The sequence below is a fragment of the Pseudobacillus badius genome (assembly GCF_002189605.1).
Taxonomy (GTDB): Bacteria; Bacillota; Bacilli; order Bacillales; family Domibacillaceae; genus Pseudobacillus; species Pseudobacillus badius.
In genome coordinates, this window is sequence record NZ_MWMM01000006.1 from 1 (window position 1) to 178,080 (window position 178,080).

The window sequence follows — 178,080 nt, forward strand, 5'->3', positions numbered from 1 at the left end:
CGGAAGCAAGCTTCCGTCAAGTCCGCTCGACTTGCATGTATTAGGCACGCCGCCAGCGTTCGTCCTGAGCCAGGATCAAACTCTCCAAAAAGATGTTTGACTTGCTCATGTTTTAAAAATAAGAATTAACTTACTGGCATGTTTTTGTTCAGTTTTCAATGTTCAATTTGTGCGTCGCGATCAAGCGACTTTTATAATATATCACCTTTATTTCTATTGGTCAACACATTTAAGGATTTTTTTATAAATTATTTAGTATATGCTATTCCAGCAATAAAGATTCATAAAAAACAGGCACCTGAACACGCAGCACATATTGTAAGCGGTTCTGAAAAATTAGCCGTCATCCTTCAGAGCCGCTATGAAAGGGTCAAAGAATGGATTCGATGTAAAGATCCCTTCTCTTTTCAAGATCCACAATCGTTTCATCCTTCTGCAGCTGCAAGAGCGGTCTGGTCGGATGCTGCTGTTTAACAAACAGAATCGTCGCCTTCTGCCCGTCTGATAACTGAACAACCGTCCCAGAAGGAAGTTTGGTGAATACGTTCGTTAATGCTTTAACAGCTTCTAAATCAAACTGCCCGAAAAAATCCTGCCTGAACATTTCGAGCACCTTAAATAAGAGGTGTCTTCTTCTGTATGGACGATCCGTCGTCATGGCATGAAAAGCATCGGCTAATGCAACAATCCGGGAAATTAGCAGGAGCTGGTCTGCTTTGACACCCTTGGCATATCCTGAACCATCAAGCCTTTCATGGTGTTGGAATATGGCTAATTTTGTCTCCGGCTTTAAAAGATTTATATCCTTTACCATCTTATAGCTGAAGAAAGGGTGGTTATTGACTTCTTTTCTTTCTGCAGATGTGAGGGAGCTTTCTTTTAATAAAATGCGCGGGTTCACTCTCGCCATGCCGCAATCCGCCAATACACCTGAGAGAGCTGATTGAACGACCGTTCCCTTCTCGCAATTTAATTGCATAGCAATCATGCCGCTTATTAAACCGGTGGCAATGGAATGATGAGAAATATAGTCGCTCGGATCTGAATAGTTAGATATTTCCAAAAATACTTCCGGCTGGCCTATTGCCTGGTCAAGCAGCGGGACAATCATTTCACGAACTTTAACAATATCTATGCTGCCCCCGGCCTGCCATTTTTGAAACTCTTTCTTATGGTTTTCCACGCTTTGCAGGTACTGCTGAAAAAAGTCTGCAGGCTCACTTGAAGACACAACTGCCTGCTTCACTGGTTTTTCCTTCAATTCTTTGTCCTTTGGCTTCTTTTCCGCCGAAACTCCTCCGGCCACCTCTACTCCGCCGACTAAAAAAGCTTTAAGCATGTGAATATGCAAGCTGGTTAACTCTGTGTCCTTGGCCATAAGGGGCATCTGTGTTTTTCCAAACACATCTTCAAGCAGTATGTCCCCCTCTTTCAAATCCTCTATCTGTACATACATCCTTCTTTTCCCCCAGGTTTTTTTACTTACATTCTAGCAAATAATGGGTGGATTAGAAATAAGAAAAAGCCGACTTTGTCGGCTTTTTCTGTTTTATTCGTGGGCTTCTATAACTTCTTCCTCAGAAGCGGAATCATCTAACTCTTCTTCCTCTTCTTTTGCGATCTTCGTTACAGTAGCCACCGTTTCTTCATCATGGAGACGGATTAATTTAACTCCTTGCGTATTTCTGCCGGTGATAGAGATGTCATTTACATCCATTCTAATAAGAACGCCGCCAACAGTAATCAGCATAAGATCCTCTTCCCCGCTCACTGTTTTAATAGCGACAAGCGGACCGTTTTTGCTTGTTATATTGCACGTTTTCAATCCTTTTCCGCCTCTTGTCTGAATGCGGTAATCTTGTTCAGGCGTACGTTTACCATAGCCGTTTTCGGTTACGATCAGCACGTAATCATTTTCATGAAGCAGCTCCATGCCGACAACACAGTCACCAGGAGACAACCGGATGCCTTTGACACCAGTCGATACCCGTCCCATCTGCCGGACATTTCCCTCTTCAAAACGGATCATCATGCCATCGCGTGTTCCAATGACGATATGCTTGTGCCCGTCAGTCAGCCGTACAGAGATTAATTCATCATCCTCTTTTAAATTAAGAGCACGCAACCCGTTTGTCCGGATATTAGCAAAGTCCTTCAGCTGTGTACGTTTGACAATTCCCGATTTTGTCGCAAAGAACAAGAAAGCATCCGCATCAAATTGCTCGACACGAATCATGGCATTAACCCATTCGCCTTTTTCCACTTCTAATAAGTTGATTAACGGGATGCCTTTGGCCGTCCGGCTGAATTCAGGGATTTGATAGCCTTTCAGACGATATACCTTCCCTTTATTCGTGAAAAAGAGAATCGTATCATGGGTAGATGTTGTCAGCAAATGCTCAACGAAGTCATCTTCGTTTGTCCCCATGCCTTGCACACCGCGTCCTCCCCGTTTTTGACTACGGTAAGTGGAGGCAGGCAAGCGCTTCACATAACCATTATGTGTTAACGTCAGAACGATTTGCTCGCGAGGAATCAAATCTTCATCCATGATATCTTCCACGCCGGCATCCATAATTTCCGTACGGCGGGCATCATTGAATTTCTCTTTGATTTCCAGCAGCTCTTCACGAATAATTTCGAGGATTTTTTCATCATCAGCCAAAATAGCTTTTAGTTCAGCAATGAGTTGAACTAAATTTTGATACTCATCCTCGATTTTTTCTCGCTCCAAACCGGTCAGGCGCTGCAGGCGCATATCAAGGATAGCTTGTGCTTGCTTCTCTGATAAGGAAAATTGCTCCATGAGCCCTTGTTTCGCAATTTCTGTTGTTTGGGAGCTGCGAATTAAGCTGATAATCTCATCAATGTGATCAAGCGCAATTCTTAACCCTTCTAAAATATGCGCTCTCGCCTGTGCCTTTCTCAATTCAAATTCTGTCCGGCGGCGAATAATCACCCGCTGATGCTCTAAATAGTAATGAAGACATTCTTTAATGCTTAACACCCGCGGCTGGCCGTCTACAAGCGCCAGTAAATTAATTCCGAAGCTTGTTTGCATCGCCGTATGCTTGTACAAATTGTTCAGAAGCACGCTTGCATTGGCATCACGGCGGATTTCCATAACGATCCGCATTCCGTTGCGGTCTGATTCATCCCGCAAATCAGTGATGCCGTCAATGCGTTTGTCACGTACCAGCTCTGCAATTTTTTCAATGAGGCGCGCTTTATTTACCTGGTAGGGCAATTCATTCACGATAATGGTTTCTTTGCCGTTTGCGCGTTGTTCGATATCCACTTTCGCTCGGATGGTTAAAGAGCCTTTCCCGGTTTCATAGGCGCGGCGAATCCCGCTTCTTCCCATGATCATGCCGCCGGTCGGAAAATCAGGACCTGGAATATACTCCATGATTTCAAGTATGGACATTTCCTCATTTTTGCTGAAGGCAATCAATCCATCAATCACTTCGCCAAGCTGGTGAGGAGGGATATTGGTCGCCATGCCGACCGCAATGCCTGACGTCCCGTTTACAAGCAAGTTAGGGAAACGGGACGGAAGCACCGCCGGCTCTCTTTCTGAACCATCATAGTTATCCTTGTAATCAATCGTATCTTTCGTAATATCACGCAACAGTTCCATGGATATTTTGGACATGCGCGCTTCTGTATAACGCATAGCCGCAGCCGCATCCCCGTCGATTGAACCGAAGTTTCCATGGCCGTCTACAAGCATATAACGGTAATTGAAATCCTGCGCCATCCGCACCATCGTTTCATAGACAGCTGAATCACCGTGCGGGTGATATTTACCAATGACTTCACCGACGATACGGGCAGATTTTTTATAAGCTTTATCAGAAGTCATGCCTAAGTCATTCATCGCGTAAAGAATCCGGCGGTGAACTGGCTTTAAGCCATCTCTGACGTCCGGGAGCGCACGGGCAACGATTACGCTCATTGCATAATCCAGAAACGATGAGCGCATTTCCTGGCTAATGTTAATTTCTGTTACTCTTGATTGAGGCGTTTCAGCCATGTAAAAGAACCTCCTTTAACGAACTTTTGGATGTATGAACGTGAAGAACAGAAATATGGACGGTTGCAGAAAAAGACAGACAGGATAGACAAAGATCTATCCTGCTCGTTCCTTTTGCAAACCGCTCGTGTTCAACTTATATATCTAAGTTTTTAACATAAAGGGCATTTTCTTCAATGAATTGCCGGCGCGGTTCTACGCGGTCGCCCATTAATATTTCAAACGTTTCATCTGCTTCAATCGCATCTTCTAGGCTGACCTGGAGCAGCGTTCTCGTATCCGGGTTCATTGTTGTATCCCACAGCTGCTCTGCATTCATCTCTCCAAGACCTTTATAGCGCTGCAAGCCCGGCTTTGAGTTTTCAGGAAGGGTTGCAAGCACTTCATCCAGCTGACGATCATTGTACACGTACTCAACCCGTTTTCCATGCGTCACTTTATAAAGCGGCGGCTGAGCGATATACACATATCCTGCTTCAATCAGCTGGCGCATATAGCGGAAGAGGAATGTAAGCAGCAAGGTCCGGATATGTGCTCCGTCTACATCGGCATCAGTCATGATGACAAGCTTATGATAACGGGCTTTCGAAATATCAAACTCATCGCCAATCCCTGTGCCAAGGGCGGTAATGATCATGCGAATCTCGTTGTTTGACAAGATTTTATCCAGACGGGCTTTTTCCACGTTAATAATTTTTCCGCGAAGCGGGAGAATCGCTTGGAAGTGGCGGTCGCGTCCTTGCTTGGCTGATCCGCCGGCTGAATCTCCCTCCACCACATACAACTCACTGATTTCCGGGTCACGGGATGAACAATCGGCCAGCTTTCCTGGAAGGCTAGATACTTCCAAGGCGCTCTTTCTGCGTGTCAATTCCCGTGCTTTCTTTGCTGCCATCCGGGCGCGGGCCGCCATCAAGCCTTTTTCAACGATCTTGCGGGCAACCGCCGGATTTTCCAGCAAAAAGGTTTCAAAATGAGAAGAGAAAACGGCATCTGTTACAGTACGGGCTTCAGAGTTTCCAAGCTTTGTCTTCGTCTGGCCTTCAAACTGGGGATCAGGGTGCTTGATTGAAATAATGGCTGTTAGCCCTTCACGCACATCTTCACCCGATAAATTCGTCTCTGCTTCTTTTACTAAACCGTTTTTGCGTGCATAATCGTTAATCACGCGCGTTAAGGCTGTTTTAAATCCGGATTCATGGGTTCCGCCTTCATACGTATTGATGTTATTGGCAAAAGAATACACATTGCTGGCAAATCCTTCATTGTACTGCAACGCGATTTCGGCAGCGATGCCGTCCTTTGTGCCTTCTACATAGATCGGTTCGCTGTGAACCACTTCTTTTGTCCGGTTTAAATGCTCAACGTAAGACTTGATGCCGCCCTCGTAATAGTATTCATTTGTCTTTCCTTCTTCCCGGCGGTCTTCAATAATAATTCGAATGCCGCGGTTGAGGAAGGCAAGCTCACGCAAGCGGTTCGCCAGCGTATCATATTCATAGACAGTCGTTTCTGTAAAAATCTCCGCATCCGGTTTAAAGTGGATAGTCGTGCCTGTATAGTCTGTATCGCCGACCACTTTCAGTTCTTCCTGCGGCACCCCGCGTTTGTAAGACTGATAATAAATCTGGTTGTCACGATGAACGAACACTTCAAGCTTTTCTGACAGCGCATTGACAACGGAGGCTCCTACGCCGTGAAGGCCGCCTGACACTTTATAGCCGCCTCCCCCGAATTTTCCCCCTGCATGAAGAACGGTCAAGATGACTTCCACCGCCGGCCGGCCTGTTTGCTCCTGAATGCCGACTGGAATTCCGCGGCCGTTATCTTTCACGGTAATGCTGTTGTCTTCCTCAATGATTACGCGGATTTTATCGCAGTATCCTGCCAGTGCTTCGTCAATGCTATTATCAACAATTTCCCAGACGAGATGGTGAAGACCTTTTCCACTCGTTGAACCAATATACATTCCCGGCCGCTTACGAACGGCTTCCAGTCCCTCCAGCACTTGGATCTGATTCTCATCATAAGAAGGCTGGTTCGCTGTATTAGGTTGTTCCATAGTCAAATCCGTTCACCTGCTCTTTCTTTGAAAAGCCGGCTGATATGCTGTTACCGCCAGACTTTTGAAAATAATTTTCATATATTCGTTTTTCCATGTATAAGATAAAGAGAATAAAGGCTTGTTTCCCGGTTATAATAACAGTCAAGCTTTGTCTATTTCATTTGCGAGATCGTTCCGCTTTCCACTTTGAACGTAGAAGCTTCCTTCAGCGTTTGATGGTTAATTCCTTCTATGCTCGTCGTCGTGACAAATGTTTGTACCCTTCCCTGTATCGTATTTAACAAATGGGATTGGCGATAATCATCCAGTTCCGACAACACATCATCAAGCAAAAGAATCGGATATTCCTTGATTTCGGAATGAATCAATTCGATTTCCGCCAGCTTGACAGATAAAGCGGTTGTCCGCTGCTGGCCTTGAGAGCCGAATGTTTGTACATTTTTTCCATTGACTTGAAAGATGAGATCATCACGGTGCGGGCCGAACAAAGTGACACCCCGCTCAATTTCTTTTCTTTGCTGGGTGTGAAACTTCTCTTCAAACATATGAATCATTTTAGACGGATCGTCTTCCTCTGATACATTAATAGACGGGTCATATAAAATGTTTAATGTTTCGCCTCCACGCGAAATGCCTGAATGGATTGCCTGGGCCCAGTTCTGCAGCAGCTGGATAAAATCAAATCTTTTTCTGACAATCTTTACAGCCAGCTGAATGAGCTGATCTGTAAAAACATCCAGCATCGTGACATCACTCACTTTTTTGCTTTGCAGCTGCTTTAAATAGCGGTTGCGCTGCTGCAGCACTTTATAATACTGGCTGATGTCATGAAGATAAACAGGAGAGACTTGGCCAATCTCCATATCGATGAACCGCCTTCTTACCTGCGGGTTGCCCTTTACAAGGTGAAGATCCTCAGGGGCAAACATCACAACATTCATATTCCCGATATATTGGCTTAAACGCTGCTGCTCCAAGTGATTGCATTTTGCTTTCTTGCCCTTCTTCGAAATGATTAATTCCATTGGGACGGAGCCTTGAGCTTTTTGGACTCTTCCTTTTATTTTAGCATACTCCGTTTCCCAGCGAATCAAATCTTTATCGTTGGAGGTTCGGTGAGACTTTGCCATAGCCAGCACAAAGATTGATTCAATGACATTTGTTTTCCCCTGAGCATTTTCCCCAAGGAACACATTCACCTTGTTTTCCAATTCAATATTTAACGAGGCATAATTCCGGTAATTTTCCAAAGACAATTCGGTTATGTGCATATACAAAACATCCTTTTGTGTTATAAACCAACAATTTCAAAACTGCCAGTCCCTGGAATCTCCACCCGGTCACCTGCACGCAGTTTCCTTCCTCTCCGCTGGTCAAGTTCTCCATTGACATACACTTCATGCTCACTCAGGAACCATTTGGCCATTCCTCCTGTTTGGATGATATCAGCAAGCTTTAAAAATTGGCCTAAAGGAATATATTCCGTTTCAATCGTTACTTTTTTCTCCATTTATCTTCACTGCTTTCGAATGAATTCTCTAATACTTTATTTTACTAAATTTTTAACTTTAACACAAAGAAGAAACAAGAGAAAGAAGGCTGCCCATTTCATGAAACAGCCTTTTCCTTCTCAGTTTTCCATATTATTCACTTTATGCAGGCAATTAATACGTTCTCACCGGCAAAATAAGCTGCAAAATCGAATCATCATTTTCAGGGCGAATAACGAACGGACGCATCGCTCCAGTAAATTGAATATTAATTTCTGTTCCTTCGAGCACCTTTAGAGCATCCATCATATATTTAGCACTAAAAGAGATTTTGATTTCTTCCCCTTCAATTTCACGGCTTCGCACTTGTTCCGTAACTTTTCCAATTTCCGGAGAATTAGAAGAAATCTCGATGAGGTTCTCGTCAATCATTGACAGCTTCACGACGTTGTTGCGTCCTTCTCTTGCCAGCAAGGAAGCCCTGTCGATCGCTTGTAAAAACTCTTTCGTGTTAAGCTCCAATTTTGTTTTGCTATCTGTAGGAATCAAGCGGCTCGTATCCGGATAATTTCCTTCTAGCAAACGGGAGTAAAAGAGCAAATGTTTAGCCCGGAACAGCACTTGATTGTCTGTAATGACAATTTCGACCGGTTCCTGCGAATCATCCAGAATTTTGCTGAGCTCATTTAAACTCTTGCCTGGAATGACCACATTGTATTCAGCATTGAAGTCCGTTTCTACTGCCGCTTTTCTCCAGGCAAGACGGTGGCTGTCCGTTGCAATGCAAACGAGCTGGCCCTCTTCTATCTTCCAGTTGACACCTGTCAAGATCGGTCGTGTTTCTGAGGCGGACACTGCAAATACCGTCTGTCTGATTAAAGCTTTTAACAAATCTGTCGGCAGCTTAAAGACTTCCCCTTCTTCAATTTGAGGAAGATGAGGATATTCATCCGGGTCCAGCCCGTTCAAGCTGAATTCTGCCTGGCCGGAGCGAATCACTGTTTGGAAAGAAGAGATCACTTCGATTTCAGCTTTTTCAGAAGGCAATTTCTTCACAATTTCGTTGAAAAAGCGGGCATTAAGTACAATCGAGCCTGTTTGTTGAATGTCGACGAGCACCTTGCCTTCTTCTTCTTGCGGAATAAACGATTCAATGGAAATATCAGAATCGCTTCCTGTCAGTTTAATTCCTTCTTCTGTAGCATCAATCTTAATCCCAGTTAGAATAGGGATCGTTGTTCTGGAGCTGATGGCTTTTAATACGTCTTGCACACTTTGAGCAAAGCGGTCCTTTTGAATTGAAAACTTCATTTTCTTCCCCTTCCATTATTCAAGAATAATTTTTATAGCTGCTGCATATAATAATAATTTTATATTTAAAAAAATAGTAGTAATAGTAATAGGGCTTGTGAATATGTGGATAACCCGAAAAACAAAAGTAAGAACAGTCTATCCACATGTGGACAGACTGTTTGTAACCTATGAAAAGTTATGCACACTATTAAGAATGTAAAATGCTTTGTATTTCTTTTACTTTTGATTGCAGCTGATTATCCGTATCCAGCAGCTTTGAAATTTTTTCATGCGCGTGGATCACGGTCGTGTGGTCCCTTCCGCCAAATTCCTCTCCGATTTTCGGAAGCGAAAAGTCAGTCAGCTCGCGCGATAAATACATGGCGATTTGCCTTGGGAAAGCGATGGATTTTGTTCGTTTTTTCGCTTTAAAATCCTCCAGCTTAACGTTGTATTGTTCACCGACAACCCGTTGGATGTCCTGAATAGTAATGACCTTCGGCTTCGAGCTTGGAATAATGTCCTTCAGCGCCTCCGCTGCCAGATCCGCATTAATATCTTTATTGATCAGCGAAGAATACGCGACGACTCGAATCAAGGCGCCTTCTAGTTCCCGAATATTCGTATCGATTTGATTCGCAATGTAGAGCATGACCTCATTAGGAATATCGAGGTTGTCGGCCTTTGCTTTTTTGCGCAAAATAGCGATTCTTGTTTCTAAATCCGGCGGCGTGATATCCGTGATCAGTCCCCATTCAAAACGGGAACGCAGACGGTCCTCCAGCGTTGGAATTTCCTTTGGAGGACGGTCGCTGGAAATAATAATTTGCTTGCTTTCTTCATGAAGCGTGTTGAATGTGTGGAAAAATTCTTCCTGAGTCGATTCTTTTCCCGCCAGAAATTGAATATCATCTATTAGCAGGATGTCGACGTTGCGGTAGCGGTTCCGAAATTCGACTGCTTTGTTATCCCTGATCGAGTTAATAAACTCATTAGTGAATTTTTCCGACGATAAATAAACAACTTTGGCATTTGGGTTATGCTCAAGTACATAATGGCCAATCGCATGCATTAAGTGGGTTTTGCCCAGCCCCACTCCCCCATAGATAAAGAGCGGGTTATAGGCCTTTGCCGGCGCTTCCGCAACGGCTAGCGAAGCGGCGTGGGCAAAACGGTTGCCGGAGCCGATAACGAACGTGTCGAATGTGTACTTCGGATTCAGCATGCTTTGCGGAAAATCGTGCATTTCCTCTTTTTTCTTTGGTTTGTTAGGCATCGGCATGTCATATTCTTGGGACGCTTGATTTTCGGGAATAATAAATTTAACCGACAATTGTTCGCCGGTAATTTCGCCGAGCACTCCCGAAATCAGCTGGGAATAGTGTCCTTCAAGCCAGTCTCTTGCAAAGTCGTTTGGAGCGGCAATCGTAATAGAATCGCCGTGCAGCGAATGCGCTTTTGTAGACTTCAGCCATGTATCAAAACTGGGCTTGCTGATTTTTTTCTCTATGTTTTCCAGCGCTTTGTTCCAGAGATCATCGATATTTTCCATAAGGCCCCCTCCTCCTAAAGATTTCTTTGTTATATAACAGTGGTTTGTTCGGATTTATATTTATGCAATTGTTTGAGTGCGGTTAAATAATGTAAAATAAAAGAAAAATAGTTTTTCGACATCATTAACAACTTGTGGACATTTTTATACAAAGTGGTTGAATAACTTATCAACACTTTATTCACACTTGTGGATAAGTTGAGTGCTGGAAATACTTATTCAGAGTGAAAACAAAGTAATGATAGCAGAAAAAGTGCTTTCATGCAATGCTCTATAAAATTTATCCACAACACTGACATCCTGTGCAGAAAAACTTTTCCACAGGGGGCGTATTTGTGTAAAAGTTGTCAGTAACCACTGTGAATAAGAAAAGAAGCTGTCGAAATTTATCCACAGGCATTTGAGAGGAATGGGGAAGAAAGGCGGATAAGCTCATTCTTTCTCGAGATCCCTGTACATAGGGAAGAAAATTGGAGAAAATGCATGAAACAGCATCTGTCTTCCAGGCGAAGATGGATTTTTTTGCTTTTTGTTTAGGTATTGACAGGAAAAGAGATCATCTTTATAATCAAAAAGACTGTCTTTAACGTTAAATTTTCCATTCCTCAGGGAGGTGTTTAATAATGAAAAGAACTTATCAACCAAATAAGCGTAAAAGAAGCAAAGTTCATGGGTTCCGTAGCCGTATGAGCTCTAAAAACGGACGTCGCGTGCTAGCTCGCCGTCGTGCTAAAGGAAGAAAAGTATTATCTGCATAAACCACTGAAAAATCTCAGTGGTCTTTTTTTTAGATAGGCGATGCTGAAGTGCCGCTTTGATTGCAGGCTCATTTGAATGAAACGAACAGAAAACGAAGCGCTAAATGAATGCTCCTGGTCTTTTCTTTTCGTTTCATTCACTTTTGGCGTTTGCTGAAAGCGTGCGCAAAAGCTATTTGCTGCACGAATGGGTCATACAGAAGGAAAATCAGCGTCATTGTTGCAAAGCCCTTCAAAACTGGCGAAGAAAAGGTGATTGACTAATGAGAAAAACATTCCGCATAAAAAAAGACAGTGAGTTCCAATCCGTTTTCAAAAGCGGAAAGTCTTTTGCCAATCGTCAATTCGTGGTGTATATGTATCAAAATGAATTAAATGTCCCTTTTCGGATCGGGTTGTCTGTCAGCAAAAAGATTGGCAATGCGGTTACACGCAACCGGATTAAGCGTCATGTCCGGCAAAGCTTTACAGAGTTAAAAGAGGATATTGTGCCAGGCCATGATTTTATTGTGATTGCCCGCAAGCCGGCAGCGGATATGAACGGCAGTGAAATAAAGAAAAGCCTCATTCACGTGCTGAAGCGGGCAAGAGCATTCAACAAAAGAATATCCAGACAAGATTAGAACACATATTAAAGAAGCTTCTTTGCATAAGCCGATCAAACAATGAAAGATGCATGATTGATCAATAGAGCTTTGGAAAAGAGCCGCCGCAAAGGATTGACAGGGGGGAATAAGAGTTTGAATAGGAAGATGATCACTCTCATCCTTTTAGCAGTGACTACGATGCTGCTTGCCGGCTGTACAGAGGTCAATCAAGAGATTACGCCGGAAAGTAAAGGATTTTGGAATGAATTTGTCGTATATCCGCTTTCAGTGGTGATCATGAAGACAGCCGAGGCAGTAGGCAGTTACGGCTGGGCGATTATAATTGTTACTATCATCATTCGGCTGATTATTCTGCCGTTAATGATCAAACAAACGAAAAACACGAAAGCAATGCAGCTTGTACAGCCGGAAATGCAAAAGATTAAGGAAAAGTACAAGTCAAAAGATGCGGTGACACAGCAAAAAATGCAGCAGGAAACAATGGCGCTTCTTCAGAAGCATGGGGTCAACCCGCTCGCGGGCTGTTTTCCGCTGATTGTGCAAATGCCGATCATTTTTGGGTTTTATCAAGCGATTATGCGAACAGAAGCGATCAAACAAGATACATTCTTATGGTTTGATCTCGGTTCGCCGGACCCGTTCTTCATTCTTCCGCTAGTAGCGGGAGTAACTACTTTTGTCCAGCAGAAAATCATGATGGCTGGAGCGATGAGCCAAAACCCGCAAATGGCGATGATGCTTTGGCTCATGCCGATTATGATTATCGTCTTTGCCGTAAACTTGCCGGCTGCTTTATCTTTATATTGGGTAGTAGGGAATGTTTTCATGATCGTGCAAACGTTGATCATTAACCGTCCAGAGACGGGCAAGACCACTTCAGTTAATGACTAGGAGGGGCATGGATGAAAGAGGTTACAGTTGTCGGCCAAACTGTTGAAGAAGCTCTTCAATCCGCTTTAAAGCAGCTTCAGGCAACAGAAGAACAAGTAGAAATTGACATTTTGGATGAAGGAAAAAAAGGAATTCTCGGTCTGTTCGGCCGGCGTCCGGCTTCGCTGAAAGTCCGGATGAAGGCAGATCCGATCAGAGAGGCAAAATCCTATATTTTGTCTATTGCCGCCCATTTAGGTGTACATCCGGATATCCAGGTGAAAAGGCAAGGAAAGAAAGTCTTCTTTTCGCTTTCCGGCGAAAAAATTGCCTTGTTAATTGGCAAAAGAGGACAAACATTAAACGCTTTGCAGCAGCTCACCCAGCTTGTCATTAACCGCCATTCAAACGATTTCATTCAGTTTCAACTAGATGCCGGAGATTATCGCAAAAAAAGAGAAGAAACTCTGACTGCTTTAGCAAAGCGGATGGCTGAAAAAGTGGAAACAGCAGGAAAAACGATCCGTTTGGAGCCTTTGCCTGCTGCGGAAAGAAAGATCATCCACGCTGCCTTGGCTGGAAATCGCCGCATTGATACATTTTCAGAAGGCACAGAACCGAAACGCTATGTAGTCATCGCTCCTAAAAGCAAATAAAGGCCTTCCCGGAACATTCTTTTCTTTTACTAGAAAAAGAAGAACCGGGAAGCCTTTTTTATTGCCGCGGCTAATGATCAGACTGTGGATAAGCTTTTGCTTTAGTCAGTCGAGCTAAGGATGGGTCTTTTTAGGGGCAAAAAAGTGTGATTTTCTTTTTAATATAACGTTTAAATAAATTAGTTTATTACTTTATTTCCCAAAAAATGAACGGGTGAAGTTATTGTTATCCACACGTGAATAAGTTAAAATAGATAAGGTTAAAAAGAAGGCTGTGGACAATCCAGCCTTCTTTTTAAATCATCTTGTTTATGTTACCCTAATGGTTTGAGAACGAAGGCGATTCTTTTTTTATAGATATCATTTTACAGAGAAGGAAGAGGTGAGAATGATGGACCTCGATACAATTGCAGCGATCTCCACCCCAATGGGGGAAGGAGCCATTGCGATCGTGCGCTTGAGCGGTGAAGAAGCGGTTACGATTGCGGATCGTGTGTTTCAAAGCCCATCGAAAAAGTCATTAATGGAAGCGGCGAGCCATACGATTCATTACGGTCATTTGGTTGATCCTAAAACGGGACAAGTAGTGGAAGAAGTAATGCTTTCACTGATGAAGGGGCCGAAAACCTTTACTCGGGAAGATGTAGTGGAGATTAACTGCCACGGCGGTCTAGTTTCCGTTAATCGTGTATTGCAGCTCGTGCTGAACGAGGGAGCCCGGCTTGCTGAGCCTGGCGAATTTACGAAACGGGCTTTTTTAAACGGCCGAATTGATTTGTCGCAAGCAGAGGCTGTGATGGATTTGATCCGGGCAAAAACAGACAAGGCGATGAATGTCGCGCTCAATCAAATGGAGGGCCGGCTCTCGCGGCTGATCCGCAAGCTGCGCCAGGAGATTCTTGAAACACTTGCCCATATAGAAGTAAATATTGACTATCCTGAATATGACGATGTCGAGGAAATGACCCATCGCGTGCTGTTAGAGAAAGCAGCCGTGGTCCGAAAAGAAATTGACAAGCTGCTGCAAACATCCCAGCAGGGCAAAATTTTGCGTGAAGGCTTATCGACAGTAATTATCGGGCGCCCGAATGTCGGCAAATCCTCTTTGCTCAATGCCCTTGTACAGGAAAACAAAGCAATCGTCACAGATATTCCAGGCACGACGCGTGATGTCATTGAAGAGTATGTGAACGTGCGGGGCGTGCCGCTCCGTCTTGTTGACACGGCCGGAATCCGCGAAACCGAGGATATCGTTGAACGCATTGGCGTAGAGCGGTCCCGCCAAGTGTTAAAAGAAGCTGATTTGATCTTGCTCGTATTAAATTATTCGGATGAATTAACAAGCGAGGATGAAAAGCTATTCGAAGCAACCGCAGGCATGGATGTGATCGTAATTGTTAATAAAACAGACTTGCCGCCAAAAATTAATATGGAGCGGGTGAAAGAGCTGGCAGAAGGAAAGCAGCTGATAACGACTTCTTTGCTCCAGGAAAAAGGCATTGATGAGCTGGAGGAAGCGATCGCTTCTTTATTTTTCTCAGGGTCGATCGAGGCGGGAGACATGACCTATGTTTCTAATTCACGCCATATTGCTCTGCTGCACCAGGCGCTGGCAGCCATTACGGATGCGATTGAAAATACGCAGTCAGGCACGCCGATTGATATCGTTCAAATTGATTTAACAAGGACATGGGAGCTATTGGGCGAGATTATTGGAGAAAGCGTCCATGATAGCTTAATTGATCAGTTATTCTCACAATTTTGTCTTGGAAAATAATCAAATAAGGAGGAGCAAACATGCTACAATATGAAGCTGGCCAATACGATGTAGTCGTTGTAGGTGCCGGACATGCTGGTGTGGAAGCGGGGCTGGCATCTGCCCGGGCAGGTGCAAAAACGCTTATGATTACCATTAATCTTGATATGATCGCTTACATGCCGTGCAATCCGTCTATTGGCGGCCCGGCTAAAGGAATTGTTGTCCGGGAAATCGATGCGCTTGGCGGTGAAATCGGCAAGAATATCGATAAAACCCATATTCAAATGCGCATGCTGAATACAGGAAAAGGCCCAGCTGTTCGCGCATTGAGAGCGCAAGCAGATAAAGTGCTCTATCAGCAGGAAATGAAGAAAACGATCGAAAATCAAGAAAACCTCACGCTGATTCAAGGAATGGTTGAAGATTTGATCGTTGAAGACGGTGAATGCCGCGGCGTTGTTACGCAAACAGGAGCGGTATATCGTGCGCAAGCTGTGATTATTACAACAGGAACGTTCTTGCGCGGAGAAATTATTATCGGCGATTTAAAGTATTCCAGCGGGCCCAATAATCAGCAGCCATCTATCCGCTTATCTGAAAGCCTGGAGAAGCTTGGATTCGATCTTGTCCGCTTTAAAACAGGGACGCCGCCGCGCGTGAACAGCCGGACGATTGATTACAGCAAAACAGAGATTCAGCCCGGCGACGAAGAGCCGCGTGCTTTCAGCTATGAAACAACAAAGTTTATTACGGATCAGCTTCCTTGCTGGTTAACTTATACGAACGAAGAAACCCACAGCATCATCAATGATAACTTGCACCGCTCTCCGATGTTTTCAGGAGTGATTAAGGGCAAAGGCCCTCGCTATTGTCCGTCTATTGAAGATAAGATCGTCCGCTTTAATGATAAGCCGCGCCATCAAATCTTCTTGGAGCCGGAGGGCCGCAATACCGAAGAAGTATACGTGCAGGGCTTGTCTTCAAGCTTGCCGGAAGACGTTCAGTATCGAATGCTCCGCACGATTCCGGGATTGGAAAAAGCTCAATTAATGCGTGCTGGTTACGCCATTGAATATGATGCCATTGTGCCGACACAGCTCTGGCCGACATTAGAAACGAAAAAAGTGAAAAACTTGTATACAGCGGGCCAAATTAATGGTACATCTGGATATGAGGAAGCTGCTGCCCAGGGAATGATGGCGGGAATTAATGCCGCTTGCCGCGTTCTTGACAAGGATGAAGTGATTTTAAGCCGTTCTGACGCGTATATTGGTGTGCTGATTGACGACCTGGTGACAAAAGGAACGAGCGAGCCATACCGCCTGCTCACTTCACGTGCAGAATACCGGCTGCTTCTGCGTCATGATAATGCGGACCTGCGTTTGACGGAAATCGGTTACCGAATCGGCTTGATTTCAGAAGAACGGTACCAGCGTTTTCTGGAGAAGAAAGCGGCTATTTCCGGGGAAATTGAGCGTTTGCAATCCATTATTATTAAACCAAATGAAGAAACGCAGGCACTCATCCGTGAAGCCGGCGGCAGCGAGTTAAAAGATGGCATTCGAGCAACGGATCTTTTAAGACGCCCGGAAATGAACTACGGACATTTGAAGCAGCTTGTGCCAGCTCCTGAAGCATTGGATGCGGAAGTAGAGGAGCAAGTGGAAATTCAAATTAAATACGAAGGATATATTGAAAAATCTCTTCAACAAGTGGAGAAGCTAAAGAAAATGGAAAATAAAAAGATACCGGAGAACATTGATTACGATGCAATCAATGGCCTTGCAACAGAAGCGCGTCATCATTTGAAAGAAGTAAGGCCGCTTTCTATCGCTCAAGCTTCCCGGATTTCAGGGGTAAACCCGGCCGACATTTCCATTTTGCTTGTTTACATCGAGCAAGGGCGCATTGCCCGCACGGCTAATTGAGTCTAGTTGAAGGGACGGTTGACAAGTGAATAAAGAACAATTTCAGCAGCAGCTGGCAGAAAAGGGGCTGCATCTTTCCCCTGAACAGCTTGAGCAATTTAACCGGTATTACCAATTGCTCGTCGAATGGAATGAAAAAATGAATTTAACAGCGATTACTGATGAAGAGGAAGTGTATTTAAAGCACTTCTACGATTCGCTGTCTGCAGCCTTTTACTTTGATTTTTCCGGCAGCCCGGCCATTTGCGATGTAGGGGCGGGAGCCGGATTTCCAAGCATTCCGCTAAAGATTGCTTTTCCGGACATTCAAGTCACGATCGTAGATTCACTGAACAAACGAATTACCTTTTTAAACCATTTGGCGAATGAGCTGCAATTGAGTAATGTCCATTTCTTCCATGACCGGGCAGAAACCTTTGGGAAATTGCCTGAGCATCGGGAGCAATATGATGTGGTAATGGCGCGTGCCGTTGCCCGCATGTCTGTGTTAAGCGAGCTGTGCCTGCCGCTTGTGAAAGTGGGCGGAGCCTTTTTGGCTATGAAGGCAGCAAGCGCGCAAGATGAATTGCAAAGCAGCCATAAAGCACTCAAGGTACTTGGCGGCCGTTTGCGGGAGGATCATTCGTTTTTGCTTCCAATGGAGGAGAGCGAGCGGACGATTATGGTGATTGATAAGATACAAGCTACACCGAAAAAGTATCCTAGAAAGCCCGGAACGCCGAATAAGTCGCCGATTGAGTAAAGATATCCACATGTGGATATCTTTACTTTTTTAAGATTAAGCAAAAAAGCGGCTCCTCGAAGAAGGAACCAGACTGTTAAAGAGAGAATAGGTATTAAAGGGAGTCCGTTAAAGGTGGTGTAGGGATCATGAAGCGTCGTTTCTCTCGTTTTTTTAACATGGGGGAAAAAACAGCAGAAGAACAGCCCAGAGAAATTGCGTTAGTAGAAGAATCAGCAGCGGAGAGAGAGGCAGTTAAACAAATCCCGGTGTCCTTAATTATGCCAAACCGCTTTCAGCCGAGAACCGTTTTTGATGATGCAAAAATAGAAGAATTGGCTAGAACTATTCATATCCACGGCATTATTCAGCCGATCGTTGTCCGGGAAACGGAGGACGGGAAATATGAGCTGATTGCCGGGGAGCGGCGCTGGCGGGCAGTGCAAACATTGAATTGGGAAACTGTCCCGGCGATTATTAATAATTTAAATGATACCGAGACTGCGTCGGTTGCGTTAATAGAAAACCTGCAAAGGGAAGAGCTGTCACCGATTGAAGAAGCGATTGCATACGGCAAGCTGCTTGAGCTGCACGGATTGACCCAGGAAGCGCTGGCTCAGCGTCTCGGAAAGGGCCAGTCGACTGTGGCCAATAAGCTGCGGCTGCTAAAGCTCCCGGCAGAGGTTCAGGAAGCGCTGGCACAAAAGCAGATTACCGAGCGGCATGCACGGGCGCTCATTCCGTTAAAAAATCCGGAAAAGCAAGTGCAGGTGATGAATGAAATTATTGAAAAGCAGTTCAACGTCAAACAAACAGAGGACCGGGTCGTTCAGCTGCTTGATACGCCGCAGCAGAAGCCGAAGTCCCGCCGCAAAGCTTTCAGCAAGGATGTCAGGATAGCTGTGAATACTATTCGTCAATCTCTGTCCATGGTGAGCGACAGCGGAATTGATTTGAAATCGCAGGAAGAAGAGTTTGACGATTTTTACCAGATTACAATTAAAATACCAAAAAAGAAATAAAGTGAGAAACCAGCCGGCGGTTTCTCGCTTTTTTGTTACATATTCGCAGATCTTCTCTATATCAGCACGAAATTTGGAGAAGGATTCTTAAAAAGTATTTTAAACCGCAGTGATAATTGCGGAGCTATTTTTGTTAAAATAGAAATACAGTAAATTATTAGGATAGAAGAAAGCAGGTGGGCCGGATGGGAAAAGTCATTGCGATAGCTAACCAAAAGGGAGGCGTAGGAAAAACAACTACGTCCGTTAATCTCGGAGCTTGTTTAGCTTCTTTAGATAAAAAAGTATTGTTGATCGACATTGATCCGCAAGGAAATGCAACGAGCGGAACAGGAATTCAAAAAGGTGACGTGGATCAATGCATGTATGATGTGTTAGTGGATGATATCGAGATCATCGATATTATTAAGCCGGCGGCGGTAGACAATTTGTTTGTGGCCCCGGCAACCATTTCTCTCGCAGGCGCGGATATTGAGCTTGTGCCGACTATCTCCAGGGAATTGCGGCTGAAACGGGCGCTGGAAAGAGTGCGCGACGATTTTGATTATATGTTAATCGATTGCCCGCCTTCCCTCGGATTGTTAACGGTCAATGCTCTGACAGCGGCCGATTCTGTGATCATCCCCGTTCAATGCGAGTATTACGCATTGGAAGGACTAAGCCAGCTGCTTAATACCGTTCGCCTTGTTCAAAAGCATTTAAATACGGAGCTGGCGATTGAAGGCGTTTTGCTGACTATGCTCGATGCCCGCACTAATTTGGGCTTGCAAGTGATTGAAGAAGTCAAAAAGTACTTTCAAGATAAGGTCTATCGAACAATCATCCCGAGAAACATCCGCTTGAGTGAAGCACCCAGCCACGGAAAACCAGTGATTTTATATGATCCCCGTTCAAAAGGAGCGGAAATGTATTTGGATTTTGCGAAGGAGGTGGCAGCGAATGGCTAAAGGATTAGGAAGAGGAATCAATGCCATTTTTAAAGATCTGGAAATAGAAAATGAAGAAACTGTCAGAGAGATCGAGCTGAAGGAGCTGCGGCCCAACCCTTACCAGCCGCGCAAAATTTTCAGCGAGGAAGCGATTGGAGAATTAACAGAGTCTATTAAGGAACATGGAATCCTCCAGCCGATTATTGCCCGCAAAAGCATTAAAGGATACGAGATTGTGGTCGGCGAAAGGCGCTACCGTGCCGCTAAAGCCGCCAAGCTTGAAAAGGTTCCTGTCGTTGTCCGCAAACTGTCTGATGAACAAATGATGGAAATGGCGCTGCTGGAAAATCTTCAGCGCGAGGATTTAACGGCTCTGGAGGAAGCAGCAGCCTATCAAACACTGATTGATAAGCTAAATCTTACCCAGGAAGAGCTGGCGGTAAAGATGGGGAAAAGCCGCTCGCATATAGCCAATCATTTGCGCTTGCTTTCTTTGCCGAATGAAATTCAGGAAATGATTACCGACGGAAGATTGACGATGGGTCACGGACGGGCGCTTCTCGGCTTAAAGAAAAAAGAAACAATGATCGGAACGGCTGAGAAAACAGTGTCAGAAGGTTTAAACGTCAGACAGCTGGAGAAATGGATTCAGAAGCTGAACGAGAATGTTTCACGTGAAACACCGGCGGCCAAAGAAACAAAGGATGTATTCATTAAAGAGCGGGAGGACGCTCTGAGAGAACAATTTGGAACATCTGTTCACATTAAACAGTCAAAAGACAAGAAAAAGGGAAAAATTGAAATTGAGTTTTTATCGGTCGAGGACTTAAACAGAATACTTGATTTATTGAACAAGAATTAATCAGGGAGCTGTCGGTTACCGATAGCTCCCTTTGCTATTCGTGGGGAAAGGAAATTGAAAAAATGCAAAGGGGAAAAAGGAAATGGTGCTATACGGCTCAATTATAAACGGCCTGACAATCATCTTTGGAGCGCTTCTCGGCAAGTGGTTAAATAGAATCCCAGAGGGAATAAAAGGAACAGTCATGCAGGCAATCGGGCTGGCAGTGGTGGTGCTTGGGCTGCAAATGGGCTTAAAGAGTGCTGATTTTTTAACAGTAATTATTAGTCTGGTTATTGGAGCAGCGCTTGGAGAGCTGTTAATGCTGGATGAACGGCTAAATCAAGTAGGCTTATGGCTTGAGAGGAAGATTGGCAAAGAAACGGACGAAACGAGCATTTCACAAGGCTTCGTCACAGCTACCTTAATTTTTGTCATTGGAGCAATGGGCATTATTGGAGCGCTTGACAGCGGCATTCGCGGAAACCATGAAGTCCTTTTGACAAAGGCAATTATTGATGGTGTGACCGCTTTAATTCTAACAACCACCCTAGGGATTGGTGTCATGTTTTCCGCTGTTCCAGTGATTCTGTATGAGGGGATCATTGCTTTATTTGCTACTCAAATCGACCGCTTCGTTCCGAAAGAATGGATGGATGCCTTCATTGTGGAAATGACAGCTGCCGGCGGCATTATGATTTTGGCGATTGGGTTAAACTTACTGGGCTTGACGAAAATACGCGTAGCAAATTTACTGCCAAGCCTTGTATGTGTCGGAGTGATCATTACGATTCAATATCTTTTTTGAATAATTGCTTGGCATACATAGCTGCTTGGCGTTTTAGATCTTGATCGGATTGGGACAGGCTTTGCTGCAAAAGGGCAGAAGCAGAATAGCGAATGGAGGCTTTGGCAATTCCATCGGCTATTACCCGGGCCATGCTCATTACAAGGTGAAGCCGCGTATTTTGCAGTACAAAAAACTCCATAAATCCGCTTACATTAACGATGCCGGTAATGTGTGCTTCACCAACGGCTGGCAGCTGTTTATTCACGCCGGCTCCCGGCTTTACAGGGCCTTTTCCGATTTGAATGTGCCCGACGCTTTTTAATCTGCCAAGGCATGCATCCGCGCCGACAATAAAAGGATGCTCGTGCTCTTTTTCGATCAGCGCCAGCTTTTCCGTTAAATTGACGGCATGAACGGGATTTTCAAGGGTGCCATACATATGAAAAGCAGTTACTTTCTTTTCCTCGAGCAGCGTGCCGACAAGCGGACCAAGAGAGTCTCCTGTAGAGCGGTCTGTGCCGATAAAGGCAAAGACCACCGGACAGCTTCCCGGAGGCGGCAGCAGCGTAAGCAAGTGATCAGCAAATACGGAAGCGGCCTGCTGCTCTTCATAATGAACACTATATGAATCAGGCTTGCGGTCAAACAAATGTTTAAGATTCATAAGTTACCTCCTGCTGGATAATAGTAAAAGTATACGGATTTTCGAGCGATTCTATACATGCTGTCCGGGAAAAAGAAAAACTTTCTCTTTGTGTGTCTAGCTACAAATTCTTTATCATTCTTGCTAAAATGAAAGTTGCCCTTCAAGCAAAGACCAAGGAGGAGGAATTTCATGTCTGCATTTCAGCGTATGCTTGATCAGGTTTGGGATACAGTGTTAGATGAAAAAACATGGATTGCGATCGGGAAAGGGTCATTCAAAATCATAATGACGCTGATTTTGGCGGCGATTCTCGTAAAAGTGGCTAAAGCCGCGATTCGCAACTTTTTTCATTTGCGTTCGAAAGCGCCTTTAAGATATTCAGAGCGGCGGGAGACGACACTATTAAAGCTGCTGGAAAATGTAGTTTCCTATGTTGTCTATTTCGTTGCATTGCTTAATATACTGTCTATTTTAACGTTTAATGTAAAAGGGCTCATTGCTGGAGCCGGAGTGTTGGGGCTTGCCGTTGGTTTTGGCGCCCAGAACCTTGTGCGTGATGTGATCAGCGGCTTTTTCATTATTTTTGAAGATCAATTTTCAGTCGGCGACTTTGTCCGTATTGGCAATTTCGAAGGAACAGTCGAAGAAATCGGCTTAAGGACGACAAAAATTAAACAGTGGACAGGAGAATTGCATATTTTGCCGAATGGTTCCATTAGTGAAGTAACCAACTTCTCTATTCACAACAGCATGGCAGTGGTGGATGTCAGCATTGCTTATGAAGAGAACATTGAAGAGGCTGAAAAAGCAATTGAGGAACTGTTAGCGACATTGCAGGATAAATATGAAGAAATCGTAGCGCCGCCGACCTTGCTCGGTGTGCAAAACTTAGCAGCTTCAGATGTCATTTTAAGGATTGCGGCTGAAACCACACCGATGAACCATTGGTACATCGCGCGGATGATCCGCAAAGAGGTAAAAATGTGCCTCGATGAAAATGGAATTGAAATACCATTCCCGCGCCTCGTCATGTATTCCCGTACAGAACAGGAAGAGGCAGTGGCGCATAAAAAGCATCAGCAAAGCAGGGGGTAAACAATGGAGAAAACTTTTGAATTAAATGATGTCGTTGAAATGAAAAAGCCCCATCCATGCGGCACAAATCGCTGGAAAGTGATCAGGCTGGGCATGGATATTCGCATTAAATGCGAGGGCTGCGGACATAGCGTCATCTTGCCGAGAAGAGAATTTGCCAAAAAAATGAAGAGGGTCATACAGCCAATAGAAAACAGCAGCGAATCCTAACGCTGCTGTTTTCTATTGGCAAGCAGAACCGCGGCTGCCTTTGGCGACAAGTAAACGTTCCTTAAAAACATTGCAGCGTAAAAGCAACCTGGTCAAACTGTTTATTGGCTAATTGTTTCCTTTCCATACAAAAATACAGGATCCCGGAGTCTCCCCACATAACTCCTAAATCTTCTTCATCCGAGTCAATTTGGAGCAGCAATACAGGCTCGCCCTCTTTGTCATAGAGATCCTCGAAGACATTGTTTTGGATATTCAAGGGTTCCCCCAGCATGTAATGAGCCGGCTGAATATGCCCTTCTTCATCTTCAGGCTGCATGAGATCCTGCCTGAAGCTCCAAAAGCGTTCCTCCTCTTCCTCTCCCGCGAAAGACAGGTTATCCGGGTGTTCGGAAATAGTCAATAAGCTGTTAAAAGACACTTTGCATGCGTCTAAAGGGAAATAATCTTCAGTGGTTTCAGGGTACGCCCTTCTTTTCAATTGACTGATTTCCCCATCGTAATAGAGAATCTTAAAGCCGCCTTCTTCTTCTTCAAAGCCCCAAGGCTGTTCATATACGTCATAAAACAAATACAAAATCCCATTTTCAGGAAGTAACTGATCCTTGTCATAAGGTTTGGCTTCTTTCAGGTTAAACTGTCCGAGAAACGATAAATGTCCGTTTTCATATCGGGGAAATTCCATGCTATCCGGCATATCCGGCAGCCCGCCGAGCTTGGAAGACCCAACAGGGATGTCTTCTTCGTCCATTTTAACTTTTTCCATCCCGATGGAATGTTTGAGAGCGGATAGAATAGCTGGTTTTTTATGATATAATTCGTGCTTGTGGAGCAAATGATCAAGGTTTGTCATCTTTTTCCTCCTCGTGATTAGTTGTGAATAGTATAACAAAAGGAAATCGGTCCCGATGAATAAAAATGGGCGGCGGGCAGCAATTGCCTTTTTTCTTGACTAAATTTATAATTGTGGAAGGTTTAGAGCGAAAATAATAGAAGAGCTGATAATAGAGGAGTGACCGAAATGGCTTTAACAGCTGGAATTGTTGGTTTGCCGAATGTGGGGAAATCAACGTTATTTAATGCAATTACAAAAGCAGGCGCGGAGTCTGCCAATTACCCTTTCTGTACCATTGACCCGAATGTCGGCATCGTAGAAGTGCCGGATGCGCGTTTGAATAAATTAACTGAAATGGTAGAGCCGAAGAAAACCGTTCCGACTGCTTTCGAATTTACAGATATCGCAGGCATCGTGAAAGGAGCGAGCAAAGGAGAAGGACTTGGCAATAAGTTCCTTGCTCATATCCGGGAAGTGGACGCTATTTGCCAGGTTGTCCGCTGCTTTGCCGATGATAATATTACACATGTGTCAGGAAAAGTAGATCCGATTGACGATATTGAAGTAATTAACCTGGAGTTAATTCTAGCCGATTTGGAAACAGTAGATAAACGCCTCGTGCGCGTAGCTAAATTAGCAAAGCAAAAAGATAAAGAAGCAGTGATGGAGAATGATGTTTTAGTAAAATTAAAAGAAGCGCTTGAAGCGAACAAGCCGGCTCGCACGGTAGAGCTTTCCGAAGAGCAAGGGCGCATCGCCAAGCAGCTGCACTTGCTGACATCTAAGCCAATGCTTTATGTAGCAAACGTGGGCGAAGAGGACATTGTCGATCCATCCGAAAATGAATATGTGCAAAGAGTCCGTGATTTCGCCGCGCAGGATAACGCGGAAGTAATCGTTGTTTGCGCCAAGATTGAAGAGGAGATTGCCGAGCTTGATGACGAGGAGAAAGCAATGTTTCTGCAGGAGCTTGGCATCGAGGAGTCCGGTCTGGACCAATTGATCCGGGCGGCTTATTCCTTGCTTGGACTGGCTACTTACTTTACAGCGGGTGTTCAAGAAGTGCGCGCTTGGACTTTCCGTAAAGGCATGAAAGCTCCGCAATGTGCGGGCGTCATCCACTCCGACTTTGAACGCGGGTTTATCCGCGCCGAAACAGTGTCCTATGAAGACCTTGTGGCAGCCGGATCAATGGGTGCTGCCAAAGAGGCTGGCAAAGTCCGCCTTGAAGGCAAAGAGTATATCATGCAAGATGGGGACGTTGTTCACTTTAGATTTAATGTATAATGGATAAAAGAGCAGCCGCTTTTTCTCCGCCCGGAGAAAAGACGGCTGCTTTTTCGATTCCTGGGATGGGCTGTTCTGCTGATTTTATTGCATTAGGAAGAAAATCGTGATATAATTCTATCTTGTGAGTAATGAAACAGTTACTCCTTGCTCTTTTCAAAGAAAAAGAGCCGTATAGACCATGAGGAGGTGAAAGAAAGATGAAAAAGTACGAATTCATGTACATTATCCGCCCAAACGTTGATGAGGATGCGAAAAAAGCGGTTGTTGAGCGCTTTGACGGAATTTTAACTTCTAACGGTGCGGAAATCATCGATTCTAAAGAGTGGGGTAAACGTCGTTTAGCATATGAAATCAACGATTTTCGTGAAGGTTTCTACCAACTAGTACACGCTAACGCCGATGCTGCAGCGGTTCAAGAATTTGACCGTCTAGCAAAAATCAGCGACGACATCATCCGCCACATCGTAGTTCGTGAAGATGATAAATAAATCGTTTAAATAAATAATCTTTCAGAATGCTTTCAATGGAACATTTTGAATGAAAAGGGGGTTGATTCTGATGATGAACCGAGTCGTTTTAGTAGGCCGTTTAACTAAAGATCCGGATCTTCGGTACACGCCGAACGGAGTGGCTGTTTCTACTTTCACTCTTGCTGTGAACCGTACGTTCACAAACCAGCAAGGAGAACGGGAAACGGACTTCATTAATTGCGTAGTTTGGCGCCGGGCAGCAGAAAACGTGGCGAATTTCCTGAAAAAAGGAAGCTTAGCTGGCGTAGATGGCCGTATTCAAACGCGTAATTATGAAGGACAAGACGGAAAGCGTGTATACGTAACCGAGGTCTTAGCTGAAAGCGTACAGTTTTTAGAGCCGCGCAGTGCAGCTGCAGCTGCAGGTGAGCGCAGCCCTGAAAACAATTCGTACGGCGGCGGACAAAGAAACCAAGACTTTCCGTTTGGACAGCAGAATCAACGCAATAATAACAACAATAACAACAATAACCAGTCAGGTTATACAAGAATGGATGAAGACCCATTTGCAAATGACGGTCAGCCGATCGATATTTCAGATGATGACTTGCCATTCTAATCATTAACAGAGGAGGGGAATCGACATGGCAGGACGCAGAGGCGGACGTAAACGCCGGAAAGTATGTTATTTCACAGCTAACGGCATTACGCATATCGACTACAAAGATGTAGAACTTTTGAAAAAGTTTATCTCTGAGCGCGGAAAAATCCTTCCACGCCGCGTAACTGGAACAAGCGCTAAATACCAACGCCGTTTAACTATTGCAATTAAACGTGCGCGTCAAGTAGCTCTTCTTCCATTCGTAGCTGGAGAGTAAGCAAGAAAAACCCGTCTGAATCGACGGGTTTTTTTTATGGAAAAAATTTGTTTGGGGTGATAGATATTTTAAAGAATCATCCGATAAAAGAAGAGAAAGGCTTGAGCTTTACATAGGCATATACATATGCCTTTACTCTTAATTTTATACAGGATGGTGACAACATTGCGATCAATCAAAGCCAAGCTAATGATCCCTCTTGTTGTGCTGCTTGCTTTATCATTTGCTTTCATTATTATTTTCATCGGTTATCAAATCGAAAAGCAGACAGAACAGGAAGTCATTGGACAGACGAAAGGAATCGTACAGCAAATGAACGATTCCGCTTTCTTATTTTTGGATCAGCACAAGAAAAGCATGGAGCTAACTAGTGAAAACCCGGCTCTTGCGCAATATGCGGCAAAGATTGCGGGCGGCAACAGAGATGAAGCTAGCCAAAAAGCGGTTAAAAGCTTATTCGAGCGCTATTCGCACTCGTATGGGGATGTGCTGAATATTTTCTTCGCTACGCCAAAAGGAACGATGGATATTTATCCTTCTAAATTGCCGGCTGATTATGACCCGCGCAAGAGAGACTGGTTTAAGCTGGCAGTGGAGGCAAAAGGAGAGGCTGTCTGGAGCGAGCCATATGTAGATATGGGTACCGGAGAGTATGTAGTAACCGTGTCTAAAGCATTAATGATCAATAATCAGCCCGCCGGTGTCATCGGGGCGGATGTGAGTTTATCAGTGATCACAAACCAAATGAATAATATGCATATCGGCTATGACGGCCAGCCTATGATCATCTCCAAGCAGGGGGTGGGCATTGTGCATCCGACTGGCCAAGGGAAAGACTTGACGAAATATGACTATATTCAATCCGTTTTAGACAGCAGTCAAGAGAATGGCACGGTCAATTTTAAGGAAGATCAGAAAGAACGTCTTCTCGTCTATGATACGGTAGAAGCGGTTGACTGGAAGATCGGAGCAGCTTACAATCGCGACTCTCTTTTAGGCTTATCGAAGTCGATCGGCACGTACCTGGCCGTCACCGGAATTGTCTTGCTGCTCGTCATGATCGGAGCAGTGCTTTATATATTGAATCAAGTCATCAAGCCTATTCATGCTTTGGGAGGATCAGCTAAAAAGGTGGCAAAAGGCGATTTAAGCGTACAGGTGCCTGTTACTTCGAGGGATGAAGTTGGTGAGCTGGCGAAAACATTTAATGAGATGGTGGCCAGCATGAGAGAGATTATTTCGGTTGTGAACCACTCGGCTGAGAATGTAACAGAAGCAGCAGAAAATTTAAGTGCGGTTTCGGAGGAGACGAATGCATCAAGCGAGCAGATCGCAGCAGCGATTAGCGAGATTGCTAAAGGAGCATCCAAAGCGTCCGAGGAATCCAGTGAAGCAACAGAGCGTTCGCATCATCTTGGCGACCAAATTAATCAAATCGCTGATCAGGCAGAAGCAATGAGAGAAGCAGCCAGCCAGACGGAAGCGGTCCAGAAATCGGGGCTGGAACAAGTTCAAATGCTCGGGGCTTCCAACAGCGAAACGAAAGTCTATATCGATCAGATGGAAGAAGTGATCCATGCTTTGGAAACGAAGATTAAGTCCATTGAACTGATCATGCAGACTATTACGGATATTTCCTCCCAGACGAACCTGCTTGCTTTGAATGCTTCTATTGAAGCAGCCCGGGCAGGAGAGCATGGAAAAGGTTTTGCTGTTGTTGCGGAAGAAGTTCGGAAGCTTGCTGAACAGTCTTCACGGGCGACCGATCAAGTAAAAGCAACCATCAGTGATATTCAGCAAGGGTCTGGGCAGGCCGTCGAGCAAATGGCAAAAACCCGGACAAACTTTGATCATCAAACAGCAGCAGTAGAAGCAACCGAAACGATCTTTGCCGAGTTGTCTTCGCTTGTAGAGAAGATGGAGTCCTCCGTCGCAGCTATTAATCAAGAAATTATGAAAGCAGCTGGTGAGAAAAATGAAGTGCTGCAAGTCATGGAAGAAATCGCTGCTTCCTCGCAGCAGTCAGCTGCCGCAAGTGAGGAAATCAGCGCTTCAGCTGATGAACAGATGCGAGCCATCCAATCGGTAGCCATCTCATCTGAACGGTTAATGGAATTGAGCATCGAATTGAAAAGTGCAGTGAATCGTTTTAAGCTGCACGGATAAAACCGCCTTTGAAGGAGCCTGTTGATTTCTATTCCAGGCGCTTCACTTTCCGCAGGGCAGTCGGGGAGCTTCCTGCCGCGAAAGCGCGGGGTCTCACCTGTCCCGCTGATCCCGCAGGCGTCTTCACGCCTTTCGTTCTAATCAGCAGGGCAGAAAAGTTAGGACAGACGCGCAATCGTTTGAAGGAAAATGAATGAACAGCCCCAATGATCAGGCTGCTGAATGAAAAATCAGCAGCCTTTTTTCTTGTTCATGTAAATGGAGCCTATGGATTTCCATTCCAGCCTGCTTCGCTTTCCGCAGTTCCAGCTTGTTAACCGCCTTCCTCTCCAAGCAAAATAAAAAAGACGGCGGCTCGACTAAATGTCCATCTGGTGGAAACATCCAGTTTGTTTTAGAAAAAGGATATATATAGGAATTTGTACTCATTGCCTTTAGAAAAGCCAGAAATCATTCGACGGATGTAAGCGGAAAAATCCGAACAGTTGAATGAATGACCAAAGCAGGATAAAATAATAAGGATGTTAATCATTTGTAACGCGGGAAACTGATGTAGTGTCAGGTAATAGATATAAATTAATGAGGTGTTTGAGTGGACAATAACAAGCTGATGACTGAAGGAGTAAAAATGGGCGTTCTTTTTGTCGTGCTATTTGCACTGTCGCTGTATATTCCGGCGCTGGGAACAATAGCCAGCCTTTTTTTACTTCTTCCTTTCTTAGTGTACAGCGCTAAGTATTCTGTGCGGGCAGCAACCGGTTTTGGGGCTATCTGTTTATTGGTTTCTTTGCTTCTCGGCGGCGTAACGGCAGTCCCGTTTGCCTTGCTCTTTATCTTGCCGGGAACCGTGATGGGCATGATGGTGCAGAAAAACAGGGACAAATTTTCGATATTTATGGCAGGAAGTTTACTTTTTTTGCTGAATATAGTTGTGTTGTACGCCATGGTCATGGGTATGCCGGGCGATCAGGCAGTGAACATAAGCGAGTCGTTCAGACAATCTTATGAGGAGTCTGCCAAGATGATGGAGAGTCTGGGCACCCCTTTGCCGGAGGAAGCGGTTGAGCAGGCGCAGGAAGTGTTTGATTACCTCCTTGCTCTAATGCCAGCTTTGCTCGTGCTTTTTTCTATGGGCTCTATGCTGGTCATGATGGCGATTAGCTTTCCAATTGCCAAGAAATTGGGTGTAGACGTGCCCAAGTTTAAACCGTTCAGGGAATGGCAAGTCCCGAAAAGTATTCTGTGGTACTATATTATTTTGTTGCTGGCCAGCTTGATTGCGCTGCCGGAAAAGGGAACGATGTGGTACTTTTCCTACATAAACATTATGTTCATGCTGCAATTTTGCTTGCTGATCCAAGGATTGTCGTTTCTTTACTTTACAGCTCATTTAAAAAAATGGCCGCAGATCATTCCAATCTTGATAACCGTTTTTTCAATTCTTATCCTCCCTCTCCTTTATATTGTGAGATTATTAGGTATAATTGACTTAGGATTCGACTTGCGGCAACGCCTTCAACGGAAAATATAATTTGTTTAGGCTACTCTTATTTCTAGGAGCTGAAATGATGCTTTCTTACTATAGCAGGCGGAAAATACAATTTCCGTTATACGGATTATTCATAGTTTTTATTGTCGTTTTTGCCGTTCTTGCTGCTTTTAATTGGCCGGTAGCACTCATAGGTTTTCTCATAAGCGGGGGGTTGTTTTTTCTGCTAATTCGAGCGGAGAACAGCATTCACAGAGAGGTGGAGCGCTATGTGACCACTCTTTCTTACCGGTTAAAGCGCGTAGGAGAAGAGGCGCTTATGGAGATGCCGATTGGAATCCTCCTGTACAATGACGATTACTACATAGAATGGGCGAATACCTTTTTATCTTCTTATTTCAAAGAAGAAATGCTAGTAGGCAAGTCACTGCATGAACTGGCTGATTCCCTTATCACGATTATTAAAAACGAAAAAGGTGATGTCATTGAACTGCACGATCGCAAGTTTGATGTCATTATCAAGCCGGAGGAAAAGCTGCTTTATCTGTTTGATGTAACCGAACAGGAAGAAACAGCAAGAAGGTTTTTAGAGGAACAAACCGTTTTGTCTATCATTTATTTGGACAACTACGACGATTTGACACAAGGCATGGACGACCAGACGAAAAGCAGCTTAAATAGCATGGTGACCTCTATCTTAAATGACTGGGCGTTGGAACACGGCATTTTCTTGAAGAGAATTTCTTCAGAGCGCTTCTTTGCTGTGCTCAATGAAAAGATATTGCGAAAGCTTGAGGAAACCAAGTTTTCAATCCTGGATGAAGTAAGGGAACGCACAGCTAAGCAGGCCGCTTCGCTTACTTTGAGCATCGGGGTCGGGCATGGCGAACTGTCGCTTCCTGAATTGGGCACGCTTGCCCAGTCCAGCTTAGATCTCGCCCTCGGACGAGGCGGAGATCAGGCCGCCTTAAAACAGCTGAACGGAAAAGTAAAGTTTTATGGCGGAAAAACGAACCCGATGGAGAAAAGAACACGTGTCAGAGCCCGGGTGATATCACATGCTCTTCGTGAGCTTGTGATGGAAAGCGACAAAGTCATTGTCATGGGGCATAAATACCCTGACATGGATGCGCTCGGCGCTTCCATGGGGATTCGCCGCGTAGCGGAAATGAATGACCGGGAAGGCTATATCGTCCTTGATTTTTCAGAGATGGACACGGCTGTTAAACGCCTGATGGCGGAGACCAAAAAGAATCCGGATCTTTATTCGCGGATTATCGCACCGGAGGAAGCAATCGATCTTGCTACGGAAGAGACGCTTCTCGTCGTAGTGGACACGCATAAACCATCCTTGGTCATTGATGAGAGGCTGCTCCACAAGGTGGACAAAGTAGTAGTGATTGACCACCATCGCCGCGGAGAAGAGTTTGTGAAAAATCCGCTGCTCGTTTACATGGAGCCGTATGCTTCTTCTACTGCAGAGCTCATTACGGAACTGCTGGAGTATCAGCCGAAAGTGAGCAAGCTGTCCATGCTGGAAGCCACCGCTCTGCTTGCCGGTATTATCGTTGATACAAAAAGTTTCTCGCTCCGCACCGGATCAAGAACATTTGATGCTGCGTCTTATTTGCGCGCCCGCGGGGCCGATACAGTCCTTGTCCAGAAATTTTTAAAGGAAGACATTGATACGTATATTCAGCGTTCACAGCTGATTCAAACAGTCTATTTCTTTAAAGAAGGGATTGCCATTGCCAAGGGCGACCCGAATGAAGTATATGACTCTGTTTTAATTGCGCAGGCAGCAGATACGCTGCTGGCGATGGACGGCGTCCAGGCTTCATTCGTTATTGCAAAGAGAGAGACGGATACAGTCGGCATCAGTGCCCGTTCACTCGGGGAAGTGAACGTTCAGATCATTATGGAACAACTACAGGGCGGCGGCCATTTATCAAATGCGGCCACTCAGCTAAAAGATGTAACAGTGACAGAGGCAGAAGTCATGCTTCTGGAAGTGATTAATGAATTATATGAAGGAGGCAGCGAAGAATGAAAGTAATCTTCTTACAGGATGTAAAGGGAAAAGGGAAAAAAGGTGAAGTGAAGAACGTGGCAGATGGATATGCCAATAACTTTTTAATTAAAAACGGCTTAGCTGTAGAAGCAACAGCAGGAAACAAGAAAGCGCTGGACGCCCAAAAGAAAAAAGAAGCGGAGCTGGCACAGCAAGAACTGGAAGAAGCGAAAAAGCTTAAAGAGGTCATGGAAACCTTAACAGTAGAGATCAAAGCAAAATCTGGTGAGGGCGGACGATTATTCGGTTCCGTGACAACAAAGCAAATTGCGGAAGAACTGAAGAAAACACATACGATCAAAATTGATAAGCGCAAAATGGACCTGCCAGACGGCATTCGTGCACTCGGCTACACAAACGTGCCAGTGAAAATTCATAATGAAGTATCTGCCATATTAAAAGTTCATGTTGTAGAAGAAAAATAAGTCGTTTCATGCTAAAATAATAAGGTTGAAAACATGTGATCGGATCTTTCTGGTCACTTTTTTTTGCTAAGCTATGTTCACCCAAGGTTCCTTTCATCCGTTTTGCGGGTTCGATAGAAAAAGTAAGTGAAAGGAGAAGGGGTGCCTGACAAAGCTTTTTGATAAACAGACAGTTAGCGAAGAAAGAAACAACGCTTCCTGCAAGGAGGTTGAGATAATGAGTGATTTGTTGACTGACCGGATCCCGCCGCAGAGCATTGAAGCGGAACAAGCGGTATTGGGCGCTATTTTTCTGGAGCCTGCTGCTTTAACAGTTGCTTCAGAAATTTTAATTCCGGAAGATTACTACCGGACTGCACACCAAAAGATTTACCATACGATGCTGAAGCTGAATGATCAAGGCAAAGCAGTCGACGTCGTGACTGTAACGGAAGAGCTTGCGGCCTCTAAAGATTTGGAGGATGTGGGCGGCGTCATCTATTTAACTGAATTGGCTGAGTCCGTTCCGACAGCAGCCAACATTGAATATTATGCCCGCATTGTTGAGGAAAAGTCGCTTTTGCGCCGGCTGATTCGTACGGCAACAACAATTGCTCAGGAAGGCTACAATCGTGAGGATGAAGTAGACGCTTTATTGAATGAAGCCGAAAAAAGCATCATGGAAGTAGCCCAGCGAAAAAACACAAGCGCTTTTCATAATATAAAAGACGTACTTGTGCGCACATATGACAATATTGAAATGCTCCATAACCGGAAGGGAGATGTCACGGGGATTCCTACCGGGTTTGCAGAGCTCGATCGAATGACGGCCGGTTTCCAGCGCAATGACCTGATTATTGTGGCGGCCCGTCCTTCTGTCGGTAAAACGGCATTTGCCTTGAACATTGCTCAAAACGTGGCTACAAAGACGGATGAGAATGTGGCAATCTTTAGTCTGGAGATGGGGGCAGAGCAGCTGGTTATGCGGATGCTTTGCGCGGAAGGCAACATTAATGCCCAGAACTTGCGGACCGGCTCTCTAACGGACGAAGATTGGCGCAAGCTGACCATGGCAATGGGCAGCTTGTCGAATTCAGGCATTTTCATTGATGACACACCAGGCGTGCGCATTGGGGACATCCGTTCAAAATGCCGCCGCTTAAAGCAGGAGCACGGACTGGGAATGATTTTGATCGATTATTTGCAGCTGATCCAAGGAAGCGGCCGTTCCGGCGAAAACCGCCAACAGGAAGTGTCAGAGATTTCCCGTTCCTTGAAAGCTCTTGCCCGTGAACTGGAAGTGCCGGTCATTGCCCTTTCCCAGCTTTCCCGCGGAGTGGAGCAGCGTCAAGATAAGCGGCCGATGATGTCTGATATCCGTGAATCAGGGTCTATCGAGCAGGATGCCGATATCGTTGCTTTCTTATACCGGGATGATTATTATGATAAAGAATCGGAAAACAAAAATATCATTGAAATCATTATAGCGAAGCAGCGGAACGGCCCGGTCGGCACAGTCCAGCTCGCCTTTGTCAAAGAATATAATAAGTTCGTCAACCTTGAGCGTCGATTCGATGAAACGGGCTGAGGAGAAAGAACTGGCAGCTCAGCTGTCAGTTCTTTTTTATTTTTACGAACAAATTCATTTTTCGTACATCAAAATGTTCGTGTTCTGTAATTGACTTCTATCGTTTTAACCTGTTAAAATAAGCAGGTAAAAAATAAACCAATTAATGGACCCTGCGGAGGTGCTTATTATGTCGTCAGTAGTTGTTGTTGGAACACAGTGGGGCGATGAAGGAAAAGGAAAGATCACTGATTTCCTTTCAGAAAATGCAGAGGTAGTAGCCCGCTACCAAGGTGGTAACAATGCGGGACATACAATTAAGTTTAACAACGTAACGTACAAGCTTCATTTAATTCCGTCTGGTATTTTTTATAGCGATAAAATCTGTGTGATCGGCAACGGCATGGTCGTTGATCCGAAGGCGCTGATCCAAGAATTAAAATATTTGCATGAGCATAATGTATCAACAGACAACTTGCGCATCAGCAATCGCGCTCATGTCATTCTTCCGTATCATTTGAAAATTGATGAGGTGGAAGAAGAACGCAAAGGCGCCAATAAGATTGGCACAACGAAGAAAGGGATCGGACCTGCTTACATGGACAAAGCAGCCCGCATCGGTATCCGTATGGCGGATCTTTTGGACCGCAAAGCGTTTGAAGAAAAGCTGACGCGGAATCTGGAAGAGAAAAACCGTCTGCTTGAGCGTTTCTATGAAACAGAAGGCTTTAAAATTGAAGATATTTTAGATGAATATTATGAATACGGACAACAGATCAAGCATTATGTCTGTGATACGTCCGTTGTCTTAAATGATGCTCTTGATGAAGGACGCCGTGTCTTGTTTGAAGGCGCCCAGGGAGTGATGCTGGATATTGACCAAGGTACATATCCATTTGTTACTTCTTCTAACCCGGTTGCCGGCGGTGTAACGATCGGATCAGGCGTAGGACCAACAAAGATTAATCATGTGGTCGGTGTCTCCAAAGCGTATACAACGCGTGTGGGTGACGGGCCGTTCCCAACGGAGCTGACGAATGAAATCGGTGACCAAATCCGTGAAGTAGGACGTGAATACGGCACAACAACTGGCCGTCCGCGCCGTGTAGGGTGGTTTGACAGCGTCGTTGTCCGCCATGCCCGCCGTGTAAGTGGATTGACTGACTTGTCACTTAACTCCATTGATGTTTTAACTGGCATTGAAACGTTAAAAATCTGTACAGCTTACCGCTATAAAGGTGAAATTATCGAAGAGTTTCCAGCTAACTTGAATATTTTGGCGGAATGCGAGCCGGTATATGAGGAGCTTCCTGGCTGGACAGAAGACATTACTGGCTGCAAAACATTGAGTGAGCTGCCTGAAAACGCTCGCCATTATTTAGAGCGCGTTTCTCAGCTGACAGGCATTCCATTGTCTATTTTCTCAGTGGGTCCTGACCGCAGCCAAACGAATGTTGTCCGCAGCGTCTGGGCACAAAGATAATTATATAAAAGTTCCCAGCCGGCTTTCTTCGTAGGAAAGACCGGTTGAGACCATCCATCGATAGGGCTGACCCAAAAGATCATGAAACATGACTTTTGGGTCAGCCTCTTTTTCTTCTGAGAAACAGGCGGATTTCCGTTCCGGTGCACAAGTGCCTTGCAGCTTAGAAGCATTCCTTTTTTTTGAAAAAATATGGATAGAGGCGCAAAAAGAGAAGCTGACGCAGGCTGAATGGTTCAGTGAAGCTCCAGTTAACGGCATTTTCCGCTTATTGCAGCTTTTTTCGACAATTTTTTTCAAAAACCTGTTGTCAGCTATTTAACTATGTGATAATATTAACAACGTTGTTAAGAACAAGCATTGTTACGAGCCATTAGCTCAGTTGGTAGAGCATCTGACTTTTAATCAGAGGGTCGAAGGTTCGAGTCCTTCATGGCTCACCATTTTTACTGATAATGGCCCCTTGGTCAAGCGGTTAAGACACCGCCCTTTCACGGCGGTAACACGGGTTCGAATCCCGTAGGGGTCATTGTACGGTCCGGTAGTTCAGTTGGTTAGAATGCCTGCCTGTCACGCAGGAGGTCGCGGGTTCGAGTCCCGTCCGGACCGCCATTTTAATAACCGTTTAATTTAATGAATCCTATTTTCCCAGATGACGGCCATAACTTCCTGAATCTACTTCGATGTTGGCCGCATCATTTTTTATTACAGCTTATTCGACAAAGTTCGAACCCGGCTGTGTAGAATAGGGAAATACGGCTCAGTAGCTCAGTCGGTAGAGCAATGGACTGAAAATCCATGTGTCGGCGGTTCGATTCCGTCCTGAGCCATCAAAGAAGCATTGCGACGATGATAACTCTCGCGGTGCTTTTTTTATTAGCTCTGTGACAAAGTCTGCTTGGTTTTGATAGACCCTGCTGCAGGTGAACGCTTTTCGCAGGGGGCCGCCTTTCAGTTTTTTGTATCGGCGATGAAGAAATCAATGGGAAATAACAGCAGATCATTTTATTGGAGGGAAAAGCTTCTAGTTTCCTGAAAATGATGAAAACCAGTGCTTTTCATGATAAAGTTAGTGGGGAGCTATTTTAAATATCGCAGGAAATCGGGTCGTTTGTCTTCGCAACGGCCTGTTTGCAGTAGGAACTGCCATTTTCTGCTTCAAAAGATAGAATGAACAGTTTTCTTACAGAAATATGATAAAATAATAGAATCATCTTTTCTTAAATCGAGTGCTTTTAGACTGAAGAAATGAGGAGAAGAACATGCAAAAGAAAATATTAGTTGTAGATGATGAGAGGCCGATTGCCGATATTCTGCAGTTTAATTTAAAAAAAGAAGGATACGATGTCCACTGTGCTTACGACGGTGATCAAGCGGTGGAAATGGTCGAGGAATTGCAGCCGGATTTAATCCTGCTTGATATTATGCTTCCAGGACGCGACGGCATGGAAGTGTGCCGGGAAGTGAGAAAAAAACATGAAATGCCGATTGTTATGCTGACGGCAAAAGACTCGGAAATTGATAAGGTGCTTGGACTTGAGCTGGGCGCGGATGATTATGTAACGAAGCCATTCAGCACACGCGAATTAATTGCCCGCGTAAAAGCGAATTTGCGCCGCCATCAGGCCGCTCCTCCGCAATCTGATGAAGAAGAGGAAACAAATGAGATTTCAGTAGGAACATTAACCATCCATCCGGATGCTTACGTTGTCTCTAAACGCGGCGAAACCATCGAGCTGACGCATCGTGAATTTGAGTTGCTCCATTATTTGGCGAAGCATATCGGACAAGTGATGACGCGGGAGCACTTGCTGCAGACGGTTTGGGGCTACGATTATTACGGCGATGTCCGTACAGTCGATGTCACTGTCCGCCGTCTTCGCGAAAAAATTGAAGACAACCCAAGCCACCCTTCATGGATCGTGACGAGACGAGGGGTCGGCTATTACTTGCGCAACCCTGAACAGGAGTAACCTACATGAAAAGAGTGGGCTTTTTTCGATCAATACAACTGAAGTTTGTATTGATTTACGTATTGCTTATTTTATTTGCCATGCAAATTATTGGCGTCTATTTCGTAAGAGAGCTAGAGGAACAGCTCCTGACCAATTTTAAAAATTCCCTGCAAGAACGCGTGAACTTGCTGGAATATAATTTGCGGGAGGAAATGCTGAAAGATCGGACGGAAGAAACACCGACCCTGGAACAGGACATCCGGAGAATACTGGAGGACTTTGCCGGACCGGACGTTGCAGAAGTTCGGGTCATTGACCACCGCAGCCGCATTATTGGCACCTCTGACTCGAACAGGCAAGGAATTATCGGACAGAGAATTACTGACATTGGCGTCAAGCGAACGCTGTCTCTCGGTGCCGAAGAAGACAAAATGTATGTAGACCAGCAGTCGAATAAGCGCATTTGGGTCTATACATCACCGATTATTTCCAACCGTGAAGTGATTGGCGCTGTCTATTTAATCGGCAAAGTTGAGACAGTCTTTAACCAAATGGAAGAAATTAATGCCATTCTTTTCTCGGCCACGGCTCTTGCTTTAGGATTAACCGCCATATTAGGGGTTTTGCTGGCACGGACGATTACCCGCCCGATCACTGACATGCGGCGTCAAGCTGTTGCGCTCGGAAAAGGAAACTTCTCCCGCAAAGTAAAAGTGTACGGACAGGATGAGATCGGCGAGCTGGCCATCACCTTCAATAATTTGACAAAGCGGCTGCAGGAAGCTCAGGCAACCACGGAAGGCGAAAGAAGAAAGCTGTCTTCTGTCCTTTCTTATATGACAGATGGGGTCATTGCCACCGACCGAAAAGGAAGGGTTATTCTTATTAATGAGCCGGCAGCAAAGCTGTTGAGCGTTTCACGTGAAACGGTCATCTCGCAGCCGATCACTCATTTACTCGGTCTTGAAAAGGACTACACATTTGATGACCTTTTGAATGAACAAGATTCGGTCATTTTAGATTACAGCAACGATGACGAGCCGTATATTTTGCGCGCTAACTTTTCTGTCATTCAAAAGGATACCGGCTTCGTGAACGGCTTAATTACGGTTCTTCACGATATAACGGAGCAGGAAAAAATCGAGATGGACCGCCGTGAGTTCGTTGCCAATGTGTCTCATGAATTAAGAACGCCGTTAACCACGATGAGAAGCTATTTAGAAGCATTAGCTGACGGAGCTTGGCAGGATGCCGACATTGCTCCGCATTTTCTTGACGTAACCCAGACTGAAACAGAACGGATGATTCGGCTCGTTAATGATTTGCTGCAATTGTCCAAATTCGATAGCCGCGACTATCAATTAACGAAAAAAGACGTGGACTTTACGGAATTCTTCAACCGCATCATTGACCGGTTTGAAATGACAAAGTCCCAGGACGTTACCTTTAAGCGCAAGCTGCCTCGCTACCCAATCTATGTAGTCATCGACACTGATAAGCTGACACAGGTGCTGGATAATATCATTTCGAATGCATTGAAATATTCTCCGGAAGGCGGACAGATCACCTTCAGTGTCGAGGAAAAAAGCGATAAAATTGAAGTCAGTGTCCGTGACCAGGGAATGGGGATTCCGCAGAAAAACCTTGAACGGATTTTCGAACGTTTTTACCGCGTAGATCGGGCACGCTCCCGCAAAATGGGCGGCACTGGTCTTGGCTTGGCGATTGCGAAAGAAATCATTACTGCCCATGAAGGCCACATTTGGGCAACGAGTGTTGAAGGCAAGGGAACAACAATTTTCTTTACCCTTCCGTATGAATTGTCTCAAGAGGATGATTGGTCATGAACTATGAAAAAATGAAATCGGTCGGTTTAGCGGTGCTCGTGGCAATTAGCATTATTCTTACCTTAAGCATCTGGAACTACCAGCCAAATTATGAAGCGATCAAAAAGGATAACATTCATGAAGTATCTTCTATTAGTGAGACAAAAGAGGCTTCACACTTGGTCAAGCCGTCTAAGGTGCTGTTTCATAAGGAAAATGAGAATTACGGCTCCACGAGAGATTTGGAAACAGATGAAATCATGAAAGAAATACAAACGTGGACATTTACCAATACGGTCAATGTATCCACCAGGTTCACGACAGCCAAAGGGCTTGATGAATTGCTTCATGGCCACAACCGTTTGGAGCTTGTCTTTCCTGCGTTCGTTCCATTTTATACAATGAACACGATCACAACGTTTGAAGATGATTCTGTGCCGAATGCTGTGTTTGACCGCATGGTGATTACAGATGTAGATACAAAGGAAAAGCGGATGACCGTCTATTTTGTTTCAACGAAAGAGCGGCTCGTCTTTAAGAGTGTGGCTGTCTCCCCAAATCTTTCATCATTTAAAAAGCAATTCATTAAAGAAGCTGAAAAGTGGGAGCCATATGCCCTTTATTCTATTGGCCGCAATAAAAAGCTGTTTCTTCCGGAGAAGCAGCCGGTCTTGTCCAGCTACAAATATTTGCCGGACGAAATTGATATTAAAGACTTTAGAGACTTGTTGTTCAGCGATCCGAGTCTCGTCAAAAAAGGCTTAAAAACAAATGGAGAAGAATACACAGACGGCTCCACATTAATGAAGGTAGATTACAAAACAAGAATGATTTCTTATGTGAATCCGGCAAAGGAATCAGAGATTGATAATCCGGGAAGCCTGCACGACTTATTAGACAAAAGCATCAAGTTTATTAATGAGCATAGCGGCTGGACGGATCAATACCGGCTATTTGAGGCAAGTCCGGGATCTTCCAAAGTGAGCTACCGCTTGTTTAAAAATGGATTGCCAGTGTTTAACGACCAGAGAACACCGGAAGATCATAGCACAGCGAGCGATTCCAGCATGGCAGAGATTGTTCAAATATGGGGACAGGACAAGGTATATAAATATTCCCGTCCATATTTCACGCTGGATATTTCCCTGCCGTCGGAGGAAGAGGAAGTGACGCTGCCGGACAGCGCGTCTGTATTGAAGCAGGTGAAAAAGCTGGATAACTTTGATCCCGAGCAGCTGGAGGACATAGTAGTAGGCTATGAGCTGCTTCCGGACCCGCAGTCGTCCAAGGTGCTTGTATTGGAGCCTGCTTGGTTCTATAAGTACGGAGGAAGCTGGCAGCACCTCTCATTTACTGAGAAGACAGGAGGAAGTGTCCATGGATTGGAGTAAAACAAAGACGATTTTCATTACTGTTTTCCTCATTTTGGACATCTTTCTTCTGGCCGTATTTCTTAACAAGCAAAGCGCCAGCCAGTTTGAGTTTATTAAAGAAGCCTCTATTGAAGATAAATTAAAGTCCTATAATATCGAATACGATAAACTGCCTGAGGACGTAAGCGAAGAAACGATCATTACAGCAAAATCGAAGAAGTTTACGAAAAAAGACATCGGGATGCTGATTAATCAAAATGTGAAGCTGCTGGATGACCAGACGTCCTTAAAAAGCCAGCTGCAAAAGCCGGTAAAGCTTGGGGAAAAGAAGCTGGACGAGCTGAAAGCCTTTGTCCAGGCCAATGTTTTATACGGAGACCAGTATCAGTACTGGGGGCTGAATGAAGCAAAGGATAAGGCTATCTTCTACCAGCATTACGATGATAAAAAACTATTCGAAAACACGAACGGCAAGCTGGAAGTCGAATTCAACAGCAATGGAGAAATTACGGCCTATAATCAGAAGATGCTTGAAAAACTGGAGGAAAACAGCCAGGAAGAAAGCATTATATCAGCTCACCAAGCCATCCAGACGCTCTATAAAAACGGCTTAATCAAGCCTAACAGCAAAATTTCCGATGTGGAACTTGGCTACTACACGTTTGTGCGCTTGACGGAGCTGCAAGTTTTGTCGCCTACCTGGTACTTCAAAATTAAGCATGGCGACAAAACGGAAAAGATGTATGTAAATGCGTTTGACGGGTCCATTTACAAAAATGAGAAAAACAGCTGATCATAGATGGAGTGAAAAGACATGACTTTGCGTTTTAGTGTTCTGGCAAGCGGCAGTACAGGAAACGCCTTTTACGTGGAAACGCAAGATCAGGCGTTTTTAGTGGATGCCGGGTTAAGCGGCAAGCAAATGGAAGCATTATTTGCAGAGATTGACCGTGAGATTAAAAACTTAACAGGCATTCTCGTGACCCATGAACACAGCGATCATATTAAAGGGCTCGGCGTTCTTGCCAGAAAATATAAGCTGCCGATTTATGCGAATGAAAAGACTTGGCAAGCAATGGACAAGCTGACGGGCAACATCGATGTAGAGCAGAAATTTACATTTGATATGGAAACGGTGCAAAGCTTCGGGAACTTGGATATTGAATCATTTGGCGTCTCTCATGATGCGGCCGAGCCGATGTTTTACGTCTTTCATCATGAAGGCAAAAAGCTGGCGTTAATTACGGACACCGGCTACGTCAGCGACCGGATGAAAGGGATAATAAAGGATGCAGATGCTTACGTGTTTGAAAGCAATCACGATGTGCAAATGCTGCGCGTCGGCCGCTATCCGTGGAACATAAAGCGCCGGATCTTAGGCGACTTCGGCCACGTTTCCAATGAAGATGCCGCTCTTGCGATGAGCGACGTGATCGGCGATCGCACAAAGCGCATTTATTTAGCGCATTTAAGCCAGGACAATAACATGAAAGATTTGGCCAAAATGAGCGTAACCCAAACGCTCGAAATGAAGGATATGCCGGTCGGCGAGCAGTTTGAGCTGCTGCATACCGATCCCAAGGTGCCGACGATTTTAACGGAGCTGTGATTGTGCCATCCGAACCGCCTGAGGCTTCTCAGGCGGTTTTTTCTGCAGCTGAAGACAGGCCTATTGCATTTTTGTTGAATTTTTCGACGGGAGCGTTATAATTTTTGCTACAAGGGGAAAATACTTGAGAGTATGTATTGGAAAGGGTGAGGGTGTTTGGGCTATTATGACGATGACAAAGCTGAAGGCAGAAATCAACGCGGTCCCCGCAAAAGCGGTTACTTCTTGGCCAGTCTGGCAGGATTGGTCATTGGAGCGTTGATTGTCGTATTAGCTTTGCCTAAGCTTGCCGATTATAACTTATTGCCAAACATGCAAGACAATGAAAATGTGCAAATTGAACCAGCTAAGGAACAGAAGAAAGGCCAAAATGTTTCATTGAATGTGACAACGGATGTAACGAAAGCCGTGGATAAGGCGCAGGATGCCGTTGTCGGAATTACTAATATTCAGTCCGGCAACTTCTGGGAAGGAGAGTCCTCCCAGCCGGCTGGCACAGGTTCTGGTGTTATTTATAAAAAAACAGGCGATAAAGCGTATGTGGTGACGAATAACCACGTCGTTGAAGGCGCACAGCAGCTGGAAGTGACGTTGTCAGACGGCACAAAGGTCCCTGCCAAGCTTCGCGGAACAGATATTTGGAGCGACTTAGCCGTCGTTGAAATGGACGGCACAAAGGTGAAAAAAGTAGCCGAATTTGGCGATTCCGATGCTTTGAAAATCGGGGAGCCGGTATTGGCAATCGGAAATCCGCTGGGCTTGGAATTTTCCGGTTCAGTGACCCAGGGAGTGATCTCCGGCCTTGAGCGGGCCATACCGGTTGATGTCAATGGCGACAACGTTGTAGATTGGCAGGCGGAGGTTTTGCAGACAGATGCCGCCATTAACCCCGGCAACAGCGGCGGAGCCCTTGTGAACATCGCCGGACAAGTGATCGGCATCAACTCTATGAAAATTGCGGAGCAGTCTGTCGAAGGAATTGGCTTATCCATTCCGATTAATTTTGCCAAGCCGATTATCGACAGCTTAGAAACGAAAGGCAAAATGGTGCGTCCGGCAATGGGTGTCACGCTGAGAAATGTGAACGAAATCCCATCCTACCACCAGCAAGAAACGCTGAAGCTTCCGAAAAACGTCACAGATGGCGCCATGGTGGAGCAAGTGTATCCGAATACACCGGCTTCAAAAGCAGGATTACAGGAATTTGACGTAATCGTGCAGCTGGATAACCAGAAGGTGCACGATATTTTAGAGCTGCGCAAGTATATGTATACGAAAAAACAAGTCGGCGACAAAATGGAAGTTCATTTTTACCGGAATGGAAAATTGAAAAAAGAAACAATGACGCTGACTTCTGAAGGCACCATGTAAAAAAAGACGCAGAAAAGCTGCCTGCTTTTCTGCGCTTTTTCATGATAAAATGGACAAGCAAAGGAGCGGATAACATGATCTATTGCTGCCAAGAACACACAGAGCTCGCACTCGATGTAATGGTGGATGAATACGAAAAAGCACCGACCATTGAGAAGCTGAAAGGCGAAACACGCCCGTGTGAATATTGTCAAAATGAAGCAGAATATGTAGTGGCAAACTAATATTCTCCCTACAAAATGTGGATAGTTATTGTGAGTATGTGCATAACTTTTCGGAAAAATAGAAAAATAACCTGTGGATAAGTAAAAAAGAGCGACTTATACACAAGTCTGCTCTTTTTTATCGTTATTTTGGACCCAGAGAATTCGATGGATTCTGCTATAAATCGTCAGAGCTGGAAGAAAGGAATAGCTGACTGATTTTTCAGACGAAATGAAAAGGAAATATTCACTTTTGTGGATATGTGGATAATTTTGTGGACAACCTGTTTGTAAAGTGAGGAAATGCTGTGAATATTACGATCGTAACGGTTGGAAAGCTAAAGGAGAAGTATTTGAAGCAAGGAATTGCCGAATACGCCAAACGCCTTTCCGCCTATGCCAAAATAGAAATCATTGAGGTCGCCGACGAAAAAGCACCCGAAGTACTAAGTATAACAGAAATGGAGCAGGTAAAACAAAAAGAAAGTGAGCGCATCCTGGCCAAAATCAGCCCGGACACCCACGTCATTGCCCTGGCCATTGAAGGGAAAATGAAAACATCCGAGGAACTCGCCAAAACCCTCGACCAGCTTGCCACCTACGGCAAAAGCAAAATCGCCTTTATCATCGGCGGCTCCCTCGGCCTCCACAAGGACGTCATGGACCGCGCCAACGACACCCTCTCCTTCTCGAAAATGACCTTCCCCCATCAGCTGATGAGACTCATCCTGGTGGAACAGATCTACCGCAGCTTTCGGATTAACCGGGGGGAACCGTATCATAAGTAAGCACAGAGATAGTATAGACACTTACTGATATGTAGGTGTCTTTTTTATGATTAGGGTTGGATTCAATTTAAATGTCGTTTTAAGTTTATAAGTCATTGAAATAAGTTAAGTGCTACAATAATTGTAAATAGAAGATTTAATATATAAACATTTCAGCATTTATTCGCGTTATCTAACTCTTGTTACAACAGCTAGATTTATTTGGGGGATATTATGATAAGTATAGTTAATATGAAATACGATAACATGATGAGAATGACAAAACATCTTGATGAAAAAAAGTACTACTCAGATGAGTCAGAGGGTCTTATTTTTCAATTTTCTTCACTAAATTTTATTGAGCCAGCGGGAGCAATTATACTGCTTTCTACAATTGATAGATTAAGAGAAGATTCTGTGCCATATGAATTGGAAGCAATAGAAAATATTAATAGGGATGCTATCTCTTATGGAGAAACGATGGGGATTTTTCAAAAGTTAGGACTCTCAGATGCACGTTCTTATAGTCAAGGAACTAATTACATTGCACCAACAAAAGTAGTTTTAGCTGAACTATTCGATACACTTCATGACCAAGGCAAAACAATTGAAACCTACTATGATGAGGTTGCAAGCAAAATTGTTAGGAAGATACTGGGGGACCTCGGAACAGATAGTGATGAAAATGTTAAGGACTTGTTTGAATTCGTTGTTAGAGAAATGATTAGAAATATCTTTGACCATTCACAAACAACGCATTTTTATTATGGTTCTCAATTATACCCAACTACTAGTAGTGTAGAAGTAGTGATTGCTGATTTTGGTCTTGGATTAATAAAAACTATCCCGTTTGATATCGAGGAGACTTGGTTTAGTCAGCCAACTGATGAAGATGCTATTAGAAAAGCCATGATACCTGGACTTTCTGCGTTATCAAATCATGCCTATGCCCCAGAAGATTATAAAAACTCAGGATATGGATTGGCACTTGTAAGAAGAATTGTTGAAAGAACTAATGGTTACTTTAGTATCGCTTCAGGAAAGAAAAGCATAACTTATAGTCTTTCTGAAGAAATTGTTGAAGATTGTGATATTAAAGGGACATTGATTAGAATGAGAATTAACTTAGATAGATTAAATACGATTGATTTTGACGCGATATTAGAAGATGCTAAGAAAGAGGCTTCTAGTCAAGGATATAGCAGCTCACCTTCATCAGCCTCACAAAAGTTAAAAAGTCAAAGGATATAAAACCATATGATTGATATACTTTCTAGCCGTGAAATTGCGAGCGCAATCTGGTTCATTGTCATTCTTATTTTTATTTTCTTAAATCCTACTATAAGAACATCAGTTTTTAAAGTAATACAAGCTGCAACTGCTAAGCAAATAGTCATTCCATTTGTTATTATAATTATTTATTCAATGATTTTGGTAATATTAGCTTCAAAATGCTCATTTTGGGAATGGAAGTATTTAAAGGATATTGTATTCTGGGTAACAGTTACTGGCGTACCAGTTTGCTTTGGCGCAATTACAAACAATAATAGCTATGATTTTTTAAGTATACTAAAGAACAATTTAAAATTTATTGTCATTGTTGAGTTTTTATTAAGCTCTTTTACTTTTAACATTTTCGTTGAATTGTTACTTTTACCGTTCCTAACACTTTTATTTTTGTTACTTGCCGTTGCAGATACAAAAGAAGAGTACATCAAGGTAAAAGAACTATTATCATTCATCTTGTCATTTGTAGGTTTCACATTCCTAGGGTTAACAATTAAAATAGCAATTACTAATTATACTACTCTTAATAGTTTTGATTTGCTAATTACATTTTTCATCCCTATAGTATTATCGGTGCTTTTTATTCCAATTTCTTACATATATGCTGTTTTGTCGAAATACCAGGAGCTATTTATAATGATGAGTTTTAAGGAACCAGAAGACAAGAGGATAAGAAGAATGCATAGATGGGAAATAATGAAAGTATGTAAGTTATCATATAAAAGAGTGACATACTTTAGAGAGGCATGCTTGAAAGAAATGTATGTGAATATGAGCCAAGAAGAGTTCTGCAAGATTATAGAGAAGTTTAAGCAAGCACGTTTTAATGGATAAAAAGCATTGATGAGACTTTTAGAAACCTCATTTAGATGCGTTGCGGTGAACCGTATCATAAGTAAATGAGGTTTTTCTAGCATAATAAAAGCCAGTCGATGTTTGATGAAACATCGACTGGCTTTTATTGCGTATGCCGTTGAAGTCATTGGTGTATCCGATGAGTAGGCGTACACAGACGGATTTGGGGTTCATCCATTCATCGTCTGATCCGGCGTTTAGAGACAGTCAAACCCAACAGATTTATGTTTTGAGTGCCATCTTTTCTGTCTGTTTCATAAGGCGAGTTATTCGCAGGGTTTTGCTAAACTAAGCGTTTGCCTGCCGCCGAATAATTCAACAGACCTCGGTTATTATAATACTTGATGTGACTGAATAATATTCTTAAGGATAACGGAGGGAATAAATATGGTAAAAGACTCAAATGCGCACAAAGAAAAAAGAAATGATACGGATAAGCAGCCAAATGAACAAAGAAAAAAGAAAGGGAGATCCAATGCCCGCGGAGGAAGAAATTAAGCCATTCTGTTCAAGCTGAGTGCCTGTCACCAATCGTATATTACTTGTCATGAAAACAACTGCCCTTTTTCCAGCTGGAGCGATGGGCAGTTGTTTTTCCTGTTTAAAGCTCACACAACGTATATTCAGGTTGGATTGTTTACGTTCCAAGGAAACGGCTGAGGCAGCTGTATTTGGAGGAATTCTAGATAGATGAGATTATTTTATTACAAAAGGTGTTAAAGTTTATGCACGAAAAAATTTTTATAAATTCTTCTTTGGAAAATTTTTAAAAAAAGCTTAAGATAAGACGTAGCAAGGTGAACCGCACCACGAGTAAGAACAGTAAGTAAGGATTAATTCACCGGCCAATCTGTACATAGAACATCCTTTTGCATGGGCAAAAGGATGTTTGTTCATCAGCTTAGTTTTATTTGCGTAACAAGGAGGCAGGAAAATGAAGGAAATCATTCAAAGCAAATTATCAGAAATAGAAGAGACCTATGAGGTTAAGATTTTATATGCGGTGGAATCCGGAAGCAGGGCGTGGGGATTTCCTTCGAAGGACAGTGATTTTGATGTCCGGTTTATTTATATTCATCGGCCGGAATGGTATCTGGCTATTGACCCGCAGGGAACGGGGGCCAAAAGAGATGTAATAGAAGAGCCGATTAGTGATTTGTTGGATATCAGCGGTTGGGAAATAACGAAGGCGCTGCGCCTGTTCAGAAAGAATAATCCGTCTCTTTTGGAATGGCTGAGAAGCGATATTATCTACTGTCAAAAAGGCTCATTGGTGGATCAGATGAGGTCTTTGGAATCGGAGGTTTTTTATCCGCATTCTCTGTTTTACCATTATTTGAATATGGCAAAAACTAATGATCGCGGGTATCTTAAGGGGCCGGAGGTAAGAGTGAAGAAATATTTTTATGTCCTGCGTCCTATACTGGCTTGCAAGTGGATGGAGAACTATCACACAGCACCTCCCATCTGCTTTCATGAGTTAATGGCGGCTCTTGTGCCAGAAGGTGAATTAAAAAGCAAGATTGACTATCTTTTGCATTTAAAGTCGCTGGGTGAGGAGTCAGATAGTCAGCCTCGCATTCAAGTAATCAATGATTTTGTTGAACATGAAATAAAGCACCTTGAAGAGTATATAAAAACATTGACTGTGGGAACGAAGGATCCGACGGCCAAATTGAATGATTTGTTTAGAAGCGTTTTAGCGGAAGTTTGGCAATGATCCTCCTCATAGCGGAGAATAGAGCGACTTTGATGCGGTTGAACCCTTTATGACGGCGCATGCCAAGCCTCACTTTAACGACCTGGATGGCAATAGTTGAGAATGTATGTGTAGGCGGGAAAATCCGCCAAGCACTACCGGACACATATATATAAGCGAATGGGAGAAACTCCACCCATAGTGCCTGATAAAAAAATTCATAAGGCTACCGACGCTGCAAAAGGAGCGGTCCAATATTGATTATTGGGCCGCTCCTTTTTGTTTCAGCTGGGCAAAATGTGCGAATAACTACAGACACATAAGTTTTAAGGTTTATGTAAGGTTCCATTTAAAATGGTGTAAGGTTGGCTCTCTATAATGATGTTTGTGGGAACGAAAAACGCGAGAAGCAAACATTCAGGCAGCCTGTGGAAGCGGCTGCCGGCAAGGAGAGAGTGAGATGAAAACAATCTTACAAGCGAAGAATATCCAAAAGCAATTTGGAACGAAAGAACATGTATATACAGCGCTTCAAGATATTAATTTAGATATTTATGAGGGAGAGTTTGTCGGAGTGATGGGTCCTTCGGGAGCGGGGAAATCGACGCTCCTGAATATCTTTTCAACAATAGATTTGCCGACATCGGGCGAAGTGATCATTGCAGGTGAAAATATCGTTCACATGAATGAGGAAAAGCTATCGGATTTTCGCCGCCATCAGCTAGGGTTTATTTTCCAGGATTATAACTTGCTCGATACACTGACGGTTAAGGAAAATATTTTGCTGCCGTTGGCTTTGTCGAAAGTGTCCGCTGCTGAAATAGAGAAGCGTGTCAACGACATTGCAGATGTCTTTGGGATTCGCGAAATCCTTGATAAGTATCCTTATCAAATTTCCGGAGGGCAGAAGCAGCGGACGGCAGCTTCCCGGGCCATTATCGCCAACCCGAGTTTGATTTTGGCGGACGAGCCGACAGGGGCTCTTGACTCTAAATCAGCTGCTAATTTGCTGGAAAGCTTAAGCGCTTTAAACGAGACCAATCAGTCAACGATTATGATGGTCACTCATGATGCCTATGCCGCCAGCTTTTGCAAGCGTGTCATTTTTATTAAAGATGGCCGGCTTTTTATGGAAATCCATAAGGAGCAGCAGTCACGCAAACAATTTTTTCAGCAAGTGTTAGAGGTTCTCGCTTCTCTTGGAGGTGGGCATAGTGACGTTATTTAGCCTTGCAAGAAAAAATATGAAGCAAAACTTTAAAAACTACTTTTTATATTTTGCTTCTATGATCTTTAGTATCGTCATTTATTTCACATTTGTTTCCTTAAAATATGATCAAACCATTCAAGAACGCGCCGAGTCTTCCGCGAAAATCAGTTCGGCCTTCAGCGGAGCCGCCTTCATATTAATTATTTTTGTGGCGGTCTTTATCTGGTATTCGAACTCCTTTTTCACAAGGAAGCGAAAAAAAGAGGTGGGTCTGTATTCTTTGCTTGGCGTACGCAAAAAGCAGATTGGCCGTCTGTTGTTCTACGAAAATCTCATTATGGGCTTATTCGCGCTTCTCGTCGGGATTGGCACTGGGGCTATCACGGCCAAGTTTTTTGTCGCGCTCTTGATGAAGGTAATGGGATACGAGGCATTGGCCGGCTTTTCCCTTTCACCTGCCGCCGTTATCAATACGCTGATCGTGTTTTTCATTATTATTTTGATGACTTCTTTTCAAGGCTACCGTTTGATTTACCGTTTTCAGCTTATTGAACTGTTTCAGGCGGATCAAGAAGGTGAACGGCAGCCGAAAGCATCCCTTCTTCTCGCTTTGTTGTCGGTGGTATTAATCGGTACGGGCTACTGGGTGGCCTTGCAGAATATGTTCACCTCCAACGTGTGGAAAAACCTTGGAATAATGATGACGCCCATGGTCATTTTGGCGACTGTCATTGCAGGCACATACTTTTTGTTTAGCACATTCACCGTCTATGCGTTAAAGACACTGGGAAACAACAAAAAGCGTGATTGGAAAGGAATGAATATAGTTGGCAGGTCCCAGCTCCTTTACCGGATTAAAGGGAATGCCCGCACGCTCACAATTATTGCTGTGTTAAGTGCTACTACATTGACCGCGGTGTGCACGGCCTACAGTTTTTATTACAGCAACCGGGAGACTGTCCAATCGATCGACCCGAACAGCATGATGTTTATTCGGTTAGAGGATGAGACCGCTCAAAAAGTGAATGCAACCATTGCGGCAAATAAAGACCATCAAGTGCTGCATCACCAAACAGTGGCTGCGCTGCAGCTAGATGCCAATACAGAAAAATTGAATGACAGGTTTTCGGCAACCGAAAGAACCTACAGTGTCATCAATAATCAGGCATTTAACCAGCTGGCCCAACAGCAGGGGCGCAATGACTCGTTCAGCCTGCATGGGCATGAGGCGGTTATCTTAGACGCCGGCTACATGGAACAGTTTTCACCAAAATATATTCATCAGTCAGTTGATTTAAAGGTTAACGGGCGGGAGGAAACCGTTACCTTTAAGGATTTCAAGACCTATAACGTGCTAAATATCGAGACAGCCGGTACAGTCGTCGTTGTCAGTGACGGGCTCTTTTCAAAGCTGGCAGCGGAAGTGCGGCCTGTGAGCATGGAATTATATAGGATCAGCAAGCAGGAGAAGGCGAAGCAGCTGACGGAGGATGTGGAGGTTTTGCTGACGGAGGAAGCTTTATTCTCCAGCTATTACACTGATTTTTCCAGCGTAATGGAATCAACAGGATTAATGATCTTTATGGCTGGATTTCTCGGACTGGTGTTCCTTGCTGCAACCGGAAGCATTATTTATTTTAAGCAAGTGACCGAGGCTACAGCAGATAAAGAGCGCTATCACATCTTATACAAAATCGGCGTGAGCAAAAGGGAAATCAAAAAAACAATCGCTAAGCAAACAGCTTTTGTTTTTGCTCTTCCGCTCTTCATCGGCATCATCCATTGCGGCGTAGCCTTGACCGCATTGTCAAACCTATTGCAGACAAACTTGGTCATGCCGGTTGTGATTTGTGTGAGCAGCTACACAGCTATTTATTTGCTCTACTATATTTTTACTGTTCGGTCCTACTATAAGATTGTGACAAACACCAAATAAAAAAAGGGGAGAATTCTTATGAAAAAAATCATCTTATCTTTCATTATATTAGCTGGCTTCCTCATTGGCGGCGTAGTATTTCTGCAAACTGTCAATATCAATCGCTTAGGCGCAGATAACTATTTCACGCAAATTAAAGGAGAAGGCAAAAAACTTGAAGAGAAAGCAGACACTGGCGAGAAATTCGTGAGGTATGAATATGAGCTTCCGGCTTTTGATAAAAACGGAAAAGAAAAAACAGTGACCTTTACTTCACAAAAGCAGCTTCGTGAACAAGCGTATTTAAAACTGTACGTGAAAGGCAGCAAAGGGGTCACCTCTTATGAAGAGGTAAAGAAAGAAGAGATGCCCGAAAAAGCTAAGGAAAAGTTAGGATAATTAGTTTATGATAATACAGAGAAGAATCCTTATAGACAGGATTCTTTTTTGTCTTTCAGTTCACTCATGATAAAGGAGCTTATCCATGTCGATAACTAATAAAAAAATTTTAATTATAGACGATGAGAAAGATATTCTGGCCTTGCTGAAAACGGTATTAACAAAAGAGGGTATGGAGCATATTTACACGGCTTCTACTGCCGGGGACGGATTCAAGCAGTTTGTCAAAACGCAGCCTGATATTGTCCTGCTTGATATTATGCTTCCTGACGGAGAGGGCTATGATGTGTGCAAACAAATAAGGGCTCTTTCGAATGTGCCCATCTTGTTTTTATCTGCCAAAGCAGAGGAAATCGACAAGATCTTAGGCTTTGCCATTGGCGGCGATGACTATATAACCAAGCCGTTTAGCCCGAAGGAAGTAGCTTACCGGGTCAAAGCCCAATTGCGAAGAGCAGACTTTTCGCTGCCAAATGAGCCAGCTTCAATTGTTGTCCAGGTCGGGCCTTTTGAGTTCAATGAGCAAACGATGGAATTCAAAAAAAACGGCCGGCCGATTGACCTGAAGCCGAAAGAGCTGGGCTTGATGACGCATTTCCTTAAGAATCCCAACCAAATTATCAGCAAGGAAAGCCTTTGCGACAAGGTATGGGGCGAGGAATTTATCGGCTTTGACAATACGGTCATGGTGCATATCCGCCGACTTCGGGAGAAGATCGAGGAGCAGCCGTCAAATCCGGAATACTTGCTGACGGTCAAAGGCCTAGGCTACAAGCTGGCTGTTAAGGATCGGTAGAGCATGAAGTGGAGATTAACAGGAAGATACCTCGTCTCAGTTGTGCTCGTTGTGATTCTAGTCATTCTCTTTAATATGCTTTTGCTTCTCGTTTTTTACTCATTCCAAGCGTCACAGAACGGAGCCAGCCTGTCTGAATCCGATCGTTCTTTAGATCGCTTTACAAGGGGATTTACCTCTGAATTAATTGCGGATAATGGGCAAATCAAGGTAACGGAAAAAGGAAGGAAGCTCTTGGAAGAGAAGAAGGCGTGGGTCCAGGTGCTGGATGAAACCGGAAAGGAAGTATATGCCTACCGGGCGCCTGAAGGAGTAAAGAAGAAATATACCCCCATGGAGGTCGTGAATATGTACAAATACAAGGAAGTAGATGTATATTCAACGATTTTCATCAGTGAGAAAAGGATCGGCGAAGTAAAGTACAGCTATTTTCTCGGATTTTCCAATGATTATTTACAAAGATTCATCTTTACTTTTGATGTCCGCGATATGTGGGAGCGGTTTAAGTCAGGCAGCAGCTTGTTGTTGCTTGTTGATGGCTTGATTGCTTTATTAATTGGTTATGTTTTCAGCAGGAAACTCACACTGCCGCTCAATCAATTAATTGATGGCATCAAGAGGCTGGCTAATAAAGATTACACGCTTCATTATCAGCCGAAAGGGATTTACAAAGATGTTTTCTTTAATGTCAATCATTTGTCTCATCAACTGCAAACCATAGAGAATGAAAGAAAAAAATTAGATAAGATGAGGGAAGAATGGATCGGCAACATCTCACATGATATTAAAACGCCGCTTGCCTCCATCCAAGGCTTTGCTGAAATGATGAAGGACCCCGATTACAGTTTTACACTGGAGGAAATGAGGGAATACGCTGGCATTATAGAGAAAAAATCGTTATATATGAAAGACGTCATAGAAGATTTAAATTTATCAACAAGGCTCAGAAGTACAAACGTCCTTTTAAATAGAAAAAAGGTAAATATCGTGGCGCTCGCAAGAAAGATCATCATTGATCTGTTAAATGATACAAAGTATGCCCATAGAAACATTGATTTTCAATGCGATGAAGAGGTGATCTATTTGGAGATCGATGAAATCTTGATCCGCAGAGCCATGACTAATCTGCTCTATAATGCAATGGTTCATAATGAGGAGGATGTAAAGATTGCCGTTTCTATTGAACGGAAAGAGCATACGCATATTCGGATTAAAGATTACGGCAAGGGGATCAAGGAAGAAGAGCTGGCAGTCATTTTTGACCGCTACTATCGGGGAACCAATACGGGAGAATCTCATAAAGGCTCCGGTTTAGGAATGGCGATTGCCAACGATATTATCCGCGCGCATGGCGGTGAAATCCGTATAAGCAGTGTTATTGACAGGGGGACAACCATCGAAATCCAGCTATAGACATGTACGATGATGCTGTCCAGTAAGTCTCTCGAATGAACACAGGCGGAGAAAAAGGCTGGATGCTTCGCGGTTGAGTGGAATCAAGCCAGCGGCTCCTGCAGCAGTGAGGAGAGCGCCTGCCTTCATTCGGATTAGCTTTTTTTTGCAAAGAAAAGGGGACCGGCCAAAAAGTGATGATTCCTGACTTTTTGGGACAGTCCCTCTTTTTCTGCGTGAACATCAAGCGAAGAAGCCGCTTAAAGCTCGTTGTACTCTTTTTTAAATTCTTTTGTGCTCCGAACGGTGTCAATCGGACGGACCAGCTGTTCAATTTGCGCGCGCTTTGGCTCTAAAAATGGCGGAAGCGATAATTTCTCCCCGAGAGTTTCATAAGGCTCGTCGCCCATAAACCCCGGTCCATCTGTCGCGAACTCAAACAAAATGTGCGGAGCAACCCTCACGTATAAGGAACCAAAAAAGAAGCGGTCAATGAATCCGGATGTCGGCAGGCTAAATCCTTGGATATGCTCATCCCATTTCTCTAGTTCAGCGCGGTCATCCACGCGGAAGGCGGCATGGTGAACGGTGCCGAAGCCTTGTTGCGCCTGTGGCAGAACCGTATTGTGCTCGACAATAACTTGAGCGCCATTTCCGCCTTCGCCCACCTCGAATAAATGGAAGTCGCCTTCTTGGGCGATTTCTTTAAAGAATAGGACTCTTTCTAACATTTCTTTAAAATAATCATAGTTGGAGATGCGGACAAATACCGGTCCTAAGCCGGTAATGGCATATTCCAAAGGGATCGGCCCTTTTTGCCACGGCACACCGGCGGCGACCCCCTCATCTTTTTCATCAGAAATTAACTGGTAGGCCTGATCATCAAAATCAACAAAGGACAGCGTTTTTTTGCCAAATTGCTCTTGAATGCCTGTATGCTTGACTGCTAGACGGTCAAAGCGTTTGACCCAATACTCTAAAGCTTCGTCACTTGGCACGCGAAAAGACGTTTTGGCAATCTCATTTGTTCCATGACGCCCTTTTGGAATGCCGGGGAAGTCAAAGAAGGTCATATCTGTTCCCGGATTCCCCTTATCGTCGGCGAAGAATAAGTGATAGGTTTGGATATCATCTTGGTTGACGGTTTTTTTGACTAGCCGCATGCCTAATGTGCAGGTGAAAAATTCATAATTTTTTTCCGCGCTGCTAGTAATGGCTGTCACATGGTGAACGCCTTTAAATTGCATGGTTGGTTTCCTCCTCTAAGTGTTTTTTTAAGCAAGCAGCATCCAATTGACGGCTGCTACGACTAGGCCAAGCACAAGCAAAACGAGCGGCAAGGCCATGTTCTTAACTGGATCCTTCATTTTTAGATGGGTAAAGACCGCACCTGTCATGGTGGCTGCGATCATTAGGCCGCCTGCTATTGCGAGAGACGGCAGCCAAATACCGGCTATGAGAACGACAGCAGATAGTATTTCGAACAATCCGGTAAATATCCGGAAATGATCACTGTATCCGAAGTATTCAAACCCTTTCTTCATGGCTTCTGATGTGAATTTTTGATAACCGAACAGAAGAAAACCTATTCCCAGAACGACTTGCAAAACAATGGATAGAACGGTCATTATGATTGCACTCCTTTATATTGATGGGATTAATTCATAATTCTCTAATTCGAGATAAATGGCCAGAAAAGGCTGCTCTGCTTGATGAAAGGATGGAACAGCCGTCTCTTTTCAAATTCTCTACCATCAGTTTAATACTCAACTGAATAAAATGCAACCTTTTTATTTCGAATTCGAGATATTTATTTATTAAGGTGAAATTTACGGGGCAGAGAGGGTTTTAAGGGCGTCATCTGTCCCGGGAAAGGGTATAATTGATTGGAAGAAGCAGACATTAAGCAAGAAGTGAAAGCAATAGGATGGTTTAATGAAACGGAATAGAAAGGAGAAGCCATGACAAAAGGGAAAGAAACCGGATGGAATTTAGATAACAGCTATGCCCGCCTGCCGAAAGAATTTTTTTCAAAGGCTGAACCGGCTCCTGTTTCCTCACCGGAGCTTGTTATGTTCAATGACCAGCTGGCAGCGGATTTAGGGTTGGAGATACAGGAGCTGCGCAGCAAAGAAGGGGCAGCCGTATTTGCCGGAAACTGCATCCCTGACGGCGCTTCGCCTCTTGCCCAGGCCTATGCGGGGCATCAGTTCGGACATTTTACAATGTTGGGAGACGGCCGGGCTGTGCTGTTGGGCGAACAAATCACTCCTGCGGGAAGCCGGATGGATATTCAGCTGAAAGGGGCAGGCCGAACGCCTTATTCCCGCGGGGGAGATGGCCGGGCGGCACTTGGACCGATGCTTCGCGAATACATTATTAGCGAGGCGATGCATGGACTGCGCATTCCTACTACACGCAGCCTGGCGGTAGTAACAACCGGCGAGCCGGTCATTCGCGAAACAGAATTGCCGGGCGCTATTTTAACGCGCGTGGCAGCCAGTCATCTGCGCGTCGGCACTTTTCAATACGCCGCCACCTGGGGCACGGCGGAGCATCTGAAGCTGCTTGCTGATTATGCCCGGAAGCGTCACTTTCCGGACATACAAGCAGATGGAGGGGAGCATTTGGCTCTCCTTCAAGAGGTGATCAAGCGCCAAGCTGCGCTTATTGCCAAATGGCAGCTGGTGGGCTTTATCCATGGGGTGATGAACACCGACAACATGACGATTAGCGGAGAAACGATTGATTACGGACCTTGTGCTTTTATGGATGCGTATGATCCGGCTACAGTGTTCAGTTCTATCGATGTGCAAGGACGCTATGCTTATGGAAACCAGCCGTATATTGGCGGATGGAATTTAGCGCGGCTTGCTGAGGCGCTGTTGCCGCTGCTGCATGAGGAAGAGGAGCAGGCTATTGAACTGGCCCAAAACGAGCTTTCCCGCTTTGCCGAGTTATATCACGCCCACTGGCTTGCGGGGATGAGAGCAAAATTGGGAATGTTCCATGAAGAATCCGAGGATGAATCCCTTGTGAAGGACTTGCTGGACATGATGCAAGCGCATCAAGCGGATTATACCAATACATTTCGGGCATTAACGCTCGGCGCGCTTGACGAGATGGCGCTGTTTCAATCTCCAGCGTTTGCTGAATGGCAAAAGCGCTGGCAGGCAAGACGTGATAGACAGCCTGAATCAAAGGCGGATTCGAATGAGCTGATGCGAAACAGCAACCCGGCTATTATTCCGCGGAATCATCAGGTGGAAGCCGCCCTGGCAGCGGCCGAGCAAGGAGATAACAGTGTAATGAAAAAGCTGTTAGAGGCGCTTGCGGATCCTTATGCGTATGCCCCGATGCAAGAGGCATACGCGGCGCCGCCAGCTCCGTCTGGCCGTCCATACCGGACATTTTGCGGCACCTGATACAGAGGGCTGTGTGATCAGTCTCTAAACATAAAAACAGGCGGATGTTTCCCGCCGGAATGGAAATCAGCCTGTTTTTAAGAAAAGAAAAGGGCCTGTCCCCAAAAATCATTTTTCATGAACTTTTGGGGCAGGCCCTTTCCCATTTCTTTAAAGGAAAAAGTCGCTACAGGGAATTTCATCCATATTCTACTCGCTTCAGATCAGCTTTTCCCCTCATTCAATACAGCCTCTCTATTTTCACAGTTAGCGGCAATTTTCTTGATTCCCTGTATCAAATTTAAGGCAATCTATGTACAATAAGAGATAATACTACTAGAAATCAGGTAAAAATTAACGATTTAGCCTTTGGCTGTGCTAAGAAGTTTATTTTAATTTCTCTATGATTGGAGACCGAGCGAATGGTAAGAGAACAAACAAGATACTCTCGGCTGGCGCAAATTACAGAGATTATCAAAAAAAAATCAGAATTACGTACCATGCTCCAGCATGTCGTACGGGCGATATCAGAGGAGATTGTTCAGTGCAACGCCGTCGGCATCTTCTTGCCTCAAGAAGATGGAACATTCAAGGGCTTTGCCGGGAAACCGGATTTGATTAACGGGGTTTCCATCGACACGCAGGTGATTGATCCAGCAAAAGATTTGCTGGCCAAAGAAGTCATTGAAATGAAACAAACCATTTATATTGCGGACACTTCAAAGGATCACCGGCCGGATCGGCAGCCGGTAGATGCTTTCAAAGTCAGGTCTTTATTAGCTTTGCCGATTTCCTTTGAGGATGAGCTGTTCGGCCTTGTATTTTTATTCGATTACGACCGGCCGATGAAGCTGAAGGAGTCCGATATTCGACGCGTAGAAGCTTATGTGAATATGGCAGCCATTGCTATCCAGAATGCCAACCATTTATTGCAGAAGGATCATTTGATCGTTGAAAAGCAGCTGCTGCTCGATATTACGAGTGAGCTTTCGAGGTGTTCCTCTGTGCAAGAAAGCCTTGATAAGTGCTTTTTCTATCTAGGGCGAGTGTTGCGAAGCGATAATATAGCCGTTTACCTGCTTGATCCATGCGATAAGCAGAAAATCAGGTCGACGGTACTGAGCAAAGACAGCGATGAGACTAGAACGGGATGGGGCACTACTCATGAGAAGATTCAAGCAGACCCTCCATATCAAGCAATTATAGAAAAAGTCATTCAAACCAAAACCATTACCTTCATCCCTGATGTTCAAGCAGATAGAGCGATAAGCCACTATGTTGACCATTTTAATATTAAAAATTTGTTCATTATTCCATTTGTCTCCATGGGAGAAGTGCTGGGGGTCATTGCAGTAGTGAATGCTAAAAAAAATGAGCTTCATGACTGTACTTCCCAAGTTCAGCTGGCACAATCCATCGTTGACGCTACGGCTCCGGCCTTTTCAAATCTGCAATATACCGATCAGCTGGAAAGCCTTGTGGAAGAGCGCACAAAGGAACTGGCTGCCGTTAATGAAAAAGTCACAAGCATTATCGAAGGCATTAAAGACGGTTTTTTTGCTTTAGACGAAAACTTCGTATTTACTTACGTGAATAAGCATCAATTTTTGCCAAAAAATAAAACAGTAAATGATGTATTAGGCAAGAATATCTGGGCTGTATATCCAGAAAGCATTGGCACGATTATGTACAAAGAACTTCATCGGGTGCTGGAAGAGGGGCTATCGGTGCAGTTTGAAATGCATTCCGTGTACGAAGATCAATGGCATGAGATCGTCGCTTACCCGTGTGACGGCGGTGTTTGCTGCCTATTTAAAAATATAACAGAGAAAAAGAAATACGAGCAGGAAATCAAGCGGCTATCCAGCCTTGATTTAATCGGGCAAATGGCTGCCGGGATCAGCCATGAAATCAGAAATCCGATGACAACGGTGCGCGGCTTTTTACAGCTGCTGCAAAAAGAGTCCAGATTCGAGGACTACCATCATTACTTTAAATTAATGATCGAAGAGCTTGATCGGGCCAATTCGATCATTACAGAATTTCTTTCAATGGGAAATACAAGAACATCTGACCTGGAACTGCTGGACTTGAACGCCATTATTCATGGCATCACGCCTTTAATCAAAATTGATGCCTTCAGCCAAAATAAAATCGTTGAAGTGGACACGGCAGATATTCCGAAGCTGTTTTTAAACCGCAATGAGATCCGCCAGCTGCTAATTAATTTATACCGCAATGGTTTAGAGGCGATGAATGAGGGACAGGTCCTTACGATTCGAACGTACAAAGAAGGCGATGATTGTGTCGTTATGACTGTCCAGGACGAAGGAAAAGGCATTCAGCCAGAAATATTGGAAAAGCTCGGCACCCCATTCTTCACAACGAAAGACAATGGAACCGGTCTGGGATTAGGCGTGTGTTATGCAATTGCTGCCCGCCATCATGCAAAGATTGACATTCAGACAAGCTCAAAAGGCACTACCTTTTTTATTAAATTTCATTTAAAGCCGCAATAAAAGAGATGCATGCAGCAGGCATCTCTTTATTTTTTGCTCTTTTATTATTTGATATTGCTGTCTTCATCGTTCATGAAAAAGCGCGCAAGGCGGCGACTCCTACGGAAAGCATCTATTGATGGAAAAACTACCCTCATTCTTTGGCACAGCCTATTTTTGGGGGATCAGCGGCCGGTTCTGTAAATATAACGGCAGGTCTGGGCTGTTTCCCCGGATAATTTCCTCGGCAATAATTTTCGCCAGCACCTGGCTGTACACTGTGCCGTTGTCGCCAAAAGCAAATAAGAAATAGCAATGAGGGTAATCATCATAAATGCCGATAATCGGGAGCCCGTCCACGGTGCCGCCATAAAAGGCGGCTACATAATAATCGGGTTCTGTTTCAATATCAGGAAACATGTTTGTGAATTCCTTAAGGAGCTGGTCCTTTTTATGGATCAGCTTGCTGTCCCTGTCTTCGGGATAAGCTGTGTTTTCATCCAGGCCGCCGACAATGATTCGGTTGTCGGCCGTTGTGCGCATAAACAAATAGGGCCTGGCCGTTTCCCAAATGAGTGTCCGATTATACCACGAGGAAAGGTCCTCTACCGGTTTAGTCGTCACTGTATAAGTACTGACGAAGGAAGCTTTTTTCTCTTTTTTGATCTCCATTCCTTCATAGCCTGCCGCAAAAATAACATGGCGCGCCTGAATGGAATGGCCTGTTTTCGTTGAAATAATTACTTGGTCTCTTTGCTGGTCGTAATGATGCCCGTTCATTTCTGTCTTCTCGTAAATACGGACACCCTTCTTGGCGGCGTCATCCAATAAAGAGTGAGTAAATTTAAAAGGATTGAGCTCGCCATCGTTGTAAGAATAGATGGCTGCTTCTCTGCTGAAGGGATAGTTTGATTCTATGTCCCTTTGAGACAAAAAATCCAGATCACAGCCATGCTGCTTCAGAAAATCATATTCTGCTTTTAAAGAGGCAATATCCTCCTGGCAGCTTGCGAAATAAAGAGTATCTCTGCGGCGGAATTCATAATCAATGTCCGTTGCTTGTGCTGCCTTCTCCAGTTCATTGATTGCCTCTTTCAAGAGCATTAAATGTCTTGCGATATATTCCTCGCCAAAGGTATGAATCAGGCTCGTAAACATTTTTTCGCCGGAGTACTGAATAAGCGCTGTATTCGTGCTGGTGCTTCCGCTGCCGATTTGCCCTTTTTCGATCACCGCTACGCGCAAGGAAGCACGGGAGAGGTAATACGCACATTGGGCTGCAGAGCTTCCGCCGCCAATAATTAAGACATCGCAGACTAGATCTTCGGTCAATGCCGGATAGGACGGAGCATCGGGAAAGGTTGTCGGCCAGTAATAGGTTCCAGATTGTAGATTCATTTGCTTCCTCCTGATTTTAAAAGGTCATACTATTACTATCTCCAAGCGGCTTTTGCCCATGCAGCCAGTTTGAATAGCCGGCCGGGAGGAAGGATCAGCACCATACGATGATCTTGTAAGGGGCAGTCTGGGCAGGAATGCTTTTTGTAGCCGGTCCGTAAATCACAATTAAATTCCGGTTGGCGGGACTTTTGGAAAACGCCTGCCCATTAGTTAAGAGAACCTTGGTGTTGGCAGCCGGATTCAGTTTTAATAAACCGTCGCTGCTCGTTAATTGCCGGTTAAAGTAGTCTACTTTTACATTTCGGTACGGATTGTCTTTAACCACGATGAGGGCCCGGTATTGCGGCGGATAAATAAGCGGGACGGGAGCGTTCTGATCATAGTAGCCGGTGATCTGATCGCCTGGAGAAACCATGTCTTGGTCGACAAAATAAGTAGCAGGCGCTACGACAAAGTGGACGGTTTCCCCGCGCTCATTTTGGACAGAAAGCAGCTGGTAGCAGCCGTCGCTTGCCCCGTTTTGTCCTGTCGCAAAGTCGCTGATCGCGGTGACCGTGCCATGGAAAGAAGCGAAAATGACCATGTTCAAACCTCCTCTATTTTTTAGCAGCCAGTTAAAAGATAGTGTATGCCAGCAGGCGGAGAGCGGTGAAGCTCCTTTCCCGGCCTACATAAAAAGCGATGCCTGCTGTGCGGGAATCGCTGCAGCTCTTTTCATGTTGCTTGCAGCTGGCAGCGGTTGATTTCCAGTTGACCTTTCCCGGCACTAAAAATACGCTGAAGCATGAGTGCAGAGCAGGCTGCTGTTCTCTCTAAGTTCTTGGAATAAACATCAAAAAAGGGATGCGGAATCAGTCATTCCGCATCCCTTTTGCCGGCAAGCTGAGGGCATTTATTTATTTTGTGTAGTTATCGAAATAGCCCTGGATAAAGATGATTGGCGTTCCTTTATCTCCGCTTCCAGAAGTTAAATCAGATAAAGAACCGATAAGATCAGTCAGTCTTCTAGGCGTTGTGCCTTGTGCTTCCATTGATCCAACAAGATCGGCTTCCTTCTTGTCAATGAACGCTGAAATGGCTTGTTTCAGCTCGTCGCCGCTTAAATGGGCAAAGTTATTGTCGGCCAAGTATTTCAGCTTGACTTCATTAGGCGTGCCTTCAAGGCCGGATGTGTAAGCCGGGGATACGACTGGATCTGCAAGCTCCCAAATTTTACCCACTGGATCTTTGAAGGCTCCATCTCCGTAAATCATAACCTCTACGTTTTTGCCTGTTTTTTCTTTCAGCAAGTGCTGAATGCGGTCAACGATCGGCTGGCAATTATGCGGGAAAAGCTTCACGCTGTCTTCGGTTGCTTTATTGGATCCTAATAAACCATAAGCTTCGTTATAACCGCTGCCGTCAATTGATGCCGATAAGATGTTATCCAGGCTGTAAACCTTTTCGGCGCCGTGCGCAGTCAAAATTCTTTTTGTTCTAACTCTCGTATGTATATCGCAAGTTAAAACATTCTTTGTATAGTCTAAAATCGTTTTCGCGTTATTTGAGAAAATGACTTCGCATTCAACGCCGTATTCTTCAATCAACGATTTATAGTAATCGATATAATCAACGCCTGTAAATGTATGCTTGTTGTAGCCAAAATGGTCACGGAATTGCTGTTCTGTCAGCACATCTGTCCAAGGATTGACGCCTTTTTCGTCAAGGTGGTCGATATCCACTAAGTGGTTGCCGACCTCATCCGATGGATAGCTCAGCATTAACACGATTTTTTTCGCGCCTTTAGCAATGCCGCGCAGGCAAATAGCGAAGCGGTTTCGGCTAAGGATTGGGAAGATGACACCGATCGTATCCTCTCCGAATTTAGCCTGTACATCTTTTGCGATATGGTCAATTGTCGCATAATTTCCTTGGGCACGAGCTACGATTGACTCTGTAACCGTTACAATATCTTTATCATTAATTGTAAAGCCTTCCACCTCTGCGGCTTTCAGCACGCTGTCTACAACGATTTCTTCAATATTGTCCCCTTGATTAATGATAGGGGCGCGCAGGCCTCTAACAACCGTTCCAACTACTCTTTCCAATATAATCGCTCCTTATGGCTAATGAAGTGAATGTAAACTAGATCTACTTGTACTATACATGGGCTTAATGTTATAAGTAAAGTTAATATGTCTAATAGTCTATATAAGGAGCAGTTATATGATTAGCAAGCTGGATTTATACAAGGTGTTTTGCATCGTCGCAGAAAGCGGAAGTTTTTCAAAAGCAGCCAAAGCCCTCTATATGACGCAGCCGGCCGTCAGCCAGGCGATGATGCAATTGGAAAGGGAATTGGATACACGGCTGTTTAACCGGACACCTAAGGGGGTCTCGTTAACGAATGAAGGAAAGCTTTTGTTTGAATATGTCCATTCAGCGATTCATTTAATTGATGTCGGAGAAGAAAAGATCCTGGAATTCAAGAATTTGACGATCGGCGAACTGAAAATTGGTGTAGGCGATACGATCTCCCGCTATTTCTTGCTTCCGTATTTAGAAGCTTTTCATAACCGGTATCCGAATATTAAATTTAAAATCGTCAATGGCACCACCTCAGAGCTTTGTTCCATTTTAAAATCAGGAGAAGTGGACATTGCGATTTGTAATTTTCCCATTGATGATCCGGTGTTTGAAAAGCTGCCGTGCCTGGATGTTCAGGACATTTTTGTTTGCGGAGAAAAATATAAGCACACATTGCCGCAGCCATTAGCCTTCCAGCAGTTAGCGAAGCTGCCCTTGATTTTCCTGGAGCCGAGATCCAACTCCAGAAAATATGTAGAGGATTTCATCTTATCCAAGGGCTTGAAAATCTCACCCGAATTTGAATTGGGCTCGCATGATTTATTGCTCGAATTTGCCAGAATTAATTTAGGAATAGCCTGTGTGACGAAGGAATTTTCACTTGACTATTTAAATAAAGGAGCTGTGCATGAAATTCAATTGCTGGAGGAGATACCGAAGAGAAGCATCGGTATCTGCTTTTTGAAAAGCGTGCCCTTATCTACTGCTGCGACGAAATTTGTGGAGACGATTCAGCTTCGGGATCAGGGGATTGGAAGATAGGAACATTCGGCAGGAGGCGCCTCCTGCCGAATGTTCGATCTGCCGTTTCAGCGGTTGCTTGGGAAATCAAAATTCACTTGATCATGTTGAATGTCGTTTTCCGGCCATCTTTCTGAAATGGTTTTTGATTTTGTGAAGAAGCGGGCAGTATCCGGTCCAAACATATGGCTTTCGCCAAACTTGGAACGCTTCCAGCCGCCGAAGTTATGATACCCTACCGGGATCGGAATTGGCACATTGATGCCGACCATGCCCACTTCAATTTGCTCGGCGAATGTCCGGCCTGCATAGCCATTGTTCGTAAAGATGGTGACGCCATTGCCGTATTCGTGGTTGTTAATCAATTCGATCGCCTCGTCTAGGCTGTTTACGCGAACGACGATCCGCGCCGGACCAAACACCTCCTCGCGGTAAATTTGCATGTCAGGAGTGACATGGTCCAGCAGGGTAGCCCCGAGATAGAAGCCTTGGGAATGCGGAACCTCGGGATGGCGTCCATCCACGCATAGCTCGGCGCCTTCTTGCAGGCTTTGCTCAATATACTTGATAACCGTTTCTTTTGACTCCTGTGAAATCAAAGCCCCAAAGTCGGCATCCGTATCATTGTAAGCGCCGACCTTCAAGTCTTGTACGCGTCGTTTTAACTTAGCAACGAACGCTTCCGCTGTTTTTTCTCCGACAGGCACTGCTGCGGAAATGGCCATACAGCGCTGGGATGCTGCGCCATAGGCTGCTCCGAGGAAGGAATTCACCGCATGATCTAAATTCGCATCCGGCATGATGATCATATGGTTTTTTCCGCCGCCAAAGGCAGCGACTCTCTTATGATTGCGGCAGCCTTCCTCATAAATATACTGGGCAATCCGGGTAGAGCCGACAAATGAAACCGCTGGAACATCCGGGTGCTTGAGCAAAGCATCGACAGCTTCCTTGTCACCGTTCACGACGTTCCATACACCGTCCGGCAATCCAGCCTCTTTCCACAGCTTCGAGAAAAACAAAGCGGAGTTCGGCACTTTCTCTGACGGCTTTAAAATGACGGCATTTCCGCAGGCGACCGCCATCGTTGCCATAGCGACAGGAACCATAAACGGAAAGTTGAAAGGAGAAATGGCTGTTACTACACCAAGCGGCTGCTTAATGGAATAAGCATTAATTTCGCCGCCGACATTGACAGAATACTCTCCCTTGAGCAGATGAGGAGCATTTATCGCTAAATCAACTGATTCTAGTCCTCTGCTAATCTCCCCCTTGGCATCCGAAATGGTTTTGCCGCTTTCGAGTCCGATTAACTGGGCAAGCTCCTCCGTTTTCTCGACGAGCAGGCTTCTAAAGCGGTGAATGATCTCCACCCGTTGAGCGACAGGCGTTTTCTTCCAGCCGGCAAAAGCATTTTTAGCTATTGCTACCGTTTCATTGACTTCCTCCGCTGAAGCATACGGGCATAGAACCATGACTTCCCCTGTGGACGGCTTAAATACTTTTCCGAAGCGGCCGCTCGTTCCCGGCTTCATCTCCCCGCCTATAAAATGAGTGATTGTTTGTACGCCAACTAATTTTTCCATCTGTCTATTTCGCCACCTTATATATTATTTTTTGTGAGAAAACGCTCATTCACTAGTCTATACAGGCAGCTGCCTGTAAATGATAAGAATTGCTGATTGCAAGAAAGCTAGTTATAAAGGGTGATAGCTGCCGCTGACTGCATCAACGATCAATTGCTGCTGTCCGTGTGCAGCCCGCCTGTACTGCGCCAGCCAAAACGGCCGGTAAAATAAGGAGCTGTCCGCTAAGTGAAGACGGGGAACCGTAAGGAATTTTGTTTTTTGCGAAAGTGTATGAATGATAAAGTTCTCTGCCAGCCTTTTTGCCTCATCCTTTGCTACGGCAACAGGAAGCATCCCGCTCTCCTTCGCCGGAGAAGGGGAAAATTCAGGCTGAACATCGGCCAATGCGCCCTGTTCGCTCAGCGCATCAATTGTGCACGCCACTTTTCCGTTCAGCTTAAGCAGGCTTTTAGCGCGAAGGGTATATTCGAAAAAGTAATAGGGATAAAGAATCATTTGGCTAATTTGCACCTTGGCGCGGCGGTCATATTGCTGCAGCCCCCTAAGTACTTCTTCTTCAGCCAATACAGGTTTTTGAGCCAATATGGACGTCATGAGCAGCTCTCCTTAATAGTTCTCCGCTTCCTTCGCCAGAAACTTAGATATATTTTTGGCTTCCGGCGCTAAATGGCGGGCAATATTTTGGTCAAATTCCTTTGAAAAAAATCGCTTATTTTTCGATTGTTCAAAAATATCCTGTATCCGCTGGGAAGGTTTGCTCCCAAATTGGCTGCCGATGACCATGCCCAGCAAGGAAACCGCCAGGCCCGCCAAAAAGGGGTGGACGGCTGTAGCCGCCTCTAAATTCAGCGAAGTCCAGGCAATGTTTGTGGCAGCGCCGCCGACCATGGCACATAAACAACCGATATAGTTGGCTTTCTTCGAGTAAACAGAAGCCACATAAGGAACGAGGAAGCTGTTGCCGAGTGTGCCGAAAGCAAACACAGCCAATCCAAAGATAGAAGGAGGTTCGTAGATGGCAACGATGATGCCGACAATTCCGCCTCCTAGAATACAAAGTCTGGAGACAAGGATGGTCGTTTGTTGAGCTGCGTTTTGATTGATAAATCGCTGATAGACATCACGGGACAGAATGGTTCCCGCTTGCATCAGCAGTGAATCAGCAGTGGACATCACCGCCGACATGACTGCCGATAAGAGAAGGGCAGCAAATAAACCAGGGAAGAGCGTGTAGGCTAATTGTGTAATCGCCATTTCCGGATCTTTTATGTCCGGAAGAAGAATGATACTGATCAGTCCGAGAATATACGGAATAAAAATAAAGAACTGGTTCCAGATCGCGCTGATCAGGATAGCTCCTTTAACCGTTTTTGTGCTTTTCATGGACATGTGCCGTACCACAACGTGAGGAAGTCCCATGTAGCCGATAGAGAAGATCAGAATGGCGCCTAACACAACGCCCCATTGGCCGTAAAAGGCTAAATCTTTCCCCCAGATGCTTAAGTAGGTTGGATCCATTTTTTCAAGAGCGCCATTAAGGCCTGTTAATCCGCCAACATGGAAGTAAGCCAGAAATCCGATTCCCGCCACTCCGAGAACCATAATGACTCCTTGGACAAAAGAGGTGTAGGCAACGGCTAAGTAACCGCCGGCTACTGTGTAGATGATAATGACGCTGATGCCGATAATTAATGACCATTCATATGTAAATCCGGTCAAGGCCGCCATTGCTTTTCCGGCTGCAATAAATTGGGCGCAAACATAGGCGAAGAGGAAGACGATGGAGATCAATGCGCCAATGACGCGGACGCTGGCACTTTCAAACCGCTTTTCCAGAAATTCAATAGGTGAAAGCGCTCCCAATAATTCGGACATTCGGCGCATCCGCTTTCCTAAAACGGATAAATTGATAATAGAGCCGCCTGCATCTCCGATTGCATACCAGACAGCATACCAGCCATACTGAAAAGCCAGCGCCGGGGCGCCCATAAACATATAGCCGCTCATAGCGGTCGTTTGCATAGTCATGGCAGTAACCGCCGGACCAAGCGAGCGGCCTCCGAGTAAATACTGCTCTGAGGATTGGGACGACCGGCGGGAGAACCAAAGCCCAATCCCTAACAGAGTGAGTATATAGACGACGAAAATAATCCCATCCATGCTCAACATGTATCCCTCCTAACTATGATTTTCATTTTCCTCTGCTTCATCTTCCCTTTTCAGCTTAAAGTACAGAATGACTCCTAGACCTAGCCAAATAAAAGGCCAGGGGACAAGCCACCAAAAGGTTTCTGCAGGCAAGTTGAACACGTCATCACCTCCTAACCGCTGACAAATGGTTATGTAGACTATATAACCGATTGTCCAGATGAACAATAGACAAAATGTTATTAAAAATCAGACTATTTCATACAGTTTGTTAGATGGCGCGGGATGGGGCTAGAATACAGGGAAGAGGCTGAAGCTGCGCTTTCCTTCTTTCCCGCCTGTCTTAGAAAAAGAAAGGGGACGGTCCCAACGGTCATTTCTCATGACCTTTTGGGCCGCCCCTTTGTTCGTTATCACTGCTTTGGCTTGTAATTTAAATCCTTAAAGAGCTGATCACGTTCTTTTGCCGATAAATCCCGCCACTGGCCAAGAGGAAGATTTCCTAAATGGACATTCATAATGCGGATGCGCTGAAGCCTGCTGATCTTATAACCGAGGGCCGCACACATGCGGCGAATTTGCCGGTTCAAGCCTTGTTTTAAGATAATATGAAATTCATATTTTGAGGTTTGGATCACTTCGCAAGGAAGCGTTTTTGTTCCCAGGATTTCTACGCCGCTCGCCATTTTTTTCAAGAACTCAGGAGTAATCGGCTTATCGACAGACACGATATACTCTTTTTCGTGGTTGTTTTCCGCCCGCAAAATTTCGTTTACAATGTCGCCGTCATTGGTGAGCAGGATCAGCCCGTCTGAGTCTTTATCCAGCCGGCCAATATGAAAAATTCTTAACGGATGGTTCACAAAGTCGACAATGTTGCCTTCGACATGTTTTTCGGTTGTGCTGGTGATGCCGACTGGTTTGTTTAAGGCGATATAGACGTGATTGTTCTCTCTATGTACAAGCTCTCCATCCACCCGTACCTGATCTCCCGGTTCTACCTGGCTCCCCATTTCTGCTAATTTGCCGTTAATTGTGACGCGCCCTTCGGCAACTAATTTATCTGCTCCCCTTCTGGATGTTTTGCCCGATTCGCTAATAAATTTATTGATACGCATGTTGATCACAGCCTTAAGTAAGAATTGTATGTCTAAGAATAACTTAATCTTCCGGTTATTTTCAAGAGCGGCGCTCCTTTTCCTCGGAGCAAATGCCTCTTTTCCGTTTTTCCGGAATTTTGATTCGTAAGTGTTTCCGGAAAAAAGGAACTTTCCGTCTTTTCGGAAAGCAGAGGCTGGCGGTAAATAAGCATCGGTCAGGCAGCAAGCCATTTTGGAAGGTTTGCTGATTGGTATGGTATTTGCATTATCATAAGGAGACGAAGGAGCAGGGGTCCTAAAATAAATGAGAAAAAAACAGGATAATCGTAAAAAAGGGGGCCGGAAAAAGCTTGTGCCTATTGTGCTGCTGATCCAGTAACAGAAGGATAAGAATCATTTCAAAGCGGCTGTTTGTAAGCGCTTACTAAAACATCGAATACAGGGGGGATCTAGATGGATTTATTTGTTATTTTATTGTCGCTTGGCCTTCTCATCTTTTTTGCTTATCGCGGATATTCAGTTATCTTATTGGCGCCCATCTGTGCGCTGCTTGCTGTTTTGCTCGTTGCCCCGCTCCATGTTCTGCCTTTTTTCTCAGGAGTGTTCATGGAAAAAATGGTTGGATTTATTAAATCGTATTTCGCGGTTTTTCTATTGGGAGCGATCTTCGGAAAAGTTGTAGAAATGTCTGGGATCGCCGAGTCTATCGCCAAGACGATCGTCCGCTTGATCGGCGCCAAACGGGCGATGCTGGCCATTGTTTTGCTCGGGGCGATCTTAACGTATAGCGGCGTCAGTTTATTCGTGGCAGTGTTTGCTATTTATCCATTTGCCGCACAAATATTCAGGCAAGCGAACATTCCGAAACGCCTGATTCCGGGTACGATTGCTCTTGGGGCATTTACCTTCACCATGGATGCTCTGCCGGGAACGCCTCAAATTCAAAATGTCATTCCTATTTCCTTTTTTAAAACCGACATTTACGCGGCTCCGACACTTGGCATAATTGGCGGAGTGCTTGTCCTGGCCGCCGGACTGTTCTATTTGGAGTCAAGAAGAAAGAAAGCCGAAAAAGCAGGTGAAGGCTACTGCGGATTTGCGGATGAACATGCGGCTGCAGCAGAAGGCGCGAAAGCCGAAGAGGAGACTGCTTTTCGCCCTGACTTAACGTCACAGCAATCCGTTGCCCGGCAGATCCTGGCCTTTGTTCCGCTGCTGCTTGTCGGTGTAACAAACAAACTGTTTATCACCTATATTCCAAAATGGTATCCGGACGGCTTCGACTTTTCCGCCATCGGCTTGAAGGATTATTCCGTTGATGTAGCAGCCGCTGCTCCGGTCTGGGCGATTATAATGGCTCTGCTTGTGGGTATAGTTACAGCAATCGCCTATGATTGGAAGCGGGTGACACAAGGCTTCAAAGAAGGGGTAAATTCAGCTATTGGCGGGTCCTTGCTGGCAACAATGAACACCGGGGCCGAATACGGATTTGGCGGAATTATTGCCGCTCTTCCGGGATTCGCAACCATCAGCGATGGGATTTCACAAACCTTCACCAACCCGCTCGTGAATGGGGCTGTGACGACAACTACACTCGCCGGGATGACAGGGTCTGCTTCCGGCGGCATGGGGATTGCTTTGGGAGCTATGGCAGATACCTACAATCAAGCGATTGCCGCAGCTAACATTCCGCCGGAAGTGATGCACCGCGTCGTAGCGATGGCCTCTGGCGGCATGGATACACTTCCTCACAACGGAGCCGTTATCACACTGCTTGCCGTTACCGGACTAACCCATAAGCAGTCATACAAGGATATCTTTGCTGTCACCATTATTAAAACACTGGCGGTTTTCGTCGTCATCGCTCTTTATACGTTCTTCGGCATTGTTTAATGAAAGAGTTTGAATACGCAAGGAGGCAAAAAATCATGAACCAAACATTATCAGGGAAAACAGCCTTTATTACAGGATCAGCCAGCGGAATCGGATTGGAAGTTGCCAAGACGTTTGCGCAAGAAGGAGCCAACGTCGTCATTTCCGATTTGAACGCTGAAAAAAGCGGGCAGGCCGCCTCAGAATTAAAGGATCAGGGATGGAAAGCAATGGCTGCTCCATGCGATGTGACCGATGAGGAAGCTTACAAGCACAGCCTGCAATCCGCACAGGAGGCATTTGGGCGCGTTGATATTTTAATTAATAACGCGGGTCTTCAGCATGTTGCTCCGATTGAAGACTTTCCGACAGAGACCTTCGAGCGGCTGGTCAAGGTCATGTTGACGGCCCCGTTTATCGGAATCAAGCATGTCTTTCCGCTGATGAAAAAGCAAGGCTTCGGCCGCATTATTAATATGGCTTCAATTAATGGGGTGATCGGCTTTGCCGGCAAAGCAGCTTATAACAGTGCGAAGCACGGGGTGATCGGCTTAACAAAGGTAGCCGCCTTAGAAGGAGCCCAGCACGGCATTACGGTAAATGCTTTATGCCCCGGCTACGTGGATACCCCGCTTGTCAGGGGGCAGCTGGGAGACCTGGCGAAAACCCGAAACGTCAGCCTGAATGAAGCCATTGAGGAGGTTCTCCTGCCGCTCGTTCCGCAAAAACGGCTTTTGACCGTGGGGGAGATTGCCGATTATGCTGTTTTTTTGGCCAGCGATAAAGCAAGGGGAGTGACCGGGCAAGCCGTGATACTGGATGGAGGCTATACCGCCCAATAAAAAACGAAAAAGGATTCCTGCTCGATGGATGAGAGCGGGGATCTTTTTTTTCGTTAAGGTCTTTATTGAACAAGGAAATTTATGGGTAATGATTTGTTATAATAAGCAAATGAATGCAAAAGAGGGGGACGGCAAGATGAAGCGGATATTTGAAAGAATACCGGCAAGCTGGTATGAGCAAATGATCAATCTATTAGCTGAAAGAGTCGTTGTTGTCGACCGCCATGGAGTTATTTTGTACATTAATGAACCATATTGTGAGTTTATCGGCACAACGGTGGAGGAAGCAGCGGGCCGGCCAGTGCAGGAGGTCATTGAGAATTCGCGCATGCATATTGTTGCCCAAACGGGAGAAACCGAGCTGGCTGCCCTGCAGTCTATTAACGGCAGCGAGATGATTGCCAATCGGTTTCCGCTATTTGAAGATGGAGAAATTGTCGGGGCCGTCGGCAGCGTGATGTTCCGGAATCCTGAAGAATGGCAAATGTACAAAACGAAAATACAAGGGCTGGTTGAAGAGCTGAGCTATTACCAAGCGAAAGCGCAAAAGGACTTGCAAAGCAAATACAGCTTTAACGATTTAATTGGCGATAGTTCGGCCTTTCTTGCTGCCAAAACGCTTGCTGAAAGAATTTCAGGAAGCAATTCTTCTGTTTTGCTGATAGGCGAGTCCGGCACGGGCAAGGAGTTGTTCGCCCATGCTATCCATCACCGCAGCACGAGAGCATCCAGCCCCTTTGTCGCTATTAATTGCTCCGCGATTCCGGAGCATCTCCTTGAGTCCGAGCTGTTTGGCTACGAGGACGGGGCTTTTACGGGAGCAAAAAAAGGCGGCAAGCGCGGGCAATTTGAGCTGGCTCACAAAGGCACGCTGTTTTTGGACGAAATCGGCGACATGCCGCTTTCGATGCAAAGCAAATTGTTAAGGGTCCTGCAGGAAAAAGAAATTTGCCGGGTAGGCGGCCAAAAGTCGATTCCTATCGATGTGCGGATTGTTGCAGCTACCCATCGGGATATTGAAAAAATGGTGGCAGAGGGACAATTTCGTCAAGACCTGTACTATCGCTTAAATGTGATTAAAATCGACATTCCGCCGTTAAGAGAGCGGAAAAAGGATATCCCGGCGATTGCGCAATATTTGCTGAAACAGCTTGAGCCAAGGTTTTACCGGCATAGTCTGGAATTATCTCCAGAAGTGATGGAAAGGCTAACTGGCCATTCCTGGCCGGGAAATATCCGTGAGCTGGAGAATGTATTAGAGCGCTCCATCAATGTATTGGATGGCAAGGTCATTCAATTGTGCCATCTCCCCTTATATTTGCGCGATCAAGAAGCTGGAGGCAGCAACGGAGACGAAAGAAAGGGGGATAGCAGCCCCTGCTCTGAGCAGGCGGCTCCCTTGTCCATTCTGCCGCTCAAAGAAGAGATGGCTGCTATGGAGAAACAGGCGATTCAACGGGCCTTAGCCGCCGCGCAGGGCAATAAATTAAAGGCAGCTGAGCTGTTGCAAATCAGTAAAACAAGCCTGTATGATAAATGCAAACTATACGGTCTTCACTCGTAAGCAGCGATCCACAGAGAAAATCAATATTGCTTGGACTGGTCTTTGCCTGGAAAGAAGGCCCGCTCCATCTTTTCGATGGCCGCCAGAAATCTTTTCACAGCATTAAGATGAGGGGCTGTCAAATAAACCATGGATGCTGTAAACATGCCGATGATTGCTCCGATCAGAACGTCTGCCGGATAGTGCACCCCAACCCAAATGCGCGAGAAGCCGACAAGGAACGCCAGCAACATCCAAAAAATTCCCCAGCGCCTATGAAACAAGAAAAACGTCATGCAAAAAGAAAAGAACAAAATCGTATGGTCACTTGGAAAGGAATTATCCACTGCATGGTGGATGAGCTTGTTAACATCGGGCAGTTCCGCAAAAGGCTGGTGATTGGAATGGAGCTTTCCGGCTACCTTTCCAATGAATTCCGCCGCTGCAAAAGCCATAAATCCGCAAAGGATCATCATGCGATGGGTGCGGTTCCTAGTGAACCAAAACAAGAGGATGCCAAGAGCCAGCGCGATAACCATATACTCAGCAATGAATGCCATAGCTGGATTAAGCTGTGTAAACTGCTTGCCTAAATCGTTAATTGACCGAAACAGGTTTATATTCATTTCAAATAAATTCATGGAAAGGCTTCTCCTTTTTCCTTAGGCGATCCTGGCATGGTCTGTCAGCATCGCCTGTATTTAAAGAGAAGTATAGGCTATTTAAAAAGAGGAAAAAATTTGATTAGCTTTCATTTCTCTTACATTTTTGTAAGGCTCATCAGCAAATGAAGCTGCCCGAGGAAATTGCCCCGGGCAGCTTTTTCTCTTTGCTATATGCCTCTCCTGTCTAAGCAACGCTATTCCAGTCGGAAATATCATCTTCAAGCGGCAAATTGTTTGCCCGTGCCTTTTTAGCAGCGTGGAAGAAGAGGGCAAGGAGTATCACTGTGCCGATCGTGCTGCCAATCCAGGAGGCCGTCATGGACAAGCCGAACCCGATCGGTGCATTCAAGATGTAGGCGAGCACCATGACAAGCATGAAGGTTCCCGGTATGAGCGACACCCAGTAATTTTTGCGGGCAATGTACAAATACATAGCCCCGACAAATAAGGCGATGACCGCTGTTGACTGGTTGGCCCAGCTGAAATATCTCCACAGGATATTAAAATCAATTTGCGTCAGCAAGACGGACAGCACAAACAGCGGCAAAGCAATCCACAAGCGGCTAGAGAATTTCTTTTGAGAAATAGTCAGATACTCCGCAATAATCATGCGGGCGCTTCGGAAAGCGGTATCTCCAGAAGTGATCGGCAAAACAACGACTCCGAGCACGGCCAGCGTTCCGCCGATCGCGCCAAGCATCGATGCAGAGACTTCGCTGACCACCGCTCCTGGCCCGCCTGCCGCAAGCACTTCATTCAATCCGCCATAGCCGTTGAACAAGCTCATAGCTGCCGCCGCCCAAATCATAGCGATAATGCCCTCTGCGATCATCATGCCGTAAAAAATCTTCCGGCTTTGCTGTTCATTTTGCGTGGTCCGTGAAATCATCGGTGTTTGCGTAGCATGAAATCCGGAAAGCGCCCCGCAAGTTATGGTAAAAAATAATAAAGGAAATACAGGGGCATGATCCGGATGAAAGTTCCTTAAGGAAAGCTCTGGAATCGGAGCGCCTGTCACGACTAAGCCAATCCCCACTCCGATCGCGCTGATGATTAACAGGGCGCCGAAATAAGGATACAGCCGGCCGATAATTTTATCCACTGGCAGCAGAGTCGCTAAAATATAATAAGCAAAGATAGCTGCAATGATGAGACTTAACGCGACCTTGCCATTCATTAATGCGTGCAGCAGGCTCGCTGGTGTAGATACAAACACGGTTCCGACTAATAAAAGAAGCAGGATAGCAAAAGCATTGACTACATGTTTCATGACCTTGCCAAGAAATTTGCTTGCCAGTTCAGGCAGATGGGCTCCGCGGTTGCGAATGGAAATCATGCCCGTTAAATAATCATGGACGGCCCCGGCGAAAATACAGCCAACCACAATCCAAATAAATGCGACGGGACCGTAGAGCGCCCCCATAATCGGCCCGAAGATTGGGCCTGTGCCCGCGATATTTAACAGCTGGATCAAGGAATTTTTGGACGTGCTCATCGGCACATAATCCACTCCGTCGTTATTTACGTAGGCCGGTGTCGCCCGTTCAGCTTTCACCCCGAAAATAGTTTCGATCAACTTGCCGTATGTGAAGTAACCTAGAATTAAAAGGGCAATTCCTGCTAGAAAGGTATACATGCTTCTCCCCCTTATTCATGAATATGAATGCGCTTACAAATGTAATTATAGTAAATATATGGAGAGGAAAGAGAGGATTGAGAGTAAAAAATGTAAAATCCTTCTTTTTAACTAGTAATTTCTATTTTTTCAGAATATGAATCACCGCTGCCTATAATTCCTCCTATTGTATGAAAAAATCTAAAGGATGAACCCTTTCTTGTTTTTGTGTATAGTAGACTTAGATTCTTTCGTAACAGAAATACCCATATACTTCTAAAAAATAGCAAAAGAGGTTACTGGAATGACGACTATTTTTACACGCAACAATGTGACAGTGACGGGCAGTGGAGAAAAGACCATTCTATTCGCCCATGGATTCGGGTGTGATCAAAATATGTGGCGGTTTGTCGCTCCCCCGTTTGAAAAGGACTATAAAGTGGTGTTATTTGACTATGTTGGTTCGGGCAACTCAGATAGAGCAGCTTACAATGAGGAGAGATATGGAACGATCCAAGGCTATGTGAAAGATTTGCTCGAAGTGTTGGACGCACTGCAAATAAAGCAAGCAATATTTGTTGGCCACTCTGTCAGTGCCATGATTGGCATGCTCGCATCTATCCAAAGACCGGATTGCTTTGAATGCTTAATCATGGTTGGGCCGTCCCCGCGCTATTTAAATGATGGGCCGGAATATTTTGGCGGGTTTGAACGGGAGGATGTCGAGGAATTGCTCGGTATGATGGAAATGAACTTTGTTGGATGGGCCAGCTATCTAGCCCCTCTGGCTATGCATAATGCTGATCGTCCTGCATTGACGGAAGAATTGAAGACGAGTTTTTGTTCAGCGGACCCGGCCATGGCCCGAAAGTTTGCAGAAGTGACCTTTTTTTCTGATCATCGCGAAGATTTGCCTAAGGCACAAACGCCTTCACTGATTTTGCAATGTTCAGAAGACAGCATCGTCCCTCTGGAAGTTGGCCAGTATTTGCATCGGCACCTTAAAAACAGCACATTTCGTTTAATGGAAGCAAAAGGGCATTATCCGCATTTGAGCCATCCGCAGGAGACCGCAACTCTGATTAAAGACTATCTTTCACAGCTTCAAGAGAAGTTGGTTCAGTGAAGGGAGGCCTGCCAATGGATGAGCGGCTAAATCATGCCCCATGCGGCTATGTCTCCATTACGAACCGCGGCATCATTACGGCTGTCAACGAAACATTTCTGAACATGTTTGGCTATGACCGCAAGGATGTACTGGATCATCATATTGAATCAATGATGTCTATGGCGAACAAGTTTCTTTTTCACACCTACTTTTATCCATTTATTCAATTGTACGGATATGTGAATGAAATGTATTTAACATTAAAGTCCAAGCAAGGCGATAGCATCCCTGTCCTTGTAAATGGCCGGAGCCGCAGAGGTGATGAAGAGGAAATCATAGATTGTGTATTCGTCCAGATGAGCAAAAGAATTGACTATGAAAAAGAGATTCGCAACGCCAAAGCAACAATCGAAGAAGCCTACCGGCTGAAGGATGAGGCGCTTGGCAGGCTGGAAGTCTTGCACCGTGACATTGAATTGAAACAAACCGAACTGATCAGATTAAATGCCGAGTTAGAAAAGTTAGCAGTAACAGATGCATTAACCGGATTGAAAAACCGGCGCTACTTTATTGAGAAGCTTGATGCCTACATGGAGCGTTTCGCCGCTTCTCACATGCTTTTTTCTGTTTTAATCCTTGATGTCGATCACTTTAAAAACATAAATGACACCCAGGGTCATCTTGTTGGAGACCAGGTTTTGCGGAAGCTTGCGCAAATAATGGAAGCGAGCCTGGAGGAGCCTGCCCTTGCCGCCCGCTACGGCGGAGAGGAATTCATTGTTCTTTTGCCGGGGATGGATGCCTGCCAATCGAAGCAGGCAGCGGAAGACTTGCGGACGGCGATCGAACAGGACTCATGGGGTGAGTGTGCGGTTACAGTAAGCATTGGGGCAGCGACTGTTACTTCCGAGGATACAAACATTTCAATTTTGGCAAGAGCGGACCAAGCCTTGTATCAATCTAAAAACAACGGCCGAAATTGTGTGACCCATGCAGCAGACGGACTGCATCATAAATGAAGGAATAAAGCTGCTGTGCTGTTTGCAAAGCAGCTTTATTTTTCATAACAAATGCGCCGGCATTTCATCTTTAGATGCATGATCAATCAGCGCTTGGACATTTTTTATTCGCGCTGCGGCAAACAGATTGAAAAAACAGGGACGCAATGAGCTGAAAATTAAAGTAAATAGGATAAAAGAAAGGTTGCAAAGAGCGGTTCGAAAAGTCTAACATTTTAAGTAACAAGGCCAATGATCAGTGGAGAAATATCTAGTTGATCCATTGAAGGATAGGGCATTTAAAAATAGGAAAAAAGAGGAGAAGATCTTTACTTGGGATATTATGATGAATTTTTCAGCAAGCTTAGACGTATGGGACTATATTAGTCTGTAATTGCCATTTTATTCGATCACTAAGCCAAGCAATGGGGGACACTAAATGACGAAAGAGCAAACAAGATATTCTCGACTCGCCAATATTACAAAGTTAATAAACTCAAAGTTAGATTTAAGGGAGGTGTTAGATCAAGTAACGATCGCCATTTCCGAAGAAATTGTCCAGTGTGACTCCGTCGGAATCTATTTGCCGCAAAAAGATGGAACGTTTAGAGGCTATGTGGGGAAGCCGGATTTTATTAACGGCATGACCCTTGATATGCATGTGGTTGATACTGAAATAGATTTGTTGGCCAAAGAAGTTATCGAAACACGCAAGACGATTTATATACCAGATACATCACAAGACGGCCGTCCGGACGCGAGAGCGGTCAACGGATTTAAAATACAATCATTGCTTGCTCTTCCGATCTCCTATGAAGATGAGTTGTTCGGGCTTGTCTTTTTGTTCGACTACGGCACCCCAATGAATTTAACCGAAACAGAGATTCAAACCGTTGAAGCTTATGTTAATATGGCTGCTGTTGCGATCCGCAATACAGTTAATTTGACCCGCAAAGAAAATCTCATCGCTGAAAAACAACTGCTGCTGGACGTGACACGCGAACTGTCGATGTGCTCCACCATGCAGGAGGGAATAGATAAATGTTTGTTTTACGTCGGCAAGGTATTAGACAACTATAACGTCGGCGTCCATTTGCTTGATCCTTTAGCCGGAAGAAACATCAGGCCGACACGGCTGAGCAAGGACAGTGACTGGACGGAAGAAGACTGGATGCAGACTCATAGCCGAATGACGATTGATGAGACGAACGACGTAGTAATTCGGGAGGTGATAGCAACCAAAAAAGCGCTGCTTATTCCTAACGTATTTGCTGATGACAGGCCGAATCATGCTGTTTGCCGGAACTTTGGCATCAATGGGCTTTTCATTCTGCCATTGATCTCCATGGGAAAAGTATTAGGCGTGATAGCTGTTGCCAACTTTGAGGAGAAAGATATGATTTACTCCGAAGCGGACAGGCAGCTGGCTCAATCGGTGGTAGATGCCACCGCCTCGACACTGGCTAATTTGTTGTATATGGAAAAACAAGAGGTTATCATCGAAGAACGAACGTCGGAAATCAGAATCAAAAATAAAGAGCTTGAAAGAGTCATCACAGAATTGCGGCAGCTGAGCCGCGAGAAGGAACTGATTTTGAATTCAGCCGGTGAGGGCATCTTCGGTTTGGATCTTGAGGGCAAGGTGACCTTTTGCAATCCGGCTGCCGAGTCGATGCTCGGCTATGAGAAGGGCGAGCTGATCGGAAAGCCTGAAGAGGTTATTTTCAGCAGGGACGAGCCGGAAAAGGCGGAAACAGATAGCGCGCTGCACTATTCTGAAGCAGATCAAAAGTTTGTTCGCAAAGACGGCTCCAGCTTTCCTGTTGAATATGTCATTTCTACTATGTCAGAAGGGAAGGAAGTCATCGGGGAGGTCGTGACATTTAAAGATATTACCCAAAGAAAGCAAATGGAACAGGAAATTGAGTACCTGGCTTTTTTTGATAATGTCACAAACCTGCCTAACCGTGTCCTGTTGAATAACCGGTTAAATTACGAATTATCTTATGCGCAAGTAAATAAAGAGCGGCTCGCTGTCTTATATTTGGATTTAGACCGTTTTAAGATGATTAATGACAGTCTTGGGCATAGCTATGGCGATTTATTGCTTCGGGATGTGGCTAAGCGGCTGAGCGACAGCATTCCAAAGGAGGCGGTCGTATCGCGGCAGGGCGGCGATGAATTTACCATTATTTTGCCGGGCATTCAAAGCAATCAGGATGTGCTCAAGGTGGTAGAGCAGGTCATTTCCTTTTTCGACAAACCTTTTTATTTAAAAGGGAATGAAGTCTATATTAAGACAAGCATCGGCATCAGCCTGTTTCCGGAGCATGGCGATACAGCGGAAATGTTAATTAAAAATGCAGATGCCGCGATGTATAAATCGAAAGAAATATCAGGGAATAGCTTTCACTTTTTCCGGAGCGGAATGGATAACCGAACGCTGGAAAGCATTAAGTTTGAAAATGCGCTATATAAGGCTCTAGACCGCGACGAGCTAATTATCTACTATCAGCCTCAAATAGACAGCAGAACGGGCGATATAATCGGGGTGGAAGCGCTGCTGAGATGGAATCATCCGACAGAAGGCTTCATCTCGCCGGCTGACTTCATACCGATTGCGGAAGAAACCGGCTTGATTGTGCCGATCGGGGAATGGGTTTTAAGAAATGCCTGCAAACAAGTAAAAGCCTGGCATGATTGCGGTTACCCGCTCATCAGCGTATCAGTTAATCTATCGGTCCGGCAGTTTGAAGAGAATAATTTATTCCAAGTGATCAGAAACATTTTAGAAGAAACGGGGCTTGAGCCTCAGTTTTTACACCTGGAACTGACAGAAAACCAAATTATTAAAAATACAGAGGCTACCTTAAAAACAATGGAGCTGCTAAAGAAATCAGGAATCAATATCGCCATTGATGATTTTGGGACAGGCTACTCCTCTTTAGGCTACTTAAAGGATCTGCCGATTAGCACTTTAAAGATTGATAAATCATTTGTCGAAGATGTGATGACCGATAAAGATAACGCGGCCATTACCAATACGATTATTGCTTTGGCACAGAATTTACATTTGAATGTGATCGCGGAGGGCGTGGAAACAAAAGAGCAGGCTGATTTTCTCTCTTCGCGAAATTGCTACTTGATGCAAGGGTACTTTTTCAGCCGTCCATTGAAGGCTGAAGATGTCGTTCGACAGTATTTTTATTCGGAGAACTAATTCTAAACGAATGGGGGAAGATGTGATGAAAGCTGTTCACACAGTATTACAGTATCTAAGAGGTATTGGAATTAAGCATGTATTTGGTATTCCGGCGGGCTCGGTGAATGCATTTTTTGATGAGCTTTATGATATGCCTGATATTACCCCGGTCATTGCTAAGCATGAAGGGGCGGCAGCTTATATGGCAGCTTCTTACGCTAAGTATTCCAAACAGCTGAGCGTATGCATCGGCTGCAGCGGACCGGGGGCCACGAATCTTGTTACTGGTGCCGCCAATGCTATGCGCGAGCATTTGCCGGTGCTTTTCTTAACTGGTGCTGTTCCTGTAAATACAGTTGGCCTCAATGCTTCCCAAGAATTAAATGCAGAGCCGATTTTCCGGCCGGTTACTAAGTACAGCATCACCGTAACCGATGCTAAGGACTTGCTGGCTGAAGTCGTAAAAGCGACAGAAATTGCTGTATCAGGGGTTCCGGGACCTGTTCATATTGCGATGCCAATTGATGTGCAGCAGGGGGTGGTAGAGAATGCAGACATTCCTTCCCTGCCTGCAAGAACACCCATGATCCCTGATAATCAGTTAATCAAAACCACAGCAAAAGAAATCGCGGCAAGAGAAAGCGGCTATATCTTTGCCGGACAAGGGGCGAGAGATTCTATCGAGTTAGTTACTGAACTGGCAGAGCTATTGGATTGGCCAATCGTTGTGACACCTCAAGCGAAAGGGCTGATCCCGGATAATCATCCTTTGCTTGCCGGTGTGTTTGGGTTTGCCGGCCATGAATCGGCCTCCGCTTTAATGAATGACGGGGAAGGGGAAACCTTGTTGATTGTCGGCTCAAGCCTGGGGGAGACCGCTACAAATAATTATAACGAAAACCTGACGAAGAATCGTTTTACCGTGCAAATGGACTTTGATAAGTCGGTGTTCCACCGGAAATATCCTATCGATCTTCCTGTGTTGGGCGATATTCACGTAAGCTTATCCGCCTTAATACAAGAATTGAAAGAGCTCGGGCTGTCCAAAAAGGAAAATCGCCCAATTGAAAAAAGCAGCGAGTTGCCGCACACAGAAGAGTACAATACCAAAAATGTGCTATCGGCGCTGCAGCATTATTTGCCGTTGACAACGAGATACACGGTGGATATTGGTGAATTTATGTCTTATGTGATTCATCACATGAATGTGTTCGACTCTCATACGTATGACATCAATGTTCACTTTGGGGCAATGGGCAGCGGCATTGGATCAGCTATCGGTTCGAAGCTGGCAGAGCCGGAACGTCCGGTCGTATGCATTACCGGCGATGGCTGCTTTTTCATGCACGGGATGGAAATTTTAACAGCCAAAGAGCACCGTCTGCCTATTCTATTTGTTGTCATGAATAATGCGCGTCTAGGAATGGTTTACCATGGCCATACGCTGCAGTATCATCGTTCCCATTCAGCGTTTGAGCAGCAGCCGGTCAATATTGCGGCTCTGGCGGACGCTATGAATATCCCAAGCTTCCGAATTGAGCGCATGGAAGATGTAAATCAAGAGGCGATCGAGCGCTTAATTGACCTGGATGGTCCCGCTCTTTTGGAAGTTTCTTTAGTCGATAATAATATTCCGCCAATGGGAGATCGAGTGAAATTTCTCTCATCTTTTTCAAAATAAGTTCGTTTAAGCTGTTTGCGGCCCAATTAAAAAAGGTTTCCTTTGTTCCCGCACAAGGACGGACAAAGGAAACCTTCTTAAATGAGGTGGCTTTCACAAATGGGACAGCCGCTGTTGAATCACTTCACCAATGGCTCGCATTGTCTGGCCCTTAAAGCTGTCAGAAACCGCTTGGCCATCTGGATTGGAGAAATAATAGCTTCCTGTTTGTTCATCGCAGCAGAACCCGAGGCGCGATAATGAACGCTGTAATTCAACCGGCAGTGCATGAAGGCCGGTTTGTTTGATAAAGTATTCGGTCGGAGAAACTCTCACATCGGCATCCTTGTTTGCTGTATCGACAACAAATAAATCTGTATCGTGCTGAATGATCCACTGTCCTTTGGAATACAAAGAGATTCTTGCTTTTTCTAAGGCTGAAATAGCGGTTAGGTTCACGCCAAACAAGTGGTTAATCATCGTGCGTGCATCATCACCTGTTCGCACAGGTCCGCAGTCAGCAAGGTATGAATGGATGGCTGTTCTAGACGGAGACATAGCAGAGTTTGCGGTAATTTGCAGGTGTTTTTGTGCTTGCGGCAAGACAGGCGCAGCCTCCAAGTCGATGCCGAAGCTTTTTTCGACTGCTTGGCAAATCTCCGCGGCGCCGGGCGGTGAACGAAATGAGCAAAGATAACTGTCCATCCTCTCAGCTTTTGTCATCGTATTGAGTTGGCTATCTAGATCCATATCAGCAACAGATCCTTTCAGCTTTTTTCGTAACGCTTCTTTCATTTTTTCCTTTATTTCGGATGAAAGATCAACCGAATGGACTCCTGGCATAGAAAACTCCTATTAAAAATCAACAATTAATTACAATTATATCACAACTATTCGAAAAAATGGTAAATAATAATCACAACGAACGACCTGATTCGGCAAATTGTCTTAAATCTGTGAAAAAACAGACGTTCGTAGGGTTTTGCTTTGTCATTCCTTTGCATACATGGTAAGATTCCTTAACGATAGAAAGGGCAAAGTTCCAGCGGCAAAGGAGTCTATGACTAATAAATACAGACCATATTGTGCTAAATTAGAATACATAATAACCGATGAGAACAAATAGGCTTTGTTAAGCGGCGTTCCAGAGTTTATTCGCTCCGGTGCCGTCAAAAGAGCAGTTTTTAAAGCAATCTATTATTTATCATCATAAGGAGGGAGAGCACATTCATTATGAAATCTATTACGGTTGAAGATATTGTCCGCAGGTTCTCATTAGAAGTACTGGCGGGAGAGGATCAATTGCAGCAGAGGATTGAGAAATCGCAGACGCAGCGTCCAGGCTTAGAGTTCATCGATTATTTCGATTTTTTCCCAAGCGGACATGTTCAAGTGCTCGGCAACAATGAAATTAATTACTTACATAGATTAAGCGATAGTGAAAGCAAGCTGCGAATCGGCAATATCGTGAAATATCATCCGCCGTGTATTATTGTTACAGCCCATGAAGAAGAACTGATGTACTTGCCCCAATACTGCACAGAGGAAAAGATCCCTTTGCTTCGCACCCATGAGTCGACTTATGAGTTCGTCGGCAAGCTTGACGCCTATTTAACAAAAACGCTGGCACAGGAAATTGCAGTGCATGGTGTGTGCGTAAACGTCTCGGGGATTGGCATTTTGCTGCGCGGAAAATCGGGCGTAGGAAAAAGCGAGACAGCACACACGCTCATTGGCCGGGGGCATCGTCTCGTCGCTGATGATATCGTTGTGCTTAAAAAGCTGAGCCCGCAGACCTTGCTTGGCACGCATAATGAAAAAAACAAAGAATTTCTTGCTCTGCGCAGCGTGGGGCTGCTGAATGTTGTACGGCTATATGGAAGAAAAGCGTTTCAAGAGGAAACGCGAATTGCGCTCGATATTGAGCTCACGAAGTGGCAAAATAACTCATTGAATAATGAGCTGGAGGTTGAGACCAAGTTTACAGACTACATGGGTGTTCGCGTGCCCCATATTCAAATTCAGCTCCAGCCGGGCCGTGACGTAGCAGGCTTAATCGAAGCGGCAGCCAACAATTGGTATCTTCAGCAGCAAGGCTACAGCGCGGCTGAGGAGTTTATGAAACGGATTGAATCGGAATTTGCTGATTCCGGCCAAAAGCAATAAAAGCTGAATGTTTACAAGGTCCAATCAAAGACAGATGCGTCCTTTCATGGGTACGTCCTGTCTTTTTTCTTCACTAAGCCGCTTTCTGCAGGCTTCATCTAAATATGTTGCTGATGGGGGACGAGAAAATGGGACGAAAAACAAGCTTTTTTACGGGGTTTCCAGGGTTTATTGCTTCAAAAATAATTGAAAGGCTGATGGTTGAGGAGCCGGGGATGCAATTTATCCTCCTTGTTCAGGCCAGCCAGTTAGAGAAGGCCGAACATCAAATCCAAGCTCTCTGCCAAAAACTCTTTCAGCCGCCGGACCGCTTCACGCTGATTGCCGGAGACATTACTATGCCGAATTTAGGGATGGAGGAAGGTCTTCTTTCCAGATTAAGAACGGACATTACCCATGTGTTTCATCTTGCTGCGATTTACGACTTAGCGGTTCCGCGGGAGGCGGCTTATCGTGTCAACGTAGAGGGAACAAGAAATGTGAATGACTGGTGCTTGCAATTAGAGCACATTGAAAGGTATATATACTTTAGCACGGCCTATGTATCTGGCAAAAGAACGGGAAGAATATTCGAAAGTGAACTGTCATGCGGACAGGCTTTTAAAAACTTTTATGAATCGACGAAGTACGAGGCAGAAGCACTTGTTCAAGCGGTTCGCAGCCGGCTGCCGGTCACGATTATCCGGCCGGCCATCGTGATGGGCGATTCAAAGACAGGAGAGACAGACAAGTTTGACGGTCCGTATTTCATCATGAGATTCCTTGATAAGTTTGCCCGGCTGCCTATTCCTTACTTGGGTAAAGGAGAGGGTCCTTTTAATTTAGTTCCGGTCGACTATATTGTTGAGGCTGCTTGTTTTTTGGCGATGGACCCAATCGGAGAAAACAAAGTGTATCATTTAACGGACCCTGAGCCTTATCAAGCAAAGGAAGTCTACCGGCTGATTTGTGAGGCATTGACCGGCAAAGCGCCCCGGTATACGGTTTCGCCGTCTGCAGTTGCTTCTTTGCTTGCTGTTCCTGCTTTTCGCCGCTGGGTGATGGTAGAGAAAGAAACGATCAATTATTTTTTATTGGAGACGGAATATGACTGTTCCCAGACCTTGAAGGATTTGCAGGGAACAGGGATCACTTGTCCGGATTTCGCTGATTATATTTCAATGGCTGTCCGGTTTTACAAAGAGCATCGGCAAGATCATAATAAAACGATACAGATCCACTGAGGAGGAAAAGAGATGACATGGACAGTCAGAAGTCCGGCAACGAAAGAGGTTATCGGAACCCTGGAAGAAACCAATGGGGAACAAATCCATGAGATGTATGCAAGCGCTGCACAAGCATTTGCAAGCTGGTCGGGGCTGCCGATTTCTGAAAGAATTCGGTTTCTAAGAAAGGTAAGGCTTCAGATTATTGAGGAACTTGATCAAATTGTGAAGGTCATCAGTGATTCAACTGGAAAAGTATCAGTTGAGGCTTTGACAACAGAGGTCATGACAGTGGTGGATTCCATTTCCCACATTGAAAAAAGAGCGGCTGCCGCGTTGAAAACAAAAAGAGTGAAAACGCCGCTCACGTTCATTGGCAAGCGTTCTTATATCGAATATAAGCCAAGGGGGACGGTGCTCGTTATTTCCCCATGGAATTTCCCGTTTCAGCTTTCCATGATTCCAATCGTGGAGGCGCTGGCCGCTGGAAATGCCGTGATTTTAAAGCCGTCAGAGGTGACGCCGCTAGTCGGGCGATTGATTGAAAAGCTGTTCACACAAGCGGGCTTTCCTGCTGGCCTTTTGCAGGTCGCCCATGGCGGCAAGGAATTAGGAGCCGCCCTGGTGAAGGGAAAGCCGGACTTTATTCACTTTACCGGTTCCGTGCGGACTGGGAAAATCATTCAAACAGAGGCGGCTAAACAACTGATCCCGACGCTGCTGGAACTGGGCGGCAAGGACCCGATGATTGTTTGCGCGGACGCCAACCTGGAACGGGCAGTTCAAGGGGCCTTATGGGGCGGCTTCACGAATAGCGGCCAAGTATGCATGTCTGTTGAACGGGTGTACGTGGATCAGTCGGTTTATCAGGAATTTGTTGATCGCTTGGTGGAAGCGGCGCAGCATTTAAGGCAGGGAACAGCTGCTGATAGTGATATCGGCTCGATGACCTTTCCGCAGCAAACAGCCATTATTAAAGAACACGTCACAGAGGCGCTCGACAAAGGGGCAACATTGCTTGCCGGCGATCATCCCGACAAGTGGGAAGAGGATCAGATGTTTATCAAGCCGATGATCCTGACAAATGTGAATCACGGCATGGCGGTTATGCAGGAGGAAACATTTGGCCCGGTTTTGCCGATTATGGCTTTTGAGACGGAGGAGGAAGCAGTCGCTTTAGCGAATGATACCCGCTTTGGCTTAAATGCCAGCGTTTGGACGGCGGATCTTGAACGCGGCAAGCAAATAGTCTCCCGGCTCATAACAGGCAACGCCGTCATTAATGATGTGATCATTACGGTAGCTAACCCCTATCTTCCATATGGAGGAGCCAAGGAGGGCGGAATCGGCGCTTATCATGGAGACGTCGGCATGCAGGGCTTTTGTGTCCAAACAGCCGTGATGGTTGATAAGGGGCGCAGGAAGAAAGAAGTGAACTGGTTCCCCTATGAAGGAAAATATGAGTTGTTTGTACGCTTAATCCGCAGTTTTTGGGGGGAAAACAGAAACTGGCGCGGCTTTCTGGCGGCATACCGGCAACTGTTGAAGAAGGAACCGAGAAAATAGCGGACTGTGGATATAATAAGGGGCAAATGAATGGAAAGGAGAATGAATAGGTATGACTGAACAATCGAAACTGGCAACTTTTGCAGGAGGCTGTTTTTGGTGCATGGTAGCTCCGTTTGATGAACAGCCGGGAATTAAAGAGGTGGTCTCCGGATATACCGGCGGCCATACGGAAAATCCGACATATGAAGAGGTCTGCTCAGATCAGACCGGACATTATGAAGCGGTACAAATTACTTTCGATCCGGCGGTTTTTCCTTATGAAAAATTGCTGCAGCTCTTTTGGCAGCAAATCGACCCCACAGATGCCGGCGGGCAGTTTAATGACCGGGGGCTGTCTTACAGAACGGCGATCTTTTATCATGATGAAGAACAAAAAGCGATGGCGGAAGCCTCAAAAGCGAAATTGGCGGCAAGCGGGCGCTTTTCCAAGCCGATCGTTACAGAAATTCTTCCTGCCGGCCCGTTTTACAGGGCGGAGGAGCGGCACCAGCATTACTATAAAAAGAACTCCTTCCACTATAATCTTTACAAAGAAGGGTCGGGACGGGCTACATTTATTCGCGATCATTGGAAGAACCAGAAAACCGATGAGCAGCTGCGAAAGGAATTAACGCCTCTTCAATATGAAGTGACAAGAAACAATGCGACAGAGCCGCCTTTTCAAAATGAGTACTGGAACCATATGGATGAGGGGATTTACGTTGATATTATTTCAGGAGAGCCGCTGTTCAGCTCGACCGATAAATATGATGCCGGCTGTGGCTGGCCAAGCTTTACAAAGCCGCTGCGCCGTATGGAATTAGCGGAAAAGCTTGACACCTCTCACGGCATGCGCCGAATAGAAGTGCGAGCCAAAACCTCCGACTCTCATTTAGGGCATGTATTTGATGACGGTCCCGGCCCTGATCATGCCCGTTATTGCATCAATTCGGCCGCTCTCCGCTTCGTGCCCAAAAGTAAGCTGGAAGAGGAAGGATACGGGGAATTTAAACACTTGTTTGAATAAGGGGAATAGCAATGAATGAAAAAGAATACGACCGTCTGCTTAAGATTGAAACAGGCGGCACGTGGGAATGGCTGTATCAGTCGCTTCATTATAACCGCTATGAAGCGACTCCTTATGACGCGATCGACCATTTATTTGAGGAGTACGAGCTGAAAAGAACCGATGGAGTAGTTGATTTTGGCTGTGGAAAAGGGCGGCTCGTATTTTATATCCATCACCGTTTTCACGCGCGTGCAACAGGTATCGAAATTAATGGACAGCTGTATCAGGAGGCGCTTGAAAACCAAGCCCGCTATTCAAAAAAGAAAAAGCGGGCGGACAATGCCGTCCGTTTTGAATGCTGTCCGGCAGAAGAATATGACATCGAAAAAGAAGAGAACAAATTTTACTTTTTTAACCCTTTTTCGGTGCAGATTTTCATGAAAGTTGTGCATCATATTTTGCGCTCGGTGGAAGAGCATCGGCGCCCGGTTGATCTTATTTTGTACTATCCAACCGCTGAGTATATTCAGTTTCTGGATATGTACACTCCTTTTCAGCTGTTAAAGGAAGTGAAAATCCCGGAATTGTACGAGAAAAATGAAAACGAACGCTTCCTGATTTTCCGTTACGAAGGATAGCCGCTTCTTCAGCATCCAGAATAGAAAGAGATTGACAAGAGATAATATTTAAATTATTCTGAATGATATAGCGGATGACGATTGTGGGAGAGTGCGCGCCGTGCGCCACCGAAGGAGCAAGTTCCAAAAAACACCCTTGGAATTAATCTCTCAGGTAGAAGAACCACAATAGGACGCAACTCTGGAGAGCGCGTGTTCGCACGCCACCAAAGGGGAAGGCTCTATCGGGGGATGGGGTTAAACTCTCAGGTAAAAGGACAGAGAAGGGATCATACCCTTTTCTGTCCTTTTTTGCGTGCAGAAAAGGAAGTGAGGGGAGGCTGCCGGAGAGAAGATGGCACCAAAGGAGCAGCATGCAACGATTAAGCTGACGGAATCGGCTAAGAACGAACTGAACATCCGACTGCGGGCAGAACAGCATTTTCCTAGAATTGACGCGGAGATTACAGGAGGATGCGGACTGTCTGTAAAGTTTATGCTGGCATTTGATGAACCGCGCCGGAATGACAAGGTGGTGGATTGCGGAGGAATTCCCATTCGCATCGACCGTTTTACGGCACGTTATTTAAGGGAAGAAGTACAGGTCAATTATACGGCGGAAAGCGGTTTTTATGTGGCAGAGCGCTTTACTTCAAGCGGATGTGCCGCAGAGTGAACGCTTAACGCCTAGGGATGGAGGAAGAACGGTGCATAAAAAGGGGAATATCAACTATTTTAAATTGCTAGTGATTTGTCCAGAAAAGCCGGGCATTATTTCAGCAGTATCCAATGTGCTGCTGGAGCATCAGGCTAATATTGTTCAATTTGATCAGCATACGACGAACCCGAAAGACGGCATTTTTTTCATGAGAATTGAATTTGACATGGAAGAGGGCGATGCGGCGCTTGAGCGGCTGGAACAAGGGCTGCAGCAATTATCGCAAACTTACCCGATGGAATGGCAGCTGAAAAATAAAGCGAAAGCGAAGCGGATGGCGATTTTTGTCTCTAAAGCAGATCATTGTTTAATGGAGCTGATTTGGCGCTGGAAGTCAAAGGAGCTTCCAGTAGAAATTTCAATGGTGATCAGCAACCATCCAGACTTGAAGGATATCGTGGAAAGCTACGGCATTCCTTACTGCCACATCCCTCTGTCCCATGAAACGAAAGAGGAAGCTGAACATAAAGCGATGGAGCTGCTGGAAGGAAAAGTGGACTTTATCGTTCTTGCGCGATATATGCAAATCCTGTCTCCCGGTTTTATCGCCAAGTATCCAAATCAAATTATTAACATTCATCACTCTTTCCTGCCGGCATTCGTAGGGGCCAATCCGTATGTCCGGGCGTTTAACCGCGGGGTCAAGCTGATCGGGGCAACGGCTCATTATGTCACAAATGAGCTGGATGAAGGCCCGATTATTGAACAGGATATTTTGCGGGTTAACCACCGCTATACCGCGGAAGATTTAAAAATCGCCGGCCGCCACGTGGAAAGAAGCGTGCTTGCCGAAGCGGTCTCCTGGCATGTAGAGGATAAAATTATTGTACACGGCAATAAAACGATTGTATTTACTTGAGCCTGATGGTAGGCAATCAACTCTTGCTTGATGGCACGTGCATGTTATTGGCCGCCTTGTGTATCGGACTTTTTCTATGGAATAAACAGCAAGAGAAGCCCGGGCTTTTGCAGATTGCTTTGCTTCTTTATGCGTTGGCGGTCTTAGTTGCTTCGCTGTTCAATCAATGGCAGCCGGAAACCATTTTTCGCTGAAAAGGAGCCGGGCTAAAGGGTCATGAAAATGGCCTCTTGCCCAGCTCCTTTTTTCTAGTGCGCCAATTACCGGCTTTTCTGCCGCAAATACCGTTTATCATGCATAAACAGGCTCCAAAAATAAATGAACCCGGGAAAGAGAATCGCGAAGCCGACAATATAAGTAGCGAATACTGCCATGAAGGAGTTAGGGTCTGTAAAGCTGGACTGGATCGTTATATTAGGATACACAATATACGGCAAATGTGCTTTTCCGTATACATAGCTCGCAATGAAATATTGAACCGTGACAGCTATCACTGCAATTCTCGGCATGCCTTGTATGTTTTTATCGGCATATGAAGGAAGAAATAAGGCGAGCCCGCCGATTAAGAAAAAGCCGAGGGAAGCGAGCAGAAGCGGGAGATCTTCCATCATTCGCTTATATAGCCAAGGCGTCTCCGTTTTTAACGTGAGCATAATCACAAAGGCCATTAGTACAGAAAGAGGCCCTAAGATTTTTCCATCCCGCAAATAAACTTTATAGGCTTCCATTTCGCGGGAGGTTTTCGAATAATCGGCTAACAGCAAGGAAGACAAAAACAAGGTGCTGCTAATGGCAAAGCCGATAAAGGCGTATTCGCTTGGACTGGTAAACAGCTTTTGCAGGCTGAGAACGGGATGTCCGCCTCTGTAGTCGATAAACGCCCCATGAGAAATTGGCAGAACACTGATTAACAGGCCGGGTATTAAGATGCCGGTAATGCCCGAAACGTAGGTGAGCGGTTTTTTATATTCCGTGGCAATGTTCGAGAAAACTAAAAAGGCACTTCTAATAGCCAGCAGCAGCAATATAAGGCTTCCAGGGATGAGCAAAATGGTACCGAGCGTGTACGCTGCTTTCGGAAATAAACTATACACCGCAACCACTAAGGCAACAATAAACGTATTGGTCACTTCCCATGTAGGAGACAAATACCGGTTGGCAATATTGGTTGCTTTCGTTTTTTCCCTGTTCAGATAAATCATCGACCAGAAGCCTGCGCCGAAATCCATCGTCGCCATGATGGAGTAAATAAATACGAATCCCCATAATATCGTAATGGCGATTAATTCATTGGTCATCTGCCTCGCCTCCTATCGAATTAAGTAAAATTGTTAAGCTCTGCTTTCGGCTTTTTGAAGGTCGTCCAGCTCTGTATGCTTTCGGAAGAAATACAGCAGCACAACCACTACCGTGATGCTCAAAAGAACATAGACACTAAAGAACGCGAGAAAGAGGACGCCGAGGTTCGTCGCAGATGTGACGGAATCAGCGGTGGCCAGCACGCGGTAAATCACCCATGGCTGCCTTCCCGAGCAGGCGAATATCCAGCCGCACTCAATCGCAATAACAGCGAGCGGCCCGGATAAGACGAATACCCATAGAAACCAGCGGGGGAATTGGTCCTTTTTCAAGAGTTTTTTCCAAATGATGCCGAGCAGAGCAATGAGGATGAGCAGCGAGCCGATCCCGACCATCGCGTTAAAGAGGGTATGAATAAATAAGGGCGGCCACAGTTCTTCAGGAAAGTCATTTAACCCGACAACAACCGTATCGAAGCTGTTGCCTGCCAAAAAGCTTAGGACCCAGGGAATTTCAATTGCGCCTTTAACAGACTGTGTTTCCCGGTCCGTGATGCCTCCGATGGCCAAGGGAGCATGCGACTGCGTTTCAAACAATCCTTCAGCCGCAGCCAATTTTTCCGGCTGGTATTCATGCAAATATTGAGCGGATTCATGCCCGTTAACAGCTGTTAATAACGAGAAAATTCCTCCTAACACGAGACTCGCCACTAAAGCCTTTTGATGAAAAAGATAGACTCGGGAACCATGCTTGTTTTTCATCATTTTAAAGGCCGCTACAGAAGCAACGACGAAAGCACCGACTACATAGGCCGACAAGGCGACATGCCCGGCCGTCACAAAAAAGCTTGGATTGAAAAAAGCCTCCCATGGATTAATGTCGAAGAATTTTCCGTTTTCATATCGGAATCCTGCCGGCGTTCCTTGAAAAGCGTGCACATTTGTAATTAAGACAGCAGAGGCTAAGGCCCCTAAGGCTACTAGCGTTAAACTGATAATCCGCATCCACGGAGCGATCCGTTCAGCTGCGTAGACATAGATCGACATAAATAGCGCTTCAATAAAGAAAGCGTAAATTTCAATTTGAAATGGCAGCGGCATGACCCGGCCAATGGTCTCCATGAACCCCGGCCAGAGCAAGGATAGCTGGACCCCGGCAATCGTGCCGGATGGAATGCCGACTCCCAGCAGAACAGCAAATGTTTTGGTCCAGCGCTTCGCCATTACTGCATAATCTGTATCTTTTGTTTTTTGATATAGCAACTCCGCTGTCAAAATCATTAAAGGCAGTCCGACGCCAATCGTCGCAAAAATAATATGAAAGGCCATCGTCATTCCGAACAAGGAGCGTGCAATCAATAAATTATCCATCATTTCTTCCGTCCTTTCTGTCTGTCTCCTATCATTTCCAACAAAAAGCAAGAATATGTAAGATACTTCATCTCCTTGTCTGGAAATGCTAAAGAAGCCTGGCCGTTCTGCTAGCTTGCTGTTTGCTAAAGTGAAATTATTTTAACTATAAATATTTAAGTGTTAAAATAGTGGAGATGGGAGAAATGAACGATACAAAGCAGCCTCAGCAGCAGGCATATAATAAAGGAGTGACAGAAATGAAACGGGTAGAAGGAAAAGTGGCTCTTGTAACAGGAGGAGCTTCAGGTATTGGGTTATCAGCAGCTACATTAATGGCTAAGGAAGGAGCCAAGGTGGTCATCGCTGACTTTAATGTAGAAGGAGCCAAAGAAGCAGCAGAGAACATCAAGAAACAAGGCGGAGAAGCCGCTGCTGTTTTTCTGGATGCAGGAAATGAAGATTCCATTAAAGCAGCGGTTGATTTTACAGTTGAGAACTATGGAACGATTACTGTTCTCTTTAACAACGTGGGCTTAACTAACCTGCAAAAAGATCTGGATGTTGTCAATATCGATCTGGAAGAATGGGATCGCCTAATGAATGTCAACACAAAAAGCGTTCTATTGGGAAGCAGATTTGCCATTCCTCATATGATTAAAGCAGGGGGAGGGTCCATCATCAATACAGCCTCGATGGCCGCCTTCGCCGGTGACTCGCTTCGTTCGGCGTATGGTGCGTCCAAGGCGGCGGTAGTGAACCTCACAAGATATATTGCTGCTCAGTATGGAAAAGAAAATATTCGCTGCAACGCTGTGGCGCCGGGATTGATTTTAACCCCTGCAGCGAAGCAAAACATGCCGGAAGCCGTACTCGATATCTTTTCTAAATTTAATGCGCTGCCTTATCACGGCGAGGCGGATGATATCGGATACACGGTGTTGTTCCTTGCTTCAGATGAGTCCAAGTTCATTACCGGACAAACGATCCAGGTAGAAGGCGGACATTATATGGGCAACCCGAGCATCGCTGATTTCAATGAGTTTATGGAGCAATCCCGCTCGAAATGATCAGCTGCTGATTTGAAAAACAAAAGGGGTTTGGAATGAAAATCAGCTGTTCCAGCCAAGCGTCTGAAAAGCCCATCGCCTGTGCGATGGGCTTTTCACTATTTCTTCAATAGCAAATATATAAAATAGGGAGCGCCGATTAAAGCGACGATAATGCCGGCTGGAATACCATCCGGATCAGCCAGATTGCGTCCGATCGTGTCGGCAAGCAGCAGCAGCCAGCCGCCGGTAAGAACAGCCACAGGAATCAACAGCTGGTGTCTGGGACCGACCAAGGCTTTGGCCATATGGGGGGCCATTAACCCGATAAAGGAAACCCCGCCTGTGACTGAAACCGCTGAAGCGGCTAAGGCAACCGCTGTTACAAGCAGCGTCAAGCGCTCTTTTTCGATCGCTACGCCTACGCCGATGGCTGTCGGTTCATTTAAGCCAAGAAGATTTAACCGATTCGCTTTATACAAGGAGAAAGGAATCAGCAGGGCCAGCCACGGAAGGAGCGCCCAAACAAAAGGCCAGTCAGTTCCCCAAATATTTCCGGCCAGCCATTTGGCGATAAAGTCCACCTTGGAACGTTCAGCAGATGAGATCAAGATCACCATCAGGCCGGAGAGAGCCATAGAAAAGCCGACTCCGACAAGCACCATCCTGACCGGCTGCAGGCCGGTCGTTTTGTTATAGGCACAAACGTATAGGAGACCGGCTGTTAATAAAGCGCCGGCAAAAGCCATGAGCGGCAGCGCGTAAACAAAGGAATCCGCTTTGGCCGGGAAGAACAAGAAGAAAAGCGCGATGGCGACACCGGCGCCAGAGTTAATCCCAATAATCCCGGGATCAGCTAAATCGTTGCGTGTGATTCCTTGCAAAATAACCCCGGATAATGCCAGTGCCATCCCGGCCAGCAAGGTAAGGACCATTCGCGGCAAACGAATGGAAAATAAAATAAATTCTTCTTTAAATGTCCCTTGTCCAAGAAGGGTGGGAATGATCCTGTCATAAGGCAGCGACACATATCCCATTCTTATGCCGATGATGGCTGTAGCGAGAATCAGCGCACACAGCATACATAAAATGATTCGCTGTTTTTTGATCACTGCAGGTTGAATCATGAGAACATGCGGCCTCCTTTTCGGACAATGAACAGAAAGAACGGCAGCCCCATCATCGCTACAATGGCCGCCACCGGTGTTTCATAGGGAGAGCTGATCGTCCGTCCAAGCGTATCAGCAATGAGCATCAGCGAAGCGCCGGCCACAATGGACATCGGAATGATGAAGCGATAATCTGTTCCGACAACCGCTCTTACCATATGAGGCACCATTAACCCGATAAAGGCCATATTTCCGACAAGAGCCACAGCTGCGCCGGCCAGCAGAACGATGACTGAGAAGAGAATCATTTTTATAAGGTTGGTTTTTTGGCCTAGTCCGGTGGCTACTTCCTCGCTTAAGCTTAAAATGGTCAGCTGTCTGGACAGCAGAAGAGACATGAAAAGACCGATTAAAATAAACGGGATAATAATTTCTAGCTGCTTCCAGGATGTCCCGATCAAGCCTCCCGATGTCCACATAGATACGTCTTTTGAAATTTTGAAATAAAGGCCGATGCCTTCAGCTACAGCATATAAAAAGGCTGAGACAGCTGCGCCTGCCAGTACAATTCGGAGGGGAGAGAATCCTCCTTTTTTCAGCATGCCAATGCCAAATACCATGCCGGCCGCGGCCGCAGCCCCGATCAAGCAAGCCACCATGAGATAGAAATAATTGGCTGAAGGGAAAAAAGCAATGGTGACAGCAAGGGCGGCATTTGCCCCGGCAGTCAGCCCGAACAGTCCGGGATCGGCCAGCGGATTTCTTGTCATGCCTTGCATGATAGCGCCTGAAACAGCTAAGGCAGCTCCAACGAATACCGCAGCCACTTCGCGCGGCAGCCGGATTTCGCGAATAAGAGATATATTTTTGCCATTGGCATCAGAAGCGATTGCCAGCCACACATCTTTGAAGGTTGTATCTGCCGCTCCAAGCATGAGAGCAGCAACAAACGACAGGACGAACACAAAAATCCCGGCTGTCAATGGATAGATAAATAAAGTAAAGCGTTGATTTTCTTTTTTCATTCATCTCTCATCTTTTCTTTTATGAAATAGGGTCGATTTTTTTGCTTGCCGCAGCCAGGAATAAAGAGGAGACGTTCCCATTTTCCTTATTGCTTGCCAAGAAAGTGTTGAACAAAGTAGTCGAGCTGAAATTCTAACGTAATAGGGTCATTGAAATAGAATTCTTTGGCGTTCACTTCAAATAAACGGTTGTTTTTGACGGCCGGTATGTTTTTATATGTGTCTGTTTCTTGGAAGGAATGATCAGTATCTGAATTTTTGCTGAGAACTACATAATCTCCGGAAAACTCAGGAAGAACCTCTAAAGACAAAGCATAATATCCATCCTTCAAGGCCATTTTTTTCACTTTTTCCGGCATTTTCAGCTTCATTTCCTGATAGAGAATTTCCGTTCCTCGTCCCCAGTTATCACCAAATACATAGAGCTGCTTGTCAAAGTTTTCAATAACGGAAATGGTTGTATCCTCGCCGATTTTGGCTTTAATGTCTTTTCCGGCTGAATGGGCCCGTTTTTTAAAGTCATCCACCCAGGCTTGCGCTTCCTTTTCTTTGTTAAGAAGCTTGCCGATTTCAATATGCTGCGTTAAGTAATCTGCTTTTCCGTATGTGTATGTAACGGTAGGAGCGATTTCTTTTAACTTATCAATATTTTTGGTCGTCGATAGGCCAATAATTAAATCGGGATTAAGCTCGATAATTTTTTCCAGATTTTCGTCTGACACTTCTTCTGCATTTTTTAGTTGCTTCGCGAAACGCGGGTTCATTTTAGACCATGAATCTACTCCAACGAGATTTACATCCAAAGCCATTACGTTTCCTGCAAATGATTGAAGAACAACCACGCGTTTCGGATCGGCAGGTACTTTGACCGGTCCCGTTTCAGCTTCATAAGTGATCATTTTCGGCTTGCTTTCTTTGGAGGCTGCTTTCTTCTTATCAGATTCTCCGCCGCTGCATGCACTCAGAACGAGCACGATCAGCAGCAAGCATGAAATAATTATTTTTTTCATTTTTCCTTTTCTCCTTTGATTAAGTGATAAGTTAGGCACATTGGTTTGTTTGTTCGGGGGTCCCGCCCGATTTCGGCGTCAATATGAAATACCTGCTTCAGCACCTCATGTTTCATGACGTCCTCGCCGCTTCCGGATTTAACGATTTTCCCGTCCTTTAGGGCAACAATATAATCAGCAAACCGGGCCGCTTGATTTAAATCATGAAGCACCATCACAATAGTGCGTTCCTGTTCACGATTCAGTTTTTGTAAAAGCTCCAGCACCTCCAGCTGATGGGCCATGTCTAAATAGGTTGTCGGCTCATCCAGAAAAATAATGTCTGTCTCTTGGGCAAGAGCCATGGCAATCCAGACGCGCTGGCGCTGCCCCCCGGACAGCGCATCTACAGGAAGAAATTTAAAGTCCTGCGTGCCAGTCGCGGCAAGCGCCCAGTCAATGACTTGATCATCTTTTTCTGTTAAGCGTCCAAAGCCTTTTTGATAAGGGAAGCGCCCGTAAGACACTAATTCGCCGACGGTAAGGCCGCTTGCACTTTCTGGTGTTTGAGGGAGAATCGCCATTTTTCTGGCAAGAGCTTTTGTATTTTCTTTTGCAATATTTTCTCCATCCAAAAGGACTGTCCCGGATTGATGGGGGATCAGGCGGGTAATGGCCTTTAGCAAAGTAGACTTTCCGCAGCCATTTGAACCGATAATGGCCGTGATTTTTTTGTCAGGGATTTCCATGCTTAGTTCTTTAACAATTAACCGCTCGCTATAGCCCACATTTAAGCCATCTGTGCAGAGACGAATCATAGCCTCACTTCCTCCGTAATAAATGATAATGATTATCAGTTTCATTCATCTACATACTATAATTCGCTTATATCCTGTTGTCAATGGGTATTTTTATTGCCTGGGCAATGGAAAAAGAGTATATTAATTGATAATGATAATCAATTACATTTGATGATTGAGGAGGCGAGTGAATATGGAACAACCAGAATTGTTTGATGTCACCATTATAGGAGGAGGGCCAGCGGGTCTTTATTCAGCGTTTTACAGCGGATTGAGAGAAATGAAAACAAAGCTGATCGAATACCAGCCGCGATTAGGAGGAAAGCTGCATGTGTATCCGGAAAAAATGATTTGGGATGTTGGGGGCCAGCCGCCGATTCCGGGAGCTCAATTAATCGAGCAGCTGGTGGCACAGGGGCTGACGTTTCATCCTGAAGTGGTGCTAAATGAGAAAGTAGAGTTTATTACCAAGAATGAGGAGGGCGTGTTTATCCTGCATGCGGCTTCGGGACGGAAACACTTTTCTAAAACCGTTATTGCTGCCGTCGGAGGCGGAATTTTAAAGCCGCAAAAGCTGGAAATTGAGGGAGCAGAGAAGTTTGAAGTGTCGAATTTGCATTATACCGTTAAATCTTTAAAGCGCTTCAAGGATAAAACAGTTGTTATTTCGGGCGGCGGAAACTCAGCGATAGATTGGGCCAACGAGTTAGAGCCCATTGCCAAAACCGTTTATTTAACTTATAGAAAAGGAGAATTAAACGGCCATGAAGCACAAGTTACGCAATTGATGAACAGCTCAGCTATCTGTCTGTTCCATACGTCTATTACGCGGCTTATCGCCTGCAAAAACCATGAAGCGATCGAACGGGTGGAGCTGACTAATCATCGGACAGGTGAGACTGCATACCTGCCAATCGATGAGGTAATCGTTAATCATGGCTATGAACGGGATAAACAATTATTTGAGAATAGTGACTTGGACATTGAAAGAGTAGATGAATATTTTATTGCCGGAAATGCCTCCAGCGAATCATCGGTAGAGGGCTTTTACGCCGCCGGAGATATTCTCAAGCACGACGGCAAGCTGCATTTGATCGCAGGCGCTTTTCAAGACGCAGCCAATGCGGTCAATCAAGCTAAGCAATTGATTCAGCCCGGGGCATCTCAAACCGGCATGGTCTCGTCCCATAATGAGATCTTTAAGACGCGCAACAGAGAACTGGTGAAACAGATGATGAAATAGAAGAGGAACGCTCTTTTCTAAGAGGGTCCCTCTTTACAAAAGGATCGGCAGGACAGACAAAATCCAAGGGACCGTAAAAAGGGTGATCAGGGCGGCCAAGATCATCGATAAGCTGGAAATGGTCCCTGTTACGGAGCTGAACTCAAACGCCTTTGATGTGCCGGCCCCGTGTGCGCCCGTGCCAAGCAGCACTCCCCGGGCAATGTCATTGTCGATCCGCAGCAGCTGAATGATGATCGGGCCGATAATAGATCCGAGCAGCCCGGTCATAATGACAAATACAGCTGTAATGGCGGGAATGCCGCCAATGGTCTCAGATACGCCCATAGCGATCGGCGTAGTGACAGAGCGCGGGATGAGGCTTTCCACAATTTGTGTATTTAAGTGCAGCATTTTAGCAATCGCTATCGATGATAGAATCGCGGCAATAGAGCCGGAAAATACGCTGATAAAAATTTCAGCTGCATGTTTTTTTAATATATTGAAATACTTATAAAGAGGAACAGCAAAAGCGATGGTCGCCGGTTCAAGCATCCGGCTGAGCCATTGTGCGCCTGCATCGTACGATTCATAAGAAATGCCGGTCAATAGCAAGCAGCCGACAACGAGCACAGGAACCGTAAGCAGGGGAGACAAATAGACTTTTGGCTTGTGCTTGTAACACCATTTGGCTCCCCAATATAAACTTATAGTGAAAACGAGACTGAAGAGAGCGGTCATGATGATGGCCTTTGCCCCTTTCTTTCGGCGATTTTTTTGGCCGTCATCCCCGTGCAGGCCATAACTACGGCTGTGCTGAGAATAATGACTACCGTGATATAGATCCCGTCATCTATGAGCATTTCTTTATATTTTATAATTCCTACAGCGGATGGAATAAAAAATAATAATAATTCTGCCAGCAGCCAGTTGGCCCCCAGCTCAATCCACTCAAGCCGGATCACCTTCGTTTGCAACAGGATAAAAAGAATAAACATCCCTAAGATGCTTCCCGGAACTTTTAAATGAAGGACGTTAACTAGCTGTCTCATGCTGAGAGAAAAGGCGCATAAGAGCATGACTTGCACGGTGCTTCCAAGGAAAATCCTCATGTCATTTCCTCCTTTCAAAGAAAAGTGTACTTCATCTTCTTCTATAGGTAAAATGCATATATAGAATAAATAGTATTCCTTTTATCTATCATTAAAAAGGAGAATGAGCATGGATATCCGGCATTTACACTATTTTTTGCAGGTGGCTCATCATAAAAGCTTTACGAGAGCAGCCCAGTCTTTGTACATTACACAGCCGACCATCAGCAAAATGATTAAGAGCATTGAAGAGGAATTGGGAGTGGTGCTGTTTAACCGCTCAGGCAAACAAGTGGAATTAACCGATGCCGGGCAGGTGATCTTTGCCCAGGCCCAGGATATTGTTCACTCTTTTCAGCATTTGTCGGTAGAGCTGGATGATTTAATTCATCTGAAAAAAGGCCGTATTACCATTGGATTGCCGCCAATGATCGGATCAAGTTTTTTTCCGAGGGTGTTAGGGAAATTTCGTGAACAATATCCGGACATCGTTATTCAGCTTGTAGAAGACGGAGCGAAGAAAGTAGAAGAGCATGTGGAGAAAGGCCTGCTTGATATTGGAGTCGTTCTGTCACCTGCCAATGAAGCGCTGTTTCATTCTTTTTCACTTGTTGAGGAAAAACTTATGCTGCTCGTCCATCCTTCTCACCGGCTGGCAGAACAAGAAAAAGTGAAGTTATCCGAGCTGCATCAGGAGCTTTTCGTGTTTTTCCGCAAAGACTTTGCGCTTCATGACCGGGTGATTGCTGAGTGTGTAAGGGCGGGATTTCAGCCGCAGGTAGTCTATGAAAGTTCGCAATGGGACTTTATTAGTGAAATGGTAGCGGCTAATCTCGGAATTGCGCTTCTTCCGGAGCCGATTTGCCGGGAGCTTGATAGAAACCGCATCCGAGTGCTGCCGCTTGTTGATCCTGTGATTCCCTGGCACTTAGTGATGATTTGGCGGAAAGATCGTTATCTCTCATTTGCCGCGCGCGAATGGCTGCGGTTTACCCAGGATTTGTTTGGATAAGAAAGGTTTTAGATAACGCGCCTTCATTCTCCGCAGAGGGAAGGCGCGTTAGGCAGCAAATGGATTTAATGCTCTTCCAGGTTATTTAAGGAAACCGTCTGCTCGTGTTCCGGTTCGTCTAAACGATAGATTCTGGCGGTTTCATTTTCTTCATCCACATGCTGGATATAAATTGGCATTCCCTGATACGTCACATGCTTCATCATCGGTGAATCAGCAATTTCTTTGGCACGCTGTTTGTTCATGTATAAGCCTCCTTATCCATTGATTTCCCTTCTAATATGGGCATTGAACGGCTCATCTATTCTCTGTTTCAATCAGCTGCATGGTAAAATAAACGGGTGGCAAAACGGAAAATGGCCTGGTGATAGACAAGATAAATGTTTACATAGCAGGATCTGTTCCTATTGAGGGCCGATCCTTGCAAGAATTAAATAGAAGAAGGAGTTCACATGAGAGAATTTATTGTCATAGGTGCAGGAATTTTAGGAGCATCCGCTGCTTATCATTTAGCGAAAGCAGGAGCGGAAGTGACGGTGATTGATCGAGAGGACAAAGGGCAGGCAACAGATGCGGCGGCAGGCATTATTTGTCCGTGGCTGTCCCAGCGGCGGAACAAGGCTTGGTATGCCCTTGTCAAAGGAGGAGCCGCCTATTATCCATCATTGATCAGGCAGCTGGAGGAAGAGGGAGAAACGGAAACCGGCTATGAGCAAGTAGGCGCGGTCAGCCTGCATACGGATGCCGGCAAGCTGGAGAAAATGAAAGAACGGGCATTGAAGAGGAGGGAGCATGCGCCCGAAATAGGCGACATTCGCCTTTTGGCTTCTTCGGAAACATCTGAGCAGTTTCCGCCTCTATCGGAAGAATTCGCTGCTGTTCATGTCAGCGGAGCAGCAAGGGTTAATGGCCGAGAGTTAAGAAATGCGCTTCTTCAGGCCGCCAAAAAGCATGGCGCTGTTCATCTGCGCGGTTCTGCCGAGCTAGAACATGCTGGGCGAAAAGTGACTGGCGCACGTGTGAACGGTCAGAGCTATGCCGCTAATCGCGTGATAGTGGCCGCAGGAGCCTGGGCAGATGAACTGCTGGCACCGCTTGGGCTGAATTTTCAGCTTACCTCGCAAAAGGCCCAAATCGTTCATCTGCAGCTTGAAGACACAGACACTGCCGGCTGGCCGGTCGTGATGCCGCCTAATGATCAATACATTTTGGCGTTTGATCACGGCCGTATTGTGATTGGCGCGACCCATGAGGAGCATGAAGGATTTGATCGGCGTGTGACGGCTGGCGGCTTGCACGAGGTTTTTGATAAAGCGCTGGCTGTCGCTCCCGGCTTGGCAGATGGCACATTTGTGGAGGCGCGTGTTGGATTTCGGCCGTTCACGCCGGGGTTTCTGCCCGTTATCGGAGAGGTGCCGGGGGCGGAAAATCTTTTGCTTGCCAACGGTCTTGGCGCTTCCGGTTTAACAGCTGGCCCTTTCCTCGGAGCCCAGCTTGCTAAACTGGCACTCGGTAAAACGGTTGACATCGATCTTCAGTTATACGATGTAGCGGGCGCCATCGATGCTTAAAATCTTCTTTTTTTAAACTTCGCTCATCCTGGGTATAACATCAATAACCAAGCAGCCAGGGGAGGAAGCGCGATGAAATGGAGAGGAAGAAGAGAAAGCGCCAATGTCGAGGATCGCAGAGGGAGAGGAGGAGGAACGCTGATCGGGGGAGGCATCGGCGGCCTGATTCTGATCCTCGTTTTCGCTTTTCTCGGCGGTGATCCGGCCGATTTGATGAACGGTCTGCAAACAACGGATGATGCCAATACCGGCACATATGAAGAAACCGAGAAGGAGAAAGAGCTTTCGCAGTTCGTATCCGTTGTACTTGCGGATACAGAGGATGTATGGTCAGAGATTTTCAGGCAGCAGGGCTTAGTTTATAAAGAGCCGACACTTGTGCTTTATACGAATAGCGTGCAGTCCGCTTGCGGCACATCCAGTGCGTCAGTGGGGCCGTTTTATTGTCCAGGTGACCAGAAGCTGTATATTGATTTAAGCTTTTATGATGAGCTGCAGCAAAGGTTTCATGCACCCGGCGACTTTGCTATGGCCTATGTGATTGCCCATGAAGTGGGACATCATGTCCAAACCCTTTTAGGAACGAGCGACAAAATTATGCCTCTGCGCCAGCAGCTTAGCGAGGAGGAATTTAACAAATATCTTGTGCGCTTTGAACTGCAGGCGGATTACTTGGCCGGCGTGTGGGCCCGCCATGCTGAAGGGATGGGGGTCTTAGAGGAAGGGGACTTGGACGAAGCGTTAAATGCAGCCAGCGCGGTTGGTGACGACACCCTTCAAAAGCAGGCGAGAGGCTATGTTGTGCCTGAAAGCTTTACGCATGGAACATCTGAACAAAGAAAGCGCTGGTTTAATAAAGGCTTTCAATCCGGCAGCTTAACGGGCGGGGATACCTTTAATGCCCGTGATTTATAAAAAATTTCTTGACGAGCGGCCGCCGGCGATTTCCGCAGGATCTGTCAGAGAGCTATCTTGAAAAAAATGGAGAAAGACCCCGCTCTTCGTTGTTTCAAAGAGGCTTTAATTGATGTATAATATAATCTGCAAATGATTCAGCAACGTACAAGATTCGTTATATAAAAGCATCAGCAGTTCCTTACAGTCAGTTTGAAAAAGTGTTGAAAAGCCAGTCTGTTTTGCATTCATCATTTGATTCAGATTCAAAGTGGAAAGAGAGTGTTTACGATGGGACGTAAATGGAACAATATTAAAGAGAAAAAAGCGGCAAAAGATGCCAACACAAGCCGCATATATGCGAAATTCGGACGCGAAATCTATGTGGCGGCGAGACAGGGTGAACCGGATCCGGAATCCAATCAAGCGTTAAAATTCGTGCTTGAGCGCGCTAAGACCTACAATGTGCCGAAGCATATTATCGACCGTGCGATTGAAAAAGCAAAAGGCGGATCAGATGAAACGTATGATGAGCTTCGTTATGAAGGGTTTGGCCCGAACGGCTCGATGGTGATCGTCGATGCCTTGACGAATAACGTCAACCGCACAGCATCAGAAGTGCGGGCTGCTTTCGGCAAGAACGGCGGCAACATGGGAGTGAGCGGGTCAGTGGCTTATATGTTCGATGCTACTGCCGTCATTGGAATCGAAGGCAAAACAGCTGATGAAGTGCTGGAAATTTTGATGGAAGCGGATGTTGATGCAAGAGATATCATTGAAGAAGACGAAGCCGTTATTGTTTATGCCGAACCGGACCAATTCCATGTGGTGCAGGAAGCATTAAAAGGCGCCGGCATTACGGAATTTACCGTCGCTGAACTGACCATGCTTGCGCAAAATGAAGTGACCCTTCCGGAAGAGGCACAGGCTCAGTTTGAAAAGATGATTGATGCACTCGAAGATCTGGAAGACGTTCAGCAGGTATACCATAACGTAGATTTAGGTGAATAAGAAAACAGGCCTTCGCCCGAAGCGAAGGCCTGTTTTTTTTAATGATTTGTAAGGAGTGTTTAAAAAATTGTAAAGAGTCTCCGTTTTATCTGTATTGAATTTTAAAAATAGTTAGAATATCATATATACTTATTATCATTTTCACCAAGCTGCTTGTCCCGCTCTTTTACGTGAGCGATACAGACAGGAGATCATTATTGATATTATTTCAAAATAATTTACTAGGAGGTTTTGCATGGCAAAGACGAAAAAGGATTTTACAGGATTTGTGAAGGTTATTCCGAAGGTTCTGCAAACGGTATTAAATATTTCTCTTGTTTTTCTGGCTATTATCTTAGTTTTTTTGCTGATTAAGGAATTAGTTGTGTTCAGCCAAATTTTAATTGAAAGAGGCACAAATGATTACAAGCTGTTCCTGGCTAATATTCTCATCTTTTTCCTCTATTTCGAGTTTATTACGATGATCGTCAAGTATTTTAAAGAGGACTATCATTTCCCGCTGAGATACTTTCTGTATATTGGCATTACGGCGATGATTCGGCTGATTATTGTTGACCATGACCATCCTATTAACACACTCATCTACTCTCTCGTTGTGTTAATTTTAATTATCGGTTATTTCATTATGAATTTAACTCCGCATGACAGGCCAGAGGTTAAGTGGTTTTTTCAAAAGAACCATTCAGATAAGGATTGATTTGGACGGTGTGCACGCACCGTCCTATTTACTTATTTTTGAAACATAAAAAATGACCTGGAAATTGGTATGTTATAATAAGCCCTTACTATATTTAACTTTGTAATTGGCAGGGATATGTATGTTTTCACAGTCGTTTTTACAATTAAATACGATTTTTATTAGTATCTTGATTGAAGCAATTCCGTTCGTGCTCATTGGGGTTTTCATTGCGGGCTTTATCCAGATGTTTATTACCGAGGAAATGCTGGCGAAGGTGATACCGAAAAACCGATATTTAGCTGTTTTGTCAGCTGCGTTCATTGGCGCTTTGTTTCCGGCCTGTGAATGCGGCATCGTGCCGATCGTCCGCAGACTGATTCTTAAGGGAGTTCCTTTACACGCCGGGATAGCATTTATGTTAACGGGACCCGTGATTAATCCGGTTGTTTTGTTCTCAACCTATCTTGCATTTGGCAGCCAATGGGACATGCCTTTCTACCGCAGCGGCTTATCATTCATTGTGGCGGTTCTTGTAGGCCTGATTATTTCAAGGCAATTTAAGGGAAATCAGCTGATCGCTAAAGGAGCGGTGCATAATCATTGCGATGCTTCCGGAAAACAGACGTTTATGAAGAAGTTTGCGGGAATGCTGCGCCATGCAGCAGATGAATTCTTCTCGGTTGGCAAGTATCTAATTATCGGGGCCTTTGTTGCCGCCGCTATGCAAACGTATGTAAAAACGTCCACGCTGCTGGAAATTGGGCAAACAGAAGCGGCTTCTCATCTTGTCATGATGGGCTTAGCCTTTGTTTTATCTCTTTGTTCAGAGGCGGATGCCTTTATCGCTTCCTCCTTCAGAAGTACTTTCTCTACGGGCTCCTTAGTCGCTTTTCTCGTTTTCGGCCCGATGGTTGATATTAAAAATGTATTGATGATGCTTGATGCGTTTAAAAAACGTTTTATTTTGTATTTAGTCGCCTATATTGCCATTTTTGTATTCATCGGTTCATTGTTGATTTAAAGGGGGGACAGAATGTTTCGCATCTATATTTTGCTGCTGTTTACTTATTTCTTTTTCCACCTTCATGCTTCCGGCAACATTGCTAAATATATCAATATGAAGTATGCCTATTTGTCTTACAGTGCTATTTTTATTTTTGCGCTTTTGACGATTGTTCAAGTATATGACTACTTCAAAGGGGGCGGGGAAGCGGCCGGCGAGCTGTGCTGCGATCACGATCACAGTGACGAAAAGGACAAGCCTTTTTATCAGCGGTGGTTCTTTTACGGCGTCTTTGCTTTTCCCCTAGCCGCTGGCTTATTTTTTCCGATTGCTACGCTCGATTCCACTATCGTCAAATCAAAAGGGTTTTCATTTAAGCCGATTGAACAGATTGAAGCGGCTGATCATTATGCCCAAACTCAATATTTAAAGCCCGATACAAGTGTGTATTATGGCAAAGAAGGCTATGATGAGTTGATGGAAAAAGAGCTGTCGAAGTATATCTCTAAAGAGCATATTGCGTTACGTGACGATCAGTTTTTAAAGGGAATGGAAACCATTTATCACTTTCCGGGAGATTTTCTCGGAAAGGTGATTGAGTTTGACGGTTTTGCCTTCCGCGGGGAAAGCCCTGATCAGCGTCAGCTGTTTGTACTCCGGTTTGGTGTCATCCATTGCGTGGCGGATTCAGGGGCTTTCGGGATGCTGGCCGAATTTCCGGAAGAAACGAAGCTGCAGGATGATGACTGGATTCATGTGAAGGGCACATTGTCATCAATGTATTACCAGCCGTTTAAAGCGACCATTCCTGTGCTGCGCGTGAAAGAATGGCATGCGATCGACAAGCCGAAGGAGCCTTACGTTTATAGAGGATATTAACATGCTGAAGGGTGCCTGCTTTTATGTTAGATTAGAAGCATAACACGCGGAAAGGGTGATTGGCATGGGACGGTGTAACATTGATCATTCTCAGGAAGAGGTCATTCACAAGCTGGAAAGCCAAAGAGAGTTTCTCCCGCCTTCTTTATATGAAGACCTTCATGTATTTTTGCAAAGCCGGCACGCACAGCACACGTTAAATGAACTGTTTCATTTATTTAAAAAATACGATCTTGCTTCCCGGGAGGAGCAGGAAGACCGGAATGAAAGGCTGAGACGGTTTGTCCGTTGATGGGAAAATACATAGCAGCCTGAAGCATTGCCGCTTCAGGCTGTTTTTTTATTCCATCAGGCCGGCGACGATTTCATAAGAGCGCAGCCGATCTTCATGGCAGAAAATCTGTGAATTTACAATGATTTCATTTGCTTTGGTCTCGGCCAAGAAGCGTTCCAGCTTTTGTTTCACCGTATCGGGGGTGCCGATAATGGTAGCGCGGGAATCGAGTGTTTGTTCAATCGCAGCCTGCTCAAAGGGGCTCCATACTTGATCAATGTCATCGATCGGCGGCTTCAGCTGTGTCGGTTCTCCTCTTCTTAAGCTTAAAAACTGCTGCTGTTGAGAGGTAGCAAGCCAGCGGGCTCTTTCTTCTGTATCAGCGGCGATAATATTGACACCAACCATGGCATACGGTTCTTCCAGCACATTGGAAGGTGTAAAGTGACCGCGGTAAATGTTTAACGCAGGCAGTGTGTAGTCTGCTGCAAAATGGCTGGCAAAAGCGAACGGCAAGCCTTTCTCAGCAGCAAGGCGGGCACTGAAATCACTAGAGCCGAGAAGCCAGATCGGAATGTTTAAGCCCTCGCCGGGAAAAGCGCGCACGCGAGCGGATGGATTGGCATCAAAATAGGCTTGAAGCTCGTCCAGCTGCAGGTGGAAATCTTCAACGCGGCTGTGAAGGGTGCGGCGCAGAGCAAAGGCTGTAGCCTGGTCACTTCCGGGCGCCCGTCCAATGCCGAGATCAATCCGCCCGGGGTATAACGATTCAAGTGTTCCAAATTGCTCGGCAATGACAAGTGCTGCATGATTAGGCAGCATAATGCCTCCGGAACCTACACGAATATGCTCGGTTGCTCCAGCGATGTGGCCAATCATAACAGATGTTGCTGAACTGGCAATGCCCGGCATATTGTGGTGTTCCGCCAGCCAATAGCGTGAGAAGCCCCACTTTTCTGCATGCTGAGCGAGATCGGTGCTATGTTTAAACGACTGGGCTGCAGTGCTCCCCTCTAAAATGGGGGCCAGATCGAGAACGGATAAAGGAATGCCTTGGAAATGCTTCGGTTGTGGTGCAGTCATGTTTTCTCCTCCTTACAAGCTCTGTGCAATAAGCAATGATACAGCGTTTGCGGCTGATCTTCCAATGAATTGCCTGCAAGATATCACAAAAAAACTGATTGAACGCCTTATTAAGCAGGCGCTAAATCAGTTTTGAAGCGGGCGCTAGGAGCCGGTTAATCCCTGACCATTTTCAGCTTGTCAATTTGCGCTAAATTAGCAATGCCGCACAGGGAAAGAGAAATTTCTATTTCGCGGGCAAAATTCTCAATGACTTGTTCGACGCCTTGCTGACCGTGGGAAGCTAGCCCGTAGAGGAAGGGGCGGCCGATTAACACGGCATCTGCGCCTAAGGCCAGCGCCTTCACAGCGTCAATGCCGCGCCGGATGCCGCTGTCGAATAAAACGGGCACCTTCTTTTGGACAGCTTCAGAAACGGCAGGAAGCGCATCAATCGCAGCGATGACTCCGTCAAGCTGCCGGCCGCCATGGTTAGAAACGATTAAGCCGTCGACACCATGCTCTACTGCCAGGCGCGCATCTTCAGGATGCAAGATTCCTTTTAATAAAATTGGCAGGCGAGTTCTTTCTTTCAGTTTAGCAATGTGTTTCCAATGAAGAGATAAAGTTTGCATGTTTTCAAGAATAGCGGCAACAACGGATGTCTCATCATGCCTGTCCAAGGCTTTCATGAACGCCGGATCACTTTCATAATTGGCCTTTCCAAAGCCTTGTGACAGCGGGGAAAATTGGCTGCGGATATCCGTTTCCCGAAAGCCGGTTCTTACGGTATCCACGGTGAGGACGATCGCTTCATAGCCCGCTTTTTCTGCTCGTTCGGCCATACTGAAGGAAACTTCTTCGTTATTGGACCAGTAAAGCTGGAACCATTTAGAACCAGATGGAGCGGCAGCTGCTACTTCTTCGATGGAATGGCTGGCCACTGTGCTTAATACGAAAGGAACGTGACAAGCAGCCGCTGCTTTAGCAGAGGCAAGCTCTCCTTCAGGATGGGCAAGGATCTGCATGCCAATAGGGGCCAGCAAAAAAGGCCGTTTGTATGTATGGCCAAATAGAGTGACGCTTAAATCAGCATGAGACACATCGCTCAGCATCCTTGGGACGATGGCCCATTTCCCAAATGCTTCTTCGTTTCTTCTGGCTGTTTCCTCTCGGCCCGCACCTGAGCTTGCATAACCGTAGCCTCCTGCCTGCATAAGGCTGGCCGCTTTTTTCTCCCATTCCTCAAAAGAAAGCGGAAAATCTGTTTCCTTGCTGCTTGTTTCAGCTGCTACCAGCTGCTCTTGTCTGCTCATCTTCTATAACCCTCTTTCTCCGCAATTTTGAATTTTCTATCTTTTTATTGTAAAGTTTCTTTTTTTACTTGTATATAGCTTTTGCTGTAAATGAAAAAGCCGGCAGCCGCCGGCCTTCAGTTTGTCGACAAAAGGTGTTCGGAATGGAAATCAACAGCCTCCATCCGCAAGCAAAGTAAAAAAGACTGCGGACAAACTTCCATTTTCATTTATTTAATTTCTTGCGTTCCTCTGGTGTGAACACGCGCGACCGTGTGAAGAAGCGTTTGCCTTCGGGACCTTCGAGAGAGAACATGCCGCCGCGTCCATTAACAACGTCAATAATCAGCTGTGTATGCTTCCAATATTCGTATTGCGCTTCATTGATATAAAAAGGGGCATCGCCGATTTCGCCAAGCAGCACGTCGCTGTCACCCGTTAAGAACTCGCCTTGCGGGTAGCACATAGGGGAGCTTCCATCGCAACAGCCGCCTGATTGATGAAACATAAGAGAGCCGTGTTTTTCTTTTAGCTGGTTCATTAAGGCAAGAGCAGCGGGAGTTGCTGTTACGCGCTCGACCATTTCAATGCGCTCCTTTCTCATTAGCGTAAGTCTTATTGCCGGTGCGCTTTAAAAAAATCCAAGCGCCTCCTCGCTGTCGCTCACAAGCAGGTTTTTTGTTTGCTGGCAGTGAGACAGCATCATCACGTGATTTTCACGCCCGATGCCGGCCATTTCATAGCCGCCGAAAGCGGCATGCGCTGGGTATTGATGATAACAGTTTGTCCATGCGCGCCGCTGTCTGCTCAGCCGGCCTCAGCCCGGCAGAGCAAGGACGGTCCGTTCATTGTTTCTTAAAAATTACGTTCGACCCTTCCAGACCGAAATTCGCATAAATCCTCATGACTCTTTTTTTAGAAGGAAATAAATCAGAATTTTTTGAAATGTGTCCTGCGATTCTATCATCTCTATTTAATAGTTGAAAGTCAAATCATATCCTTATAGGCTCTTCGGTTGCTGCTGATTAAGCTCTTTATCATAGAGATTATTTAAAAGTCATTTCTTTTTTAAAATAATTATAATTTAGTATTGATTTTTCATTGATAGATGTTATCATTAAGTTACCAACTAAAACAAGACGAGGTGACGTTTATATGAATAATCGATTAACAACAAGCTGGGGAGCCCCCGTAGGCGATAATCAAAATTCACAAACAGCTGGACAGCGCGGTCCTACATTAATTCAAGATGTTCACTTGCTGGAGAAGCTGGCGCATTTTAACAGGGAGCGGGTGCCAGAGCGGGTTGTTCATGCAAAAGGGGCAGGCGCCCACGGTTATTTTGAAGTCACAAACAGCGAGATCGCTAAGTATACGAAAGCAAGCTTTTTATCTGAAGCCGGGAAGCGCACACCCTTATTCGTTCGATTCTCAACTGTAGCGGGTGAATTGGGTTCTGCCGATACGGTTCGTGATCCGCGCGGATTTGCGGTGAAGTTTTATACAGATGAGGGCAACTATGATTTGGTCGGAAATAATACACCTGTTTTTTTCATTCGCGATGCGATTAAATTTCCGGATTTTATCCATACGCAAAAGCGTGATCCGCAAACACATTTGAAAAATCCGACAGCTGTGTGGGATTTCTGGTCTTTATCCCCGGAGTCGCTCCATCAAGTGACCATCCTGATGTCTGACCGCGGCATTCCGGCAACCTTCCGCCATATGCACGGGTTCGGAAGCCATACGTTTAAGTGGGTGAATGACCAAGGAGAAGCGGTTTGGGTCAAATATCATTTTAAAACAGACCAAGGCATTAAAAATCTTGATGTGGAACTGGCTGCCAAACTAGCAGGAGAAAATCCTGATTATCATACGGAAGATTTATTTCATGCGATTGAAGCAGGGGACTATCCTGCCTGGACACTTTATGTGCAAATCATGCCGGCTGCAGACGCGGACACATATAAATGGGATCCGTTTGATGTAACAAAGGTATGGTCACAAAAGGATTATCCGCTTATTGAGGTTGGAAAAATGGTGCTGAACCGCAATCCGGAAAATTATTTCGCAGAAGTGGAGCAGGCAACCTTTTCTCCGGGCACATTCGTCCCTGGAATTGAGGCCTCACCTGATAAGATGCTTCAGGGCCGTCTATTTGCTTATGCGGATGCCCACCGTTATCGTGTAGGCGTCAATCATAACGCTCTGCCGATTAACGCGCCGAAATGTCCTGTTCACAATTATCAGCGTGACGGCCAAATGCGGTTTGACGGCAACGGCGGCAAGTCGGTCTATTATGAGCCAAATAGCTTTGGCGGTCCGAAAGAGGTGCCGGAAGCCAACGTGACTCCATTGGCGATAACAGGACAGGCAGGCACACACACTTACAGCCAGGACGATCATTATACACAGGCGGGCGATTTATACCGTTTAATGAGTGAAGAAGAAAGAACCCGTCTCGTAGCAAATATTGTCGGTGCAATGAAGCCGGTGCAAAGTGAAGAAATTAAGCTTCGCCAAATCAGCCATTTTTACAAAGCCGATCCGGAATACGGCACGCGTGTAGCAAAAGGGCTTGGTCTTGCCGTACCCCAGGAAGCATAAAAAGAGAGAGGTGAAAGAGATGAAGAAGCAGCTTAATCCCAATGTTGCTATTGAAAAGGTGAACGATCATTTTTGCGTGATTAGAGAAGACAAAGCCAGCCAAAAAAATGTTGAATTATGTTTTTATTCCTTAGCGGATGCATTGTCATACGCCTCTGAGCGCAACTACGGTTAAAAGGAATGTCTGCTTTAAAGCCTGCGGAGAGACTTAATCTCTCCGCAGGCTTTTTTTATATGAAACTGCACCCGTTACTTTCATTTGTGAAAGGAGATGTTTCATAAATGAAAGATTTTAGGCAGCGATTTGGTGCCGATAAAGAAAAATCGCTTGAAATAGAATGAAGTAGTTGAAAAATTCTTTAAATTTAAAAGATGGTATGAAAGTTGCATTTATTCATATGCATGAAAGAGCAAAGAATTCAGTGAGTGAGGTGAAGGGGATGACCCGTTATGAATATGGCGGCGACGAGTTTATTTTTGTTGAATTATCTGAATCTATGAGTCTGGAAGTTAACTTTCAGGCTATGGCCATTACAAAGCAGCTTAGAGAAGAAAGGCTGCCTGGAATATTGGATATTTGTCCTTCAAATGCTTCCTATATGGTCCGCTTTCAACCGGAAGAAATCCATCCTGACAAGTTAATTTCAAAATTGAAAGAATTGGAGCAATCTGTGTCCGTCGATGACTTCGATATTTCTTCAAGAATTGTCGATGTGCCGATTTTATTCGATGACCCATGGACAAATGAAGCATTGATGCGCTTTAGAGACCGGCATCAGGACCCGTCTTCTACTGATTTAGAATATGCTGCCCGGGTGAATGGCTTTGATTCAAAAGAAGAATTGATTCAAGCGATCACAGATTATCCATATCTCGTATCGATGATTGGATTTGTTCCGGGGCTGCCTTGGTGTTACCAAATGGTGCCGCGCGAGCAGCAGATTGAGGTGCCGAAATATGTCCGTCCGCGTACGTATACGCCTGAAAGAGCATTCGGGTTTGGCGGGGCCTTTGCGGTGATTTATCCGGTGCAGGGGGCGGGGGGATATCAGTTATTTGGTGTGGCAGCCGCTCCCATTTACCAAAAGGAGCAGCGCTTATATGACTTTAAAGAGTCTATGACTTTCCCAAGGCAAGGCGATATTTTCAGATACCGCAGCATTACGATGGAGGAATTTCAAGCGATCGAAAAGCAAGTAGAAGATGGAACTTTCCGCTATTTAACAAGGGAAATCACATTTAAGCCTCGGCAAGTGCTGGAAAACCCGAAAGCATTTTCAGATGAGGTTCTGGGGGGATTGTACGCATGATTAAAGTGATTCAGCCCGGTTTGCAAACCACTGTACAAGATGATGGAAGAATCGGTTATTACGAGGTTGGCATGCCGCCATCCGGCGCCATGGATAAATATTCATTTACCGCGGCCAATGTACTCGTAGGCAACGAGGAGAATGCCGCAGCACTCGAAATTACTTATATGGGTCCTGTGCTGGAGTTTCAGCAGGATGCCGTGATTGCGTTGACGGGCGGCGAGATACCGCCGAAAGTCAATGGAGAGCCTGTACCTATGTGGGAAACGCTGGCCGTCCAGGCTGGCGACCAGCTGTCTTTTGATTTTGTTAAGCAAGGAGCCCGCGTGTATTTGGCGGTAGCAGGCGGGATTGATGTTCCGCTGATCATGGGCTCCCGCTCCACGTATACGCTATGCGGCATTGGAGGTTTGGAAGGGCGTCCGCTTCAAGCCGGCGATGAATTAAAAATCGGATCGGATGTCAAGCAGCGGGTAAAAATCGGCACGCGGATCCAGGAAGACCTGATTCCAGTTTTTTCGAAATCGAATGAGATCCGGGTAGTTGTCGGCTTATGCAGCTACCGGCTGACCGAGGAAAGCAAGGAGCGGTTTTTTTCGCTTGATTGGACAGTGACCGCAGAAGCCAACCGTGTCGGCTATCGTTTTAAAGGCGAACGCTTAAGTTTTGTAGAACGCGAGCAGCCGTTTGGGGCGGGAAGCAACCCTTCCAATGTGGTGGATCTTGGTTATCCGATCGGCTCGATCCAGGTGCCTGACGGCGTAGAGCCCATTGCTTTGCTGAATGATGCTGTAACCGGCGGCGGCTATGCGACAATCTGCACCATTATCAGTGCCGATTTGAATAAAATGGCTCAAGTGAAAACAAATGAGAAAGTCCGCTTCGTTGCTGTCGATATTGAAGCTGCTTTACAGGCCCGAAAAGAATATGCAAACAAATTAGCGCAAATCAAACAGCAATTACAGCTGCTATAGGAGGAATGATCATGTCAGATCAGAAAAATAAAGTGCTTTCACCAATTCCAGGAGTCTTCTACCGCAAACCGGCTCCTGATAAGGAAGTATTCGTTCACGAAGGAGCTGCCGTTAAGGCCGGTGATGTCATTGGCCTGGTAGAGGTGATGAAAAACTTTTATGAGATTAAAGCAGAAAGCGATGGGGTGCTTGAAAGCTTTCTCGTGAACGAAGAAGATATTTTAGATGCAGGGCAAGAGATTGCTGTTATTTCAGCACAATAAAAGAAGCCGAATTTTGTAGCGGAGGAGACCTATGTCATATTTCAACAAAGTATTAATTGCCAATAGAGGCGAAATTGCCAGAAGAATTATTCGGACATGCCGGCGGCTCGGCATTGAAACAGTTGCCGTATACTCTGAAGCTGATGCTCAGGCGCCATTCGTCAGCGAAGCATCAGAAGCGGTTTGTGTCGGTCCGGCCCAAGCAAAAAAGAGCTACTTGGATATTGAAAAGATAATCCAGGCTGCCAAGCAGACGAAGGCCGATGCGATTCATCCAGGCTATGGCTTCCTGTCGGAAAATCCGCAGTTTGCCAAGCGCTGCGAGGCGGAAAATATCGTATTTATCGGCCCTTCAGCGGATGTAATGAGGATTATGGGATCAAAGCTTGAAGCAAGAGGTCATATGCAGAGAGCGGGTGTGCCGGTTGTCCCTGGTTCGGATGGACAAATTCATTCGGTTGAGGAGGCTGCAGCTGTTGCCAATCAATTAGGGTATCCGCTGATGCTGAAGGCGAGCGCAGGCGGAGGCGGCATCGGCATGCAGCTTGTGCAGAACCAGGAGGAGCTTGAAAAAGCCTTCCACTCAACCATACAAAAAGCCGAATCATTTTTTAACGATGGTGCTGTTTTTCTGGAAAAGTGGATTTCTGACCCGCGGCATATTGAGGTGCAAATAGCAGCAGACGATTTCGAGAATGTTGTTCATTTATATGAGAGGGAATGCTCTGTCCAGCGGCGCAATCAAAAGGTAGTTGAAGAAAGCCCTTCCCCGTTTCTGGATGAATCGCTCAGAGAGCAGCTGCTGAAAACGGCTATCCAAGGTGCCAAAGAGATTGGCTATACAAACGTTGGCACAATGGAATTTATTTTCGATAACGATAAAAACTTCTATTTCTTAGAGATGAATACACGGCTGCAGGTAGAGCATCCGGTCACGGAAGAAATTACGGGAATTGATTTAGTAGAGTGGCAGCTAAGAATAGCCGCCGGACAGCAGCTTCCTCTGGGGCAGGAGCAAATCAGCCGGGCGGGACACGCCATTGAATGCCGGCTCTATGCGGAGGACCCGAAGACCTTCTTTCCCTCTCCAGGAACCATTGAACAGTTGAAGCTTCCGGAAGAAGAAGTGCGCTTGGACTTTAGTGTGGCAGAGGGCAGTGTGGTTTCCCCTTTTTATGACCCAATGATCGGCAAAGTGATTGTTCACGGAGCGAGCCGCGTTCAAGCGATTGAAAAGATGAAGCAAGCGCTGGCCGGAATGGAAGTCCATGGCTTACAAACAAACCTTGCCCTGCTTGTTTCCATTATGGAAAATAAACAATTTGAAGAGGGAGATTACACAACACAATTTTTAGAGAAAACAGAAATTTTGTCTTAGGAGGTGAACCGAATGTATAAAGTAGATTTGAACTGCGACATGGGAGAAAGCTTTGGGCTTTACGAGCTGGGAAATGATGAAGACATGATGCAATATATTACTTCAGCCAACATTGCTTGCGGCTTTCACGGCGGTGATCCTCATGTGATGCGAAGGACAATAGAGCTTGCCAAAAACTACAATGTCGGCATTGGAGCCCACCCGGCTTTCCCGGATCTGTTGGGGTTTGGCCGCCGGTACATGACTTGTACGCCAGCTGAGGTGAAAGATTATGTGACATACCAGCTGGGAGCCTTGCGGGAATTTTGCCGGGCGGCTGATGTGAAGATTCAGCACTGCAAGCCCCATGGCGCCCTTTTTATGAAGGCAATGGAGGACAAACAGCTTGCCCGCTCCATTCTTGAAGCAGTGCATGAAGCAGACAAGGACATGATTATTTTTGCCCTTAATCAGTCGGAGGTTTATGAAGAAGCGGTCAAAATGGGAGTTCCGGTCGCCAAAGAAGCTTATTCGGATCGTGAGCATACGGAAAGCGGCTCGATTGTCCTTACTAGAAGGGGTTCGGAAATTGCTGATTATGAGGCTATGGCCAATCGTGTAGTCCGCATGGTAAAAGAAGGACGGGTGGTTACACACGACGGCAAAGATGTTTCCATTCAAGCCGAAACGATCTGTATCCATGGAGATACACCGGGAGCGCCGCAGCTGGCTAAAGCGATTGTTGCTGCTTTAAAAGCCGGCGGCGTGGAAATTGTCCCAGTTAAAAATATCGTTTTCTGAAACTGAAAATTCAAAAAATAGGAGGACGCGCTGTTGAATATTGAATACTCTTATTCTTTTAAAGGTGTTTCAAGGGAACTGCTTTGGAAAACGCTTCAGAATAAGGAGGTGTTGCAGCGGGCGCTGCCAGGGTGCCAATCATTTGAAGAGGCAGGGGAGAACGTATTTAATGCTGAGCTGGGCCTGAATATCGGTCCGATTAAAGGAAGGTTTACAGGTGTTGTCCGCCAAGTGGATATGCAGGAGCCAGAGGCTTACCGCCTGCTTCTTGAAGGAAAGGGCAAGCCGGGTGAAATTGATGCTGATGCGAAAATGAGCTTGGAGGAATCAGACGAGGGAACACTGCTCACTTGCCGCGCAGAGGTAAAGGTAACAGGTATTCTCGCTTCCATGGGACAGCGCGTGATGGGCGGAGTGGCGAAAGTAATATTGGGACAGTTTTTTAAAGATATCCAAAAGGAGACGAAGGAAATAGCCAAGCTTTAAACTTGAAATGATTCAGGGGGTGCGCAAATGGCAATTGAGAATCGGAAAGTAACGGTAACTGTTAACGGGCAGGAACGAAGCGCGGAGGTAGAGCCGCGCAAGTTGCTTGTTCATTATCTTCGTGATGATCTAGGGCTGACGGGAACTCATATCGGCTGTGATACGAGCCAGTGCGGGGCTTGTACGATTATGGTTAATGGCGCTGCGGTGAAATCGTGCACCATGCTCGCTGTACAAGCCGATGAATCAGAGCTGATAACAGTTGAAGGGCTGGGAACGATTGATCACCTGCATCCGATGCAGCAAAGCTTTTGGGAAGAACACGGGCTGCAGTGCGGTTATTGCACGCCTGGTGTCATGATGGCCATGATCGGACTTCTCCAAGAAAATCCAAATCCGAGTGAGGAAGAAATCCGTGAAGGAATGGAAGGCGTTATTTGCCGGTGCACCGGCTATCAATTTATTGTAAGTGCCGTTCAAAAAGCAGCGAAGATCATGGCAGAAGCAGCAGCGAAGGACGGGGAAGCAGTGGCTGCCAGTCAATTAGTAGGGGAGGGGACTCATCGTGGCTAATGTTGTTGGCACTCCTTTAAAGCGAAAAGAAGATCCGCGCTTGTTAACAGGAAATGGCCGCTTTTCCGATGATATTCAATTGCCAGGCATGCTGCATGCCGCTATTTTGCGAAGTTCGCACGCGCACGCCCGCATTAAAAAAATAAATGCAGAGGCGGCACTGAAATCGCCGCAGGTAGTCGCCGTGTATACCGGAAAAGATCTTGAAGGAAAAATAGGTCCTATCCCTTCTTCATGGCTTGTGCCTGATTGTAATTTAAAGGAAGCCCCGCAGTATCCGCTCGCAATTGACCGTGTGCGCTACGTGGGAGATGGGGTGGCGCTAGTCATTGCTGAAGACCGGTATGCTGTTCGCGATGCGTTGGATCTTATTGATGTTGAATATGAAGTGCTGCCGGCTGCGGTCCGTCAGAAAGAAGCGATGCAAGAAGGAGCGCCGCTTGTCCATGATGATATTGAACATAATATTGCACTCCACTGGAAGGCCGGAGAAATAGCAGACGAAGTGCTTGAAAGCGCGGAAGTAGTTGTGCGGGAAAGCTTTTACGTCCAGCGCGTATTCCCAAGTCCGATCGAGACGCGTGCAGCGATAGGGGAATATAATCCGGGGAGCGGTGAATTAACTTTATGGTGTACATCCCAAAACCCTCACATTCATCGGATGGTTTTATCAGGGGTGCTCGGAATCTCCGAGGCTAAGCTTCGCGTCATCGCACCGGATATGGGCGGCGGATTCGGCGGGAAAATCGGCGTTTACCCGGATGAAGCATTGATTGGCTATGCTGCCCGCGATTTAGGAAGGCCGGTGAAATGGATTGAGCAGCGCAGCGAACATTTTACTGCTTCCAACGCAGGCCGGGATGAAGTAATTGATGTGGAGCTGTATGGACAGCGTGACGGCACATTGACAGCTATCCGCGTGAAGAATACAGCAAACCTGGGCGCTTATTTGTCAACGATGGGTCCTGGAGTGGCAACCATTGACTTCGGCCTAATGATTACAGGAGCCTATGACATTCCCCACGCTTCCTGTGAAACGTTCGGTGTGTATACAAATACCACCCCGACAGATGCCTACCGGGGAGCAGGAAAGCCGGAAGCGACGTATCAAATTGAGCGGATCATTGATTTATATGCCCGAGAAATCGGCATGGACCCGGTGGAGCTGCGCAGGAAAAACTTTGCCCCTAAAGAAGCGTTTCCTTATACGAATGCTCAAGGGCTCATTTACGATAGCGGCGACTATGAAAAGCCCCTCCAAAAAGCGCTTGAAATCGTGAATTACGAGCAGCTGCGCCAGGAACAGGAGGAAATGCGCCAGCAAGGAAAGCTGATCGGTGTTGGTATTTCCACATATGTGGAGCTATGCGGATTCGGCCCTTCTAAAGTGGCGGGAGCTATCGGGTTCCAAGGCGGTGTCTGGGAAAATTCGACGGTGCGCGTCCATCCGTCAGGGAAAGTAACGGTGTATTCGGGAACCTCCCCGCATGGTCAAGGGCATGCGACGACATTTGGCCAAATTGTGGCGGACAAGCTGGGAATACCAATGGATGATATTGAATTAGTGTTTAGTGACACGAGAGCGATTTCCATGAGCTGGGGCACGTACGGTTCCCGTTCAACGCCTGTCGGCGGCGCAGCAGTAGCGATAGCGGCTGATCGCGTAGTGGAAAAAGCTAAGAAAATTGCGGCTCACGAATTAGAAGCAGCAGCAGAAGACATTATTTTTGAAAGCGGTGTCTTTCAGGTGAAAGGTGTGCCGGGGCAGCAGCGCACATTCCAAGAGATAGCGAAAGCAGCCAATATGGCTTGGAACTTGCCGGAAGGAATGGAGCCCTCTCTTGAAGCCCAATCGTTCTTCGATCCGGAAAACTTTGTGTATCCGTTTGGCACCCATATCGTGGTTGTAGAGGTGGATAAGGAGACCGGTGAAATTCAGATGAAGCGTTATGTTTGCGTGGATGATGTCGGACGTGTGATCAATCCGCTGACGGCAGAAGGGCAAGTTCATGGCGGCATTGCCCAAGGAGTGGGCCAGGCTCTTTGGGAGGGAGCGGTTTACAGCAGCGAAGGCCAGCTCTTATCCGGTACACTGATGGACTATACCTTGCCTAAAGCTCGCTTTTTTCCGCCTATTGAATCGTCATTTACAGAAACGCCGTCTCCAGTGAATCCGCTTGGTGCCAAGGGAGTAGGGGAAACTGGAACAACCGCTTCCATTCCGGCTGTCATGAACGCAGTCATGGATGCCCTGAAGCCGTATGGAGTGAAAGACATTGACATGCCGCTGACTCCTGAAAAAGTATGGCGGGTCATTCAAGAAGGGGAGGGGAATTGATTGATACCTGTTAAATTTGATTATGTTCATGCTGCAACAGTCGACCAGGCTATTAAGCTAATGCAAGACAGCGACGGAACGGGCAAGGTAATTGCCGGCGGACATAGCCTGCTGCCGCTTATGAAGTTCAGGCTGACGGAGCCGGATGTTTTAATTGATATTAGCCGGATCGATCAATTGAAGGAAGTAAAAGTAGAAGGGGAGCGGCTTATTGTAGGAGCTTTAGTAACCCACCATGACGCCTCCAAGCATCCGCTTATTCAAGCACATGTTCCGCTTCTTGCTGATACAGCCAGTCAGATTGGCGATTTGCAAATCCGTAACCGCGGAACCATAGGCGGTAATCTCGCTCATGCCGATCCGGCTGCTGATTTGCCAGCTGCTGCTTTCGCGCTGGAGGCCGAAATTATGATTCAGGGGGAAGACGGCGAAGAAAGAATGAGCGTGGACAGCTTTATTATCGGGCCGTTAATTACCATGCTTCCTGAAAATAGTCTTGTGACGGGCGTTTCATTCTCTATTCCTCCGTCCCATGCAAAATCTGTGTATCTGAAATATTTTCACCCGGCCTCCGGCTATCCGGTAGTAGGAGTAGCGGCGGTGGCAGGAACAGATAAGGCAGGAGCGATTGATTATATTAAAGTAGCTCTTACCGGTGTCGGAGATGTAGCCTTTCGAGCGGCGTCTGTGGAACAGACCTTATTGGGGCAAAAGCCATCAGAAAAGATGATCCGGGAGGCAGCTAGGCTTGCTGCTGAAGAAGGTGAAATGGGCAGTGACTTATTTGCCTCCGCAGAGTATCGGGAAAACTTGTGCAAGGTATATACGGAGCGGGCACTGCGCTCCATCCTTTTATAATTAGGATCAATAAAAAAAGAGGGGACCGGTTCTTCCATGGACAGGCCCCTGTATTTTCTTTTTTTCTGATGAACAGGGGGGATTAGCATCCGTACTAGCAGGCAATCGATCGAAGAGACTTTTCTTGAAAACGGCTATGTGACTGACCAGCCGGCAGCCGCGGCCTTGCATTTGGTTCAGGCATTGCGAAAGCCTTTGCTGATCGAAGGGCCGGCGGGAGTTGGGAAAACAGAAATGGCCAAGGTGCTGGCTCAATCCTTGAATACCCGGCTGATCCGTCTGCAATGTTATGAAGGCTTGGATGTTGCCAGCGCCCTGTATGAATGGAATTATGCAAAGCAAATGCTCCACATTCGCCTGATGGAGAAGGAAGGAGCCGAACTTGCTGAAAAGGAAGCAGCCATTTTCAGTGAGTCCTTCTTGCTGGCCCGTCCCTTGCTCCAGGCACTGACAGAAGAAGCGCAGCCCCCGGTTTTATTGATAGATGAAGTGGACCGGGCGGATGAAGAATTTGAAGCTTTTCTCTTAGAGCTGCTGGCGGAATTTCAAATGACCATTCCAGAGCTAGGCACTATCCGGGCTAAGCATCGCCCGTATGTTATTTTAACGTCTAACCGTACACGGGAGCTGAGTGATGCCTTAAGAAGAAGGTGCTTATATCAATGGATTGACTATCCGGATTTTCAAAAAGAAGCGGCTATCCTTCAAGCCAGGCTGCCGTCCATTAACGAACTGCTTGCTGATCAAATAGCCGGCATGATGAAGGAACTCCGGCGCATGCCTTTGCATAAAGCGCCGGGAGTAGCTGAAAGTATTGACTGGGCGGAGGCGCTCCTGCTGCTTCATTACAATGAATTAAGCAAAGAAGCAGTTCAAGAGACGCTTGGCTGTTTCATTAAGGACCGGGAAGACTGGAAAGCCGTCAATGAGGCGATAGAAAGCGGCATTCTTATACAATTGTAGCCGGGAAGCTGTTCAACGAAGAGGCAGGTGTTTGAGATGGATCATATTTCTGGACGCGTATCCGCTTTTTGCCGTTACTTGCGGTCACAAGGCTTTGTCATCGGATTAAAAGAAATAGAGGACAGCCTGCGGGCATTAAGTTTCGTTGATATAAGCAAGCGTGAGCAATTTCAGCTGGCGTTGAAGCTAGTCCTTTGTTCGAGCAAGGAAGAACAGGTTTTGTTTGATGAAGCGTTTCAATTATTTTTTGTGAAAACAGACAAAAGCCAACCCTCTGTTCCTTTGCTAGCTTCAGAAAAGCCGGAAGGTGGCGGAGCAAGAGGAACAGCAACGGAAAAAAGTGCGGAAGGAGCTGCCCAAACAGGCTGCGGGAACGAAGGGATGAACGGATCTGAGGAGGCCGACTCTGTAAGCAGACAGGGGGAGGCAGAACAGAAGGCAGCGGATGGAGAGAGGGAGACGGCATTTAATTGGCTCTCTTCAAGAACAGCCAGCCAACGTTCCGGGGAGCGGCACGTATACATTTCACCAAGTGGGCTTTCAAAGATGGAAAAGGCGGCGAGAAAGCTCGTGAGGCAGGTGCAGTTAAAGCAGGCAAGGCGCTTGGCAGCAGGGAAAAAAGGCCGGCAGCTGGACGGCCGCCGAACATGGCGGAATAGCTTGCAAACGGGCGGTTTTCCCATCAAGCCTGTCTGGAAAGGACGCAGCAAAACAAATGCCCGATTTGTTTTGCTATGTGATGGCAGCCGCTCTATGTCATCCTATGCCGATCAATTTTTGCAGTTTGCGTATGCACTGACCGCATGTACCCGTCATGTGGAGGTGTTTCTTTTTTCGACAAAGCTGAAGAGAGTTACCCCGCAACTGAAAAGCGGCAAACGCGAACAGCTGCCAGTGCTGACCGTATTTGAAAATGAGTGGGGCGGGGGAACGCGCATCGGTGAATCGCTATTTTCATTTATTCAGCAATATAGTGCTCGTATGCTGCGGAAAGAAACCGTTGTTTTCATTGTAAGCGATGGACTGGATACAGGGGATATAGCCTGTTTGCCGCGGGCGATGAAAGAGATTAAGCAAAGAACTTCAGCTGTAGTCTGGCTGAATCCGCTGCTGAAGATCAACGGATATCAACCTGAAGCAAGGGGAATGAAAGCTGCGCTTCCGTATATTGATATATTTTCAGAAGCTCAAAGTCCCGAAGAGTTTGAGAGATTAGCTAGAATGATGACGATCCGGAGGTGAAAGCAATGTCAGAAGATCTGTTAGTAATAGAAGCCATTCAGGAAGCCCGGGAAGCTGGACGAAAAGCGGCGCTTGCTACCGTTGTCCGTGTGTATGGATCTGCTTATCGGCGGGAAGGAGCAAAGATGCTCGTGGATGAACAGGAAAACATTACAGGGATGATTTCAGGAGGCTGCTTAGAAGCGGATGTTGCCGAAGTGGCCAAGCAAGTCATCGAGTCTGGTGTTCCAGCATTAAAAACATATGCCATGGATGAAGACGTTGTTTGGGGATTGGGGCTCGGCTGTCCGGGCACAGTAGAAATTTACATTGAGCCGGTTCCGGATCATCAGCCGGCAAACAAGAAAGCGGGGAATGAAGATGCCTCAGCCACTTGCTTTTGATGCTTGGCTTGATTGTATTCAGGAAAAGCGGGAAGGAGTACTGGCGACAGTTTTGCAAACGGGAGAAGCCGGGCCGCCGGGCCGTTTATTTATCCCGAAAGAGGGGCAGGCTGTGGGAACACTTGGTGATTCGGCATTGGATGCTCAAGCTCTTCTTGCGGCCGCAAATAAGTTAAATGAGCCAAATCCCAAGCCGCAGACGAAGGGGCTGCACAATGCCGAGAAAAAGGAAGTATCCGTATTTATGGATGTGTATATTCCGCCGCTGACATTGCTGATCTTCGGTGCCGGACATGATGCTATTCCTGTTGCTAAGTACGGAGTTTCATTGGGCTTTCACACAGTTGTTGTAGATCAGCGCCCGTTTTATAATAGTGAAGAGCGGTTTCCCGGTGCGACAAGGGTCATTGCTGAAACGGCAAAGTTTGCTGAACGGCTTTTCATTGACAGTCGAACGTATATCATCGTGATGAACCATCACCTCGAGAAAGATCAGGAAACACTCAAATTCGTCCTGCCCTCCCAAGCCCCGTACATAGGCGTGCTTGGTCCGCGTTCCCGCCGCATGCGAATGCTTGAAGCGTTGGAAAAGGAAGGAGTTCGATTTGAGAATAGCCAGCTTGAACGGATGTACAGCCCTGTTGGCCTTGACATTGGCGCCAGTGGAGCCGAAGAAATTGCCATTAGTGTTTTAGGAGAAATTATTGCTGTTAAAAATGGACATACAGGCGGATTCTTGCACAATTCCATGCACATCCACCAGCTGGCCCAATCATAATTTATTCTTTCGGAAGAGGCGGAGAACTATGACTGAAAAGGTGTGCGCAATCATTCTGGCAGCCGGGCTGTCATCAAGGATGGGCCAAACAAAACAGCTTTTGCCGATAGGGGAACGTTGCATGCTGGCACATGTTATTGATCGGGTGCTGGAAGAGAGGTTTACTAAAGTGATCGCTGTTATCGGCCATGAGGCAGCTGCTATCCAAGAGCAGATCCATGTGGTAGACAACCGGTTTCAATGGGTGATTCATCCAGACTATCGCCTGGGCCAGAGCTCGTCGCTCGCAGCCGGGATTCAGCAGCTTTCACCGGCAGATTCCAATGTAATGATCTTTCTTGGAGATCTTCCGTTCATCTCAAAACAAACCATTCAGGCCATTTATGAAAGCGGCAGCAGAATGGTTCATGAGCAGCTTGAGCCTTTTATGATTCGGCCGTTATACAAGGATATTCCCGGACATCCGGTATTTTTAGGAAGAATAGAGGAGAGTCTGTTTGCCGGGATGCATGGCGATCAAGGAGCCCGTTCTATTTTTAAGCGCCTGGCCGTTAAGAAGTGTTTGGCCGTGAAAGATGAGGGAGTGGCCGTCGATATTGATACTCCGCAAGATTATAAAGAAGCAAACAAGCAAATAATTAAACTGAATATTTCAAATAAATAATATATTATAATGGGTGAAACCGTGCTTTTGGTAGGGACAGGAGGGGTACCTTGATTATTTGGAAAGATATTCTCAAACCGATTGATGTAATGGTCGACACGGAAAGCACAGTAGAAGCTGTTATTCAGCTGCTTACAGCAAGAAAAGCAGACGCCGCTTTCGTAGAGCGGGAGGGGACCATTATCGGTTACTGTACGATGCAGCATATAATGGAACAGCTTGCGCAATCAGAAGGGCTGCACGAACCAATTTCCTACAAGGATGATATTTTGCGGGTGCCCCAGCTTTCCGCTGTTGAATTCTCCCACAATATTTCCATGATTATAGGCGAAAATTTAGATAGAGAAGTGATTGGCTACATTACTGTCAAGGAAGCCAAAAGTAAAATCAATGAACTCAAACTGACGCATTTGAACCAGCTGCTTCATGGCTCCGGAGTGGGCATCGTTCGAACCAATATCCATTATGAAATCGAGTTTATCAATGAAACAGCGGAAAACATCTTAGGCATACCCAGCTCCTTTTTGCTTTTCCGCAATTACAAAGCGCTATTAACGGTTGATAAAGACCTTGAACGGGTGATGAAGGGAGAAACGCTTGTCAGTTTGAACAGCTCCATTAATTTTAAGCAAATGAGCGGAAATTTTTACCCGCTGCGAATCAACGGAAAAATCACTGGCCTTGTACACATGTTTTTTTTGCGCGAAGTGTTTGAAGAGGCTGTCCAAGAACTTGATTTTGTCCGCAATTTATACTCCGATCTTCAGGCGGTTTACGCCTCTTCACAAGAGCAAATCCTCGTTATTGATGAAAATGGAAAAATCATTCGGGTGGCTGGCCTCTTTTTGAGCAATTTTTGGAAAGTGGATAAGCCGGAAAAAATTATCGGCAAATATATCAGTGAATTTACAGAAAAGAACAGATTTCAGCCGGATGTATTTAACCTCTGCATCAAGCAAAAGAAAAAGGTGACGGCACTTCAGGAAGCGACCGGCGGCAGACGAGTATGGTCTGTGGCTACCCCTGTTTATCATGAGGGGAAGCTTGAAAAAGTAGTCATTTTATCAAGAGACATTTCACATAACCGTGAGGAGCGCGCTCTTTCTAAGAGCGCTGAAGCTGCCGATATAACGGATAAGCTTGCCTCCATTCATATTAGAGGGAAGAAGCTCGTATACCGGTCGCAAAAAATAGAAAATTTGCTGGCTGAACTGCGGCGGGTGGCGCAGTTAAACTCTACCGTTTTGCTGGAAGGCGAATCGGGAGTCGGCAAGGAAATATTTGCCCATAAGATCCATTCGGAGAGTGCTAGAAAAGAACAAGCGTTTATCCGGGTAAACTGCGGAGCGATCCCGGAACAATTAATTGAAAGCGAATTGTTTGGATACGAAAAGGGAGCGTTCACCGGAGCTGACAGAAATGGAAAAGCAGGCCTGTTTGAAATTGCCCACAACGGCACGCTCTTTCTCGATGAAATCGGTGAACTTCCTCTCACCATGCAGGTAAAGCTGCTGAGAGTGCTGCAGGAAAGAGAGATCACAAGGGTCGGCGGCACCCGTACGGTAGCCGTAGACGTCCGGGTGATTACAGCGACAAACAAGAATTTGCAGCAAATGGTTGAAGAAGGCGATTTTAGAGAAGATCTGTATTACCGGTTAAACGTCATTCCTTTTGAAATTCCGCCGCTCAGGGAAAGAAAAGAAGATATTTTTCCGCTGGCCATCTTCTTTCTAGAGCAGTTTAAGCAAATGTATGAAATCAAGAAAAGCTTCACTCCTGAAGCGATTGAAGTGTTAGAAACATACGATTGGCCGGGGAACGTGCGAGAACTCCAAAATATTATTGAAAGATTAATCGTCTTGAGTGAAGAGGAATGGATTCATCGGGAAAATGTCATTAAATCCCTTTACGGAGACAGGCAGAAAAGAGAAAAGCCGCCATTTGTGTTTGACATCATGCCGCTGAAAGAAGCGGTGGAGCAGCTGGAAAATCAATTGATTATTCGCGGCATGCAGAAGTATGGAACAGCTGCTAAATTATCGGAAGTGCTGGGGGTGAGCCCGGCAACGATAAGCAGACGGATGAAAAAGCTGAAAGAATAAAGAGGTGGAGCCGATTGTTTAACCTGCCTGAAACAAATTTTCATTTTTGTGGCGATGAATATATTTATGCAGAAATTTCCCGGGACATGAGAGCGGAAAGCAACTTTAAAGCTCTGGCTGTGACAGAAGAATTAAGGAGAAGAAATATCCCTGGAATTATCGATATTGTTTCCTCGAATGCTTCCTATTTAGTCCGTTATAATCCCGACGTTATCTCTGCCAGAGATCTCGTTGATTATCTAAAAGAAATTGATTTTACGAAAAGTGATCCGGCGGCGCTTGGCTTATCGGTGCGGCTGGTGGAAATCCCGATTTGGTATGATGACCCGATTACAAGAGAGTATTCCCGGCGTTTCAGCAGCCGCCATCAGGAACCGAAGCTTTCCAATTTTGATTATGTGATGAAGTTAAACGGCTTTACTGATAAAGAAGCTTTCATTGACAGGCACTCAAGCGCTCCTTACTTAATTACGATGGTCGGCTTCTTGCCGGGAACGGCCTGGCACTTTCCGTTAGGGGTCAAGCCTGATGAGATTATCCAGGCGCCCAAATACAAGAGTCCGCGGCCGGATACGCCCGAAAGAAGCGTAGCGATCGGCGGGGCTTTCAACGTCATTTATCCCGTAAAAGGAACCGGCAGTTATCAGTTAATTGGCATGTCCGCTGTGCCGGTCGTTGATTTGTCAAACCAGCTCATTGATTTGAAGGAGACTTCTTTCCTGGCGCGCCCGGGAGACATCTGGAAATACAGGCCGGTCAATGAATCAGAATATACGTCTATTGAAGAAGAAGTGCAGAGCGGCCGGTACCGGTACAAAATGAAAGAAATTGATCTTTCGCCAATGGAATATATGGCAAAGGGAAAAGAGTATATGCATGAATTAATGGGGGATTTTTAAATGATTAAAATAAAAAGCCCGGGTTTATGGACAACCGTACAAGATATGGGGCGGGTAGGCAAGTATCATCTGGGTGTTCCCCCTTCAGGAGCGGCTGATAAATATTCATTTATCATTGGAAACCTTCTTGTCGGCAATCCGGCTGAATTTGCGGCCTTGGAAATGACGCTGGTCGGCGGGGAGATGGAATTTGGGAAAAATACAATTATTGCTTTAACAGGCGCCCCGATGAAAGCCTATTTAAATCATCAGCTTATTCCATTTTGGGAAACCATCCAAGTGAAGGAGGGGGATACTCTGACGGTTAAAGAATGCCTGAAAGGAGTAAAAAGCTATCTCTGTGTGTCGGGAGGCATTCAAGTAGACGAAGTGTTTGGCAGCAAGTCTACCTATGAAACGAGCAAGATTGGCGGGTTTCAAGGGAGAAAGCTGGCAGCCGGCGATGAATTGGCAATCAATGAACCGTTGCCGGGAGCACTCAAGCAGGCGGGGAAATCTGTCCCTCTCGAATTCACCCCATCATTTAGTTCTTTCCAAGAGCTGAGAATGACGCTCGGACTATCCGGTTATTTGCTAAGTGACAACGGGTTAAAGGAGTTCTTAAACTCTGAATGGAAAATGTCCCCCGAATCGAACAGGGTCGCCTACCGCTATACTGGGGCGAAAGTGTCCTTAACCCAGCAAAGCCCTCCATTTGGTGCCGGCCACAGCTTTTCCAATGTGGTGGATTTTGCCTATCCAATCGGCTCTATCATGTTCCCGAACGAAGAAGAGCTGATCGTGCTGCATAACGACACGGCAACTGGCGGAGGATTTGTCACTGTCGGCACCGTAATCAGTCAGGATTTGGATCTCATCGCTCAATCCAGGCCGCATTCACACTGCCGCTTTATCGCCGTTACTATTGATCAGGCCGTAGAAGCGCGCAGGGAACGCCGGGAAAAGATCAGTAAAATCGAAGCGATGATGAAAAGGTAGCGACCTGTCTGTAAAAGGACGAATGGGAAAGAGGCAAATACGCCGCTCTTTATTAATAAAACAAAACGCCTGTCTCCAGTGGGGGGCGGGTTTTCTTTGTGAAAAAAAGCGGGGTTGTTTAATACAGATTTCCTTAGGGTATAGCGAAAACGAGATCACCCTGGCAGCTGGGCGGATACATAAAACAAACGAAAGAATGTTCACTGTATGAAGGATCGCCTTGGGTTTTTGCAAAAAGATCAGGAGGGATAAGCGATGAAGAAAGAGGATCATTCAAACAATGCAAAGGATGAACAGCTTGAACAGTTTCGCGTAGATCATAAAGGAAAGAAGATGACGACCAATCAAGGACTGCGTGTATCGGATGATGAGCATTCTTTGAAGGCTGGCAGCCGCGGGCCGACGTTAATGGAGGATTTTCAGTTTCGGGAGAAGATGACGCATTTTGATCATGAGCGCATTCCGGAAAGAATTGTTCATGCCCGCGGCTTTGGGGCGCATGGTTATTTTCAGGTATATGAGCCGATGGCAGAGTATACGAAGGCGAAATTTTTGCAGGACCCTTCGGTTAAAACCCCTGTGTTTGTCCGGTTTTCTACAGTGGCGGGATCGCGCGGTTCGGCTGATTCTGTCCGCGATGTCAGAGGGTTTGCCACCAAATTTTATACTGAGGAAGGCAACTATGATCTCGTTGGCAACAACATACCGGTCTTCTTCATTCAAGATGCGATTAAATTTCCAGACCTGGTGCATTCCTTCAAACCGGAGCCGCACAATGAAATCCCGCAGGCTTCCACCGCTCACGACACCTTTTGGGACTTCGTTGCCAACAATACAGAATCTGCTCATATGGTGATGTGGGCGATGTCTGACCGGGCGATTCCGCGAAGCTACCGCATGATGGAAGGCTTCGGTGTGCATACGTTCCGTTTCGTCAATGAGCAGGGGAAGGCCCGTTTTGTGAAGTTTCATTGGAAACCGGTGCTTGGCGTACATTCTTTTGTCTGGGATGAAGCGCAAAAACTGGCTGGCCGCGATCCTGATTTTCATCGCCGCGATTTATGGGAAGCGATCGAAATGGGAGATTATCCGGAGTTTGAGCTGGGTGTGCAAATGATCGAGGAAGAAGATGAACATACATTTGATTTTGATATTTTAGACCCGACGAAGCTGTGGCCGGAAGAGACAGTACCGGTTAAAAAGATTGGCAAAATGACATTAAACCGCAACCAGGATAATGTGTTTGCTGAAACCGAGCAGGCCGCCTTTCACCCGGGCCATGTAGTGCCCGGAATTGACTTTTCCAATGATCCGCTTCTGCAAGGACGATTATTCTCTTATACAGACACTCAGCTGATCCGCCTAGGAGGACCAAACTTCCATCAAATCCCGATTAACCGTCCTGTTGCCCCTGTGCATAATAACCAGCGTGATGGCTATCATCAAATGGCTATTGATAAAGGGCAGGTCAGCTATCATAAGAACTCCTTGCAGCAGAATGATCCGCATCCTGCCGCTGAAGCAGAAGGCGGATATGTTCATTATCAAGAAAAGGTAGAGGGTAGGAAAGTTCGCCAGCGCAGTGACAGCTTTAACGATCATTATTCACAGGCTCAGCTGTTCTGGAACAGCATGACGGACGTGGAGAAGCAGCATATCATTGAAGCTTTTCATTTCGAGGTAGGCAAAGTGAAGAGTAAAGATGTGAGACAGCAAGTTGTCGATGTTTTTGCTAATGTGGACGAGGAACTGGCTGCAGCCATTGCCGCAGGCGTCGGAGTAAAGTCGCCGTCAGGAGTCTCCGCGTCAAAGGCAGGGCTCGCTTCCCCGGCGTTGAGCCAAGAACAAAATAAGAAAAAGAGCGCAGCTACCCGCAAAGTGGCGATCCTTTTGGCAGAGGGGTACGAGGCTTTAACGGTCACTCCGATGCTAGAGGCCTTGGAAAAAGCCGGCGCTCATCCGGAAATAGTCAGCAGCCATGTCGGTGCTGTCAAGAGCGCAGACGGGCAAGAAGCAGAAGCAGTACACTCCTTCCTGACAAGTGACCCGGTCATATTTGACGCGGTATACGTAGCAGGCGGCAAGGAGAGTGTGGCCCAGCTGAAAGCCGGCCAAAAAGCGGCGGAATTTATTAAGGACGCCTTTAAGCATTTTAAAACCATCGGCGCCGCAACAGAAGGTGCTGAGGTTCTTGCGGAAGCCGGCATCCCGGCCGGTACAGAGCCAGGTGTTACTGTTGCCCGCCAGCTGGAAGACGTGCAGGCATCCAGTGAATCATTTATTAGCGCATTGGCTGAGCATCGGCACTGGTCTCGGCAAGTGTAAAAAGAAATCAAATAAGAGACTGTCTCATCAGCCTCTAAAATAAAAACAGGCGGAGACACATAAACCATTTGTCTCCGCCTGTTTTTTAAGAAGAACAAGAGGCCAGCTCAAACGGCCCCCTGATATCAGTTTCCGAAGACTCCGAGGACGTGAATTACGCTTTTTCCTCAAATAGCTTGGCGATCTCGACAATCACCTGGACGGCTTTTTCCATATTATCAACAGATACATATTCAAAGCGGCCATGGAAATTCTCCCCGCCTGTAAAAATATTCGGTGTCGGCAGGCCCATATAGGAAAGCTGCGATCCGTCCGTCCCGCCGCGAATCGGTTCAACGATCGGCGTGATGCCTAAGCTTGACATCGCTTCATGAGCAATGTCAACCACTTCCCGGACAGGTTCAATTTTTTCTTTCATGTTGTAATATTGATCGTTCAGCTCAAGGGAGACTCGCTCCGCTCCATATTTCTCTTGCAAGTTTTTGACGGCTTGCGTGAAAAATTCTTTGCGTTCCTGAAATTTCTCTTTGTCGTGGTCGCGGATGATGTAATGCATTTCTGTTTTTTCTACGTCTCCCTCAATGGAAAGGAGGTGGTAGAAGCCCTCATATCCTTCTGTATACTCCGGAGCTTCATCGGCAGGGAGCTGATGCTGGAACTCCATCGCAATTTTCGCAGAATGGATCATCTTTCCCTTTGCCGACCCAGGGTGTACGTTTTTTCCGCGAATAGTGAGTTGTGCGCCTGCTGCGTTAAAGCTTTCATACTGCAGTTCGCCGAGCGGCCCTCCGTCCACTGTATAAGCAAACTTAGCGTTAAAAGCGGCAACGTCAAATTTGTGCGGCCCTTTGCCGATTTCTTCATCGGGCGTAAAAGCGACGCGGATTTTTCCATGCTTGATTTCAGGATGCCGCAGGAGATAGTGCATGGCAGTCATAATTTCCGCGACGCCTGCTTTATTGTCTGCACCGAGCAGCGTGGTGCCGTCTGTGGTGATTAACGTGTGGTTCTTATATTGAGCAAGCTCAGGAAAGTCGTTTGGCGATAAAACAACGGATAGCGCTTCATTGAGAACAATATCGGAGCCGTCGTAATTTTCAATAATTTGCGGCTGGACATTCTTTCCGGTGAAGTCGGTGGCCGTATCAACATGGGCCAAAAAGCCAATAACTGGCACATCCTTTGTCGTATTTGCAGGCAGGGTTGCCATTAAATAGCCATTTTCGTCCAACTGAATGTCCTGCATGCCGATTGCCTTCAGCTCTTCCTCCAGCATGTGCAGCAGCGTCCACTGTCCCGGAGTTGAAGGGGTTGTTTCGCTGCTTTCGTCTGACTGTGTATCAACCTTGACATAAGAGGTAAACCTGTCAATGATTTCTTTTTTCATTCAAACACAGCTCCTTTTTGTTATGTATGTAGTTGATTGTAACATAAGCATCAGTAAGAATTAGCCAAAAAAGTTCACAGCCGCATGAATTCTGTATGCGAACAGGATTACAGGGCAGAAACGGCGAAGAGAAGACTAGTATGAGAGAGGGCAGTTGTCCATATAGATAAGATAAGTGCCGCCGCTTGACAGGAAGGAATGGTCTGGAACAACAGGCACGTTAATAAGATGGCTGCCGCTGCTGGGAAAGGGGTTATGAAATGGACGAGAAGCTGCTATCATTAGCGTTTTCAGTAGAAGCCAATAAGGGAGTGTATGCCCTGCTTTTAGGGTCCGGCATTTCCTACGCGGCCGGCATACCGACCGGCCGCGGCATTTTGCGGGAGCTCTGCCGGCGGATTATGTATATTAATGGAGCAGATGAGAGCGATCCGGTCGCCTGGTATGAGAAGCGGTATGGAAAAGCCCCGCTTTATAACCAAGTGATTGAACTGCTGGCAAAAACATCTTCCGAGCGCAATGGATTGCTGAAAGAGTTTTTTGAGCCGACGCTGGAGGAGCTCGAACAAAAGCAGAAGGTGCCGACAGATGCTCATTATGCAATTGCCAAGCTGGTTCAGCGCGGTTATCTTAAAGTGATCGTGACGACAAATTTTGACCGCCTTCTTGAGCATGCTCTTGATGAGCATAATATACAATATCAGACGCTTTACCATGATACCGATATTGAAGGGATGAAGCCGCTCGCTCATGCAGAGTGTACGGTGCTGAAAGTAAATGGGGATTATCGCGATACCCGCTTTAAGAATGTCACAGATGAGCTGGATAACTATACAGTTCCGCTCGCCCAGCTGTTGCGGCGGGTATTTGATGAATACGGCATTATCGTATCCGGCTGGTCGGCAGAGTGGGACACGGCGCTCCGTGAGCTGATCAGATCGGTGAAAGGCCGCCGCTATTCATGGTATTGGCACGCTTTTTCGGAAAAACTCACCCCGCATGCGGATGAGCTCATTAGCTTTCGCGATGCCAGCAAGATTGTTGATCCGAAAGGGGCCGATCACTTTTTCACCGAGCTGTATGAAAATGTCACTCATATCGCGGCCATAAAAAAGATAAGCCCGGAAAACATTCAAGTGAAAACAAAGCGGGTAAAGCGCTATATACAAGACAGGCGGGAAATTGAGTTAAGGGAGATGCTGACAGAACAGACGAGAAAGGTGTCCGCTTTTTTGTTTGGACAACACTATACGGCAGAAGAGGCATCTGCTGAAGAGCTGTCTGTCCGTGTCCAAATGATCGCAGAAAAAACAAAAACGCTTGCTATGTTCGCGGCGATTGTCGCTTATTATGCAAGAACACCCGATCAGATAGAACTGTTAATCCAGACAGCCGAACGCCTTACCGGGTCGCGGCATCATCACGGGGACCCATTTTTGTTAGCTACACAGGAGATTCCTCTCCAAGCTGTTTTTTACAGCATCGGCATCAGCGCCGTGATGAAAAAGAATTATCAATTGCTGAACAAGCTGTTTACATTGCCTAAGGTGCAAGACCCTCACCGCCACCATCTTTCTTTTCTGGCCAGCACTTCCATGCTGAGCGACTTGGAGGGGTTGTTCAGGAAAATGGCAGGCGGAAAAGCAGGCTTAACGCCGGCGTCCACACTGTTTACTTATCCGTATTTACAGCACTTGTTCATTGAAGCCAGGCTGGCGTTTGATGAACAAGAGTTCGAGCAGCACTTTGACCAGTTTGAGCTGCTGCGTGCCGTTAAATGCCGCTATGAAGAAGAGACCGGGAGCGTTGCCGGACAATTCGGCTGCAAAGCAAACAACGAGTATTTGATCCGTTTTTTGAACGAAGGGGCAGAAACCGAAGACTGGCCGGTTCTGGCTATTTGTGACGGACGTCGTGAGAAATTTCTTGAGGGGCTCAGGAAGTTAGCGGCAGACCTGAATAAAAAAGACGGATTCAGCGGCAAAGAGCTTCTTAACGCCTCTAAAAAATTCCGCCGGTAGGAACCTGGAGATCAGGTTCTTTTTTTTCAAGACTTTAGATCGGCAAATAAAAGTCTATGATTCTGGCGTTCATTGACCGCACATGTTTTGCCATATAAAGAAAAGATGATCTGGCTGCCGCTGGCACTCGTTTCAAACGCAGCACGATATAAGCGATTAAAACGTTTCGTCGCTAATTTTTGTTATTTGGTCTTCCCAGTCGCGCATGATTTTCAGTCCGTCCTCATTGGCGAGGGTTAATTGTCCTTGTTTTTCAACAATGTCGGAGGTTTCATCATCGTAAATTTTCAGCTTCATCGTGTAGTTGTAACGAACTGTTCCATCTTCGTTTTCTGCTTCCTTTTTAAGCTTTACACTTTGCAATTTAATGCTTCTGTTCATCTTCTTGGCCATATCGGGAGTAAGGCTGAATGTGCGGTTCGCCAGTTGTCTTTCAAACTCTTCCTTTGAAAGGTAACGCTTCACCTTCTCCCCTATTTCTTCTCCGGTCGGGATGTTAGCAGGGTCCTCTACAGTATATTGCTCCGCTTTGTACTCCTTTACAAACCTGGCAGCCTCGCCTTCTGACACCGCATTCTTGCCGCAAGCGGCGGTGCCGATCAGCACACAAACGACTACTAAGCATCCAAGTATCTTCTTCACCGTGCTTTCTCTCCTTTCTTCTACGACTAGACTTACGGAGACGGTGAACGAAAAGTTTCAATTATCTTACAATTAATCTCCGGAAAGGAATTCAGTTCAGAAAAATAAGACCCGCCTATTAAATTTTCAGAAAAAATCATGCATAATAAAAATGATCGAAAATTGAAAAAGGGGCTGACTTTGTGAAACATATTTATACCGGCAAGACGAAAGATGTATACGAGCGGGAAGATGGCAATTATTTGTTGAAATTTAAGGATGATGTCACCGGTGAAAACGGTGTATTCGATCCGGGAGCGAATACAGTTGGCTTGACGATGGAAGGTGCCGGCAGGGCTGGTCTTCGCTTAACCAAGCATTTTTTTGAGATTTTAAAAGAAAAAGAGATTCCTACCCACTATATTGACGCGGATATCGAGGCAGCGACAATGACCGTTCAGCCGGCTGCTGTTTTCGGCAAAGGGCTTGAGGTGATTTGCCGCTACCGGGCAGTGGGAAGCTTCCTGCGCCGCTACGGCCTGTATGCGCAAGAAGGCCAGCCGCTTGATGCGTTTGTGGAAGTGACCTTGAAGGACGACGAGCGCCAAGATCCGCCTATTTCTGAAGACGCGCTCGCCATGCTTGATATCCTTTCCCACGAAGAATATAAAGAGTTGAAAGGACTAACTAGAAAGATTGCCAATACGGTAAAGGACGAGCTTGCCAAGAAGGACATTGATTTATATGATATCAAGTTCGAATTCGGCCGCGGCAAAGACGGACAAATTTTGTTGATTGACGAAATTTCAGGCGGCAATATGCGCGCATATAAACAAGGTGAATACATAGAACCGCTTCAGCTGGAGAAAATCATGCTGGAAATGTAAGCATCCGTTGACCCTAAAGCCTGCAGCACCGGTTTTGGGGTTGTTTTTTATGTAGGATCTTTTGAGTGAACGAGGAAGAAATCAATAGGAATAATCACAGAGCCTTTATTTTGATAAAGCCTCGTTTTCAACCCGCTATTCTTAATAAATTCAGCTTGTGAAATTGAGTGAAAATTAGCGAAATTGCTTATCTTTTGTAGTATGATAGTAGGTGTAGTAAAATGGAAAAAGAAAGCCATTTAGGCAGGAGTACAGGTCTCTTGCTAACTTTGAAGGAGTGATTCATTTGGCTATTGTCCTCCAGAAAGGACAGAGAATTGATTTAACAAAAGGCAACCCGGGACTTGAGAAAATTATGGTCGGCCTTGGCTGGGACCCGATTCAGAAGAAATCTGGCGGTCTGCTTGGCATGTTCGGCGGGGGCGGCAGCTCAAACTTTGATATTGATGCTTCAGTGATTATGCTTCAAGATGACAAGTTTGTCAGCAATGAACAGTTGATTTATTTCGGCAACCTGAAAAGCAGCTGCGGCAGCATTGTACATACAGGAGATAACTTGACAGGAGAAGGAGAAGGGGATGACGAGCAGATTCTTATCGATTTGAAGCGTGTGCCTTCTCATGTGACCAAGCTTGTTTTTGTGGTGAATATTTACGACTGTGTTTCGCGCAAGCAGGACTTTGGCATGGTGGAAAACGCTTTTATCCGTGTAGTCAATTCGGCAAATGGAGAAGAGCTGCTTAAATTCAACTTATCTGAAGACTATTCTGGTTCTACAAGTTTGACAGTAGCAGAGATTTATCGTCACGGCTCTGATTGGAAGTTTGCTGCGGTTGGAACCGGCACACGCGATACCGGGCTTCGTGAAATGGTTCGTCGCTATACTTAACTAAAAAATTAGGAAAGAGGGAGTTCATATGGCAATTTCATTAAGCAAAGGGCAAAAAGTAGACTTAACAAAAGGCAACCCCGGATTAAAACACATTACTGTTGGTCTTGGCTGGGATACGAATAAGTATGACGGCGGCCATTCATTTGACCTGGATTCTTCCGTGTTTCTTTTAACTGGCGCCGGCAAATGTGAAAGTGAGAAGGATTTCATTTTCTATAACAACTTGGAGGGCGGAAATGGTTCTGTTGTTCACTCAGGCGATAACTTAACGGGTGAAGGAGACGGCGATGATGAGCAGGTAAAAATTATGCTTGCTGACGTGCCTGCTGCCATCGAAAAAATCGCCTTCACGATCACGATTCATGACGCAGAGACGCGCAACCAAAACTTTGGGCAAGTGTCTAACAGCTATGTGCGCATTGTGAATGCAGACAACAATGAAGAGTTGATCCGTTATGACCTTGGCGAGGACTTCTCTATTGAAACAGCCATCGTTGTCGGAGAGCTTTACAGACATAACGGCGAATGGAAATTTAATGCGATCGGCAGCGGTTATCAAGGCGGGCTGGCATCACTCGTGAAAGACTACGGACTGCAAGTGTAAGAACGGCTTAGCCGTGCACATTGGAAAAGCTTTCGCTTTATCATTGAGTAAGGAGGAGTTTGACAATGGGGATTACATTATCTAAAGGCCAAAAGATTGATTTAACAAAAACCAATCCCGGTCTTGTCAAAGCAGTTATTGGTCTTGGCTGGGATACGAATAAATATTCCGGAGGCCGGGAGTTTGACCTGGATGCATCCGCTTTTCTTGTCGATTCAGGCAATCGCTGCCAAAACGATCACGACTTTATTTTCTATAACAATTTGCAGCATCCAAGCGGTGCGGTTGTTCATACAGGGGATAATCGGACGGGTGAAGGGGAAGGCGATGATGAACAATTAATCGTGGATTTCTCCAAAATTCCGGCCTATGTGGACCGAATCGGCATTACCGTAACGATTCACGAGGCGGATTTGCGCAACCAGAATTTCGGACAAGTATCCAATGCGTTCGTTCGTCTCGCGGATGAGGCAACCGGGCAGGAACTGCTCCGCTTTGATTTAGGAGAAGATTTTTCGATTGAAACAGCCGTGGTTTTTTGTGAATTGTATAAGCACGGAGGCGATTGGAAGTTCAGCGCCGTCGGCAGCGGCTTCTCTGGCGGGTTGGCAGCGCTTTGCCGCAACTACGGGTTAGAAGTTTAATTTTTTAAAGCCAATAAAGGGCAGAAAAGCCTTTTATTGGTTTTTTTCAACAGGAGGAACGAATGGATATTATTCATGGTATTTTTAATACGTATGCTGCCTTCTTTGATTGGCACATGTGGGCAGAAGTGCTAACCGATCCAGTCAGCTGGGGGTTAATCGGCACACTTGTCATTCTTGAAGGCTTGCTTTCGGCTGATAATGCGCTTGTGCTCGCTGTTATGGTTAAGCATCTTCCGCCCAAACAGCGGAAAAAAGCTTTATTTTACGGCTTAATTGGAGCTTATGCTTTCCGGTTTATTGCCATCGGGGTCGGCGTTTTTCTGATTAAATTATGGTGGGTCAAGCTTTTGGGTGCCGCGTATCTCGCCTGGCTGTCAATTAAGTACTTTATCGATAAATCCAAAGGAGAAGACGGTGAGGATGAAGCAGAAAGCGGTTTAAAAACAGAAGGATTTTTGATTCGCCTATTCGGCACCTTTTGGGGCACGGTCGTGGCTGTTGAAATTATGGATATCGCTTTCTCGGTCGATAGTGTCCTTGCGGCATTTGGTGTCAGTGAAGAAATTTGGGTGCTCTTGCTGGGCGGCATGCTCGGGGTCCTCATGATGCGGGGAGTGGCTGGTGTATTCCTGAAGCTGATCGAAAAAATTCCGGAGCTGGAAACAACCGCTTATATTTTAATTGCTTTGATCGCGTTGAAAATGGCTGCAAGTGTCGCGCATTACGAAGTGTCTCATTATGCGTTCTTCATTGTGCTAGTCATTACATTCCTGGCTACGTTTGTCGTTCACCGCATAAACCAGCGCAAGATGACTGAGCAGGAAGCAGCGGCGGGCAAGAAAGAGGAATAAAGGGCTTGCTCCCTGTTTCCAGATAAAGAGTAATGCAGAAATAGACGTTATCTATATTTTTTAAAGAAGGAGTCTCCCTCCTTCTTTATTTATAAGAAGGTGTAAAAGCTTGAGATACTTTAATCATTTGCCGGAACTGCACTTGGAAGGATTTTTCTATAAAAAGCCAATGGCCGTTAATAAATATACCGACAGGACCAAGCTTGCCTATAGTCTTGGCCCGCTATTATACATGCCGGCAACGAGAAGGGACATCGCCCAGCTGATCATGTCCAACAAATACCGGGAGCTTACGGCCCTTGCTATCTGTTTGGAAGATGCGGTGGGGGATCTTGAGGTCGCGCAAGCCGAGGAGTCATTAATTTCTCAGATGGCGACCATTGAGGAGGCGGCGGCAGAAGGCCGGCTCACGGATGAAACCGCTCCTTTGATTTTTATCCGCGTCAGAAGCCCGCGTCAGATGCGCGAGCTATCTTACCGTTTAGGCTCTTTTTTAGAGCAGGTAACCGGTTTTGTATTTCCTAAGTTCTCCTCGAAAACTGGTGAAAGCTTTCTTGCTGAACTGGAGCAGATCAATAGGCAATCAGGTACTGTTCTTTATGGGATGCCGATATTGGAATCGCCTGAAGTGCTGCATAAAGAACGCCGGCTAGACGAACTGCTGCGCATCAAGGAAATCGTTGGCCGGTATGAGAAGCTTATCCTTAACATTCGCATCGGCGCCACTGATTTGTGCGGGCTGTATGGCTTGCGAAGAAGCAGTCAAATGACTGTATATGATATTGCGGTGGTGAGCGAGCTGATTACCGATATCGTGAATTTGTTTAGCAGGGAGCCCGGCGGCTATGTTGTATCAGGACCGGTATGGGAATACTTTTCCAACAGTCAGCGGATTTTGAAGCCGCAGCTGCGCCAGACGCCTTTTGAAAAGCAATTCGGCTCAGAGGGATTGCGTTTAAGAAAAGAGCTCATCAGTAAAAACTTCGACGGTTTAATTCAAGAAACACTGCTTGACCAAGCGAATGGATTAGTTGGAAAGACGATTATTCATCCTTCTCATCTGCTTCCGGTGCAAGCTATGCACGTCGTTTCCAAAGAGGAATATGTAGATGCTTTAAGCATTGTTCAGCAGGCGAATGGCCGCAAGGGTGTGTTTAAAAGCGAATTTCAAAACAAAATGAATGAAATTAAGCCCCATTTAAAATGGGCGGAAAAAATACTAATGAAATCAGACATTTACGGGGTGTTCCATGAAAACAGCACATTCATCGACTTACTATCCGAACCGGTATACACATAATATCGGCAGATCTTTAAAGGTAGACGTGCAAATAGACGAAAATCCATATAACCTTCCGGCAAAAGCATTATATGAAATGGCTGCACGGATTAACAAGAAGCGGTCTTTTCTGTTCGTCAGCAAGGTGCTGGGCAAGCATATCCCGCTTCACCCTTCTATTCCTTCTATTGCTTCGGCCTTGCTTGCTTCACTTTATTATGAGAGGGAAACCGGCGATCAGCTGCCTGGCAAAGAGCAGCTTATTGAAGCATTAAACGGCGGTTCAGCCGAGCAGCTGGAAGCAGCTTACTCCCTCGCAACAAATATGACGTATTCTCCAGAAAAGCCTCTGCTATTTATCGGCTTTGCGGAAACAGCAACCGCACTTGGTCATGGAGTGTTTGACTGTTTCAGCCAATCAACTTATATCCATTCCACACGGGAGATGCTTCTCGATAAAGAAGTCACCCTTTATTTTGAGGAAGAACATTCGCATGCGACCGATCAGCGCTGCTACGCACCCGAAGAGAGCCTAGATAATGACAGGCCGATTTGTCTTGTAGATGATGAAATCACAACCGGAAAGACGGCCTTGAATATCATTGCTTCCATCCAAAGGAAATATCCGCGGAAACAGTATGTTGTGCTTTCCTTGTTAGATTGGCGCACAAAACAAGATCGGCAGAGAGTGAAGGAATTTGAGCGGGAATGGGGCATTGAGATTCACACGCATTCGCTGCTGTCAGGGTCCATCCAGGTCCATGGAGCGCCCGCTATGGAAGAAGGACGGGTCAGCGACAAGCCCCCCGCAGATAAAGAGCCGGAGTACAGCCGGATCAGCCTTCGTTCGATCAGCCCTCCTGTTCCGTCTATTGCTTATTCATCTATTGATTCATTAGGCGCAACAAACGAGGCTCCTTATTTGGCGATAACGGGACGCTTTGGCCTTTCCTCAGAAAACAAAGGCGCCATCGAGGACTATTGCCGTAAAATCGGAGAGCATTTGCTGATGAAAAGGCAAGGCAAGCGGACACTTTGCCTCGGCACGGGAGAATTTATGTATATCCCGATGAAAGCGGCTGCTCATATGGGGGAAGGCGTTTGGTATCATTCAACGACCAGAAGCCCGATTTTTCCTCTCAATGAAGACGGATATCCGGTAAGAAGCCGTCTGGCCTTTGAAAGTCCGGATGATCCGGCGATTATGAACTATGCCTATAATGTGATCGATTGCGCCTATGACGAAGTGTTTATTTTCTTCGAGCGGTCGGTGGACGAGAAGAGGCTTTCTGCTCTTTTGCGTGAGTTTCGCAGCTTGCCGCACATTCATATTGTTGATTTTAATTGAAAGGAGCACTCAGATGAAAAAGAATGAGAGACAAACCGTGCTGGGCAGCTATTCCTTGGAGGATGTGATATTTCTTCTGAAAGATTTGTCTGCCGCTGACCTTGAGAAAAGCACTGCGGAGCGAGAGCGGGCCATTCAGCAAGGTATACATTATTCAGAAATGCTCCCGGTAGAGTATCAGCCGACAAGAGAATATTTGCAGCTGTTTGACGAATCGCTTGATACATACAAACAAAAGGTAGCGATTGCGGCAGGAGCAGTGTCCGAGTTAGTCATGGAGGAAAAAGGACGGGACATCGTATTCGTCTCTCTCGCTCGGGCGGGAACGCCAATTGGCATTTTAATGAAACGGTACGCCGAAAAAGTTCATGGCTGGACAATTCCCCATTACAGCGTATCGATCATCCGGGGACGGGGAATCGATGAAAATGCGCTGTTGTATATATTGGATCAGCACCCCGGTAAACGGCTGGTCTTCATCGATGGCTGGACAGGGAAGGGGGCCATTTCCAAGGAGTTGGCGCGTTCTGTTCGTCTGTTTGAAGAGCGGCACGGCAGGGTGCTGGACGATGAACTGGCCGTACTGGCTGATCCCGGGCATTGCTCTTCCTTGTTCGGTACAAGAGAAGACTTTCTTATTCCGAGCGCCTGTCTGAATTCTACCGTTTCCGGACTTGTGAGCCGGACAGTTTTAAATGATAATTGGATTAAAGAGAGCGACTTTCATGGAGCAAAGGTATACAAGGAATTAGCGGAACAAGATGTGTCCAATCATTACATTGATGTGATTACAGCTGAATTTGAGGCCGCTTTGCCGTTCATACAACAAGCGAAAGCAGAGCTGCAGCAAATGGACCGGACGCCGACATGGAAAGGGCTTCAGTCGATCGAAACGATTCAGCGGGAATTTGGCATTCAAGATACGAACCTCATTAAGCCGGGTGCAGGAGAGACGACAAGGGTGCTTCTTCGCCGTATTCCTTGGAAAATTCTTGTGAAGGATAAGAGCGACTCTCGTTTAAAGCATATTTTCCAGCTGGCAAAAGAGAGGAATGTTCCAGTGGAGGAATATAAGAATATGTCTTATACATGCTGCGGGCTGATTAAGCCAATGGAGACAGACCAATGATTTTTGCGAGTGATTTAGACCGCACGCTAATCTATTCCAGCAAGTTTTTAGAGGGAGCGGAGCCGGATAGGCCGATCCGCAATGTCGAAATATATCAAGGCAAAGAAATTTCCTTCATGACCGAAAAGGCGATCCGTCTTCTGAAGGAATTGTCACAGCAAATGATGTTTGTTCCGGTTACTACCCGGACAGTCGAGCAGTACAGGCGCGTCTCGCTTTTTCAGACAGAAATCTGTCCCAAGTATGCGATTACTTGCAACGGCGGCGTGATTCTCGAAAACGGGCAAATAGACCGCCATTGGCAAGAGTATGTGCAAACAAAAATTAATCAAAGCAAGACGTCTTTGGAAGAAGTGAAAACGAGAGTGATAGAAACGGCAGATGCGGTGTGGCTGGAATCCATTCGGACAGTAGATCCTTTTTTCATCTATTTAATTATTAAGCCGGAGCTCGCTCCGGCCGAGGTGCTGAATGGGTACGCAAGATGGGCTGCAGGGCAAGGCTGGGAGTTTTCCCATCAGGGCAGGAAAGTTTATTTTATTCCGAGCTTTATAAACAAATGGGACGCTGTGCAATACATTGCCGAGAAAGAGGGAAAGAAGCCCGTTTTGACAGCGGGGGATTCTTATTTAGATGTCTGTTTAATTGAAAAATCAGGCTGCGGCTTGATTCCGCGCCATGGGGAAGCGGCAGCGGACTATGGCCATTTGGGGCTAACTGAAACCTCAGGTATCGCAGCAGCCGAAGAAATAGTGGAAGCCGCCCTATTGAAAAAACTTGAAGCCGCTCTTTAAGTTTAGTTGCAACTGACCGCATTCCTTCATTTTGTTCGCTGAAAGGAGGGGTACAAGTGAAAAGAAAACCGATTTTTATGCAAGTGGACTATACGAATTGGATGGAGGAACTAGCCAAGCCGATTACTAGCAGGCCGCAGTATCATCAAGAAGAAAGTGAAGTGCAGTACAGCCGGATAGCCGCTCGGGTGCTAGGAGCAGGCTTTGACGAGACCGAGTATTTGCTGGCGCTTTATTCGTTAAGCGAGCAGCCTCATGTGTGCCTTTTATCTGAAACATTGGACAAGACGATGCCTAATGACCGGTTTCAATCTATTCAACGAATTCATCATATTATTCAAGAGGAGCCTCAGCTCTCTATCAACCGGTTTGTCGCGTTCCTCGAAGGGGCTGAATTGCTGCCGAAGTACAAGGAAGATCCTGACTTTAACCGGCTAGTCCGCTCCGCTCTTATCGAGGTTTTTGCGCTTTTCCAGGCTAACCACGGCGGAGCGCTCGGCCATCCGGAGTTCAGGCGGGTATTTCTCGACATGATCAAGTGGATTTGGAATCATTTAGATCCATGGGTCAAGGAAATCCCGCTTGCCCAGGACGTGCCGCATATCGTCTGGTATGGGGATATGAGCAAAAGCCAAGCTTATTTTCTATACTACTTAATTCTTTTAGGAATGGACGTTGTGATCCTGCATCCCGAGGGAAAAGATGACTTTAAAGAAATCGATCCGAAAAACGAGTGGACGGTACAGGCCGCGTATCCATCTACGATGAAGCTGCAGCCTTTTCCTACGGAAGAGCCAAAGCGGCAAGGAACGGTGGCTTACCGGGCCTCAAAAGAAATTGAGCATGTGCTGAATCATGAAGGCTCCGCTTTTTATAAGCCGTGGCAGTTTCGCAATCATCTCCCGGTTTCCGTCATACTGAAAACGACGTACGATGAAGTGTTTTTGCTGGCAAAAGAAAAAGCGTTTATTCGGCCAGGCTTTGCTGTTGAAGGGGAAGAGGTGAAAGTGCCGAACCTGTTTGCCAAAATTTCAGGTGTATCTAAAAACCGCAAAGATTATTGGGAGAAGATGCACAAGCTGACGAGTGGCCCGAATGCAGTGACAATTACCAGTTTTCCATATCGGAAGGAAAGCAAGGCGAACAACCAATTTCACTATCGGCACGCGCTGGGGAAAGATGGGCAGCTTGATCCTTCAAAAATGCTTGAAAGCAACTGGTGGCAATATGGCCAGCTGCATGATGGCCTGCAGCTGGGAATAGCAGCCGCCATTTCCCGGATGTGCGCTGATCCAAAAATAAAGCCGCTTTCAGGAGAATCTGAGGAAGATGTGCGCCTTTACTTATTCACCCAGACGATCACGATGCCGGAGGAGATATTGAATGTGCTGCAAACCTTCGACTATTCCCAGGATGTGCCGAAAATCATCTTATACAATAACGAAAAGAATGGGGATTTATCACGGGCGGATGCTGCCTTCCTGTTATTGCTCAGTGAATTTGGCTTAGATATTATTTTATATAACCCGCCCGGTCACAATGATCTGGAACGATTTATTGATAAACAGTACTTTGACCACCATTTGCTTGAAGATATGGTGTTTGATTTGCCATTTGACAGCGGCAAAAAAGACTTTTCCATCTTGAGCCGGATTTTTAAACAAATTTTTTAAGGAAAGGGATGACTGTCATGCAGGAAACCGCAAAAAATGAACTGGAAGTGCTAGCAGAAAACGGGAATAAAGCCGAAGAGATGCGTTTGCAGCTTCGGAATGAACCGGAAGTGCAAAACCTTGTCCGATCGATTGATACAAGGAATCAAACAGAACTGCTTGAATTTGGCAAAGAGCCGGCCGAACAGATTTCCGCCTTCTCCGACCGGATTTTAGCTTCTATGCGATCCTCGAGTGTTACGGATTCCGGGGCGCTTCTAAAGCAGCTCGGCAAAACAATGGACAAGTTTGATAAAAATGATTTTGAGGAGCCAAAAGGGCTGTTAGGCAAGCTGTTCAACCGCGGCGAAAAAATGATTGAAAAAATCTTTGGCAAGTACCAAACACTCGGCAAGGAAATTGAAAAGATTCATATTGAAATCTCTAAGTATAAAGATGAAATGATCCGGTCTACGAATAACATGGATCAAATGTATGAACAAAATTACCAATACTATATGGCGCTCGAAAAGTATGTGGTTGCCGGCCAAATGAAGGCAGAAGAGCTGAAGCAAAAGGCGCCGGAGCTTGAACAGCGGGCAGCCAGCGGCGATCAGCTTGCGCAAATGGAGCTCAGCACGCTCAATAACGCGATTCAAGCTCTTGAAGAGCGGGTGTATGATTTAGACATGGCCAGAATGGTGGCCCTGCAGACAGCACCGCAAATTCGCCTGCTGCAGCGCGGAAACACGAAGCTGATTGGAAAAATCAATTCCGCCTTCATCACGACTATCCCTATTTTCAAAAACGGCATTATCCAGGCGGTAGCGGCCAAACGCCAGAAGCTGGTTGCTGATTCAATGAGTGAACTGGATAGACGAACAAATGAAATGCTGCTGCGCAATTCGCAAAACATTGCTAATCAAAGCGCGGAAATTGCCCGCCTTGCCGGCGGCCCGAGCATCAAAATTGAAACGATCGAGGAAAGCTGGAATACAATTGTCAAAGGGCTTGATGAAACTATGGCAATTGAGGAGGAAAATAAACGCGCCCGGGAAGATGGAATGAAACGGATTGCCCAGCTTCAGGAGAGCATGAAAAACTACGGGAAATAGGCAAGAACGGCAAAGGATGAACTTAAGAAAAAAAGCGGGCTCCAAGAGTGCATACTCTTGGAGCCCGCTTTTTTCGGCGGCCGCCTCCATGGAAAAGAATGATGGACGGTATTTAAGAAGAAGTGCCGGGCTCAATATGAACAATCGCATAGTGAACATTGTATTTTTTAAATAAGATGTCCTCGATCTGCTCAGTAATCAGGTGGCTGTCAATTACATTCAGCCGCGGATCGACTGTAATTGTTACATCAACGAGTGTCGAGTTGCCATGCAGGCGGGCTTTCACACTCGGCACTTGCTGGACTCCGGGAACGATCGAGACCGTTTCCCTTATTTCTTGAACAAGCTCCTCGTCAAACCCATCCGTTAACGCATGTGTGGCCTGCTTAAAAATCTCCCATGCCGTTTTCATAATTAACAGCCCAACGATAAATGCCGTCAAAGTGTCCAGCCAATCCAGGCCAAACTGTGTTCCGATAATCCCGATAAACGCTCCGATACTGACAAGGGCGTCTGAGCGATTGTCTTGGGCAGCTGCCATAATCGATTGGCTCTTAATTTTTTCCCCTAAGCGCAGGTTATAGCGATAGACCGCATACATGACGCCGGCACTGAAAACAGCGGTCCAGGCTGTCAGCATGTCCGGTGTCGCTTTCTCTTCTATAAAGAACGACCGTCCCGCCTCAAGAAGAACTTGGACGCCGACACTCATCATAATAAAAGCGGCAATTAAAGAGGCAATCGTCTCTGCGCGAAAGTGCCCGTAATGATGGTCTTTGTCGGGCGGCTTGCGTGCAATTTTCAGTCCGATTAAGATGGCGATGGAAGCGATGACGTCTGTGGAGTTATTTAGTCCATCTGCTTGCAAAGCTTTGGAATGGCCGGCATATCCAACGCCCAGCTTGAGGATGGTAAGAAAAATATAGGCTCCGATGCTTAGCCAAGCACCTTTCTCACCTTGTTTTAAGTTATTGTAGTTATGATCCATTTTCAGGCCTCCGAAAACTTGCTGTGTCTCTTTATTAAGCATAACAGGCGGGATTTGAGTGGGTCTAGAGCAAGAGGATTGCAGCGGGTGAACTTTCCTGCGCCTATTTAATAGTATTGAAAGCAGTGAAAAAGAGAGAAAATGGCTATATTTTTAAATTGAAGCGGGTGATAAAGTATGATACACTTTGTGTAAACGGTTACACATAGAGAGGGTAAGACGATGGTTACAATAAGGGATGTGGCCGCGGAGGCCGGCGTTTCGGTTGCAACGGTGTCCCGCGTATTAAATAACAAGGGTTATGTGCATGAGGATACATTGAGAAAGGTGCAGCAAGCGATAGAAAAATTAAATTACAGCCCGAACGAGGTCGCAAGATCACTTTTTAAAAGACAGTCAAAGCTGGTCGGGCTGCTGCTTCCGGATATTACGAACCCGTTTTTTCCGGAGCTGGCAAGAGGAGTAGAAGACGAGCTGCAAAAACAAGGCTTTCGGCTTTTGTTTGGCAATAGCGACGAAAATCCTGAAAAGGAACAAGCTTATATTGAAACCTTTTTACAGAATCAGGTAGTCGGCATTATTTCAGCTACCCAGACATCCGGCATGTTCAATCAGGAGCAGCCAGCTGTGCCGACGGTTTTTCTTGACCGGACACATGAAGGGCGTTACACCGTATACGCCGATGGCAGGGAGGGCGGCAAAATAGCTGCCCGCGAGCTGGTGCGCCGCGGAAGCCGCAATATTACCGTGTTGAAGGGGCCGGGGCACATCTCGCCTGTGCAGGACCGCTTTCTCGGTGCAGTGGAGGTGCTTGCCGCCTCCAGCGTCGATTTCCAGGTGATCCAAATGGCTTCCTTAACGTATGAGGAGGCAGAGGAGCGGGCAAAAGAGCTTTTTCGCCAGTATCCTGCGACGGACGGCATTTTGGCAAGCAATGACATGACAGCGGCAGCTGTGCTGCATGAAGCTTTGCGGATCGGCAAAGCGATCCCGGAAGAGGTGCAGATCATCGGCTTTGACGACATCCCAATGAGCCGGCTGCTTTTTCCCTCGCTATCGACGATCAAGCAGCCGGTATATGAAATGGGAAAGCAGGCGGCCCAGCTTTTGCTGAAGCTAATAAAAAAAGAAGAAGTTGCCGAGCAGGTTATTCAGCTGCCGGTGTCCTTTGTGGAAAGAAATACAACAAGGAAGGTGAAGGCGGATGGTTAAAATAGCAGTTATTGGCAGTTCATCGATGGATTTAGTCGTTACATCGGCAAAGCGGCCGGAAGCAGGGGAAACGGTACTTGGAGATTCATTCAAGACCGTTCCCGGCGGCAAAGGAGCCAATCAGGCGGTAGCCGCTGCCCGGTTAGGGGCGGAGGTATACATGATTGGCTGTGTCGGCGGCGATCATTACGGACAATCCATTATCGATAATTTTCAGGCGAATGGGGTTCGCACGGACTATGTGGAACCGGTTACCGAAATGGAAAGCGGGACGGCGCACATTATTTTAGCTGAAGGCGATAACAGCATCGTGGTAGTGAAAGGAGCGAATGATGCGGTTACGCCTGCTTATGTAGAGAAGGCGAAGCCTGTCATTGCCCAAGCGGATATGGTCTTAATCCAGCAGGAAATTCCGGAAGAAACGGTCGAGTACACAGCCGGCCTCTGCTATGAGCTTGGAGTGCCGCTGCTGCTGAATCCGGCACCGGCTCGTCCAATTAGCGCGAACATTGTTGAAAAAGCAGCCTATATAACGCCTAATGAGCATGAAGCCGCTTTGCTGTTCACCGGCATGAGCCAGGGGGAAGCGTTAAAGGAATATCCTGAGAAGCTATTTATTACAGAAGGAAAACGGGGCGTTCGCTACTCCGATGGAGAAAACGAAGTGCTTATTCCCGCTTATCCAGTTGCCGCTGTTGATACGACGGGAGCTGGAGATACGTTTAATGCGGCGCTTGCCGTTGCTTTGGCAGAGGGAAAAACGGTTGAGGACAGCCTGCGTTTTGCGAACCGTGCCGCTTCCCTGTCAGTGATGAAGTTTGGCGCGCAAGGCGGCATGCCGTTAAGAAAAGAAGTGGAGGATGCATTGAAATGAAGAAGCACGGCATCTTAAATAGCCATATCGCCAAGGTGCTGGCGGATCTTGGCCACACAGATTTCATTGTAATAGCTGATGCCGGGCTGCCCATTCCGGATCATGTGCCAAAGATTGATCTGGCATTAACGGTCGGCGTGCCAGGCTTCAAAGAAACATTGGCCGCTGTGGCGGATGATCTGGTGATTGAGAAAGTAACGGCAGCCCAGGAAGTACAGACGCAGAATGAACCGATATTTGATTATATGGAGGCCATGTTTTCCGATACGCAAATAGAATGGGTGACGCACGAAGCATTCAAAACATTAACAAAGCAAGCAAAAGCCGTCATTCGCACCGGAGAAGCTTCTCCATATGCGAACTGCATTTTGCACGCCGGCGTATTCTTCTAGAAAGAGGTGAATGACATGCAAATTGAAATGACGAACATTCACAAGAAATTTGGAACGAACCAGGTGTTGACGGGAGTGGACTTTGAACTGCTGCCCGGAGAAGTTCATGCACTCATGGGAGAGAATGGGGCAGGCAAGTCCACTTTGATGAATATACTGACGGGTCTGCATACACAGGATGAAGGCACAGTTACAATCAATGGCCAAAAGCGGTCCTTTGCCAATCCGAAAGAAGCGGAAGAAGGCGGCATCGCTTTTATTCACCAAGAGCTGAATATTTGGCCGGCCATGACAGTGCTGGAAAACCTTTTTATTGGCCGCGAACGGAGAAATACGCTTGGCTTGCTAAGAACGAAAGAAATGAAAGGGCTGGCACGGGAGCAGTTTAAGAAGCTGGATGTGGCTATTCCGCTTGAGAAAGAAGCAGGTCTTTGCTCAGTCGGCCAGCAGCAAATGATCGAGATCGCCAAGGCGCTGATGACAAATGCCGAGGTTATTATCATGGATGAACCGACCGCTGCTTTAACGGAGAGAGAAATTTCCAAGTTATTCGACGTCATTCGCTCGCTAAGCAAGCAAGGCGTGTCTATCGTTTATATCTCCCACCGCATGGAAGAGATTTTTACAATTTGTGACCGCATTACAGTTATGCGCGACGGTAAAACCGTTGATACGAAGAAAATTAAAGAAACGAACTTCAATGAAGTCGTTAAAAAAATGGTTGGCCGCGAGCTGGAGGACCGCTTCCCATCAAGAAAGCCATCTCCGGGGGAAACTGTGCTCGAAGTCAAGGGCTTTACGAAAAAGGGAGTCTTCGAGGATGTAAACTTCTCAGTAAAAGCAGGCGAAATCGTTGGTATCTCCGGTTTAATGGGAGCCGGACGAACAGAAGTGATGAGAGCCATTTTCGGATTGGATCGGATCGACAGCGGTGAGCTCTATCTAAATGGACAAAAAACAACGGTTCATTCACCGAGTGACGCAGTCGGCAAAGGGATCGGCTTTATTACTGAGGATCGGAAGGAGGAAGGCCTGATTCTTGATTTCTCAATCCGAGAGAACATTGCTTTGCCAAGTGTGAAAAGCTTTGCTCCGAAAGGAATGATCGACCAGAAGAATGAGCGGGAATTCGTCGAGCTGCTGATTAAACGGCTAACGATTAAAACCGAGTCAGCGGAAACAAGCGCGAAAAACTTGTCAGGCGGGAACCAGCAAAAGGTCGTGCTCGCTAAATGGATCGGCATCGGGCCGAAAGTGCTGATTTTGGATGAGCCGACAAGAGGTGTCGATGTCGGCGCCAAGCGTGAAATTTATACGCTGATGAATGAGCTGACCGACCGCGGAGTTGCCATCATTATGGTATCTTCCGAGCTGCCGGAAATATTGGGCATGAGCGACCGCATTCTCGTTTTTCACGAAGGAACAATCAGCGGAGAGTTAACGAAAGAAGAAGCGACGCAGGAAAGAATTATGACGTTCGCTGCAGGAGGGCAGTAAAATGAACAAGACGGGAGTAAAATCATTCAACGATGTGACTCAAAAGCTTGGGCCTTTGCTTGGATTAGTCATATTAATTTTAATTGTCTCTATTTTAAACCCAAGCTTTTTAGCTCCTTTAAATATTTTGAACTTGCTGCGGCAAGTGGCGATTAATGCACTGATTGCCTATGGGATGACGTTTGTTATTTTAACGGGCGGCATTGACTTGTCGGTCGGCTCCATTTTGGCGCTGTCGAGTGCTTTGATGGCCGGGATGATCGTTTCAGGGATAGATCCGATGCTGGCTATTTTAATTGGCTGCTTGCTGGGGGCGATCATGGGAGCGATCAACGGTTTATTAATTACAAAAGGGAAAATGGCGCCATTTATTGCCACGTTGGCAACGATGACCGTGTATCGCGGCTTAACGCTCGTCTATACAGATGGAAACCCGATTACCGGTCTTGGGGACAGTTATTTGTTTCAGCTGTTCGGCCGCGGCTATTTTCTTGGCATTCCTGTGCCGGCTGTGACGATGATGCTTGCTTTTATTGTCTTATGGATAATTTTGCATAAAACACCGTTTGGCCGCCAAACGTATGCCATTGGCGGCAATGAAAAAGCCGCGTGGATTTCGGGCATTAAAGTTTCCAGAGTGAAGGTCATGATTTACTCATTGGCCGGTCTGCTCGCTGCTCTAGCTGGAGCCATCCTGACATCACGGCTTAATTCTGCACAGCCGACAGCGGGGACTTCCTATGAGCTCGATGCTATTGCGGCTGTTGTCCTTGGGGGAACAAGCTTGTCAGGCGGCCGCGGGCTCATCATTGGCACACTCATTGGCGCGTTGATTATTGGCACACTGAACAACGGTCTGAACCTGCTCGGTGTCTCTTCCTTCTTCCAAATGGTTGTTAAAGGAATTGTTATCGTGATCGCTGTATTAATTGACCGTAAAAAGGCAGCCTAGGAGGGGATTGGCTTGAAAAAATTATCGATAATCCTATTGTCATTGGCGCTGTTCATGCTTGGCGGCTGTTCACTGGAACCGCCGCAATGGGCTAAACCGGCAAAAAAGGACAAGCTGGAGGATATAAAAATTGGTTTATCCGTCTCTACATTGAATAATCCATTCTTTGTTTCCTTAAAAGACGGGGTTGTGAAAGAAGCGAAAAAGAACCAGATGGAAACAATCGTTGTAGATGCACAAAACGATTCGGCGAAGCAAATTAATGATGTCGAGGATTTAATTCAGCAAGGAGTCGATGTGCTGCTCATTAATCCGACTGACTCATCAGCTATTTCAACAGCCGTCCAATCGGCTAATGCGATCGGCATCCCCGTCATTACATTGGACCGCTCGGCTGAAAAGGGAGACGTAGTGACACTCGTTGCTTCAGATAACGTGAAGGGCGGCCAAATGGCCGGCGACTTTATCGTTGAGAAGCTCGGAGAAGGAGCGAAGGTGGCGGAGCTGGAAGGCGTGCCAGGAGCCTCTGCGACACGTGAGCGCGGCAAAGGCTTTCATTTGACAGCTGATAAAAAGCTGGAAGTGGTTGCAAAGCAATCGGCCGACTTCGACCGGACAAAAGGATTGAACGTGATGGAGAACATTTTGCAAGGCCATCCCGATATTCAAGCGGTCTTTGCCCATAATGATGAAATGGCGCTCGGAGCCATTGAAGCGATCGCAAGCTCCGGCAAAGAGATTCTCGTCATCGGCTTTGATGGCAACGATGATGCTATTAAGTCCGTGAAAGCCGGTCAGATGGCAGCAACTGTTGCCCAGCAGCCGGAGCTTATTGGCCAGCTCGCCGTTCAGGCAGCCGCCGATACCATGAAAGGCAAGAAAGTGGAGAAAGCTATTCCAGCGCCGTTAAAGCTGGTAACGGAGTAAGGGCAAACCGGCAGAGATTCTCTGCCGGTTTTTTCATGTCAGATGTTCACGTAAAGCTTCAACGGCCGCGTGTTCCTCTTCTTTTTTTATATAAATATCATATTGGGTAGTATCGTTAAAGCCTCTGCCGCCAAAGTGAACCGGAATTTTTGTCTTGTATAAAATCCCCTTGTTTTTCAATTTTCCGATGATCGCATAATAGCTCTCCTGTCCGTGTACCGTCCGCAGCAGCTTCCATTTCCGCTGATGCATCCATGAAAATAAGGTTCCTATCATACATGCAAATAGTAAAAGAATAAGAGCGACACTCAATTTTAGCCCTCCTTGTTTGCTCCATATTGACCTTCCTTTATCAGTCTATTCCGTAAGTGCAAATGTTAAAGCATGTATATCAGATAGCTGCGCCACGCAAACACCCCCCTACTTGCCTGACAGCAAATGGTGAAGCAGTCTTTCCTTATCCTCAAAAAATTGTTTCATAATTTTATAATGGCCGGTTTCTTCCAGCGACCTCTCACGCAAGCCTTCTTCAGTCAGCTCCCATATGGCAGCATCCGGGTAGGCCATTAAGAGCGGCGAATGAGTAGCGATAATAAATTGAGAGTTCTCCGCTAGTAAATCGTGCATTCTTGAGAGAATGGAAAGCTGCCTTAAAGGGGAAAGAGCAGCCTCGGGCTCATCGAGAATATAAAGACCGTTTCCTCTAAAGCGATGATTGAAGGCAGCGAAAAACGATTCGCCGTGTGATTGCTCATGCAAGGGCTTTCCGCCGAAGCCATCAATAATGCGGGGTCCCATGCCAGGCTCTTTATCCAGCTCTTCAATGTTTGTTGCTACGTTGTAAAAGGTTTCCGCTCTTAGAAAGAAACCGTCCTTAGGCCTTCTCGTTCCCTTAATAAGCTTTATATAATGTTCAAGTTCAGAATGAGACTGATAAGTAGAAAAGTTAAAATGAAATGTACCCCCTTCTGGATTGAAGCCGGCAGCAAGGGCGATGGCTTCCAGCAAAGTAGACTTGCCCATTCCGTTTTCGCCGATAATGTAAGTAATCTTCGGATGAAGGTCAATGGCTTCTGCCCAGATGAACGGAAAGTGAAACGGGTACGTATCGAAGGAGGGAATAGCTTCTTTCTTAAATCTCACTTGTTTAATGAAGGGGCTGCTGTCATGATTGGTCATTGGTTTCCTCCGCTATCCTGGTTTTTAACCAGTTTAACAAAAATTCATGACACGGATTGATTGAGCTGATAATAAAATACATCAGGCAGCTGCGAAGTGAGTGAATAGAAATTTGGAATTGACAACAAAAGTTTGCCTCAGGCAAAATGAGGCTATATAATAAACGTATTTTCATCATAGTAATTAAACATCATGACTTGTCGGAAAGGAAGATTCGTATGTTAATGGACTCGTTTGCAACTTTAAATCCGGCTGTCCAAGCGTTGATTGGCGGTTTGATGACGTGGGGATTGACTGCGTTAGGCGCATCTATTGTTTTTTTCTTTCGCCAGATCAATCAGAACGTCATGAACACGATGCTGGGCTTTGCGGCTGGTGTAATGATTGCTGCATCCTTTTGGTCTCTCTTGGCGCCTTCCATAGAATTTAGTGAACAAAACGGCCAGGTTCCATGGCTGCCGCCTGCGATCGGCTTTTTGCTTGGCGGTCTTTTTATCCGGCTGCTTGATTTCGTTGTTCCCCATCTTGATTCTGGAGTAGCTGAAAATGAGGCGGAAGGACCGAAAACCGGTCTGTCAAAGACTACTCTGCTCTTCCTTGCCATTACGCTTCATAATATTCCGGAAGGCCTTGCGATTGGTGTAGCTTTTGGGGCGGCGGCGATTGGTCTTGGCGATGCTTCGCTAGTCGGGGCTCTGGGGCTTGCCATTGGAATTGGCATCCAAAATATGCCGGAAGGAGCCGCTCTTTCCGTGCCTCTAAGAGGGGAAGGCATGTCCCGGCTGCGGGCATTTAATTATGGCCAGCTGTCCGCCATTGTCGAGCCGGTCGCTGCTGTTATCGGAGCAGCTGCCGTGCTGGCTGTTCAGCCGGTGATGCCTTATGCCCTCGCCTTCGCAGCTGGTGCGATGATCTTTGTTGTGGTTGAGCAGCTGATTCCGCAATCCCAGTCTGCCGGCAGCAAGGATTCAGCCACCCTTGGCCTGATGGCAGGTTTTACGGTCATGATGATTTTAGATGTGGCTCTCGGTTAATCTACTTCCCCCGCACCTTGATTGAACGTGTGGGGGTGGACAGTTAAATCACAATTTCGGCGGATTCCCGCTTTTTGTCGGCAAGTTTTACATACAGTGCGTGTACAGGAGGCTCTTCAGAGGTCTGGACATCAATCATAAATTGACGGGGATCAAGCCGGCAGTGATGGCTTTTCGCCCATTGCTTGATTTTATTGACAGACTGCCAAATGGTTTGGGCATGTCCGCGGTGCTCCATATAAATGTACTGCTGCGGGGGGATAGAGAGGCTGATCATACCCGATGGAACAATATCGGCGCTGTTGACTTCTATGGCAATACAGTGCGTGATCAGGCAGCCATGCTTCTGCAGGCAAATTTCCATGACCTCGCCGTCTATTTGATTGGGGATCTCATTGGCAAACTGTCTGAATTGCTTCCGCAAATGTGCTTTCTCAGCTGCCAAATTTGTTTCCTGGCAGGTTTTTTGCAAGCCAATTACTTTAATTTCTCCAATGTCTACAATTTTGGGGATCATTCGGACACCTCCGCTTAAAATAATTGCTTGTTTTTCTATTTTACAATAAAACGAAGCTGGATAGGCAAGAATAGAAAGAAAATTGAAAAAATAGAATGTGTAAAAAGAAGCCGGCGCTGATCCCGGCTTCTTTTTAGCGGCAGAGCCTGTCCATGAAAAGCAGGGAGGCTTGCTCGTTTATTCTTTATGGGAGGGCTCGTTGATTTTCACGAGCTGTTTGCCGACGTTTTCACCTGTAAATAAATCAAAGAAGGCTTGCAGAATGTTTTCAAAACCTTCCGTGATCGTTTCTTCATAAGTCAGCTTTCCTTCTTGCAGCCATTTCGACAAGTGCTGAAAGCCCTCTGGATAGCGTTCCCGGTAATCGCCAACCGTGAATCCTTTGATTAATGCGCTTGATTTAATTAAATATTGCTGGATGCGGGGGCCTTGGTCGTTTTTCTTATTGTAGGAAGAAATGGCGCCGCATTGGACGATCCGTGCAAATTTGTTGAGCAGGGGATAAATAGCGTCTGAAATCTCCCCGCCTACATTATCGAAATAAACATCTACACCGTCCGGGCACGCCTCCGCCAGCGCCGTGCTGACGTCTTCTGTCCGGTAGTTAATCACGGCATCTGCTCCAAGCTGCTGCAGCAGCTGGACCTTTTCATCGGAACCGGCAATGCCTACGACTCTGGCGCCGACAATCGTTGCAAGTTGAACCACTGTAGAGCCGACAGCCCCGGCTGCTCCAGAAACGACGACTGTTTCGCCTTCCTGCGGCTGCCCAATGTCCATTAGACCGAAGTAAGCGGTCAGTCCGGTCATGCCAAGAACATGCAGGGAAGTGGTGATCGGACCGAGAGCTGGATCTATTTTTCTTACCGAGCCGGCGTTGACAGACGTGTATTCTCTCCATGGAAGAGAGCCGGTGACGATGTCTCCTTCTTGGAAGCCGTCTGCCTGCGATTGGATGACCTCCGCTATGGCGCCGCCTTCAATCGGCTCATTCAGCTGGAAGGGTTCGATATAAGACTTGCCCTCGTTCATTCGTCCGCGCATATAGGGATCTACCGATACATAGAGGAGACGGGTGAGTACCTCTCCCTCTGATAATTCGGGGATTGCCGTTTCCTTGATGGAAAAGTGTTCATTTGCCGGTGCGCCATCAGGCCGTTTCACTAAAAGAATTTCGCGATTTTTCATTCATTCATGTCTCCTTTTTTGTTTTTCCTTATCCTACCCGTTTGCCGCCAAAGCAAACTTTTTCCGAAGGGGCAAACGCCAAGAAAGAAACGCTAGTCATTTAAGTATTAGGTTTTTTTCATCTAGGAGCGGTTATTTTTTATGTATAATGGAAAGTGAAAATTCCCAATGAATGGATGTCTTTTAGCGGCATAAATTGTATTCAAGGGAGTGCTTTTCTTTGGAAAAAAAGGAGGTGCCGATGATGTCATTGGCATATTTTAATGGAAATATTATCGGAATCGACGACCCTGTTATTCCGATTGATGAACGGGGTCACCAGTTTGGTGATGGAGTGTATGAGGTGATTCGTTTCTATCAAGGGAAGCCCTTCATGTTGAAGGAGCACCTTGATCGCCTATTTATGAGTGCAAAAGCGATTAAACTGGAGATTGGCAAAGAGCAGGAGGAACTGGAGGCGCTGATGCTTGAACTGGCAGGGAAAAGCGGGTTGGCAGACGCGGACCTTTATGTGCAGATTACGAGAGGCGCTGCGCCTAGAAACCATTTATTCCCTAAGTGCCCGGCTTCCCTTTCCATAACCGTGAAACCGGCTCGTGAACTGTCCCATCAGGTGCGCAGTGAAGGAGTTCAAATTGTGCTGCTTCCGGACGAGCGCTGGCAAAATTGTTATATTAAATCCTTAAATTTATTGCCAAACGTCCTGGCGAAGCAGGAAGCTTTTGAACAAGGCTGCTTTGAGTCCGTACTTGTGCGGGATGGAATGATTACGGAAGGATCAAGCACGAATGTATTTATTGTTAAAGAAGGCAAAGTGCAAACAAGACCGTTATCCAGGTATATTTTGGCCGGGATCACCCGCTTAGCTGTCAAGGAAATCACTGGAGAGCAGGGGATTCCTTTCATAGAACGGGCTTTCAGACCAGAAGAGCTCCTTGAAGCCGATGAAGTGTTTCTGACAAGCACGACATCAGAGATCCTTGCTGTTACAGCTGCTGAGGGCCGCAAGATTGGAGACGGGCAGCCGGGACCTGTGACCAGACGTCTGTATGAATGCTTCCAGCAAAAAATAAAAGCGATGTAACACAAAACCAGCTTTCCCGGTCTCTTTATGAGGCAGGGAAAGCCGGCTTCTTTATTAAGACAGGCGATGAAAGCCTTCTTCGTCTAAGTATTGAATTGCTTCTCCATAGGAGTTAAAAGTACCGTCTAAATTTAATCCGGCATACACATTCCACATATCTTCCTCTTCAACAAGCAGGAGTGTCTGATTGTCTCTGTTGATCCAAGTTTCTTCGTAAGCTTCTCCAGCAATGGCCTCTTCTTCGATCGTTTTGGGAGAAAGCGATTGAATGGATTCATCAATGATTCGGCGCAGGTCTTCAGCGGAAAATTCCCGGATGTTTACCATGCCTTTTTTATCTTTCTGATAGCCGGCTAATTCTCCGGCATAAACAAAACCGTTTCCATTAGGATGCAGGTGGTAAACGATGTTCTTTTTCTCAGTAACACTATCGGGAAATTGAAAGTTGATTCTTCCGAGCGATACGTCGTTCCTTTGTAGCTGAGGAAAAGATTCGATGATCGCCAATTTTTCATTAAAGTTCAGCATAATGCCTCCAAAGTTTAAAGATAGAATAAGTTTTCATTATAGCATAACCTATCCCGGGGGCTTTCATAAATTCAGGGACTTTAGTAATTACTTTTCAGCTTTTCTCTGGTAAAATGAAAGAAAAATGTAACATTTCGACAAAAAGCTACCTATTTTTCATAGAGGGAGAAACGCTCATGAATGTATCGAGCCAGAAAAGCACTGAAGAAAAACTGAATGCCATTTCCAAAAAAGCAGCGTTTGCCGGTTTAGTCAGTGCTATGTCTCCATTGAATATCAGCATATTGGATGCTTTGCCCATCCATATTTTTTTAGAAGACAGGCAGGGGCGAACGCTTTTTGCCAATAAGCTGGCCTGCGAAACAAACGGAAAAGAACTCCATGAGCTGATTGGCAAAACTGTATTTGACTTTTTCTCCCCCTCTGTCGCCGAGAAAATCCGCCAGCATGATCTTAAGACGTGGGAATCCAAGCGAATGGGGATAAAGGAAGCCGTCGTGGATTTTAACGGAAAGCCTACTCCTATGCTTACAGGCACGACCATTATTGAAGATCATATGGCAGGAGAAGAGTATTTGCTCGGCTTTTCATTAGATATCAGCGAGCGGGTTGAAGCAGAAGAGAAGCTGCAGAAGCTGGCCTATTATGACCCGCTTACGGGCTTGCCGAATCGCCGCTACATGGAGCATTATGGCAGCAGTCATTTAATGGCCGGCCCTGAGGAATGTTCAGCCGTGCTTGTCTTTGATCTCGACTTTTTTAAGAAAATTAATGACAGCCTTGGCTATGAGGCGGGTGATTTGCTTCTGAAAGAAACAGCCCGCCGGTTGAGAACGCTCGAGAAAGCAGATGTTTTAATCGCTCGGATCAGCGGCGACCGCTTTGCTCTGCTCGCATCCCGGGCAAGCTGTGCAAACGAGGTTTCAGCGCTTTGCGAAAAGGTGCTGGAACTATTCCGGCAGCCGTTTCTTGTGCTGGACAGGAAAGTGCCGATATCTGCCAGCATCGGTGTTAGCATGTACCCGCACGATGGGGAAAGTCTCTACTCTCTGTTAATCCATGCCGGTTTGGCGGTTAATGTTTTAAAAAGTAAAGGAAAGAACGGGTATCAATTCTTTACTGCGTCCATGAAAGAGTTGGCTGAACGACGTCTGGAAAAGGAGATTTCACTCTCTCAAGGGCTGGAAAAGGGAGAATTTATCCTGTATTATCAGCCCAAAATAAATATAGATACGAAAGAAATATATGGCATGGAGGCATTGGTTCGCTGGAACAGAAGCAATAGTTTAATCCCTCCAGGGGAATTTATTGCATTAGCTGAAGAAACGGGATTGATCGTTCCATTAGGAGAATGGGTGCTGCGGGAAGCATGCCGCCAATGCAAAGAGTGGCGCGAACTGGGATACACGCAGTTGAAAGTAAGCGTGAACGTTTCAGCGGTGCAATTTCAGAAACAAGACTTTGCGGAGCTCACGGCCCGTGTTTTAGAAGAGACGGGTTTAGAGCCGTCGGCGCTTGAGTTAGAGTTAACAGAGAGCACGATTATGGATAAGCCAAAGGAAGCGGCCGTGATTCTTTTGCGTCTGCAACAGCTGGGAGTCTCTATTTCGATTGATGATTTCGGAACCGGCTTTTCTTCATTCAGTTATTTAAAGCAGTTTCCGATGAATGTACTGAAAATCGACCGATCCTTTATTCAAAACATTGCAGAAGAAGGGGCCGATCAAGCAATCGCTAAAGCGATGATCAGCCTTGCCCACAATTTGGGGCTTATGATTGTAGCTGAAGGGGTAGAAACAGAAGAGCAGCTGGGGATTTTAGAAGAAGCGGGCTGTGATGCTGCGCAAGGCTATTTCATCAGCCGGCCGCTGACTGCGGGCGCTTTTTTAGATTATCTACAAAGCAGACATTCAAACGGATAACATTTGGAAAAGAGGGAGGCAGGCCTAGATGAGGAAAAAACTTTTCTTAAGCATCGCAGCTGTTTTTTTAATGGCAGCTTCTTTGCTGCCGTTGAACACCGAGGCGGCTGGCATTTATTATGTGGCTATCGGCGACTCGCTGGCTGCCGGCCAAACCCCTTACAAGGAAATTGGCGCCAGCTATACCGACCTGATCGCTTTCGCTTTGCAGCAGAAAGGGCAACTGCAAAGCTTCTCCAAACAATTGGCGTTTCCTGGCTACTCGACCGGTCAAGTGATTGATCAGCTTGACAAGAAGGAAGCACAGGCACTGATTCGAAAAGCGGATTTGATTACGATTTCTGCCGGCGCGAATGATATGCTGCCGCTCATTCAAAATGATTCAGTCCGCGGGATGTTAAGCTATGAGGCCATTCCTGTCGCTTTCGCACTCAACGGGATGCGTAAAAATTACATCAAAATATTTAAGGAAATTCGGCAATTGAACCGGCACGCAGAGGTTTATGCCATGGGGTATTATTTTCCTTATCCTCATGCAAAAGAAGAACAGAAGCGTTCTGTCGCCAATCAGCTTGCGGTGTTAAATGAAATTATTGAGCAGGAGGCGGCAAGGGCCGGCGCTCACTTTGTGTCGGTTGCTAATCGTTTTGGCAACAATGCCGATTCGCTGGTTCCCAATCCGGCGGACGTGCACCCGGCACCCGGCGGCTACCTGGAAATGGCCAACAGTTTTATACAAGCATACGCGCCCGGCAGTCCAATGATACCGACAAGCGTCTTGTCTCAGCTGCCGGCTCCTGTGCCTTTTGCCAAGCTGCAAAAAAGTCAGTCCTCCCATGAAGCAAGGGAGGAAAAGCCTAAGAAAGAAAAGCCGCGGAAGCCGCAGAAAAAAACGGCTTTACAGGAGGGAAAACACTGTAAAGTCAGCGCATATATGTAAATGGAGCACAGCTTTTGGCAAAAGAAAGGCCGTCTAATAAGTCTCTAAAATAAAAACAGGCGGGGAAAAATAGATCATTTTTCCCCGCCTGTTTTTAATTGATAAAGACCTTTCCCAGAAGGAGCTGACGAGCTAACGCCATACTATAATAGGGCCGGGCACATCCTTCAGATGTATGAAAGTAAAAGCCGGCATCGCTTCCGCCGGCCGAGTCCCGAAGAGAGGCTGAATCTATTCAGCGCTGCATAGGAAAAGACGATAATTAAACAATCATCCCCCCTGCATCAGTTTGTTATTGGCATAACACTTGCATTTGTGAACTAACTGGTCCTATGCAGGCCTATTGCTAAACAGACAAGCTATACATACAGAAAGGGAGAGAATGATGGGAAAAGGAAAAATGAATATCGCGCTGATTCAGCATCAATGTGGAGAGAGCCATGAACAAAATATCCAGACGGCTGAAAAAATGATTACAGAAGCGGCCCAGCAGGGAGCCAAAATTATTTGTACACAAGAACTTTTTGCCGGGCAGTATTTCCCGCAGACAATCGATGTGAATAAATATGAGTGGGCTGAACCAATTCCCGGACCAATTTGCAACCGGATGCAAAGCCTGTCGGAAAAGCTTGGTGTCGTTATTATTGTTTCGCTTTATGAGTATGTCCGTGATGGCTTATATTTTAATACGGTCGCTGTCTATGAAGAGGGGGAATATTTAGGGAAGTACCGCAAGCACCATATTCCCGAAGGACCCCAGTATATTGAAAAGTATTATTTCACTGAAGGAGATACTGGATATCCGGTATTTAAAACAAAGTACGGAACGATTGGCGTGTTAATTTGCTGGGATGAATGGTTCCCGGAGCCGTCCCGAATTCTTGCCTTAAAAGGGGCGGACGTCGTATTTTATCCTTCAGCCATCGGTTCAGAGCCGGATAATCCGGAGCTTGATACATCGCAAACATGGATGGATGCGATCCGGGCTCATGGCATTCATAATAATATGTTTATTGCCGCAGTGAACCGAGTAGGGCGTGAGGACAGCAACGAAGGCCATATGACATTTTATGGCCGCAGCTTTATCAGCAATCCGTGGGGAACTGTTATGAAAGAAGCAGAAACAAAAGAAAATGAAATTATTATGGCCGAAATTGATCTTTCGGAGGTCACGCGTGCCCGCAACGTGTTGCAGTTTCATAGAGACCGCCGTCCTGACAGCTATGGAGAATTGCTCAAGCGTGTAATAGAAGAATAAATGGGATTTCACAGCCGTTAAACGAATGTTTAACGGCTATTTTTATGCATAACTCTGCATGGATAAAACAAGATCCTGCTTTTATGCACATTGGAATAAAATATGCTGATTAGAATAATTTTTTGTCGAAAGCAGATAAATAGACTGTCTTTTGGAATAATTTATAATTGGCATAATATTTGCAACAATTAGTTAAAAGGGTTAAGGGGGTTTGTTATGTCACAGGCAAAAGAAATGAACAGGTCGCTGCGGCTGATCCATGTTGTGTTATTCGGTTTTTCATTTATGGCTCTCGCCACGGTTTTTAGCACGTATGGAATTGCTGCAGAATTATCCCACGGGATGGTGCCGGGCGCTTATTTAGTAGCTTTAATTGTGATGCTGTTTACTGCTTACAGCTATGGGCAAATGTCAAAATCTATTCCATCTGCCGGCTCCGCCTATGCTTACACGCAAAAGGCGATTAATCCATATGTCGGCTTTCTTGTCGGCTGGGCCATTTTAATGGATTATCTCTTCATTCCTATGGTAAATTATTTACTATTCGGAATTTTCTTTTCGGCCGCGTTTCCGGCGGTGCCAAACTACGTATGGGTGTTGGGGATGCTGATCGTAGTGACCGTGATTAATGTGAAGGGCGTCAAACTGGCAACAAAAGCGAATGCCTTTATTACCATTTTTGCTGTTGCATTTATTCTTCTTTTCATTGGACTATCCATTAAAGAAATTCTTGGCGGGGCAGGAACTGGTACGCTTTTATCATTGAAGCCGTTTTATAACCCTGAGGAGCCGGCATCCTTTATCATTGCAGGCGCGGCGCTGTTATGCTTTTCATTTCTCGGTTTTGATTCAGCTACAGCTTTTGCGGAAGAAACTGTTCAGCCAGAGAAAACCATTCCGCGTGCCGTGTTTATTATCACCTTGGTAGGAGGCGCGATCTTTATTACGGTGTCGTATTTCGCCCAAAATATTTGGCCGGATTACAGCACATTTGCTAATCCTGATTCGGCTGCTCATGAAATTATTACCTTTGTCGGCGGCAAAACGTTCTCTTCTGCTTTTCTGGCTGTCTATGCTGTGACAGCATTTGGTTCTGCCATGTCTTCACAGGCAAGTGCCTCGCGCGTGCTGTATGCAATGGGACGCGATGGCCAGCTTCCCAGCCAGTTTTTTGGCTCATTGCATCCAAAATATAACACCCCTGTGAACAACATCCTGCTAATCAGCGCTATTTCGCTGCTGGCGTTATTTTTAAGCTTGTCGCTTGTTGCTTCGTTTATTAATTTTGGTGCCTTTCTAGCCTTTACGAGCGTCAATATCGCCGTTATTGCTTATTACTATGTCCGAAAAAAGCAGCGCTCTGTGAAAGGAACCATTCTTTATTTAATCATTCCGTCTATTGGCGCCCTTCTTGATGTCTGGCTGCTTGTTAATCTGGATGTTCATTCCAAAGTATTAGGCGGCATTTGGTTTGCTGTCGGCTTTATGTATATGCTCGTTTTAACGAAAGGATTTAGACAAAAGCCTCCTGTCATGGATTTATCAGCTTAGTATTAAAAAAACAAAGGAGAATGATACATGATGAAAGCAGATTTAATTATAAAGAGTAATGCGGTATTTACCGGTTTGAAGGACGAGCCGGAATCTTTGGCAGTTGCGGTCAAAGACAACAAGATCATGGCAGTGGACACAAAAGAAAAGATAGCTGCGTATGAAGGCGAGCAAACAAAGGTAATTGATGCAGGCGATAAACTCGTCATGCCGGGCTTCCATGATGCCCATTTACATATTATGCTCGGGAGCTTGTTCAGCCATTACTGTGTGTCTTTAACGGAGGCAAAATCAGCTGAGGAAGCAGCTGTGAAGGTTCGGGAGTATGCTGATGGAAAGCCTGAAAACCAGTGGGTGATCGGCACTGGCTGGGATCATACGACATGGGTGAAAAAAGAATTTCCGGATAGGTATATGCTGGACCAGGAGCTGGCTGACCGTCCTGTTCTGCTGCTGCACGCAGAGGGGCACTATGGCTGGGTGAACTCCAAAGCGCTTGAGATTGCCGGCATCACAAGTGAAACCCCAAACCCGGAGTACGGCGTGATCTACAAAAATGAAAAAGGCGAGCCGACAGGTATTTTGATTGAAACGGCCATTGCGCTGGCAGCAGACTTTGCCTACGACTTTCCAAAGGAGCAGCAGCGCGATATGGTAAGCCAATTCCTGGAGCATGCAGCCAGGCTTGGTGTGACCTCTGTCAATGATTTATATGCGAGCCGAGCCCATGAAAAGCTGGAGGCTTATTCTGTTTACAAGGAATTTGAAGATAAAGGAGAGCTGTCCTGCCGCTTTCACCTTTATCCGCCGCTGAATGGCCAAATCGAGGAAGCGAAAAAGCTGCGGGAAAGATATGCGTCAGATAAGCTCCGGACGGCAGGATTAAAGCAATTTATCGATGGCGTTGTCACAGGCTATACCGCTTACATGCTTGATCCTTATTTGGATAAGCCGGAAACAAGAGGAGAAACAGCTTATACGAAAGAACAGCTCGAAAGATGGGTAGTAGAAGCGGATAAGGAAGGTTTCCAAATTCGCTTCCATACAATCGGCGACGGAGCTGTCCGCCTTGGACTGGACTTATACGAAAAAGCGCAGGAAGTGAACGGACAGAGGGATGCCCGCCACGCATTGGAGCATATTGAGGTCATTGCGCCGGAGGACGTTCCCCGGTTCAAAGCGCTGGGCGTGATGCCATCGATTCAGCCGTATCATATGGCGTTAATGCCGAGAGAAAGCCATACAACGCGCGTAGGAGAAGAGAAGCAGGCGTATATTTATCCAAACGCGACTTTGTTAAGGTCGGGAGCAGAAGTATCCTACAGCAGCGACTATCCGATTGTTCCGCTTGAGCCGATGATCGAAATTTATCATGCCGTAACGAGAAAAGACTTCACGCTGAATGACACGTGGAACGAACAAGAACGGGTTACTCTAGCGGAAGCGCTCAAAGCTTATACAGCGGGATCTGCTTACAGCGTGTTCCGGGAAAATGAACTGGGTACAATTGAAGAAGGAAAGCTGGCTGATCTGGTTGTATTGGACCGCAACCTATTTGATGTGCCTGCAGATGAAATCTTGAAAACGGAAGTGGAAGTCACGCTGATGGACGGCGAAATCGTCTGGGAGAAAACCCCTGCTGCTGCTTTGAAATAAGCGGAGACGGTGTAGGCCCCCTTGTGAGAGAACTGACAGCTCATTTATTAGCAGACAAGGACTCGTGCTGCGGATGAGGGACTGCAGATTTCCGTTTCACAGGGTGCACAACGTTAAGGAAGCGGTATAACAATGCTTGTTTGAAAGAGCAGGAGGTTCGGAATATTTCATTCCGAACCTTTTTTTGATTTTTTATTGGTTTTAAAGCCGTTTGAGAGCAGGGTAGATTTCTCCGAGTCCGTTATTTAGACCATTTTGGGATCTTGCCAAGTCTAGTTGGCCATTCTCTTGAGATTCATGGCAGCGAAAGCAAGCATCGCCTGCATCGACAGTTTTTTAAGTCCCCTCAAGCGTTTGATCGATTTATTTTCAAACAGGTAATCATTATCCGGCTACCTTTTTATATTAAACGCCTAGATAAAAAAGCACGGCAGGGATCGTTAGGATGCTCAGCAGCGTAGTGACGAGTGTAGTAAAGGAAACAAGATCGGGTTCCGTGCCAAATTGAATGGCAAACATAGTCGTATTGGCAGCGGCCGGCATCGCTGCCTGAAGGATCAGGACGTCTTTCAGCAGCTGGTTCATCGGCATAAAAGAAACGATGAGGACGGCAAGAATCGGAGAGACCGCCATTCGAATGAAAGTGACCGCAGAAACAAAGCGATAGGCAACCTGCGTTCTGGAAATAACAGCTAGCTGCATTCCGAGGACGAGCATAACAGTTGGGATCGATGCGTCGGCAACGAGGCCGATAGCCTCCATAAAGGCTTGAGGGATATGGATAGCCAGCAACTGGAGCATGACGCCTGCCAGTGCGCCGTGAATGACGGGCATGCGAACGACACTTTTTAGAGATTGTCTAAGAGAGGATTCATCTTCTCCGCCCAAGGAAGCGAAAAAGAGTCCCACTGTATTCATGAGCAGCGATTGAAACACCATCATAATAACCGCATAATCAAAACCGGCGGCCCCAAAGGCGAACAGCACAACCGGCGCACCATAATTCCCGCTGTTCATAAATGCTCCGCCAAGAACCATGGCCGCCATTTGCGGCTTGGTCGCTTCCATCAAATAACTGATATAAAGGATGACCGCGACAAGAACCGCACAGAGAATAAGGCAAAATGAAATAATATATATGTACTCCACAGTCAGTTTGTTGGTATAGAAAGTCCGAAAAGCCAGAAATGGAGACATAATATAAAGCGCAACTTTAGAGATCGACCGAATATCAAAGCCGATGATTTTTTGGCCGAGAAAGCCGGCAAAAAAAATCATGAAGGCGGGCAACACAATCATCAGCAATTCCACAAACATTCCCTCCATCTGGACAACTATCCTTCTTGTCATCGTAACAAAAATCAATGGTTTGGACTACAGCATATAAAGAAAGAGTGCCTGAAAGCATCAAGGCTTTCAGGCACTCTTTCTTTAAGCATGAGCAGACATCTGGCGCTGCAGCCAATGTTTGCCCTCGACAAATCGCGTAACGAGCATGGCGCAGACGGTATTGCCTGTTGAATTCAATAAAGTAGCCGGAGCATCGATGATGGTGCTAATAACAGCGATAATCGGCAAGGCCTCCGGCGGAAAGCCGAATACACTCAGAATCAGCATTTCTCCAATCATGCCGCCGCCGGGGATCGCCCCCATAACGGCGCCAACGAGAAAGGAGACACCCAGAATCGCCAAGATGCTTGTTAAGCTGGTCATATCTTTGCCGAAGAGGGCGAACAGGAAAACGACCTTCAGCACGCCGCCGAAAACGGATCCGTCTTTATGCGTATTGGCGCCGAGCGGTATAACCGTTTCGGCAATGTCTTTCGGTACGCCCATCTTTTGAGCAGCCGTCAAATTGACAGGGATGCTCGCTGCACTTGAGCAGGTAGCAATCGCTGTAATGGAAGGAGGAGCGGCATGTTTCCAGAAAACCTTCACGCCATCCTTTCCGCCTGCAATAAAAGCATACAGCGTGAAGAATACGAAATAATAAAGAGCTGTCAGTCCAAGATAAAGCACAAATGTGCGGGCATAGCCGCTCAGGATTTGCGGGCCGAGCTCCCCGATGACAGCGGCAAAATAACAGCCAAGCCCAATTGGCGCATAATACATGATGATAGAGACAATCTTCATCATGACAGCTGTACCTGAGGCCAGAAAATCAGCTACAGGCTTTCCTTTTTCTTTGGTCATGGCCGTAGCTAGTCCAAATAAAATCGAAAAGACGATCAATTGCAGCATGTTGCTTTTAGATAAAAGCAAGGAAAAATCATTAACGGTAAATGTATTTACCAGCTGGGCAGCAAGCGATACTTTCTCCGTCTCTGCTTCCGCCGGATCAAAGGAATCCATGACCTCTTTAATAGAGGTGAGATCTGTTCCCGCGAGCGGATTGAATAAAAAGGTGCCAGCCAGTCCGATGACAGCCGCCACAGCTGCGGTGGTCAGGAAGACAATCACGATGCCCGCCATAATCTTTCCTAGCCGTTTCATGCCATCCATGCTGGCAATAGCCGAAGAAATACTAAAGAAAACGAGAGGAATAATGACCATGAACATCAAATTTAAAAATAAATCGCCAAGCGGCTTAACGATGGCTGCTTTGGGGCCGAACAGCACACCGGCAATACCGCCGAGAAGAATAGCTGACAGCAATAAAAAAGTAAACTGATAGCTTTTTAGAAAACGTTTCAAAGGTTTTTCCAGCCTTTCTCAAAAAATATATAACTCCTTTATCATATTATTTTTACCGGATTATGAAAAGGACTTCTCTATGCAAAAAAGCCAGGCCTCTCCATGAGGGAGGAGACACCTGGCTTTTGCAGTGTTTATTTCTTTAAACAATTCCTTGATCAAGCATGGCGTTGGCGACTTTCATAAATCCGGCGATATTGGCGCCAATCACCAAGTTGCCTTCATAGCCGAACTCAGCGGCTGCCTCAATGCTGCTGGAATAGATGTTTTTCATAATCGCATGAAGCTTTTGGTCGACGTCTTCAAAGGACCATGGCATACGCGAGCTGTTTTGAGCCATTTCCAAAGCAGAAACGGCGACACCGCCTGCATTGGCTGCTTTGGCAGGAGCAAAGAGAACTTTCGATTCCAAGAAAACATCAATGGCTTCCAGCGTAGATGGCATATTGGCTCCTTCTCCTACTGCCTTTACGCCGTTCTCGACAAGTGTACGGGCCGCTGTTTCATCAATTTCATTTTGAGTGGCGCATGGAAGAGCGATGTCGCAAGCGATATTCCATATATTGGAGCATCCTTCTACGTATACAGCATCCGGATGCTCATTCGTGTATTCGCTGATCCGTTTTCTTTCTTGTTCCTTTAAGCGTTTAACGGTTTCCAGATTGATGCCATTTTTATCATAAATATAGCCGTTGGAGTCACTGCAGGCGACGACTGTTGCGCCTAGCTGGGCTGCTTTCTCCATTGCATAAATGGAAACATTTCCTGAGCCGGAAACTACGACCGTGCTGCCTTTAAAGCTTAAGCCATTGTCCTTCAGCATTTCCTCGACGAAATAAACGGTGCCATATCCGGTAGCTTCTGTTCTTGCCAAGCTTCCTCCGTAACTGACCCCTTTTCCTGTAAGTACGCCGGCATGATAAGCATTTTGCAGCCGTTTATATTGGCCAAACATAAAGCCGATTTCCCGGGCGCCGACGCCAATGTCTCCTGCAGGCACGTCTGTATCCGGACCGATGTGACGAGCGAGCTCAGTCATAAAGCTTTGGGTAAAGCGCATAACTTCGGCATCTGACTTGCCTTTCGGATCAAAATCAGATCCGCCTTTGCCGCCGCCGATGGGCTGGCCAGTTAATGAATTTTTAAAGATTTGTTCGAATCCTAGGAATTTAATGATGCTTGCATTGACGGAAGGGTGAAAGCGGAGGCCGCCTTTGTAAGGGCCGAGAGCACTGTTATACTGAACGCGGAAGCCGCGGTTCACTTGAACTTTTCCTTGATCATCAACCCATGGAACGCGGAAGGTAATCATGCGTTCAGGTTCAACGATTCTTTCAAGAATGCCGTACTGCATATACTGGGGATATTTAGCAAAGACAGGGGTAAGTGAGTCGAAAATTTCCTTTACAGCTTGATGGAATTCTTTTTCCCCGGGGTTTCTTTCCAACACAGTTTGGTATATGCGGTCCACATAAGGCTTTGCCAGCTGCGTGCTTTTATTTGGTGTCTCTTGAGTAATATTCATCTCCATCTCTCCCGTTTTTATAAAGAATTTTGTGAATAATTAAACGATCTATCCTTATCTTACGGCACACTAAATAATCTCGTCAATATCATTAAGACATGTAATTAATGCCTGAATGAGATGGAATAAAATGGAATAAAATAGGTCCCTCTTTAACAGAAGGACCTATTCGATAAGCCGTTATTTGAACAAACCGGTCGTATTAATAAATACGATCACAATAGTAAGGGGAACGAGCCATTTCATCAGCAAGTACCAAGCTGAGTATATACCGCCGGGAAATTGGCGGCTAAGCATAAATTCTTCTCTTACTAATTCGCGGTTCATCCGCCAAGCAATAAATAAGGCGATTAATAAATTGCCAAGCGGCAGTAAAATATTGCTGACTAAATAATCTGTTGCATCGAAGACCGTTTTGTCGAATAGCTGGACATTCGCCAGCAGGCTGAAGGAGAGAGCCGCCGGAATGCCGGCAAGAAAAACAACCGCTCCCGCGATGGCAGCAATTTTTTTCCTTGAAGCCTTTGGTTTAAGAAAAGCGGCTACAATGATTTCCATCAAGCTGAAGGAAGACGTTAAGGTCGCAAACAAAAACAGCAGCAGGAAGATGAATAAAAATACACTGCCAAATGGCATTTGTGAAAATACAGACGGAAGGACGATAAATAACAGTCCCGGTCCTTCAGCCGGTTCAAAGCCAAAAGCGAAAACAACCGGAAAAATAGCCAATCCGGCAAGAATGGAAACGAAGACATTCATAAGTGCAACAGAGCCGGCGGACGCGGGGATACTGACACTTTTATTTAAATAAGAACTGTATGTCACCATGCATGAAAAGCCGACGGCAAGCGAAAAGAATGATTGCCCTAGTGCGTAAAGAACAGCTTCTGCCGTGATGTTTGAAAAATCAGGCTGGAGGAAAAAGCGGACACCTTCCATTGCCCCATCAAGAGTTAGCGACCGGATCACAAGGATAATAAAAAATAAAAACAAGAGCGGCATCATGTATTTATTGGCTTTTTCAATGCCATTTTGGACACCGGATGCAATGACAGCTACGTTGATGAGCAAGAAAGCTGCCAGGCCGCCAATCGTAATCATGGGCGAGCCGGTAATCTGCCCGAATAGCGCACCGTAATTTTCCCCGCTGCTGATCACTTGTCCCCCAAGCGCCATCAGCGTGTAAATAAGTACCCATCCTCCAACTACACTATAAAAGGAAAGGAGGAGAAAACAACCAGCCACACCTAGTTTGCCAATCACGGTCCATAGGCTGTTTGGAGCCAGTTTTTGATAAGCGCTGACCGCTTCTCTTCCTGAACCGCGGCCGATAATAAACTCGGAGATCAGCATGGGCAATCCAATTAATAAAGTAAACACAACAAACAACAGCAGGAAAGCCCCGCCGCCGCTTTGGCCGGTTACATAAGGGAATTTCCAAATGGCTCCAAGGCCAATTGCCGCTCCGGCGGAGGACAAAATAAAGCCAAGACGGGAAGACCATTGTTCTTTCTTTTCCATCACTACTCACCTCTTCTATCTATCTCTGCTCAAACTTCAAAGCTCTGTGCGCACATCCCACAATTCCGGAAAGAAACGGTGGTCAAGCACATTCTTTAAATATTGTACACCTGATGAGCCGCCTGTGCCCACCTTAAATCCAATAATTCGCTCAACTGTTTTCATATGCCGGAAGCGCCACTGCTGCACGCTGTCCTCTACATCTATGAGCTTTTCAGCTAGCTGATATAAATTCCAATAGGCATGGACGTCTTTGTATATCTGCATCCAGGCGGCTTTCACAGTCGGATCTCCCGTGTAGGTCACAGAATAATCCCGTTTAAGAAGACGGCGGTCGATCGGAAATCCGGCACGGGCGAGCGCTTCAATGGCTGCATCGTAAATGCTGGGGGCGTGATAGGCTGTTTTTAATAGAGAATGAAGTTCAGGGTCCTTTTCATAAATAGTTAGAATATGGGGAGTTTTATAGCCAAGCAAATATTCAATTTGCCGGTATTGATAAGATTGAAATCCTGAAGCCCGCCCAAGCTTGCCGCGGAATTCCATGTATTCAGCCGGTGTTAACGTAGATAAGACATCCCAGGCTTGAGTCATTTGCGATTGAATAGCAGATACGCGCGCGAGCATTTTGAACGCTGGCTGCAGTTCAGCTCTGCGGATAGAAGAAATGGCCGCTTGTACCTCGTGAATAATCAGCTTCATCCATAGTTCACTCACCTGATGAATAACGATAAAGAGCATTTCATCGTGATGGCCGGATAAGAGCGTTTGGCTGGAGAGCAGTTGATCAAGCGCTAAGTATTCGCCGTATGTCATGTTATTTGTAAAATCGGTGTGCAGCAGCTCTTCCTGTGGCGCTTTCTTGTCATCAGCTGTCATGATGATTCCTCCTTTCCTGTTCCTTCCTCAAGAGGACGCAAAACAGCGCGGACAGGACTGCCGTCTGCTCCTTCTAGCGGCAAAGGAAGGGCGATCAATTGGTAATCCCCCGGCGGCGCATGATCAAGGACAATATTTTCGAGAATGTGAACCCCGTGTTGGTAGAAAGCATGATGGACAGCCATTTCTTTGCTGTCCGGCACATCCACAGAAGGAACATCCACGCCGATTAAGCAAATGTTGTGTTCCTTGAACAGAGGGGCAAGGTCTGTGGAGAGCGGTGTCACTTTGTCAGGAAATAGTTCCGGGCTGCTGGCAGATGCCGTTTTTAAAAGCAGCCGTTCTGCGCCTTCCAAAGGAAATGCGGCCATTTGTTCCGCATTAATTTCTTGCAGGTGAGAGACATCGATCACCCGCGCTTTGCCAATAAAAATGGACACGTCCAGATCAAGCACGCTTGGCGCTTTAGAATCGAAGTGGAACGGCGCATCCATGTGTGTTCCTGTATGAAGGCTCGTTGTTATTGTTCCGATATTGACTGAACCGGTTTGCTCTTTTGTCACAGAAAGGGAGTAAGAAAAGGGAACGTCACCAGGCCAATGCGCGATCCGGCTATTCAGCGGCTGCGAGATATCTATCCATTGTTTTTGCATCAAGTTTTCAGCCTCCTCCTTCGTATGTGTATTTTGTTCTGTCCCGGTTTATTCGGCTCTTTACTTATTTGCTGCTTGCATCTTAGGGAGAAGGCTTTTTTTGACTATCAGTGAATGGCGGGGTGAGGCTGCTTGGCTCATTGACAGAAAACTATTTCCAATTCTTTTGCCTTACAGTATAATGAGTAATTAATCATCAGGAAAAGGCAGGGTTTTATTTATGGAGACAAACGTAAAGACCACCCCTTTGATGCAGGAAAAAGGGGAGACAAATCGCGGCAGATTGCTCGTCAAGTGTCCGGACCGTCCCGGAATTGTCGCGGCGATTTCCAAATTTTTGTCTGACTTTCAAGCGAACATCATTGAATCCAGCCAGTATTCCAGCGATCCGGAAGGCGGCACGTTTTTTATTCGCATCGAATTTGACTGTCCGTCCCTGGAGGAGAAGAAAGCAGCACTGGAGGCTGACTTCCAAGCGCTGGCTCAGGAATTTACAATGGATTATCAATTTACCTATACAGAAGACAGAAAACGGACGGCGATCTTTGTTTCGAAAGAGCCGCACTGTTTGCTCGAACTGCTATGGGAATGGCAGAGCGGTGACCTGCCGACAGATATTGCGCTCGTTATCAGCAATCATGAAGAGGCGAGAGGAATGGTTGAATCCTTGGGGATCCCGTTTTGCTATATTCCGGCCAACAAGGACATCCGCAAGCAGGTAGAACAAGAACAAATTGCATTGTTAAAAGAGCATCAAATTGATTTAATTGTTCTTGCCCGCTACATGCAAATTTTAACGCCTGATTTTGTCAGCGAATTTCCAAATCAGATTATTAACATTCACCACTCTTTCTTGCCGGCTTTCATCGGCGCCCGTCCTTACGAGCGTGCATACGGCCGCGGAGTAAAGCTGATTGGTGCAACCTCACACTATGTAACTAATGATCTTGATGAAGGCCCGATCATTGAACAGGATATTGAGCGGGTGAACCACCGCGATCATGTGGCTGATTTGAAGAAGATTGGCCGCTCAATTGAACGCCGCGTATTGGCAAGAGCAGTTAAATGGCACTTGGAAGACCGTGTGATTGTCCACGAAAACAAGACGATTGTGTTCCAATAAGAAAAAAAGCTGCCCCGGTGAAGCAATGGCGCCAATTATTGGCGGGATGCTTCGTCGGCGGCAGCTTTTTCATTGTACATATAAAGCTTGTTTTTCCCCGTTTTCTTCGCTTTGTACATAGCTTGGTCCGCTTTTTTAATTAAGACATCCAGGTGCCGGCCATCTTTCGGAAAAAGGCTGATCCCAACGCTGGCGGATAATGTGGCCGTCACGTCATGCAAATCAACGGGACGGGTAATTGTTTCGCAAATTCGTCCAGCAAGATCCGCTGCTTCGTCTTGCTCGTGTACATGCGCTGCAAAGAGAATAAATTCGTCTCCTCCAAGGCGGGAAACCATATCTTCCGGACGGATCACCTTCTGTATGCGCTCCGCTATTTTTTGCAGCAGCAAATCCCCCTGATCATGCCCGTAAGTATCATTTACTTCTTTAAAGCCGTCAAGGTCAATAAACAAAAGGGCGCTTATTTGCCCCGATCCCTCTATTTTTTGTAAAAGTCTGGATACTTCACTGTAAAAGAATGTGCGGTTCGGCAAATGAGTAAGACTGTCCTTGTAGGCTAGCTCAGTAATGTGCTGGCGGTAGTTGTCAAGGGATTCCACCATCGTGTTGAATTCGCGTTCGAGTGAAGAGATCTCATCATTTCCTTTTACAGGGAAACGGGCGGATAAATCGTTGCTTTCCTGGATGGCAATCATATGATTCATTAGGCGCTGAAGACGCCGGAAGACTGTTCTGTCCACAAAGAAAAGTGTCCCTCTTAATAATAAAAACGAGGCTGCAGCAATTAAGACCAATACGTAAAAGATCCTTTTTTGTCCATTGTGATAAAGCTGTCTGTCATTAGCAACTTGCAATACAGCAGCAGTCTGGCCCTCTAAATCAGGAAGCGCCGCATATACCTTATACTGATCGGTTTGGCTCATATCGGTCCAAATGGCAGCAGATTTAAGAGAATGCGGTGCGCCTGTTTCTTCGATTGGCGGAACTGGCATTTTCTTCAGGTTAGACAGTTCCACCGGAAGAAGAGTGTCGGTTTGCAGCTGATCCATTACTTGCTGGTCCAGATAGCGTCCGGCAATCAGTGTACCGGCAGGCGGACCGGTGGAATCACTTTTTACAATAGGGTGTGAAGAAAGGAGCATTGGCCCCTCGCGAAGTTGAAGAAGGCCCGAGAAAGACTGACGTGTTGCCACACTTTCTGATAATGGGCCAGTTGTTAGTTTTTCCAGAAGAGAAGCGGAAACTGCAGCTCTTCTCTTTTCATCCAGTCTGACCGCTTTTTTAAATACTACTTTTTGATCGGTATTTAAAATAATGAGGACGTTAAATTCATTAACAAATAAGGTTTGGTCGAGCAAATTGCTTTTTTCATAAGCCTGATTGGGGCTTTTTACATATTTATACGTATCATCCCATTCTGCATAATCGAATGAACGGGCGGCAAGATGATCCTCCATCTTAGCAAGCAAATGCAGCACCCGCTGCATGTTTTCCCTTGCTTGGGCATTTTCAAGAGACTTAAAGTGGTTCCATATAAAAAGATGAACGGCCAAGTATACAATACCAAGTCCTGATATAACGGCAACGGTAAAGGATAAAATAATTTTTCGGCGAAGGGACATGATCAGTTTTTCTCCTGTATAGTTATAAAAGCCTATTGAATATACCTCATTTGCAACTATATTAAACCTTTTTCTCCTAACAGAATAGGTCACTGACTTTCCGCATGTCTAATTTTTACAATTAGGAATTTAAGAAGGAGTCCATTTTCTTTTCTCGAATACAAATGATAAATCATGATACGTTTTT

The 178,080-nt window shown here is 46.0% G+C and carries 162 protein-coding genes, 4 tRNA genes, 1 rRNA gene, 1 pseudogene and 2 riboswitches; of the genes and pseudogenes, 117 read left to right on the forward strand and 51 right to left on the reverse strand.

All coding sequences use genetic code 11. The features are described 5' to 3' along the window. The 8 genes from B1A98_RS11570 to dnaA form a co-directional block, all read right to left on the reverse strand. Positions 1–91 (reverse strand): 16S ribosomal RNA (locus tag B1A98_RS11570); the annotation flags it as partial. A 279-nt stretch (positions 92–370) separates the two neighbouring features. After that, positions 371–1,456, reverse strand: coding sequence for an HD-GYP domain-containing protein (locus B1A98_RS11575; protein ID WP_063386024.1), 1,086 nt, complete (start codon positions 1,454–1,456; stop codon positions 371–373). A 93-nt stretch (positions 1,457–1,549) separates the two neighbouring features. After that, entirely contained in the window at positions 1,550–4,036 is a 2,487-nt protein-coding gene (gene gyrA, locus B1A98_RS11580) for a DNA gyrase subunit A (protein ID WP_041095694.1), read from the reverse strand. 136 nt (positions 4,037–4,172) lie between these two features. Continuing rightward, a complete protein-coding gene (gene gyrB, locus B1A98_RS11585; protein ID WP_041095693.1) occupies positions 4,173–6,098 on the reverse strand; it encodes a DNA topoisomerase (ATP-hydrolyzing) subunit B in 1,926 nt (641 codons plus the stop codon). Positions 6,099–6,253: 155 nt separating this feature from the next. Further along, a complete protein-coding gene (gene recF, locus B1A98_RS11590; protein WP_063386025.1) occupies positions 6,254–7,372 on the reverse strand; it encodes a DNA replication/repair protein RecF in 1,119 nt (372 codons plus the stop codon). 20 nt (positions 7,373–7,392) lie between these two features. Then, positions 7,393–7,611: a S4 domain-containing protein YaaA gene (gene yaaA / locus B1A98_RS11595; protein WP_041095689.1), complete on the reverse strand. Its 219-nt coding sequence runs from the start codon at positions 7,609–7,611 to the stop codon at positions 7,393–7,395. A 154-nt stretch (positions 7,612–7,765) separates the two neighbouring features. Further along, complete coding sequence (gene dnaN, locus B1A98_RS11600; protein ID WP_041095687.1) at positions 7,766–8,902, reverse strand: DNA polymerase III subunit beta; 1,137 nt, start codon at positions 8,900–8,902, stop codon at positions 7,766–7,768. Positions 8,903–9,092: 190 nt separating this feature from the next. Then, positions 9,093–10,436, reverse strand: a complete 1,344-nt coding sequence (gene dnaA, locus B1A98_RS11605) for a chromosomal replication initiator protein DnaA (protein WP_041095685.1) — start codon at positions 10,434–10,436, stop codon at positions 9,093–9,095. Between the two features lie 623 nt (positions 10,437–11,059). Here dnaA and rpmH point away from each other — a divergent pair. The 11 genes from rpmH (at position 11,060) to B1A98_RS11660 (ending at position 21,336) form a co-directional block, all read left to right on the forward strand. Then, positions 11,060–11,194 (forward strand): 50S ribosomal protein L34, encoded by a 135-nt coding sequence (rpmH, locus tag B1A98_RS11610; RefSeq protein WP_049665949.1) that lies wholly within the window; start codon positions 11,060–11,062, stop codon positions 11,192–11,194. Between the two features lie 263 nt (positions 11,195–11,457). Further along, positions 11,458–11,817: a ribonuclease P protein component gene (rnpA, locus tag B1A98_RS11615; RefSeq protein WP_041095683.1), complete on the forward strand. Its 360-nt coding sequence runs from the start codon at positions 11,458–11,460 to the stop codon at positions 11,815–11,817. 129 nt (positions 11,818–11,946) lie between these two features. Next, positions 11,947–12,693 (forward strand): YidC family membrane integrase SpoIIIJ, encoded by a 747-nt coding sequence (gene spoIIIJ, locus B1A98_RS11620; protein WP_087903761.1) that lies wholly within the window; start codon positions 11,947–11,949, stop codon positions 12,691–12,693. Positions 12,694–12,704: 11 nt separating this feature from the next. Beyond that, on the forward strand, positions 12,705–13,328 hold the full coding sequence (gene jag / locus B1A98_RS11625) for an RNA-binding cell elongation regulator Jag/EloR (protein ID WP_041095679.1): 624 nt from the start codon (positions 12,705–12,707) through the stop codon (positions 13,326–13,328). Positions 13,329–13,719: 391 nt separating this feature from the next. Next, positions 13,720–15,105, forward strand: a complete 1,386-nt coding sequence (gene mnmE / locus B1A98_RS11630) for a tRNA uridine-5-carboxymethylaminomethyl(34) synthesis GTPase MnmE (protein ID WP_063386145.1) — start codon at positions 13,720–13,722, stop codon at positions 15,103–15,105. A 20-nt stretch (positions 15,106–15,125) separates the two neighbouring features. Then, positions 15,126–17,015, forward strand: coding sequence for a tRNA uridine-5-carboxymethylaminomethyl(34) synthesis enzyme MnmG (gene mnmG / locus B1A98_RS11635; RefSeq protein ID WP_041095676.1), 1,890 nt, complete (start codon positions 15,126–15,128; stop codon positions 17,013–17,015). 25 nt (positions 17,016–17,040) lie between these two features. Then, the gene (rsmG, locus tag B1A98_RS11640) at positions 17,041–17,757 is read left to right on the forward strand and encodes a 16S rRNA (guanine(527)-N(7))-methyltransferase RsmG (protein WP_041095674.1); all 717 of its coding nucleotides are present in this window, start codon (positions 17,041–17,043) and stop codon (positions 17,755–17,757) included. Between the two features lie 128 nt (positions 17,758–17,885). Then, positions 17,886–18,758 carry a nucleoid occlusion protein gene (gene noc, locus B1A98_RS11645; RefSeq protein ID WP_041095672.1) on the forward strand — a complete coding sequence of 291 codons (873 nt, stop codon included), beginning with the start codon at positions 17,886–17,888 and terminating at the stop codon, positions 18,756–18,758. A gap of 185 nt (positions 18,759–18,943) precedes the next feature. Next, on the forward strand, positions 18,944–19,705 hold the full coding sequence (locus tag B1A98_RS11650; protein ID WP_063386026.1) for a ParA family protein: 762 nt from the start codon (positions 18,944–18,946) through the stop codon (positions 19,703–19,705). After that, on the forward strand, positions 19,698–20,549 hold the full coding sequence (locus B1A98_RS11655; protein WP_063386027.1) for a ParB/RepB/Spo0J family partition protein: 852 nt from the start codon (positions 19,698–19,700) through the stop codon (positions 20,547–20,549). The genes B1A98_RS11650 and B1A98_RS11655 overlap by 8 nt, the downstream gene beginning before the upstream one ends. An 82-nt stretch (positions 20,550–20,631) precedes the next feature. Then, positions 20,632–21,336: a DUF554 domain-containing protein gene (locus B1A98_RS11660; RefSeq protein WP_063386028.1), complete on the forward strand. Its 705-nt coding sequence runs from the start codon at positions 20,632–20,634 to the stop codon at positions 21,334–21,336. On the opposite strand, the gene yyaC is transcribed toward B1A98_RS11660, so the two are convergent. Continuing rightward, positions 21,314–21,982, reverse strand: a complete 669-nt coding sequence (gene yyaC, locus B1A98_RS11665) for a spore protease YyaC (protein ID WP_063386029.1) — start codon at positions 21,980–21,982, stop codon at positions 21,314–21,316. The genes B1A98_RS11660 and yyaC overlap by 23 nt on opposite strands. Positions 21,983–22,153: 171 nt before the next feature. On the opposite strand from yyaC, the gene B1A98_RS11670 reads away from it, so the two are divergent. Together B1A98_RS11670 and B1A98_RS11675 are read left to right on the forward strand one after the other, a co-directional pair. Then, complete coding sequence (locus B1A98_RS11670; RefSeq protein WP_041095664.1) at positions 22,154–23,059, forward strand: mechanosensitive ion channel family protein; 906 nt, start codon at positions 22,154–22,156, stop codon at positions 23,057–23,059. A gap of 3 nt (positions 23,060–23,062) precedes the next feature. Beyond that, complete coding sequence (locus B1A98_RS11675) at positions 23,063–23,269, forward strand: DUF951 domain-containing protein (RefSeq protein ID WP_041095662.1); 207 nt, start codon at positions 23,063–23,065, stop codon at positions 23,267–23,269. A gap of 61 nt (positions 23,270–23,330) precedes the next feature. On the opposite strand, the gene B1A98_RS11680 is transcribed toward B1A98_RS11675, so the two are convergent. Next, positions 23,331–24,122, reverse strand: a complete 792-nt coding sequence (locus B1A98_RS11680) for a YwqG family protein (protein ID WP_063386030.1) — start codon at positions 24,120–24,122, stop codon at positions 23,331–23,333. A gap of 168 nt (positions 24,123–24,290) precedes the next feature. Between B1A98_RS11680 and ychF the strand changes: the two genes are divergently transcribed. The 30 genes from ychF to B1A98_RS11835 all read left to right on the forward strand — a co-directional run bounded on the left by ychF (position 24,291) and on the right by B1A98_RS11835 (position 54,600). Next, on the forward strand, positions 24,291–25,391 hold the full coding sequence (ychF, locus tag B1A98_RS11685) for a redox-regulated ATPase YchF (protein WP_063386031.1): 1,101 nt from the start codon (positions 24,291–24,293) through the stop codon (positions 25,389–25,391). Positions 25,392–25,591: 200 nt separating this feature from the next. Next, positions 25,592–25,882: a 30S ribosomal protein S6 gene (rpsF, locus tag B1A98_RS11690; protein WP_041095657.1), complete on the forward strand. Its 291-nt coding sequence runs from the start codon at positions 25,592–25,594 to the stop codon at positions 25,880–25,882. A 70-nt stretch (positions 25,883–25,952) separates the two neighbouring features. Then, on the forward strand, positions 25,953–26,483 hold the full coding sequence (ssb, locus tag B1A98_RS11695; RefSeq protein WP_063386032.1) for a single-stranded DNA-binding protein: 531 nt from the start codon (positions 25,953–25,955) through the stop codon (positions 26,481–26,483). A gap of 25 nt (positions 26,484–26,508) precedes the next feature. Then, a complete protein-coding gene (gene rpsR, locus B1A98_RS11700; RefSeq protein WP_041095655.1) occupies positions 26,509–26,742 on the forward strand; it encodes a 30S ribosomal protein S18 in 234 nt (77 codons plus the stop codon). A gap of 165 nt (positions 26,743–26,907) precedes the next feature. Then, positions 26,908–28,908, forward strand: coding sequence for a methyl-accepting chemotaxis protein (locus B1A98_RS11705; protein ID WP_063386033.1), 2,001 nt, complete (start codon positions 26,908–26,910; stop codon positions 28,906–28,908). Positions 28,909–29,500: 592 nt separating this feature from the next. After that, entirely contained in the window at positions 29,501–30,439 is a 939-nt protein-coding gene (locus B1A98_RS11710; RefSeq protein ID WP_063386034.1) for a YybS family protein, read from the forward strand. A 37-nt stretch (positions 30,440–30,476) separates the two neighbouring features. Continuing rightward, complete coding sequence (locus B1A98_RS11715) at positions 30,477–32,447, forward strand: DHH family phosphoesterase (RefSeq protein WP_063386035.1); 1,971 nt, start codon at positions 30,477–30,479, stop codon at positions 32,445–32,447. Next, positions 32,444–32,893, forward strand: coding sequence for a 50S ribosomal protein L9 (rplI, locus tag B1A98_RS11720; protein ID WP_063386036.1), 450 nt, complete (start codon positions 32,444–32,446; stop codon positions 32,891–32,893). Before B1A98_RS11715 ends, rplI begins: the two co-directional genes overlap by 4 nt. Positions 32,894–33,110: 217 nt before the next feature. After that, the gene (gene dnaB / locus B1A98_RS11725; RefSeq protein ID WP_041095651.1) at positions 33,111–34,460 is read left to right on the forward strand and encodes a replicative DNA helicase; all 1,350 of its coding nucleotides are present in this window, start codon (positions 33,111–33,113) and stop codon (positions 34,458–34,460) included. Positions 34,461–34,629: 169 nt separating this feature from the next. Continuing rightward, on the forward strand, positions 34,630–35,922 hold the full coding sequence (locus B1A98_RS11730) for an adenylosuccinate synthase (protein WP_041095649.1): 1,293 nt from the start codon (positions 34,630–34,632) through the stop codon (positions 35,920–35,922). 367 nt (positions 35,923–36,289) lie between these two features. Further along, positions 36,290–36,365: transfer RNA gene (locus B1A98_RS11740), tRNA-Lys, on the forward strand. A gap of 14 nt (positions 36,366–36,379) precedes the next feature. Further along, positions 36,380–36,451, forward strand: a tRNA-Glu gene (locus B1A98_RS11745). 6 nt (positions 36,452–36,457) lie between these two features. Next, positions 36,458–36,534: transfer RNA gene (locus B1A98_RS11750), tRNA-Asp, on the forward strand. Positions 36,535–36,679: 145 nt separating this feature from the next. Continuing rightward, positions 36,680–36,752, forward strand: a tRNA-Phe gene (locus tag B1A98_RS11755). 432 nt (positions 36,753–37,184) lie between these two features. Continuing rightward, positions 37,185–37,895 (forward strand): response regulator YycF, encoded by a 711-nt coding sequence (gene yycF, locus B1A98_RS11760; protein ID WP_041095648.1) that lies wholly within the window; start codon positions 37,185–37,187, stop codon positions 37,893–37,895. A gap of 5 nt (positions 37,896–37,900) precedes the next feature. Next, positions 37,901–39,724, forward strand: a complete 1,824-nt coding sequence (gene walK / locus B1A98_RS11765) for a cell wall metabolism sensor histidine kinase WalK (RefSeq protein WP_063386038.1) — start codon at positions 37,901–37,903, stop codon at positions 39,722–39,724. Next, complete coding sequence (locus B1A98_RS11770) at positions 39,721–41,094, forward strand: YycH family regulatory protein (protein WP_063386039.1); 1,374 nt, start codon at positions 39,721–39,723, stop codon at positions 41,092–41,094. Before walK ends, B1A98_RS11770 begins: the two co-directional genes overlap by 4 nt. After that, a complete protein-coding gene (locus B1A98_RS11775) occupies positions 41,081–41,869 on the forward strand; it encodes a two-component system regulatory protein YycI (protein ID WP_063386040.1) in 789 nt (262 codons plus the stop codon). The genes B1A98_RS11770 and B1A98_RS11775 overlap by 14 nt, the downstream gene beginning before the upstream one ends. Positions 41,870–41,890: 21 nt before the next feature. Beyond that, positions 41,891–42,685 (forward strand): MBL fold metallo-hydrolase, encoded by a 795-nt coding sequence (locus tag B1A98_RS11780; RefSeq protein WP_063386041.1) that lies wholly within the window; start codon positions 41,891–41,893, stop codon positions 42,683–42,685. Between the two features lie 156 nt (positions 42,686–42,841). After that, the gene (locus B1A98_RS11785) at positions 42,842–44,056 is read left to right on the forward strand and encodes a S1C family serine protease (protein WP_063386042.1); all 1,215 of its coding nucleotides are present in this window, start codon (positions 42,842–42,844) and stop codon (positions 44,054–44,056) included. A 74-nt stretch (positions 44,057–44,130) separates the two neighbouring features. Then, positions 44,131–44,280: a CxxH/CxxC protein gene (locus B1A98_RS11790; RefSeq protein WP_065849528.1), complete on the forward strand. Its 150-nt coding sequence runs from the start codon at positions 44,131–44,133 to the stop codon at positions 44,278–44,280. A gap of 287 nt (positions 44,281–44,567) precedes the next feature. After that, the gene (rlmH, locus tag B1A98_RS11795) at positions 44,568–45,047 is read left to right on the forward strand and encodes a 23S rRNA (pseudouridine(1915)-N(3))-methyltransferase RlmH (protein ID WP_063386043.1); all 480 of its coding nucleotides are present in this window, start codon (positions 44,568–44,570) and stop codon (positions 45,045–45,047) included. 213 nt (positions 45,048–45,260) lie between these two features. Next, positions 45,261–46,277 (forward strand): ATP-binding protein, encoded by a 1,017-nt coding sequence (locus tag B1A98_RS11800; RefSeq protein ID WP_063386044.1) that lies wholly within the window; start codon positions 45,261–45,263, stop codon positions 46,275–46,277. Between the two features lie 6 nt (positions 46,278–46,283). Continuing rightward, positions 46,284–47,147 carry a hypothetical protein gene (locus B1A98_RS11805; RefSeq protein ID WP_063386045.1) on the forward strand — a complete coding sequence of 288 codons (864 nt, stop codon included), beginning with the start codon at positions 46,284–46,286 and terminating at the stop codon, positions 47,145–47,147. A 955-nt stretch (positions 47,148–48,102) separates the two neighbouring features. Then, positions 48,103–48,888, forward strand: coding sequence for a nucleotidyltransferase domain-containing protein (locus B1A98_RS11810; protein ID WP_063386046.1), 786 nt, complete (start codon positions 48,103–48,105; stop codon positions 48,886–48,888). A 439-nt stretch (positions 48,889–49,327) separates the two neighbouring features. Next, on the forward strand, positions 49,328–50,095 hold the full coding sequence (locus B1A98_RS11815) for an ABC transporter ATP-binding protein (RefSeq protein WP_063386047.1): 768 nt from the start codon (positions 49,328–49,330) through the stop codon (positions 50,093–50,095). Continuing rightward, the gene (locus B1A98_RS11820) at positions 50,082–52,013 is read left to right on the forward strand and encodes an ABC transporter permease (protein WP_063386048.1); all 1,932 of its coding nucleotides are present in this window, start codon (positions 50,082–50,084) and stop codon (positions 52,011–52,013) included. Before B1A98_RS11815 ends, B1A98_RS11820 begins: the two co-directional genes overlap by 14 nt. Positions 52,014–52,031: 18 nt before the next feature. After that, a complete protein-coding gene (locus tag B1A98_RS11825; RefSeq protein WP_063386049.1) occupies positions 52,032–52,391 on the forward strand; it encodes a YxeA family protein in 360 nt (119 codons plus the stop codon). Positions 52,392–52,476: 85 nt separating this feature from the next. Further along, positions 52,477–53,187 carry a response regulator transcription factor gene (locus tag B1A98_RS11830; RefSeq protein WP_063386050.1) on the forward strand — a complete coding sequence of 237 codons (711 nt, stop codon included), beginning with the start codon at positions 52,477–52,479 and terminating at the stop codon, positions 53,185–53,187. A 3-nt stretch (positions 53,188–53,190) separates the two neighbouring features. Next, entirely contained in the window at positions 53,191–54,600 is a 1,410-nt protein-coding gene (locus B1A98_RS11835) for a sensor histidine kinase (protein WP_063386051.1), read from the forward strand. Positions 54,601–54,839: 239 nt separating this feature from the next. Here B1A98_RS11835 and B1A98_RS11840 read toward each other — a convergent pair whose 3' ends face one another. Together B1A98_RS11840 and B1A98_RS11845 are read right to left on the reverse strand one after the other, a co-directional pair. After that, a complete protein-coding gene (locus B1A98_RS11840) occupies positions 54,840–55,826 on the reverse strand; it encodes a ring-cleaving dioxygenase (protein ID WP_063386052.1) in 987 nt (328 codons plus the stop codon). A gap of 27 nt (positions 55,827–55,853) precedes the next feature. Beyond that, positions 55,854–56,207, reverse strand: coding sequence for a DoxX family protein (locus B1A98_RS11845; RefSeq protein WP_063386053.1), 354 nt, complete (start codon positions 56,205–56,207; stop codon positions 55,854–55,856). 333 nt (positions 56,208–56,540) lie between these two features. Here B1A98_RS11845 and B1A98_RS11850 point away from each other — a divergent pair, with 333 nt between their 5' ends. After that, on the forward strand, positions 56,541–58,004 hold the full coding sequence (locus B1A98_RS11850; RefSeq protein WP_063386054.1) for a protein adenylyltransferase SelO: 1,464 nt from the start codon (positions 56,541–56,543) through the stop codon (positions 58,002–58,004). 479 nt (positions 58,005–58,483) lie between these two features. Continuing rightward, positions 58,484–60,502 carry a GAF domain-containing sensor histidine kinase gene (locus B1A98_RS11860; protein WP_370511068.1) on the forward strand — a complete coding sequence of 673 codons (2,019 nt, stop codon included), beginning with the start codon at positions 58,484–58,486 and terminating at the stop codon, positions 60,500–60,502. A gap of 150 nt (positions 60,503–60,652) precedes the next feature. Here B1A98_RS11860 and B1A98_RS11865 read toward each other — a convergent pair whose 3' ends face one another. The 3 genes from B1A98_RS11865 to B1A98_RS11875 all read right to left on the reverse strand — a co-directional run bounded on the left by B1A98_RS11865 (position 60,653) and on the right by B1A98_RS11875 (position 63,969). Beyond that, positions 60,653–61,879 carry an NAD(P)/FAD-dependent oxidoreductase gene (locus tag B1A98_RS11865; protein ID WP_063386057.1) on the reverse strand — a complete coding sequence of 409 codons (1,227 nt, stop codon included), beginning with the start codon at positions 61,877–61,879 and terminating at the stop codon, positions 60,653–60,655. A gap of 94 nt (positions 61,880–61,973) precedes the next feature. Beyond that, positions 61,974–62,465: a hypothetical protein gene (locus tag B1A98_RS11870; protein WP_063386058.1), complete on the reverse strand. Its 492-nt coding sequence runs from the start codon at positions 62,463–62,465 to the stop codon at positions 61,974–61,976. Positions 62,466–62,778: 313 nt separating this feature from the next. After that, positions 62,779–63,969 carry a coenzyme F420-0:L-glutamate ligase gene (locus B1A98_RS11875; protein ID WP_041095618.1) on the reverse strand — a complete coding sequence of 397 codons (1,191 nt, stop codon included), beginning with the start codon at positions 63,967–63,969 and terminating at the stop codon, positions 62,779–62,781. Positions 63,970–64,087: 118 nt separating this feature from the next. Here B1A98_RS11875 and B1A98_RS11880 point away from each other — a divergent pair, with 118 nt between their 5' ends. Continuing rightward, positions 64,088–64,990 (forward strand): LysR family transcriptional regulator, encoded by a 903-nt coding sequence (locus B1A98_RS11880; RefSeq protein WP_063386059.1) that lies wholly within the window; start codon positions 64,088–64,090, stop codon positions 64,988–64,990. A 47-nt stretch (positions 64,991–65,037) separates the two neighbouring features. Here the strand turns inward: B1A98_RS11880 and B1A98_RS11885 are convergent, their stop codons facing one another. From B1A98_RS11885 to rluF, 5 genes are all read right to left on the reverse strand, one after another. Next, complete coding sequence (locus B1A98_RS11885) at positions 65,038–66,555, reverse strand: CoA-acylating methylmalonate-semialdehyde dehydrogenase (RefSeq protein ID WP_063386060.1); 1,518 nt, start codon at positions 66,553–66,555, stop codon at positions 65,038–65,040. A gap of 111 nt (positions 66,556–66,666) precedes the next feature. Then, positions 66,667–67,152 (reverse strand): hypothetical protein, encoded by a 486-nt coding sequence (locus B1A98_RS11890; protein ID WP_063386061.1) that lies wholly within the window; start codon positions 67,150–67,152, stop codon positions 66,667–66,669. A 12-nt stretch (positions 67,153–67,164) separates the two neighbouring features. Further along, positions 67,165–68,727 carry a sodium/proline symporter gene (locus tag B1A98_RS11895; RefSeq protein WP_063386062.1) on the reverse strand — a complete coding sequence of 521 codons (1,563 nt, stop codon included), beginning with the start codon at positions 68,725–68,727 and terminating at the stop codon, positions 67,165–67,167. Between the two features lie 9 nt (positions 68,728–68,736). Further along, positions 68,737–68,868, reverse strand: a complete 132-nt coding sequence (locus B1A98_RS20915; RefSeq protein WP_255211745.1) for a hypothetical protein — start codon at positions 68,866–68,868, stop codon at positions 68,737–68,739. A 251-nt stretch (positions 68,869–69,119) separates the two neighbouring features. Beyond that, a complete protein-coding gene (rluF, locus tag B1A98_RS11900; protein ID WP_205632198.1) occupies positions 69,120–69,833 on the reverse strand; it encodes a 23S rRNA pseudouridine(2604) synthase RluF in 714 nt (237 codons plus the stop codon). 426 nt (positions 69,834–70,259) lie between these two features. On the opposite strand from rluF, the gene B1A98_RS11905 reads away from it, so the two are divergent. The 3 genes from B1A98_RS11905 to B1A98_RS11915 all read left to right on the forward strand — a co-directional run bounded on the left by B1A98_RS11905 (position 70,260) and on the right by B1A98_RS11915 (position 74,084). After that, on the forward strand, positions 70,260–71,699 hold the full coding sequence (locus tag B1A98_RS11905; protein WP_063386063.1) for a GntP family permease: 1,440 nt from the start codon (positions 70,260–70,262) through the stop codon (positions 71,697–71,699). A gap of 35 nt (positions 71,700–71,734) precedes the next feature. Continuing rightward, positions 71,735–72,520: a 3-hydroxybutyrate dehydrogenase gene (locus B1A98_RS11910; protein ID WP_063386064.1), complete on the forward strand. Its 786-nt coding sequence runs from the start codon at positions 71,735–71,737 to the stop codon at positions 72,518–72,520. Positions 72,521–72,656: 136 nt separating this feature from the next. Then, a complete protein-coding gene (locus B1A98_RS11915; RefSeq protein ID WP_063386147.1) occupies positions 72,657–74,084 on the forward strand; it encodes a sigma-54 interaction domain-containing protein in 1,428 nt (475 codons plus the stop codon). 20 nt (positions 74,085–74,104) lie between these two features. Here B1A98_RS11915 and B1A98_RS11920 read toward each other — a convergent pair whose 3' ends face one another. Together B1A98_RS11920 and B1A98_RS11925 are read right to left on the reverse strand one after the other, a co-directional pair. Beyond that, complete coding sequence (locus B1A98_RS11920; protein WP_063386065.1) at positions 74,105–74,704, reverse strand: undecaprenyl-diphosphatase; 600 nt, start codon at positions 74,702–74,704, stop codon at positions 74,105–74,107. 208 nt (positions 74,705–74,912) lie between these two features. Further along, on the reverse strand, positions 74,913–76,364 hold the full coding sequence (locus tag B1A98_RS11925) for a carbon starvation CstA family protein (RefSeq protein ID WP_063386066.1): 1,452 nt from the start codon (positions 76,362–76,364) through the stop codon (positions 74,913–74,915). A 283-nt stretch (positions 76,365–76,647) separates the two neighbouring features. Here B1A98_RS11925 and B1A98_RS11930 point away from each other — a divergent pair, with 283 nt between their 5' ends. From B1A98_RS11930 to B1A98_RS11945, 4 genes are all read left to right on the forward strand, one after another. Beyond that, positions 76,648–77,469 carry an alpha/beta fold hydrolase gene (locus tag B1A98_RS11930; RefSeq protein ID WP_063386067.1) on the forward strand — a complete coding sequence of 274 codons (822 nt, stop codon included), beginning with the start codon at positions 76,648–76,650 and terminating at the stop codon, positions 77,467–77,469. Between the two features lie 14 nt (positions 77,470–77,483). Next, positions 77,484–78,470: a sensor domain-containing diguanylate cyclase gene (locus B1A98_RS11935; RefSeq protein WP_063386068.1), complete on the forward strand. Its 987-nt coding sequence runs from the start codon at positions 77,484–77,486 to the stop codon at positions 78,468–78,470. Between the two features lie 418 nt (positions 78,471–78,888). Further along, on the forward strand, positions 78,889–81,669 hold the full coding sequence (locus B1A98_RS11940; RefSeq protein ID WP_063386069.1) for a sensor domain-containing phosphodiesterase: 2,781 nt from the start codon (positions 78,889–78,891) through the stop codon (positions 81,667–81,669). A gap of 25 nt (positions 81,670–81,694) precedes the next feature. Beyond that, a complete protein-coding gene (locus tag B1A98_RS11945; protein ID WP_063386070.1) occupies positions 81,695–83,332 on the forward strand; it encodes a thiamine pyrophosphate-binding protein in 1,638 nt (545 codons plus the stop codon). 93 nt (positions 83,333–83,425) lie between these two features. Here the strand turns inward: B1A98_RS11945 and B1A98_RS11950 are convergent, their stop codons facing one another. Beyond that, positions 83,426–84,154, reverse strand: a complete 729-nt coding sequence (locus B1A98_RS11950) for a hypothetical protein (RefSeq protein WP_082821845.1) — start codon at positions 84,152–84,154, stop codon at positions 83,426–83,428. Between the two features lie 390 nt (positions 84,155–84,544). Here B1A98_RS11950 and hprK point away from each other — a divergent pair, with 390 nt between their 5' ends. From hprK to B1A98_RS20200, 8 genes are all read left to right on the forward strand, one after another. Then, positions 84,545–85,477 (forward strand): HPr(Ser) kinase/phosphatase, encoded by a 933-nt coding sequence (gene hprK, locus B1A98_RS11955; protein WP_063386071.1) that lies wholly within the window; start codon positions 84,545–84,547, stop codon positions 85,475–85,477. Positions 85,478–85,605: 128 nt separating this feature from the next. After that, positions 85,606–86,700: an SDR family oxidoreductase gene (locus B1A98_RS11960; protein ID WP_063386072.1), complete on the forward strand. Its 1,095-nt coding sequence runs from the start codon at positions 85,606–85,608 to the stop codon at positions 86,698–86,700. A gap of 12 nt (positions 86,701–86,712) precedes the next feature. Further along, on the forward strand, positions 86,713–88,248 hold the full coding sequence (locus B1A98_RS11965; protein WP_063386073.1) for an aldehyde dehydrogenase family protein: 1,536 nt from the start codon (positions 86,713–86,715) through the stop codon (positions 88,246–88,248). A gap of 52 nt (positions 88,249–88,300) precedes the next feature. Next, a complete protein-coding gene (msrA, locus tag B1A98_RS11970; RefSeq protein WP_063386074.1) occupies positions 88,301–89,257 on the forward strand; it encodes a peptide-methionine (S)-S-oxide reductase MsrA in 957 nt (318 codons plus the stop codon). An 11-nt stretch (positions 89,258–89,268) separates the two neighbouring features. Next, positions 89,269–89,877, forward strand: a complete 609-nt coding sequence (locus B1A98_RS11975) for a class I SAM-dependent methyltransferase (protein WP_063386075.1) — start codon at positions 89,269–89,271, stop codon at positions 89,875–89,877. A 74-nt stretch (positions 89,878–89,951) separates the two neighbouring features. Further along, a riboswitch (glycine riboswitch) is annotated at positions 89,952–90,053 on the forward strand. Positions 90,054–90,056: 3 nt separating this feature from the next. Beyond that, a riboswitch (glycine riboswitch) is annotated at positions 90,057–90,140 on the forward strand. 71 nt (positions 90,141–90,211) lie between these two features. Next, positions 90,212–90,532 (forward strand): iron-sulfur cluster biosynthesis family protein, encoded by a 321-nt coding sequence (locus B1A98_RS11980; RefSeq protein ID WP_063386076.1) that lies wholly within the window; start codon positions 90,212–90,214, stop codon positions 90,530–90,532. A gap of 31 nt (positions 90,533–90,563) precedes the next feature. Further along, positions 90,564–91,433 (forward strand): formyltetrahydrofolate deformylase, encoded by an 870-nt coding sequence (gene purU, locus B1A98_RS11985; protein WP_063386077.1) that lies wholly within the window; start codon positions 90,564–90,566, stop codon positions 91,431–91,433. After that, a complete protein-coding gene (locus B1A98_RS20200; protein WP_125474395.1) occupies positions 91,430–91,627 on the forward strand; it encodes a hypothetical protein in 198 nt (65 codons plus the stop codon). Before purU (B1A98_RS11985) ends, B1A98_RS20200 begins: the two co-directional genes overlap by 4 nt. Positions 91,628–91,693: 66 nt before the next feature. Here B1A98_RS20200 and B1A98_RS11990 read toward each other — a convergent pair whose 3' ends face one another. After that, positions 91,694–92,731, reverse strand: coding sequence for a cytochrome d ubiquinol oxidase subunit II (locus tag B1A98_RS11990; RefSeq protein WP_063386078.1), 1,038 nt, complete (start codon positions 92,729–92,731; stop codon positions 91,694–91,696). A gap of 33 nt (positions 92,732–92,764) precedes the next feature. Beyond that, positions 92,765–94,102, reverse strand: coding sequence for a cytochrome ubiquinol oxidase subunit I (locus B1A98_RS11995; RefSeq protein WP_063386149.1), 1,338 nt, complete (start codon positions 94,100–94,102; stop codon positions 92,765–92,767). Between the two features lie 239 nt (positions 94,103–94,341). Between B1A98_RS11995 and B1A98_RS12000 the strand changes: the two genes are divergently transcribed. After that, the gene (locus B1A98_RS12000) at positions 94,342–95,151 is read left to right on the forward strand and encodes an SDR family NAD(P)-dependent oxidoreductase (protein WP_063386150.1); all 810 of its coding nucleotides are present in this window, start codon (positions 94,342–94,344) and stop codon (positions 95,149–95,151) included. A gap of 98 nt (positions 95,152–95,249) precedes the next feature. Here the strand turns inward: B1A98_RS12000 and B1A98_RS12005 are convergent, their stop codons facing one another. The 4 genes from B1A98_RS12005 to B1A98_RS12020 form a co-directional block, all read right to left on the reverse strand. Beyond that, positions 95,250–96,257 carry a FecCD family ABC transporter permease gene (locus B1A98_RS12005; protein ID WP_063386079.1) on the reverse strand — a complete coding sequence of 336 codons (1,008 nt, stop codon included), beginning with the start codon at positions 96,255–96,257 and terminating at the stop codon, positions 95,250–95,252. Further along, positions 96,254–97,264 (reverse strand): FecCD family ABC transporter permease, encoded by a 1,011-nt coding sequence (locus B1A98_RS12010; RefSeq protein ID WP_063386080.1) that lies wholly within the window; start codon positions 97,262–97,264, stop codon positions 96,254–96,256. The genes B1A98_RS12005 and B1A98_RS12010 overlap by 4 nt, the downstream gene beginning before the upstream one ends. Before the next feature lie 86 nt (positions 97,265–97,350). After that, positions 97,351–98,274 (reverse strand): iron-hydroxamate ABC transporter substrate-binding protein, encoded by a 924-nt coding sequence (locus B1A98_RS12015; RefSeq protein WP_063386081.1) that lies wholly within the window; start codon positions 98,272–98,274, stop codon positions 97,351–97,353. Beyond that, positions 98,271–99,071 (reverse strand): ABC transporter ATP-binding protein, encoded by an 801-nt coding sequence (locus tag B1A98_RS12020; RefSeq protein WP_063386082.1) that lies wholly within the window; start codon positions 99,069–99,071, stop codon positions 98,271–98,273. Before B1A98_RS12020 ends, B1A98_RS12015 begins: the two co-directional genes overlap by 4 nt. 175 nt (positions 99,072–99,246) lie before the next feature. Here B1A98_RS12020 and B1A98_RS12025 point away from each other — a divergent pair, with 175 nt between their 5' ends. Then, positions 99,247–100,296, forward strand: a complete 1,050-nt coding sequence (locus tag B1A98_RS12025; protein ID WP_063386083.1) for an NAD(P)/FAD-dependent oxidoreductase — start codon at positions 99,247–99,249, stop codon at positions 100,294–100,296. A gap of 33 nt (positions 100,297–100,329) precedes the next feature. Here B1A98_RS12025 and B1A98_RS12030 read toward each other — a convergent pair whose 3' ends face one another. Beyond that, entirely contained in the window at positions 100,330–101,016 is a 687-nt protein-coding gene (locus B1A98_RS12030; protein ID WP_063386084.1) for a CidB/LrgB family autolysis modulator, read from the reverse strand. Further along, on the reverse strand, positions 101,013–101,387 hold the full coding sequence (locus tag B1A98_RS12035; protein WP_063386085.1) for a CidA/LrgA family protein: 375 nt from the start codon (positions 101,385–101,387) through the stop codon (positions 101,013–101,015). Before B1A98_RS12035 ends, B1A98_RS12030 begins: the two co-directional genes overlap by 4 nt. Before the next feature lie 109 nt (positions 101,388–101,496). Between B1A98_RS12035 and cidR the strand changes: the two genes are divergently transcribed. Continuing rightward, complete coding sequence (cidR, locus tag B1A98_RS12040; RefSeq protein WP_063386086.1) at positions 101,497–102,378, forward strand: cidABC operon transcriptional activator CidR; 882 nt, start codon at positions 101,497–101,499, stop codon at positions 102,376–102,378. 65 nt (positions 102,379–102,443) lie between these two features. On the opposite strand, the gene B1A98_RS12045 is transcribed toward cidR, so the two are convergent. Next, positions 102,444–102,623: a small acid-soluble spore protein H gene (locus B1A98_RS12045; protein WP_041095584.1), complete on the reverse strand. Its 180-nt coding sequence runs from the start codon at positions 102,621–102,623 to the stop codon at positions 102,444–102,446. A gap of 207 nt (positions 102,624–102,830) precedes the next feature. Between B1A98_RS12045 and B1A98_RS12050 the strand changes: the two genes are divergently transcribed. From B1A98_RS12050 to B1A98_RS12080, 7 genes are all read left to right on the forward strand, one after another. Then, the gene (locus tag B1A98_RS12050; RefSeq protein WP_063386087.1) at positions 102,831–103,949 is read left to right on the forward strand and encodes an NAD(P)/FAD-dependent oxidoreductase; all 1,119 of its coding nucleotides are present in this window, start codon (positions 102,831–102,833) and stop codon (positions 103,947–103,949) included. A gap of 72 nt (positions 103,950–104,021) precedes the next feature. Next, positions 104,022–104,864 carry a KPN_02809 family neutral zinc metallopeptidase gene (gene ypfJ / locus B1A98_RS12055; RefSeq protein ID WP_063386088.1) on the forward strand — a complete coding sequence of 281 codons (843 nt, stop codon included), beginning with the start codon at positions 104,022–104,024 and terminating at the stop codon, positions 104,862–104,864. 270 nt (positions 104,865–105,134) lie between these two features. Then, complete coding sequence (locus B1A98_RS12060) at positions 105,135–105,854, forward strand: YebC/PmpR family DNA-binding transcriptional regulator (RefSeq protein WP_063386089.1); 720 nt, start codon at positions 105,135–105,137, stop codon at positions 105,852–105,854. A 235-nt stretch (positions 105,855–106,089) separates the two neighbouring features. After that, entirely contained in the window at positions 106,090–106,551 is a 462-nt protein-coding gene (psiE, locus tag B1A98_RS12065; protein ID WP_041095580.1) for a phosphate-starvation-inducible protein PsiE, read from the forward strand. A gap of 121 nt (positions 106,552–106,672) precedes the next feature. Further along, positions 106,673–107,554 (forward strand): permease, encoded by an 882-nt coding sequence (locus B1A98_RS12070; protein WP_063386090.1) that lies wholly within the window; start codon positions 106,673–106,675, stop codon positions 107,552–107,554. A gap of 12 nt (positions 107,555–107,566) precedes the next feature. After that, entirely contained in the window at positions 107,567–108,415 is an 849-nt protein-coding gene (locus tag B1A98_RS12075) for a TIGR03943 family putative permease subunit (RefSeq protein WP_063386091.1), read from the forward strand. A 64-nt stretch (positions 108,416–108,479) separates the two neighbouring features. Further along, positions 108,480–108,707, forward strand: a complete 228-nt coding sequence (locus B1A98_RS12080) for a hypothetical protein (RefSeq protein WP_063386092.1) — start codon at positions 108,480–108,482, stop codon at positions 108,705–108,707. Positions 108,708–108,755: 48 nt separating this feature from the next. Here the strand turns inward: B1A98_RS12080 and B1A98_RS12085 are convergent, their stop codons facing one another. From B1A98_RS12085 to B1A98_RS20100, 4 genes and pseudogenes are all read right to left on the reverse strand, one after another. Beyond that, positions 108,756–109,772: an LLM class flavin-dependent oxidoreductase gene (locus tag B1A98_RS12085; RefSeq protein WP_063386093.1), complete on the reverse strand. Its 1,017-nt coding sequence runs from the start codon at positions 109,770–109,772 to the stop codon at positions 108,756–108,758. A gap of 155 nt (positions 109,773–109,927) precedes the next feature. Further along, positions 109,928–111,067 carry an alpha-hydroxy-acid oxidizing protein gene (locus B1A98_RS12090; RefSeq protein WP_063386094.1) on the reverse strand — a complete coding sequence of 380 codons (1,140 nt, stop codon included), beginning with the start codon at positions 111,065–111,067 and terminating at the stop codon, positions 109,928–109,930. Between the two features lie 205 nt (positions 111,068–111,272). Beyond that, on the reverse strand, positions 111,273–111,629 hold the full coding sequence (locus B1A98_RS12095; RefSeq protein ID WP_063386095.1) for a DUF779 domain-containing protein: 357 nt from the start codon (positions 111,627–111,629) through the stop codon (positions 111,273–111,275). A gap of 48 nt (positions 111,630–111,677) precedes the next feature. Next, positions 111,678–111,842, reverse strand: a pseudogene (locus B1A98_RS20100) (aldehyde dehydrogenase); the annotation flags it as partial. Positions 111,843–112,201: 359 nt separating this feature from the next. On the opposite strand from B1A98_RS20100, the gene katA reads away from it, so the two are divergent. The 20 genes from katA (at position 112,202) to B1A98_RS12185 (ending at position 132,947) form a co-directional block, all read left to right on the forward strand. Beyond that, positions 112,202–113,653 (forward strand): catalase KatA, encoded by a 1,452-nt coding sequence (katA, locus tag B1A98_RS12100; RefSeq protein WP_063386096.1) that lies wholly within the window; start codon positions 112,202–112,204, stop codon positions 113,651–113,653. A 19-nt stretch (positions 113,654–113,672) separates the two neighbouring features. Next, positions 113,673–113,828 (forward strand): hypothetical protein, encoded by a 156-nt coding sequence (locus B1A98_RS20485; protein ID WP_158286034.1) that lies wholly within the window; start codon positions 113,673–113,675, stop codon positions 113,826–113,828. A gap of 247 nt (positions 113,829–114,075) precedes the next feature. Then, positions 114,076–114,963 (forward strand): 5-oxoprolinase subunit B family protein, encoded by an 888-nt coding sequence (locus B1A98_RS12105; RefSeq protein ID WP_305954914.1) that lies wholly within the window; start codon positions 114,076–114,078, stop codon positions 114,961–114,963. After that, entirely contained in the window at positions 114,960–115,937 is a 978-nt protein-coding gene (locus B1A98_RS12110) for a 5-oxoprolinase subunit C family protein (protein ID WP_063386097.1), read from the forward strand. Before B1A98_RS12105 ends, B1A98_RS12110 begins: the two co-directional genes overlap by 4 nt. An 11-nt stretch (positions 115,938–115,948) precedes the next feature. Beyond that, on the forward strand, positions 115,949–116,200 hold the full coding sequence (locus tag B1A98_RS12115) for an acetyl-CoA carboxylase (RefSeq protein WP_063386098.1): 252 nt from the start codon (positions 115,949–115,951) through the stop codon (positions 116,198–116,200). A gap of 31 nt (positions 116,201–116,231) precedes the next feature. Then, the gene (locus B1A98_RS12120; RefSeq protein WP_063386099.1) at positions 116,232–117,578 is read left to right on the forward strand and encodes an acetyl-CoA carboxylase biotin carboxylase subunit; all 1,347 of its coding nucleotides are present in this window, start codon (positions 116,232–116,234) and stop codon (positions 117,576–117,578) included. 12 nt (positions 117,579–117,590) lie between these two features. After that, complete coding sequence (locus B1A98_RS12125) at positions 117,591–118,358, forward strand: LamB/YcsF family protein (protein WP_063386100.1); 768 nt, start codon at positions 117,591–117,593, stop codon at positions 118,356–118,358. A 33-nt stretch (positions 118,359–118,391) separates the two neighbouring features. Continuing rightward, entirely contained in the window at positions 118,392–118,844 is a 453-nt protein-coding gene (locus B1A98_RS12130) for an SRPBCC family protein (RefSeq protein ID WP_082821846.1), read from the forward strand. Between the two features lie 27 nt (positions 118,845–118,871). After that, a complete protein-coding gene (locus B1A98_RS12135; RefSeq protein WP_063386101.1) occupies positions 118,872–119,417 on the forward strand; it encodes a (2Fe-2S)-binding protein in 546 nt (181 codons plus the stop codon). Further along, positions 119,410–121,755: a xanthine dehydrogenase family protein molybdopterin-binding subunit gene (locus B1A98_RS12140; protein WP_063386102.1), complete on the forward strand. Its 2,346-nt coding sequence runs from the start codon at positions 119,410–119,412 to the stop codon at positions 121,753–121,755. The genes B1A98_RS12135 and B1A98_RS12140 overlap by 8 nt, the downstream gene beginning before the upstream one ends. Next, complete coding sequence (locus tag B1A98_RS12145; protein WP_063386103.1) at positions 121,756–122,613, forward strand: FAD binding domain-containing protein; 858 nt, start codon at positions 121,756–121,758, stop codon at positions 122,611–122,613. A 138-nt stretch (positions 122,614–122,751) separates the two neighbouring features. After that, positions 122,752–123,576, forward strand: coding sequence for an AAA family ATPase (locus B1A98_RS12150; RefSeq protein ID WP_240492528.1), 825 nt, complete (start codon positions 122,752–122,754; stop codon positions 123,574–123,576). Between the two features lie 36 nt (positions 123,577–123,612). Then, positions 123,613–124,818, forward strand: a complete 1,206-nt coding sequence (locus tag B1A98_RS12155) for a vWA domain-containing protein (RefSeq protein WP_063386105.1) — start codon at positions 123,613–123,615, stop codon at positions 124,816–124,818. Between the two features lie 5 nt (positions 124,819–124,823). Next, complete coding sequence (locus B1A98_RS20770) at positions 124,824–125,201, forward strand: XdhC family protein (protein ID WP_240492529.1); 378 nt, start codon at positions 124,824–124,826, stop codon at positions 125,199–125,201. After that, positions 125,179–125,979 carry an XdhC family protein gene (locus tag B1A98_RS12160; RefSeq protein WP_223662313.1) on the forward strand — a complete coding sequence of 267 codons (801 nt, stop codon included), beginning with the start codon at positions 125,179–125,181 and terminating at the stop codon, positions 125,977–125,979. Before B1A98_RS20770 ends, B1A98_RS12160 begins: the two co-directional genes overlap by 23 nt. 28 nt (positions 125,980–126,007) lie before the next feature. Then, positions 126,008–126,643, forward strand: coding sequence for a nucleotidyltransferase family protein (locus B1A98_RS12165; RefSeq protein WP_063386106.1), 636 nt, complete (start codon positions 126,008–126,010; stop codon positions 126,641–126,643). Between the two features lie 50 nt (positions 126,644–126,693). Then, positions 126,694–128,745, forward strand: coding sequence for a sigma 54-interacting transcriptional regulator (locus B1A98_RS12170; protein ID WP_063386107.1), 2,052 nt, complete (start codon positions 126,694–126,696; stop codon positions 128,743–128,745). Between the two features lie 14 nt (positions 128,746–128,759). Beyond that, complete coding sequence (locus B1A98_RS12175) at positions 128,760–129,644, forward strand: 5-oxoprolinase subunit B family protein (RefSeq protein ID WP_063386108.1); 885 nt, start codon at positions 128,760–128,762, stop codon at positions 129,642–129,644. Further along, a complete protein-coding gene (locus B1A98_RS12180) occupies positions 129,645–130,622 on the forward strand; it encodes a 5-oxoprolinase subunit C family protein (RefSeq protein WP_063386109.1) in 978 nt (325 codons plus the stop codon). Positions 130,623–130,877: 255 nt separating this feature from the next. After that, on the forward strand, positions 130,878–132,947 hold the full coding sequence (locus B1A98_RS12185) for a catalase (RefSeq protein WP_063386110.1): 2,070 nt from the start codon (positions 130,878–130,880) through the stop codon (positions 132,945–132,947). A 154-nt stretch (positions 132,948–133,101) separates the two neighbouring features. Here the strand turns inward: B1A98_RS12185 and pepT are convergent, their stop codons facing one another. Continuing rightward, on the reverse strand, positions 133,102–134,334 hold the full coding sequence (gene pepT / locus B1A98_RS12190; RefSeq protein WP_063386111.1) for a peptidase T: 1,233 nt from the start codon (positions 134,332–134,334) through the stop codon (positions 133,102–133,104). Between the two features lie 260 nt (positions 134,335–134,594). Between pepT and B1A98_RS12195 the strand changes: the two genes are divergently transcribed. Next, positions 134,595–136,355, forward strand: coding sequence for an SIR2 family protein (locus B1A98_RS12195; protein ID WP_063386112.1), 1,761 nt, complete (start codon positions 134,595–134,597; stop codon positions 136,353–136,355). Positions 136,356–136,511: 156 nt separating this feature from the next. On the opposite strand, the gene B1A98_RS12200 is transcribed toward B1A98_RS12195, so the two are convergent. Next, positions 136,512–136,997 carry a hypothetical protein gene (locus B1A98_RS12200; RefSeq protein ID WP_041095554.1) on the reverse strand — a complete coding sequence of 162 codons (486 nt, stop codon included), beginning with the start codon at positions 136,995–136,997 and terminating at the stop codon, positions 136,512–136,514. 182 nt (positions 136,998–137,179) lie between these two features. Between B1A98_RS12200 and B1A98_RS12205 the strand changes: the two genes are divergently transcribed. The 11 genes from B1A98_RS12205 (at position 137,180) to B1A98_RS12255 (ending at position 148,174) form a co-directional block, all read left to right on the forward strand. Next, positions 137,180–137,863 (forward strand): phosphoribosylaminoimidazolesuccinocarboxamide synthase, encoded by a 684-nt coding sequence (locus B1A98_RS12205; RefSeq protein ID WP_063386113.1) that lies wholly within the window; start codon positions 137,180–137,182, stop codon positions 137,861–137,863. 286 nt (positions 137,864–138,149) lie between these two features. Continuing rightward, positions 138,150–138,752, forward strand: a complete 603-nt coding sequence (locus B1A98_RS12210; RefSeq protein WP_041095552.1) for a TerD family protein — start codon at positions 138,150–138,152, stop codon at positions 138,750–138,752. Positions 138,753–138,780: 28 nt separating this feature from the next. Next, entirely contained in the window at positions 138,781–139,359 is a 579-nt protein-coding gene (locus tag B1A98_RS12215) for a TerD family protein (RefSeq protein ID WP_063386114.1), read from the forward strand. Between the two features lie 65 nt (positions 139,360–139,424). Next, positions 139,425–140,003 (forward strand): TerD family protein, encoded by a 579-nt coding sequence (locus B1A98_RS12220; protein WP_063386115.1) that lies wholly within the window; start codon positions 139,425–139,427, stop codon positions 140,001–140,003. A gap of 62 nt (positions 140,004–140,065) precedes the next feature. Next, positions 140,066–140,857 (forward strand): TerC family protein, encoded by a 792-nt coding sequence (locus B1A98_RS12225; protein ID WP_063386116.1) that lies wholly within the window; start codon positions 140,066–140,068, stop codon positions 140,855–140,857. A 109-nt stretch (positions 140,858–140,966) separates the two neighbouring features. Further along, a complete protein-coding gene (locus B1A98_RS12230) occupies positions 140,967–142,157 on the forward strand; it encodes an HpcH/HpaI aldolase/citrate lyase family protein (RefSeq protein ID WP_063386117.1) in 1,191 nt (396 codons plus the stop codon). Beyond that, positions 142,108–143,484 carry a phosphoribosyltransferase family protein gene (locus tag B1A98_RS12235; RefSeq protein WP_082821849.1) on the forward strand — a complete coding sequence of 459 codons (1,377 nt, stop codon included), beginning with the start codon at positions 142,108–142,110 and terminating at the stop codon, positions 143,482–143,484. Before B1A98_RS12230 ends, B1A98_RS12235 begins: the two co-directional genes overlap by 50 nt. A 13-nt stretch (positions 143,485–143,497) precedes the next feature. Beyond that, positions 143,498–144,613, forward strand: coding sequence for a cysteine protease StiP family protein (locus B1A98_RS12240; RefSeq protein ID WP_063386118.1), 1,116 nt, complete (start codon positions 143,498–143,500; stop codon positions 144,611–144,613). Next, positions 144,610–145,407, forward strand: a complete 798-nt coding sequence (locus B1A98_RS12245; protein WP_063386119.1) for an HAD family hydrolase — start codon at positions 144,610–144,612, stop codon at positions 145,405–145,407. Before B1A98_RS12240 ends, B1A98_RS12245 begins: the two co-directional genes overlap by 4 nt. 56 nt (positions 145,408–145,463) lie before the next feature. Next, a complete protein-coding gene (locus B1A98_RS12250; protein WP_240492530.1) occupies positions 145,464–147,080 on the forward strand; it encodes a YceG family protein in 1,617 nt (538 codons plus the stop codon). A gap of 17 nt (positions 147,081–147,097) precedes the next feature. After that, on the forward strand, positions 147,098–148,174 hold the full coding sequence (locus B1A98_RS12255) for a toxic anion resistance protein (RefSeq protein ID WP_082821850.1): 1,077 nt from the start codon (positions 147,098–147,100) through the stop codon (positions 148,172–148,174). A gap of 112 nt (positions 148,175–148,286) precedes the next feature. On the opposite strand, the gene B1A98_RS12260 is transcribed toward B1A98_RS12255, so the two are convergent. After that, entirely contained in the window at positions 148,287–149,162 is an 876-nt protein-coding gene (locus B1A98_RS12260; RefSeq protein WP_063386121.1) for a cation diffusion facilitator family transporter, read from the reverse strand. A gap of 222 nt (positions 149,163–149,384) precedes the next feature. On the opposite strand from B1A98_RS12260, the gene B1A98_RS12265 reads away from it, so the two are divergent. From B1A98_RS12265 to rbsB, 6 genes are read left to right on the forward strand one after another with little or no spacing between them, the layout of a single operon-like run. After that, on the forward strand, positions 149,385–150,374 hold the full coding sequence (locus tag B1A98_RS12265; RefSeq protein WP_063386122.1) for a LacI family DNA-binding transcriptional regulator: 990 nt from the start codon (positions 149,385–149,387) through the stop codon (positions 150,372–150,374). Beyond that, complete coding sequence (rbsK, locus tag B1A98_RS12270) at positions 150,367–151,248, forward strand: ribokinase (protein ID WP_063386123.1); 882 nt, start codon at positions 150,367–150,369, stop codon at positions 151,246–151,248. The genes B1A98_RS12265 and rbsK overlap by 8 nt, the downstream gene beginning before the upstream one ends. Beyond that, complete coding sequence (gene rbsD, locus B1A98_RS12275) at positions 151,245–151,640, forward strand: D-ribose pyranase (protein ID WP_063386124.1); 396 nt, start codon at positions 151,245–151,247, stop codon at positions 151,638–151,640. Before rbsK ends, rbsD begins: the two co-directional genes overlap by 4 nt. 15 nt (positions 151,641–151,655) lie before the next feature. After that, entirely contained in the window at positions 151,656–153,137 is a 1,482-nt protein-coding gene (locus B1A98_RS12280) for a sugar ABC transporter ATP-binding protein (RefSeq protein WP_063386125.1), read from the forward strand. 1 nt (position 153,138) lies between these two features. Beyond that, positions 153,139–154,089 carry a ribose ABC transporter permease RbsC gene (gene rbsC / locus B1A98_RS12285; RefSeq protein ID WP_063386126.1) on the forward strand — a complete coding sequence of 317 codons (951 nt, stop codon included), beginning with the start codon at positions 153,139–153,141 and terminating at the stop codon, positions 154,087–154,089. Between the two features lie 12 nt (positions 154,090–154,101). After that, positions 154,102–155,016, forward strand: coding sequence for a ribose ABC transporter substrate-binding protein RbsB (gene rbsB, locus B1A98_RS12290; protein ID WP_063386127.1), 915 nt, complete (start codon positions 154,102–154,104; stop codon positions 155,014–155,016). A 33-nt stretch (positions 155,017–155,049) separates the two neighbouring features. On the opposite strand, the gene B1A98_RS12295 is transcribed toward rbsB, so the two are convergent. Together B1A98_RS12295 and B1A98_RS12300 are read right to left on the reverse strand one after the other, a co-directional pair. Next, on the reverse strand, positions 155,050–155,328 hold the full coding sequence (locus B1A98_RS12295; RefSeq protein WP_063386128.1) for a hypothetical protein: 279 nt from the start codon (positions 155,326–155,328) through the stop codon (positions 155,050–155,052). 108 nt (positions 155,329–155,436) lie between these two features. Then, a complete protein-coding gene (locus B1A98_RS12300) occupies positions 155,437–156,195 on the reverse strand; it encodes an AAA family ATPase (RefSeq protein ID WP_063386129.1) in 759 nt (252 codons plus the stop codon). 218 nt (positions 156,196–156,413) lie between these two features. Here B1A98_RS12300 and B1A98_RS12305 point away from each other — a divergent pair, with 218 nt between their 5' ends. Beyond that, entirely contained in the window at positions 156,414–157,229 is an 816-nt protein-coding gene (locus tag B1A98_RS12305; RefSeq protein WP_063386130.1) for a ZIP family metal transporter, read from the forward strand. 43 nt (positions 157,230–157,272) lie between these two features. Here B1A98_RS12305 and B1A98_RS12310 read toward each other — a convergent pair whose 3' ends face one another. Next, on the reverse strand, positions 157,273–157,746 hold the full coding sequence (locus B1A98_RS12310) for a GyrI-like domain-containing protein (RefSeq protein WP_063386131.1): 474 nt from the start codon (positions 157,744–157,746) through the stop codon (positions 157,273–157,275). Positions 157,747–157,923: 177 nt separating this feature from the next. Beyond that, complete coding sequence (locus B1A98_RS12315; protein WP_063386132.1) at positions 157,924–158,934, reverse strand: NADP-dependent oxidoreductase; 1,011 nt, start codon at positions 158,932–158,934, stop codon at positions 157,924–157,926. 241 nt (positions 158,935–159,175) lie between these two features. Here B1A98_RS12315 and dat point away from each other — a divergent pair, with 241 nt between their 5' ends. Further along, positions 159,176–160,018 carry a D-amino-acid transaminase gene (gene dat, locus B1A98_RS12320; RefSeq protein ID WP_305954915.1) on the forward strand — a complete coding sequence of 281 codons (843 nt, stop codon included), beginning with the start codon at positions 159,176–159,178 and terminating at the stop codon, positions 160,016–160,018. A 54-nt stretch (positions 160,019–160,072) separates the two neighbouring features. Here dat and B1A98_RS12325 read toward each other — a convergent pair whose 3' ends face one another. Then, positions 160,073–160,546 (reverse strand): hypothetical protein, encoded by a 474-nt coding sequence (locus B1A98_RS12325; RefSeq protein WP_063386134.1) that lies wholly within the window; start codon positions 160,544–160,546, stop codon positions 160,073–160,075. Between the two features lie 176 nt (positions 160,547–160,722). On the opposite strand from B1A98_RS12325, the gene B1A98_RS12330 reads away from it, so the two are divergent. From B1A98_RS12330 to B1A98_RS12350, 5 genes are all read left to right on the forward strand, one after another. Continuing rightward, the gene (locus tag B1A98_RS12330; RefSeq protein WP_063386135.1) at positions 160,723–162,468 is read left to right on the forward strand and encodes a sensor domain-containing protein; all 1,746 of its coding nucleotides are present in this window, start codon (positions 160,723–160,725) and stop codon (positions 162,466–162,468) included. 28 nt (positions 162,469–162,496) lie between these two features. Next, a complete protein-coding gene (locus B1A98_RS12335; protein ID WP_063386136.1) occupies positions 162,497–163,408 on the forward strand; it encodes an SGNH/GDSL hydrolase family protein in 912 nt (303 codons plus the stop codon). Positions 163,409–163,790: 382 nt separating this feature from the next. Further along, the gene (locus B1A98_RS12340) at positions 163,791–164,666 is read left to right on the forward strand and encodes a carbon-nitrogen hydrolase (RefSeq protein ID WP_240492531.1); all 876 of its coding nucleotides are present in this window, start codon (positions 163,791–163,793) and stop codon (positions 164,664–164,666) included. A gap of 216 nt (positions 164,667–164,882) precedes the next feature. After that, entirely contained in the window at positions 164,883–166,217 is a 1,335-nt protein-coding gene (locus tag B1A98_RS12345) for an APC family permease (protein ID WP_063386138.1), read from the forward strand. A gap of 27 nt (positions 166,218–166,244) precedes the next feature. Continuing rightward, complete coding sequence (locus B1A98_RS12350) at positions 166,245–167,873, forward strand: amidohydrolase (RefSeq protein WP_063386139.1); 1,629 nt, start codon at positions 166,245–166,247, stop codon at positions 167,871–167,873. A gap of 405 nt (positions 167,874–168,278) precedes the next feature. On the opposite strand, the gene B1A98_RS12360 is transcribed toward B1A98_RS12350, so the two are convergent. The 6 genes from B1A98_RS12360 to kynB form a co-directional block, all read right to left on the reverse strand. Further along, entirely contained in the window at positions 168,279–169,184 is a 906-nt protein-coding gene (locus tag B1A98_RS12360) for an AEC family transporter (RefSeq protein WP_063386155.1), read from the reverse strand. 120 nt (positions 169,185–169,304) lie between these two features. Further along, a complete protein-coding gene (locus B1A98_RS12365; RefSeq protein ID WP_041113827.1) occupies positions 169,305–170,567 on the reverse strand; it encodes a dicarboxylate/amino acid:cation symporter in 1,263 nt (420 codons plus the stop codon). 142 nt (positions 170,568–170,709) lie between these two features. Next, positions 170,710–172,092 carry an NADP-specific glutamate dehydrogenase gene (gene gdhA, locus B1A98_RS12370; protein WP_063386140.1) on the reverse strand — a complete coding sequence of 461 codons (1,383 nt, stop codon included), beginning with the start codon at positions 172,090–172,092 and terminating at the stop codon, positions 170,710–170,712. A gap of 180 nt (positions 172,093–172,272) precedes the next feature. Beyond that, positions 172,273–173,613 (reverse strand): sodium-dependent transporter, encoded by a 1,341-nt coding sequence (locus tag B1A98_RS12375; RefSeq protein WP_063386141.1) that lies wholly within the window; start codon positions 173,611–173,613, stop codon positions 172,273–172,275. A 36-nt stretch (positions 173,614–173,649) separates the two neighbouring features. Further along, positions 173,650–174,492 (reverse strand): tryptophan 2,3-dioxygenase, encoded by an 843-nt coding sequence (gene kynA, locus B1A98_RS12380; protein WP_063386142.1) that lies wholly within the window; start codon positions 174,490–174,492, stop codon positions 173,650–173,652. Next, positions 174,489–175,148 carry an arylformamidase gene (gene kynB / locus B1A98_RS12385; RefSeq protein WP_087903764.1) on the reverse strand — a complete coding sequence of 220 codons (660 nt, stop codon included), beginning with the start codon at positions 175,146–175,148 and terminating at the stop codon, positions 174,489–174,491. Before kynB ends, kynA begins: the two co-directional genes overlap by 4 nt. 217 nt (positions 175,149–175,365) lie before the next feature. Here kynB and purU (B1A98_RS12390) point away from each other — a divergent pair, with 217 nt between their 5' ends. Next, positions 175,366–176,268, forward strand: a complete 903-nt coding sequence (purU, locus tag B1A98_RS12390) for a formyltetrahydrofolate deformylase (RefSeq protein ID WP_063386143.1) — start codon at positions 175,366–175,368, stop codon at positions 176,266–176,268. Between the two features lie 35 nt (positions 176,269–176,303). Here purU (B1A98_RS12390) and B1A98_RS12395 read toward each other — a convergent pair whose 3' ends face one another. Next, entirely contained in the window at positions 176,304–177,893 is a 1,590-nt protein-coding gene (locus B1A98_RS12395; RefSeq protein ID WP_063386144.1) for a sensor domain-containing diguanylate cyclase, read from the reverse strand. Between the last annotated feature and the right edge of the window lie 187 nt (positions 177,894–178,080).

Excerpts from the sequence above, each read along its gene's own strand:
- B1A98_RS11575 (WP_063386024.1), bottom strand. The coding sequence starts at position 1,456 with ATGTATGTACAGATAGAGGATTTGAAAGAGGGGGACATACTGCTTGAA.
- gyrA (WP_041095694.1), bottom strand. The coding sequence starts at position 4,036 with ATGGCTGAAACGCCTCAATCAAGAGTAACAGAAATTAACATTAGCCAG.
- gyrB (WP_041095693.1), bottom strand. The coding sequence starts at position 6,098 with ATGGAACAACCTAATACAGCGAACCAGCCTTCTTATGATGAGAATCAG.
- recF (WP_063386025.1), bottom strand. The coding sequence starts at position 7,372 with ATGCACATAACCGAATTGTCTTTGGAAAATTACCGGAATTATGCCTCG.
- yaaA (WP_041095689.1), bottom strand. The coding sequence starts at position 7,611 with ATGGAGAAAAAAGTAACGATTGAAACGGAATATATTCCTTTAGGCCAA.
- dnaN (WP_041095687.1), bottom strand. The coding sequence starts at position 8,902 with ATGAAGTTTTCAATTCAAAAGGACCGCTTTGCTCAAAGTGTGCAAGAC.
- dnaA (WP_041095685.1), bottom strand. The coding sequence starts at position 10,436 with ATGGAAAATATCGATGATCTCTGGAACAAAGCGCTGGAAAACATAGAG.
- rpmH (WP_049665949.1), top strand. The coding sequence starts at position 11,060 with ATGAAAAGAACTTATCAACCAAATAAGCGTAAAAGAAGCAAAGTTCAT.
- rnpA (WP_041095683.1), top strand. The coding sequence starts at position 11,458 with ATGAGAAAAACATTCCGCATAAAAAAAGACAGTGAGTTCCAATCCGTT.
- spoIIIJ (WP_087903761.1), top strand. The coding sequence starts at position 11,947 with ATGATCACTCTCATCCTTTTAGCAGTGACTACGATGCTGCTTGCCGGC.
- jag (WP_041095679.1), top strand. The coding sequence starts at position 12,705 with ATGAAAGAGGTTACAGTTGTCGGCCAAACTGTTGAAGAAGCTCTTCAA.
- mnmE (WP_063386145.1), top strand. The coding sequence starts at position 13,720 with ATGGACCTCGATACAATTGCAGCGATCTCCACCCCAATGGGGGAAGGA.
- mnmG (WP_041095676.1), top strand. The coding sequence starts at position 15,126 with ATGCTACAATATGAAGCTGGCCAATACGATGTAGTCGTTGTAGGTGCC.
- noc (WP_041095672.1), top strand. The coding sequence starts at position 17,886 with ATGAAGCGTCGTTTCTCTCGTTTTTTTAACATGGGGGAAAAAACAGCA.
- B1A98_RS11650 (WP_063386026.1), top strand. The coding sequence starts at position 18,944 with ATGGGAAAAGTCATTGCGATAGCTAACCAAAAGGGAGGCGTAGGAAAA.
- B1A98_RS11655 (WP_063386027.1), top strand. The coding sequence starts at position 19,698 with ATGGCTAAAGGATTAGGAAGAGGAATCAATGCCATTTTTAAAGATCTG.
- B1A98_RS11660 (WP_063386028.1), top strand. The coding sequence starts at position 20,632 with ATGGTGCTATACGGCTCAATTATAAACGGCCTGACAATCATCTTTGGA.
- yyaC (WP_063386029.1), bottom strand. The coding sequence starts at position 21,982 with ATGAATCTTAAACATTTGTTTGACCGCAAGCCTGATTCATATAGTGTT.
- B1A98_RS11670 (WP_041095664.1), top strand. The coding sequence starts at position 22,154 with ATGTCTGCATTTCAGCGTATGCTTGATCAGGTTTGGGATACAGTGTTA.
- B1A98_RS11675 (WP_041095662.1), top strand. The coding sequence starts at position 23,063 with ATGGAGAAAACTTTTGAATTAAATGATGTCGTTGAAATGAAAAAGCCC.
- B1A98_RS11680 (WP_063386030.1), bottom strand. The coding sequence starts at position 24,122 with ATGACAAACCTTGATCATTTGCTCCACAAGCACGAATTATATCATAAA.
- ychF (WP_063386031.1), top strand. The coding sequence starts at position 24,291 with ATGGCTTTAACAGCTGGAATTGTTGGTTTGCCGAATGTGGGGAAATCA.
- rpsF (WP_041095657.1), top strand. The coding sequence starts at position 25,592 with ATGAAAAAGTACGAATTCATGTACATTATCCGCCCAAACGTTGATGAG.
- ssb (WP_063386032.1), top strand. The coding sequence starts at position 25,953 with ATGATGAACCGAGTCGTTTTAGTAGGCCGTTTAACTAAAGATCCGGAT.
- rpsR (WP_041095655.1), top strand. The coding sequence starts at position 26,509 with ATGGCAGGACGCAGAGGCGGACGTAAACGCCGGAAAGTATGTTATTTC.
- B1A98_RS11715 (WP_063386035.1), top strand. The coding sequence starts at position 30,477 with ATGCTTTCTTACTATAGCAGGCGGAAAATACAATTTCCGTTATACGGA.
- rplI (WP_063386036.1), top strand. The coding sequence starts at position 32,444 with ATGAAAGTAATCTTCTTACAGGATGTAAAGGGAAAAGGGAAAAAAGGT.
- dnaB (WP_041095651.1), top strand. The coding sequence starts at position 33,111 with ATGAGTGATTTGTTGACTGACCGGATCCCGCCGCAGAGCATTGAAGCG.
- B1A98_RS11730 (WP_041095649.1), top strand. The coding sequence starts at position 34,630 with ATGTCGTCAGTAGTTGTTGTTGGAACACAGTGGGGCGATGAAGGAAAA.
- yycF (WP_041095648.1), top strand. The coding sequence starts at position 37,185 with ATGCAAAAGAAAATATTAGTTGTAGATGATGAGAGGCCGATTGCCGAT.
- walK (WP_063386038.1), top strand. The coding sequence starts at position 37,901 with ATGAAAAGAGTGGGCTTTTTTCGATCAATACAACTGAAGTTTGTATTG.
- B1A98_RS11770 (WP_063386039.1), top strand. The coding sequence starts at position 39,721 with ATGAACTATGAAAAAATGAAATCGGTCGGTTTAGCGGTGCTCGTGGCA.
- B1A98_RS11775 (WP_063386040.1), top strand. The coding sequence starts at position 41,081 with ATGGATTGGAGTAAAACAAAGACGATTTTCATTACTGTTTTCCTCATT.
- B1A98_RS11780 (WP_063386041.1), top strand. The coding sequence starts at position 41,891 with ATGACTTTGCGTTTTAGTGTTCTGGCAAGCGGCAGTACAGGAAACGCC.
- B1A98_RS11790 (WP_065849528.1), top strand. The coding sequence starts at position 44,131 with ATGATCTATTGCTGCCAAGAACACACAGAGCTCGCACTCGATGTAATG.
- B1A98_RS11800 (WP_063386044.1), top strand. The coding sequence starts at position 45,261 with ATGATAAGTATAGTTAATATGAAATACGATAACATGATGAGAATGACA.
- B1A98_RS11805 (WP_063386045.1), top strand. The coding sequence starts at position 46,284 with ATGATTGATATACTTTCTAGCCGTGAAATTGCGAGCGCAATCTGGTTC.
- B1A98_RS11810 (WP_063386046.1), top strand. The coding sequence starts at position 48,103 with ATGAAGGAAATCATTCAAAGCAAATTATCAGAAATAGAAGAGACCTAT.
- B1A98_RS11815 (WP_063386047.1), top strand. The coding sequence starts at position 49,328 with ATGAAAACAATCTTACAAGCGAAGAATATCCAAAAGCAATTTGGAACG.
- B1A98_RS11825 (WP_063386049.1), top strand. The coding sequence starts at position 52,032 with ATGAAAAAAATCATCTTATCTTTCATTATATTAGCTGGCTTCCTCATT.
- B1A98_RS11830 (WP_063386050.1), top strand. The coding sequence starts at position 52,477 with ATGTCGATAACTAATAAAAAAATTTTAATTATAGACGATGAGAAAGAT.
- B1A98_RS11835 (WP_063386051.1), top strand. The coding sequence starts at position 53,191 with ATGAAGTGGAGATTAACAGGAAGATACCTCGTCTCAGTTGTGCTCGTT.
- B1A98_RS11840 (WP_063386052.1), bottom strand. The coding sequence starts at position 55,826 with ATGCAATTTAAAGGCGTTCACCATGTGACAGCCATTACTAGCAGCGCG.
- B1A98_RS11845 (WP_063386053.1), bottom strand. The coding sequence starts at position 56,207 with ATGACCGTTCTATCCATTGTTTTGCAAGTCGTTCTGGGAATAGGTTTT.
- B1A98_RS11850 (WP_063386054.1), top strand. The coding sequence starts at position 56,541 with ATGACAAAAGGGAAAGAAACCGGATGGAATTTAGATAACAGCTATGCC.
- B1A98_RS11860 (WP_370511068.1), top strand. The coding sequence starts at position 58,484 with ATGCTCCAGCATGTCGTACGGGCGATATCAGAGGAGATTGTTCAGTGC.
- B1A98_RS11865 (WP_063386057.1), bottom strand. The coding sequence starts at position 61,879 with ATGAATCTACAATCTGGAACCTATTACTGGCCGACAACCTTTCCCGAT.
- B1A98_RS11870 (WP_063386058.1), bottom strand. The coding sequence starts at position 62,465 with ATGGTCATTTTCGCTTCTTTCCATGGCACGGTCACCGCGATCAGCGAC.
- B1A98_RS11880 (WP_063386059.1), top strand. The coding sequence starts at position 64,088 with ATGATTAGCAAGCTGGATTTATACAAGGTGTTTTGCATCGTCGCAGAA.
- B1A98_RS11885 (WP_063386060.1), bottom strand. The coding sequence starts at position 66,555 with ATGGAAAAATTAGTTGGCGTACAAACAATCACTCATTTTATAGGCGGG.
- B1A98_RS11890 (WP_063386061.1), bottom strand. The coding sequence starts at position 67,152 with ATGACGTCCATATTGGCTCAAAAACCTGTATTGGCTGAAGAAGAAGTA.
- B1A98_RS11895 (WP_063386062.1), bottom strand. The coding sequence starts at position 68,727 with ATGTTGAGCATGGATGGGATTATTTTCGTCGTCTATATACTCACTCTG.
- B1A98_RS11905 (WP_063386063.1), top strand. The coding sequence starts at position 70,260 with ATGGATTTATTTGTTATTTTATTGTCGCTTGGCCTTCTCATCTTTTTT.
- B1A98_RS11910 (WP_063386064.1), top strand. The coding sequence starts at position 71,735 with ATGAACCAAACATTATCAGGGAAAACAGCCTTTATTACAGGATCAGCC.
- B1A98_RS11915 (WP_063386147.1), top strand. The coding sequence starts at position 72,657 with ATGAAGCGGATATTTGAAAGAATACCGGCAAGCTGGTATGAGCAAATG.
- B1A98_RS11920 (WP_063386065.1), bottom strand. The coding sequence starts at position 74,704 with ATGAATTTATTTGAAATGAATATAAACCTGTTTCGGTCAATTAACGAT.
- B1A98_RS11925 (WP_063386066.1), bottom strand. The coding sequence starts at position 76,364 with ATGTATACCTTTCTAGCAGGAATTGCCCTTTTAATTCTAGGTTACTTC.
- B1A98_RS11930 (WP_063386067.1), top strand. The coding sequence starts at position 76,648 with ATGACGACTATTTTTACACGCAACAATGTGACAGTGACGGGCAGTGGA.
- B1A98_RS11935 (WP_063386068.1), top strand. The coding sequence starts at position 77,484 with ATGGATGAGCGGCTAAATCATGCCCCATGCGGCTATGTCTCCATTACG.
- B1A98_RS11940 (WP_063386069.1), top strand. The coding sequence starts at position 78,889 with ATGACGAAAGAGCAAACAAGATATTCTCGACTCGCCAATATTACAAAG.
- B1A98_RS11945 (WP_063386070.1), top strand. The coding sequence starts at position 81,695 with ATGAAAGCTGTTCACACAGTATTACAGTATCTAAGAGGTATTGGAATT.
- B1A98_RS11950 (WP_082821845.1), bottom strand. The coding sequence starts at position 84,154 with ATGCCAGGAGTCCATTCGGTTGATCTTTCATCCGAAATAAAGGAAAAA.
- hprK (WP_063386071.1), top strand. The coding sequence starts at position 84,545 with ATGAAATCTATTACGGTTGAAGATATTGTCCGCAGGTTCTCATTAGAA.
- B1A98_RS11960 (WP_063386072.1), top strand. The coding sequence starts at position 85,606 with ATGGGACGAAAAACAAGCTTTTTTACGGGGTTTCCAGGGTTTATTGCT.
- B1A98_RS11965 (WP_063386073.1), top strand. The coding sequence starts at position 86,713 with ATGACATGGACAGTCAGAAGTCCGGCAACGAAAGAGGTTATCGGAACC.
- msrA (WP_063386074.1), top strand. The coding sequence starts at position 88,301 with ATGACTGAACAATCGAAACTGGCAACTTTTGCAGGAGGCTGTTTTTGG.
- B1A98_RS11975 (WP_063386075.1), top strand. The coding sequence starts at position 89,269 with ATGAATGAAAAAGAATACGACCGTCTGCTTAAGATTGAAACAGGCGGC.
- B1A98_RS11980 (WP_063386076.1), top strand. The coding sequence starts at position 90,212 with ATGGCACCAAAGGAGCAGCATGCAACGATTAAGCTGACGGAATCGGCT.
- B1A98_RS11990 (WP_063386078.1), bottom strand. The coding sequence starts at position 92,731 with ATGACCAATGAATTAATCGCCATTACGATATTATGGGGATTCGTATTT.
- B1A98_RS11995 (WP_063386149.1), bottom strand. The coding sequence starts at position 94,102 with ATGGATAATTTATTGATTGCACGCTCCTTGTTCGGAATGACGATGGCC.
- B1A98_RS12000 (WP_063386150.1), top strand. The coding sequence starts at position 94,342 with ATGAAACGGGTAGAAGGAAAAGTGGCTCTTGTAACAGGAGGAGCTTCA.
- B1A98_RS12005 (WP_063386079.1), bottom strand. The coding sequence starts at position 96,257 with ATGATTCAACCTGCAGTGATCAAAAAACAGCGAATCATTTTATGTATG.
- B1A98_RS12010 (WP_063386080.1), bottom strand. The coding sequence starts at position 97,264 with ATGAAAAAAGAAAATCAACGCTTTACTTTATTTATCTATCCATTGACA.
- B1A98_RS12015 (WP_063386081.1), bottom strand. The coding sequence starts at position 98,274 with ATGAAAAAAATAATTATTTCATGCTTGCTGCTGATCGTGCTCGTTCTG.
- B1A98_RS12020 (WP_063386082.1), bottom strand. The coding sequence starts at position 99,071 with ATGATTCGTCTCTGCACAGATGGCTTAAATGTGGGCTATAGCGAGCGG.
- B1A98_RS12025 (WP_063386083.1), top strand. The coding sequence starts at position 99,247 with ATGGAACAACCAGAATTGTTTGATGTCACCATTATAGGAGGAGGGCCA.
- B1A98_RS12030 (WP_063386084.1), bottom strand. The coding sequence starts at position 101,016 with ATGACCGCTCTCTTCAGTCTCGTTTTCACTATAAGTTTATATTGGGGA.
- B1A98_RS12035 (WP_063386085.1), bottom strand. The coding sequence starts at position 101,387 with ATGAGGATTTTCCTTGGAAGCACCGTGCAAGTCATGCTCTTATGCGCC.
- cidR (WP_063386086.1), top strand. The coding sequence starts at position 101,497 with ATGGATATCCGGCATTTACACTATTTTTTGCAGGTGGCTCATCATAAA.
- B1A98_RS12045 (WP_041095584.1), bottom strand. The coding sequence starts at position 102,623 with ATGAACAAACAGCGTGCCAAAGAAATTGCTGATTCACCGATGATGAAG.
- B1A98_RS12050 (WP_063386087.1), top strand. The coding sequence starts at position 102,831 with ATGAGAGAATTTATTGTCATAGGTGCAGGAATTTTAGGAGCATCCGCT.
- ypfJ (WP_063386088.1), top strand. The coding sequence starts at position 104,022 with ATGAAATGGAGAGGAAGAAGAGAAAGCGCCAATGTCGAGGATCGCAGA.
- B1A98_RS12060 (WP_063386089.1), top strand. The coding sequence starts at position 105,135 with ATGGGACGTAAATGGAACAATATTAAAGAGAAAAAAGCGGCAAAAGAT.
- psiE (WP_041095580.1), top strand. The coding sequence starts at position 106,090 with ATGGCAAAGACGAAAAAGGATTTTACAGGATTTGTGAAGGTTATTCCG.
- B1A98_RS12070 (WP_063386090.1), top strand. The coding sequence starts at position 106,673 with ATGTTTTCACAGTCGTTTTTACAATTAAATACGATTTTTATTAGTATC.
- B1A98_RS12075 (WP_063386091.1), top strand. The coding sequence starts at position 107,567 with ATGTTTCGCATCTATATTTTGCTGCTGTTTACTTATTTCTTTTTCCAC.
- B1A98_RS12080 (WP_063386092.1), top strand. The coding sequence starts at position 108,480 with ATGGGACGGTGTAACATTGATCATTCTCAGGAAGAGGTCATTCACAAG.
- B1A98_RS12085 (WP_063386093.1), bottom strand. The coding sequence starts at position 109,772 with ATGACTGCACCACAACCGAAGCATTTCCAAGGCATTCCTTTATCCGTT.
- B1A98_RS12090 (WP_063386094.1), bottom strand. The coding sequence starts at position 111,067 with ATGAGCAGACAAGAGCAGCTGGTAGCAGCTGAAACAAGCAGCAAGGAA.
- B1A98_RS12095 (WP_063386095.1), bottom strand. The coding sequence starts at position 111,629 with ATGGTCGAGCGCGTAACAGCAACTCCCGCTGCTCTTGCCTTAATGAAC.
- katA (WP_063386096.1), top strand. The coding sequence starts at position 112,202 with ATGAATAATCGATTAACAACAAGCTGGGGAGCCCCCGTAGGCGATAAT.
- B1A98_RS20485 (WP_158286034.1), top strand. The coding sequence starts at position 113,673 with ATGAAGAAGCAGCTTAATCCCAATGTTGCTATTGAAAAGGTGAACGAT.
- B1A98_RS12110 (WP_063386097.1), top strand. The coding sequence starts at position 114,960 with ATGATTAAAGTGATTCAGCCCGGTTTGCAAACCACTGTACAAGATGAT.
- B1A98_RS12115 (WP_063386098.1), top strand. The coding sequence starts at position 115,949 with ATGTCAGATCAGAAAAATAAAGTGCTTTCACCAATTCCAGGAGTCTTC.
- B1A98_RS12120 (WP_063386099.1), top strand. The coding sequence starts at position 116,232 with ATGTCATATTTCAACAAAGTATTAATTGCCAATAGAGGCGAAATTGCC.
- B1A98_RS12125 (WP_063386100.1), top strand. The coding sequence starts at position 117,591 with ATGTATAAAGTAGATTTGAACTGCGACATGGGAGAAAGCTTTGGGCTT.
- B1A98_RS12135 (WP_063386101.1), top strand. The coding sequence starts at position 118,872 with ATGGCAATTGAGAATCGGAAAGTAACGGTAACTGTTAACGGGCAGGAA.
- B1A98_RS12155 (WP_063386105.1), top strand. The coding sequence starts at position 123,613 with ATGGATCATATTTCTGGACGCGTATCCGCTTTTTGCCGTTACTTGCGG.
- B1A98_RS20770 (WP_240492529.1), top strand. The coding sequence starts at position 124,824 with ATGTCAGAAGATCTGTTAGTAATAGAAGCCATTCAGGAAGCCCGGGAA.
- B1A98_RS12160 (WP_223662313.1), top strand. The coding sequence starts at position 125,179 with ATGCCTCAGCCACTTGCTTTTGATGCTTGGCTTGATTGTATTCAGGAA.
- B1A98_RS12165 (WP_063386106.1), top strand. The coding sequence starts at position 126,008 with ATGACTGAAAAGGTGTGCGCAATCATTCTGGCAGCCGGGCTGTCATCA.
- B1A98_RS12180 (WP_063386109.1), top strand. The coding sequence starts at position 129,645 with ATGATTAAAATAAAAAGCCCGGGTTTATGGACAACCGTACAAGATATG.
- B1A98_RS12185 (WP_063386110.1), top strand. The coding sequence starts at position 130,878 with ATGAAGAAAGAGGATCATTCAAACAATGCAAAGGATGAACAGCTTGAA.
- pepT (WP_063386111.1), bottom strand. The coding sequence starts at position 134,334 with ATGAAAAAAGAAATCATTGACAGGTTTACCTCTTATGTCAAGGTTGAT.
- B1A98_RS12195 (WP_063386112.1), top strand. The coding sequence starts at position 134,595 with ATGGACGAGAAGCTGCTATCATTAGCGTTTTCAGTAGAAGCCAATAAG.
- B1A98_RS12215 (WP_063386114.1), top strand. The coding sequence starts at position 138,781 with ATGGCAATTTCATTAAGCAAAGGGCAAAAAGTAGACTTAACAAAAGGC.
- B1A98_RS12220 (WP_063386115.1), top strand. The coding sequence starts at position 139,425 with ATGGGGATTACATTATCTAAAGGCCAAAAGATTGATTTAACAAAAACC.
- B1A98_RS12225 (WP_063386116.1), top strand. The coding sequence starts at position 140,066 with ATGGATATTATTCATGGTATTTTTAATACGTATGCTGCCTTCTTTGAT.
- B1A98_RS12235 (WP_082821849.1), top strand. The coding sequence starts at position 142,108 with ATGAAAACAGCACATTCATCGACTTACTATCCGAACCGGTATACACAT.
- B1A98_RS12240 (WP_063386118.1), top strand. The coding sequence starts at position 143,498 with ATGAAAAAGAATGAGAGACAAACCGTGCTGGGCAGCTATTCCTTGGAG.
- B1A98_RS12245 (WP_063386119.1), top strand. The coding sequence starts at position 144,610 with ATGATTTTTGCGAGTGATTTAGACCGCACGCTAATCTATTCCAGCAAG.
- B1A98_RS12255 (WP_082821850.1), top strand. The coding sequence starts at position 147,098 with ATGCAGGAAACCGCAAAAAATGAACTGGAAGTGCTAGCAGAAAACGGG.
- B1A98_RS12260 (WP_063386121.1), bottom strand. The coding sequence starts at position 149,162 with ATGGATCATAACTACAATAACTTAAAACAAGGTGAGAAAGGTGCTTGG.
- B1A98_RS12265 (WP_063386122.1), top strand. The coding sequence starts at position 149,385 with ATGGTTACAATAAGGGATGTGGCCGCGGAGGCCGGCGTTTCGGTTGCA.
- rbsK (WP_063386123.1), top strand. The coding sequence starts at position 150,367 with ATGGTTAAAATAGCAGTTATTGGCAGTTCATCGATGGATTTAGTCGTT.
- rbsD (WP_063386124.1), top strand. The coding sequence starts at position 151,245 with ATGAAGAAGCACGGCATCTTAAATAGCCATATCGCCAAGGTGCTGGCG.
- B1A98_RS12280 (WP_063386125.1), top strand. The coding sequence starts at position 151,656 with ATGCAAATTGAAATGACGAACATTCACAAGAAATTTGGAACGAACCAG.
- rbsC (WP_063386126.1), top strand. The coding sequence starts at position 153,139 with ATGAACAAGACGGGAGTAAAATCATTCAACGATGTGACTCAAAAGCTT.
- B1A98_RS12300 (WP_063386129.1), bottom strand. The coding sequence starts at position 156,195 with ATGACCAATCATGACAGCAGCCCCTTCATTAAACAAGTGAGATTTAAG.
- B1A98_RS12305 (WP_063386130.1), top strand. The coding sequence starts at position 156,414 with ATGTTAATGGACTCGTTTGCAACTTTAAATCCGGCTGTCCAAGCGTTG.
- B1A98_RS12310 (WP_063386131.1), bottom strand. The coding sequence starts at position 157,746 with ATGATCCCCAAAATTGTAGACATTGGAGAAATTAAAGTAATTGGCTTG.
- B1A98_RS12315 (WP_063386132.1), bottom strand. The coding sequence starts at position 158,934 with ATGAAAAATCGCGAAATTCTTTTAGTGAAACGGCCTGATGGCGCACCG.
- dat (WP_305954915.1), top strand. The coding sequence starts at position 159,176 with ATGATGTCATTGGCATATTTTAATGGAAATATTATCGGAATCGACGAC.
- B1A98_RS12325 (WP_063386134.1), bottom strand. The coding sequence starts at position 160,546 with ATGCTGAACTTTAATGAAAAATTGGCGATCATCGAATCTTTTCCTCAG.
- B1A98_RS12330 (WP_063386135.1), top strand. The coding sequence starts at position 160,723 with ATGAATGTATCGAGCCAGAAAAGCACTGAAGAAAAACTGAATGCCATT.
- B1A98_RS12335 (WP_063386136.1), top strand. The coding sequence starts at position 162,497 with ATGAGGAAAAAACTTTTCTTAAGCATCGCAGCTGTTTTTTTAATGGCA.
- B1A98_RS12340 (WP_240492531.1), top strand. The coding sequence starts at position 163,791 with ATGATGGGAAAAGGAAAAATGAATATCGCGCTGATTCAGCATCAATGT.
- B1A98_RS12345 (WP_063386138.1), top strand. The coding sequence starts at position 164,883 with ATGTCACAGGCAAAAGAAATGAACAGGTCGCTGCGGCTGATCCATGTT.
- B1A98_RS12350 (WP_063386139.1), top strand. The coding sequence starts at position 166,245 with ATGATGAAAGCAGATTTAATTATAAAGAGTAATGCGGTATTTACCGGT.
- gdhA (WP_063386140.1), bottom strand. The coding sequence starts at position 172,092 with ATGAATATTACTCAAGAGACACCAAATAAAAGCACGCAGCTGGCAAAG.
- B1A98_RS12375 (WP_063386141.1), bottom strand. The coding sequence starts at position 173,613 with ATGGAAAAGAAAGAACAATGGTCTTCCCGTCTTGGCTTTATTTTGTCC.
- kynA (WP_063386142.1), bottom strand. The coding sequence starts at position 174,492 with ATGACAGCTGATGACAAGAAAGCGCCACAGGAAGAGCTGCTGCACACC.
- purU (WP_063386143.1), top strand. The coding sequence starts at position 175,366 with ATGGAGACAAACGTAAAGACCACCCCTTTGATGCAGGAAAAAGGGGAG.
- B1A98_RS12395 (WP_063386144.1), bottom strand. The coding sequence starts at position 177,893 with ATGTCCCTTCGCCGAAAAATTATTTTATCCTTTACCGTTGCCGTTATA.